The following is a 190,524-nucleotide window of genomic DNA, read 5'->3' on the forward strand; positions in this document are numbered from 1 at the left end:
CATTCTCGTCCACCGACGCCGCGGGGCGTGGGACCAGGGTGCCGCCGTCGGACCGCCCGGGCGCGCGTCCGCCCGGTTAGGGTGCCTGCGTGTCCAGCCACCGCGGGCCGAGCACGGACGGTCGCCGGCGGGTGCGCGCCGGCCGCGCGTTCGCCCTGGTGTGCGTCCTGGTCGGCGTCGCGTCGGCGTGCACGGCCGGCGACACGTCCAGGCCGGCCGCTGCCAGGCCGACGGCGAGCACGGCTGCGCCCGCGCCCACCGACCCCTCGGCGGCGGACGTCCGCACGAGGGGCCTGGCCGTGACCGCCAACGGAGTCAGCGCCGCCGCGGTCCCGGACGCCTCCGTCACCGCCGACGCGAGCGCCGACCCGGACGGCTCCGCCCACCTGCACCTCGTCGTCAGGGGCGGCGGTGAGAGCGGAGCACCGACCTCCACGCCCGCCAGCCCCGCGGCCTCCGCACCGCCCGCCGTGCCGCTGGCGTGGCTCACCGGTCCGGCCGGCTCCACCGCCGCCGTCCTCGAGGACGGCTCGGCGGTGGTCTCCGCCTCCGACGGGTCCTTCCTGCTCGGGCTCAGCGCACCGACGCCGAGCGCGCGGTTCACCGTGGTCGGCACGCCGGCGGCGGTGCTGCGGATCGACCGCGTCACCGGCAGCGGGCTCGGGGTCACGGCCCCCGACGGGCCCGTGACCACCTGGCTGTCCGGCACCGCGGTGCTGGCGGCGAGCTGGGGCGAGGCGGAGGGCGGCCGCTCGCTCGAGATCACCCCGAGCGAGTGGGCCCGCAGCGGCACGCTCGCCGCTCAGCAGGCGCTGTGGAGCCAGCTCGTCGCGCAGCACCCCGACGCGAACAGCCCGACGATGCACGAGCAGCTGCTGTGCCACGTGCTCGGTGCGGCCGGCAAGTCCACGTGGCACATCGAGCCGTGGCGGCCTCAGGTCGACGCGCTGACGATGCTGCGCACGCGGTGCAACCCGACGGCTGCCGACGTCGTGACCCCGCCTGCCCCCACCGCTGCCGGCTGACGGCGCGCGGCCGCTGCGGACGACCCGCAGGTCAGCACCGCGCAGGTTCAAGCGCGCGCAGGCTCAGCCCCGCGCAGGCTCAGCCCCGCACGTGCCGCTCCGGCACCGCCGCCTCGCCGGACGCCCGCTGCGCCCGGTTCCACGCCCGCGCCTCGTCCTGCCGCACCTGCTCGGCACCCGAGGCGATCGCGGCGCGCAGGTGCTCCGGTCCGTAGCCGAACGCGTCCACCAGGTCCTGCGCGTGCGGACGCAGCCGCACCAGCAGCCGGTCGATGTACGACGACACCGTGCGGGCCCGGCCCGCGGACAACCGCCCGTGGATCAGGTACCAGGCGAGGTGCCGCTCGACGAGCGTGAGCCCGAACAGGTCCCGCAGCCGGGTGAGCACCCGGCGGGTGCCGGGGTCGTCGACCGTGGCGAGGGCCCGCGTGAACGCCTCCCACTGCACGCGCTCGGCATGAGCGCGAGCCGCCTCGATCAGCTCGTGCTGATGAGCCTCGAACAGCGCTGCTGCCGCAGCGGGCGGCAGGCTGCGCGCCGGCGCGAGGGCGGCGGCAGCCTCGGCGACCATCGTCTCCACCCGGTCGGTCAGCAGCTGGCGCTGGGTGGACTCGTCGCGCAGCTGGCCCACCGAGCGGCGCGCGTCGCCGACGTCGGCGATCGTCTGGGCCGCGCGCACCAGCGGCGTGCGGTGCAGGGCGGCGTCCGCGGCCCGCTCGGCGACCAGTCGTGCCATGTCACCGGCGGAGTGCAGCTTCAGGCCCTTGGCGTAGTCGCCGAGCAGCCGCTTGGCCACCAGCTGGTACAGCACCGTGTTGTCGCCCTCGAACGTCACGTACACGTCCAGGTCCTGGTGCAGGCCGACCAGGCGGTTCTCGGCGAGGAAGCCGGCGCCGCCGCAGGCCTCGCGGCACGTCTGGATGGTGCGCATGGCCGCCCACGTCGACGTCGGCTTCAGCGTGGCGGCCAGCGTCTCGAGGTCGGCACGGGTGGCCGGGGTGTCCGCCCGGCCGGAGAACACGTCGTCGAACGCCGCGAGCAGCTCCTCGTGGGCGTAGGTCGCGGCGTAGGCCTCCGCGACCAGCGGGAGCAGCCGGCGCTGGTGCTCGCCGTGGTCCAGCAGCACCACCTCGTCGTCGTCCGCACCCGCGAACTGGCGGCGCTGGTTGGCGTAGGTGACCGCGATGGCGAGCGCGAGCTTGGCGGCGTTGGTGGCCGCGCCGTCCAGGGAGACGCGGCCCTGCACGAGCGTGCCGAGCATGGTGAAGAAGCGGCGTCCCGGGTTCTCGATCGGCGAGCTGTAGGTGCCGTCGGCGGCGACGTCGCCGTACCGGTTGAGCAGGTCACGACGAGGCACGCGGACGTGGTCGAACCACAGGCGGCCGTTGTCGATGCCGTTGAGCCCGCCCTTGAACCCGTCGTCCTCACCGCCGACGCCAGGCAGGAACTCGCCGGTGACCGCGTCGCGGATCGGCACGTAGAACGCGTGCACGCCGTGGTTGACCCGCTCGCCGCCGGGCGCCGCCGTGATCAGCTGGGCGAACACCACCGCGGCGGTGCCGTGCGTGGCGGCGTTGCCGAGGTAGTCCTTCCAGGCGCCGCGGAACGGCGTGTGGATGACGAACTCCTGCGTGGCGGCGTCGTACTCGGCGGTGGTGCCGATCGAGGCGACGTCCGAGCCATGGCCGGTCTCCGTCATCGCGAAGGCGCCCGGCACCTGCAGGAACATCGCGTCCCGCAGCAGCCGCTCGTGGTGGTCGGCCGTGCCGAGGTGCAGGATCGCCGAGGCGAACAGCCCCCACTGCACGCCGGCCTTGATCTGCAGGCTCGGGTCGCCGGCCACCAGCTCCTCGAACCGGGCCAGGCTGCCGCCGTGGTCGTCGGCACCGCCGAGCGCCGTGGGGAAGGCGCGCAGCACGTCGTGCTCCGCCACCAGGCGGCGCAGCTGGGACAGCACGCGCTCGCGGTGCTCGGCGTACGGCTGGCCCTCGATCTTCTGGAAGGCCGGGTCGGCGGCGACGGCACGGGCGCTGCGGCGCAGGTCCGCGTAGCGGCCCAGCAGGTGCTGCTCCAGCGTCGGGACGTCGACGGTCGCGTCCGCGGTGCGGGCGGTGGCCGGACGTTCGGCGGTGGTGGTCATGAGGTCTCCTTCATCGTCGAAGTGCCTGCTGTGGGATGGGCGGTGGTGCCGGGGCGCACGACGAGGCCGACGGGGCCGGCCCACAACCAGGTGGAGACGCGGCCGGCGAGCTCGCCCCGGCTCGGTGCGGCGGGTTCGTGGCGGTGCAGCAACCACCACTCCCCGGCGCCACGGACGAAGCCGACGGCGCCGGCAGCCCAGGCGGCGGCCAGTGCGGCCGCGCTGCCCGGTGAGTCGACGGACCGCGCGGCAACCTCGCGGGCGAAGGGGCCCGCCACCAGGGCGGTCACCTGGTCCAGGAAGTGCTCCACGGACCCGTCGCGGGTGACGAACGCGTACACCGAGGGCGACGACTCGATCATCTCCAGGTACACGTCCACCATCGCGCGGAGCCCCTCGCGGGGCGTGCCGTGCGCCGCGAGCGCGTCCGCGAGCGCGTCGCGGATGTCCCGCACGACGAGCTCGGCGACCGCCACCTGCAGCGCCGTCTTGTCGGCGAAGTACCGGTAGACGATCGACTTGGAGGTGCCGGCCGCCGCGGCGATCTCGTCCATGGAGATGTCCGGGCCGTCGTGGTGCACCGTGCGCCGGGCCGTCTGCACCAGCACCGCCCGCCGGGCCTCACGGTGGTCCGCCCACCGGGTGGCGCGACCGTCCGCCGGTGGGGCGTCCTCGCCCACCGCCCGAAGGCCCGTCGTCGTCGACTGGGTCGGTTCACGACCACTCACGAAACCGACGGTATCAGGTACCATCGGTTCCGGACAGATCCAAGGGACGAAGGTCCTCCTCCCGTCCCACCACAGCAGGCCCATCAGTGACGATGCGAGAGGACTTCTCCCATGGCCCGCACCCCCGCCCGGTCGTCCAGCCCCGCCCCGTCGACCGGCCCGCGCCCCGCCTACGTGCTCGGCGGCAACCGCGTCCCGTTCGCCCGCGCCGGCGGCCCCTACGCCCACGCGAGCAACCAGGACCTGCTGACCGCCGCGCTCGACGGGCTCGTCGCCCGGTACGGGCTGCAGGACGAGGTGATCGGTCAGGTCGCCGCCGGTGCGGTGCTCAAGCACTCCCGCGACTTCAACCTCACCCGCGAGGTGGTGCTCGGCTCCGCGCTCTCCTCCCGCACTCCCGCGGTCGACCTGCAGGAGGCGTGCGCCACGGGCGTGGAGGCCGTGCTGCTGCTGGCCAACAAGATTCGCCTCGGCCAGCTCGAGTCCGGCATCGCCGGCGGCGTCGACTCCGCGTCGGACGCGCCGATCGCCGTCAGCGAGGGCCTGCGCCGCGTCCTGCTCGACCTCTCCCGGGCGCGCACCGTCGGGCAGCGGGCCGCCGTGCTCGCCCGCCTGCGGCCCAAGGACCTGACGCCCAACCCGCCGCGGGTGGACGAGCCACGCACCGGCCTGTCGATGGGCGAGCACCAGGCGCTGACGACCGTCGAGTGGGGCATCACGCGCGAGGCGCAGGACGAGCTGGCGCTGGCCAGCCACCGCAACCTCGCCGCCGCCTGGGACGGCGGGTTCTTCGACGACCTGGTCACGGGCTACCGCGGGCTCACGCGGGACGCGAACCTGCGCACGGACACCTCGCTGGAGAAGCTCGCCGGCCTGCGGACCACGTTCGGCAACCACCTGACCGCCCCCGCGACGATGACGGCCGGCAACTCGACCCCGCTGACCGACGGCGCATCGACGGTGCTGCTGGGGTCGGCGCAGTGGGCGGCCGACCACGGCCTGACGCCGCTCGCCGCGGTGGTGGACGCCGAGGTCGCCGCCGTCGACTTCGTGCACGGCGAGGACGGGCTGCTGATGGCCCCGGCCTACGCCGCGCCTCGGCTGCTGGCCCGGCACGGCCTGACGCTCGACGACCTCGACTACGTGGAGATCCACGAGGCGTTCGCCGCCACGGTGCTGACCATCCTGGCGGCGTGGGAGTCGGAGCAGTTCGGCCGCGAGCGGCTGGGGCTGCCGGGCGCCTTCGGGTCGGTGAAGCGGGAGCGGCTGAACGTGCACGGCTCGTCGCTGGCGGCCGGGCACCCGTTCGCCGCGACCGGGGGACGGATCGTGGCGAGCACCGCCAAGGAGCTGCACGCCCGGCACGTGGCGCAGGTCGCCGCGGGCGACGACTCCCCGGTGCGGGCGCTCGTGACGGTGTGCGCCGCCGGGGGCCTCGGTGTCGCCGTGCTGCTCGAGGCGGCGTGACATGCCGGACACCTACCTGCAGCTGGTGAACAGCGGGCCGACGGCCACGCTGGCCAAGCGGTTGGGGCTGCCGCGGCCCGCCGTCCTGCGGCGGTACACGCCCGGCGCCCCGCTGGTCGAGGGGCCGGTGCTGGTGCTGGGGCGCGGCGACGACGCCGATGCGCTGGCACGGCTGCTGTCCGGGCCGGCGGGCGGCGCGGCACCAGGGGCCGGCGTCGAGATGCGCCCGACCGCCGGCGAGGTGCCGACCCTGCTCGACGGCTGGGACCTGGAGGTGCACCGGCACGCGGCGCCGGACGCCCGGTACGGCGCCGTCGTGCTGGTGCTCACGACCGTCGAGCGCCCGGACCAGCTGACCGAGCCGGTGCTCGCGGCCGCGGGCCCGATCAAGGGGCTGCGCAGCGGCGGCCGGGTGGTCACGGTGTCCCGGGCGGCCACCGCGGACGACGCCCCGGCGGTCGCCGCCGCCCGGCAGGGGGTGGACGGCCTGCTGCGGTCGCTGGCCAAGGAGCTGCGCGGCGGGTCCACCGGCAACGGCGTGGTGCTGACGGGCGAGGTACCGGTGACGGCACCGTCGGCGGTCGCCTCGCTCCGGTTCTTCCTGTCCCGGCGGTCGGCCTTCGTGGACGGTCAGCTGCTCGCCGTGGACTCGACCGCCGGCACGCTGCCGGCCGATTGGGAGCGGCCGCTGGACGGCCGGGTGGCCGTGGTGACCGGGGCGGCGCGCGGCATCGGCGCGGCGATCGCCCGGACGTTGGCGCGCGACGGCGCACACGTCGTCGCGGTGGACGTACCGGCCGCCGGTGAGCAGCTGACGGCGGTGGCCAACGAGGTACGCGGCACCGCGCTGCAGCTCGACGTGACGGCCGCCGACGCCGGGGAGCGGATCCTCGAGCACGTGCGTGCCCGGCACGGCCGGCTCGACGTGATGGTGCACAACGCCGGCATCACGCGCGACAAGCTGCTGGTGAACATGACACCCGACCGCTGGTCGTCGGTGCTCGCCGTCAACCTCGAGTCCCAGCTGCGGATCAACGAGGCGCTGCTGACCAGCGGAGACTTCACCGACGAGCCGCGCATCGTCGCCACCGCCTCGACGTCGGGCATCGCCGGCAACCGCGGCCAGACCAACTACGCCACCTCCAAGGCCGGCGTGATCGGCATGGTGCGCGCCACCGCTCCCCTGCTGGTGCCGTTCGGCGGGACGGCCAACGCCGTGGCCCCCGGGTTCATCGAGACGGAGATGACGGCGCGGATCCCCGCGCTGACCAGGCAGGTCGCGCGACGGCTCAACTCGTTGCAGCAGGGCGGCCTGCCGCAGGACGTGGCGGAGGCCGTCGCGTTCCTCGCCTCGCCGGCCGCCGGCGGCATCGTCGGACGGACGCTGCGCGTGTGCGGGCAGAACCTGGTGGGCCGGTGACCGGGGCGCTGCGGACCGTCGAGCTGCCGACGGTGCCACCGCTCGGCGACTCGTACCGGCACGCGCTGACCGCGGCCGCGGCCGGCGCGGTGGCGCGTCGCGCCGGGCGAGCCGGCCGGGGTGGCGCGACGACGGGGCTGCCCCACGTCTCGCTCAGCGCCCACGGCGTGCGGGCCGACGCCGACCGGCTCACCGCGTACCAGCACCTGGTGGGCGAGCCCGGCACAGACGTGCTGCCCGCCGGGTTCGTGCACGTGCTGGTGTTCCCGGTCGCGACCGCCCTGATGGTCCGCGACGACTTCCCGCTGCCGCTGCTCGGGCTGGTGCACCTCGCCAACCGCGTCGAGCAGCGACGGCCGCTGCGGCTCGGGCAGGAGCTGGACGTGCGGTCGTGGGCCACCGGGCTGCGCGCGCACCGGTCCGGGACGCAGGTGGACCTGGTCAGCGAGGTGGCGGCGGACGGCGTCACCGCGTGGCGTGGGGTGTCGACCTACCTGGCCAAGGGGGTGCGCCTGGCCGGGTCGGCCGGTCCCGCGCCGGAGCCGGGTTCAGCCCCGGCCCCCGCCGACGGCACCGGCTCGGGCTCCGGCACGGACGAGGCCACCGACCGCCGGCCGTTCGAGCCGCCCGTCCCCACCGCCTCCTGGCGGCTGCCCGCCGACACCGGCCGCCGCTACGCGGCCGTCTCCGGCGACGTGAACCCGATCCACCTGTGGGCACCGGCCGCCCGGGCGTTCGGCTTCCGCGGCGCCATCGCGCACGGCATGTTCACCGCCGCCCGGGCGCTGGCCGCCGTCGGTGCCGTCCGCGGCGAGTCGTTCACCTGGTCGGTCGACTTCGCCGCACCCGTGGTGCTGCCGACCACCGTCGCGGTGCGTGTCGCCCGCAGCGACCCGGCCACCGGCACGTCCGTCGCCGCCTCCACCGGCACATCCACCGGGACCGGTTACGACCTCATCGTGTGGGACCCGCGCCGACGCCGTCCCCACCTGACCGGCTCGGTCTCCCCGCTGCCGACCGCCTGACCCGCACCGCGACCGCCCGCACCGCGGACCCGACCGCCAGCAGCCCGACGCCGGCCGCCACCGCCCAGCCGGGCAGCGCCGTCGCGAGCGCCAGGCACCCGACCAGACCCATCACCGGCACCCATCGCGGTGCGATCCGGTCCGCCGCCGGCTGCGTCCAGGCCGCCGCGTGGCCGATGCCGTAGTAGAGCAGCACGCCGAACGACGAGACCACCAGCACGCCCGTCAGGTCGACCGTCAGCGTGAGCACCACCACCGTCACGCCGACCAGCAGCTCGGCCAGCCACGGCGCCCGCGAGCGCCCGCCGACGGCGGCCCACCGGCGCGGCAGGTCACCCTCGCGCGCCATGGCGAACGCCGTGCGGCTCACCCCGGCGAGCAGGGCGAGCAGCGCACCACCCGCTGCCGCGACGGCGGCCACCCGCACGGCCGGCACCAGCCAGCCGGCGGTCGCCGTGGCCGTGTCGAGCACCGGCGCGCGCGACCCCGCCGCACCGTCGACGCCGAGGACGTGCAGCACCGCGACCGCCACGGCGAGGTACCCGACCGCGACCAGGGCGAGCGCGATGCGGATGGCCCGCGGGATCGTCGTGCGAGGCTCACCCACCTCCTCGCCGAGCGTGGCGACGCGCGCGTACCCGGCGAAGGCGAAGAACAGCAGGGCCGCGCCCTGCAGCGTGCCGCGCACCCCGCCGGGCAGACCGTGGGGAAGCACGTCGCCCGGCAGCGCGTCGGCGTGCCGGCGCAGGGCGACGACGACGACCGTGACCAGCACCACCACCGCGACGGCGAGCAGCAGCCGCGCCGCCGCCGCCGTCCGCGAGACGCCCGCGAGGTTGACGGCGACGAGCACCACGACGATCAGCGCGGCCACCGGCCGGTGCCACGCCGCCGGAACCAGGTAGGCCGCGACCGTCCCCGCCATCACCGCGCACGACGCCGTCTTGCCCAGCACGAACGCCAGCCCCGCGAGGAACCCGGGCCACGGGCCGAGCCGCTCCCGTCCGTACGCGTAGACCCCTCCGGCGCGCGGCAGCACCGCCGCCAGCTGGGCGGTCGACGTCGCGTTGGCCCACGCGACCAGGGCCGCCACCACCAGGGAGACCAGCACCCCGCCGCGCGCGGCGGCCGTCGCGGGCCCCAGCACCACGAACACCCCGGCGCCGAGCATCGACGACAGCCCGATCACCACCGCGTCGGTGGTGCCGAGCCGTCGGTCGAGCGTCGGCACCTACGTCAGCCCCACGCGCTGCTCCAGGCCGGCCCGCACCGCCGGCCACTCGTCCGCCAGCACCGAGAAGTACGCGGTGTCCCCGCGGCTGCCGTCGGGCCGCACGCGGTGGCTGCGCAGCACGCCCTCGGCCGTCGCGCCGAGCCGCAGGATCGCCCCGATCGACCGGGAGTTGGCCGTGTCGGCGCGCAGGGCGACGCGCGCGAGGCCCCAGTCGTCGAACCCTTGGCTGAACAGGGCGAGCTTGCTGGCGGGGTTCACCGTGGTGCCCCACACCCGGCGCGCGTAGTAGGTGAACCCGATCTCGGCGCGGCCGGCGGCGAGCGTCACGTCGTACAACGAGGTGCTGCCGACCACCGCGCCGCTGGACTCCTCGACCACGGCGAACGCGTACCGGCCCGGATCGGCGTCCGCGGCGGCGATCAGGTCCAGCACGTCGTCCGGCGTGCGCGGGACGGGGCTGCTCATCCCGCGCCACATCGGCTCGTCCACCAGGGCGGCGAGCGCCGGGGCGTGCACGTCGGCGAGCGGGACCAGCAGGACACCGGGCGCGGTGAGGACCAGGGAGTGGCGCACATCGCGATGCTGCCATCCGGCACCCACAGCCCGCACCGGGGTTCCGACCCCCTGGCCCCTCGACGTCGGCGGGTCCCGGGCGGTCACGTCCCGCGGGCGTGGCACGGTGGTCGCGTGAGGCCCCAGCCGCTCTCCCCCGGTGCCGACCTGGACGGCGTGGACCTGGCGGACGTCGACCTGTCCGGCGCCGACGGGCACGACGCCCGCGTCCTGGAGTGCACGTTCACCGCCTGCCGGCTGGACGGCGTCCGCCTCGACGGCGCCCGGCTGGTCGACACGTCCTGGTCACGCGTGCGGGCCGACGAGCTGAGCCTCGCCCGCACCACCTGGTGGGACGGGACGCTGACCGACTGCCGGCTCGGCGCGGTGCAGGCCTACGGCTCCTCGTGGACGCGGGTGACCGTCCACGGCGGGAAGGTGGACTACCTGAACCTGCGCGAGTCCGAGCTGGTGGACGTGGTGCTCGACGGGTGCGTCGTCGACGAGCTCGCCCTGGGCGGCGCGACCGTCCGTCGGCTCGAGCTGCGCGGCTGCACGGTGCGCCGGCTCGACGTGACGGCGGCCCGGCTGGTCGACGTCGACCTGCGCGGCCTGCGCGGGCTGGAGCACATCGAGGGGGTCGCCGGGCTGGCGGGGTCGACGATCACCGGCGACCTGCTGCTGGAGCTCGCCCCGGCGCTCGCCGAGCAGCTGGGCATCCGGGTCGACTGAGCGCTCCGGGGTCCCGCGGCTCCGGACGAGCGGGTCCCGACGAGCGGGTCCCGACGAGCCCGCGTCAGACGGCCGGACCGCAGGCCGCCGCCGCGGTGGCCGCCAGGTGGTCCAGCCCCGGCACGTCGAGCAGCGGCCGCGGGTCGTCCGCCACCGTCCAGCAGCCGTCCACGACCGTGTACTCCGCGGCCGGCCCGTCCACCAGCAGCCGGTCCAGGGCCGTGACCAGGCGATCCACCGCCTCGCTCGTCGTCCCGACGCCGACCGACGCCCGCACCGCGCCGTCTGACGCGGACAGGTGCGCCAGCAGCGGGTGCGCGCAGAACCGCCCGTCCCGCACGCCGATCCCGTGCTCGGCGGACAGCACCGCCGCGACCAGCCCCGGGTCCAGGTCCGCGACCGTGAAGCTGACCACGCCGACCGGGTCCACCGAGTCCGGCCACACCCACAGCACCCGCACCCCGGGCAGCGCCTCGAGCCCGGCCACCAGCCGGGACCGCAGCTGCTCCTCGTGCGCCGTCAGTGCCCCGGCCGGCAGGGCGACCAGCGTCTGGCACGCCTCCGCCAGCGCCACCGCGCCCAGCACGTTCGGCGAACCGGCCTCGTGCCGCGCCGGTGCCGGCTGCCACAACGTCCGGTCCGGACGCACGTCGCGCACCGCACCGCCACCGGCCAGGTACGGCGTGCCCGCGTCGAGCCAGTCCCGCCGGCCGACCAGCGCGCCCGCGCCGAACGGTGCATACGTCTTGTGCCCCGAGAAGGCGACGTAGTCCGCGCCGCTGGCCGCCAGCGAGAAGCCGCGGTGCGGCACCAGCTGGGCTCCGTCGACGGCCACCCGCGCACCGGCCTCGTGCGCGGCCGCCACGACGGCGTCCAGCGGCAGCGACTCCCCGGTCACGTTCGACGCCCCCGTGACCGTGACCAGGGCGTACTCGTTGGCGGCGAGCTCGGCACGCAGCGCGGCCAGGGTCCCCGCGACGGTGGCCGCCACCGGCAGGATCGTGGTCCGGTGGCGGGCGCGGGCGGCATGCACCCACGGCAGCAGGTTGGCGTGGTGCTCCACGTCGAGCACCAGCACCGCGCCGGGCACCACGCCGGCCAGCAGGTTCAGGGAGTCCGTGGTGTTGCGCGTGATGATCGCGACGTCGTCGGCCCGCGCCCCGACGAACGCTGCGACCGTCGACCGCGCGGACTCGTACAGGGCGGTGGACACCTGGGAGAGGTACCCCGCCCCGCGGTGCACCGAGGCGTACAGGGGCAGTACCTCGGCGATCCGGTCCGCCACCGACTGCAGCGCGGGGGCGCTCGCGGCGCAGTCGAGGTTGGCGTAGACGACGCTGCTGCCGTCCACCAGCGGCACCAGGGTGTCGGCCCCGACGACGGGCAGCAGGGCGGGGATGTCGGTGCAGACGGGCGACGTCTCGAGCACGCTGGTCATGGCAGTCCTCCGGCGGGAGGGACCTCGGCGAGGTCCGCGCTTGCCCTCCGCCGGACGGCGGACGGCCCGGTCGTCACCCGGGGCACCCCGCCGCGGAGGGAGGGTTGCCGGCCAGCGAGCCGGGGCTTGCACGCCGCCTGCGGACCCGTGCGGGACCCCAGCCGGCGCTCGCTGGCGCTCATGACCGAGACGAGGTTCGGCGGCGCCCGGGCCCGCTGTCAACCGCCCACGCCCTTGTATCTCGTCATGCAAGACACTTCGTCCGCGCACTGGGACGGCGCTCCGCCCCGGGCATAGCATCTCGCCACCATCCAGAGCGGCCGAGAGACCCGGATCGACGACGCCGCAGCAACCCGCGGACCACGCCCCACGGCGCGGACCGGACACGGGTGCTACCGCCGGGACCGATGGAGGAGCACATGAGCGACATCGACGACCTGACCCCGCGCGAGGCCTGGGACCTGCTCGCGTCCGACGAGCATGCCGTGCTGGTCGACGTCCGCACGGCCGGCGAGTGGCAGCAGATCGGCGTGCCGGACACCGCGGACCTGGGCCGCGAGCCCGTCTTCGTCGAGTGGCTGTCCGGGACCACCCACGCGGTGAACCCGCAGTTCCTCGACCAGCTGGCGCTGGCCGGTGTGCAGCCCGGCGACGGCCGGGACCTCGTGTTCCTGTGCCGGTCGGGCGTGCGGTCCGTCGCCGCCGGTCTCGCGGCGCAAGCGGCTGGTTTCGGTCCGGTGCACAACGTGCTCCAGGGCTTCGAGGGGGACGTCGGCCCGGACGGGCAGCGCGGCCACACCGGCTGGCGCGCCGACGGCCTGCCGTGGCGGCAGGCGTGAGCCGCCGGGTCCCGGGACCCGCCGACTGGGACGACCGCCGGGTGGACCGCGCCGGGCTGCGGCCCGACACGCTCGCCGTGCGCGGCGGCCTGGTCCGCTCGGGCTTCGACGAGACGTCCGAGGCGCTGTTCCTCACCCAGGGCTACGTGTACGAGCGGTCCGCGGACGCCGAGGCGGCCTTCGCCGGTGAGGCCGACCGGTTCCAGTACTCCCGCTACGGCAACCCGACCGTGTCCACGTTCGAGGAGCGCCTGCGCCTGCTCGAGGGCGCCGAGGCGGCCGTGGCCACGGCCAGCGGGATGTCCGCCGTGTTCACGACGCTCGCCGCGCTCGTCTCGTCGGGCTCCCGGATCGTCGCCGCCCGCGCGCTGTTCGGCTCGTCGATCGTGATCTTCGACGAGATCCTCACCCGCTGGGGCGTGCGCACCGACTACGTCGACGGCCACGTCCCGGAGCAGTGGCAGGCCGCGCTGGCCACCCCGGCCGACGTCGTCTTCTTCGAGACGCCGTCCAACCCGATGCAGGACCTGGTCGACATCGCCGCGGTGTCCGCCCTGGCCCACGCCGCCGGCGCCGTCGTGGTGGTCGACAACGTCTTCGCCACGCCCGTCTTCTCCCGCCCGCTCGAGCACGGCGCCGACGTGGTGGTCTACTCCGCCACCAAGCACATCGACGGGCAGGGCCGGGTGCTCGGCGGGGCGATCCTCGGGTCGACGGAGCTGCTGCACGGGCCCGTCCGCACGCTGATCCGCAACACCGGTCCGTCGCTGTCGCCGTTCAACGCCTGGGTGCTGCTCAAGGGGCTCGAGACGATGTCCCTGCGGGTGCGCCACCAGGCCGCCTCGGCGCTGCACCTCGCGGGCTGGCTCGAGCAGCACCCGGCCGTCGCCGGCGTCCGCTACCCGTTCCTGCCGTCGCACCCCCAGCACCAGCTCGCGCTGGCGCAGCAGACGGGCGGCGGCACCGTGGTGACGTTCGAGCTGGCCGTGCCGGAGGGCGCCGGTGCGGACGAGGCCAAGCGCCGCACGTTCGCGGTGCTCGACGCCCTGCGGGTGATCGACGTGTCCAACAACCTGGGCGACGCCAAGTCGATGGTCACGCACCCGGCGACGACGACCCACCGCAAGCTCGGTGCCGCCGGCCGCGCGGCGGTCGGCATCGCCGAGTCGACGGTCCGGTTGTCCGTCGGCCTGGAGGACGTGGACGACCTGGTCGACGACCTGTCCCAGGCGCTGGACGCCGCCGGGTCCGCCGGCTGACCGGCCGGGCGGCTGACAGACCACCCGGCCGGGGGCCCGGGCGGCCCGCCGAGCGGGTCAGGCGACCGTCGTCCCGAAGATCTTGCCGACGGCGTAGGTGATCGCCATGGTCAGGATGCCCATGCCGACGTTGCGCAGGATCGCCCGGCCCTCCGGCGCCTTGCCCAGGCGAGCGCTGAGGAACCCGGTGAGCACCAGGCCCACGACGACGGCCACCACGGTGGCCCACACCCGCGCGCCGTCGATCGGCAGCAGGATCACCACCAGCGGGATGAGCGCGCCGACCGCGAACGAGATGAACGACGAGCCTGCGGCGTGCCACGGGTTGGTCAGCTCGTCCGGGTCCAGCCCGAGCTCGGTCTCGGCGTGCGCGCGCAGGGCGTCGTTCTTCGTGAGGTCCCGAGCCACCTCCTCCGCGACCCGCCGGGAGATGCCCTTCGCCTGGTAGAGCCGGGTGAGCTCCTCGAGCTCCTCGTCCGGCATGTTCTCCAGCTCCCAGCGCTCCTTGGTCAGCAGCGCCTTCTCGGTGTCCCGCTGGGTGCTGACGGACACGTACTCACCGCCGGCCATGGACAGCGAGCCGGCCACCATGCCCGCGATGCCCGCGGTGGCGATGGCCGTGACCGAGGTGGTGGCACCGGCGACGCCGATGACGATGCCGGCGGTGGAGACGATGCCGTCGTTGGCGCCGAGCACGCCCGCACGCAGCCAGTTCAGCCTCGATCCGACCTTCGCGTCGTGCGGCTCCTCGTGCAGCTCGGCCGGGTCCTGGCCGCCCGGTGCTGGCTGGGTCGGCTGCGGGGCGGACGTCGACTCGGGCGCATCGGTCATGGCGACTCCCGGAAAACGAAGGGGTGGTGGCCACCGGCGTGGCGGCCCTGGTCACGACTCTAGGCCGGTCGCCGCGCACGTACCCGGCCGGTGGCGGGCACTGCCGGCTCGCAGGCGGTTGACTCCTCCCATGGCCGATCACCACTCCACCGACCCCGCCGAGAGCCATCGCCTGCGACGGCTCAGCGGGTGGCTCGACGTACGCCCCGGCATCCGCATCGCGGTGTCCGCCGCCGCGGGCGTCGCCGTGGGACTGGTGCTGACGTGGGACTCCGCGGTGGCGGCCGCGATGGGCGCCTGGGCCACCGCGGGTCTGCTGTCGACCCTGTGGACGTGGCTGGTGATCGTGCCGATGAACGCCACCGAGACCGCCGTGCACGCCACCCGTGAGGAGCCGGAGCGGTTCGCGGCGCACCTCATCGTCATCACCGCGGCGCTGGCGAGCCTGTCCGGCGTAGTCCTCGTCTGGACCGGGGCCGAGAAGAAGGCGGGCGCTCTGGGCATGGCCACAGTGCTCGCGGCGATCTTCGCGTCGTGGGCGGCGATCCACACGATGTTCGCGCTGCGCTACGCGCGCATGTACTACACCGGGCCCGACGGCGGCGTGGACTTCCACCAGCAGGAGCCGCCGCAGTACACCGACTTCACCTACATGGCCGTGACGGTCGGGATGAGCTTCGCCATCTCCGACACCGACCTCAAGGCGTCGTCGTTCCGGCGGACCGCACAGGTGCACGCCCTGCTGTCCTACCTGTTCGGCACCGTGATCCTGGCGCTGCTGGTGAACCTGGTCGCGGGGCTGTCGAAGTAGCGCGTCGGCCGGCCCGCATGCGCGCGCCGCGCGGGGTCAGCCGACGAGCGTGTGCAGCACCGAGGTGAAGAAGCGCATCCCGTCGGTGCCGGTCCGCGGCCCACGCGGACCGTCCGGCCCGAACCCCGGTTCGACCGCGTGCTCGGGGTGCGGCATCAGCCCGACGACGTTGCCCGCCGCGTTGCAGATGCCGGCGATGTCCCGGCGGGAGCCGTTGGGGTTCCAGCCGCGGTAGCGGAACACCACGCGACCCTCCCCCTCCAGCTCGTCGAGCGTGTGCTCGTCGGCGACGTACTGCCCGTCCTGGTTCTTCAGCGGCACGGTGATCACCTCGCCGCGCGTGTACTCGCGGGTCCACGGCGTGTCGACGTTCTCCACCTCCAGCTGCTGCTCGCGGCAGACGAAGTGCAGGTGGTCGTTCTTCACCATCGACCCCGGCAGCAGGTGCGCCTCGGTGAGCACCTGGAACCCGTTGCAGATGCCGAGCACCGGCATCCCCTTGCCGGCGGCCTCGACGATCGACGTCATCACCGGCGCGAACCGGCTGATCGCGCCCGCGCGCAGGTAGTCGCCGTAGGAGAAGCCGCCCGGCAGCACCACGGCGTCGACGCCGTGCAGGTCCTCGTCGGCGTGCCACAGGGACACCGCCTCGGCGCCGGACAGGCGGACCGCCCGTGCCGCGTCCCGGTCGTCGAGCGTGCCGGGGAACGTCACCACGCCGATGCGGGTCATCAGGCGTCGGCCCCAGCGGCTGCACCCTCGGCGTCGGCCACGTTCACCACGTCCTCGATCACCGGGTTGCTCAGCACCTGCCGCGCGGCCTCGGCCGCCGCCGCCAGCACCTCGGGCGTGACCGGCCCGTCCACCTCGAGCTCGAACCGCTTGCCCTGCCGCACCGATACGAACTGGGCGAACCCGAGCCGCGGCAGCGCGCCGGCGACGGCCTTGCCCTGCGGGTCGAGGATCTCGGGCTTCGGCATGACGTCGACGACGACGAGTCCCACAGCAGCTCCAGACGGCGTGGCGAACGGGGGTCGGCGCCCATCCTAGAGCGGGCCCCTCCACGGCCGGATCGACCGTCCGCCCGCCGAACCACTCGCCCCGCCGGCACCGACAACCGTTCGGGCCACCGGCACCGTGACCGCTCAGACCTCGGGCACGGCCAGCGGCGACCCGGTGATCCGCTCGTACGCCTCGAGGTACCGGTCCCGCGTCCGCTGCACGACGTCTGCCGGCAGCTGCGGCGGCTCGGCGTCGCCGGCACGGTCCCACCCGGAGGCGTCCGAGGTCAGCCAGTCCCGCACGTACTGCTTGTCGAAGCTCGGCTGCGCGTGCCCCGGCTCCCACTCGTCCGCCGGCCAGAACCGCGAGGAGTCGGGGGTGAGCACCTCGTCGCCGAGGGTGATCTGCCCGGTCACCGGGTCGGTGCCGAACTCCAGCTTGGTGTCCGCGAGGATGACGCCGCGCTCGCGCGCGATCTGCTCCGCGCGGGCGTAGACCGCCAGCGTCAGGTCGCGCAGCGTTGCGGCGGCGTCCCGACCGACCAGGTCCGCGACGGCGGCGAACGGCACGTTCTCGTCGTGCTCGCCGTACTCCGCCTTGGTGGCCGGCGTGAAGATCGGCTCCGGCAGCCGCGAGCCGTCCACCAGGCCGGGAGGGAGCGGGATGCCGGTCACCTGGCCGTTCACGCGGTACTCGGCCAGCCCCGACCCGGTGAGGTACCCGCGGACGACGCACTCCACCGGGAACATGGTCAGCCGCCGGCAGAGCATCGCCCGGCCCGCCACCGCCGCCGGCACGTCGGTGGAGACGACGTGGTTCGGCACGATCTCCGCGAGCTGCTCGAACCACCACAGGCTCAGCTGGGTCAGCACCACGCCCTTGCCGGGGATTCCGGGGCTCAGCACGTGGTCGTACGCCGAGATGCGGTCGCTGGCCACCACCAGCACCACGTCGCCGTAGCGCTCGAAGATCGCGGCACCGGACGGGTCCTCCGCCGGCACGTAGAGGTCGCGCACCTTGCCCGAGTACGCGTGCGTCCAGCCGGTCAGGTCCACCGCATCCGCCATGGCGGCATCCTCCCCCAGCGGCTGCGGGCGTCGCACGACCGTCCGCCGACGTGCCTGTTCAGGGCAGCATCAGGTCCCGCACGTCGCGCAGCCCCGGTAGCGGCGCCACGCCCAGCGGCCGCTTCCAGTAGACCCACGGGAACCACATCGTCCCGATGCGCTGCCAGCCGTCGCCGGGCCGCAGCGGGCCGGCGCCGACGTAGGAGCGGTGGTGCTCCCACTGCTGGTCGGACTCCTCGACCTCGAAGAACAGGGGGCCGTAGGCCACCGCGTGCCAGCCGTACCGGCCCGCGCGCTCCAGCACCCGCATCTCGTTGAAGGCCGTCAGAGGCGTCAGCAGCTGCCGCCGGTGCGGCACCGACTCCCCCGCAGGCTCCGGCTCCGGCAGCTCGTCGCGGCGGCCGTACCGCTGCTGCGCCGCCTGCCGCGTCATGCCGAGCACGTCGCCGATCTGCTCCCAGGTGCAGCCCGCCGACCGCGCCGAGCCGACGGCGGCGACCAGCAGCTGACCGGTCTCGTCGTACGCCGCCCGGGCCAGGCGGACCAGGTCCAGGTGCGAGCCGGGCTCGTGCTCGAGGCGGGCGGCGAGGTCCGGCTCGGCCGCGTCGAGGGCGGCGGCGAGGTGCTCGCGGAGGGTGGGACGGGTCGGGTCGGACGTCGTCATGCGTCAATCATTGCTTGACGTCATCGCCCCCGTCAACCATTCCTTGACGCCCGAGCGTCCGGCTCAGGCGCCCTGGGCCGCCGCCAGCGCGATGTCCGACCGGTGGTGCGACCCCGGCAGGTCGATCGCCTCAACCCCCGCGTAGGCGGCCTCGCGCGCTGCGGTCAACGTCGCCCCCGTGCCGACCACCGACAGCACCCGGCCGCCCGCCGACACCAGGTGCCCGTCGGCGTCCAGCGCCGTCCCGGCGTGCAGGACGTGCACGTGCGGCAGCTGCTCGGCATCCGCGATGCCCGTGATCGGGTCGCCGCTGCGGGCCTGCACCGGGTACCCGTGCGAGGCGACCACCACGGTGACGGCCGCACCGTCGTCCCAGGTCAGCGGCTCGGTCTCGCCGAGGGAGCCGGTCGCGGACGCCAGCAGCACCCCCGCCAGCGGTGTGCGCAGCCGGGCCAGCACCACCTGCGTCTCCGGGTCGCCGAACCGGGCGTTGAACTCCACGACGCGCACCCCGCGGGACGTCAGCGCGAGGCCGCAGTACAGGACCCCCGCGAACGGTGTCCCCCGCCGCGTCATCTCGGCGATGGTCGGCTTCGCCACCGTCTCGACGACCTCGTCCACCAGCCCGGCGGGCGCCCACGGCAGCGGTGAGTACGCGCCCATCCCGCCCGTGTTGGGTCCGGCGTCCCCGTCACCGACCCGCTTGAAGTCCTGCGCCGGCACCAGCGGCACCACGTCCACGCCGTCGCTCAGCACGAACAGCGACACCTCGGGTCCGTCCAGGTACTCCTCCACCACCACCCGGCCGCCCGGCTTGGCCAGGCACTCGGCGGCGTGCGCCAGTGCGGCGTCGCGGTCGGACGTGACCACCACGCCCTTGCCGGCGGCCAACCCGTCGTCCTTCACGACGTGCGGGGCGCCGAACTCGTCGAGCGCCGCCGCCACCTCGTCGACCGTCGTCGCGACGCGCGCCGCCGCCGTCGGGACGCCTGCCGCCGCCATCACGTCCTTGGCGAACGCCTTCGACCCCTCGAGCATCGCCGCCGCGCCGGACGGCCCGAACACCGGGATGCCCGCCGCGCGCACGGCGTCCGCCACGCCGGCGACCAGGGGCGCCTCCGGGCCGACGACGACGAGGTCCGCACCGAGCTCGGTCGCCAGCGCCGCCACCGCCGCGCCGTCGAGCGCGTCCACCGGGTGCAGCTGCGCCAGTGCGCCGATGCCGGGGTTGCCGGGCGCCGCGTGCAGGGCGGTCACCGCCGGGTCGAGCGACAGCGCACGCACGATCGCGTGCTCTCGGGCACCGGTGCCGACGACGAGGATCTCCACGACGGCCGAGCGTAACGGCCGGGTCGAGCGCCGCTGGGAGCCGTCCAGCGTCGGGCCGACCCGCTCCGGCCGGAAGCGTCAGTCCAGCAGCTCGTGCCGCACGACGGTCGCCTCGCGGCCCGGGCCGACGCCGATGGACGACACCCGCACGCCGCTGATCTCCTCCAGGTGCAGCACGTACCGCTGCGCCGCCGGCGGCAGGTCATCGAACGTCCGCGCGCCGGTGATGTCCTCGCTCCACCCGTCCAGGTACTCGTACACGGGCTTGGCGTGGTGGAAGTCCGACTGGTCCGCCGGCATCTCGTCCACCCGGCGGCCGTCCACGTCGTACGCCACCGCGACCGGGATCTTCTCCTTGCCGGTCAGCACGTCGAGCTTGGTCAGCACCAGGTCGGTCAGCCCGTTGACGCGGGCGGCGTACCGGACCACCACCGCGTCGTACCACCCCGTGCGCCGCGGCCGGCCCGTGGTGGTGCCGTACTCGCCGCCGGTGGTGCGCAGCCACTCACCGTCCGCGTCGAGCAGCTCGGTGGGGAACGGCCCCTCGCCGACGCGCGTCGTGTAGGCCTTCGCGACGGCCACCACGCGGTCGATGCGCGTCGGCCCGACGCCCGACCCGGTGCAGGCCCCACCGGCCGTCGCGGACGACGACGTGACGAACGGGTAGGTGCCGTGGTCGACGTCGAGCATCGTCGCCTGGCCCGCCTCGAACACCAGCGTCTTGCCCTCGTCGAGCGCCCGGTTGAGCACCAGGGGCGTGTCCGCGACGTGCGGGCGCAGCCGCTCGGCGTACTGCAGCAGGTCCTCGACGGTCTCCTCGACCGTCACCGCGCGGCGGTTGTAGACCTTCACCAGCAGCTGGTTCTTGCCGTCGAGGGCGCCCTCGACCTTCTGCGTGAGGATGTGCTCGTCGAACAGGTCCTGCACACGGATGCCGATGCGGTTGATCTTGTCCGAGTACGTCGGGCCGATGCCGCGGCCGGTGGTGCCGATCCGCCGCTTGCCCAGGAACCGCTCGGTGACCTTGTCCAGCGTGCGGTTGTACGGCGGGATCACGTGCGCGGCGGTGGAGACGAGCAGCGCCGACGTGTCGACGCCGCGCTGCTCGAGCGCGTCGATCTCCTGGAACAGCACCTCGAGGTCGACCACGACGCCGTTGCCGATCACCGGCACGACGCCGGGCGTGAGGATGCCGGACGGCAGCAGGTGCAGCGCGTACTTCTCGCCCCCGACCACCACCGTGTGACCGGCGTTGTTGCCGCCGTTGAACTTCACGACGTAGTCGGTGCGCGCGGCGAGCTGGTCGGTCGCCTTGCCCTTGCCCTCGTCGCCCCACTGGGCCCCGAGCACCACGACGGCAGGCATGCTTGTCCCCGTTCCGCGCTGCCTCGCAGGTAGGTGGACCGCAGGGTCACGGGCGGCAGCGGGCCCGTCTCCCGCACGAGGCTATCGCCCGGCGCCCTGGGACCCCGACCCGGGCGCCCCCGCTCGCGTCCGACGGGGGCTCGACCTACAGTCGCACCGAGCACCGCCCGTCGCACCGGGCCGCCGCCCGAACCGGAGGAAACCCGTCGTGATCGAGATCTCCACGTCCGCGGCGACGACGACGCTCACGATCGCCGGCGACCTGGACCTCGCGGAGCGCGACCAGTTCCCGGAGATCACCGCGCGCGTGGTGGGTCTGCGCCGGCAGCTGCTGGTGATCGACATGTGCCGCGTCACCTTCATGGACTCCACCGGAGCGGCGTTCCTCATCTCGCTGGCGGACTCCGGCCGCAAGCGTGGTGGTGCGACGGTGCTGCGTGGTCCCGACCCCCGGGACCTGTTCGTCCTCGAGGTGTGCGGCGCCCTGGACATGTTCCGCATCGACACCGAGCACGACTGCGGCGACTCGGTGCCGACGTCGGCGTTCCAGCACCCGAACGCCTGACCGTCCGAGACCGCCCGGTCAGCCGGCTCCTCAGTCGGCCCTCAGTCGGCGGCGTGGCTCGTCGTCGAGCTCGCCGCCTCCGGCAGGGACCCCGGCCGCAGCTTCGCCCACACCACCTTGCCGCCCCGCGCCGGGCGCCAGCCCCAGTCGGCCAGCCGCTCGACGATCTGCATGCCGAACCCGCCGACGCGTCCCGGGTGCCCGTCGGTCGCCACCGGCGGAGTCGGGTTGGCGTCCTCGACCTCGATCCGCAGACCGTCGCCCGTGTCGTACAGCTGCAGGGCCACCCGGCCCCAGCCGTGCAGCACCGCGTTGGCCACCAGCTCGGACACCACCAGCTCGGCGTTCGCCGCGTCGTCGATGTCCCAGGCCTGACAGGTGCGCACCACCGCGTGCCGGGCCCGGCCGATGGACGCGGCCTCGTTGGGGAGCGCCCACCGCCGACGACGAGGGCTGGGGCGCGAGTCCGTCACCTCGGCCTCGTCGGGCACGCGGACCACCACGACCGCGACGTCGTCCTCCGGCTGGTCGGCCAGCCGCAGCAGCAGGTCCTCTCCGATGCCGGCGGCGTCCGTGGCCGTGACGGCCGCCGCGGCGTCGACCAGTGCCGCCAGTCCCTCGCGCAGGCCGCGGTCCCGTCGCTCGATCAACCCGTCGGTGAAGTACACCAGGGCGTCGCCGGGCTCCAGCTCCACGGTCGCGGTGGGCCGCTCGCCACCGCCGAAGCCGACCAGCGGCCCGGCCGCGTCGGAGAGCGGACGGGCGTGACCCTGCCGCACCAGCAGCATCGGCAGGTGGCCGGCGCGGCAGTAGGCCAGCCGCCACCGGTCGTCCGCCCTGGTCAACGTGGAGAACACCAACGCCGCCGACCGCGGCGTCCGCAGGCCGGCGACCAGCTGGTCGACCCGCTCGAGCACCGGCCCCGGCACCGTCACGTCGAACCCGTACGAGCGCACCACCGACCGCAGCTGGCCCATGGTGGCCGCGGCCTCCACGTCGTGGCCCACCACGTCGCCGATCACCACGCCCACCACGTCCGGCGCGATCTGCAGCACGTCGTACCAGTCGCCACCCACCTGCACGTTGGCCGAGTTGGGCGCGTAGTACGTCCAGACGTCGAGGCCCTCGACCTCGGCCTGCTCCGGCAGCATGGCCCGCTGCAGCGCCTCGGCCACCCGGTGCTCGCGCTCGTAGAGCCGCACGTTGTCCACCGACAGGCCCACGCGGCGCGCCGTCAGCTCCAGCACCGTTCGCGTGGAGCCGTCCAGGCCCGCGAGCCCGGAGCCGCAGCGGCCGCGGACCGCCAGCAGCCCCATCACCCGGCGGCGGCCCGCCACGGGGTAGACGACGACGTACGGCTCGCCGTCGGACGGCCGCCCGTGCCGCGCGAGCCAGTCGCTGGCGCTCCCCGGCACGTGCCCGGCACCCTCCGACACGTCGAGCTCGACCGGCCGCTCGCTGTGGCCGTCCAGCAGCTGCTGCACCGGGTCGGCGGCCAGCTCGGCGGCGGGTGCCGCGCGATCTGCCGGCACGTCGGGGGCCAGGTGCCGCCGGCCGACGCCCGTCGGCGGGCGGTCCGGCTCGATGCCGTCGGCAGCACGAAGGCCGCCGTCGTTCAGGTAGAACGCCGCCCAGTCGACGGTCGTGGACCGCAGCAGCGCCACGATCTCGCCCAGTGCGTGGGGGTCGTCGACGTCGACCAGCAGGTCGGACACCTGGGCGACGACGGACAGCGCCTGCCGCTCCCGCCGCTCCTCGGCCACCTCCTCGGCACGCCGTGCCTCGCGCGAGAGCTCGCCACCGATGTCTCGCAGCACCGCTACCCACACGTCGGCGCGAGGTCCGCCACGCACGGGGGCGAGCCGGGCGGAGCACAGCAGCACGCTCCCGTCAGGACGGCGCACCTCCACGGACAGCTCCACGGGCCGTCGGCCGCGCAGCGCCTCGTCGAGGTGGCCCTCGGCGCCGTCGAGCAGCCGGACCCGCGGGCTCCCCAGCACGCCGTGCGGCGCCGACCGCATGGCGTCGAGCGCGTACCCGGTCCGCATCGACGCGGCCGGGTTCGCCCACAGGACGGCCAGACCGTCGACCGAGGCGTCCAGCACCAGCATCGACATGTCGCTCGCCGCGACCGCCTGCGCCACCAGCTCCTGGGTGCTCTCACCCGAGCCGGGGACCGCCGGGTGCGAGGTGGCCGGTAGATTGACCACCATCACCTCCGATCGTCTAGCGTTCGCGACAGGAGCACGTGCCGCGGGACCCAGCGACAGCCGCCCCAGCACGGCCGGCCGGAAGGAGCATCGTGCGAGACGGTAACAGCCCCACGCCGGACGAGCAGGCCCAGGCCCAGGAGGTCGTCGGGGAGCCCGGCGCCGTCCAGGTGATCGTCGGCGCGGACCGTACGCGCATCGTGCTCTCGGGCGAGGTCGACGCCGATCTCGGTGCCGAGCTGGCCGAGGCGACGTCCGAGGCCGAGCAGCGCGGGCTGCCGATCGAGGTGGACGCGCACCACGTGACGTTCATGGACTCGTCGGGCGTGGCGTTCCTCGCGCGGCTGTCGATCCGTAGCCAGCACCGCGTGCGCCTGCTGCGCGTGCCGCCCACGGTGCGCTTCCTGCTCGAGGTGACGCGGATCGGCGAGCTGCTGGACATCGTCGACGACGACCAGGGCGCGCCGTTCGAGCCGCTGGGCGACGGCACGCCCACGTCCTGACCCCGTCTCGCGGCGGCGCGCAGACCGGCTCGCGAGACACCACCGACGCACGAAGGCCCGGGACCATCAGGTCCCGGGCCTTCGTCGTCGTCAGACCGACCTCAGAGCTTGTGCCCCGCGGAGCCGAGCTGCTGGGCGGCCTCGACCAGGCGCGCGGCCATGCCGCCCTCGGCGAGCTTGCCCCAGGCGCGCGGGTCGTACGCCTTCTTGTTGCCGACCTCGCCGTCCACCTTCAGCACGCCGTCGTAGTTGCTGAACATGTGGCCGACCACCGGGCGGGTGAACGCGTACTGGGTGTCGGTGTCGATGTTCATCTTCACGACGCCGAAGCTGACGGCCGCCGCGATCTCCTCGGCCGTGGAGCCGGAGCCGCCGTGGAACACCAGGTCGAACGGCTTGTCCTTGCCGACCTTGGCGCCGACGACCTTCTGGATCTCCTCCAGGATGGCCGGGCGCAGCTTGACGGCACCGGGCTTGTAGACGCCGTGCACGTTGCCGAAGGTCAGGGCCGTCAGGTAGCGGCCCTTCTCGCCGAAGCCGAGCGCCTCGACGGTCTTCAGGCCGTCCTCGGGGGTCGTGTACAGCTTGTCGTTGATCTCGGCCGCGTGGCCGTCCTCCTCGCCACCGACCACGCCGACCTCGATCTCGAGGATGGTGCGGGCCTTCTGCGACAGCTCGAGCAGCTCGGCCGCGATGACCAGGTTCTCGTCCAGCGGGATGTTGGAGCCGTCGAACATGTGCGACTGGAAGGTCGGCTCCTGGCCGTTCTTCACCTGCTCCGCCTCGAGGGCCAGCAGCGGGCGGACCCAGGACTCGAGGTTCTGCTTGGTGCAGTGGTCGGTGTGCAGGGCGACCGTGATCGGGTAGTTCTTGGCGACCTCACGGGCGTACGCGGCGAGCGCCAGCGAACCGGCGACGCGGTCCTTGATGGTCGAGCCGGAGGCGTACTCGGCGCCACCGACCGAGACCTGGATGATGCCGTCGCTCTCGGCCTCCGCGAAGCCCTGCAGGGCCGCGGTGACGGTCTGGGACGACGTGACGTTCACGGCGGGGTACGCGAAACCGCCGGCCTTGGCGCGGTTGATCAGCTCGGCGTAGACCTCGGTGGTCGCGATGGGCATCGCTGTTTCTCCTGCTTCGTCGGGTCCTGAAGTCGTTCCCCCGAAGTCTTCCACGCCACGGAAGGGCCGGAACCAGGACCCGAGGCCCGGCGGCCGCACAGGACCGCCACACGGGCGCCACGGCTCGCCACCACCCCGGGCCGTACCCTGGGGGCCATGCGCCCCACGACCTCTCGTCCCAGCCGCGGCACGTCGTGCTGACCGCGTCCGCCCTGGCAACCGGAGCGGTGCACACGCTCGGCCCCAGCTTCCTGGACCCCGAGCACATCATCAGCTCGTTGGGCACGGCCGCACTGATCGGCGTGATGGCGATCGTCTTCATCGAGGTCGGGCTGCTGTTCCCGATCCTGCCGGGCGACTCCCTGCTGTTCACCGCAGGCGCCCTGGTGGCGCACGGCGGGTCGCACCTGCCGTCCATCTGGTGGCTGTCGCTGATCATGGTGCTGACGGCGTACGCCGGCACCCAGTGCGGCTACTGGATCGGCCGGACGCTGGGCCCGCGGGTGTTCAGCCGCCCGGACTCGAAGATCTTCAAGCAAGAGCACATCGACCAGACGTACGCGTACTTCGAGAAGTACGGCGGCCGCACGCTGGTTATCGCGCAGTTCATCCCCTTCGTGCGCACGTACGCGTCGGTCGCGGCCGGCGTGGGCCGGATGCGGTACTCGCACTTCGCCCTCTACAACGGGATCGGCGTGGTGCTCTGGGCCGGCGGCGTGACGTGGCTCGGCTACGGGCTGGGCAACATCACCTTCATCAAGAAGAACATCGAGGTGCTGCTGGTCCTCATCGTGCTGATCTCGGTGGCCCCGGTGCTCGTCGAGGCGTGGCGGGCTCGGCGCCGGTCGCGCCTGGCCCGGCCGGCGGCCGCCGAGGTGGCGGTCGACGGGGCACCGGCGCTGGACGGCGACGAGGCCTGACGTGCAGGCACCGCGCGAGATCGCCTCGTGGCTGTGCGACATGGACGGCGTGCTGGTCCACGAGGACCGCGCGCTGGCCGGTGCCGCGGAGTTCGTCGGCGCCCTGCAGCAGAAGGGCCGGCCGTTCCTCATCCTGACGAACAACTCCATCTTCACCACCCGTGACCTGCGCGCCCGGCTCGCGGCGAGCGGGATCGAGGTGCCGGAGGAGGCGATCTGGACGTCGGCGCTGGCGACCGCGCAGTTCCTGGTGGACCAGGCGCCCGACGGCGGCAGCGCGTACGTGATCGGCGAGGCCGGCCTCACCACGGCGCTGTACCAGGCGGGCTTCACGCTGACGGCCAGCCGGCCGGACTTCGTCGTGCTCGGTGAGACCCGGACGTACTCGTTCGAGGCGATCACGCAGGCGATCCGGCTGATCCAGGGCGGTGCCCGGTTCATCGCCACCAACCCCGACGTGACGGGCCCGTCCGCGGACGGCGACCTGCCGGCCACCGGCGCGGTGGCGGCGATGATCTCGGCGGCGACCGGCCGCAAGCCGTACTTCGTCGGCAAGCCCAACCCGATGATGATCCGGTCGGCCCTCAACCGGATCGACGCGCACTCCGAGACCACCGTGATGGTGGGCGACCGGATGGACACCGACATGGTGGCCGGCATCGAGGCGGGACTGCGCACCTTCCTGGTGCTCACCGGGTCGACGCGTGCCGAGGACGTGCAGCGGTACCCGTACCGGCCCACCGAGGTCGTGGACTCCGTCGCCGACCTCGTCGGCCGCGTCTGACGCTCCCGGCCGGGACCCCGGTTCGGCCCTGCACGCCCTGGTCGGCGGCCCGAACGGGCCCTTCGTCCTCGCCGATCGCTACTCCCGGGTAGCACCCTCAGGAGGATGCGACACAGCGAGCTGGCACAGGTGCTCCGCGCCGCCAACCCGTGGTGGTCCCGCCGCACGCGGGTCTCCTGGGCCGTCGACGACGTGCACCTCGCCCAGCGCGCACGGCACGAGTGGCTGACCGGCACGCTCGCCGGCCGGGCCGCGCTGTCCGACGTCGCGCACGCCCCCGCCGGGACGGTCACCGTGCTGGTGGGTCCCCGCGGTGTGGGGAAGACGACGGCGGCGAAGGATGCGGTGGTCCAGGCGCTCGCCGAGCCGGACCTGGACGCCCGTGCGGTGCTGTGGGTTCCGGTCGAGGCGACGCCCGATGACCCGTTCCCCGACCGCCCCCCGCTGGACGCCCAGGACCTGGACAACGCGCTGCGGCGGCCGACGCGGGTGGGTGCACCGGCGTGCGACCAGCCCCGGCTGGTGGTCCTGGACGAGGCGTCGGCGTGCGGTGACTGGGCCGACGTGCTGGCGACGCCGGTGCCGGGCGTCCGGGTGCTGGTGACGGCGTCCCTCGCGGGTGCCGCGGTGGAGCGGGTGCAGGCCGGCTGGGAGGGTGCCGCCACCGTGCGGTCGCTGCGCCCGTCGACCCTGGCGGAGCTGCTCGGCGCCCAGCCGGGCGCTGACGCCCGCGTGGTGCGCGAGGAGTACCTGCGGTACGGCGGCTTCGCGCGGGCCGTGGCCGAGCGGCGCGACCTCGGGGACGTCAGCACGGCGTTCGTCGACCTGCTGGCCGAGGGCCTGCGGCGGGACGTGTGCACCGGTGACCGGTCCGCACCGTGCCCGGTCGAGCGGTTGTTCGTCGCGGTGTGCAGCACCACCGGCCGGTTCGTCGAGCCGGCGGAGATCGCCGTCGAGCTGGGCATCCCCGCCGAGCAGGTCGGCCACCTGCTCGACCGGTTGGCGGACGCCGGCGTGCTGGACCCGCGGCGGGGGTTCGTCGACCCGCTCCTGCACCTGCTGCCGTCGCTGCGCGACCCGTCGCTGCCGCACCCGTCGCAGGAGCACGTCGCGACGTACTCCTTCTAGGGCACGACTCGACGACCGACGGCAGCGGCCGCGCGTCAGAAGCTGACGGTCGGCGCCTGGCGGACCTGCGGGTCGTCCACCTCGAAGTACTCCGCCCGCGTGAACCCGAACATGCCGGCGATCACGTTCGACGGGAACGTCTCGACCTTGGTGTTCAGCGCCCGCACGTTGGCGTTGTAGAACCGGCGGCCGGCCGCGATCCGGTCCTCCGTGTTGGACAGCTCGGCCTGCAGCTGCTGGAAGTTCTCGCTGGCGCGCAGCACCGGGTAGGCCTCGGCCACCGCGAACAGCCGTCCGAGCGCGGCGGTCAGGGCGTTCTCCTGCTCGGCCTGCTGGGCCGGGCCGGCGGCCGGGCCGGAGGCGGCGGCGCGGGCGCGCGCCACCTCGTCGAACACCGCGCGCTCGTGCGCGGCGTAGCCCTTCACGGTCTCGACGAGGTTGGGGATCAGGTCGTGCCGGCGGTGCAGCTCGACGTCGATCTGCCGCCAGGCCTCCTGCACCAGGTTCCGCAGCCGGACCAGGCCGTTGTACTGCGCCACCGCCCACAGCAGGAGCAGGACGACGATCGCCGCGATCACGATCAGGACGACGGACACGGGGTTCACAGGACGGCCTCTCCAGGGGTGCTGTCGGTGAGCGGATCGTAGCCGTGGTCCTGCCACACGTGGCGGGGAACGGCGCGGACGACGGCGGCCAGCACGCCGAGGCGGGCCGCGAGCGAGTCGAGGTCCCAGCCACCGGCCTGCCAGGACAGGATCCAGACGCCGTCGATCCGCCACGACACCCCGCGCGCGTCGCCGCGCAGCAGCCGCTCCATCAGCCGGGGGTTGATCACGTCGGTGGCGGTGCGCAGGTCTCCGGTGGTGACGCGGTAGGCGCGGTTGAAGTCCTCGGACTCGAACTGCATGTCCTGCGCGCCGACCAGGTGCGCCAGCACCGTGCCCAGCCCCTCGGGGGTCACCTGGACGGTGGGCAGGTACGCCGGCAGCCGCAGTGCGACGACGTGCGCGTGGTGCACCTGCCGGTTCTTGCCGTTGCCGGTGGTCCAGCGGTAGTCGAAGGCGACCGAGGGGTGCGCCTCGAAGGACCCCTGGACGACGTCGCACGCCCGGCGGTCGCGCCCCTGGCCGAAGGGGTGGGACGAGGAGATCGTCGTCCACTCGTCGTACCGCTCCGCGTACTGCCAGCCGGTGGCCTGCGCCCACACCTTCAGGCGCCGCCGGTTCTGCACGCGCAGCCACGCCTGCCCGGCCGCCGCGGCGAGGCTCAGCAGCACCACCAGCCAGAAGACCCAGTTGCCGGTCACGGTCGCCACCCTTCCGGACCCAGGCGGTACATCTGCCGCGGCTGACGGCGCGTCGCGCCGCCGGGCAGCGGCGGGTTGTCGTCCAGCACGTAGCCCGGGACCAGCTCCGCGAGGTCCACGACGAGCTCGGCCATGGGCGAGACCCGGCTCAGCGCGGTGAGTCCCGGCCTGTGCACGACCACGTCGCCCGCTTCGAACAGCACCTGCAGCGTCGGGTCGTCGACCGCCATCAGTCGCTCCATCACGCGCGGATGGACCATCGCCAGGGCGTGCCTCGGGTCGGCGGAGAGGACTGACCAGCGGGAGTTGAACTCGGCCCACTCGGTGGAGATCTCCTGGGCGCCGACCGCCTCGGCCGCCGCGCGCACCAGCGTCCGCGGGACCAGCCGCACGGGCGGCCCGTGGAAAGGCCGCGTCGTCGTCACGACGTGCCGGGGCACGTCGTCGATCACGTAGGTCATCGAGTACACGGTGCCGCGCTCATCGGTGCGGCTGATCAGGTTCAGCACCTGCGACCGGGTGGTGGCGAACGGCGGTGACTCCCAGCGGTCCTCGAACAGCTGCGGGACGGCTCCGGTGGACCAGCCGCGCGACTCGGCCCAGCTGCGCATGGTTCGGCGGCCGACAGCGACGCCCTCGAGGTTCGTCCGGAACGCCAGCCAGGCGAGCGGCAGGAACAGGACCACCGCCAGGACCCAGGCGAGGCCGCCCACGGTGCGGCCGCTGGCGTCACCGCCCAGCGCCCCGGCGAGAGCGCCCAGGATCACGTCGCTGACCACCCACAGCACGGGCAGCCCCATCGACAGCAGCCCGAAGAGCGCCAGCACCCGCACGGCGCTGACCTGCCAACGTCGGGGACCGCCACCGTCACGTCTCACGACCGGGGCATCGACACGCGAGGCACCGGACGTGAGGCGGCCGGGTCAGGCGAGGCCGAGGTCGGACAGGCCGTACAGGTAGTGGTAGGGCACGCCGAGGGCCTCGATCTTCTCGCGCGCGCCGGTGTCCCGGTCGACCAGGACGGCAACACCGCGCACCTCGGCACCGGCCTCGCGCACCGCCTCGACGGCCGTGGCCACCGAGCCGCCGGTGGTGGACGTGTCCTCGACCACCACCACGCGGCGGCCGGCGATGTCCGGGCCCTCGATACGGCGCTGCATGCCGTGCGCCTTGGCCTCCTTGCGGACGACGAAGGCGTCGAGGTCCAGGCCGCGGCTCGCGGCGGCGTGCAGGAGGGACGTCGCCACAGGGTCGGCGCCGAGCGTCAGGCCGCCGGTGGCGTCGATCTCGCCGGGGCCCAGACCGACCTCCTCGAGGCGGTCCAGCAGCACGTGGCCGATCAGCGGGGCGGCACGGTGGTGCAGCGTCACGCGGCGCAGGTCGACGTAGTAGTCGGCCTCACGGCCGGACGCGAGCGTGACGCGGCCGTGCACGACGGCGAGGTCGCGGATCAGGTCGCGCAGCTGGTCGCGGGTGGAGGCGGGGCCGGTCGGGGCGTCGGGGCTCACGGGTCGCCAGGGTAACGAGTCGGGCCGACAGCGGTCAGGACCGCTCCGGTGGTGGTCAGGACCGCTCGGGCGCCACGTCGGGTGCGGGCTCCTGGTCCTGCAGCTGCTTGCGGTAGCGGCCGAAGGCGCGGATCGCCGACCGCGGCGCGATGCGGGCGACGGCGGCCGCGGCGCGGTAGCGCAGGCTCGGCGTGGAGAGGACCACACCGCGACGGACGTCGGCCAGGGCGGCCGCGACGACGTCCTCCGGGTTGAGGAAGGTGACGTCCGGGAACATCGAGACGTCGATCCCGCCGCGCTGGTGGAACTCGGTGTGCACGAAGCCCGGCTGGACGACGGTGGCGGTCACGCCCGTCCCCTGCAGCTCCACCGCGAGGCCCTCGGTGAACGAGCGGACCCACGCCTTGTGCGCCGAGTACGTGCCGGAGGCGAGCAGCCCCGCCACCGACCCGACGTTGAGGATCGCCCCGCGGCCACGCCGGACCATCGCCTCGGCCGCCGCGTGGGACAGCACCATGACGGCACGCACCATCACGTCGAGCGCGTACTCCTCGCGGGCGACGTCGCCGCCGACGAACTCCTGCGCCAGGCCGAAGCCGGCGTTGTTCACCAGCAGTCCGACGGGACGCTCGTCGTCCCGCAGCCGGTCAGCGACACGGTCGAGGTCGGCCCGGACGGACAGGTCCGCCACGAGCACCTCCGCGCGCACGCCGGCGGCCGCCTCGAGCTGGGCGGCGAGGCGGCGCAGCCGCTCCTCGTCACGGGCCACGAGCACCACGTCGTGCCGCGCGGTGGCCAGCTGCCAGGCGAACTCGAGACCGAGGCCGGCGCTCGCGCCGGTGACCAGTGCAGTACCCATGCGGGCCACCCTACGGACCGTCGGGCGTGCTCGGGGAGGCGTCGGGCCGCACGACGGCCGACGGGTCCGCCCGCCCGGCGGCCAGGCCTGTGGGTGGCCGGGCGTCTTGGTGTCGGGGGTCGCTCGTAGGGTGGGCGGGTGCAGCTGACGTCGCAGACCCCGCTCGACGTGCTGCGCACCGTCTGGGGGTATGACGAGTTCCGCGGCGCCCAGGCCGAGGTGATCGACCACGTGGTGGCTGGCGGCGACGCGATCGTGCTGATGCCGACCGGCGGCGGCAAGTCGCTCTGCTACCAGGTCCCGTCCCTGGTCAGGGAGGGCACCGGCGTGGTCGTCTCCCCGCTGATCGCCCTGATGCAGGACCAGGTGGACGCCCTCTCGGCACTGGGCGTGCGGGCCGGGTTCCTCAACTCGACGCAGGACCCCACGGCTCGTCGAGACACGGAACGGGCGTTCCTCGCCGGTGAGCTCGACCTGCTCTACCTCGCACCGGAGCGGCTGACCGCACCGGACACCCTCGACCTGCTGGACCGGGGACGGGTGGCCCTGTTCGCGATCGACGAGGCGCACTGCGTGTCGCAGTGGGGCCACGACTTCCGGCCGGACTACCTGCAGCTGTCGTTGCTGCACGAGCGGTGGCCGGACGTGCCGCGGATCGCCCTGACGGCCACGGCGACGGCCGCGACGCACGCCGAGATCCGGCAGCGGCTGTCCCTGGGCGACGCGCGGGACTTCGTCGCGAGCTTCGACCGGCCCAACATCCGGTACCGGATCGTGCCGAAGGACAACCCGCGGGCCCAGCTGCTGCAGCTGCTGCGCACCGAGCACGCCGGGGACGCGGGCATCGTCTACTGCCTGACCAGGGCGTCCGTGGAGCAGACGGCGGAGTTCCTCGTCGGGCAGGGCATCGCCGCGCTGCCGTACCACGCGGGGCTGGACCGGGCCGTGCGGGCACGCAACCAGGCGCGGTTCCTGCGCGAGGACGGCGTGGTGATGGTGGCGACCATCGCGTTCGGCATGGGGATCGACAAGCCGGACGTGCGGTTCGTGGCGCACCTGGACCTGCCGAAGTCCGTCGAGGGGTACTACCAGGAGACCGGGCGGGCCGGACGCGACGGGCTGCCGTCCACCGCGTGGCTGGCGTACGGGCTGGCCGACGTGGTGCAGCAGCGGCGGTTGATCGACGGGTCCGAGGGGGATGCCGCGCACCGGCGACGGCTGACCCAGCACCTCGACGCGATGCTGGCGCTGTGCGAGACGGCCGACTGCCGCCGCGTGCAGCTGCTCTCGTACTTCGGGCAGGCGTCGGAGCCGTGCGGCAACTGCGACACGTGCCTGGCCCCGCCCGAGACCTGGGACGGGACGGTTCCGGCGCAGAAGCTGCTGTCCACCGTGGTCCGGCTGGAGCAGCGGGGGCAGCGGTACGGGGTCGGGCACGTGGTGGACATCCTGCGCGGCAAGGAGACCGAGCGGGTGCGCAGCCTGGGCCACGGCGAGCTGTCGACGTTCGGCATCGGCACGGACCTGTCGGACGTCGAGTGGCGCGGGGTGGTGCGGCAGCTGCTGGCCGCGGAGCTGCTGTCCGTGGACACCGACGGGTACGGGACGCTGCGACTCACCGAGGGCAGCGCGGACGTGCTGCGTGGTGAGCGGGAGGTACGGCTGCGGCGGGAGGCGCCGCGGACGGGTCGGTCGCGGACGCGGGGCGGTGCCGCGGGCGGCCGGGCCGGCGGTGCCGGCGCGCCGGACCTGGACGACGAGGCGCAGGCCGTGTTCGAGCGGCTGCGCGCGTGGCGCGCCGGGGTGGCCAAGGAGCAGGGTGTGCCGGCGTACGTCGTGTTCCACGACGCGACGCTGCGGGACGTGGTGACGCGGCGGCCGGCGGACCTGGACGAGCTGGCCGGGATCGGCGGGGTCGGGGCGGCGAAGCTCGAGCGGTACGGCGCGGGGCTGCTCGCGGCGCTGGAGGGCTGAGTGGACCGCGAGGTGGCGAGCGGCGCCGTGCCGTCGGCGGGCGGCGGCGACACAGTCGCGGCGGGGCGGTTGCCCGGGCCGGCGTGGGCGCGGCACGCCATCTGGTGGCACGTGTACCCGCTCGGCTTCACGGGGGCGGCGACGGACGGGTCGTCGGCCGAGCCGGGAAGGGGCCTGCGGCACCTGGTCGGGTGGCTGGACCACCTGGTGGGCTTCGGGGCGAACGGGCTGCTGCTGGGGCCGGTGTTCCACTCCGCGACGCACGGGTACGACACCCTCGACCACCTGCGGGTGGACGCGCGGCTGGGCGGTGACGAGCAGCTGGACGAGCTGATCGCGGCGGCACATGCGCGCGGCGTGCGGGTGCTGCTGGACGGGGTGTTCAACCACGTGTCGGCGGAGCACCCGTGGGTGCGGGACGCCGTGGCCGGCGGGCCGACGAGCGAGGCCGGACGGCTGGTCCGGTGGGACGGCGACCGCCCGGCGACGTTCGAGGGGCACGGCGCGCTGGTGGCGCTCAACCACGACGACGAACGCGTGCGCGCGTACGTCGCTGAGGTGATGACGCACTGGCTGGACCGGGGGGTGGACGGCTGGCGGATCGATGCCGCGTACGCGGTGCCGGCGTCGTTCTGGGCGGCGGTGCTGCCGGGCGTCCGCGCGCGACACCCGGAGGCGTGGTTCCTCGGCGAGATGATCCACGGCGACTACGCCGGATACGTCGCGGAGTCCGGGCTCGACTCGGTCACGCAGTACGAGCTGTGGAAGGCGATCTGGAGCTCGCTGGTCGACCGGAACCTGTGGGAGCTGGCCTGGTCGCTGGGCCGGCACGACGAGCTGGTCGCACGGTTCCTGCCCCAGACGTTCGTCGGCAACCACGACGTCACTCGGATCGCCTCCACGGTGCCACCCGAGCTGCTGACCCACACCGTCGCGCTGCTGGCCCTGCTGCCCGGCATCCCGTCGGTGTACTCCGGCGACGAGCACGGCTTCCGCGGGGTCAAGGAGGAGCGGGTCGGCGGGGACGACGAGATCCGGCCGGCCTTCCCGCCGTCACCGGACGAGCTGTCGCCGATCGGGCTGCCGGTCTACCGCGTGCACCAGGAGCTGTTCGGGCTGCGGCGGCGGCACCCGTGGCTGGTGGACGGGACGGTCGGCGTGTCCGAGCTGTCGAACACGGCGGCGCGGATCACCGTCACGTCTCGCGGCGGCGGCGAGGCGCTGACGCTGGCGCTCAACCTCGGCACCGAGCCGGTGGCGGCGCCCGGCGGGGCACGGCTGGCGGTCAGCGACCCGGTGTGGGGGGACGGGGCGTCCGTACCGCCGAACGGCTGGGCCGTCCACACCGGCTGAGCCCCAGCTGCGGCCCGGCAGCGGAGTGGGTCAGCTGGGCGGTCGACGGCACCGGAGCGGCTCAGCTGCGGCCGGTGGCGGCGTGGGTCAGCTGCGGCCGGTGCCGTCGACCGCCCACTGGTCGAGCGTGGCGATCTCCTGGTCCGTCAGCGGCGGGGCGCTCAGCGCGGCGACGTTCGAGCGCAGCTGCTCGGCCGAGCTGGCGCCGACCAGGGCGGACGTGATCCGCTGGTCGCGCAGCACCCACGACACGGCGAGCTGCGCGAGCGTCTGGTCGCGGCCCTGCGCGAACTCGTTGAGGACCCGCGCGCGCTGCAGGTAGGTGTCGGTGATGTTCGACGCCGAGAGGAACCGGCCGGTGGCGGCGCGGGAGTCGGCGGGCACCTCGCCCGACAGGTACCGGTCGGTGAGCAGGCCCTGCGCGAGCGGCGAGAACACGATGGTGCCGATGCCGAGGTCGCCCACCACGTCCAGCAGCGACTCCGTCTCCCCCGGTGCCACGTTCTCGACGTGCCGGTTGAACATCGAGTAGCTGGGCTGGTGGATCAGCAGCCGCACGCCCATGTCCGCGAGCAGGGCGTGCGCGGCACGGGTCTGCGACGGCGAGTAGTTGGAGACACCGACGTAGAGCGCCTTTCCGCTGTTCACAGCGCTGGCCAGGGCACCCATCGTCTCCTCCAGCGGCGTGCTGGGGTCCGGACGGTGGTGGTAGAAGACGTCGACGTAGTCGAGCCCGAGCCGCCGCAGCGAGGCGTCCAGCGACGACAGCAGGTACTTGCGGGAGCCGCCGTCCTGGTACGGCCCCGTCCACATCGGGTAGCCGGCCTTCGTCGAGATCACGAGCTCGTCGCGGTACGCCGCCAGGTCGGCCGCGAGCGCGCGGCCGAGGTTCGTCTCCGCCGAGCCGGGGCCGGGGCCGTAGTTGTTCGCCGCGTCCAGGTGCGTGATGCCGAGGTCGAACGCGGTGTGCAGCACCTCCAGCTGCCGCCCGTACGGGCTGGCGTCGCCGAAGTTGTGCCACAGGCCCAGCGAGATGGCCGGCAGGTCGAGCCCGCTGCGGCCGGTGCGCCGGTAGGTCATCGAGTCGTACCGGTTCTCGGCGGCGGCGTACGGCGTGGGCATCGACGGCGATCCTCTCGGGTGGCGCACCGACGGCCGTCGGCGGCCGCCGCGGCAGGGGTGCGCGACCAGGCTAGCCACCGGAACCGACACCGGCCCGTGGCAGCATCGGCCCGTGCTGCACGTCGTCTTCCACGAGCCCCGCATCGCCGGGAACACCGGCAACGCGATCCGCATGGTGTCCGGCACCGGTGCCGTGCTGCACCTCGTGGAACCGCTGGGTTTCGAGCTGGACGAGCCGCGGTTGCGACGCGCCGGGCTGGACTACCACGACCTCGCCCAGGTGGTGGTGCACCCCGACCTGGACCATGCCCTGGCCGGCCTGACCAGGGTTTTCGCCTTCACCACCGGTGCCAGCCGCTGGTACACGGACGTGGACTGGCAGGACGGCGACGCGCTGCTGTTCGGCGCCGAGCCGACCGGCCTGCCGCCGGAGGTGCAGGCCGATCCGCGCGTCACCGACCGGGTGCGCATCCCGATGCTGCCCGGGCGGCGGTCGATGAACCTGTCCAACGCGGCGGCGGTGGCGACCTACGAGGCGTGGCGGCAGATCGGCTTCCCGGGCGGCGCCTGAGGAGCCTGCGCCTGGACCGGCGGGCCGCGTCGCTGTCGTCCCGCTGCCTGCCGAGGCCTGACGCCGGCCCGGCCGGGCGCACCACCCGAGCCCTCCCCCCCGACCCGTCCGTCGCCGTCCGGACGTGTCGTCGCAACCTGCCCGTCACCCCCCTGCCGTAACCTCCGCCGATCAGGCACGATGCGGCCAACGAGAGGGGTGAGCACGTGTTCGAGCACGTCGACCCGTTCATCGGCACGGAGGCCACCCAGCTCCCGCAGCCGCAGGGCCTGGCCGCCACGTGGTGGTGGCCCAAGCCGCAGGTGGGCAACACGCACCCCGGCGCCACGTACCCGCTCGGCATGGTGTCGGCGTGCGCGTACTCCGGGGCCTACCCCACCGGATACGGCCGGTACGACCTGGGCACCGAGGGACTGCCGGTACCGCTGTACGACCGGCAGGTGGCCAGCGGCTTCACGCACTTCCAGCAGTCCGGGACCGGCGCGATCCGCAAGTACTACAACTACTTCCGCGTCACGCCCATGCTGCAGCCGCTGGACGACCTGGGGTCGCTGTGGGACGTGGTCGACGAGCAGGCGGAGCCCGGCTACTACTCCGCGACGCTCGGGTCCGGCATCCACTGCGAGCTGACCGTCGGGCCCAAGAGCGCGGTGCACCGGTACACGTTCCCGGCGCACCGCGACGCGCGCGTGGTGATCGACTTCTCGATGGGCGGCCTGATCATCCCCTACGGCCGCACGGTGCCGCTGCGGGCTCGGCTGGCGTCCCTGGCGCCCGGGGTGGCGCAGGGCGAGATCGTCGTCGAGGGCGCGCCGCTGGCCGTGCACGTCGAGTGCGATGCACCCGGGGCCTGGCGGCAGATGCTCTGGTACGACCGCCGGCTGATGCCCGGGGGCACGCGGCTCGACTTCGACCGGATCCGGCCGACGACGCTGCGGCCGTTCGGGCTGATGTGGGCCGGGCGGGCGGAGCCCGGCCAGGTGGTGGAGGTGCGGTTCGGCTTCTCCTTGCGCGGGGTGGAGCAGGCGAAGGAGAACCTCGAGCACGACTGCGGTCCGGGGCCGCGCAGCTTCACCGTGCGACGTGCCGCGACGGCCGCCGACTGGCGCGAGCACCTGGACGGAGTCCAGGTGGACACCCCGTCGCGCGTGCGGCAGACGGTGCTGTCCACCGCCGTCTACCACTCGCTGATCAAGCCGTGCCTGGCGATGGACGAGTCCCCGTTCTGGCCGATGGACGGCCCGTTCGTGTTCGACATCGCGACGATGTGGGACATCTACCGCACGCAGCTGCCGCTGATCACGGCGCTGCGGCCGCACAAGGCGGTCGAGCTGGCCAACGCGCTGATCCAGATCGCCGAGGAGGAGGGCAACCTGCCGATCGGGTACCGGATGGCGCGCGGTGCCGACCAGTTCTCCCGGCAGGGCTCGGCGCTCGCGCACACCTTCCTGGCCGACGTGTGCCAGCTGGGCCTGCCCGGCGTCGACTGGGACTGGGCGCTGGTGCACATGCACAACGACCTGCGGCGCACGTACGGCGAGGAGTTCCTGCTGCGCGGCCTGGCGCAGCCGGTCAGCCACACGCTGGACCTGGCGTTCGGGTACTGGTGCACGGCCTACGTCGCGGCCCACGTCGGCGACCGCGCGCTCGTCGAGCAGTTCGCCCCGCTGGCCGACCGGTGGGCCAACGCCTTCGACCCGGCGACCGGCCTGCTGCACGACTCGACGTACTACGAGGGCGGCAAGTGGAACTACTCGTTCCGGCTGCTGCACGACATGGCGGGGCGGATCGCGCTGGCCGGCGGTGACGACGCCTTCGTCGGGCTGCTCGACCGGTTCTTCGGGTTCGGCGCACCGCCCGTGGTGCAGCCCGGGCTGCAGCCCGAGCTGGCGGAGATGGCGGCCGGCTATCGGCTGGACCGGTTCGAGGGGCTGAACAACGAGCCGGACATGGAGGCGCCGTACGCGTACCACTGGGCCGGTCGGCCCGACCGCACGGCGCAGGTGGTGCACGACGTGGTGACCAACCAGTTCGGCACCGGCCGCGGCGGGCTGCCCGGCAACGACGACTCCGGCGGCCTCTCGTCCTGGTACGTGTGGGCCAGCCTGGGGCTGTTCCCGGTGGCCGGGCAGAACCGGTTCCTGGTGAACGCACCGTCGTGGCGGGCGGCGGCCCTGGAGGTCGGGGGGCGCTCCCTGACCATCGAGACGGAGGGGTTCCGGGAGCCGGAGCCCGGCGGTCCCGCCCAGTACGTGCAGGGCATCACGTTCAACGGACGGCCGCTGGACCGGTCGTGGCTCAGCGGGCACGAGGTGCACCGCGGCGGGCACCTGCAGGTGCGGCTCGGCGTCGAGCCCAACAGCTGGGGCACGGACCTGGCGAGCCGACCGCCGTCGTCCCGCTCGCCCGTGCCGCTGACGACCAGCTCCGGACCGCCGACGCTGTCGACGCCGGTGGTGCGACCAGGGGGAGCAGCATGAGCACGGTTCCGGACGGTGCGGGCCCCGGTCGCGCGCCGACGCGACGGCTGGTGCTGGTCGTGCGGGCGGACCCGGTGATCTGCGGCCACTCCGGCGAGGCGCGCAACCTCGCCGAGGCGGCCCTGCGGCGCGGGTTCGACGACGTGCGGATCGTCACCTGGCCGCTGGACGTGCTGCAGCGTGCCGGCCTGCCGCTCAAGCCCCTCGACGGGGTGCTGCCGTACAGCGACGGCATCACCGTGGAGCGGCCCGGTCCGGTGGGCGACTACAAGGTGCCCGACGGACGGTGGCTCGCGGGGCTGACCGGCCGGCTGGTGGAGCTGTTCACCGACGGCGTGCCGACCGTGGCGATGTCCCTGTACCTGTCGCCGCACGCCACCGCGGTGGCCGATGCCGTGCGGATCGCCCGGTCAACCGGCCTGCCGGTCGACGTGGTGACCGTCGCGGAGGCGGTCGGCTCGGACGTGACCAACGTCGTGCGCGCGTGCGTCGAGGAGGACCGGTTCGGGGCCGCCGCGCAGGTGCTGGCCAGCTACCTGGACCACGACGTGTGCCTGGCGGTGTCCCGGTACACCCGCGACATGATCGTCGGCGAGGCGCGCGCCATCGACGCCAAGCACGGCACCCGGTTCGCCGCGCAGTGCGAGGAGCGGGTGCAGGTCAGCTACCCCGCGATCGACGTCGGTGCGTACCTGGCGCGGGACGACGACCTCACCGACGCGGTGCTCGCCGCGCGGGGGCTGACCCGCGGCGGCTACGTCCTCTACCTGTCCCGGCTGGCGCACGCCAAGGGGGTGGACGACCTGATCGAGGCGTACGCCGCCAGCCGCGCGGCCGGGTCGGTGGAGCTGGTGGTGGCCGGCAACGGACCGCAGGCCGAGGCGCTGCACGCGCTCGCGGCGACGACCGCGGTGGCGGGGCGGATCCGGTTCCTGCACGACGTGGACGACGAGGAGAAGGCGCACCTGATGGCCGGCGCGCGGGCGTTCGCCCTGCCGAGCAAGTCGATGCCGGAGTTCACCGAGACGTTCGGCATCGCACTGGTCGAGTCGATGCTGTCCGGCGGCGGGCCGGTGATCACCACGGACGTCGGCGGGATCGGCGAGGCGGTCGGTGACACGGCGCTGATCGTGCCGCCGGCGGACCCGCCGGCGCTGGCGGCGGCCCTGGACCGGGCGGTGCTGGGCATGTCCGACGTGGAGCGGGAGTCGATGGCCGAGCAGGCGCTGGCGCACGCGCGGCAGTTCGACCGCATGCCGGTGCTGGACGCGATCCTCGAGCGGGTGGCGGAGGTGCACGCGGCGCGGGCGTCGCTGGTCTGAGTCGGCCGGGTGCGGCGGTTCGTCGCGCGGAGCGGTGCCGACCGGGCCACGATCGAGTGGATGGACGACGAGCTGCTCGACCTGGTCCCCGACGTCGAGGCGCTGGTGCGCCGCTGGCTCGACGAGGCTGCCGACGTGCCGCCCGACCGGGGCGCGTCCCTGCTGGCGGGGCTGCTGCGAGATCCCGCCGGGCTGCGGTTCGCGGTCGGGTTCATCGACCGGGTGGTGCGTCCCGAGGACCCGGCGGCGGCCGCCCGGGCGCTGGCGACGCTGTCCCGCGACGTGCCGGGCTTCCTGCCGGCGCCGCTGCGCTGGGCCGTGCGGACCGGCGGCCTCGCGGGACCCGTCGCACCGGGCGTCGTCGTCCCCATGGCCCGCCGGGTGCTGCGCGAGCTGGTCGGCCACCTCGTCGTCGACGCGTCCGACGCCCACCTCGGTGCCGCCCTCGCCCATCTGCGCCGCGATGGCGTCGCCCTCAACCTCAACCTCCTGGGCGAGGCCGTGCTCGGGCGCCGCGAGGCGGACCGCCGGCTGGAGGGCACCGCCAGGCTGCTCGAGCGCACCGACGTCGACCACGTGTCCATCAAGGTGTCGTCGGTCAGCGGTCCGCACGCGCCCTGGGCGTTCGACGCGACCGTCGACGAGGTGGTGGCCCACCTGCTCCCCCTGTACCGACGCGCCGCGGCGACGGGCACCGTCGTCACCCTCGACATGGAGGAGTACCGCGACCTCGACCTGACCCTCGAGGTGTTCATGCGGCTGCTCGACCGGCCGGAGCTGCGCGACCTGCACGCGGGCGTGGTGCTGCAGGCGTACCTGCCGGACGCGCTGGGCGCGATGCAGCGGCTGCAGGACTGGGCGGCCACGCGGCGAACCGGCGGCGGTGCGCCGGTCAAGGTGCGCCTGGTCAAGGGCGCGAACCTGTCGATGGAGCACGTCGACGCGCAGCTGCACGACTGGCCGCCGGCCACCTGGGACACCAAGCAGGAGACGGACACCGCGTACAAGCGGGTGCTGGACTGGGCGCTGACGCCGGAGCGGACGGCGAAGGTGCACCTCGGCGTGGCCGGCCACAACCTGTTCGACCTGGCCTTCGCCTGGCTGCTGGCCGGCCGGCGTGGGGTCCAGGACGCGGTGGAGACGGAGATGCTGCTCGGCATGGCCACCGGGCAGGCCGAGGCGGTCCGCCGGTCGACGGGGCGGCTGCTGCTGTACACGCCCGTGGTGCACCCTGAGCACTTCGACGTGGCGATCGCCTACCTGGTGCGGCGGCTCGAGGAGGCCGCCAGCCCGGAGAACGTGATGTCGTCGCTGTTCACGATGGCCGACGACGAGGTCGCGTTCACCCGCGAGCGAGACCGGTTCCTCGCCTCGCTCCAGGCGCTGGTGGACACGCGCGACGAGGTGCCGGCACCGCGGCGCACGCGGGACCGGCGCCGTGCCGCCGCGGCCTCGTCCGACGCCCGGCCCTTCGCCTCGGCCCCCGACACCGACCCGTCGCTCGCCGCGAACCAGGAGTGGGCACGCGAGCTGCTCGCCCGCGTCCCGTCGTCACGGCTGGGCGCGCAGACGCGCGACGAGCACACGGTGACCGACCCGGCGGAGCTCGACCGCGTCCTCGCCGCCACCGCCGCGGCCGGCGCCGAGTGGGGCGCCCTGTCCGCCCGCGAGCGCGCCACGGTGCTGCGCCGGGCGGCCGACGAGCTGGAGCGGCGCCGTGGCGACCTGTGCGAGGTGATGGCGGCCGAGACCGGCAAGACCCTCGACCAGGCCGACCCCGAGGTCAGCGAGGCGGTCGACTTCGCCCGCTGGTACGCGGGGCTCGCGGAGGAGCTCGAAGGGATCGACGGCGCCGTCGCGCACCCGGTCCGGCTCAGCCTGGCGACGCCGCCGTGGAACTTCCCGGTCTCGATCGCCGCCGGTTCGGTGCTGGCCCCGCTCGCGGCCGGCTCGGCGGTGGTGCTCAAGCCGGCGCCGCAGGCGGCCCGGTGCGGTTCGGTGCTGGCCGAGGCGCTGTGGGCGGCCGGTGTGCCGCGCGAGGTCCTGGCGCTGGTGCACGTCGCCGAGGACGGTCTCGGCAAGGCCCTCGTCTCCGACGCGCGCGTCGACCGGCTGCTGCTCACCGGCTCGTTCGAGACGGCGCGGCTGTTCGCCGGCTTCCGGCCCGGGCTGCACCTGCTGGCGGAGACGAGCGGGAAGAACGCGATCGTCGTGACCCCGAGCGCCGACCTCGACCTGGCTGTGCGCGACGTCGTCGCCTCCGCCTTCGGGCACGCGGGCCAGAAGTGCTCGGCTGCGTCGCTGGTGATCCTGGTGGGGTCGGTCGGCACGTCCCGGCGGTTCCACGACCAGCTGCTCGACGCGGTGACCAGCCTGCGCGTCGGCTTCCCGGCCGACCCGGCGACGCAGATGGGGCCGGTGATCGAGCCCGCGGAGGGCAAGCTGCTCGACGGCCTGACCCGCCTGGCGCCGGGCGAGAGCTGGGCCGTGCGGCCGCGCCGCCTGGACGACTCCGGCCGCCTGTGGACGCCGGGCGTGCGCGCCGGGGTACGGGCGGGATCGGCGTTCCACCGCACCGAGTACTTCGGGCCGGTGCTCGGCGTGATGACGGCCGAGACGCTCGACGAGGCGATCGACCTGCAGAACGGTGTCGACTACGGGCTGACCGCGGGCCTGCACAGCCAGGACGTGGACGAGGTGGCGCACTGGCTGGCCCGTGTCGAGGCGGGCAACCTCTACGTCAACCGCGGCATCACCGGGGCGATCGTGCGGCGGCAGCCGTTCGGCGGCTGGAAGCGGTCCGCGGTGGGCCCCGGCGCCAAGGCCGGCGGTCCGAACACCCTGGTGCCGCTGGTCGACTGGGCCTCCGCGCCCGCCCGGCACGGCGCACCGTTGGGTCCGGCGGCCACCCGGCTGCTCGAGGCGGCCCGCGCCGCAGGTGTGGCCGATGCACCGTTCGCGCACGACGAGGCGGACTTCCGGCCGGTCGGTCCGGCACAGACCTCGTCGTCCTCCTCCGACAGCCCGTCGGTCGCGCCGACCGGTGCCGCGACGCCCGCCGCCGGTCCGCTCGAGCGGGCCCTCGCATCGGACGCCCTCGCCTGGCGCGACGTCTTCTCGATGTCCGACGACGTCACCGGCCTGGCCGCGGAGCGCAACGTCCTGCGCTACCGGCCGGTGCCGGTGCTGGTGCGGCTCGGCCGGCGCGGGTCGGTCGCCGCCCTGCTGCGCGTGGTCGGCGCCGGGCTGGTGGCCGGTGCCGAGGTCACCGTCTCCACGTCGCACCTGCTGCCAGCCCCGCTCGGCGCCGTGCTGCACGACCTCGGCGTGACCGTCCGCGCCGAGGACGACACCACGTGGCTCGCCGCTGTCCGCAGCCTGCCGTCCGGCCGCATCCGGCTGGTGGACGGCGACCCCGACGCGCTCGCGCACGCCACCGGACCGCGACCCGAGCTGGCGGTCTACGGTCAGCCCGTCACCGAGTCCGGCCGGGTGGAGCTGCTCACGTTCCTGCGTGAGCAGTCCGTCACCGTCACCGCCCACCGGTTCGGCACCCCGGACACGCTCGCCGACCGGGCGCTGGAGCGTTCGGCGCAGGCCGCGGTCGACTGAGCCGCCTCCCAGCGTTCAGGGCGTCGGCGCGACTCCAGGGGTCGACGGCGTCGGGCCGCCTCCGTGGATGCCGGCGACCCCGTCATCACGCCCCGGCGTACCGCCCGTGGTGTCCTGCGCCGGGTGCGTCCGACCCAACGGACCCTTGGCCGCCTCGGTCAGCAACCTCTGGGTCACCTGCCGCACCACCTGGTACGTCGCCGCGTCGCCCCACCCGGCTTCGCACGCCGTGTCGTCGAGTGCGCACACCCACTTGCTGGTGCCCGCGTCGAACACGCCCGCGCCGCTGGTCGTCGTGTAGTAGGTGACGTCCGCGGCGTCCTGGACGGTCCGGCCCATGAGCTTGCACGTGACGGGCGAGTGGAACAGGACCTGGAGGGGATGGGGCGTGGGCACCGAGAGGTCGACCCGGTCGTACTCCGGCCCGACGAGCGTCCCGAGCGTCTGCCCGGGCTGCAGGCCCTCGGTGAGCCACGACAGCCGGTGCGCCACGACGAGCGGCGCCTTGACCGGGTTGCACTGGTAGAAGCCGCCGACCAGGTCGCTCTCCGGACGTGGCACGGGAGCGGAGCGCCACTGCGTCGTCGACTCGGAGGGGTCGGTCGCGGTGATCGGGTCCGCGGTGCTCTTGTAGTCGATCTCCAGCCGGTCCGGTCCCACGGGCGTGGACCCGAACCGGATGTGCCGGTAGACGGCGTTGGCGCCGAGGAACGCCACGTTGGTCCCGGCGTCGCGGGCCCGGGTCACCGCCTGCCGCATCGAGGTCGACCAGTACTCGTCGTGCCCCGGGGACACCACGGCGCGGGCGCCGTCGAGCAGGTGCGGGTCCTCCTGCAGGTCGACGTCCGTCGCGTAGGCGAGGGGAAGCCCGAGGTGCTCGGCGAACGTCACGAGAGGCAGCTCGTTGCCGAGGAAGTCGCCGCTGCCGGAGGCCTCGGCGTAGGGCCGGTCGAACGTCACGGCGAACGACCGGCTCGCCGGCATCCCGTCCTTGCCGTGGTAGAGGCTCAGGCCGCCGTAGTCGTTGTAGGCCTGCCAGGTGGTGACCGCCTGGACCAGCACCACCTTCCCGGCCGTGCTGTCCGAGCGCACGGTCAGCGGGACGTAGCCCTCAGCACCGTCGTCCCCCTCGAGGCGCAGCAGGTACGCGCCCGGCGGCCACCCCGTCGCGGTGAGGGTGGCGGTCGGGGTCCAGGACGTGGTGACCGTCCGGGTCTCGGGCACGACGGTCGACGGCGGCTGCGCCACCACACGGAACGGCCCGGCCTGCGCCAGTCGGGCCGCGACCGACGAGCCGTACGACCCCATCCGGAGCACCGTCACGCCGAACGACCTGCCCGTGGCCGACACGCGCAGCTGCACCTGGCCGTCGGTGCGGACGCTGGTGCGGTCCGCATAGCCCTCGATGTGGGTCCCGGGCGGCGAGGCGACGTGCCAGTCGTCCGTCGGGGTCAGCGGCGCGACCGACGAGGTCGGGCCGGCGGTCGGGCCGGCGGTGCCGGCATCCGGGACGCGCCCCGGGGACGACGACCCGGCCGCCTGGACCGGTCGACCGCGCGCCGCGAGCACCACGGCCCCTGCGCCGAGGAGGAGGACGAGGACGGCCACGCCCGCCAGCACCGCCGCCCGGCGGCCGGACCGCCGCGAGCGTCGGGCTCCCGATCCGTCCTCGGCCGACATCACGTCAGTGTCACCGGGAGCCGCTCACCCCGCCTCCCGGCCCGCGCCGACGGCCGCCGGGCCGGTGCGCACCTCCTGTGACGAGCCCCTCACGCCGCAGTGGGATCCTTCCTGGGGCGTCGGTCGTTGGACGCCACCGGGACCGCGGCGGTCCGGACGGCGACGAAGGACGGTCATGGGCAACGGGACGGGCCTGCTGCAGGCGAGGGACGTGTGGGCCGGCTACGGCGGTGCCGCGGTGCTGGCCGGGGTGGACGTCGACGTCTCCCCTGGTGACGCCCTCGGGCTGCTCGGCCTGTCCGGCGTCGGCAAGTCCACGCTGGTGCAGGTCCTCGCGGGCGCGCTGGTGCCGAGCCGAGGTTCGGTGACCTTCGACGGCCGCCGCGTGGCGAAGCCGGCGCGGCGCGACCGCAAGGCGCTGCGCGCCCGGCTGCGGACGGTGCACCAGAACGGCTTGGCCAACGCCGACCCCGAGCACACCGCCGAGCGCGTGCTCCGCCTCGCGCTCGACGAGGCGCGCGCCGCCGGCCGGTCCACGGGTGGCGACGCCGAGGGTGCCCTGGCCGTCGTGGAGCTGCCCGCGCACGTGCTCCGCCGCAAGGTGGGCACCCTGTCCGGCGGTGAGCGTCAGCGGCTGGCGATCGCGAGCGCCCTCGCCGCCCGGCCGGACGTGCTGCTGCTCGACGAGCCGCTCACGGCGCTCGACCCCGCCATGCGCCACCACATCGCGGAGCGGATCTCCGCCCTGGTCGGTCCTGCCGGCATCGGGCTGCTGCTCGCCTCGCACGACGTGCGGCTGCTCGAGCAGCTGACCACCCGGGTGCACGTGCTGGCCGAGGGGCAGCTGGTGCAGACCGGCAGCCTGCGCGACGTGCTGGCCGACCCGGTGCACCCGGACACCCGCGAGTTCGTCGAGGCGTTGCCCGAGGCGACCCTGCGCTGGTCCTGAGCCCAGCCGTCGGTCGCCGTCCGCCAGCCACCACCCGACACCCGTCAGGCGGCCCCCGCCGACCGCGCCAGGCCGTCACCACCGCGCTTGGCCAGCCGCATCGCCCGCTGCGCGTCCTGCATCAGCAGGTCCAGGTCCGCCCAGCCGGGGGTCGACGCCGCCGCGACCACGCGCAGCGGCGGCAGCTGCCCCTCCGTCCCATCCTCCGGCGAACCGGCGAGCCCCGCGGCCACCTGCACCCGCAGCTCCTCGCGCTGCGCCGGCGCCCGCTGCTCGACAGCCGCGGGCAGCAGCCCCAGCACCATGAACTCGTCACCGCCCGTGCGGCCCACCAGGAATCCGCTCGGCACCACCTGCGTCAGCCGCTCGGCGATCGCGCGGAGCACCAGGTCGCCGACGGCCTCGCCGTGCGCCGCGTTGATCGCGCCGAACTCGACGACGTCCACCAGCAGCACCACCATGCGGCGCTGCGTGCCGCGCAGCAGCTTCGCCCAGTCCCGCATCGTGTGCCGGACCAGCTCACGGGACGGCAGGCCGGTCAGCGGGTCGTGCAGCGACCGCCCGGTCAGCGCCGCGACCAGGGCGCCGATCAGGTCGCCGGTGCCGACCATCTGCCACGCGTCCGCCCGCACCAGCACCTCGTCGAACCGCGACTCGACGGGCCGCTCGATCGCCCGGACCGCCGTCTCCACCACCGCGGTCTGCTCGTCCACCACCAGCGGGTTCCAGTCGGCGACCTGCGCCACCGGCTGCCGGGTCAGCACCGCCCGCCCGAACCCGAGCCGCCCGGTCATCGCCTCGGCGAACCGCGTGCGGGTCAGCAGACCCAGCCGCGAGGGGTCCTCCGGGTCCTGCACGCCGATGCACGGCAGGTGCGGCGAGCGGAACAGCACCTCGAGCTCGTTCATCGGGGTGGTCCCGTCGGTCACGGTCAGGGGTCGGACCAGGTCTCGCATCACGGCCGGCCGGGTCGCGCCCGTCGCGCGCGCGGCCCGGACCAGGAGGTTCACGTCGTTCGGCACGCGGAGCATGGTCCATCCCGCACGGCGATCGGCATACGGCCGGACGGGTGGGTGCGCGCAGTGTTCGTCCAACGTTCACCGCCCGGACGACCCTCGGACGACGGGGGCTGCGGCGGGACCACGACGGGCAGACGACGCCGGGCCGACGACGGCCTGCCCGCCCCCGGCCGTCAGAGCAGCGAGTCCTCCTCGCGCGCCTGCACCACCTCGCCACGACCCAGCCGGCTGTGCCGGTAGGAGTACGTCGCGTACACCACGGCGCCCACCGCCAGCCACACCGCGAACCGCAGCCAGGTCAGCGTCGTCAGGTTGAGCATCAGCCACAGGCAGGCGACGCCGGAGATCCACGGCAGCACCGGCGACCACGGCACCCGGAAGCCGCGCGGCAGGTCGGGGCGGGCCTTGCGCAGCACCGGCACCCCGAAGCTGACCAGCACGAACGCGGACAGCGTGCCGATGTTGATCATCTCCTCCAGCAGGTGCACCTGCGAGAGGCCGGCGATCAGCGCGACCACCACACCGGCACCGACCTGAAGCCGCGCCGGCGTGCCGAACCGCGGCGACGTGCGGGACAGGCCGCGCGGCAGCAGCCCGTCGCGGCTCATCGCGAACACGATGCGGGTCAGGCCCAGCAGCAGCACCATCACCACCGACGTCAGGCCCAGCACGATGCCGACGGAGATCACCTTCCCCGCCCACGTCGCACCGACCAGCACGAACGCCGTGGTCAGCGACGGGCTCGCCGACTTGGCCAGCTCCGTGTACGGCACCATGCCGGTCACCACGACGCTGACCAGGATGTACAGTACCGTCACCACCGCGAGGCCGCCGAGCATGCCGCGCGGCATGGTGCGCTGCGGGTCCTTGGTCTCCTCGGCGGTGGTCGCGACGACGTCGAACCCGATGAACGCGAAGAACACCAGCGCGGCGCCGGAGAGGATGCCTGCGGCGCCGTAGGTGGCCGGGGCCCAGCCGAGCAGCCAGCCGAACAGCGACTGGTGCAGCGCCGAGGTGCCGGCGGTGGAGGGCTGCGACGGCGGCACGAACGGGTGGTAGTTCGCGGCCTTGACGTAGGCGAAGCCGGCGACGACGACGAACAGCGTGATGCCCACCTTCAGCGCCGTGAACACCGCGTTCACGCGGGTGGACAGGCGGGTGCCGATCGCCAGCAGCGTGGTGAAGATGCCGACCACCAGCACCGGCCCCCACTCGACGCTCACGCCGCCGACGTGGAACTGCATCGGCACGTGCAGCCCGAACAGCGCCAGCGCGTCCCCCACGTACACGCCCCAGAACTTGGCGATCACCGCGCCGGCCAGCAGCATCTCGAGGATCAGGTCCCACCCGATCACCCAGGCGACGCCCTCCCCCATCGTCGCGTAGGAGAACGTGTACGCCGATCCCGCGATCGGCAGCGAGGACGCGAACTCGGCGTAGCACATGATCGCCAGCCCGCAGACGATGGCAGCGACGACGAACGACACGATGACGGCCGGTCCCGCGTAGTTCGCCGCGGCCGTCGCGCCGACCGAGAAGATGCCCGCGCCGACCGCCACCGCGACGCCCATCACGGCCAGGTCCCAGGGGGTCAGGGTGCGCCGCAGCTGCCGGTGCGGGTCGTGCGTCGCGGCGAGCGCGTCCTCCGGAGAGGTGCGCCGGAAGATGCTCCTGGGGGCGGACTGACCGCGACTGTGCTCCACGAGCGGGCGATCCTGGCACGTCACAGGCCTCCGGCACGACCTCCGGTCACCATCCGGTCGGCCGATCGCCCCACCTGCGCCGATGTCCCGAGGCCCTCCGGGACCATCGTCCTACGCCGCATGCAAGAGGGCCCCGCCCCCGGCGAACCGGGAACGAGGCCCTCTCGGAACCGCTGTGGTGCGTCAGGCCGGCATCAGGCCCGTGCCCGCGTCACCGAGCGACGACGCCGGCGGGGCCGGCGGCACGTCGATGCCGGAGTTGGGCGTCCCGACCGAGGCACCCACGGCCACCGGCTGCTTGCCCCGGTCGCCGATCGGCACGCCGCGGAAGGTGAACTCCCCGAGCAGTCCCTCGCCCTCGGCGTCCACGATCACCAGCTGACCGGACTTCAGCTCGCCGAACAGGATCTTCTCGGACAGCGCGTCCTCGACGTCCCGCTGGATGGCGCGGCGCAGCGGCCGGGCCCCGAGCACCGGGTCGTAGCCCTTCTCCGACAGCAGCTTCTTGGCCGCCGGGGTGAGCTCGATACCCATGTCCTTGTCGCGCAGGCGGGCGTCCAGCTTGGCCGCCATCAGGTCGACGATCGCGAAGATCTCCGGCTGCGACAGCTGCGGGAACACCACCACGTCGTCGACGCGGTTGAGGAACTCCGGACGGAAGTGCGTCTTGAGCTCGTCGTTGACCTTGGTCTTCATCCGCTCGTAGGACGTCGACAGGTCGCCGCCGGCCTGGAAGCCGGTCAGCATGCCCTTGGCGATGTCCCGCGTGCCGAGGTTGGTAGTCATGATGATCACGGTGTTCTTGAAGTCGACCACCCGGCCCTGCGAGTCGGTCAGGCGACCGTCCTCGAGGATCTGCAGCAGCGAGTTGAAGATGTCCGCGTGGGCCTTCTCCACCTCGTCGAACAGGACGACGGAGAACGGACGACGCCGCACCTTCTCGGTGAGCTGACCGCCCTCGTCGTACCCGACGTAGCCGGGGGGCGAGCCGAACAGCCGCGAGACCGTGTGCTTCTCGGAGAACTCGCTCATGTCGAGCTGGATCAGCGCGTCCTCGTCCCCGAACAGGAACTCGGCGAGCGCCTTGGCCAGCTCCGTCTTCCCGACGCCCGTGGGGCCGGCGAAGATGAACGACCCACCGGGCCGCTTCGGGTCCTTCAGGCCGGCGCGGGTGCGGCGGATCGCCTGCGACAGCGCGTGGATCGCCTGGTCCTGCCCGACGACGCGCTTGTGCAGCTCCTCCTCCATGCGCAGGAGCCGGCTGGACTCCTCCTCGGTGAGCTTGAACACCGGGATGCCCGTGGCGTTGGCCAGCACCTCGGCGATCAGCTCCTCGTCCACCTCGGCGACGGCGTCCAGGTCGCCGTTCTTCCAGGCCTTCTCCTTCTCGGAGCGGCGCAGGCCGAGCTGCTTCTCGGTGTCGCGCAGGCGCGCGGCCTTCTCGAAGTCCTGCTCGTCGATCGCCGACTCCTTGTCGCGGCGCGTCTTGGCGATCTCCTCGTCCAGCTCGCGCAGCTCCGGCGGGGCCGTCATGCGGCGGATGCGCAGGCGCGCGCCCGCCTCGTCGACCAGGTCGATCGCCTTGTCCGGGAGGAACCGGTCGTTGACGTACCGGTCCGCCAGCGTGGCGGCGGCGACCAGCGCGGAGTCGGTGATGGAGACGCGGTGGTGCGCCTCGTACCGGTCCCGCAGGCCCTTGAGGATCTCGATCGTGTGCGCCAGCGTCGGCTCGGCCACCTGGATCGGCTGGAAGCGCCGCTCCAGGGCCGGGTCCTTCTCGACGTACTTGCGGTACTCGTCGAGCGTCGTGGCACCGATGGTCTGCAGCTCGCCGCGGGCCAGCATCGGCTTGAGGATGCTGGCGGCGTCGATGGCGCCCTCGGCGGCGCCCGCCCCGACGAGGGTGTGGATCTCGTCGATGAACAGGATGATGTCGCCGCGCGTGCGGATCTCCTTGAGCACCTTCTTCAGGCGCTCCTCGAAGTCGCCGCGGTACCGGGAGCCGGCCACCAGCGCGCCGAGGTCCAGCGTGTACAGCTGCTTGTCCTTCAGCGTCTCCGGCACGTCCCCGCGCACGATGTCCTGCGCGAGGCCCTCGACGACGGCCGTCTTGCCGACGCCGGGCTCCCCGATCAGCACCGGGTTGTTCTTGGTGCGGCGGGACAGCACCTGCATGACCCGCTCGATCTCCTTCTCGCGCCCGATGACCGGGTCGAGCTTGCCGTCGCGGGCGGCCTGCGTCAGGTTGCGGCCGAACTGGTCCAGCACGGCGCTGCCGGAGGGCTGACCCTCGGCCGGGCCGCCGGACGCCACGGGCTCCTTGCCCTGGTAGCCGGAGACCAGCTGGATCACCTGCTGGCGGACCCGGTTCAGGTCGGCGCCGAGCTTGCCCAGCACCTGGGCGGCGACGCCCTCACCCTCGCGGATGAGGCCGAGCAGGATGTGCTCGGTGCCGATGTAGTTGTGGCCGAGCTGCAGCGCCTCGCGCAGCGACAGCTCCAGCACCTTCTTGGCGCGCGGCGTGAACGGGATGTGACCGGAGGGGGCCTGCTGGCCCTCGCCGATGATCTCGATGACCTGGGCGCGGACCGCCTCGAGCGAGATGCCGAGGGACTCCAGCGCCTTGGCCGCGACACCCTCACCCTCGTGGATCAGGCCCAGGAGGATGTGCTCGGTGCCGATGTAGTTGTGGTTGAGCATCCGCGCCTCTTCCTGGGCGAGGACGACCACGCGACGGGCTCGGTCGGTGAATCTCTCGAACATGTGCACTCCTCACGAGCAGCGAGCTTCGGGACCCGCGCGCGTGGGCTGCACGGAGCCGACGAAGCGGCGTTGTTCGATGCTAACGGCGGGGTTGTGCCCGGTCGTCCCGTGTTCGCCGCAGGCGTGACGACGGCTGTCGGGCGTCCTCGTCGGGCTTCCACGGCCGAGGTCGGTCGACCGTCAGTCGAGCGGCGCCGACCAGCGCAGCAGCGCGCCGCGCCCCGACGGCGGGCGCAGCAGGGAGAACGAGCCGCCGGCCTCCTGGGCGCGCAGCGCCAGGTTCTTGGTGCCCGACGAGCGCTCGGGGGCGGCCGGCACGCCGACCCCGTCGTCCTCGACCTCGACGACAACCGAGCCGCCCGGTCCGGAGGTGACCCGCAGCCGCACGTCGACCCGTCGCGACCGCGCGTGCCGCGCGACGTTGGCCAGCCCCTCCCGGACCACCGCCACCACGTTGTTGGCCCGGCCGGGTGCGACGAGGGCGTCGACCGGTCCGGCCGGCTCCCCCTCGTCCTCGACGTCGAGCTCGGCGCCGTCCACCTGCACGGACAGCGTCGGGGTGAACCCGAGGGCCCCGCGGGCGATCTCCACCTCGGCGCGGATGCGCGCCACCAGCGGCACGCTGGCGTCCGGGTCGTCCAGCGCCCGCACGATGACGCGGATCTGCCGGATGCCGGCGTCGATGTGCTCGGTGACCTCGTCCAGGGCGCGGGCGACACCGGCGCCCACGGGTTCCGACGGGTTGCTGGAGACCGCCTCGACCTGCATGCCGGCGGCGAACAGCTGCTGGATCGCCAGGTCGTGCAGGTCCCGCGCGATCCGTGCACGTTCGCCGCGCAGCGCCGCCTGACCGCGCAGGTGCTGCGCCTCGGCCAGCACGAACGCGAGCGCGGCCTGCTGCGCAAAGGACGTGGCGAGCTCGACGTCGTCCGGCTCGAACGGCAGCGCACCCGGGCGTCGCAGCACCGCCAGCACGCCGACGCCCTGCCCCTCGGTGCGCAACGGCGCCAGCAGAATCGGTCCGTACCGGCCCAGCGGGGAGCCCGGCGTCACGGCGGACGCCGAGCCGACGTGCCCGTCCTGGCCGCCGAACACCTGGCGGACCAGCGGCTCGTCGGACACGTCCAGGCCGAGCAGGTCGTCCGCGTCGCCGGACACGATCTCGGTGATCAGCGCCTCGTCCGGGGTGGGGAGGATCAGCACCGTCCCGTCGGCGCCGTCCACCTGGCGCGCGGCGTCCGCGACGGCCTGCAGCACGTCCTCCGCGTCGGCGCCCTCGAGCAGCATCGTCGAGATCTGCGCAGCGGCCTGCGCCCACCGCTGCCGGCGCACCTGCAGCTGGTACAGCGCCGCGTTCTGCACCGCGACGGCAGCCGCCGCGGCGAGGGTGAGCACCACGCCCTCGTCCTGCTGGCCGAACCCGCCCGGCTTGTCGGCCAGGTAGAGCGTCCCGTACCGCTGGCCCCGCACCCGGACCGCGGCGCCGAGGAACGGGCCCATCGGCGGGTGCGCGGCGGGCAGCCCGTGGAAGTTCGGGTGGTCGGTCAGGTCGTCGAGCCGCAGCACGCCCTGGTCGGGGATCGAGCCGAGCACGCCCCACGCGTGCGGCGGGTGGCCGAGGGCGGCGACCGTCGCCGGGTCCACGCCCGTCTGGACGAAGGTGATCGACGTGCCCGTGTCGTCGACGATGTTGATCGCGCCGTACCGGGCGCCGGTCAGCTCGGCGCTCGCCGCGACGAAGCGCTCGAGCAGGCTCGCCACGTCCAGGTCCCCGGCCATGCCGAGGATCGCCGACAGCAGCACGCCGCCCTCACCGTCTCCGAGGTCGCCGGAACCACCCGTCCGACCGGGGCGATCCGTCTCGCGCCCGTCCGTCTCGCGCTCCCCCTCGTGCTCCCCCACCGCACCGTCCTGCACTGCCACGCGCACACCGTAGAACGACCTAGGACCTAGGTCCTAGTGCCTGCCGGTACGACGCACCGCACCCGCCCCGCACCGGCGTACGGTCGACGGCGCGATGAACGACCACCACGACCACCACCACGGCCCGCAGCCGACCGTCACCGTCCTCACCGGTGCGGGCATCTCCACCGGATCCGGCATCCCCGACTTCCGTGGACCGCAGGGCGTCTGGACGCAGGACCCCGCCGCCGCCGAGCTCCTGGAGATCGGCCGGTACATGGCCGCCGCCGAGCTCCGGGCGCGTGGCTGGGCGATGTGGCGGGACCACCCGGCGTGGGCGGCGCAGCCGACGGCCGCGCACCGGGCGCTGGTGGAGCTCGAGCGTGCGGGCCTGCTGATCGCGGCGCTGACGCAGAACTTCGACGGCCTGCACCAGCGCGCCGGGTCCGACCCGCGGCTCGTCGTCGAGCTGCACGGCACGCTGACCACGACGTCGTGCATGCGCTGCGGCGCGCGCTGGCCCACCGAGCAGGTGCTGGCGCGCCTGACCGACGAGCCCGACCCGGGGTGCACCGAGTGCGGTGCAGGCGTGCTCAAGCCGGACATCGTCTACTTCGGTGAGCGGCTTCCCGACGAGGCGCTGGAGCGGGCCGTGAACGCGGCGACGGACGCCGAGGTGTTCGTCGCGATCGGCACCACGCTGACCGTGCAGCCCGTGGCGAGCCTGGCCGGGCTGGCGGTGGACCGGGGCGCCCGGCTCGTCGTGGTCAACGCGCAGCCGACGCCGTACGACCACCTCGCGGCCGAGGTGATCCGCGAACCGATCGACCAGGCGGTCCCGGCCCTCGTCGCGCGCCTGCTGGACGAGGTCGGCTCCGCGGCCGGCTGAACCGCCTCAGCCCTGCCGGCCCGGTCCCGTCGGGCACGCCTCGCCGGCGCCGCGGACCCGCTGCATCAGCCCGGCACCGCCGATGGCGAGCGCCAGCATCGCCTGCCCCAGGTCGCCGGGCGCCGAGGCGACCACCACCAGTGCGACCAGCGAGGCGGCACCGGCCGCACCGGCACAGGGCGTGCAGCCGAGGCGCGACGACCAGGGTCGGCCGGGGTCGGGGACGTAGGTCGCGGCGGTGGCCCCGACGAGCACGGCGACCACCAGCGCGCCGGCGGTCCAGCCGGGCCCTGCGGGGCCGCCCGAGACGACCAGCAGCACCGCGGCGACCAGGGGCGCCACGACGACGGCGACCAGCCGACGGCGCTGCACCCCGGCGCGCTCAGGCGCCGGCGTGCCGAGCACGGGCGGGGGCGTCGGAGCGGACGACGGCGCGAACGGGTGCTGGGGCACGGGACCTCCGGTCGGGTTCAGGTCTCGACGATATACCCCCATGGGTATCCGGTTCGGAATCGGAAGCCGATCCGGCTCACCAGCCGTGCAGCAGCGGCTCCGGCCCCGTGTACGTCTCGAAGGCCGCACGCTCCTGGTCGGTGAACGGCCGAGGCAGGTGCGTCGCCGCGTCCAGCTGCACCATCCGGGTGCGTGCCCGCAGGCACACGGCGCCGTCCTCCGGTGCGTCCCGGATCTCGTAGGCGATGTCCACCGACGACCGGCCGGTCCGCGGCACCCACACCTCGACGACGAACGGCACGGGACGGAAGGTCAGCGGCGCCAGGTAGTCGATCTCGTGCTTGGCCACCACCAGCAGCGAGGCCGTCAGCGCCCCCGACTCGTCGACGCCCATCTGCGGGAACAGGGTGAACCTCGCATCGTCCAGGTACCGCAGGAACGCCGCGTTGTTCACGTGCCCGAACAGGTCGACGTCGGACCAGCGGACCGGCATCACCACGCGCCCGCGAGCACCGACCTGCGCACCGACCTGCGCACCGACCTGCGCACCGTTCGACTCACCGTTCGGCTGACCGTTCACACGTCGGACCGTAGCCCCGAGGCCTACGCTCGGCCCGTGCCAGCCGCTCCCGCCCCGTCCTCGGCACGCTCGCGCCGACCGTGGTGGTGGGTGCTGGCCGGCGCCCTCGTCGTCGGGCTCGGTCCGGTGCTGGTGGTCCAGGCGGTCGGCCAGACGGCGGTGCAGCCGGACGTCGCCTCGGTCGCCCCGAAGCCCGTGGCGCTGGTGCTCGGCGCCGGCCTGGAGCCGGACGGCACCCCGTCGGTGTACCTCGCCCGTCGTCTGGAGGCCGCGCGGCAGCTGTTCGCGGCGGGCACGGTGCAGGTGATCCTGGTCAGCGGCGACAACTCGACGCCGTACCACGACGAGCCGGGGGCGATGCGGACCTGGCTGCTGCAGCACGGCGTCCCCGACGCGAGGATCGTCCGCGACGCCGCCGGGTTCGACACCCACGACAGCTGCGTGCGCGCCCGGCAGATCTTCGGCGTGACCTCGGCCGTGGTGGTGACGCAGGACTACCACCTGCGTCGGGCGCTGTTCTCCTGCCGTGCGGCGGGCATCGACTCCACGGGCGTCGGCGTGTCGGCCGCCTCGGTGACGCCGCGGCAGGCGGTGCTGTGGCGGCTGCGCGAGGTGCCGGCGTCGTGGAAGGGCGCGTGGGACGCGCTCACGCACCGCCGGCCGGTGTTCCTCGGACAGCCGGAGGACAGCGTGCGCACGGCCCTGACCACGCCCTCCGCCCCCGCGTCGTGACCCCCGCCGGCCTGCTGCTCGCACCGGGGGCGGGCGCCACCCGCGACCACCGCACGCTCGTCACCCTCGAGCGCGCTCTCGCCCCGTTCCCGGTGCGCCGCGTGGACCTGCCGCGGTCGGCCGTCGCCGCCGTCACGGCCGTCGGACGCCTGGCCGCCACGTTCGCCGCGGACCTCGGGGTCGGCACCGCGCAGCTCCTGGTCGGCGGCCGCTCGTTCGGTGGCCGGATGTGCTCGATGGCCGTCGCCCACGGGCTGGCTGTCGCCGGGCTCGTGCTGCTGTCCTACCCGCTGCACCCGCCGGGCCGCCCGGAGAAGCTGCGCGTGGAGCACCTGCCGCGGATCACCGTCCCCGTGCTCGCCGTCAGCGGCGACCGGGACCCGTTCGGCACGCCCGACGAGCTGCGCACGCACCTGGCCACGGTCGCCGGCCCGCTGACGCTCACGCTCGTCCCGGGTGCGCACGCCCCTGCCGACGGGCCGGTGGCCGCCGCTGTCCAGGCCTGGCTCCGGTCCGTCCCGGGGGCCTCGTCGGCGACAATCGACGGGTGACCCCAGCCGACCAGCCCGTCCTCGACCCGCCCGCGCTCGGCACCGTCCCGGACGTCCGGCTGATCGCGGTGGACATGGACGGCTCGCTGCTGGACGACGAGAAGCGGATCGACCCGAGCTTCTGGCCGCTGCTCGACGCCCTGCACGAGCGGGGCGTGGTGCTGTGCCCCGCATCCGGCCGCCAGTACGCGACGCTGCGCCGGCAGTTCGGCCGCGACGACCTCGTGTACATCGCGGAGAACGGCGCCTACGTGGTGCGCGACGAGCAGGAGCTCAGCTCGGACGGCGTGAGCCGGGACGCCGCCCTGCCGGTGGTCGACGCGGTGCGGCAGCTGGCCGCCTCCGGCGCGGACGTCGGCACCGTGCTGTGCGGCAAGCGGTCGGCGTACGTCGAGCGGACCGACCGGGCGTTCCTCGAGCAGGCCGAGCCGTACTACGCGCGGCTGGAGCTGGTCGACGACCTGCGGGCGGTGGACGACGAGGTGCTCAAGCTGGCGGTCTACGACTTCGACTCCGCCGAGCGGGGTGCCGCGCCCGTCCTCGCGACGTTCGACGGCCCCGTCCGCGTGGTCGTCTCCGGCGAGCACTGGGTGGACGTGATGAGCCCGAGCGCCGACAAGGGGCACGCCCTGCAGGCCGCGCAGCGGGCGCTCGGCGTGACGCGCGAGCAGACGATGGCGTTCGGCGACTACCTCAACGACCTCGGGCTGCTGAGGGCGTCCGCGTGGTCGTTCGCCATGGACAACGCGCACCCGCAGGTGCGGGCCGAGGCCCGCTACGTCGCACCGGGCAACAACGCCAACGGGGTGGTGCGCACCATCGCCTCGGCCCTGCAGCTGGACGGCGTGCTCAGCCGCTGACTGCTGCGGCCGGGGCGGCGGCCGCGAGCGCGTCGAGGGTCGCGGCGACCGCCGGGACACGGATCAGGTCCGGCGTGGTCACGGCGTAGACCCGGCGGGCGGACGTGCCGGCGGCCGGCCGCAGCACGACGCCCGGGTGCCGCTGCCCCGTCTGGCGCACCAGCCGCGGCAGCAGCGCGACGCCGAGCCCGGCGGCGACCAGGGACAGCACGGCGACGTAGTCGTCCGTCGCGTACGCGATCTCGGGAGCGAACCCGCACGCGGCGGCGGAGTGCAGCAGGTGTCCCCGGCACTGGGGGCAGCCGGCGATCCAGGTCTCGTCCGCCAGGTCGGACAGCTGCAGGTGCGGGTCGTCGGCGCGCGGGTGGTCCGCGGGGAGCACGGCGAGCGTCGGGTCGTCGAGCAGGTGCCGCGCGACGAGCCCGGACAGCTCCGCGTCCCGGGCGGCGTCCGCCCCGGCGTGCCCCACGAGACCCGGGGTGGCCGTCGAGCCGCTCTCCGCGTACGCGAACGTGACCGCGACGTCGCACGTGCCGGCACGCAGCCGGGCGAGCGCCTCGGGCGGTTCGGCCTCGTCCAGCGTCACCGTCAGCCCGGGATGCTCGCGGCGCAGCCGGGCGAGCGCGAGCGGCACCAGCGTGGCCGACGACGACGGGAACGCGACCACCCGCACCACCCCGGCACGCAACCCGGTCAGCGCCGTGACCTGCGCGGCCGCCGCGCGGACCGCCGCGTTCACGGTCCGACCGTGCGCCGCCAGCACCGCTCCGGCCTCGGTGAGCCGCACGCGCCTGCCGGACCGGTCGAGCAGCGCCGTGCCGAGGCGGCGCTCCAGGCGCCGGACGTGCTGGGACACCGCCGGCTGGCTGGTCCCCAGCACCGCCGCCGCCGCGGTCAGGGTGCCGTGCTCGGCGATCGCCTGCAGCAGCCGCAGACCGCCGACGTCGAGCCCGGCGAGGGCGCCGACCGTCTCCCCCTCGTCGCCGGCCACCGCGGCGGCACCACGCCCTTCCAGTCTCCCCATGGCGCGGAAGCATAACGAGAATGGATGGCCTCGGGGCCGAATTCGCCGTTGTGTGATGCCACGGTGCCCGGGACGCTCGTCGTCATGACGCTCGACACCCTCCGCACGCGCTTCGCGCCGACCCGCGGGTACCTGAACGCCGCCACGTGCGGGCTGCCCGTCGCCGGCACGGTCTCCGCGCTGGTCGACGGTGTCGAGCGCTGGAGCCGTGCCGAGCACGACCTCGCCGACTACGACGCCGCGGTCGCCGCCAGCCGCGCGGCGTTCGCCCGGATCGTCGGGGTCCCCACGGCCGATGTCGCGGTGGCGGCGCAGACCGCCGCCCTGGTCGGCATGGTCGCCACCAGCCTGCCCGCGGGGGCGGAGGTGCTGACGGTCGAGGGCGACTTCACGTCCGTCACCTACCCGTTCCTCGTCCGCACGGACCTGCGGGTGCGCGCCGTGCCGCTCGCCGAGCTGGCCGACCGGATCGGCACCGGGACCGACGTCGTGGCGTTCTCCCTGGTCCAATCGCACGACGGCGCGGTCGCCGACACCGACGCCGTGATGGAGGCCGCCCACCGGGTCGGCGCGCTGACCGTCGTCGACCTGACCCAGGCGGCCGGCTGGCTGCCGGTGGACGCCGGTCGCTTCGACGTCACGGTGACCAGCGCCTACAAGTGGCTCTGCGCGCCGCGCGGCGTGACGTTCCTCACCGCCGGCCCGCGGGCCCGCGACCGGCTGCAGCCCGTGCACGCCAACTGGTACGCCGGTGCCGACGTCTGGTCCTCCGTCTACGGCCACGACCTGCGCCTGGCGGACGACTCCCGGCGCTTCGACCTGTCCCCGGCGTGGCTGTGCTGGCTCGGTGCGACCCCCGCCCTCGAGGCGTTCGCCGACGAGCTGGCCGGACCGGCGCCCGACGCCGTCCGCCGCCACGACGTCGCGCTCGCGGACGGGCTGCGCGCCGGCCTGGACCTCGACCCGGCCGGCAGCGCCATCGTCTCCCTGCCGGACCCGGACGGGTCCGCGGGCGCCCGGCTGGTACGGGCGGGACTACGAGCGGCGGCGCGAGGGGGTTGCGCCCGCCTGTCCTTCCACGTCTGGAACGACGACGACGACGTCGCGGCCGCCGTGGAGGCGCTCCGGGGCTGACCGCGGGACGGCGACGGCTGCCGAGCTCAGCCCTCCAGCGCGGCGGCGAACGCGCGGAACGCCGCGTCGTTCCACAGCACGAACCGCACCGTCTCCGGACCGCCCTGGTGCGTCCGGCCCCACTCCCGCACGGTCGCCACCGCCACCCGGGCCACCTGCGTCACGTCCCAGCCGTACACCCCGGCGCTCACCGCCGGGAACGCGACGCTGCGCGCCCCGACCTCCGCCGCGACGTCGAGCGAGCGGCGGAAGCACGACGCCAGCAGCTCCGGGTCGTCCTGACCGGCGTGCCGGTTGGGACCGACGGTGTGCACCACCCACCGCGCCGGCAGGTCGAAGCCTGGTGTGGCGACGGCGTCACCCACCGGCAGGCCCTTCGGCAGGGTGGTGGCCCGCAGCTCGCGGCACGCGGCGAGCAGCCGCGGACCCGCCGCGGCGTGGATCGCACCGTCGACACCGCCGCCGCCCAGCAGCGACGAGTTCGCCGCGTTCACGATCGCGTCGACGTGCTCGGTGGTGATGTCGCCGCGGACCGCTTCGAGCTGCACCCGCCCATCGTCGCCCGTCCGGCGCCGTCGGTCATCCGCACCGCCCGCCGCCGGCACCGGCCGACCCGCTCCGGGGGTCCGCCCCCTGAGACGGGGGGCGGAGGATCCGGGGTGCGATCGGGGGACACCCCGATTCCGCCGTCGTCGGCTGCAGGTGAGGGTGGACGACGTGCCCCGCACCGCCGCCCCGCTCGGACCCGACGTCGCCCCGTCGGCCGTCCGGCGCACCGGGGCCCTGCTCGTCATGGGGGCCGCCGCCCTCTCCGCGTGGGCGTGCTGGTTGGGCAGCTCGCTCCCGCCGTCCGCTCTGCGGCAGTCCTGGTCGGCGGCGTGGACCGGGCTGGGCAGCTGGCAGCTGACCTGGGTGATGGTCGACTCGCTGGAGGTGCTGGGGCTGCTGGTGACCGGTGTCGCGCTGCGCCGTGGCCACTGGGTGTCGGCGTTCAGCGCCGCGGTGAGCGTCCCGCTCTTCGTGCTCGACGCGTGGTTCGACGTGATGACGTCCACCACGCGGGTGGAGCTGTGGCAGGCGGTCGCGATGGCCGTGCTGGTCGAGCTGCCCACGGCGGCCGTGCTGGCACGCGTGGCGTGGTGGGGAGCAAGGACGATGCGGGCGGCGACGGTGCCCGGACATGGCGAGGCCCCTCGGACGCTTACTCCGAGGGGCCTGTACCGGGACCAAGGCTAGGGACGGCCTGCCGCCGACCGGGTGAACGACACGCGAACTGTCCACAAATTCCGTCCACAGGCCTGTGCCTGACCAGCGTTGTCGCAGGTCGTCCTGTGCACAGAGCTGTGAGGTCAACTGTGCACAAAGTTGCTCTCCAGAACCCCTTGTGGGCCCGTCAAGGCGCGACTAGAAATCACTCATCGGCCTCGGCACCGAGAACCGACGGAGAGAGACTCCCCCCGGGGAGATCCCACCGACGGGGACAGGTCGTCGAGGATCGGACCGACCGGAGAACGGACGGCCAGATCGGCGGGGAAACCCGACGACTCGCGGCGACGACGCGAGGGCCATCACGGACCGGGCGGTCGATCGCAGTCGTCCCGTTCGCGGTGGACCGGTTCGCCGGATCCCGTCGCAGCGGGACGGAGCCGCAGCGTCGCAGCGGCGTCCCCATCGGGTGACCGATGAGCCAAGGGACCTGCGATCAGAGGGAGGCCCCCCGGACGCTTACTCCGAGGGGCCTTTCCTCATGTCCGGACTCATGACGGCCTCGTCGGCTCGGACTCCAGCAGGATCGTCACGGGCCCGTCGTTCACCAGCTCCACGGCCATGTCCGCACCGAACACCCCGGTGCCCACCCGCAGCCCGCGCTCTCGCAGCGCCGCGACCAGCGAGTCCACCACCGGCTCGGCCACCGGCCCCGGCGCCGCGGCGTTCCACGTCGGCCGTCGGCCCTTGCGGGTGTCGGCGTACAGCGTGAACTGGCTGACCACCAGCACCGGCGCCCCCACCTCGGCTGCCGACCGCTCGTCGCGCAGGATGCGCAGGTCCGCCACCTTCCGGGCGATCAGGTCCACCTGCGCGGGGCCGTCACCGGGCGTGACGCCGGCCAGCACCACCAGCCCCGGCTCGTCGATCGCGGCGACCACCTCGCCGCCCACCGTCACGCGGGCGCGCGTCACCCGCTGCACCACCGCGCGCACGCGTCACCAGCCCCCGCGGGACGGGCCGCCGCGCGGCCCGCGACCGGAGTACGGCCGCACCGCGGGCCGGACGTCCACCAGGTACACGACGGCCGCCACGGCGGCGAGCAGCGCGAGGAACTGGAAGAAGCTGCTCGGTGCGAACCCGAGGGGCACCGCGAGGAAGGCCACCACGACGGCGGCCGTCAGGATGCCTGCCCAGAACGGCCGGGTCCGCTTGTCCGCGGCGGGGAAGGCCCGGGCCGGACGGGTCAGGCAGTCGACCAGCGCCCAGACGGTCAGCGCGAGGATCGCCACGAAGAAGACGAGGAAGAGGCCGGCCTGCACGGTGCCGATGGCTGTCACGGGCCGAGCCTACGGTGCCGGTCGACACCACCCCGTGCCGCCCTACAGCTCCGGCAGGACGGCCCGCGCCTCGGCCGGGTCGGTCCCGGCGGCCTCCAGCAGGTCGACGACGAGCGACCGGGCCAGCAGCACCAGGCTCTGCGCCTGCCAGTCGTCCGAGCCCATGGCGTACGGGTCCAGCCGCTCGGCCACCGCGCGGAGCGCCGCACGGGCGCGGGCCGGGTCACGGCCGGCGCCGAACGCCTCGGCCAGCGCGTCGGCCGCACGCGCCACCTCCTCGAGCAGCTCGGCGGCGAGCTCGGTGCGCTGCCCGTCCTCGACGGCGGTGACCGCCCGGCGGATCAGCACCCGCGCGTTGCGCACCGCCCGGTCCAGCAGCACCGCGGCGGACACGGACCGGGTCAGCTCGTCCCGGTGCCGCCAGGCGGCCGGGGACACGCGGGCCAGGTCACGGGCGGTCCCGGCGGACTCGCGCCACTCGTCGAGCGCCGGCTGCGACGTGCGACCGCGCAGCAGCGCGTCCTCCACGTCGGCCACCGTGCCGGTGCGCAGGCCTCTGGCCAGGGTGTGCAGCATCCCGGCGAGCTCCTCGGTGGCCGCACGGGCCTGCCGGTGCAGGTGCCGGCGGGGGTCCGTCGGGGTGAGCACCACGACGACCAGGCCGATCACGCCGCCGACCACCGCGTCCACCCACCGGCCGAAAGGTCCGCCCGTCAGCGCCGGCAGGGTCATGATGACGATCGCCTGCACCCCGGCCTGCGTGGTGATCAGCGGCGCCCGGTCGACGAACCGTCCCACCAGGGCGGACACCGCCAGCACCACGCCCATCTGCCAGATGCCGGAGCCGATCAGCCGCACCATCAGCTCGCCGAACCCGACCCCGAGCGCCACGCCGACCGCCAGCTCGGCCACCCGCCGCGTCGACCGGTCCCGCGAGAAGCCCAGGGCCACCCACGTACTGACGGGGGCGAAGAAGGGGTGCGTGTGGCCGAAGGCGTAGAAGGCCACGGCGTACGCGATGGTGCCGGCGACGGCGGCCTGCAGGATCCAGAACCAGGACGCGTGCACCCGGGCCCAGCCCTGGCGGGCGCGCACCTCGGCCGTCACCCGCAGGTCCCGCAGTCCCGCCCGCCGCCCGGTCCGGGCCGGCCGCGCCGGTCCCGCGGCCGCCTCGGTCACAGCGAGACGTGCGGGCCGAGACCTCGGGCCACCGGCCCGCGCGGGGCCGGACGGTCCACCGAGACACCGTCGCCGGGCACCACCTGCTCCTGCGCGGCGGCCACGGGCTCGGCCGGGCCGTCCACCCGCAGCTCGTCGTCCGCGGGCACGGACCGCTTCACCACCGCGAGCGCCACGGGCCCCAGCTCCTGGTGCCGGGCCACGGTGGTGATGGTCCCCACCTCACGGCCGTCCACGGTGCGGACCACGGCACCGGCCTCCGGCAGCAGGTGGCCGGACCCGTCGAGGTGCAGCATCACCAGCCGCCGCGGCGGACGGCCGAGGTTGTGCACCCGGGCCACGGTCTCCTGGCCCCGGTAGCAGCCCTTGTGCAGGTGCACCGCCGTGCGCAGCCAGTCGAGCTCGTGCGGGATGGTGCGGTGGTCCACCTCGTGCGAGAACCGCGGCCGCCAGGCCGCCACCCGCACCGCCTCGGTGGCCCACGTACCGGCCAGCACCGCGCCGGCGGCCTCGCGGACCGCCACCTCGTCGGCCAGCCGCTCCCGCGGCACGAGCACCAGCCGCCAGGGCCGCTCGGCACCGGGGTGCTCGTCGTCGGGCGGTCCGTACCGGGTGCCGCCCGCCGCGACGTGCGGCCACGGGTCCCGCCACGTCAGCGGCTCGTCCGCGTGGCCCTCCGCGTCGACCGGTTCACCGATCACCACCCACTCGTCGGTCACGTCGGCGACCTCGACGCGGAGCATGAAGCGCATCCGGTCCAGCCACGCGGCCAGCTCGACGGGCGTCTCGGTGATCAGCCAGGTGGCCTCGCCGTCGTCCACCACGCCGGCGGCGTGCTCCACGTGCCCCTGGGGGTCCAGCACCAGCAGCTCGGTCGAGGTGCGCGGTGCGAGGTGCTCCACGTCCTGCGAGGTGATGGAGTGCAACCAGCTCAGCCGGTCCGGCCCCGCGACCCGCAGCACGCCCACGTGCGACATGTCCACCACGGCACCGCCGCGCTCGAGCGCACGCTGCTCGGCGACCGGGTCGCCGTAGTGCCACGCGACCCCGGCGTCCGCACCGGCCGCCGGGACGGCACCGTGGCGGTCGAGCAGCGGGCTGCGGTGCCGGGGCGCCGCGGCCGTCGTCCGGTCGGGGGCACCGCCCGGGGTCTGCACCGCGGGCAGCTGGTCCGTCATCGCTCAGTCCTCCACGCGGGTCAGCCGGCCGGAGGAGTACGACTGCAGCGGCTGGCCGAACGCCGCAAGGTCGTGCGCCCACATCAGCTCGCCGTGCACCAGGCCGTACAGCCGCCGTCCGGCGGACACCTCGGCACCGGTCGCCGTACGCGCCACCAGGTCGCTGACCAGGTCGATCCGCCCGTTGCCGACAGCACCCACGTACACGGCCACGTGCCCGGACGGGTCGGCCACCAGCTGCTCCACCGGGTGCTGCCCCTCGGCCAGCTCGACCGACGGCTCCGGCGGCACGCGCCAGTACCCGACCTCCGACGACCACACCGGCCCGGTGTGCTCCGCCGGCGTGCTGGGCGGCGCGTCCGGGGCTGCGGTCGGCTCGTCCCCTGCGGGCTCCGGCGTCGTCTCCAGCGCCGTCAGGTCGTCAGGTGCCACCACCAGCCGGATGCTCGACCGGTAGGCCAGGTACGGCCCGCCGTCGCTGGTGACCTCGAGCTCCTGCGTGAACGCCGCCTCCTCGACACCGGGGTAGGCGAGCACGCCCTCACCGCGCCAGCGGCCCACCAGCCACGCGAGCGGGTAGACCTCGGGTGCCAGACCCTCAGGCAGCACGAAGGGCATGGTGCCTCCCTGACGGACGGCGGTCGGTGCGGACGTGGGACGCGGGCGTCCCGGTCAGGGCCTGGTCAGCGCTGGCCCTGGTACAGCTTGTAGACGGACAGCGCCGCGAACCACCCGATCGCCAGCGTGGTGACGGCGAGCAGGCTGACGAAGAAGATCTCGAGCCCGGACATGGGCCCATCGTAACGACGGCCGGTCCCTTCCCCCGTCCCCGCCACCGCACCGCGCTCAGTCCTCGGCGACGTCGATCAGCACCTTGCCGACGATGCCGCCCTCGACCGCGTCGTGCGCCGCGGCCGTCTGCTCCAGCGGGTAGTGGTGCAGCGGCAGGCCGTGCTCCTCACCGACGCCGAAGGCACCGTCCGCCACGGCGGCAGTGACGTCCGCGGCGGCCGCCGCGAGCGCCGCGGCCCCGACGGTGTAGAGCAGCACCCCCTGCAGCCGCACGTTGGTGGAGAACATGCCCCGCACCGGGAAGCTCAGCTGGTCGCCGCCGTTGTTCGCGTAGATCGAGACGGTGCCGCGCGGCCGGATCACCGCCAGGTCGGTCTCGAGGTTCTGCGCCGGCGCCACCTCGACGACGACGTCGACGCCGTCCGGCGCGATCGCGCGCACCGCCCGCACCACGTCCTCGTGCCGGTAGTCCACGGTGTGCTGCGCTCCGGCGGCCGTCGCGAGCGCCGCCTTCTGAGGGCTGCTCACCGTGGTGACCACCGTCGCACCCGCCCACCGCGCGAGCTGGATCGCCGCGTTGCCGACGGCTCCGGCACCCCCGGCGACCAGGACCGTCCGACCCGTCAGCGCTCCCGGCGACAGCCGGCTGGGGCCGTCCTCCAGGGTGGTCAGCGCGCGGTGCGCCGTCACCGCCGGCACGCCGAGGTCCGCGCCGAGGTCGAAGCTCGCCCCCTCGGGCAGCCGGTGCACGCGGTCGACCGGCAGCACGGTCAGCTCCTGCGCCGTCCCGGTGGGGCGCCGGTGCTGGGCGAGCATCAGCCAGACGCGGTCGCCGACCGCCAGGCCGTCGACTCCCTCGCCGACCGCGTCGACCACGCCGGCGCCGTCCTGGTTGGGCACCACCTCGTCGAACGCCAGGCGCGAGCCGGTCGACCCGCTGCGCGACTTCCAGTCCGTCGGGTTCACTGCCGACCGCACCACCCGCACCCGCACCTCGCCGGCACCGGGCGCGGCCACCTCCCGGTCGACGAGCTGCAGCACGTCGCTGGCGCCGGGACGGGTGAAGACGATCGCTCGCACGGTTCGGACCTTTCGTCGGGGACGGCGCCGTGAGGTGGCTCCGTCGGGGGCCAACGGACGGCGGGGTACGGATATGCCCGCGACCGCGGCGCGACCCGGCACGGCCGAGCCCGCGGTCGCCTGGCTAGCCTGTGCCGGTGACGCGCTCCCTGGTGATCAAGTCCACCTCCGGCACCGACCGCCCCGAGGCCGCGAACCAGGCGTTCACGGTCGCGGCCGCAGCCGTCGCGGCGGGTGCCGACGTCAGCCTGTGGCTCACCGGCGAGGCGGCCTGGTTCGCCGTCCCGGGCCGGGCCGCGGAGCTGGAGCTGGCGCACGCCACACCGCTGCCGGAGCTGCTCGAGCTGCTGCTGGCCGACGGCCGCGTCACGGTGTGCACGCAGTGCGCCGTCCGGCGCGGCATCACCGCGGACGACGTGCTGCCGGGCGTCCGGATCGCCGGGGCGCCCGTGTTCGTGGAGGAGGTCCTCGCCGAGGGTGCCCAGGCGCTGGTCTACTGACCGTCCGGGCTAGGCCGAGCGCACCGACCGCAGCCGCTGGCCCAGCAGGTACAGCTCGCACCCGAGGCACAGCCCGAACGCCGCGTTGAGGAACGCCGCGACCAGGGCGAGCGCCGCGCCGACCGTCACGCCGAGCGGCGCACCGAGCAGGGCGACGACGAGCCCGAGGCCGGTGACCACAAGACCCACCAGCTGGGCGAACCGCGGGGGTCGGGGGTCCTCCCGCTCGGTGGGCGGTGCGAGCCGCGGCGCGACCAGCCGGCGGTAGACGGCGCCCTGCCACGTGCCGCCGACGCCGCGAGTCACGCCGAGGGCGAACCCGGCGGCGACGACGGCGAGGACGACGGTGGCCGCCGTGCCGGTGCCGAGCAGCAGGACGACGACGAGCAGCGCGGCGGTGAGCGCCGCGCCGAACCTGGGGCCGCGGGGGTCGATCCCGGCGGGTGCCTGCACGGGGATGGTGGACGTGCTCATGGGGTTCTCCGGGGGCTGGTGCGGGGCGCGGGTGCGCCAGGGCGCGGGGCCGGGACCATCCGATGCCGGGGTGGTGGACGTGCAGCGCACGTGCACCGGGACCGCGGCGGGGCCGGACGCCTCCGCCGCAGCGGGGCTCAGCCGGCGGTGGTCCCGCGCGGACAGCCGTCGGCCGGAGGCGGGCACGCCTCGAGGGCAGCGAGCGCCTGACGCCGGTCGGTCGCCCCGGACATCCGCCCGACGACGACCCCGGCGCCGTCGATCAGCAGGACGGTCGGGGTACGCATCACGTCGAAGCGTCGCACGAGGTCCAGGTGCTGCGCGACGTCCAGGTCCACATGCCGGACACCGTCTTCTTGAGCAGCGAGATCCGCGAGCACGGCGTGGGTGCGCCGGCAGGGCGTGCACACCTCGCTGGACAGCTGGACGAAGGTCGCCCGCGTCCCGGGCTCCACGCCGATCTCCGCGCTCGTCAGGCGCTCCACGCCGGGCGCGTGGACGTGCGGCCCGTCCGTCAGGTCGGCGGCCGCCAGCACCGCCGTCGGCACCGCGGTGAACCGGCCGTTGCGCCGCTGCCAGGCCAGGCCCACCAGGACCGCCGCCGCCAGCACCGCCACGACCAGCACCACGCGGGTCACGGTCACCGGACCAGCACCCGTCCGACCACGTACAGCACCATGCCGGTCACGCACACGGGCAGGGCGATCGCGGCCAGCGCCGGCATCCGCCGCCGCAGCTCCGGCATCCCGTCGAACAGCGCGTCCATCGCGGCGACCAGCACGCCCACGGCTCCGCCCAGCAGCGCGCCGACGGCGGGGCTGAACGAGGCGAGCGGGATGCTGACCAGCGCACCGACCCCGGCGGCGGACAGGACGGTGGTCACCGCGCTCACCCACCGCGCGACGGCCAGGGCGGACACCGCGGAGCCGACCGCGAGCGCCACCGCGCCGGTGACCACCAGCGTCGGTCCGCCGGACAGCGCGTCGGCCGCCGCCCACCCGGAGGCGGTCAGCGCGATCACGGCACCGGCCGCCGTGCCGGACACCGACTCGACCATCCGCACGCGCCCGTCCCGGCGCAGCAGCTCGTTGACGAACGCCAGCAGCAGCGCCGCGGCCATCGCGATGGACAGCGCGGACAGGTCCGACGACGCCGTGACGAACGCGACGGCGTACAGCGCACCGGCGCCGGCGAGGCCGATCACCGCCGACGAGCCGGGCGGGAAGGGCAGCCGAGCGAGCCACGGCCAGCCGAGCGCCAGCAGCACGACGAGCACGAAACCAGCCCCCACCAGGGCCGTCGGGTGCAGGTAGCCGGCCAGCGCGACCGCTGCGGCGAGGGCGGCCGTGGCCACCGACCGGGTGGCGACGGTCATCGGGCCACCACCTGCCCAGGGCCGCCGAGCGCAGGCAGCGGCACGGGGGCGGGGGTCAGCACGCTGGGATTCTCGCAGATGCCGTGCCGCGGACGGCTCGGCGTGCGGCCGCGCAGTGCGCGGTACCGTGTGCTCACTCGCGCGCCTGGAGGTCCTGGTGGCAGACCTGCTGCTCCTCACTCCGGCGTCCGGGGGGTCCGCGCAGGTGCTGCCCGCACTCGGCCTGCTGTCGCACCGGGTCCGGGTCCTACCGGTGGAGCCGTCCGCTCTCGTGGACGCCCCGGACGCAGACATCGTCGTGCTCGACGCGCGCCGTGACCTGGTGACGGCGCGCACCACGTGCCGGCTCCTGCGCGCCACCGGCCTGACGGTCCCGCTGATCCTGGTGCTGACCGAGGGCGGCCTCACCGTGGTGACCGCCGAGTGGGGCGCCGACGACATCGTGCTGGAGAACGCGACCCCGGCCGAGGTGGAGACCCGCTTCCGCCTGGTGATGGAGCGTGCTGCGACCGCCGCCTACGAGGACGCACCGCTGGAGATCAGCGCCGGCGAGCTGACCATCGACGCCGGCGGGTACACCGCCCGGCTTCGCGGGCAGCCGCTCGACCTGACGTACAAGGAGTTCGAGCTGCTCAAGTACCTGGTGCAGCACCCCGGCCGGGTGTTCACCCGGGCGCAGCTGCTGCAGGAGGTCTGGGGCTACGACTACTACGGCGGCACCCGCACGGTGGACGTCCACGTGCGGCGCCTGCGCGCCAAGCTCGGTCCCGAGCACGAGCAGCTGATCGGCACGGTGCGCAACGTCGGGTACCGGTTCGACCCGCCGAAGGAGACGCGGCGCGGGGCGGACGACCGCTCCGGCCTGACCGAGACCGCGGGCCTGTGACCACCCTCGACCGGTAGCCTGGCTGGCGGTGTGCCGGGAAGCCTGGTCGGCGTCCTGCTGCCGACCCCGGAGGTCCCCGTGCCGCCCCGCCGCGACAACCACCGTCCGACACCGCAGGGCGTACCCACCGGACCTGTCGCCGCCGGGCGCCCGCCGCGCGAGCACCGCCGCCTCTTCGCCGCCCTCACCCCCGGTGGCGAGCGGAACCTGCTCGACACGCTGCGCGACGAGCGGACCGGCGCCGTGCTGCTGCTCGTCGCGACGGCCCTCGCCCTCGGGTGGGCGCAGCTGTGGCCGGCCGCGTACCGCTCGGCGTGGGCGACCGCCGTCGGCCCCGCGGCGGTGCACCTGCACCTGACGCTCGGTCAGTGGGCGACCGACGGGCTGCTGGCGGTGTTCTTCTTCGTCGTCGGGCTGGAGCTCAAGCGCGAGCTGGTGACCGGCGAGCTGCGCCGACCCGCGACCGCGGTGGTGCCCGCCGTGGCCGCCGTCGGCGGCATGGCCGTGCCCGCGCTCGTCTACCTGGCCGTCAACCTGACGTCCGCGGACGGCCGCCCGGTCGGCTGGGCGGTGCCGACGGCCACGGACATCGCCTTCGCCGTCGGGGTGCTCTCCCTGGTGGGACGGTCGCTGCCCGCCTCCCTGCGCGCCTTCCTGCTGACGCTGGCGGTGGTGGACGACCTGCTGGCGATCGTCGTCATCGCGGTGTTCTACGCCCGCTCGCTGTCCGTGCTCCCGCTGCTGGGCGCCCTCGGTACGGTCGCCCTGTTCGCGGTGCTGGCGCGCCGCACGCGCCCCCCGGTGTGGCTGCTGCTGCCGCTCGCCCTGACGGCGTGGGCCCTGCTGCACGCGTCCGGCGTGCACGCCACCATCGCGGGCGTGCTGCTCGGCCTCAGCGCACCGACCAGCACTCCCGTGGGCGCGGCACCCGGCACGGCCTCGACCGCGGAGCGGTGGGAGCACCGCTGGCGTCCCCTGTCGGCCGGCGTCGCGGTGCCGGTGTTCGCGCTCGCGGCGGCGGGGGTGACCGTCTCGGGCGACGTGCTGCGCGCCGCGTCGCACGATCCGGTCGCGCTCGGCGTGGCGGCGGGCCTGGTGCTCGGCAAGCCGCTAGGCATCCTCGCCGCCACCTGGGCCGTTGCCCGGTTCACGCGCGCCAGCCTCGCACCGGCGCTCGGCTGGGCCGACGTGCTGGGGGTCGGGCTGGTGGGCGGGATCGGCTTCACCGTCTCGCTCCTGGTGGGTGGCCTGGCGTTCGGCTCCGGGAGCCCGCAGGACGAGCACGTGGTGGTCGCGGTGCTCGCGGCCTCGGCCGTGGCGGCCCTGCTGGGCGGCAGCACCCTGGCGTGGCGGGACCGGGTGCACCGAGGGCGCCGCCGGTCGGTCAGCGGGTAGGTTTCGTGCCGATGAGCACCGTCGACTCCGCCGAGCTCGCCGTCGACGGCCCGTGGGAGCACCGCTTCGTGCCGGCCAACGGCGCGCGGTTCCACGTGGCGCTGGCGGGCCCGGACGAGCGGGACGCCCCGCTGGTGGTGCTGCTGCACGACGTGCTCACCTACTGGTGGGCCTGGCGGCACCAGCTGCCGGCGCTGGCCGAGGCCGGCTACCGGGTCGCCGCGATGGACGTGCGCGGCACCGGCGGGTCGGACAAGCCGCCGCACGGGTACGACGCACCGACTCTGGCCACCGACGTCGCAGGGGTGATCCGGTCGCTCGGTGCCGGTCAGGCCGTGCTGGTCGGGGCCGGCACGGGAGGTCAGCTCGCGTGGGCGACGGCGGCCCTGCACGGCGACGCGGTTCGCGCCGTCGCGGCGTTGTCGTGCCCGCACCCCCTGGACGTCGGTCCGGCAACCGTGCGCCCCGCAGCCGCGCGCCGCCTCGCCTACGTGCAGCTGCCGTCCCTCCCGGAGCGGGCGCTCACGGAGGGCGATCTGGCCGAGCGCCTGATCACCGGCCTCAGCGGCGGCCGCGGACGGCCCGACGCGGAGGCGGTCGAGGCGTACAGCCGCGCGCTGCGGGTGCCGTTCGCCGCCCACAGCCAGCTGGAGCAGGTCCGGTGGCTGCTGCGGTCCCGCCCCCGGCTCGACGGCCGCCGGTACCTCGCCGCGTTCGAACGCGCACGACCGCTGCCGACGCTGCAGGTGCACGGCGACCGCGACGGGGTGTGCACCCCGGCGGCTGCCGCGCTGCACAGGTCGACGGCCGCGGCGCTCGCCCGCCCCTACCGCTACGAGCTGCTGCGGGGCGTCGGCCACTACGTGTCCGACGAGGCACCCGAGCGCCTGACCGCCCTGCTCCTGGACTGGCTGGCCGAGACCCTCGTCTGACCCCACGCCGAGACCTTCGTCCGAGGCGCACCGAGGCCCTCGTCCGACCCCACGGCATTCCCGTCGAGCCGCCCCCGGCCTCGCGCCCCGGCGTCGCGTCCCCGGGGCTCAGCCCTTCACCATCGCGGCCGCCTTCACCGGGTCGTTCTCCCCCATCCCCGCCGACGGGCACAGCGCGAACACCGGGCACGCCCCGCACGCGGGCTTGCGCGCGAAGCAGATCCGACGGCCGTGGAAGATCAGGTGGTGCGAGGCCATCGTCCAGTCCTTGCGCGGCAGCAGGGCGCACAGGTCCTGCTCCACCTGCACGGGGTCGTCGCTCCCGGTGAGGCCGAGCCGGCCGGACAGCCGGAGCACGTGCGTGTCCACCGGCAGACCGGGCACGCCGAACGCGTTGCCGAGCACGACGTTCGCCGTCTTGCGCCCCACCCCCGGCAGCGTCACCAGGTCCTTCATCCGGCCGGGCACCTCGCCGCCGAACCGCTCGACCAGCGCCTGGCCGATGCCCATCACGGCGCGCGTCTTGGCCCGGAAGAACCCGGTGGGTCGCAGGATCTCCTCGAGCTCCGTCGGGTCCGCCGACGCCATCGCGGCAGCGTCCGGGAACCGGGCGAACAGCGCCGGGGTGGTGAGGTTGACGCGCACGTCCGTGGTCTGCGCCGACAGGACGGTGGCGACCAGCAGCTCGAACGGCGTACGGAAGTCCAGCTCGATGTGCGCGTCGGGGAAGCGGACCGCCAGCGCGCGGTCGATGCGACGTGCTCGTCGGGTGCGGGCGAGCGCGGACTCGTCGGGAACCAGGGTCACCGTCGCAGGTTACGCGGCGGCTCCGACACGGCCGCCGGGCCGCCGCGCCCCCGTTCGGCTCGCACGTTCGGCCGTCCGGGCGAACCGGCCCTGCACAGGGAGTCGGCGGTACGTCCGCGCGAGTGAATCTGGACGCGCGTCCGGGTGGTGGCGCTCAAGTCGGGGGCCCGACGTCCCGAATCAGACACCAGGAGACCGGCGGACGGAGGTGCGGTGACCACGCAGCACGTGCTCGACGTCCACGCCCTCCGGCTGGACCACCGCGCGTTGCGCGCCGAGCGGTCCCGGGTCGGCTGGTGGCGGCGGCTGGTCCGCGCGCGCCTCGACCTCCTCGTCGCCCGTGCCGTCGGTCCGCAGCCGCTGGGTGAGGAGCTCGCCTTCCAGCTGCCCCTCGACGTGGGGCTGGACGTGCCTCGACCGGACGAGCTCGAGGCGGTGCTGGGCGGCCCCCGCTCCGGCACCCACCTCGACCAGCTCACCGCCCTCCGGGCGCTGGACAGCCGGCTGGTGCGGTACCAGGACGGTGTCGACGCCGCCCTGGCGGCCGCCACGGAGCGGCTGATCGGGCACCTGGCCGGGCAGCCGGACGCCGTGCTGGGACCCGTCCCGGAGCACGAGTCGCGCAACTGACCTGCGCGACCGCCATGGGGCAGACTGAGCGCTGACGCCGTCCCTTCGGCGCCTGCGGGAAGGTGGACTGATCGTGGCTGACGACGTGGTGCTGACCGCCCCGCTCTTCGCGGGCCTCGAGCCGGACTCCGCGCGCACGCTGATCGCGTCGATGAAGAGCATCGACGTCGGCCGCGGGGACGTGCTGTTCCACGAGGGCGAGCCGGGCGACCGGCTCTACGTGATCCGCGAGGGCAAGATCAAGCTGGGCACCCGCTCCAGCGACGGCCGCGAGAACCTGCTCGCCGTGCTGGGCCCGGGCGAGATGATCGGCGAGCTCTCGCTGTTCGACCCCGGCACGCGCACGGCGACCGCCACCGCGATCTCCGACGCCGTGGTGCTGGAGATGGGCCACCACGACCTGCAGACCTGGTTGGCGTCCACCCCGGCGGTCGCCGAGCACCTGCTGCAGGCGCTCGCCCGCCGCTTGCGCCGCACCAACGAGGCGCTGGCGGACCTGGTGTTCTCCGACGTGCCGGGCCGCGTGGCCAAGGCGCTGCTGGACCTGTCGAGCCGGTTCGGCCGACCGGTGGAGGACGGCATCCGCGTGGCGCACGACCTGACGCAGGAGGAGTTGGCCCAGCTGGTCGGCGCGTCCCGCGAGACGGTGAACAAGGCGCTGGCCGACTTCGCCGCGCGCGGCTGGGTCCGCCGCGAGGGCCGTGCCGTGGTGCTGCTCGACGTCGACCGCCTGGAGCGGCGCGCCCGCTGAGCGGCGCCGCTCAGGCCGCCTCGACTCAGGCGACCTCGACGACCAGCTCCACCTCGACCGGCGCCCCGAGCGGCAGCGCCGCGACGCCGACCGCCGAGCGCGCGTGCACGCCTGCGTCGCCGAGCAGCGCGTGCAGCAGCTCGCTCGCCCCGTTCAGCACGGCCGGCTGACCGGTGAACGTCGGGTCGCTCGCGACGAACCCGACCACCTTGACCACCCGCACCACCCGGTCCAGGGCCGCGACGGCGTCCCCGCCGGGACCGGCCAGCAGGCTCCCGACCGCGGCGAGCGCGTTCAGCGCCGCGATGCGCGCCTGCTCGGTGGCGGCCGGCGGCGTGACCTGACCGGGCGTCAACCCGACGATCCCCGTGACGGTCAGCCCGCCCGCGACGAACGGCAGCTGGCCGGACGTCCACACGTACGAGCCGGTGCGCACCGCGGGCACGTAGGCGCCGACGGGCGCGGCGGAGGACGGCAGCTGCAGGCCCAGCTCGACCAGACGGTCGGCGACGGACATCAGGCCTCCCGCGGGCGCTTGAGGTAGGCGACGAGGTTGCCGTCCTGGCCCTGCAGGACCGTGACCAGCTCCCAGCCGTCCACCCCCCACTGGTCGAGGATCGCCTTGGTGGCGTGGACGATCAGCGGGACGGTCGCGTACTCCCAGGCAGTGGCCATGCACCCACCCTAGGCGACGGCCCGACGCCGGTCCGGTGCGCGCCCGCCGCTGTCCGCCTGCGGTGCGGCACCGGACCTCGGCTGCGCCGTCAGCGCACGTCGCCGGCGGTGGCGAGCTCGCTGCGCCACGACCGGACCTCGGGGCGACGACGCAGCAGCGCGCGCCGCTCCCGCTCGGTCATGCCGCCCCACACCCCGAAGTCCATCCGGCTGTCGAGCGCGTCGGCCAGGCACTCCAGCCGTACCGGGCACGTGCCGCACACCGACCGGGCGTCCCGTTGCGCCGATCCCTCGACGAACAGGGCGTCCGGCGCCAGCTTCCCCTTGCCGCAGGCTGCCGACGCGGTCCAGTGGCCCTCCCGCGATGTCCAGGCCATCGCGCACCTCCTTGTCACGCGGGCACCCCCCCGAGTGCCCCCTGGTGGGGGACCGTACCGGGGAGTAGTACCGCTTGACGAGCCGCCGTTCGGGTCATCCTGCCTGGTGAGAAGCGTGGAAGCGCTACCAGGCAAGCGTCCAGCTGTGTCCGTGATGCCACGAACGTCCGGATCTTGCTGTCCAGCACAGGCAACCAGGACGAACGTCCCCGCCGTGGACGGGCCGGTCAGCGGTGTGCACATACCGTGCAGACCCGGCTCGCACGAGGAGGTCCACGGGAACGGGTCAGGTGTCGCCGTTACCCTGACGGGCATGGCGTCCCCTGCCCGCTCGCCCCGTACGCACGGCCGGTTCATCCGGCCCGGCCAGGCGTTGGCCCTCTTCCTCGCGCTCGTGCTGGTCGCCGGTGTCGGGGGCGTGCTCGCCGCGGGGCTCGCGCTGCCCGCCGTCGCGGTCGCGGACGGCACCACCAGCATGACGGTCAAGGCCTTCGACGGGCTGCCCACCGAGCTGGAGCAGAAGCCCCTGCCGCAGAAGTCGACCATCCTCGCCGCGGACGGGAAGGTGCTGGCCACCTTCTATGACCAGAACCGGGTGGTGGTCCCCCTCGACCAGATCGCCCCGATCATGCAGAAGGCCGTGATCTCGGTGGAGGACAAGCGGTTCTACGAGCACGCCGGGGTCGACATGCAGGGGATGGCTCGAGCGGCGATCAACACGCTCGTCGGCCAGAAGGAGGGCGCCTCGACGCTGACGCAGCAGTACGTCAAGAACGTGCTGATCGAGGCGGCGCTGGCCATCCCGGACCCCGCGCAGCGGGCGCAGGCGCTCGCCGACGCACGCGACAACTCGGGCTCCTCCGGCATGGCGCGCAAGCTGCGCGAGGCGAAGCTGGCGATCACGCTCGAGAAGACGATGACCAAGGACCAGATCCTGGAGAAGTACCTGAACATCGCCCAGTTCGGCGCCTCCTCGATCTACGGGGTGGAGTCGGCGGCGGAGTACTTCTTCGGCAAGCATGCCAAGGACCTGACGTACCTCGAGGCGGCCACCATCGCCGGCATCACGCAGAGCCCGACGAAGTGGGACCCGGTGCTCAACCCGGCCGACTCGCAGAACCGTCGCGACACCGTGCTGGACCTGATGTACCAGCAGGGCTACATCACCCAGGCGGAGCACGACAAGGGCGTCGCAACCCCCCTGAAGGACACGCTGCACGTCACGCCGATCAAGCAGGGCTGCATGACGGCGAACGACACGGTGGCCGGTTCCGGCTTCTTCTGCGACTACGTCACCAAGGTGATCCTCAACGACCCCGCCTTCGGCAAGACGCAGTCCGACCGGCAGGCCCTGCTGTACCGCGGCGGCCTGACGATCACCACCACGCTGATCCCGGGTGAGCAGACGGCGGCCGACGAGGAGGTCAAGGCCGGCGTGCCGGTGAACGACCCGTCGGGCATCGGCAGCGCGCTGGTCTCCGTCGAGCCCGGCACCGGCAAGATCACGTCGATGGCGGAGAACCGCGTCTACAACCCGATGCAGAACGCCGGCCCGGGTGAGACGGCGCTGAACTTCAACACGAGCTTCGAGTACGGCGGGTCGAGCGGGTTCTCGCCCGGTTCGAGCTACAAGGCGTTCACGCTGCTGGAGTGGCTGCGGCAGGGCCACTCGCTCAACGAGAAGGTCAACGCGACGCCGCTGCAGTACAACATGTCGCAGTTCACCTCCTGCAAGGGCCGGCTTTCCGGTACCTACAAGTTCAGCAACTCCGAGAGCAACCAGAACTACCCGCAGACCGTGCTGAGCGCGACGGCGAACTCGGTGAACTCCGCGTTCATCGCGATGGGCCTCCAGCTCAACCTGTGCAACATCGTCGACGGTGCCGCCGACCTGGGGGTCCTCCGCGCCGGTGACCCGAACCTGAAGGACAACTCCGGGCAGCCGTGGGGCGGCGTGCCGTTCGGCCCCTACCCCGGCAACATCCTCGGTTCGGAGCAGACCTCACCGCTGATGATGGCCGGCGCCTACGCAGCGTTCGCCTCCGGCGGCGTGTTCTGCAAGCCGATCGCCATCACGAGCGTGACCGATGCGACGGGCGCCAAGCTCAACGTGCCGAGCGCCGACTGCCAGCAGAAGGTCGAGCCGCAGTACGCCGCCGCGATGGACTACGCGATGAGCAACGTGTGGAACGGCACGGCCAAGGCCGTCGGCGCACCGCCGTTCCCCGCCGCCGGCAAGACCGGTACGACGACGTTCAACGAGGAGCTGTGGTTCGTCGGCTTCACGCCGCTGCGGGCCACCGCGGTGTGGTCCGGCCAGATCACGGAGCAGCAGAAGACGCTGCACGGCGAGACGATCAACGGCAAGACGTATTACCAGGGACCGTTCGGCTCGGACATCTCGGCACCGACCTGGAAGCGGTTCATGATGCGGATCATGGCCGGCCAGAACGTGCCGAACTTCCCGGCGATCGGCAGCGACCAGCTGTACGGCAAGCAGGTGAGCGTGCCGTACGTCGTCGGCCAGCCGCAGGACCAGGCGACGTCCACGCTGCAGAACGCCGGGTTCACCGTCCAGGTGTCACCGAACCAGGTGTCGTCCTCCGTGGCGGCCGGGTCGGTGGCGAGCCAGTCGCCCACGGGCACCGCGACACCGGGGTCGACCGTCACGCTGGTGATCTCGAGCGGGCAGCCGGCAGCCCCGCCGCCGCAGCCGACCCAACCCGCACAGCCTGGGCCCGGTGGTGGCAACCCCGGTAACGGTGGCGGGAACCCGCACGGCTGATGGGCACCCTGAGCCGGACGACCGGCGCCCTGGCACTGGCCGGCGCCGGCGCGCTCGCGTGGGGCGCCCTCGTCGAGGTCCACTGGTACGCGCTGCGTGAGGCGACCGTCCCGGTGCTGGCCCCCGGGCAGGCGCCGCTGCGGGTCCTGCACGTGTCCGACCTGCACCTGACGCCCGGTCAGCGGCGCAAGGTCGACTGGGTCCGCGACCTGGCGACCACGCGGCCGCACGTCGTCGTGAACACCGGCGACAACTGGGCGCACCTGGACGCGATGCCTGCCCTGCTCGAGGCGCTCGAGCCGCTGCTGGAGGTGCCGGGCGCCTTCGCCCTCGGCTCCAACGACTACGTCGCGCCGCAGCCCAAGAACCCGGCGCGCTACCTGCAGCGCGACGCCCGCACCGCGCAGGTGCAGCCGGTGGCGCTGCCGTGGCGTGAGCTGGTGCGCCGGTTCACGTCGGCGGGATGGGTGGACCTCGACAACCACCGGGGGGTGCTGGACGTCGACGGTCGGCGCATCTCGCTGGTCGGCACGGACGACGCGCACCTCGACCGCGACCGCTTCCCCGCCGCGGGCGGACCGGACGACGTCCGCAGCACTGACGTGCCGGTGGACCTGCACATGGGCGTCACCCACGCGCCGTACCGGCGGGTGCTCGACGCGATGCTCGACGACGGCGTCGACCTGGCCATCGCCGGGCACACCCACGGCGGACAGCTGGGCCTGCCGTTCTGGGGCGCGCTGGTGACCAACTCCGACCTGGACACGCGGCGGGCCAAGGGTCTGCACGGCTGGCCCGGTCCACGTCCGGACCGCCCGGGTGGCGGCGACTCGATGTGGTTGCACGTGTCGGCCGGGCTCGGGACCTCGCCGTACGCGCCCGTGCGCTTCGCGGTGCGGCCCGAGGCGACCCTGCTGACACTCGTCCCCCGCTGAGTCCCGGGCGGCCCCTGCGTCGTGCCGTAAGGGCGCTGCCTCCGCCACCTCCGAGGCGATTTCCTCGCCCGTGTCGGCGTCGGCTATCCTTGCCAGGTTCCTCCGGGGTGTGGCGCAGCTTGGTAGCGCGCTTCGTTCGGGACGAAGAGGTCGTGGGTTCGAATCCCGCCACCCCGACCCGGAGACGACGACGGCCCTTGACCGGCAGAAGTGCTGGTCAAGGGCCGTCGTCATGTGCGCTGAACGGTCCCGGACCGTGCGGGTGGTGGACCGCTCGCCCACCGGTGGGACGTCGAGGCTCGGCGCGCCGCCGCCCGGCAGACTGGTCCCGTGAGCCCCGTGATCGAGCCCGCTGACGACGTGCTGGCGGGGCTGGCGGCCCTCCCCGGCGTCCCCGCCGCCGTGACCAGGGCCCGGGACGCCTGCACCGAGCTGCGCCGGCATCCCGCGATGCGGCGACGCTGGTCGGAGGTCCGGGTGCGCGCCGGCCTCGAGGCAGCGTGGGCGAGCGCGGCGCTGGACGGCGTGCGGGTGCCGGTCGAGAACGTGCGGGCGCTGGCCGCCGGCGCACCCGCGCAGGGGCCGACGGACGACGTCGTCCGCGGTGCGGTGCGGGCGCACGCAGCCGTCGAGCGCCTGATGCCGGACCTCGGCGCGCCGGGTCGGGTCGGCGACGGCAGGGGCACCCTCGGCCCGCTCCCGCTGGGCCAGCTGCTCGCGCGGCTGCACACCCTCGCGGCGACCGGCAGGGTTCCCGACGAGGAGCTGGGCCGCCCCCGCGGCGACCGCCCGACCGCCGACCTCGCCGGCCTGGGAGCCGCGCCGGCCGGTGCGGACGTCGGCCATCGGCTGGCCGCGCTGACCGAGGCGGTCCACCGCACCGCCGCTCCCGCCGCGGTGGTCGCCGCCGTGCTGCACGGCGAGCTGCTGGCGCTGCGGCCGTTCACCGCCGCCAACGGCGTGGTCGCCCGTGCCGTCGCCCGGCTCGCCGTCACCGCTGGCGGCCTCGACCCGACGGGGTGCGCCGTCGCGGAGCCCGTCTGGGCGGATGCGCCGCTGGTGTACCAGGCCACCGCCGCGGGCTTCGCCACCGGTGAACCGGACCGGGTGGCCGCCTGGCTGGTGCTCTGCGCCGATGCCGTCACGGAGGGCGCCGCCCGGGCGGCGCGGCTGGCGGACGAGGTGCTCTCGCACTGACGGGTGACGGCGCTCAAGGCCGCGCCGGCACCTGACGATGCGTGCCTCATGAGTGCGCCGCTTCCACCCGCGGGCTGGTACCCGGACGGGTCCACCCCGAACGTCGTCCGCTGGTTCGACGGCAGCCGGTGGACCGAGCACGTCACGCCGCTCGCACCGGCCGCCGCGCCTGCCGGTGGGTACGCCTCGCCCTCCGGCGGGTACGGATCGCAGGCCGGCGGGTACGGCCCACCGGTCGGCGGGTACGCGTCACCCGCTGGTGGGTACGTCCCCGGGGCGTACGCCACGGCGGCCTACGGACCTGTGGCGGCCCCCAGCACGGACCTGGGGCCCGGCAACGGTCTGCACTGGGTGCTGCCGGTGGGCCGCTCGTGGCAGTCGATCGTCGCGGGCTACGTCGGGCTGTTCGCGCTCTTCGCGTGGTTCATGGCCATGGTCGGGACCGGCGGGGCCGTGTTCGGTGCGGTCGTGGGGCTGCTGTCGGTGGCGCTCGGCATCGTCGCGATCCGTCGCGCGTCGTCCGGCGGCCACGGCCGCGGCAGGGCCTGGTTCGCCGTCGTCGCCGGCGCGTTGTGCCTGGTGATGACCGTCGTGGTGGCCTCCGGCGCCTGAGGTCCTCGGCCATCGGCCACCGGCCCCACGACGCAGACCGGCCCCGGCACCGTCGGGTGCCGGGGCCGGTCCTCGAGCGCGGTCAGGCCGTGGCGAAGCGGCGGGCGACCAGCAGCTCGGCGATCTGGATCGCGTTGAGCGCGGCGCCCTTGCGCAGGTTGTCGTTGGACACGAACAGCGCGAGACCGCGCCCTTCGGGCGCGCCCTCGTCGGTGCGGATGCGGCCGACGTACGACGGGTCCTTGCCGGCCGCCAGCAGCGGCGTCGGGATGTCCTCGACCTGCACACCAGGGGCGTCGGCCAGCAGCTCGTAGGCCCGCTCGACGGACAGCGGCCGCTCGAACTCGGCGTTGACCGACAGCGAGTGGCCGGTGAACACCGGCACCCGCACGCACGTGCCCGAGACGAGCAGGTCGGGGATCTCGAGGATCTTGCGGGACTCGTTCCGGAGCTTCTGCTCCTCGTCGGTCTCGCGCAGGCCGTCGTCCACCAGGTTGCCGGCGAACGGCACCACGTCGAAGGCGATCGTCCGCGGGAACTTGGTCGGCGCAGGGAAGTGCACGGCAGAGCCGTCGTGCACCAGGCCGAGCGTGTCCTCCTCGACGGCGGCGCGCACCTGCGTGTCGAGCTCCTGCGCACCGGCGAGGCCGGCCCCGGACACGGCCTGGTAGGTCGAGACGATCAGGCGGCGCAGCCCGGCCTCGTCGTGCAGCGGCTTGAGCACCGGCATCGCGGCCATCGTGGTGCAGTTCGGGTTGGCGACGATGCCCAGCGGGATCTCGTCGAGCGCGTGCGGGTTGACCTCGCTGACCACCAGCGGGACCCGCGGGTCCTTGCGCCAGGCAGAGGAGTTGTCCACCACCAGGGCACCGGCGGCGGCGAAGCGCGGCGCCTGCTCCTTGGACGTCGCGCCACCGGCGGAGAACAGGGCGATGTCGATGCCGGACAGGTCCGCCGTCGCGACGTCCTCGACCGTGATCTCGTCGTCACCCCAGGGCAGCGTCCGCCCCGCGGACCGCGCCGACGCGAAGTACCGGATCGACGCGACCGGGAACTCGCGCTCGGCCAGCAGCCGGCGCATCACGCCACCGACCTGCCCGGTGGCCCCGACCACTGCGACGTTCACGCCGCTCATCCCGCTCACCGCCCCGTCCCGCCGTACACGACGGCCTCGTCCGACTCCGTGTCCAGCCCGAACGCCGTGTGCACCGCGCGGACCGCCTCGTCGAGCGAGTCGGCCCGGGTCACCACGGAGATGCGGATCTCGGAGGTGGAGATCATCTCGATGTTCACACCGGCCTCGGACAGCGCCTCGAACAGCTTGGCGCTGACGCCCGGGTGCGAGCGCATGCCCGCACCGATCAGCGAGAGCTTGCCGATGGTGTCGTCGTACTGCAGCGACGCGTACCCGATCTCCGGCTGGTGCTCCGCGAGCGCGGCCATCGCCACCGTGCCGTCCGTCGCGGGGAGCGTGAACGAGATGTCCGTCAGGCCCGTCCGGGCCGCGGAGACGTTCTGCACGATCATGTCGATGTTCACGCCGGCGCCGGCGACCACCGTGAAGATCTTGGCGGCCTTGCCCGGCACGTCGGGGACGCCGACCACCGTGATCTTCGCCTCGGAGCGGTCGTGCGCGACGCCCGAGATGATCGGCTGCTCCACGGGAACCTCCTGGGTGGTGTCGGGCTCGTCCGTGACCAGCGTGCCCGGGTGGGTGGAGAACGAGGACCGGACGTGCACCGGCACCTGGTAGCGGCGGGCGTACTCGACGCAGCGCAGCATGAGCACCTTCGCGCCGCTGGCGGCCATCTCGAGCATCTCGTCGTAGCTGATCCGGTCGAGCTTGCGGGCGCTCGGCACGATGCGCGGGTCGGCGGTGAACACGCCGTCGACGTCCGTGTAGATCTCGCAGACGTCGGCCTGGAGCGCGGCCGCCAGCGCGACGGCGGTGGTGTCGCTGCCGCCGCGGCCGAGGGTGGTCACGTCGTTGGTGGCCAGGTTGACGCCCTGGAAGCCGGCGACGATCGCGACCTGGCCCTTGGCCAACGTCTTGGTGATGCGGCTCGGCGTGACGTCGATGATGCGCGCCTTGCCGTACGTCTCGTCGGTGATGACGCCGGCCTGCTGGCCGGTGAAGCTCTTCGCCTCGACGCCGAGCTGGTCGATCGCCATCGCGAGCAGGGACATGGAGATCCGCTCGCCGGCGGTCAGCAGGATGTCCATCTCGCGCTCGGGCGGCAGCGGGGTCACCTGGTGGGCGAGGTCGATCAGCTCGTCCGTCGTGTCGCCCATCGCCGAGACGACCACCACCACGTCGTTGCCGGCGCGCTTCGCCTCGGCGACCCGCTTCGCGACGCGCTTGATGCTGCTGGCGTCGGAGACGGACGAGCCGCCGTACTTCTGCACGATGAGGGCCACGAGGGTGCGCTCCGGAGGGGTTGCGCGATCAGACCGCGATCGGACGAGGGGCGCCTGCGAGTCTAGGTCGGCCCACGATGCGGACCGACGGGTTTCCGCATGACGGACGCGGCCGCCCGCGGCCGGTGTGCTCCGCGGCGTTCGCGCTGGTCAGCCCAGCACGTCGACCGCGAGCCGGGCGATCAGGGCGGCCACGACGACGACGAAGACGATGCGGACGAAGGCGCTGCCCCGGGCCACCGCCGTCCGGGCCCCGAGGTACGCACCGGCGATGTTGGCTCCGCCGACCAGCAGCCCGAGCCGCCACAGCGGCGCCCCCTCGAGCGTGAACACCAGCAGGGCGCCGAGGTTGGTGGCGACGTTGACGATCTTCGCCTGCGCCGACGCCTCGAGGAACCCGTAGCCGACGATGCCGACCAGGGCGATCACCAGGAACGAGCCGGTGCCCGGGCCCAGGAGACCGTCGTACGCACCCAGCACCAGGCCGAGCGCCAGCGCCACCGCCTGGTGTCGCCGACCCGTCCAGCGCAGGTCGGTGGCCCGGCCCACGCGTGGACGCGCCACCGTGTACGCGCCCACCAGCACCAGTGCCACGAGGATGACCGGCTTGAACACGGAGGTGGGCAGCAGCCCGGCGAGGGCCGCTCCCCCGGCTGCGCCGACGAGTGCGGTCATCGCCATCGGCCCCGCAGTGGACAGGCCGGGCTGCACCCGCCGGTAGTAGGTCAGCGCGCTGACCGACGTGCCCATGATCCCGGCCACCTTGTTGGTGGCCAGCGCCTGCACGGGAGTGATGCCCGGCACCAGCAGCAGCGCCGGCAGCTGCACCAGCCCGCCGCCGCCGACCACCGCGTCGACCCAGCCGGCGGTGAACCCGGCGAGCATCAGCAGGCCGACCGTCGCGAGCGTCAGGTGCAGGCCGGACACGGTCACGGTGGCGGACCCTACCTCCCGGCCGGTCTCGGTCGGAGGACGGCGGGCCCGCCGGGTCGGAGGACGCCGGGACGGCCTGCCGTCGGACCGCCAGCAACCGGCGCAGTCCCGGCACAGGATCCCCTCAGAAACGGGCCACGCCGCCCTTTGCCCGACCCCTACCGTCAAGCCATGACCAGCGACGTCGCTGCCTCGGCCGTCCCTCCGCACCCTGGCTCGCCCGGGCCAGGCGGCCCGGACGGGATCCGCACCGCCGGCGTGGTCCGCAGCTTCGGCGCCGTGCGGGCGCTGGACGGCGTCGACCTGCACGCCCGCGCCGGCCGGGTCACCGCCCTGGTAGGGCCCAACGGGTCCGGGAAGACGACGCTGCTGCTGGTGCTGGCCGGGCTGCTGGCGCCTGATGCGGGCACGGTGAGCATCGACGGGTACGACCCGGTGACGGACGGCCCCGCCGCACGGGCCCGGACCGGCTGGATGCCGGACACGTTCGGCACGTGGGACTCGCTCACGGCTCGCGAGGTGCTCCGGACGTTCGCGGCGGCCTACCGCCTGCCTCCGGCGTCCGTCGGGGCCCGCGTCGACGAGCTGCTCGCCCTGGTGCACCTGTCCGAGTACGCCGACCGGCCCGCCGCAGTGCTCTCGCGGGGCCAGAAGCAGCGGCTCGGACTGGCCCGCGCGCTGGTGCACGACCCGGCGGTGCTGCTGCTCGACGAGCCGGCCTCCGGCCTGGACCCCCGGTCCCGCGTCGACCTGCGCGAGCTGCTGCGCCGGCTGGCGGACGAGGGGCGCACCGTGCTGGTGTCCAGCCACGTGCTGTCCGAGCTGGAGGAGATGGCCGACGACGCAGTGTTCCTGTCGCACGGTCGCACGGTGCTGACGGGCGACACGGAGGCGACCCTCGGCACCGCGGGCGCCCGCCGGCCCTGGCGGGTGCGCGCGCTGGACGCGGAGGCGCTCCAGCGCTGGCTCACCGCGGTGCACGCCGCGTGGCGGCCGGACGACGACGGTGTGTTGATCGACGTCGACGGCGACGAGGGCGCCGCGACGCTGGTGCGGGACGCGGTGGCGGCCAGCGTGCCGCTCGTCTCGATCGCCCCCGCCGGCGGGGTGCTGGAGCAGGCCTACCTGGCACTGGACGAGGAGCGGCGATGAGCGGCACGTGGCGGGTGTCCTGGCACGGGGTGCGCACGGTGGCGGCCCTGGAGCTGCGGCAGCGGGTGCGGTCCACCCGCTGGATCGTCGCGCTGGTGGTCTGGTTCCTCGTGGTCGGCGCCGTCACCGCGCTCACCACCGGAGCCCTCGGCGCGCTGACGGGTCACGACACCTCTCCCCTGCACCGCGGTCCGCTGCTGTTCTTCGTGGTGACCTTCCTGGTGCTGGGGCTGGGGCTGCTGGTCACCCCGACCCTGTCGTCGACCGCCGTGAACGGCGACCGCGCCGCCGGCACGCTCGCCACGGTCCAGGTGACCCTGCTGACCCCGGCCGAGATCGCCACCGGCAAGCTGCTCGGGGCGTTCGCCGCCGCCACCGCCTTCCTGGTGGCGAGCCTGCCGTTCTACGGGCTCGCGATGGCGATGGGCGGGACGAGGGTGATCACGCTGGTCAGCGTCGTAATCGTGACCGCCGTGGTCCTCGCGTCGGTGTGCGGCATGGGCATCGGGTTCTCGGCCCTGACCGCCCGGACGGCTGGGTCGACCGTGCTGACCTTCCTCGGGGTCTCGGCCCTCGCGGTGTTCACCCTCGTCTTCTTCGGCCTGACGCTGCCCGCGAACACCTCCCAGGAGGAGGTGCGCGTGTGGGGCGTCTCGCCGTCGTCGGCGCAGTGCGAGTCCAATGCCCTGGGCGACACGACGTGCAGCGGCAGCGTCACCCTCGGCGGTAGCACGGCCGCGGGCGACTCCTCGGCGGTACCCGCGTGCGAGTGGCGCACCGAGACGCGGCCCGTCGTCCACACCGAGCGGACCTGGTGGCTGCTGGCGGCCAACCCGTTCGTCATCGTCTCCGACGCCTCGACGGTGCCGCAGCAGGACCTCCAGTCGGTGACGTCACCGTTCGGCGCCATCCGCGAGGAGGTCCGTACCGCGCGTGCCGGCGCCAGCGGGATCTCGAACGAGTGCTGGGGCCCGATGGGACAGGTGTCCCTGCCCACCGAGGGTCCACGGCCGTCGGCGGTGCCGGTGTGGCCGTGGGGCCTGGCGTTCACGGTCCTGCTCGGCGTGGCCGGCTACGTCACCGCCGTGCGCCGGCTGCGCATCCCGCAGCACGCTCTGCCGCGCGGGGTGCGGGTGGCCTGAGGCGCGGCTCCGGTTCGGGGGCGTACGGCGTCGTCGCGACGTCCGCCCTGGTCAGGGCTGCAGCGCGTCGTACTCCGCCTCGGCAGCCACGTCGTCGTCCACGTCGAGCCGCAGGTGCGCCAGGATCGTCTGCACCGTGCGCAAGGCCGACGACGCGCGCTCGCCCCAGTCGGACAGGTAGGAGAACTGCCACCACCACAGCGCCTCGACCGGGCGGCCCGCCTCGTAGTGGCGCAGCCCCTGGGCCAGCGCCCCGGCGATCGCGACGAGGTCGCCGGACAGCGTCGCCTGGGCCACCTCCGGGCCGACGACGGGGTCGACCACCTCGACGTACTCGTCGACTCCCTCGAACACGTTCGCGAGGTTGGCGCGCAGCGGCTCGACGTCCGGGTCGGGACCGACGTCCGGCTCGAACCGCAGGGCCGGCACCACGTCGTTGATCGCACCGAGCCGGGCACCGGCCGCGATCACGTCCGACAAGGCGAGGAGCAGCAGCGGCAGCGTGGCCTCCGGCGCCGAGCCGGCGGCCACCTCCGTGACCGTGGTCAGGTAGCTGCGCGCCTCGTCGTGCACCGACCGGGCGAGGTTCGCGAGGTCGTCGGTGTCGCTGTCGGTCATCGTCCGCTCCCTACGCGCTGATCCGTCGGCGGCCCTCGAAGGCCCGGCCCAGGGTGACCTCGTCGGCGTACTCCAGGTCCCCGCCCACCGGCAGGCCGGAGGCGAGCCGGCTGACCGCCAGGCCCATCGGGACCAGCAGCCGGGCCAGGTAGGTGGCGGTCGCCTCGCCCTCGACGTTGGGGTCGGTGGCCAGGATCACCTCGGTGACGGTGCCGTCCGCCAGGCGGCTGAGCAGCGAGGCGATCCGCAGGTCGTCCGGACCGACGCCGCCGATCGGGTTGATGGCCCCGCCGAGCACGTGGTACCGGCCGCGGAACTCGCGCGTCCGCTCGATCGCAACGACGTCCTTGGCCTCCTCCACCACGCAGATCACGTTCGGGGAGCGTCGCGGGTCGCGGCAGATGCGGCACTGCGCCTCCTGGGCGACGTTGCCGCAGATCTCGCAGAACCGGACGCGGGCCTTGACCTCGGTGAGCGCGTCGGCCAGCCGACGGACGTCCGCCGGGTCGGCCGAGAGGATGTGGAACGCGATGCGCTGGGCGCTCTTGGGGCCGACCCCGGGCAGCCGCCCGAGCTCGTCGACCAGGTCCTGGATCGCCCCCTCGTACACGCGGTCAGCCTAGTTGGTCACCCATCCAGTTGACCTCGCGAGCCCGTCGCAGGGCGGCTGTGGCGGCGTCGACCCGACGGACCGACCGCACGGCGTCGACGTCGTGGAACCGCGACTCGAGGCGGGCGGCTCAGGCGTTCGGGTCGTCGATCTGCTCGTCGATCACGGTGCCGCCGAGCAGCCGCGCGACCAGCGGCGCGCCGACCAGGCCCGATCCGTCGATCAGCGGGTCGTCCGGCGACGGTTCGTCGGGCTCGTCGGACCAGCCCGAGCCCGCCGGACGGGGGCCGGAGCCGGCCACCGGGTCCCGCGGGACGTCGCGCGGGTCCTCGAACGGCACCTCGTCGTCCGGCGGGATCCAGTCGCCGGGCGGCAGGTCGTCCACCGGCTCGTCGGGCGGGTCGAGGTCCGGTGGCTCGTCCGCAGGACCGCTGCGGCGTGCAGCGGCAGCGGTGCCGGCGGCGCGGCCCCGGGGTGCCGAGCCGCGGTCCGGACGGGCGCCCGACGGCGCAGCAGCGGTGCCGGGCCGGCCCTGGGATGCGCGCGCTCCCGATCCCGACGAGGCCGCACCGGGAGATCCTGTGCTCGAGCCTGCCGAGCGGGACGAGCCGGCGGCGGGTGCGGCCGAACCGTCCGGCGCCGACCCGGCGTCCGGGGAACCGGGTTCCGGTCCCGAACCCCCGGCCGGAGCCGAGCTGGACGGCACCGGACGACCCCATGACGCGGCGGCCTCGTCCACGCTCGGGATGCCCGGCGTACGCCGTGCCGCACGAGCAGTCGAGCCGGTCGATGACGCGCCGGCGGGCGTGTGAGCTCCTGACGCCGGTGCAGCGCCGGCGGCCGACCGGTCGGACGCCGCACCGCTGCCGGCTGGTGTCGCCGCGTCGCCCAGCACGCCCTCGACCCTGGCCTCGACGCCCAGCGTCTCCCGGAGAGCCTGGGCGACCGCCTCGGCGTGGCTGCCGCGCTGGAACTGCTGGATCAGACCCGGCTGCGCGAACCCGAGCCGCAACGTCGTCGCGTCGAGCTCGAGCACCTGGGCGTGCTGGCTGACCAGGGCGTGCGTCAGCAGCCGCAACCCGCGAAGGGTGCCGAGCACCTCGGGCCAGCGGCGACGGAGCATCTCGGTGTCCGGGCCGCCGGCGCCGCGCGGCGCTGCCGGTGGTGTGGTTGCCGCCGGGGCGGACGGTGCGGGTGGTGCGGTTGCCGCCGGGGCCGGTGGTGCGGGTGGTGCGGCTGCTGCCGGTGCGGGCGCCGCCGCGGCGGCTGGAGCCGGCGAGGGACCAGCGGTGGCCGTCTTCCGTCCGGACGACGACCGGGCGGGCACGTCGTCGACCGGCCACGGCGGTGTGTCCAGGTCGGCAGCGGCGTCCGTAGCGGCCTCGGCGTCCGCTGCCTCAGCGGGTGCCTCGACGGCGGGCTCGGCGGCCACCGGCGGGGTGCCGAGCGGCGGGGTGGCCGGTTCCACCGGTGCCGATGCACGGCTGGCCACCACAGGCGCACCACCGGCACCGACCACCGCCGGGGCGGCCGCGAACCCGCCGCGCTCCAGCCGGTCGAGCCGGGCGCCGAGCCCGAGCGTGCCGTCGTCCGCCGCCGGCAGCAGCAGCCGCGCCATCAGCAGCTCGAGGTGCAGCCGTGGGGACGTGGCACCGGCCATCTCGGTCAGCGCGGCGTTGGCCAGGTCGGCGGACCGGGACAGCTCGGCGGCGCCGAGGTGCCCCGCCTGAGCACGCATCCGGTCCAGCTGGTCGGCCGGGATCATGCCGAGCGCCGCGCCGGCGGCGTCCCCCGCTGCGGCGAGGACGATCAGGTCCCGCAGCCGTTCGAGCAGGTCCTCGACGAAGCGCCGCGGCTCGTGGCCGGTGGACACCACGCGCTCCACCACGGAGAACGCGGTGGCGCCGTCGCGGGCGGCGATCGCCTCGACCAGGTCGTCCAGCAGGGACGCCGGCGTGTACCCGAGCAGCGCCACCGCGCTCTCGTACTCCAGCCCGCTCTCCCCCGCGCCGGCGATCAGCTGGTCCAGCACCGACAGGCTGTCCCGCACCGACCCGGCACCCGCCCGCACCACCAGCGGCAGCACGCCTGAACCGACAGGCACGCCCTCCTGCTCGCACAGCTGCGCCAGGTACGGCACCAGCACGTCAGGCGGCACCAGCCGGAACGGGTAGTGGTGCGTGCGGGAGCGGATGGTGCCGATCACCTTGTCCGGCTCCGTCGTCGCGAACACGAACTTCACGTGCGGCGGCGGCTCCTCGACGATCTTCAGCAGGGCGTTGAAGCCCTGGTTCGAGACCATGTGGGCCTCGTCGAGGATGAACACCTTGTACCGGTCCCGGGCGGGGGCGAAGGTGGCCCGCTCGCGCAGCTCACGGGCGTCGTCCACACCGCCGTGGCTGGCGGCGTCGATCTCGACGACGTCGAGGCTGCCCGGACCGCCCGTCGCCAGCTCGATGCACGACTCGCACTCCCCGCAGGGCGTGTCCGTCGGGTGCTCGGCGGTGTTCTGCGCGCAGTTGAGCACCCGCGCGAGGATCCGTGCGGAGCTCGTCTTGCCGCAGCCGCGAGGGCCGGAGAACAGGTAGGCGTGGTTGACCTGGCCGGAGCGCAGCGCCTGGCGCAGCGGAGCCGTCACGTGGTCCTGCCCGATGACCTCCGCGAAGGTCTCGGGCCGGTACCGGCGGTACAGCGCTGTCGTCACGTGCGAACCCTATGCGGCAGATCCGACACCCGTCTCCGGCCCTCCCGGGCTCAGGCGAGGGCGCCCATCGGGTCCCAGGCCGGCAGGACGAGGGGCTCGGCGGTCAGCGCGGGACGCAGCTCCTCCGGCAGGGCGTCGGTGCGGACGACGACCTCGAAGACGTACTCGTCGAACCACGAGTCGTCCATGGTGAAGAAGCCCTTGTCGGCCTTGTCGTCGCCCCAGCTGTTCTCCACCCGCCACCGCCGCGGGGTGCCGTCCACCACGTCCACACCGGTCAGCAGCATCGCGTGGGTCATCGCCGACTCGCCGGAGACCACCCGCTCCTCCTTGGTGGTGGACAGGTCGACGCCGTACACGCCGGAGTAGTCGAACAGGTCGGCGGCCCAGATGCCGTCCTCGCGGTGCATCTGCGGCTTCACGTCGCAGCCGAACCAGACGGGCTCGCCGGCGACGATCGACGCTGCGGCCAGCTCCTTGATGGTGGCCATCGGCGCGTTGACGTACCGCACCTGCCGACCGCCGACCACGTTGCCGAGGTTGGCCACCGTCAGCGCCGCGCCCTTGGGGTGCTCACGGCGCGGGTCGTCCACCAGGCACACGTACTGGGTCAGGTCGAGGGTGACGTACCGCTCGAAGAACTGCTGCGGCGTCAGCACGCCGTCACGGTGGAACTGCTTCGCGTCGTCCGTCCACTGCCAGTCGAACGACGTCGGCGGCGTACCCAGGTGGATGGTCAGGATGGCGTGCACGTCCGTGAGGATCGCCGCCTTCACCGCCGCCACGTCACCGCCGTCGGCCACCGCCGCGCGCAGCGCCAGGGCGCCCTTGCGCAGCCGCGCGCGCAGCTGGGTGTTCATCGCATCGGTGTCCGAGGACGACTGCGTCTCCGGCATCGCCTCCTTGGGCACCACGCCGTGCTTGAGGAACACGCTGACCGCCATGTCCCACTGGCCGCCGTCGCCCAGCAGGGTCTGGAGCAGGAAGCCGACCAGGCGCGAGTCGATCGGCTCGCCGGCGGTCGCGATCACGTCCTCGCAGAAGAAGTTCGCCCGCTCGAGCTTGTCCCAGTACATGGCGTAGTTCTGGCTGAACTCGAACTCCTTGACGCCGAGCTTCTGCTTGGCACCGACGCGCAGCAGGTTCAGCGCCGCGAACAGCCAGCAGCGGCCGCTCTTCTTCTGGTTGGCGACGGACCAGTCGTCGAGCTGGTTCGACACGCTGGTGCGGATCGAGGTGGCGCGCGCGTGGTTCATCGCGACCTCGCCGACCGGGGTGCGGGTGACGGCGTTCTGCGCGCGCAGCCGGGCCGGGTCCGCGGCGAAGCCGGCGGCCAGGGTGGCGACGAAGTCGGGGTGGAGCGGCGTCGCCGCGACGGTTCCGGTGTGATCGGTGCTCTGCGTCGGGATGAGTGCCGGCGTCTGGGTCGGGTTCGGGGTCTGGGTCTGGTTCGAGGTCGTGGCAGTCACGCCCGCCATTGTGGTCCTCCCCTGTTGTCCGGCTCCTGGGACTGCGGTTCGCTGAGGCCATGACCCCAGCGGTCCGTGGTTCTGCTGGCGACCCCGAGCTGGCTGCGGTGTACCGGGCCACGGCGACGCCCGTCCGGGTGGACGTGCCACCGCTGCAGTGCCTGATGGTGGACGGCGTCGGAGATCCCGAGACGACTCCGGCCTACGCCGACGCCGTCGGCACCCTCTACGCCGTCTCCTACGGCCTGCGCTTCATGGCCAAGGCGATCGGTGAGCAACCGTGGAAGGTCGGGCCGCTGGAGGGGCTGTGGTGGGCCGACGACCCCGACGTGTTCCTCACCGGCACACGCGCGGAGTGGCGCTGGACGATGCTGATCGTCCAGCCGACCCGCGTCACGGCGGACCTCGTCGGACGCGCGCTGGACGCGGCCGTCGCCAAGGACCGTGCGCCCGCGGCGGAGCACCTGCACCTCGACGTGCTCGACGAGGGCACCGCCTTCCAGGTGCTGCACGTCGGCCCGTACGACGCCGAGGGGCCGACCATCGCCGGCCTGCACCGCGCCATCGCCGACCAGGGGTACGCGCTGCGGGGCGCCCACCACGAGATCTACCTCGGCGACCCGCGCCGCTCGGCGCCCGAGCGGCTGCGGACGATCATCCGCCAGCCGGTCCAGCCCCCGGAGGACGCGCCGCAGGGGTAGGACGCGCCAGCCCGGCGCGACGCGTGGCTGGGTGGAGCCGATGGCGGGTCGGGACCCGGCACGAGCGGGACGGGGCCGACGAGACGGGCCCGGACACCTCCGCCCCCGGGCACCCATTTCGGACTGTGCGCCCGGTGTACGTACATCGGGCGTACAGGCCGTTCGGTACCTTGCCGAGCCGCGCGGACTCGCCCGTGAGCCCGGGCAGCCCACCGCCGGGCGCGATGAGCTGGGGAAATCGGGCATATCGGGACACGGCTTCTGCCAGGCTGCACGCGCCCCCAACGCCGCGCCCGCCGAGGTCACCCCATGTCGACACGCGCCCGCACCCACCACCGGAGCGGTCGGCTCGCGCTCCTCGTCCCCCTGGCCGTCGCCGCTCTCGTCGCAGGCTGCGCACCGGACCCGACGCCCGCGCCGACCCCGGGCGCGCCCAGCCCCTCCGCCAGCCCGACGTCGCCGCTCCCCGCTCCAGCCCCGTCACCGACACAACCGGCGGAGATGTCTCGCGACGACGAGACCGGCGCGGTAGCCGCCGTCGCCTACGTGCTGAGCCTCTACGCGTACACGGAGTCAACCCAGGACACCGCACCGTGGTCAGCGATCAGCCACCCATCATGCAAGTTCTGCCAAGGCGTTCTCGACGATGTCGCCGCCCGCCGCGCCGCGGGTCAAACGGCGCGATTCCAGCCGCTGATCGTGACATCGAGGAGGACCCTGAGCGCCAGCCCCCTCCAATACTCGATCGCCGTCAGTGTCGCCGCGGGTCCTGACTCCTCCTGGACCAAGGACGGTCGCCTCATCGACCCGGGCCGAGTGACGACGGGCGAGCTGACGTTCCTGATGGTCTTTCAGATCGATCGGTGGCTCGTTCGCGAAGCCCAGGTCAAGGCGACCTCGTGATGTCAGCTGCGCCGGTACTCGCCGCGGCGCTGGCACTCGTATCGGCGGGACTGGCATGTGATCCGTCAGCTGATCCGTCAGCCGGGCCCCCCTCGACGCCTGTCTCGATCACAGCGCGAGCGGGTGGCTCCGACGTCGACGTCGCCGGTGCGACGAGCCAGCCCGGCGCAGTTCGGGACCTCACACCGTCGACAACGGGCGAACCTCTCGTCGAGAGGTTGCGGGCGCCCATCTGCCGTCGGAACCTCAGCGACTCTCCGAATCTCTTCCCGTGCCTCGGTGACGACATCACTCCGTTGCCGGAGTGCGAGGCGGCGGGGGTGGCGACGTTGGCGCCGGTTTGGCAGCGGACCCGGGCGGATGCGGCGAGCCCGTGGAGCGAGTGGACGGTGACGGCGCCGGCGTCGTGCGCCGCGGCAGCGACCGTGACACCCGAGATGGTGCTGGCCGAGTTCCGACGGATGACGCTGACGCCCAGCGCACTGACGGTCCAGCCGGATCGCGGGTGGGTGCTGGTGAACAAGCCGACGGTCGTCTACGCCGCCGGCGCGGCCGACCAGACGCTGACCACCACGATCCTAGGCACCCCGGTGACCATCACCGCCCACCCGCACAGCTACCGGTGGGACTTCGGCGACGGCGCCGTGATCAGCACAACGATCCCGGGTCGGCCCTGGCCCCAGGCGGACATCTCCCACCCCTACGTCCACACCGGCACCTACGCGATCACGCTGACCACCACCTGGTCGGCGACCTTCACCCTCGCCGAGGATCCGACGCCCCGAGACGTCCCCGGCACGGCCACCACGGTCAGCACCAGCAGGCCCTTCACCGCCGAGGAGCTGCGCTCCCACCTCGTCGCCACCACGTGCAACGAGGAGCCGCACGCCCCCGGCTGCGACTGACCGACCACCGACCACGCCGCCAGCCGTCCACCGGGCGGCGCGCGGGCATGGACACGCTGGAGGCCGCGGCGAGCAGGTGCGACAGTGTGTCCACCGGCGCGGCCGTCCACCGGTGTGCGGCTCGCCTCTGGTCATCCGTTGGAGGACCCCTGTTGGGTACCGAGATCGTCACGCGCACCCTGGCCCCCTGCACCATGGCCGCCGTCCGGGACACCCTTCCCTCTGCCGCCGACGAGGGTGTGCTGTGGGGACGCCTGTGGTCAGGGCTGGCCACAGCCGGTGCGACGCCCGTCGCCATGCCCCTGGCGCTGACCGTCTACCACGACGACTTCCTGCTGAGCCGGAATGCCGATCTCGAGGTGCTGCTCGAGGTGGCGCGCCCGTTCGAGGACACCGAGGCGGTGCACTGCCGCCAGGTCCCCGCCACGCTGGTCGCCTGCAGCCGGCAGGACGACGGTGAGCCGGAGCTGCACACCGTCTTCGACGCGCTGGGCCGGTGGATCGCCCGGAACGGCTACCGGTTCGCCGGACCGATGTTCAGCGTGCACCGGCCCGAGCCGGGGATCGTTCCGCAGGCCGGGCGGGGCATCGTCGAGGTCTGCGCGCCGGTGTCGCTGCTGCAGCTCTGAAGGCGCTCGGGTTCGTCCGACGACGCCCGTTGGCCGCTGACCCCGCCGGATGGCGCCGGATGGCCGCTTCCCCGGCAGCCGCTGCCCGGGCATGAGAGGACCCCCCGCACACCCGCCAGAGCTCACCTGCCCTTGCTGCCTTCCGGCCCTGGGGGAGTTCAGCGAGATGACGCCGCACGAGGGGTCTGCCCCCAGTCTAGGGCAGGGCCAGGGTGGCGCCGGTCGCCCCCTGCTCGACCGGCGCCGGCTCAGCGCAGCACGTCGGCCAACGGACGACGAGGGCTCGCGACCGCCCGACCGCTCGGTCGGCCCATCCGGAGCGCCGCGATCACCTGTCCACCGGCGAGCTGCGTCAGCGGTCCGTCGAACCGGTCCGCCGTCCCCAGCGCGGCGTCCCGCTCGGCCATCTCCACCGCCTGGTTCATATGCTGCATCGCCCATCCCTCCGCGACCAGGGCCAGGTGCAGCCGCTGCAGCACACGGCCGGCGTGCACCCGGGTGGCCGGGTCGCTGCGGTCGCCGACGACGAGCCCGTAGGCACGCGCCGTCGCGGTGTGCACGTCCCGCGTGGACCGGACCCAGGAGTTGTCGCCCTGCGTGCGCGACGTGGCCGGCAGCAGCTGGGCGGCCACCTCGAGGAACGGTGACAGGGCCTGCGCGTCGATGGTGAGACCGTCGCCGTACCGCTCCACCTGCTGGTGGTCGTACCGGATCAGCTCCGCGTTGTCGACGCTCATCTGGTGGTCGGCGGTCAGGGCGGTGGCGGCGTCGACGAGCAGCGTGCCGAGGCGTTGCCGCTGGTCAGGGGTGGTGATCCAGACGAGGTCCACACCGGTGCTCCCGTCCAGCGCGGTGGCGCGCAGGCGGCCCAGCAGATCGGCCGACGGCTCCTCCGGCGGGTACGCACCGCGGTCCGAGTGCCGGTGCCAGATCGCCTGGGCCAGCGGGTCCGGATCGGCGGGCGTGCGCGGGGTGAGGACGAGGCGGGCCAGCAGCGTCTCGTCGTCGGCCGCGGGCCGCACGGTCAGCCGGGTGTCGAAGCCGAGCGCCGGGGCCGCGACCTCGGCGTTGGCCACGGCGGCGCCGATGCCCAGGTGCGCCTCGCGGCGGTGCGCGTCGACCACGCCGAGGGACCGCGAGGTGTCGTCGTGCACGTCGAGCGTGACCGAGCCGTCGGCGGCCGCCGTCGGACGGAACCACCAGTTCTGCAGGTTGTGCGGGCTGGCGGCGAGCACCGCCGCGGCGACTACAGCCTCGGCACCGGTGCGGTGCGTCGGCTGCCACGCGGTGTACGCGGGGCCGGTGCGGGGGTCCAGCAGTCCCTGGCGCTGGGCGCGCACCAGCGTCCCGCCGACGACGACGAGGGCGCCTGCGCCCACCCACCCCAGCACGGCTCGTCTGCTCACACCGTCAGTGTCGTCGTCGTCCGCACCGGGCCGGCGACGCGACCGCCGGCTCATCGTCCGGCGTCCGCCGCGAGCGGGACGGAGGGGAGCCCGGCCCCCTCCAGGCCGGTGGCGAGGTACGGCTCGATGAGGGCCCTGATCAACCGCTCGCCCTCGACCGGTTCGGGCCGCTCGTCATCCAGCTGCGCGAACGCCCACCACGACTCGGCGAGCACCAGCAGCGCCTCGACGACGTGGTCCAGCCGGTCGTCGTCCACAGGGACCAGCACACCCCGCGCCCGCCAGCCGCGCGCGACCCGCCCGAACAGCTCACGGCGCTGGACCCGCACCGCCCGGTATGCCTCGGCGAGCTCCTCGTCGTCGCGGACCAGCGTGATCAGGTCCCGTGCGAAGTACGGGTGGTCCGCCGTGATCCGCGCGCCGGCCGCGACCAGCCGGTCGAGGCGCTCCGGGGTGACGTTGTCCGGGTCGATCCCGTCCCACACCGCCGAGTGCGCCTTGGCGTACCGGGCGAACAGCGCGCGGACGATCGCCTGGCGGTCGGCGTACCAGTAGTAGAGGTTGCCGGGGCTGATCCGGGCGGTGGACGCGATGCGGTTGGTGGAGACCGCGCGGACGCCTTCCGCCGCGAACAGGTCACCCGCCACGTCGAGGATCCGCTCGGCGGTGCCGGGGCGGCGCTTGCCGGTGACCCGGAGGCTGCGGCGGACGGGGGCGACGGTGGGGATCTGCACGGTGGACTCGGCCATGCCTAGAGTTTTCGCTCTAGAGCGAGCGCTCTAGTGGGACGGGGGTCCCGGGTGAAGACCTGTCAGGCGCACCGCCGGGGCTCCGCTAGACTTGCCGCCGCGGTCGGCCCGTCAGCCCAGGGTCGCCGTGCACGTGGCAGTACCAGGAGGATTCGCCTAGTGGCCTATGGCGCACGCTTGGAAAGCGTGTTGGTGTAACAGCCTCGGGGGTTCGAATCCCCCATCCTCCGCCCGTGAATGTCCGAAGGGCCCGTGACCTGCAGCGATGTGGGCTACGGGCCCTTCGTCGTTTCGGCGGTGACCATGCGTGGAGTGCCGTGGCTGCAAGCAGGTCGGCGGCGTGACGTGCGGAGCGGGACCCACTCCCAGCGGAGCGCGCGGGCGCTCCCTCTGGACGACGCCCGCCGTGGCACCGGCGGCTAGCGTGGCCGCATGCCGCACCCGGGCCAGCACGACGAGCGCGCGTGGGGGCCGCCCGGGACGCGTGGCGGCGGGCCGTGGGGCCCGCCCTGGATGCGCGGTGAGCTGGATCCCGAGCGCCGCCGCCCGGGCGCCGCGAGGCTCATCGTCCCGGCCCTCGTGCTCGCGGCCATCGCGCTCGGGGGCTCGGCTGCCGCCGATCACTTCTCGAGTGCGCCGCGGGCGCTCGACGGGCTCGGCCACCTGCTGCTCCTCGTCGCCCCCGCCTGCCTGCCCATCACCGCGCTCGGCCGGCGCGTGGGCGCGGTGGCGGGATTCGTCGCGGCGGCTGCGGTGGGCACGTACCTGTGGCTCGGCTACGCGTTCGGACCGGTCCCGCTGCCGCTCGTCGTCATCGTGGTGGTCCTCGGCGCCCGTGGGCGGCGCGGGGAGTCGTGGACGGTCGCCGGGCTCGGCATCGCCGCGATCGTGGCGCGCGGCCTGACGGACGCATCGGCACGGCCGACCGCAGCTGCCCTGTGGACTGCGGCGCTGCTGGTCGGCGGCCTGCTGGGTGAGGGCGCGCGCGGTCGCGGCGAGCGCATGCGGGCGGTCCAGGCGGCCAGGGTGTCGCGTGAGGAGGCGGCCGCCACGGCCGAGCGGCTCCGCATCGCGCGGGAGCTGCACGACGTCCTCGCGCACTCGCTGTCGACGATCAGCGTGCAGGCGGGTGTCGGGTTGCACCTCATGGACCGCGAGCCGGAGCGGGCGCGCGACGCGTTGCGCAACATCCGGACGACGAGCGTCGACGCGCTCGACGAGGTGCGGCAGGTGCTCGGGATCCTGCGCGCGGAGGGGGAGGCCGCCCCGCGCGAGCCGGCCGCGACCGCTCCGGCGGACGCCGTTCCGGCGCTGCTCGACTCGGCGCGCGCGGCGGGGATCAGCGTGGACGACCAGCTCGACCCGGCGGTTCTCGCCGGCCTCGACCCCGACCGGGCGACCGTGCTGGTGCGCGCGCTGCAGGAGGCGCTGACGAACGTGCGCCGGCACGCGGGAGCGGGCGCCCGGGTCACCGCGAGCGTTCGGGTGGAGTCAGGGGTCGTGCGGCTCGAGGTGGTCGACGACGGCAGGGCCGACCGCGGCGGCGCACGCTCCCCTGGCATCTCGTCGCCGGGTGACTCAACGGGCCACGTCGGCCACGGCTTCGGCCTGCGCGGCATGCAGGAACGCGTGGGGGCGATGGGCGGCACGGTCGACGCCGGGCCGCGCGGCACCGGATGGGCCGTCGTCGTCGAGCTGCCGCGGGGCGCGGCATGATCCGCGTGCTGCTGGCCGACGACCAGCAGCTGATCCGCGCCGGCCTGCGTGCCCTCGTCGACGCCGAGCCCGACCTCGTCGTCGTCGGCGAGGCGGCGACCGGCGCGGAGGCGGTCGAGCGCACGCTCGACCTGCTGCCCGACGTGGTCCTCATGGACATCCGCATGCCGGGGCTCGACGGGCTCGAGGCGACCCGCCGCATCGTCGCGGATGCCCGGGCGGGCGGTGTGCACGTCGTCGTCGTGACGACGTTCGAGCTCGACGAGTACGTCGGCGAGGCGATACGGAACGGCGCGAGCGGGTTCCTCGTCAAGGACACCGAGCCCGCGGAGCTGCTGCGGGCCATCAGGGTGGCGGCTGCCGGCGAGGCGCTGCTGTCGCCCACCGTCACACGCCGCCTGCTCGAGCGCGTGGCGCGCGCGACGCGCGACGCGCCGCCGTTGCCGGGCATCGCCGAGCTGACCGCACGGGAACGCGAGGTCGTCGTCCTGGTCGGCGAGGGCCTCTCGAACTAGGAGATCGGCGAGCGGCTGTTCCTCTCGCCGCTCACGGTGAAGACGCACGTGCTGCGCGCGAGCGGCAAGCTCGGTGCCCGCGACCGGGCGCAGCTCGTCGTCGCCGCCTACGAGTCCGGCCTGGTCCGGCCGGGGTGGGCGACCTGAGTCTCGTGCTCCGTCCGGAGCGTGCGGAAGGCTCCGCCGGGACGACGACGGGGACCGTCCTGCCGAGGGAGCGTGGAGCTGCGGCCGAGGTCCGGTCGCACGCCACACCGGGAGGTTCGTCATGCTCACCACGTTCGCCAGCGCGCTGGCCCACCCCGTCGCGTACGGCGGCTGGTGGCCAGGCCCGTGGTTCCTGCTGGTCCCGCTGTTCTGGTTCCTCGTCGTCGTCGGCTTCGTCGTCTTCTTCGCGACGCGCCGGCGCCGGTGGGCAGCCGCTGGTCGAGGCCCGTGCGGCCCTTGGCCGGGGATGGTAGGCCGGAGCTCGGCGACGTCCGTGCTCGCCGAGCGGTTCGCCCGCGGCGAGATCGACGAGGCGGAGTACCGCGCCCGGCTGGAGACGCTGCTCGCGACGGAGCAGCCAGCGCAGCCCTGACCGACGCGCCGCCGGACCGTGGCCCGCGGTTCGGCGGCGTCGCCCCGGGGCTACGGCGCGGTGAGCTCGACCAGCTTCAGCACGGTGTTCCAGTTGCGGCTGGTCGCGACGACGCCCTTGGGCGGTCCGGACCGGGCCAGGGCCTCGGCGAGCGGGGAGCGGCCCAGACCGTCCGGGGCGTACAGGTAGAGCGCGCGGTCGCCGAGACGGACCTCCTCCGGCAGGAACGCCGCCAGGTCGAGGGACGCGAACCGGGACTCCTCGACCGGCTCGGAGAAGTACGTGACGTGCAGCTGCTTGCCCTGCAGCACCCCCGCCGGGAACGGGCAGGCGTCGGCGACGGCCTTCAGGTAGTCGTGGTCGCGCACCAGCACCTCGACGTCGAACCCGAAGCGTGCCCCGATGGCCGCCCGGAGCCGGGTCGCGAGCGCCTCCTCGTCGTCGTGGTCGCTGGTGAAGACGGCGTTGCCGCTCTGCAGGTAGGTGCGCACGTCGCCGTGACCCAGGTCGGTCAGCAGCGACCGCAGCTCGGCCATCGGCAGCTTCTTGTTGCCCCCGACGTTGATGCCCCGCAGGAGCGCGGCATAGGCCTTCGTCACGGCGTGACCGCGGCGCGGGTGGACTGGCGGACCACCAGGTGCGTCGGCAGCGGCGTGTCCACCGTGACGCTGTCCGGCTCCTCGACGGCGACCAGCACCTTCTGCATCATCAGCTCGCCCAGCGCGGCGAAGTCCTGCCGCACGGTGGTCAGCGCCGGGTAGAGGTAGCCGGACTCGGGCACGTCGTCGAACCCCACCACGCTGACGTCGTCCGGCACGCGCAGGCCCCGCTCGCGCAGGGCCGAGAGCACACCGATCGCCATGTGGTCGTTGGCCACGAACACCGCCGACCCGGGGGCGACGTCGAGCTCGGCACCGAGCCGGTAGCCGCTGGCCGCGGACCAGTCGCCGTGCAGCGGGGTGACGATCTCGAGCCGGCGCTCCGCGAGCTCGTCGCGCCAGCCGCGCACGCGCTCGATCGCGTCGGCGGCCCGCTGCGGGCCGGCCAGGTGCAGGATCCGCTGGTGGCCCAGCTCGGCCAGGTGGCGGACGGCGGAGCGCGCACCCCGGTACTGGTCGATCGAGACGAACAGCGGGCTGCGGCGCGCGGTGGACGCCGCGGCGACCACGGGGACGCTCAGGTCCAGGCCGCGGACCAGCTCGAGCACGTCGGCGTCGGCGACGACGAACACGATGGCGTCCACCCGCTGGCGCAGCAGGCTCTCGACGATCGCCCGCACGTCGGTCGGGTCGGTGTCGAGCAGACTGACCGTCTCGACGTTGTAGCGGGCGGCCCGGGCCGCGACGTTGAAGTGCATCGCCACCGACGTCGGCCCGAAGTCGGCGGCCATCGGGGTGACCAGGCCGATCGTGCGGGTGCGACGGGTCACCAGCGCACGGGCCTGCGGTGACGGGCTGTACCGCAGTTGCGCGATCGCCTGCTCGACGCGCGCGCGAGTGGCCGGCCGCACGTTCGGCAGGTCGTTCAGCACGCGCGAGACCGTTTGGTGGGACACCCCCGCGAGCCGCGCGACGTCGAGGATGTTCGCGGCGCGCGAGCCGCCGTCGCCGCTCATGCCTCGTCCCCCTCCGACCGGGCCACCATCGCCAGCAGCGAGTCCGTGGTCAGGCCCTCGGACGGCACGACGTCGACGACGCGGCCGTCCTGCAGGATCGCCACGCGCGTGCCGACCCGCAGCACCTCCTCCAGCTCCGCCGAGATGAACACCACGGACAGCCCGTTGTCGGCCAGCTCGCCCACCAGGTTCTGGATCTCCACCTTGGCGCCCACGTCGATGCCGCGCGTCGGCTCGTCGAGCACGATCACCCGCGGGGACAGCGCCAGCAGCCGGGCGAGCAGCACCTTCTGCTGGTTGCCGCCGGACAGGCTGGCGACCGGCCGGTCGAGGTCCGGCGGGCGGATGTCCAGCGCCTCGACCCAGCTCGCCGCGAGCTCCCGCTGGCGCGCCGACCGGATCCGGCGCAGCACCCCGCGCTGCGCCTGCAGGGCCAGCGTGATGTTCTCCAGCACGCTCAGCTCGCCGATCAGCCCCTCGGTGCGGCGGTTCTCCGAGGAGTAGACGACGCCGAGGGACAGCGCTCGGCGCGGGCTGGACAGGCGCCGCTCCTGCCCGTCGATGCGGATGATGCCGGCCTCCAGCCGGTCGACACCGGTCAGGGCGCGGGCGAGCTTGGTCCGGCCGGAGCCGAGCAGCCCAGCCACGCCCAGCACCTCGCCCTCGACCAGGTCGACGTCCGCGTCGGCGATGCCCGGCAGGACGGTGACGCCGCGGGCGCTCAGCGTCACGGACGGGTCGTCGTCGGGCGCGTCGAACGCCTGCCGCTCGGCGAGCGCGGCGGCGGACCGGCCCAGCATCTTCTGCACCAGGTCGATCCGCAGCAGCTCGGTGGTCAGGTACTCCCCGACCAGCCGGCCGTTGCGCAGCACCGTGATGCGGTCGCAGATCTCGTACACCTGGTCGAGGAAGTGCGAGACGAACAGGATCGCGACGCCACGGGCCTTCAGCTCGCGGATGACGCGGAACAGCTCGGCGACCTCGTCGAAGTCCAGGCTCGACGTGGGCTCGTCGAGCACCAGCACCTTGACGTCCGTCGAGATGGCGCGGGCTATCGCGACGAGCTGCTGCACGGCCAGCGGGTGGGTGCCCAGCACCGACGCGGGGTCGATCTCCAGGCCGAGGGCCGCGAGCGCCTCGTGCGCCAGCCGACGGGTCGCGGCCCAGTCGATGGCCCCGACGCGGTTGCGCGGCTCGCGGCCGAGCGCGATGTTCTCCGCGACCGTCAGGTTCGGCAGGAGGTCGATCTCCTGGTACACGGTGCTGATGCCGGCCAGGTGCGCGTCGTGCGGCGTGGCGAACCGCACCACCTCACCGCCGAGGCGGACCTCGCCGGCGTCCAGCGCCAGCGCGCCCGTGAGCGCCTTGATCAGCGTCGACTTGCCGGCGCCGTTCTCGCCCATGAGCGAGTGGACCTCGCCGGCGAACATGCGGAAGTCGACGCCGTCGAGCGCGGTGTCCGACCGGAAGCGCACCGTCGCGCCGGTGACCTGCACCAGCGGCTGCGCGTCCTCCATGGTGCTCATCATGCCGTGGCCCGCACGGCGCCCCGACGGGCCACGGCGAGCCTATCTGCGCCGTGCGGACCGGGCGACGATCAGCCGCTGGACCACGACGAACAGCAGCAGCAGGGCGCCGATGGTGATGCGGGTCCACGACTGGTCGACACCGAGGAAGTTGATGATCGTCTTGATCATCCCGTAGACGAACACGCCGATCATCGAGCCGACGACGAACCCGCTGCCGCCGGTCAGCAGCGTCCCGCCGATCACCACCGCGGCGATCGTGTCGAGCTCGGTGCCGATCCCGTTCAGCGGGTAGGCCGCGCCGGTGTAGGCGGTGAAGATGACGCCCGCGAGCCCCGCGCACGTACCGCTGACGACGTAGGCGAGCAGCTTGGTGCGGGCGACCGGCAGGCCCATCAGCCGCGCCGACTGCTCGCTGCCACCCACCGCGTAGACGGTGCGGCCGAACCGCGTGTACGCCAGCAGCCCGGCCCCGACCAGGACCACCAGCAGCGCGATGATGCCGGTCGGCGTGATGTACCAGCCCGCCCCCGCCTGCAGGCGCGTGCCCTGGAGCCAGAGGATCGCCGGGTCGGTGACCTTGATCGAGTTCAGGCTCACCACGAACCCGAGCCCGCGCGCCAGGAACATCCCTGCCAGGGACGCGATGAACGGCTGCACGTCGAAGTACTGGACCAGGACGCCGACACCGAGCCCGATGAGGGCGCCGGTCGCCAGCATCGTCGGGGCGACGACGGACGACGGCAGCCCGTCCCGCAGCAGGCTCGCACCCATCATCCCGGTGAACGACATCACCGCCCCGACGGACAGGTCGATGCCGCCCGTGAGGATCACGAACGTCATGCCGACGGCCAGGATCAGCAGGTAGGAGTTGTCGAGCAGGATCGACGACACCAGCCGCGGCGTGAGGAACTTGCCGAAGTAGAGCTGGGCGCCGACCACCATCACGACGAGGATCGCGACCGCCGCGAACACGGGGATCCACGAGGCGTGCCGAGCCATGAACCGGTGCGGGCGCGTCACCGCGCGCAGCTCGCCCGTCAGAACCGTCTGCGTGCTCGTCATGACGCGACCTCCGTTCGCTCGACGGGCTGGGCGGACCGCACGCTCAGCCGACCGCCGAGCCGACCGACCCAGCGCCGGAACCGGCTGGACTGGATGAGGACGACGACCACGACGACGGCCGCCATGAACACCGGCGTGACGGCCGGCGGGACGCCGAGGAACGTGATGGTCGACTTCAGCGTCTGGATGGTGAACACGCCGACGACCGTGCCGGCCAGGCTGAACGTGCCCCCGGCCAGGGAGGTCCCGCCGAGCACCACCGCGAGGATCGCGTCGAGCTCGATGTACAGACCGGCCGCGTTGGCGTCCGCCGCCATGATGTTGGAGCTGTAGAGCAGGCCGGCGAAGCCGGCGAGCAGCCCGCTGGCGGCGTAGGCGCCCCAGATGATGCCCCTGGCCCGCACACCGGCCAGCCGGCTCGCCTCCGGGTTGATGCCGACGGCCTCGGTCAGCACGCCGAGCGCCGTGCGCCGCTCGATCACGGCGACGACGGCGATCGCCGCCAGCGAGACGTAGAACGCGAACGGCAGCCCGAGCACGTACCCCTGCGCCATGAACTTGTAGGGGTCGCTGTTGATCGTGGTGATGAAGCCGCGCGTGATCAGCAGCGCGATGCCGCGACCGGCGAGCATCAGCACGAGGGTCGCGATGATCGGCTGGATGCCGAGCACCGAGATGAGGAAGCCGTTCCAGACGCCGCACGCCAGGCCGGCCAGCACGGCGGTGCCGATGGCCACGGCGAGCACGGACGGGTTCGACGGGGCACCCGAGTCCTGGATGATCTGCAGGGCCACGGCCCCCGACACCGCCATCACCGCACCGACGGACAGGTCGATGCCGCGGGTCGCGATCACCAGGGTCATCCCCAGGGCCACGAGCATCAGCGGTGCGCTGTTGCGCAGGATGTCGATGAGCGACCCGTACAGCCGCCCGTCCTGCACGGTGATGCTGACGAAGCTCGGCCGCGACAGCGTGTTCGCCAGGATCAGCGCGAGCAGCACCACGACCGGCCAGAACAGCCGATGCTTCATGACGGCGTTCACGCCGCTCCCTCCCGGCCCTGGTGGGCGATGAAGTCGATCAGTCCGTCGACGTCGGTCTCGCTCGAGGCCAGCTCGCCGATCTTGCGGTGCTCGCGCATCACGACGATCCGTTGCGACAGGCGCAGCACCTCCTCGAGCTCCGAGGAGATGAACACGACGGACAGCCCCTGCTCGGACAGCTCGGCGACCTTGCTCTGGATGTCCGCCTTGGCGCCGACGTCGATGCCGCGCGTCGGCTCGTCGAGGATCAGCAGCGCCGGTGCGGTGGCGAGCCACCGGGCCAGCAGCACCTTCTGCTGGTTGCCGCCCGAGAGGTTGCGGATGAGCATGTGCGGGTTCGCGGGCCGGATGCCGAGAGCAGCGATGTACTCGGACACCAGCGCATCCTGCTCGGACCTGCGCACCTTGCGCCATCCCCTGCGCGCCTGGATGCCCAGCACGATGTTCTCCGCGACGGTCAGGTCGCCCAGGATGCCCTCGGCGCGACGGTCCTCGGGCGAGTAGGCGATGCCGTGGTCGATCCCGCGCCGCGGCGTGTTCAGCCTGACGGCCTTGCCGGCGACCTCGATCTGGCCCTGGTCGGCGTGGTCCGCACCTGCCAGCACCCGCGCGAGCTCCGTGCGGCCGGACCCGAGCAGGCCGGCGATGCCCACGACCTCCCCGGGGTAGACGTCGACGTCCACGGGCTCGATGAGGCCCTTGCGGCCGGCCCCCTTCATGCGGACCACCGGGGTGCCGGACCTGTCGACCGGCCGGTCGGACGCGCCCGAGAGGGCGGCGAGGTCCTCGAGCTCGCGGCCCAGCATCAGGGAGACGAGACGGCCGGGCGACAGCTGGTCGATCGGGTAGTCGCCGACGAGCCGGCCGTTGCGCAGCACCGTGCACCGGTCCGAGATCTCGAACACCTGGTCGAGGAAGTGCGTGACGAACAGGACGGCGACACCGCGCGACCGCAGGTCGCGCATCACGGCGAACAGCTGCTGGACCTCCCCGCGGTCGAGGCTGGACGTCGGCTCGTCGAGCACCAGCACCTTCGCCTCGGTCACCATGGCGCGGCTGATCGCGACGAGCTGCTGGACGGCGATCGAGTGGCTCCCCAGCGCGGTGCGCGTGTCGAGCCTCAGGCCGAGGTTCTGCAGGTGGCCGGCCGCTTCCCGGTGGGTCGCGCGCCAGTCGATCCGTCCGGCGCGGCGCACCTCGTGGCCGAGCATGACGTTCTCGCCGACCGACAGGTTCGCGCAGAGGTTGACCTCCTGGTACACCGTCGACACGCCGGCCGCCTGCGCATCGGCGGTGCCGTGGAACACGCGCTGCTCACCGGCGACGGCGATGCTGCCGGCGTCGACCGCGTACTCCCCGGTGAGGGCCTTGATCAGCGTCGACTTGCCGGCGCCGTTCTCGCCCATCAGCGCGTGGATCTCCCCGCCGCGCAGCGTGAGGTCGACGTCGTCCAGGGCCTTGACCCCGGGGAACTGGATGGTGATGCCGCGCATCGCGACGAGCGCGTCGCTCGTCGTCTCCTCGTCGGTGAGGGACATCGGGGCTTCCTTCACGGTGGGCCGGGGCGGGGGCCGGTACGAGACCGACCCCCGCCCGTCGACGGTGCCTGGCGGGTCAGTACTTGCGGCTGGGCAGCGCCGTCTTGGCCTGGTCCTGCGTGAAGGACTGGTCCGTGGCGACCTGCGACTTGGGCACCGACTGACCGGCGACCACCTTCTTGACCAGGTCGGACACCTGCGGGCCGAGCAGCGGGTTGCACTCGACGACGTAGTTGAACTTCCCGTCGGCGAGCGCCTGCAGGCCGTCGTGCGTGGCGTCGATCGTCACGATCTTGATGTCCTTGCCGGGGGTCAGACCGGCTGCGGTGATCGCGTCGAGCGCGCCCAGACCCATGTCGTCGTTCTGGGCGAACAGCATCTGGATCTTGTTGCCGTACTTCTGCAGGAAGCCCTCCATCACGGTCTTGCCGTCGGCCCGCGTGAAGTTGCCGGTCTGCGAGGCGAGGGTGGTGATGGGAGCACCGGCCGAGCCGGCCGTGAAGCCGGTCGCACGGTCGAGCGCCGGGGCCGAGCCGGTGGTGCCCTCGAGCACCACCATGTTGGTCGGGCTGGTTGCCGTCTTCTTGGCCCACTCGCCGGCCGTCTGGCCCTCCTTCTTGAAGTCGTCGCCGACCCAGGCGGCGTACAGGCTCGGGTCCGACACGTTGATCGTCCGGTCCTCGAGGATCACCGGGATCTTGGCGGCCTTGGCCTCCTTGAGCACGTCGTCCCAGCCGTCCACCGTGATGGGTGCGATGACGATCGCGTCGACGCCCTGGTTGATGAAGCTGCGGACGGCCGCGATCTGGGCCTCCTGCTTGTTGTCCGCGGCGTTGAAGATCAGCTTGAAGCCGTTCGCCTCGGAGAACGCATCCTTCATCGACTGCGTGTTGGCGGCGCGCCACCCGGACTCCGAGCCCGTCTGCGCGAACCCGACCGTGATCACCTTGTGGGCGGCGCCCCCTCCACCGGCCGTGCTCGAGCCCGTCGAGCCCGAGGCAGAGCCCGAACATCCCGTCGTCGCCAGCGCGATGGCCCCTGCCAGCGCGAGCCCAGCGAGCAGCCTCTTCCTCATCCTCAAAACCTCCTTGTTTTGAGCCCGGACACGTCCGGACTGAGCCGGAAACCTGCTGAGCCAGGTCCGTGGGCGCGACGTTAACCTTCACATCGGACATCGGGGAAGATTGTGAGCGGTAACAATTGGGTAACGTGCCTGCTCACCAGCGGCGATGGCCTGGCTGCGGACCTCCCCAGTGGCGCCTGGTGTGATCCTTCACATTCCGGTTCCAGGGCGTGAGCAGCGGCTTCGTCGCCGCGACGGGGCGAAGGCCCGGACTCGTGGTCCAGGCAGGGCGTCAGGCGTCGAGCAGCGCGAGCACCGGGCGGAGCGCCTCGATCGAGCCGGCGGTGATCGGGTCGAGCACCAGCTGCACCTCGGTGATGCCGGCGTCGGCGTAGGCGCGCAGCCCCGCGGCCAGCTCCTCGGGCGAGCCCGTGAGCGGGCGCACCTGCTGGGAGTCCGAGGTGTCCCCCATCGTCCGGCCGACGCCGCCCGGCAGCTGGACGAGCACGGCGACGGTCCGCGCGACCTCGTCGGACTCCCGTCCGGCCGCCCGCAGCGCCGCTGCCAGGGGCCGCGCCGCGGCGGCGGCCCCGTCCGGCGTGTTACCCGTGTCGGCGTACCAGGCGTTCCACGAGTCGACGTGCGGCGCCGTGGCAGCCAGCATCCGCGGCCCGATCGAGCCGATCATCAGCGCGGGGCCGCCCGGCGTCGGGCCGCGGGGCACCAGCTCGCAGTCGCGTGCCGACCAGTACTGCCCGACGAAGTCCACGGAGCCGTCGCGCAGCAGGGACCGGATGATGGTGAACGCCTCCTCGAACCGCGCGATGCGGTGGTCGAAGGGCAGCCCGAACGCCGCGAACTCGACGGGGTTCCACCCCGCGCCCAGGCCGAGGACGAAGCGGCCGCCGCTGATCTCGTCGAGCGTCGCCGCCTGCTTGGCCAGCACCGCCGGGTTGCGGAAGGCCGTGCACGCCACCAGCGGGCCGAGGGTCACCCGCGACGTCGAGGCCGCGAGCGCGGCCAGCAACGAGCCGGCCTCCCACGGGCCGCGGGTGGAGCCGTCGGCGAAGCGGTAGAGCAGGTGGTCGCCGACCCACACCGAGTCGAGGCCGACGTCCTCCACGCGGCGGGCCAGGTCCAGCAGCTCCGGCCAGCGGACGTCCCGCTCGACCTCCGGCAGCTGGACGCCGACCCGGAGCGGGCGACGGGAGGACGCGCTGGAACGGCGGGGATGGCGCGGCTCGTCGGGCATGTGCCGACGGTAGCTGCGCGCCCCGACCTGGGCCGGACGGGCGGAGGACGGGACGCATCCCGGCGCCGGGTCGGGCCGGGCCGCGGTCGGCCTGTGAGGAGTTCCACATCGCCCCGGGGACCACCGGCCCGGAGGTGCCGGGGCAGCCCCCGGTTACCGTCGACGCCGGACCGTCACGGGCGACGCGCCCGACCGCCGCGACCCTCCGACCGACCAAGGACCACCCCGTGCGCACGCTCCAGCGCGTCCCCGTCAGCTTCTTCGGCATGGTGCTCGGCGTGTTCGGCCTGGGTAGCGCGTGGCGGTACGGCGCGAGCATCGGGCTGGTCCCGCACTGGGTCGGTGAGGTCGGCGTGCTCGCCGGCTGCGCCGTGTGGCTGGTGCTCACCCTGATCTACGCGTACCGCTGCGTGCGCGCGCGGGACGGCGTCGTCGCCGAGTGGCGCGACCCGGCGACGTTCTCGTTCATCAGCCTGCTGCCGGCGGGAGGCATCCTCGTCTCCGCCGGCCTGCACCCGTACGTGCCGGCGGTCGCGGCCGTGCTGCTGTGGCTGGGCATCGCCGGGCAGGTGGCGTTCGCCGCGATCCGGGTCGCGCCCCTGTGGACGGGCACGCAACCGCTCGAGGCGACGACGCCCGGGTTCTACCTGCCGTTGGTCGCGGCGAACTTCATCAGCGCGATCGGGCTCGGTGTCGCCGGTCACGATCAGCTCGGGTACCTGTTCCTCGGCGCCGGGCTGGTGTCCTGGTTGACGCTCGAGCCGATCATCACGCACCGGCTGCGCACCGGGACCGAGGTGGCCCCCCGGGCCCGCGGGGTTGTCGGGGTGCAGCTCGCACCGGCGTTCGTCGCCTGCTACGCGTACCTCTCGGTGAACGGCGGCCGGTTCGACACCGTCGCGCTGCTGCTGTTCGGGTACGGGCTGCTTCAGCTCGCGCTGATGCTGCGGCTGTGGCGCTGGGTGCTCGGCGCCGGCTTCGCACCGGGGCTGTGGGCGTTCTCGTTCGGGCTGGCCGCCATGGCCAACTCGGGGCTGCGCCTGGTGCACTCGCACCCGGAGCCGGCCGTGCTCGTCGTTGCCGTCGCGTCGGTCGGGCTCGCCACGACGCTGCTGCTCGCGCTGGTCGTCGGCACCACGGTCCTCGCCGTGCGGGGACGCCTGGTGCCCGGACCGGTGCGTGAGGCCGACCCCGGCCGGACCAGCCCGGCACCGGCGACGGACGCCCTGGTCTCCGGCTCGATCCGCTGACCGGCCGAGCCTGACCGCGGGTCAGGCGGACCCGTGCGACCGCGGCCCCGAGGTGCGACGAGCCTCCCGGCGACGCAGCCGGCACTCGGGACGTCCAGCCGCGCGACGTACCCTGGCTGGCCGTGGCCACCTTCTCCTCCGTCCTGCGACAGCACGTGATCCAGACCCTCGCGGAGTACGACCAGCGCGGCGGTGCGGAGTTCCTCCGCCTCTACGGGTTCACGGCCCAGCCGGAGTACACGGTGGTCCACGAGGGGCTCAGCTACGACGCGCGCGCGGTGCTGGGCGTCGCGCACCGGCTGGCGACGGGTCGCCTGGCGCCTGCCGACGAGTTCCACGGCATGGACGCCGCCGTCGCCCTGCTCCGCAAGCGCGGGTTCGAGGTGCACGAGCCGTTCTCGGCCTCGGCAGCGAGGGCGGCCGCCGCCCGGCCCGCCGCCCGCGCGCCGCGGGCCGTGAGGACGCCGTCGGTCCGCAGCGCACCGTCGCGGTCGGCCGTGGCCGACGAGGCGCCGGCGATCTGCCCGACGTGCTTCATGGCGCTGCCCGCCACCGGCATCTGCGACAACTGCGGCTGAGCCGCCCGACGAGGAGCGACCCCCGATGTCCCTGGACCGCGCCCGCGACCACCTCGCCCGGTACGGGCGCGCCGACGACGTGATCGTCACCGAGCACTCCAGCGCCACCGTCGAGCTCGCGGCGCAGGCGCTCGGGGTTGCCCCGCAGCGGATCGCCAAGACGCTCAGCTTCCGCGGGGCCGACCCCGACACGGCGATCCTCGTCGTGCTGGCCGGCGACGCACGCCTGGACAACGCCGGCTTCAAGCAGGCGTTCGGGCTGAAGGCGCGGATGCTGGGTGGGGACGAGGTCGAGCGGCTGACGGGCCACGAGCCCGGCGGCGTGTGCCCGTTCGGCAACCCGGAGTCCGCCACCGTGTGGCTGGACACGTCCCTGCAGCGGTTCGACTCGGTGTTCCCCGCGTGCGGCGACGCCGCCTCGGCCATCGAGCTGACGTGCGACGAGCTGGAGACGGTCGCCCGGCCGGCGGGGTGGGTGACCGTCTCCCGACTGCCCGACTGACCCCCCGCCAGTCTGCGGCGGGCCGGCTCCGGCTTGGGGCGGGCGGCGCTCCTGCTCAGTGCGTCGGCACCACCGCGGGCGCCTGCTCGATCGCGGCGTGCACGCAGGCGTCCCAGTCGAGCAGGTCCCGCGGCAGCAGCGCGCGGATCGGCACTGGGTCGCCCACGAGGTCGTCGGCCAGGTGGTCCAGGGCGGCCCGCAGACCCCCGCGCGGGTGTCCGCCGACGCGCTCGAGCAACGGTGCCACCAGGTGCAGCACGCCCAGCGGCAGCCCGATGACGTGCGGCGCCGGCCGGCCCAGCGCAGCCGCCGTCGCGGTGACCAGCTCGCGGTAGGTCGGGGCGTCGACGGTGCCGACGTCGAGCACCCGGCCGTACGTCGCCGGCTCGTCGAGCGCGTCCACCAGGTAGCCGACCAGGTCGTCGAGCGCGATCCACGACCAGCGCTGCCGTCCCGCACCGCGGATCGCGGCGACAGGGCGGCGGGCGGCCGTCAGCAGGTCGTCGAACCCGGCCCCGCCCTTGCCGGCGACGAGCCCGGGCCGCAGCACCGTCACGTCGAGCCCGCTGCCGAGCAGCTGCCGCTCGACGGCCACCCGCGAGCGCACCCAGGGGTTGGTCGCCTGCGCCCGGGCGTCGATCAGCCCGACGGTGAGCAGCCGGCGGGTGCCGGCGCGGCGGGCGGCCGCGACCAGCAGCTCGGTGGCTCGTCGTTCCGCGTCGGCGAAGTCCCCGGCGCCGTCGGGCTGCCGGGCGGTGACGGTCTGCACCAGCACGTAGACGGCGCGGGCCCCGGCGAGCAGGGCGTCGAGCGCGGCTTCGTCGTGCATGTCGCCGACGACGACGTCCAACCGCTCGCCCCCGGCACCGCCGAGCCGGGCGCGGGCCCGCGCCTCGTCGCGGACCAGCACGCGGACCGGCTCGGGACGACCGCCCTCCGCAGGGCCGGCTGCGCGCAGCTGACGGGTCAGGGCCGTACCGACGAACCCGGTTGATCCGATGACGGCGATCATGGTTCCTCCTCCACATCGATGACGTGTCACCGAGTCTGCCTCGCCGTCCTGACCGGTGCAAGACATGTCACGCATGTTGTGTCACCGGTATGGTGACCCCGTGGATCGCATCGAGGAGCTGCGCTACCTGGTGCTGGCCGCGCAGCGCGAGGGCAACCGGCGGCTCACCGAGGCCTTGCGTCCCCTGGGCGTCACCCCGGCACAGTCCGAGGTGCTCACCGTGCTGGCCGGCAGCCACGAACCGTTGTCCGTCAAGGAGCTGGGCGCCCTGCTGGTGTGCGAGACGGGCAGCCCGAGCCGGCTCACCCGCACGGTGGTCGCCGCAGGCTGGGCGGAGCAGGTCCCCGACGAGGCCGACGGCCGCCTGACCCGGCTGCGCCTCACCCCGTCCGGCGCCGAGCTCGCGCGGCAGATCGCGCAGGTGGAGGCGGCTTTCCACGCACGGCTGCGGGCCGCGCTCCCGGACGACGAGACCGCCCACAGCACGATCACCGTGCTGCGCGCGCTCGTCGCCGACGGCCCCGCGGGCGCTGCGATCGAGCGCCGTCGCGCGCGCGTCTGATCCGGCGGACCGTCCGCGTGCGCCGGTCCCGACGGCGGGCCCGGAGCACGGCGCTAGCCTGCACCCCGGAGTGGTCAGGGTGGACGACGGGAGCGGGTTCGGTGGCAGAGGGGCACTCGACGGGGACCGGCAGCAACGGGTCGCGGGCCAAGACCACCACCGGTGAGCGCAAGCGCGAGCAGATCCTCGACGCCTCGGTCCGGGTGTTCGGCACCGGCGGCGCCTCCGCGGTGACGCACCGCGCGGTCGCCAAGGTGGCGCAGGTTCCCCTCGGGTCGACGACGTACTACTTCACCGACCGGGACGACCTGCTGCTCCAGACGATGGCGCACGCCCGTGAGGCGGAGGCGGTGCGGCTGGCGTCCATCGTCGACGCGCTGCACGAGGTGCCGGACGTCGACCGGGCCCTGGACGTGCTGACCGAGATGTTCTTCGACAAGACGGTGGCCGACCCGCTGTACGACCTGGCCCTGTTCGAGATGTTCATGGAGGCGACGCGCAACGGCGTGGTCCGCCACGAGGCGCGCGCCTGGTCGCGGATGATCGGCGAGCTGGTGGACCGGGTGCTGCCGCCTACCGACCCGGCGGTGCCGCGCGACCAGGCGGTGCAGATCGTGGCGTGCCTGGTGGACGGCCTGATGCTCGAGGCCGTCTCGAACGCCGAGCTCAGCGTGCCGGACCTGACCACCCGGCTGCGCGTGGTGGTCGAACGGCTCTGCGTGCAGCCGTAGTCAGCTCGACCGCACCGCAGGACGAAGGTCCCTAGGCCTCAATCTCGTCACATGTACGTTTGTACAACACGAGAAGTTGTACGTTTGTACATGTTCGGACCAGACCTCGCGACCGCGAGCGGCTCCCCCGGTGCGACGTGCGCGACTCGGCACAGCGGCACGCCACGCAAAGGAGCTGCAATGACCGCGCAGACGGACCGTCCCCCGACGGCCGACACAGGGACCCGCAAGACGTTCCGGATGTTCGACATGGTGCTGTTCTCGGTGGCGGCGATGCTGCTGCTGTCGCAGCTGACCGTGACGGCCGCCGTCGGTCCGACCGCCATCTTCTGGACGGTCGCGATCATCGTCGTCTTCTTCGTCCCCTACGGCCTGGTCACCAGCGAGCTCGGCTCCGCCTACCCCGACGCGGGCGGCATCTACGCCTGGGTGGTCCGGGCGTTCGGCAACCGCTGGGGCACCCGGGTGTCGTGGTGGTACTGGCTGAACGTCGGCCTGTGGGTGCCCAGCGTGTACCTGATGTTCTCCGGGGCCATCTCGTCGATGTTCTTCGACGGGCACCTGAACTTCTGGGTGCAGGTGGCGGTGACCGTCACGCTGATCTGGATCAACTACTGGGTGAACGCCCGCAGCCTGAAGACCGGCACGTGGGTGTCCAACCTCGGCGCCGGCATCACCATCGCGGTGATCGTCGCCCTGGCCGTCGCCGGCGGCATCTACACCGCCCACCACGGCTCGGCCACCACGTGGTCGGTCGGCTCGGTGATCCCCACCCACACGCTGCCGGCGTTCATCGCGGCGCTGCCGATCGTCATCTACAACTTCCTCGGGTTCGAGCTGATGTCGTCCGCCTCCACCCAGATGGAGAACCCGCGCCGGGACGTCCCGCGGACCATCGCGATCGCCGGTGCGCTGATCGGTGCGTTCTACCTGGTGGCGACGGTCGGCATGCAGCTCATCGTGCCGGCCGACGAGATCTCGAAGACGACCGGACTCGTCGACGCGCTGCGCCGCGGCTTCGGCGACTCCGGCGTCGCGAGCACCGTGGTGACCATCCTCGGCATCGGCGCCCTGTTCTGCTTCTTCGCCAGCCTGGTGCCGTGGACCATCGGCGCGAACATCGCCGCGGCCGAGTCCGCCCAGCAGGGCGACCTGCCCAAGGTGTTCGCCCGGACGCACCCCGACCGCGGCACCCCCGTCGGCGCCGCGATGCTCTGCTCCCTGGTGGGGACGGTGTTCACGCTGGCGTACGCCGTGCTGTTCTCGGTGACCGGCGGGTCGATCGACGAGGTGTTCTGGAACCTGTTCGCGTTCTCGTCGGTGATCTTCCTGCTGCCCTACATCGTGATGATGCTGGCGTTCGGCAAGCTGCGTCGCATCGACCCGGACCGGGTGCGGCCCTACCAGGTACCCGGTGGTCGGACCATGACGTGGCTGGTCACGTGGGTGCCGACGGCCCTGCTGACGGCTGCGGCGGTGTTCTTCGTCTGGAACCCGTACGACTTCTCCTGGGCCGTGACCGGCTCGATCCTCATCGGGCTCGCCATCACCGTCGGCATCCAGGAGTACTTCTGCGCCCGCGCACCGCGCTGGACCCGGGACCGCGCGCTGGAGCGCGGCGAGGACCCGGACGCGGAGCCGGAGCTCGCGGTCGTCGACTGACCGCACCCACCTGATCCCCCGACCCCGGGTGGTCCCGGGCGATCCCCGACCGGGACCACCCGGCACGACCACCGACGCCCCAGGAAGGTCGCCTCCCATGGCACGCACGCACAGCTCCACCCCCGCCGCCGACGGCTACCGCATGCCGGCCGAGTGGGCCCACCACAGCGGCTGCTGGCTCGTCTGGCCCGAGCGCCCCGACAACTGGCGCCTCGGCGGCAAGCCCGCACAGGCCGCGTTCACCGCGGTGGCGACGGCCATCGCCGAGACGGAGGCCGTCACCGTCGCGGTGTCCGCGCGGCAGTACGACAACGCCCGCAGCCAGCTGCCCGAGCAGGTCCGGGTGGTGGAGATGTCCAACGACGACTCCTGGATGCGCGACACCGGCCCGACCTTCGTGGTGAACGACGAGGGTGACGTCCGCGGCGTCGACTGGGTGTTCAACGCCTGGGGCGGTCTGGTCGACGGGCTGTACTTCCCCTGGGCGGCCGACGACGCCGTGGCCCGCAAGGTGCTCGAGATCGAGGGCGTGGACCGGTACCGCGCACCGCTGGTGCTCGAGGGCGGCTCGATCGACGTCGACGGTGAGGGCACGGTGCTGGTCACCGAGGAGTGCCTGCTGTCGGCGGGCCGGAACCCCGACCTGACCAGGGAGGACATCGAGCAGCACCTGCGCGACCACCTCGGGGTCGAGGTCGTCGTCTGGCTGCCGTACGGCGTCTTTCTCGACGAGACCAACGGGCACGTCGACAACTTCTGCCGGTTCGTCCGGCCGGGCGTGGTGATGCTGACCTGGACGGACGACGAGACCGACCCGCAGCACGAGCGGTCGGCGGCGGCGCTGAAGGTGCTTCAGTCCACGACGGACGCGCGCGGCCGGTCCTTCGAGGTGGTGAAGATCCACCAGCCCGGTCCGATCGTCATCACCGAGGAGGAGTCCCGCGGCGTCGACTCGATCGAGGGCACGCTGCCGCGCGAGGCCGGTGACCGGCTGGCCGGCAGCTACGTGAACTCGTACATCGGGAACGAGCTGGTGGTGCTGCCGGTGTTCGACGACCCGCACGACGACGCCGCGGTGGCCGCGTACACGCAGCTGTTCGCCCCCCGCCGCATCGTCACGGTCCCCGGCCGGGAGATCCTGCTGGGCGGCGGCAACGTGCACTGCATCACCCAGCAGGTGCCCTCCGGGCGCTGACCACGCCTCTCCACCACCCCACGCCCTGACCAGGGCGTTCGCCCGACCCCGACGGGGCCGACGCGACCGGCGTCACGACGACGCCACCATCCCTCCCCCGGCATCCGACCGGTCCTGCTCCCGCACCCGCGGCGACCCGACCGCGCTCGGCCGACCCCGCACACCCAGAACCAGCCCACGAACCAGCCCACGAACCCGCAGGAGAGAGCCATGTCCCCCCGCCACTTCATCGACACCCAGGACCTCACGAAGGACGAGGTGCTCGACCTCGTCCGCCTCGGCCTGACCCTCAAGCGCTGCGTCCGTGCCGGGTACTTCCCGCCGCTGCTGGCCGGCCGGACGCTCGGCATGATCTTCGAGCAGTCGTCCACCCGTACCCGCGTGTCGTTCGAGACGGCGATGTCCCAGCTCGGCGGGCACGCGCAGTACCTGGCTCCCGGCCAGATCCAGCTCGGCGGCCACGAGTCCATGGAGGACACCGCCCGCGTGCTGTCCCGCCTGGTCGACGTGGTGATGGCCCGCGTCGCGCGGCACCACACCGTGGCGGACCTGGCCCGGTACGCCACCATCCCGGTGCTCAACGGGATGTCGGACTACAACCACCCGACGCAGGAGATCGGCGACCTGATCACCATGGTCGAGCACCTGCCGGCCGGGAAGCGGCTGGAGGACTGCAAGGTGGTGTTCGTCGGCGACGCCACCCAGGTGTGCGCCTCGCTGATGATGATCACCACCAAGATGGGCATGGAGTTCGTCCAGTTCGGGCCCGAGAGGTTCCAGCTGAAGCCGGAGCTGCAGGCGATCGGCCGGGCGAACTGCGAGACGTCGCACGGCAGCGTGCTGGTGACGGACGATGCCGCCAAGGCGCTGGCCGGCGCGGACTTCGTCTACACCGACGTCTGGTACGGCGACTACGAGGCCGAGCTCGGCGAGGCCGAGCGGCTCGCCGCCTTCATGCCCACCTACCAGGTGAACCGCGACCTGATGGCCCTGGCCGGGCCCGACGCCAAGTTCATGCACTGCCTGCCCGCCACCCGCGGCGAGGAGGTCACCGACGACGTGCTGGACGCCGACTTCTCCATCGCCTTCGACCAGGCCGGCAACCGGCTCACCGCCCAGCGCGCGCTGCTGGTGTACTTCCTGCGGCCGGAGGTGCCGAACCCGGTCAAGGTCGCGGCGGCGAAGGCCGAGCTCGAGTCCGTGCTCGCCGGCATCCTCTGAGGCGCCCGCATGTCACGCATCGTCATCGCCCTGGGCGGCAACGCCCTCGGCACGTGCCCGGCCGAGCAGCAGGAGCGGATCGACGCCGCCGCCCCGGCCCTGGTCGGTCTGATCGCCCAGGGGCACGAGATCATCGTGTCCCACGGCAACGGACCCCAGGTCGGCGCCATCGAGCTGGCGTTCGAGATCGCCTCGCAGCACACCGACCGGGTCGCCGCGCTGGACCTGCCGGAGTGCACGGCCATGAGCCAGGGGTACATCGGCTACCACCTGCAGCAGGGCATCGCCCGTGAGCTGCGGCGGGTCGGCATGCCGTGGCACGTCGCCTCCGTGGTCACGCGCGTGGAGGTCGACCCCGACGACCCCGCGTTCGCGCGGCCGACCAAGCCGATCGGCGGCTTCTACGACGAGGCCACCGCACGTCGGATGATGGCGGCCACCCCGGGGCTGTCCATGTCCGAGGACTCCGGACGCGGCTGGCGCACCCTGGTGGCGTCGCCGCGACCGGTGGACATCGTGGAGCGGGACTCGATCCTCAACCTGCTGGACCACGAGTTCATCGTGGTGGCGTGCGGCGGCGGCGGGATCCCCGTGGTGCGGGACGCCGACGGTGACCACCACGGCGTGCGGGCGGTGGTCGACAAGGACTTCGCCTCGGCGAAGCTGGCCGAGGTGGTCGGTGCCGACTACCTGTTCGTCCTCACGGCGGTCGAGAAGGTGGCGATCGGGTTCGGCACGCCGCAGCAGCAGGACCTGGACCACCTCGACCTCGCAACCGCGCAGCGGTACGTGGACGAGGGGCAGTTCGGTGCCGGTTCCATGCTGCCGAAGGTGCAGGCGGCGACGGGATTCGTCGCGAGCGGGCCCGGACGGCGTGCGGTGATCTGCGCGCTGGAGAAGGCGCCGCTCGCGATGAGCGGTGCGACGGGCACGGTGATCCACTCCTGACGGCTGCGTCCACGGGGCAGCGGATCGCCCTCTCGCGCTGTACGCCTCGTGTACGTACACCAGGCGTACAGAGCGAGAGCCGTCCCCGTCCCGGTGCGGCCGGCTAGACCTGCACCGCCAGCGGGACGTCGACCGATCCGACCCGGAGGGTCGCAGCGCCAGCTGCGACCCTGTCGGGCACCACCACGTCGAACGCGACCGGGTAGCGCTCCGCACGCGGTCCGGCGGCCGTCGAGCCCAGCGGCCAGGCGCTCGCACCCTGCTGCAGGGTCAGCGCCACGTCCGCCATCGGCCGCTCGCGATCCGACGGAGGCGGCCCGCTGCACCCCGGGCCGGTGCTGCCGGTGTCCTCGCACCCCGTGTGGAACAGCTCACCGCGCACCACCAGCCGGTCGCCGCGCCGGACGACCAGCGCGGGGGCGGACTCCGTCACCAGGGTCGGCGTCGCACCACCGACAGCCACCCACACCTGCGGCGCCGCACAGCTGGCCGCCGCGCGGTCGGGCACCCACAGGCCGACGAGGCCGGCGGTGCCGAGCAGCATCGCCACGACGAGCGCACGAGAGCGCACGGTGGTCCGGTCGTCGCGCCAGGGAGCGCGGGGGTGCGCGGCGGACCTCATTGCGGCACAGCCGCGGCACGGGCGCGCAGCACCACGCGCTCGAGGTAGCGCGGCACCACGGCGTTCCAGCCGAGCTCGTCGTCGAGCCGCTCGGCGAACGTCTCGGCGGAGTCCGGCTCGCCGTGCACCACGTAGGCGGTGCGCGGCGGGCTCACGGTGGAGAACCAGGCGATCAGCTCGTCCGCGTCGGCGTGCGCCGAGAAGCCGTCGATCACCACCACCTCCGCACGCACCGGCACGTACTCGCCGTGGATCTTCACCTGCCGGGCGCCCTCCGCGAGCGCGGCACCGCGCGTGCCGGCCACCTGGTAACCGGTGAGGATCACGGCGTTGTCGCGCACCGGCAGCTGGGAGACGAGGTGGTGCAGCACGCGCCCGCCGGTGGCCATGCCGGAGGCGGAGATGATCACGCACGGGTGGTCGGGGTGGTTCAGCCGCTCGGACTGCTCACGGGTGCTGGCCAGGTGCACGCCGGGGGCCGCGAGCACCGCGTGGGCGGCCAGCACCTCCGGACGCAGCGTCGGGTCGTGCGCCGCGAAGGCCTGCCGGTACACCTCGAGCGCCCGCAGGGCCATCGGGCTGTCGACGTAGATCGGCACGTCCGGGATCGCCCCCTGCTCGCGCAGCTCCGACAGCGTGACCAGGAGCACCGCCGTGCGGTCGATGGCGAACGCCGGCAGCAGGCACACGCCGCCGCGGCCGACCGTCCGCGTCACGGCGGCTGCGAGCGCCTCCCGTCCGCCGTGCTCGTGCACGCGGCCGCCGTACGTCGACTCGGTGACCACCACGTCGGCGTCCACGGCTGGCGCCGGCGGCTGCAGCAGCACGTGCCCGGGCCGACCCATGTCCCCCGTGAACAGCACGCGGACACCGTCGACGTCGAGCACCGCGAAGGTCGAGCCGAGGATGTGCGCCGAGGGGTGCAGGGACACCTGCATGCCGCCGGGCAGGGCCGCCGGCTCGGGGCCGTCGTGCGGCCGGAACAGGGAGATCGCCTGCTCGGCGTCCGAGCTGTCGAACAGCGGCAGCGCCGGCGAGTGCTTGCTGAACCCGGCGTCGCGGGCGTACTCGGCCTGCTCCTCCTCGAGGTGGGCGGCGTCCCGCAGCACGATGCTCGCCAGCCGGGCCGTGTCGCGGCTGCACACCACGGGTCCCGAGAAGCCGTTCCGGGTCAGCAGCGGCAGGTACCCGCAGTGGTCGAGGTGCGCGTGCGTCAGCACGACCGCGTCGACAGAGGACGGCTCAACCGGCAGCCGGTCCCAGTTGCGTCGCCGCCACTCCTGCGGGCCCTGGAACAGCCCGCAGTCGACGAGGACGCGCGCGTCCGGCGTCTCCACCAGGAACTTGCTGCCGGTCACCGTCCCCGCCGCGCCGAGGAAGGTGAGGGTGGGCCGACGCTGCGGCCGACGGGGGGTGGACCAGCCGGCGGACGACGAGGCGGGCGAGGAGACGGACGACGAGGCGGACATGGTGCTCACATCCTTCGGACGACGATGTCCTCGCTGCCAGTCTCCACCCCGCCGCGGCCCCGCGGCAGGCCCTTGCAGGACGCTGACCAGGCGAGATCCTCAGGCGCCCACGAGGTCCCGCCGCCACAGCGCCGCCGCACCGGCCGCCGCCAGCGCCACGGCGATGCCCGTCATCACCCAGGCCGCCGGCCACGCGACGTCGGAGGTCGGCACCGTCGCCAGGTGGTGGAACGGCGAGACGTTCAGCACCCAGTCGGGCCACTTCAGCAGCGGTCCCAGGGTCTGCAGCAGGTACGCCGCGATCGCCGCGGTGGCGCCGACCGGGACCACCAGGCGAGGGGCGACGCCGAGCAGCAGCACGTCCAGACCGGCGAACAGCAGCACCACGGGCAGCGGGTTCAGCGCCGACACCACCGCGTCCGGCACCGTCACGTCGGCACCGGCCGACGTGGCACCCACCCAGAACGCCGCACCCGCCACGGCGACCAGCCCCACCGCACCGACCACCAGCACCACCACGTGCCCGGCCAGCCAGCGCCACCTCGGAAGCGGGCCGGCCAGCAGCAGGTCGAGCCGCCCCGCGGCCTCCTCCGCCCGGGCGGCACCCACCCGGAACGCGACCTGCACCGCGACGGCCACACCCGCGATGGTGCCGACCATGCCGACGAACCCCCGCACGTAGTCGCCGGGCGACATGCCCATGGCGGACAGCAGCTGCTGGTACGACGGGTCCTGGTCCAGGAACCCCGTGACGGTCGGCACCAGGGTCCCGAACATCGCGAGCCACACCACCAGGGCACCCGCCCAGGCGAGCAGCGACCCCAGCCCCGTCCGCGTCGCCAGCGCCACCGGGCTGCTCAGCCCCCAGTGCCGCGACCGGTCGGCACGGCGCCGCACCAGCAGCCCGGCGCCGGTGTCCCGGCGCAGCCGCAGCCGCACGGCCAGGACGCCGAGCACGACGACGACGCCGAGCGGCACCGCCAGGACCGCCACCCGGTTGGCGCCGAACGGCGCGAGGTGGTCGGTCCACCCGAACGGTGTCAGCCAGCCGAGCCACGCCCGCGACTCCGCGCTGTTCGAGGCCACCCGCAACGGCAGCGCCACGCCGATCACCACGGCCGCCACCCCGGCGGCGCCGCCGCGGGAGCCGAACAGCTGGCTGGTCACCGCGGTCAGCATCACCGCGGTGCCGGCGAACCCCGCCAGCAGGCCGCCCATCAGCACCGCACCGGTCAGCTGCCCACCCACCGCCACGAAGGCGGCCGCCGCGGCGAACCCGATCACCAGGCAGGCTCCGAGCAGCACGGCCAGCTGGGACGCCAGCAGCTGCACCGGACGCAGCGGCTGCGCCAGCACCGGGTCGTGCCGGCCGGTCCGCTCGTCCGCCCGCAGCACGCGCGCGGTCGTCGTGATCGCCCACGCCGCGGCCACCAGCTCGATCATCCAGCCGGCGTCCCAGACGGTGAACCCGCCGACGGTGTCGACGCCGGCACCAGGCCCGGAGATCAGCCGGATCGACTGGTTCCGCGACCACTCCACGAGCGTCGCCCGGTCCGAGGCCTCGGGGTACGCGACCCGGAACGTGATCCCCTCGATCGCCACGTACACCGCCGCGGCCAGCGCGATCGCCGCCGTCCCCCGCCGCAGCAGCCGCACGGTCAGCGCCGCGGCCGTCCCCGCACCACCGGGTCGCCGCACCGTCCGGGCCGCAGCGCCGGTCCCAGGAGCGGCCCGGTGCACGTGGTGCCGACGAACGGTCGGCGCCGTCGGACGCGTCCCCGCACCGGCCGTCGCGGTCAGCTCGGCGGTCGGCTGAGCGGTCGTCGAGCGCTGCGCCGCCGCACCGCGCCCCGTCGTCGGACGCTCGTCAGTAGTACGCAAGGAACGCCTCCTCCAGCGAGCGTTCCGGTGTGCGCAGCCGCACCACCTGCACGTCGGCCAGCGCGCGCAGCAGGGCGGACGGCGGCCCGTCGAGGGTCACGCGCAGCCCACCCAGCACGCCGGGCATGGGTTCCACGCTGCCGACGCCGGGCACGCCGGCCAGCGCCGGCACCGGCCCGTCCACCACCAGCTCCACCACCGTGGCGCCCATCCGGCGGAGCTCGTCGAGGGTCGCCACCTCCACCAGCCGTCCCTCTCGCAGCATCGCGACGCGGTCGCACAGGTCCTGCACCTCGTCGAGGATGTGCGAGCTGAGGAAGACGGTCTGCCCGCGGCCGGCCGCCTCGCGGACCAGCGCCTGGAACACCTCCTCCATCAGCGGGTCCAGCCCGGCGGTCGGCTCGTCGAGCAGCAGCACGTCCGCCCTGGTCATCAGCGCGACCACCAGCGCCAGCTTCTGCCGCGTGCCGCGCGAGTAGGTGCCCACACGGCGCGACGGGTCCAGCTGGAGGCGTTCGAGCAGCTCGGCGCGGTACGCCGGGTCGACGCCGCCGGCGAGGTTGGCGAACAGCTCGAGGGTCTCGGTGCCGGTCAGCTGCGGCCACAGCGCCACGTCGCCCGGCATGTACCCGATGTGCCGGTGCGCCCGCCGCACGTCGGTCACGGGGATGCCGTGCACGCGGGCGCTGCCGGCGGTCGGCCGGATCAGGTCCAGCAGCAGGCGGATGGTGGTGGACTTCCCGGCACCGTTGGGGCCCAGGAAGCCGAACGTCTCCCCCGGCGTCACCGTCAGGTCCAACCGGTCCAGGGCCAGCACCGAGCCGAACCGCTTGGTCAGGCCCACCGTCTCGATCGCCCACCCGTTGGCGGTCATCGTCGACCTCCTCGCAGGAGCCCTACGTCCAGCATGGCCCGCCCTGCGGGGTTGCGGGAGACCGAATCCTCACCTCAGGGCGCCCTGTCCGCAGGGGCCGCTACGGTGCCGGCCATGGCAGCAGTGGTGCAGGAGGTCGTGGTCGACTGCGCGGAGCCCGCGGCGCTGGCGCGGTTCTGGGCCCAGGTGCTCGAGGCCCGCTGGGCGTCGGTCGACCCGGGCTGGGCGGTCGTCGACGCGACCCCGTTGATCGTGGCGTTCCAGCAGGTCCCCGAGCCGAAGTCGTCGCCGAAGAACCGGCTGCACCTGGACGTCCGTGTCCCGGACGCCGCTGCCGCGGTCGCTCGTGCGGAGGCGCTCGGTGCGCACCGCACCGGCCACCAGGAGCTGCGCGACGACGGCGACGGCTACGTGGTGCTGCAGGACCCCGAGGGGAACGAGTTCTGCTTCGTGGTCGACGAGTCGAGCCGCTGGGCCGGCGTCCTGCGGTCCGCGCTGGAGCACGCCGACCAGACGACGGGCCTGCCCGCAACCGTCTGATCCGCGGGACGTTCGCCTCTGGCGCCGGGCGCGACGCCGGTGGTCTGCTCGACGCATGACGACGCGGACGCCCCTGCTGCCCCCGCCGCCACCGCGGCCGCCGGCCCGTGTGCTCGCCATCGCGGCGGCCATGGCGGTCGGTGCCGCGCTCCCCGTGATCCGCACCTGGATGCTGCAGTTCGGCGCCACCGAGGCGGAGCTCGACGCCCACCTGCCTGGTGACGACCTGATCGCCTCCCCCGACCTGGTGGCCACGCGCGTCGTCGGCATCGCGGCCGCACCGGACCAGGTGTGGCCCTGGGTGGCCCAGCTCGGCCAGGGTCGCGGCGGCTTCTACTCCTACGACTGCCTCGAGAACTTGGTCGGCTGCGACGTGCGTTCCGCCGACCGCGTGGAGGCCCGGTGGCAGGACGTGCGGGTGGGTGACCCGTTCCGGCTGCACCCCGACGTGGCCCTCGAGGTGGTCGCGGTGGAGCCCGGGCGGGCGCTGGTGGTCCGCGGAGCCGTCGGCGTCACCGGGTCCACGGCGTCGTCCGCCGGCGCCCCTCCGTACGACTTCACCTGGGCGTTCGTGCTGCGCCGCGGCCGTGACGGCGGCACCCGGCTGGTGGTCCGGGAGCGGTACGGCTACACGCGCCGTGGTGCCGCCCTGCTGGTCGAGCCGGTCAGCGTCGTCAGCTTCGTCATGACCCAGAAGATGCTGCGCGGCCTGCGGGACCGCGCCGAGCGGGCTGCCGCCTGATCAGCCCGCAGCGGAACACCGTTGCCGCGTCGGACACCCTCCGGTTAGGGTGGCCGACGTAGTCGCAGTGCAGAGATCTTCCCCCCGGTTCTCCGGAGCGGACGACGACCACCGTGATTCACCGGTCCCGGTCGTCGGGGTCGAACACCAACCGCAAGGAGAACGCACATGCCTACTGGCATCGTGAAGTGGTTCAACGCCGAGAAGGGCTTCGGCTTCATCGCCCCCGAGGACGGCGGCCCGGACGTCTTCGTCCACTACTCGGCCATCGCGACGAGCGGCTACCGCTCGCTCGAGGAGAACCAGCGCGTCTCGTTCGACGTGCAGCAGGGCCCCAAGGGCCCGCAGGCCTCGAACGTCACGCCTGCCTGACCAGGCCTCGCCGGCGCACGCCGGCTGACGAAGGGCGCTCCACCTCCGTGGTGGGGCGCCCTTCGCGCACCTGGGGGACGTCGGCGCCGTCCGGGTGCCACGACCGATCGCTCCGTGCCATGCTGCGCCCAGGTGCCGACGACGAGGCCCAGCCACCGGGAGGCTCCGTGGACGACCAGCAGATCCTGGACCGCATCCACCAGCTGATGCTCCAGGAGCACGCGCTGCGAGAGGCGGTCGAGCAGGGCCGGGCCGGCGACGGGCACGTCCGGACGGCCGAGCGGATCGCGCAGCTCGAGGTGGAGCTCGACCAGGCGTGGGACCTGCTGCGTCAGCGCCGGGCGCTGCGGGAGGCCGGCGCCGATCCCGACGGGGCGCACGAGCGGCCTGCCGCGGAGGTCGAGGGGTACCTCGACTGAGGGTCGTCGAGCGCCGGAGCGTGCGCCCGTCGGTCGCGGTGCCCGGCCCGGACGAGGCGGGCGCCGAAGGGTGCGGTGTCGGTGAGGGGACCGTGTGCCTCACGCGTCGACCCGTCGTGCCTGGTCGCGGCCCCCTAGACTCGCGTCCGTGATCTTCAAGGCGGTGGGGGACGGCCGTCCGTACCCGGACCACGGGCTGACGACGGCCAAGCAGTGGGCTGCCGTGGCCCCGCGCCAGGTTCGCCTGGACGAGCTGGTCACCACCAAGCGGACGCTCGATCTCGATGCGCTCCTGGCGGAGGACTCCACCTTCTACGGCGACCTGTTCGCCCACGTGGTGCAGTACAAGGGCGTGCTGTACCTCGAGGACGGGCTGCACCGGGCCGTCCGTGCCGCGCTCCAGCAGCGCCCGGTGCTGCACGCGCGGGTGCTGGTGATCGAATGACCGATCCGGACCGCGCCCGTGCGCTGCGCCGCCGCCACGTGCACGAGCGGCAGGCGGTGATCTTCGGCATCCTGCTCGCCATCCTGGCGGTGGCCGGCGTCTCGGCAGCGGCGATCTACACCGGCAACCTCAACGTGCCGTTCTTCGCCCGCGGCTTCTCCAGCAAGCCGACGCCGAGCGTCACGAGGCAGCCCGCGCCGTGCCCGCCGCAGGGCGCGCTGCCCGTGGCGGCCAACACCATCAAGGTGAACGTCTACAACGGCGCCAACCGGGCGGGGCTGGCGGCGTCCGCGGCCGTGGCGCTCGGTCAGCGTGGGTTCACCATCGGTACCACCGCCAACGCGACCACGCAGTTCGTCGGCTCGGAGCAGATCTCGTTCGGCGTGGCCGGTGTCGCGCAGGCGTACACGGTCGCCGCGCACTTCAAGGACCCCGTGCTGCTGCTGATCGCCCGAGCCGACCCCAAGGACGCGACGGTCGACGTCACCCTGGGCAGCGACTTCGACACGCTGGTCCCCACCGACCAGGTCGGGCTGGACCCGAACACGCCGCTCGTCGGGCAGCCCGGCTGCGTGCCGGTCGAGCAGCTGGCGGCGCAGGCGAGCGCCAAGCCGGCGGCGACGTCGACACCGACCAAGTCCTGACCGGCGCGGTGCCCGCCCGGCGGGCACGCCCTCCTGCGGGCCACGTGCCGCCGCGCAGCACGTCCTGACACGAAGGAGCGCCCCGCGTCGTGACGACCGCGGGGCGCTCCTTCGTCGTGACGCGACGGGCCGTCAGACCCGGTCGCTGGTGACCGACGGCGCCTCGGCCAGCTCCGCGCCACCGGGCACGGAGGCCGGCGTGGCGGGCTCCTGGGAGGTGCCGCGCCACTTCGCCAGCACCCGCATCAGGTGGTAGAGGCCGATCGCGGCGGCGGTGCCGAGCGCGATGCCCTGGAACTGCAGCTTGCCGGCGGTCCAGCTGAAGTTGGCGATGCCGATCACCAGGGCGATCGCCGCCGGGAACAGGTTCACCGGGTTGGAGAAGTCGACGCGGTTCTGCACCCAGATCCGGGCGCCGAGCAGGCCGATCATCCCGTACAGCACGGTCGCGGCACCGCCGAGCACGCCGGCCGGCACCGTGGCGATCGCGGCGCCGAACGTGGGCGACATCGACAGGATCAGGGCGGTGGCGGCGGCGACCCAGTAGGCGGCGGTGGAGTACACGCGGGAGGCGGCCATCACGCCGATGTTCTCGGCGTAGGTGGTGGTGCCGGAGCCGCCGCCGAGACCGGCGAGCGTGGTCGCCACACCGTCGGCGATCAGCGCGCGGCCCATGATCGGGTCGAGGTTCTGGCCCGTCATCGCGGCGACCGACTTCACGTGGCCCACGTTCTCGGCGATGAGCACCAGCACCACGGGGACGAACAGACCCAGCACCGAGACGTCGAGCTTCGGGGCGACGAAGTGCGGCAGGCCGAACAGCGACGCCTGGCGGACGGCGGTGAAGTTCACCTCACCGCGGAGGGTGGCGACCAGGTAGCCGACGACGACGCCGACGAGGATCGCGAGGCGGCCGAGCACCCCGCGGAACAGCACCGTCACCAGGATCACCGTGCCGAGGGTGGCGATGGCGGTCACCGGCGACGCCCGGAAGCCGGAGCAGCCGGACGCCGAGCAGGAGCCCCACGCCGCCGGCGCCAGGTTGAGGCCGATCAGCGCGACGATCGTGCCGGTGACTGCCGGGGGCATCACGGCGTCGATCCAGCGGGAGCCGCCGACGTGCACCAGCAGGCCGACGACCGCCAGCAGCAGACCCGTGACCAGGATCCCGCCGACCGCCACCGACTGGCCGCCGCTGGCGGTCGCCGCCCCGATCGGCGCGATGAACGCGAAGCTGGAGCCGAGGTAGCTGGGTAGGCGGTTGCCGGTGATCAGCAGGAACCCGATGGTGCCGAGGGCGGAGAAGAACAGGGTGGTCTGCGGCGAGAAGCCGGTGAGCAGCGGCACCAGGAAGGTGGCCCCGAACATCGCCACCACGTGCTGCAGACCGATCCCGGTGGTGCGCGGCCAGCTGAGCCGCTCACCGGGGGACACCACGGCGCCGGGGGCGATGGTCCGCCCGTCGCCGTGCAGCCGCCAGCTCCAGCGCTGGGACCCGTTCGAGGACAAGGACGCCATCGGTTCCTCCATCGTCTGCGCGCCCAGCCCGGGCGTCGGGACGAAGAGTAGTGATCCGGGTGCAGCCCGCGTGGGCGGCTCGGCGGGCGTGGACAGGACGGTCGTGCGACGCTCGGACGGACGACAAGGCGGTGCCGGGCCGCACGGGAGCGGTCCGCCCGCCGCGAACCCCACGGAGGTGCGCGATGACCGTCCCGCCGACCCCTGACGAGCAGCAGCCCGGCCTCGACGAGGTGCCCGACCCGGTGAAGGCGACGGAGCCCACCGCGGAACCGGCACCCGACGAGCGCGACGACGAGGACGCGACCGGACCGGTGATCGCCGGGCCCGGCATCGGGGGCGCCACGACGACGCCGATGCCGCCCGTTCCGCCGAGACCGAACCTCGGCAGCGGCCACTGAGCCGAGGCGCCGAGCCGCAGCGCTCGTCGCGTGGCGACGTGGTCGTCGTCACAACCGCCCGGACCGGCGTCCGGAGAAGGTCTCGGTGCGGCTGCGATCAGGTCACGGGCAGGCCACGATCTGCCCCTAACCTGGGGAGGTCCTGTGTGACCGATGGTCGTCCGACGTCTCGCACAGCACCTCCACCTACCCTGGCAGGACATCCCGCCCGGCCCCGGAGGTCATCCTGAAGCGCACGCTGCTGCACAGCCGCCCCGCGGTGTGGACCGCCTTCCTGCTGGTCCACGCGTGGCTGGCGGTGCTCGGCGTGTGGCTGATCCCGCAGAAGGCCTTCTGGGACCTGGACCTGTACCGCTACTGGATGTGGCTGGGCGTGCACGGGTTCGGGTGGCCGGGGATCGACACCAGCTGGGTGTACCCGATCGGTGCGACGGTGCCGATGCTCGCCGCCGGGTTCGGCGGGCTGGCTATCGGCCACGGGTACGCGCTGGCCTGGTCGATCATGGTGACGGTCCTCGACGTGCTCGCCATGGCGATGCTGCTGCGCCGCGACCGCGGCCAGGTGGGTGGCTGGTGGTGGACCGGTTTCCTGCTGCTGCTCGGCCCCATCGCGATGGGCCGGCTCGACGCCATCGTCGTCCCCCTGGTGATCGCCGCCCTGCTGTGGAGCATGGACCGACCGGCCGTCGCGTCCGCGCTGCTGACCATCGGCGCGTGGATCAAGGTGGCGCCCGGCGCGCTGCTGGTCCCCCTGTTCTGGGGCGCGCACAAGCCGTGGCGCGACGTGGTCGCACCGGCGGCGGGCGTCTCGGCGATCGTCATGGGCACCGCCATCGGCTTCGGCGGTCAGGGGCACGTGCTGTCGTTCCTGCTGGAGCAGGGGCAGCGCGGCCTGCAGATCGAGGCGCCCGGTGCGACCCCCTGGGTGCTGGCCGCCCTGTTCACCACCTCGATCAAGCGGGTGCTGAACGCGCAGATCGTCACGTGGGAGCTGCTCGGGCCCGGGACGCAGAAGATGGCGGACCTGCTCGGCCTGCTGCTGCCGATCGCCGCCGCCGCCGCGATCGCGCTGCTGTGGTGGAAGCGGGAGCGCGTCGGCCTGGCGCTGTGGGCGGACCGCAAGAAGCGCGGTGAGCTGGTGGTGCGCGGCGCGATGCTGATGACCCTGGTGCTGCTGGTGTTCAACAAGGTCGGGTCGCCGCAGTACATGACGTGGCTCGCCGCACCTGTCGCCGTGGCGCTGGTGCTGGGCCTGCCTGGCTGGGGCACCACCGCCAAGTGGGTGCTGGGCGTCGGCGCCGCCACCCAGCTGGTGTTTCCGTGGGAGTACACGGAGATCACCGGCGGCGGCCTGGGTGTGACCCTGGTGCTCGCCGCCCGCAACCTCGCGCTGATCGGCCTGCTGGTGCACACCGCCCGAGAGCTGTTCCGCGTGGAGACGGACGAGCCGGCGGCGCCGAGCGCGCCTGCGGACCGACGGTCTGCACCGGCCCCCGCGCCGGAGCCCGCCACGAGCCCCGTGCTCGCGGACGCCCTGCTGGTCGACGAGGCGCCGGCGGTGGAGACCGCGGCGCCGAGCCCCGCGCGCGAGCCGGTCGACCCGTCGCCGCGCCGTGGCGTGCTGCCGGACGGTGGTCTCGCGTCACCCGCCACACCCTGACGCGACTGCCACCGCAGCGAGCGGTGCGGCGGAGCCGGCGCGCCGCGCCGAGCGCAGCCCCCTGCCCGCGCTGAGCGGGCGCGCCGGCTACCGCCAGCTCAGTAGGCGGCCGTGAAGCGCGCGCGCCGGTGGGTGGGGTTCTCCACCTCGTCGAGGATCGCGACCGCCAGGTCGGCCCCGGACAGGTCCGAGCGGCCCTCGTCGTCGGTCAGCAGCACGTCGTCGCCCACGCGGAACGTTCCGGTCCGCTCCCCCGGTGCGTAGGCGCCGAACCCCGCGGCGGGGCTGATGTAGAACCAGTCGAACTGCTCGGGGCTGCCGCGCAGCTCGTCGAGCACCGCGGCGAGCTCGAGGGACTCCGCGAGGTACTCGGCGGGGAACTCCGGCGTGTCGAAGAGCCGCGGGCCACCGGGGGCGACGTGCAGCGACCCGGCGCCGCCGATCACGCCGAGCCGCACGCCGGCGGCCTGCGCCGCGACGGCGAGCTCGTGGATCACCTCGCCGAGGCGGCCCGTCAGGGCGCCGCGCGGGGACAGCGCCTCGACCACCACGTCGGCGTCCGCCACCGCGGCCGCCGCGTAGGCGGGGTCGAGCGCGTCCGCCTGGCGGTAGGCGACACCCTCGACCGGCTGGTCCGGCAACGAGCGGCTGACCGAGGTCACCTGGTGGCCGCGGGCGGCGGCCTCCTGGACGATGTGCCCGCCGGCGTAGCCCGTGCCGCCCAGAACCGTGATCCGTGCCATCTGTGCTCTCCTCGAGGTCGTCGTCCGCGGCCGGCCGCTCACCCGCCTGCCGCCGTCGACCTGACGAACACCGCCGAGGTCAGAACCCTTCCGGCGCCTGCGGCACGTACGGCTGCTCGAGCTGGGACAGCTCCTCCGGGTCGAGCCGCAGCTGCAGGGAGGCGACCGCGTCGTCGAGGTGGTGCGGCTTGGTGGCACCGACGATCGGGGCCGTCACGGCCTCCTGCTGACGGACCCATGCGAGCGCCACCTGCGCCCGGGACACCCCGCGGTCGGCGGCGATGCGGCCGACGGCGTCGACGATCGCGCGGTCGGCGTCCTCGCTCTGCTGGTAGAGGGTCTGGCCGAAGCGGTCGGTCTGCGAGCGCGTCGTCGTCGTGCCCCACTCCCGCGTCAGCAGGCCGCGAGCCAGCGGGGACCACGGCAGCACGCCGATCCCCTGGTCCAGGCAGAAGGGGTGCATCTCCCGCTCCTCCTCGCGGGACAGGAGGTTGTACTGGTCCTGCATGGAGACGAACCGGGTCCAGCCGCCCAGGTCGGCGGTGTACTGCGCCTTGGCGAGCTGCCAGGCGTACATCGACGAGGCGCCGATGTACCGGGCCTTGCCCGCGCGCACCACGTCGTGCAGCGCCTCCATCGTCTCCTCGACGGGCACCTGCGGGTCCCAGCGGTGGATCTGGTACAGGTCCACGTAGTCGGTGCCGAGGCGGGTCAGGCTGGCGTCGATCGCCGAGAGGACGTGCTTGCGGGACAGGCCGCCGCCGTGCGGGCCGTCGTGCATGCGGCCGTGCACCTTGGTCGCCAGCACGACCTCGTCGCGGGACGCGAAGTCACGCAGCGCGCGCCCGACGATCTCCTCGCTGGAGCCGTCGGAGTAGACGTCGGCGGTGTCGAAGGTGTCGATGCCGAGCTCCAGGGCTCGACGGAGGAACTCGCGGCTCGGCTCCTCCGGGAGGCTCCACCCGTGGTTGCCGCGGGCGGGGTCGCCGTAGCTCATGCAGCCCAGCACGATCGAGCTGACCTGCAGGCCGCTGCTGCCGAGACGGTGGTGGTCCATGGGTGTCCTCCCGAGGGGACCGACGGGGACGGACCCGGACGGCCGAGCGGCGCGGGTCCTCGTCGAGGCTAGCCCGCGACCCCGGCAGGCGCCGGGCGGGATCGGGTGCGACCGTGGAAGACCCGCCACGAGGAGGACCACCGTGATCACCGAGCTGGCCACCAGCGTGTCCGTGTCACCCGCGTCCCTGCTGCACGCCCTCGGACCATGGGCGCTGGCGGGGATCGCCGTGATGATCTTCATCGAGTCCGGGGTGCTGTTCCCGTTCCTGCCCGGCGACTCCCTGATCCTGACGGCGGTGCTGCTGCGCGGTCAGCTGGGGCTGTCCCCGGTGTGGATCGCGGTGGTGGCGTTCCTCGCGGCGGTCGCCGGTGACCAGACCGGGTTCTGGCTGGGCCACCGGTTCGGGCGGCGGTTCTTCCACGACGACGCCCGCGTGCTGACCACCGCGCGACTGGCGGAGGCCGAGCGCTTCTTCGACCGGTACGGGCCCGTGTCGCTGGTGCTGGCGCGGTTCGTGCCGATCGTGCGGACGTTCGTGCCGCTGGTGGCCGGGACGGCGCGGCTGCGGTACCGGCGGTTCGTGGTGTGGAACGTCACCGGGGCGCTGCTGTGGGTGGTGGGGCTGACGGTCGTCGCGCTGGCGCTGGGTCGGCTGCCGTTCGTGGCGCACAACATCGACCTGCTGGCGGTGGTGGTCGTGGTGGTGTCCGTCATCCCGATCGTCGTCACCGCCCTGCGGCGGCGCGCCGCGACCGGCGCCCCCGAGCGGGACCGGGCTACCGTCCACGGGTGAGCGACTGGGTGCTGGACGTGCCGCTGCGCACGGAACGGCTGGAGCTGCGCGAGCACCGGGCCGGTGACCTGGAGGACCTGCTGGTGTTCCACGGCGACCCGCAGGTCACCCGGTACACGTCGTGGCCGGTGCGGGACCGGGAGCAGACGAGCGTCGCGCTCGAGCGGCGGCTGACGCAGACGCGGGCCGCCGAGCCGGGCGACCTGCTGAGCCTGGCCGTGGTGGAGCGGGCGAGCGGCACGGTGATCGGCGAGGTGCTGCTCGTGCGCAGGTCGGACAGCACCGCCGAGCTGGGCTACGCGATCCGCGCGGACCGGTGGGGGCAGGGACTGGCGTCCGAGGCGGTGCGGGCCCTGCTGGACGGCGCAGTGACGCTGGGGGTGACGCAGGTGGGGGCCGTGGTGGTGGACGGGAACGACGCCTCCGTGCGGCTGCTGGGCCGCCTCGGGTTCACCGACCTGGACACGGCCGGTCCCCCGGCGAAGGACGGCAGCCCGACGCGGACGTTCGCGCTGACGCTGGGCTGACGGCCGGCTACGGCCGGCGGGGCTGGGGGCCGGGGGTGCGGTGGGCCCGGTCGATGTCGTCGTCGGCCGGGAAGTCCGTCGCGGGCGCCTCTCTCGCGCGGGACGATGGGGGCGTGACCCTCCTCGACCGCCTGGACACCGACCTGCACACCGCGATGAAGGCGCGCGACGCCTTCGCCACCTCGACGCTGCGGCAGGTGATCGCCGCCGTCCGCGGGGCCGCGAAGGCCGGCCCGGTGGCCCGGGACCTCGATGACGACGAGATCCTCGCGGTGCTGACCGCCGAGGTGAAGAAGCGCCGGGAGAGCGCCGAGATCTACGCCGGCGCCGGTGCCGCCGACCGGGCGGCGAACGAGACCGCCGAGGCCGACTTCATCGAGGCGTACCTGCCGGCGGCACTGACCGATGCCGACCTGGACGCCCTGGTCGCCGAGGCGGTCGCCGCGACCGGCGCCACGTCGATGAAGGACATGGGTGCCGTGATGAAGGCGGCGCAGGCCGCGGCGGCGGGCCGGGGACGCGTGGACGGCAAGGTGCTGTCCGGCAAGGTGCGTGCGGCACTGAGCTGACGTGGGCTGACGTGGGCTGACGTGGACGCAGGACGCCGCGGACTCAGCTCCGCACAGGCGGCCGCCCGGTTGCGGTCGGACGGACCGAACACGCTGCCCGCACCACGTCGGCGGTCGCCCCTGGCGACGTTCGCCGCGCAGCTGGTGCACGCGTTCGCGCTGCTGCTGTGGGTGGCCGCCGGGCTGGCGGCGCTGGCCGGGCTGCCGCAGCTGACCGTCGCGATCGCCGTGGTGGTGCTGGTCAACGCCGCGTTCTCGTTCCTGCAGGAGGCGCGTGCCGACCGGGCCGCCGAGCGGCTCCGGTCGCTGCTGCCCGGCACGGTCAGCGTGCGGCGGGACGGGCAGCCGCGGCAGGTGGAGGCCGCGGACGTCGTCGCAGGCGACGTGCTGCTGCTCGAGGCGGGCGACCGCGTGCCGGCGGACGGCGACGTGCTGCTGGCCGACGCGGCGCTGCTGGACACGTCGACGCTGACCGGTGAGAGCGAGCCGAGCACGCTGGACGTCGCCGAGCGGGTGTACGCCGGGACGTTCCTGGTGGAGGGTTTGGCCGAGGCCGTCGTCGTCGCGACCGGGCCGCGCACCCGGTTGGCCGGCATCGCCAGCGCCACCTCGGCGGCCGGCCTGCACCCGACCCCGCTGACCCGCGAGCTGACCCGGGTGGTGCGCGGCATCGGGGCGATCGCCGTCGTCGCCGGCCTGGCGTTCCTGCTGCTCACCCTGATGATCGGCCGCTCGCTGCCCGACGCCTTCGTGCTGGCGATCGGCGTCACCGTCGCGCTGGTGCCGGAGGCGCTGCTGCCCACCGTCACCCTGGCGCTCGCCTGGGGAGCCGAGCGGATGGCGAAGCGGCAGGTGCTGGTCCGCTCGCTCGAGGCGGTGGAGACGCTGGGGTCCACGACGTTCGTCTGCACCGACAAGACCGGCACGCTGACCCTCAACCAGATGACGGTGGTGGCCGCGTGGACGCCCGCCGGGTCGGCCGTGGTGGGCACCGCCGGGTACGCGCCGACGGCGGCTGTGGACGTGGACCCCGGTGCGCACGAGGCGATGGTGGAGCTGGGCCGGGCGGCCGCCCGCTGCTCGCGCGGGTACGTGGAGCAGGCCGGCGAGCGGTGGGTGGCGCACGGCGACCCGATGGAGGCGGCGCTGGACGCCTTCGCGCGGCGGCTGGGGGTGGACACCCCGACGGTGCGCGTCGAGTCCTGGGCCGACGTCGCGTTCGCCTTCGACCCGCACCGCCGGCGGATGAGCGTGGTGGCCGGCGACCAGGTGCTGACCAAGGGCGCGCCGGACGCGCTGCTGCCGCTGTGCCCGGCCGGTGAGGCGGCGGCGGCCGCGGCCGCCCTGGCGCGGCTGTCCGGGCAGGGGCTGCGCGTGCTGGCCGTGGCGAGCCGGCCGACCGGTGCGACGGCGCCGACCACGACGGCCGCCGCCGAGACGGGGCTGCACCTGCTCGGCCTGGTCGGGCTCGAGGACCCGCCACGACCGGAGTCGGCCGCCGCGATCGCCGCCTGCCGCAGCGCGGGCGTGCAGGTCGCGATGATCACCGGCGACCACCCGGTGACGGCGGCCGCGATCGCGCTGGAGGTGGGGTTGCGGACCGCGGACGGTCCGGTGCACCTCGGTGCCGACCTGCCGGCGGACGACGCGGCGCTCGGCGCGCTGCTGGACCACGACGGGGTGGTGGTGGCCCGCGTCGCACCGGAGGACAAGCTGCGGATCGCGCGGGCGCTGCGCGCCCGCGGGCACGTGGTGGCGATGACGGGCGACGGGGTGAACGACGGGCCGGCGCTGCGCGAGGCGGACATCGGTGTGGCGATGGGCGCCTCCGGCACCGACGTGGCCCGCGAGGCGGCCGACCTGGTGCTGCTGGACGACCGGTTCTCCTCCGTCGTCGCGGGCATCGAGCTGGGCCGGGCGACGTACGCCAACGTCCGGCGGTTCCTCACCTACCACCTGACCGACAACGTGGCCGAGCTGGCGCCCTTCGTGCTGTGGGGCGTCACCGGTGGGGCGTTCCCCCTGGCGCTGGGGGTGCTGCAGGTGCTGGCCCTGGACATCGGCACGGACACGCTGTCGGCGACGGCGCTCGGTGCCGAGCCGCCCGCCCGCGGCGTGCTGGCCGAGCCCCCGGCGGCCGGGCGGCTGCTGGACCGGACGGTGCTGCGGCGGGCGTTCGGGCTGCTCGGGCCGGTCGAGGCGGTGGTGTCGCTGACCGCGTTCACGGTGTCCCTGCTCGCGGCGGGGTGGCGGTTCGGCGATCCGGCACCGGCAGGTGCGGTGCTGGCGACGGCGTCCGGTGCGACGTTCCTCGCGGTGGTGCTGGGACAGGCCGCGAACGCGTTCGCCTGCCGCAGCGAGGGACGGGCGGCGCCCGGCCGGGCGAAGAACCTGCTGCTGGCGCCCGCCGTGGCGATCGGCATCGCGTTCTGCCTGGTCACCATCTACGTGCCGGCCCTCGCGCGGCAGCTGGGACAGGCGCCGCCGAGCCCGACGGGGTGGGCGCTGGCGCTCGGGGCACCGGTGGCCGTGCTGGTGGCGGACGCGCTGGACAAGGCGGTGCACGCGCGTCGCGCGGCCCGCGGTCGCGGTGCAAGTTCCGCAATGACTACGGAGGTCACGACGGCGGCCCGCGGCTAGCGTCGGGGCGGCGCACGACCGTGTGCGGCACACCGTCCGGAGGGCACATGAGGGCAGCACCACGCATCGGCGGCACCGGTACGGCGCGTCGGGCGCTCGTCGTGCTGACGGCCGGCGCCGTGGTGCTCGGCACGCTGAGCGGCTGCTCCCTGTTCGGCCAGGACAAGAAGGGCCACGCCGTGTCGGCGCTGGCGGCCAAGCCGGGCGACTGCGTCATCGCGCCGACCGCGATCACCGCCGAGATCAAGGACGTCACCGTGGTCCCCTGCTCGCAGCCGCACCAGCAGGAGGTGTACGCGCTGGCCGCCTACCCGCTGCCCGCCGGCACCGAGAAGACGGCGGCCTACCCCGGCGCCGCGGTGCTCAAGGCCTTCGCCGACGGCGCCTGCCTGTCCGCGTTCTCCGGGTACGTCGGCACCGACTACCACGACTCGTCGCTGTACTTCACCTACCTGCTGCCGTCCGCCCGGGGCTGGCAGGCGGGTGACGACCGGGACGTCACCTGCGTCATCACCACCACGGGGGCCAAGCGCACCTCGTCGGTCAAGGGATCGAAGCTCTAGCAGCAGCGGCGCGAGCCTGCGCCGACGGGAGGACGACCATGGGCAAGCCCGCCGCCACCGCGACCGCGATGCTGCAGTGCAGCTTCGGCCTGGCCCCCAGCACGCTGAACGTGCTGCCGATCGCCCGCGTGATGATCGAGGGCAAGCCCGCCGCCGCGATCACCGACGCGATCCCGATGGTGAACATCCCGCCCTTCGGCATGTGCACCTCGCTGGCGAACCCGCAGGTGCTGGCCGCGACGACGGCCGCGCTCGGCGTGCTGACGCCGATGCCGTGCGTCCCGGTCACCGGCGCGTGGGTGGGCGGTGCGGTGCAGACGACGATCGGCGAGAAGCCCGCGCTGACGCTGGGCGCCACGTGCACGTGCGGGTTCGGCGGCGTGATCCAGATCGTCAACCCCGGTGCGGTGCGGACGCTCGAGGCCTGAGCGCAGCCGTCACTCCCGGCCGGCGAAGGACTGCGCGAGGCCGTCGATCCGGGCCCGCGCCCGGGCGTCGTCACCGGGAGCGGTCGCCCACAGCAGCAGGTCGCCGTTCACCGTCGTCTCGACCACCAGGTCCGTCTGCCCGGCGAGGCCGCGCAGCTGCTCCTGGGCCGCCTCGGCCTCGTCGTAGTCCTCGAACTCGAGCACCGTGACGTGGGCCTGCTCGCCGGGCCAGTCGAAGGCGATCGCGTCGAGCGCGTCGACGTCCTCGGCGGTCGGCACCGGGTCCGTCTCCTGCAGGTCCGCGTCGTCGGTCAGACCCAGCAGCGCCAGGACGCGGCCACGCTGGTCGGTGAGGCTGTTCATCAGGTTCTCCTCGTCGGGATCGGGGATGCAGGCGGCTCGTCGGACCGGTCAGGCCGACGGCATCGCCTTCTTGGCGTCGGACCACTTCCCGTCGCTGATCGCGTCCTTGAACTTGGTCCACTTCGAGTCGAGCGTCCCCGTGCTCATCTTCGGCTTCTTGGCCTTCCACGCGGCCCGGAAGCTCGCCTCGAGCTTCTCCGTCTTGCCCTCGAAGTAGATCTCGCCCAGGACGGTCTCCTGGTCCACCTTGCTGGCGCCGAGGATGCGGACCATCTCACGCACGAACGTCACGTTGTCCTGGTAGTTGTTCCGCTCCGGACCGCCGTCCTTGGTGGGGGTGGCGTTCTTGGTGGTGAGCATGCGGGTGAAGTACTCCGTGATGCCCTCGTTCAGGTCGAAGCCGAACGTGTCCAGCACGTCGTTGGGCGCGTAGCGGTGCATCGACTCGTGGATCGCCGTGCTGGGCGTCCCGCGGTCGGCGTGCAGGATGGCCGGCTCGTCGGCGTTCTTGGTGGAGGCGTAGGCGTTGGTGCTCTGCTCCTCCGCCACCGAGTCGGTGGGGAACTCCACGCCGTAGACGATGGCCCAGTCCTCCGGCGAGATGCTCGCCACGTAGCCCTCGCCCTTCTTGCCGGCGGCGACGGCCGTGGCGATGAACGGCTTGATGTGCGGGTAGTCCTCGATGTTGGTCCTGATGAACTCGTCGGCCTCGGCGCCGGTCAGGTGGTGCTTCACCTTGGTGCCGTCCTTCTTGGTCTTCTGCTTCGCCATGTTCACGGCGGCGAGCAGCGACATGTAGTACAGGTCGCCGAGGTGCGCGCGGCCCTTGGCCATCGCGGCGGGGTCGTCGGCGATCGACTTCTTCTCCGCGGTGCTGAAGGTGTTGATCAGCTGGCGGAGCGCGTCCATGCGCACCTTGGCCTGCGCCTTGCCGGCCGGGGCGGTCTGCGGGTCGCAGGCCTCCTCGAAACGCTCCTTCGCCGACTTCGGCGTGGGCGGGGTGACGGCCTCGGGGGTGGGCGTCTGCGTGGTCGGGGTCTGGGTGGTGGGCGTCTGGCTCGGGGTCTGGTCCTGGGTCGGCGTCTGGGGCGCGGTCTCGGTCGGCGTCTGGGGCGCGGTCTGGGGTGCTGTCTGCGGCGTGACGGACTCCGGCGTGACGGACTCCGGCGTGACGGACTCCGGCGTGGGCACGGGCAGCTCCCCGCCCTGCGGCACGGGCAGCGGGACCGGCTGCTCGGGCGTCGGCACCGGTGGTGTCAACGCCTCCGGGAGCGGGGTCTGCGGCAGCGTCGGCGCCTTCTTCTTCTTGCCGCCGAACAGCTTCTTGAACGGGTTCCACCGGCGCACCGTCGTCGCCTCGACGCGGGCCTGCTGCCGGCGCAGCGCGCCGGCACCGGCGGTGGTCGTGGTCCCCGCCTGCTCGGCATCCGCCGTGCTCGTCGTCGCGACGCGCGCCGCCTGCCGCTGCAGCCGCTGCACCGTCCGCTCGGCCACCGCGTCGGCGGCGGCCTCCGCCGGGTCGTCGGCCCGCCCGATCACTGGGCCGTCCCCCGCCGGTGCCACCCGGCCGCTGTGCTGCTGCACGACGTGGGCCAGCTCGTGGCCCAGCAGCCGGTCGCCGCCCGGGGTGCCCGGCGCGTAGGTGCCGCGGCTGAAGTACACGTCGGACCCGGCCGTGAACGCCACGGACTGCACCGACCGGGCGATGGTGTCCGCCTCCGCGTCGTCGTGGATGCGCACCCCGCGCAGGTCCGCGTCCATCGCGGCACCCATCCGCTGCGCGACCTCCGGCTCCAGCGGCCGGCCCTGGCCCTGCCGCCGGCGCAGCACGTCGGCGACCTCGGGTGCCGCGGCCGTGCCACCGAGGGGGTCCTGGGTGGCGGCGCGGCGGCGGACGTCCACGGCCAGGCCAGGGACGGCGACCGGGTCCACGGCGTCGTCCTGCGCCACCTCCGTCGCCGCCGCCGTCGCAGGGCCGACGGCGGGCGGCGCCGCGGTCAGCCGTCGCTTCTCGAGCGTCGTGCGCTCGTTCTCAGCCGGCATGGTCGCCCTCGCTCTCGATCGGAAGTGTCGTCCGGACCCACCCACCTGGCCGACCGCTCGCCAGGACCCTGCCCCTCGCAGCCACCGGCGGTCAGCCCGGCGCGAACCCGTCGGCCGGCACCCGCCGGCCGAGCTTGTGGTACTCCGCGACGGTCGCCGCGAGCACGTGCCGCATGCCCACCGGCTGACCGGCGGCGATCGCGTCGTAGGCCGCGGCCAGCACGATGTTGCGGATGTCGCCGCCGGCCAGCTCGATCTGCTTGGCGAGGTGCGTCACGTCCACCGGGTCGGCCGGGTCGGTGGTGACCCGGTCCAGGTGGGAGCGCCACAGCAGCCGCCGCGTGGGCTCGTCGGGGTCCGGGAAGTGCACGATGAAGCTCATGCGGCGGCTGAACGCCGGGTCGAGGTTGCCGTGCAGGTTGGTCGCCAGGACGGTGATGCCGTCGAAGCTCTCCATCCGCTGCAGCAGGTAGGCGACCTCCTGGTTGGCGTACCGGTCGTGGGCGTCCTTGACGTCCGACCGCTTGCCGAACAGGGCGTCCGCCTCGTCGAAGAACAGCAGCACGTCCAGGCTCTCCGCCTCGTGGAACACGCGCTCGAGGTTCTTCTCCGTCTCCCCGATGTACTTGTCGACGATCGACGTGATGTCCACCCGGAACAGGTCCAGGCCCAGCTCGGCGGCGATCACGTGGGCCGCGAGCGTCTTGCCGGTGCCGGGGCTGCCGCTGAACAGGGCCGCGAGGCCGGTCCCCTTGCCGCCGACGTCGACCAGCCGGCCGTCGGCGAGCACCTCGTCGCGGTGCTGCGCCCAGGACACCAGCCGGCGCAGCGTCGCGGCGGCGTGGTCCGGCAGCACCAGGTCGTCGAACGACGGCGCCCGGCGCGGTGCCGCGGCGGGTCCGGTGGTCATCGAGCCGGCCACGCGGCGGGCGGCGGCCCGCGCCGAGCCGGCGGACAGCTCCGCCCCGGTCAGCGCCGCGAGGTCCGTCGCGTAGCGGGCGGCGTCGGCGATCGACTCGGGTGCGAGCCGCAGCGCCGTCAGCGCCGGGTCGGCGACACCGGTGCCCAGGTGCTGGTCCCAGACCACGGTGCGGTGCTGCGTGGTCACCGGGGGCGCCTCGACCACCAGCGGGTGCCGGGCGAGCCACAGCGGCTGCCACGGCCGGTCGCTGACCGCGAGCACCGGCACCACGGCCTGCGCCAGCGCCAGGAACGCCGCGGCGGGGTCGGTGCCGGCCCGTTCGGGGCCGGCCAGCTGGTCGGCGTGGGCCAGCACCAGGCCGGCCCCGCGCAGCGCCGCCTCCCGCACCAACGCCCTGACCAGGGCGGACAGGTCGGCAGACGGCGGGACCCGGGCGAGGTCGACCGCCAGGCAGCCGACGCCGGCGGCCGCGAGCGCCCCGGCGGCCAGCGACAGCCCGCCCGAGCCGAGCGGTGAGCGCACCCACACCAGCGGCGCACCGGCCTCGACGGCCGCCGTCAGCACGCCGTCGGCGTCCAGGTCCGGCAGCGGCACCGGGTCGACCAGCAGCGCGGCGAGCGGGCCGTCGAGCTGGTCGACGCCCGTCAGGTGGGCCAGCACCCGGTCCGGCAGCCACACGTCGCGCAGCAGCCACGGCCGGTCCGACGACTGCTCGAGCAGCCCGTGCCGCCGCAGCGGAGAGCCGGCGCCGAGCCGGGCGTGCGCCTCGCTCGACAGGGACGGCTGACCGGTCAGCTCCAGCACCAGGCCGGTCGACGCGCGGGCCGGTGCCCGCTGCCCCCGCAGCAGCCCGAACACCAGCGCGAGGTTCACGTCGAGGTCCGGTGCGGCGGCGACGGTGAGCACGTCGACGTCCTCCGGGTCCAGCCCGAACACGTCCGCGACGCCCGCCAGGCGGTCCTCCTGCTGCGGCAGCGGCCCGGCGTACTCGTCGCGCAGCACCTCGAGCGCCGCCTCGAGCCGCGCCGCCAGGGCCGGGTCCGCGACGTGCCGCCGGTCCGCGGCGAGCTCGACCGGCTTGAGCAGGCGCGCCAGGCGTTCGCGCACGACGAGCCTCCTTCACGACGACGGACGGCACGCGGCACCGGGCCGCCCTCGACCCGGCGTGCCGACCCACGGCGCCGGGGCAGCCGGACGGGCTGCCCGCACCGCCGGTCCGGGTCGACCGGCCGGTCCGCTCCGAGTCTGACCGCGGCGCGTGCGCACGGTCGAGGGCTGGGCGGCAACTTCGGTAGCGATTACCGATGTTGGCCGTTCCGCCCGGTTCCTAGCATCGGCAACGCCTCTCCGGCGTGCGGTGGCTGCTGGCAGCGACGGCCTCTGGCATGCGACGGCTGCTGGGCCGGTGACCGGGCCCACGGGCGGCACGTCGAGCAGAAGGGAGCCCGCCATCCTCATCCCCGCAGTCGAGGACGGGCTCGAGAGCTACCTGCGCTCCGCCCTCCCGCTCAGCACCGAGACGGGCGACATCTCCTTCGAGGCGCCGTCGTCCACCTGGGCCGCGCAGGTCAACCGAATCACGGTGAGCCTGTTCCTCTACAACGTCGGACGCAGCCCGGTGCCGCCGCGGCCGGCCGCCTCGCGCCCGGGACCCGACGGGCGCGCCGAGCACCGGGCGCCGCTGCCGATGGTGCAGCTGTCGTACCTGGTCAGCGCGTGGGCCGGGAGCACCCGCGACGAGCACCAGCTGCTCGGCGACGTGCTGACGCGGCTGGTGACGCAGCAGGTGCTGCCGGTGGAGCACCTGACCGTCCCCCTGGAGTCCAGCGTGCAGCTGAGCCTGGCGGTGGACGAGCTGAACCGGCCGCGCGAGCTCTGGTCCGGCCTGGGCGGCACGCTCAAGGCGTCGTTCACGCTGCTGGCGACGGTGGCCGCGGACGCCTACCCGTGGCAGCTCGCCGCCCCGGCCGTCACGGCGGTCGACGCGACCGCCACCCCGCTGCGCCCGGCCGCCCTCGACCGCAGGGCGTGACCTGACCGTGCGCGTGCTCAGCGGTGTCGACGTCCTCGAGGTCCCCCCGGGCGGGTCCGGCGAGATCCCGATCGACGTGGTGAACACCGGCACGGTGATCGACGGCGTCAGCGCCCAGGTGCTGGGGCTGCCCGCCGAGCACACGTCGTCGCGACCGTCCGTGCTGGCCCTGTTCCCGGACGCGACCGGGCAGCTGGTGGTGCGGCTCGACCTGCCGAGCAGCTTCCCGGCCGGCACGCACCCGATCACGGTGCAGGTGACGGGCGAGGCGGGCACGGCGGGCGCCGCGCACCACGACGTCGACGTGGTGGTGGCCACGCGGCCCGAGCTGGCGCTGAGCGCGGCGCCGACGACCATCCGGGCACGCCGCCGGGCGACGTTCGAGGTGCAGGTGGCCAACCGCGGCAACGTGCCGCTCGACGTCGCGCTGCGCGCGACGGACAGCGACCGGAGCCTGGCCGCGACGCTGACGCCGTCCACCCTGAGCCTGGCGCCGGGGGCGACCGCCACGTGCGCGGTGCGGGTGCAGGGCCCGCGGCAGCTGCTCGGCCCCGACCGGGAGCGGGCGCTGCAGGTGGAGGGCACCGCGCTGGACCAGCACCAGGTGCTGCCGCTGGTGCTGCGGCAGCGGTCCCGGTTCAGCGCCGGGGTGCTGACGCTGCTGGTGCTGGCGGCGATCCTGGCGGCCTGGGCGACGATGTTCCTGCTCGGCGTGGGTGCCGTGCTCGGCGCGGACCCGTTCACCAAGGTGGCCCCGGCGTCGTTCTTCGCGGCGACGGGGGTGACGGGGGCGGGCGGTGCCGCCGGCGCGGCGGCCGGCGCGGCGGGCGACGGTGGCGCACCCGCCGGTGCGGTGCCGCGTGACGGGGTGCTGCCGGCGGGCGTCGGTGGCACGGTGGCCGGCACGGTGACCGCCACCAGCGACCAGCAGGGCGTCGGGCGGCTGACCGTCGAGGCGTGGCGGTCCACCGCCAACGGCCCGGTGCTGGTCGGCTCGGCGGCCACCCAGCAGGACGGCAGCTACGCGATCGCGGGGCTGTTCCCCGGGGCGTACCTGATCAGCGTGCGGGCGGAGGGCTACACCACCGTCTGGTACCCGGCGGCGGCCGACGCGTCCGGCGCCACGTCGGTGAGCGCCGTCGCGCAGACGGTCACCAGCGGCGTGAACCTCACCATCACCGGCGCCGCGGCGCAGATCAGCGGCAAGGTGGACGTCGGCGTGGTCACCACCCCCGTCGTCACCACCGTCGTCGCGCGGGCGACCTGGGCGCGCGACGACGCGACCCTCACCCGCACGGTGACCGCCGCCGCCGACGGCACGTACTCCCTGCCGAACGTGGTGGCGCCCGGCACCTACGAGCTGAGCTTCACGGCGCCCGGCTACCAGCCGACCACCATCACCGAGACGGTCACCGGCGGGCAGCAGCGGTTCGCGCCGAACGTCACGCTGCGCGCCGGTACCGGCCAGATCTCCGGGACGGTGACGGACGGGAAGGCCCCGCTCGGCGGTGTCACGGTCACCACGGCGGACGGAAGCAACCCGATCGTCGTCGGCACCCCGACGGTCGGCGCCGTCGGCACGTTCGTCATCCCCAACCTGCCGACGCCGGGCACCTACGTGGTGACGTTCACCGCACCGGGCTACACGCCGTCGACCGTCGTCGTCGACCTCACCGCCGGCCAGTCGAAGACGGGCCTCGCCGTCGCGCTGACGGGAGGCGCCGGCACCGTCACCGGCCGGGTGCTGGCGCCGGACGGCAGCGGTCTAGGCCGGGCGACCGTCACGGCGACCGGCGGCCCCACCGCGGTCAGCGCCACCTCGCTGACCACCGGCACCGTCGGCTCCTTCACGCTGGCCGGGCTCAAGCCGGGCCTGTACACGCTCACCGTCACGCTCGCCGGGTACACGTCGCAGAGCGTGGCGGTCGACCTGTCCACCGGGGTGGCGCCGCCGGTCAGCGTCACGCTGCGCCCGTCCTGGGGCACGGTGCAGGGCGTCGTCCGCACCGGCACCGTCGGCACGGCCGGCGTCAGCGTGGTGGCGACCGACGGGCAGCACAGCTGGACGACGACGTCGACGGCGGCCGCCGGCACGCCGGCCGGGTACTACTCCTTCGTCCAGCTGCCGCCCGGCTCCTACTCGGTCAGCGTGTCCCAGGGCGGCGTGGTGGTCAGCACCGCCGTGGTGACGGTGACCGCGGGCGGGACCGTCAGCCAGGACCTGAGCCTGCCCGGGGCGGGCTGACGTGCGCGTCGACCTCGCCCCGCGCCGGCTCAGCGCCGTCGCCGGCGCCCCGAGCACCGTGACGGTCACCATCACCAACACGGACGACGTGATCAGCGGGTACTCCCTGCGCTGCCTCGGCGTCGACCCCGCCTGGGTCCGCACGGACACCGCCGAGCCCACGCTGTTCCCCGGCGAGAGCACCACGCTGACGCTGACGCTCGACCTGCCGGCCGAGCTGCCGGCCGGTGAGCGGCGGATGGCCGTGCAGGTGCGCGAGCTGACCGGCCCGGGGCGCACCGGCGTCGAGGAGCTGGTGATCGACGTCGCCGGTGCGCCGCGGGTGGACGTCACCCTGGAGCCGACGGTGGCCACCGGCGGACGGTCGGCGGCGTTCGCGGTCGCCGTGGAGAACAACGGCAACACCGCCGTGGACGGTGCGGTCGTCGGCAGCGACCCCGAGAAGGCGGTCCGGTTCACCTTCGACCCGTCCGAGTTCCACCTCAGCCCCGGCGAGCGGCTGGTGACGCAGCTGCGGACGACCGCGAAGCGGCCGCTGGTGGGCTCCCCCGAGCCGCGCTCGTTCGAGCTGCGGCTCGCCGAGCGCCCGCCGCTGCCCGCGCAGCTGGGCACGTGGGACGTGGCGGCGGCCGTCGAGCGGGCCGCCCGGGACGGTGCCGACCCGCTGGGCCGCCGGCCCGCGTCCCCGCCCGCAGCGGTGGGCGTCTTCGTGCAGAAGCCGCTGCTGGGCCGCGGGCTGCTGGCCATGGTCGGCCTGGTGGTGGCGATCTCCCTGTTCGCGGCCGTGATCACCACGGCGCTGGGCGGGGTGGTGCAGCGGTCCGCGGCCGACCGGGACGTCGCGCTGCAGGTGGCGCAGGCGCGCGACCAGAAGACGACCACCGGCACTTCGGCCCTCGGCGGTCAGGTGCGGCTGCTGTCCACCGGTGACGGGGTCGCGGCGGTGTCCGTGGACGCTTTCGACCAGGCCGACGCCACCACGCCGGTGGCCAGCACGGCGACCGACTCGGCCGGGGCCTTCCACATCGGCTCGTTGCCCGCCGGCTCGTACCTGCTGCGGTTCCGCGCCGCCGGGTTCGGCGAGGTCTGGTACCCGGCGGCCTCGGCGCAGGCCAAGGCGCAGCTGGTGCCGCTGGCGGCCGGGCAGGACGTGACCGACCTGGTCGCGGTGGTGGGCGGCGTGCCGGCGACGGTGTCCGGCACGGTGACCGGCACCGACCTGGCCGGTGCCGTCGTGCGGCTGGAGCTGCCGCTGGACACCGCGCCGCTGGCCGGCAAGGTGACGCCGCCGCCCGGTGAGGCGCCGGCGGGTGCGACGTCCGGTGCGGTGGTGCGCAGCGTGCCGGTGGGGGCGGACGGCAGCTTCGTGCTGGACCAGGTGCCGTCCCCCGCGGTGTACGACCTGGTGACGACGAAGACGGGCTACAGCACCCAGGTGCAGCGCCTCGACGTCGCCGCCGGGGAGAACCGGACCGGCATCCAGGTGCAGCTGCTGGACGGCGACGGTGCGATCAGCGGCGTGGTGTCCGGCGCCGGCGGGCCGGTGCCCGGGGCCACCGTCGTCGCCACGTTCGGGCAGGTGACCGTCCGCACCGTGACGCTGACGCAGGACACCCCCGGGGGGTTCACGCTGCGCGGCCTGCCGACCCCGGGCACGTTCACCGTGGTGGTCAGCGCACCCGGTTTCGCACCGGCCACCCTCAACCTCAACCTCGGCGCCGCCCAGACGCTCACCGGTGTGGCCGTCACCCTGGGCGCCGCCGCGGGCACCCTGTCCGGCACCGCCACGACGCCCGACGGCACCGGCGGGGTCACCGTGACGGTCACCGACGGCGGCGACACCCGCCAGACCGTCACGCAGAGCGGTGCACCGGTCGGCTCGTGGGCGATCTCGGGGCTGCACATCCCCAGCACCTACACGGTGACGTTCTCCCGCTCCGACCTGGAGTCGCAGGTGCTGTCGGTCAGCGTGGACGGGTTCGGCACGGTGACGGCCGGAGCGGCGAGCGCGACGGCGGTCGACGTGAAGATGCGGCCGGCCACCGCGCAGATCGTCGGCACCGTCTCGCAGAGCCCCGCCGGCGGCGGTACGGCGACGCCCGCCGGCAACGTGCAGATCAGCGCGAGCTCCGGGCAGGCGCAGTTCACCGTCACCTCGGCGTCCACCCCGGCCGGCAGCGTCGGCACCTACGCCATCCAAGGCCTGCCGCCGGGGACGTACACCGTGACGTTCAGCCGCAAGGGCACGCAGCCCACCTCGACGATCGTCACCCTCGCCGCCGGGCAGGTGCAGCGGCTCGACCCCGTGCTGGTCTCCCCCGCCGCGATCAGCGGCGTGGTCAGCCAGCGCGGCACGCCCACCGTCGGCGCCGTCGTGTCGCTGTACCTGGCCTCCCAGTACGGCACCGCGGCGCCGCCCGTGGCGACGGCCACCACCGACGGCAACGGCCACTACTCGTTCACCGACGTCGACGCGCCGCAGTTCTACCTGCTCGAGGTGCAGCTGTCGCCCAACGCGGCCGCTGCCGCCACGTCCCCCCCGACCACGTTGAACCCCAGCCAGCAGCTGGTGCTCGACATCCCGATCCCCTGAGGGACAAGCCGCCGATGAGCGCACAGCACCCGAGCAGGCCGACCGTCAGCGTGGCGGTCGAGCCCGGCGCGCACGCGCCCGCGGGCCGCGAGGCCACCGTCCGCGTGCACGTGCGCAACCTGGCCGACGGGCCCCGCGACATCATCGTGTCCGCCATCGGGCTGGACGGCGCCTGGCGTCCCCGCGCCGCACGCCTGGTCGGTGTCCCGGCCGACGCCACCGCGTCGACGGACGTCGCCGTCGGCATCGCCCGCGGTGCCCTGCCGGGCACGTACCCGTACGCGCTCGCGGTGCAGTCGCAGGTGCCGGGCGGCGCCGGTGACGGCGTCACGATGGTGGACACCGCGCTGGTGGTGGACTCGCCGAGCGCCGTGGTGCTCGCCGTGGAGCCGGCCGAGGCGACCGCCGTACGGGCGCGCCGCGTCGCGGTGGTGCTGAGCAACACCGGTGACCGGCCGGCGGACGTGCTGGTGGACGCCGTCGCGGCGGACCAGCTGCGCGTGCAGCTGCAGAGCCAGGTGGTCAGCGTCCCGGCGCACGCGACGGTCCGCCTGCCGGCCCGCGTCGCGGTGCACCGGCCGCGGCTGGTCGGGCCCCGCACGCGCACCACGTACTCGGTCAGCGCGCACGGCGACCAGGCGCCCGCGCACGCCCAGGCGGTGCTGACCGCCCGGCCGCTGCTGTCCTCCGGGGTGCTGCGGGGCGTGGCGATGGTCGCCGTGCTCGGGCTGTGGGTGGCCGGCGTGGCCGTCGGGCTGCCGTGGCTGTCGCACCGGGCCAGCCAGTCGGCGACGACGGCCGGGCAGGCCGCGGTGGCACCGGCGCCGGCCGGGACCGGTGGGACGGGCGGCACGGCAGCACCCGGGAAGGCCGGTGGGTCGACGGGCGGGAGCGGCGGCGCGGCCGGTGGGTCGGGCGGCGGTGCGGGCGGCGCGGCGACCGGTGTGCGCATCGGGGGGATCGTCACGGCCGCGGACCCGTCGGGCTTCCGCGTCGAGGTGGTGCCGGCGAGCCTGCTGATCGGCGACAGCGGCCCGGCACCAGCGGGCGGCGCGACGGCACCGGCCGGCGGGGCGTCGTCGGGCACCGCGTCCGGCACGGCCGCCGACGGCTCGTCGTCGGCCACGGCCTCGGGCGACGCGCAGACCGCCGGCGACGCCGTCTTCCGCACCGTCTCGAACGTCGTCGCCGCACCGGCCGTCCCGGTGTCCGCGCCCGTCGACCGCTCCGACCTCGGCAAGGTCGCGGCCGGCGCGCTGGCGCTGCAGGCCGTCGGACCGGCGGACGGCGCCCGCACCACGTCGTCCCTCAACGACGGCACGTGGGCCTTCGCCGGCATGTCGGCCCAGTCGAACTACCTGGTCACCATCTCCAAGCCCGGCTTCCAGACGCAGCGCTTCGAGCTCACCGGCGCGCAGGCGGCCGCCAACCCGCTCAAGGTGACGATGGTCGCCGGTGCCGGTCAGCTGTCCGGGCACATCACCGGCCCCGACGGCCCTCTCGGCGGCGTCGCCGTCACCATCACCGACGGCACCAACGTGGTGACCACCAGCAGCGCGACGCAGGGGAACGTCGGCTCCTGGTCGGTCACCGGCCTGTCGACGCCCAGCACCTACCTGGTCACCGCGGCGGCCACCCGGTACGGCGCCCAGTCGAGCCTGGTCTCGCTCGGCCCGGGCGGCAGCTCGGTGGTCGACCTGACGCTGTCGCACGGCGTCGCCTCGCTGGCCGGGACCGTCACCGGTCCGGACGCGCTCGGCGCGATCGGCGGCGTGGGCGGCCTCACGGTCACCGCGACCGACGGCACCACCACCCGCACGGCGTCGACGGTCACCTCCGGCCAGGTCGGCACCTTCGTGCTGGCCGACCTGCCGGTGCCGTCCACGTACACGGTGACGGTGAGCGGTCCGGGCTACGCCTCGCAGACCACCCAGCTGACTCTCGGCACCGGCTCGTCGGCGGCCCGGCTCGACATGCGGCTCGACCTGTCCACCGGCGTGGTGCAGGGCACGGTGCGCGAGCCGAGCGGGACGGGGCTCGGTGGCGCCGGCCTGAAGCTGACCGACGGCGTGAACACCTACAAGACGATGAGCACGTCGGACGCCGACGGCACGTTCCGGTTCAACGGCATCGCACCCGGCACCTACGTCCTCTCGGCGGACCTGTTCGGCCACCTGGCGGCGTTCGCCCCGGTGACCGTCGTCGCCGGCTCGGCCGCCACGGCGGACCTGGAGATGACGCCGATCCCCGGCTCCGGGCTGCTGTCCACGTCCGTGATCAAGGGGCGGGTGTCCGACGCCCGCACCAACGGCCAGATCACGTGCACCAACCTGGGCCTCGACCCCAGCGGCAAGCCCGAGGTCTGCCAGATCACCGTCACCATGACGGCGCCGGCGGCCGACGGGTCCACCCGCACCATCACCGTCACCTCGGCACCGGACCTCGAGTACGTGATCCCCGCGCCGGGCGACACCGGCCTGCTGCCCGGCCTGTACACGCTGACGGTCTCGGTTCCCGGCTACGAGCCCGGCACCGTCAAGGTCAAGGTGCCGATGGGCCAGACCGTCGAGGCGGCCCAGGTGGCGCTGTACCCGTCGCCGTCCGTCGTCGGCACCATCCTCACGCGGGTCGGCGCCGTGCCCGCCGGCACGTGCGTGATCGCCCGGCCCACCGGATCGACCACGCCCCTGGGCCCGTGCGCCGTCTCCACCGCGCCCGACGGCTCCGTCACCTGCACCATCACCGGCGGTGCGAAGTGCGCCGGCACCAAGCCGGACGGCTCGTACGCGCTCGAGCGCCTGGGCAGCGGCCAGTTCGACGTGTCGGTGCAGCCGGGCGACGACGAGTACCTGCCGGTCGCGCCCGTGTCGATCGTGCTGAGCCCCGGCGACGTGCGCCGGTACGACGCGACGATGGACCGGCTCGCCCGCGTCGCGGTCAGCGTCCTGTCCGACAGCGGCACGTCGTCGCTGGTGCCCGCGCCCGGCGCCGTCGTCACCGCCGTGCGCGTCTCGTCGGGCACCTACACGCCGCCCACCACGCCGTGGACCACGGGCACGGACGGCCAGGTGACCGTGACGCACCTGCCCGCCGGCTCCTACCGGTTCGACGTCACGTGGACCACCGTCCCGCCGGGTGCGACGTCCGCCGTACAGCTCAAGGCCTCGTCGCCGGTGCTGACGGTGGGCAACAACCAGGAGATCGCCACCCAGGTGGTGCTGACGCGCCCGCGCAACGCCTTCAGCGGCACCGTGGTCACCCAGCTGTCCTCGTCGGCGTTCACCCCGGTCGGCGGCGCCACCGTGCAGCTGACCGGTGTGACCGGATACTCCGGCCTGGTGCCGGTCACCACGTCGGTGCAGGTGACCACCGCGGCGGACGGCACGTTCCAGGTGGTGGCCAGCCCCGCCGACGTGACGTCGTCGTCGCAGGTGTACTTCCCGGTGGTGACCGACCAGCTCGACGTGACGGTGTCGTACACCGGCTCACCGGCGCCGTACCGCACGCTGATCAGGTCGAGCATCACCATCGCCGACCTGTCGTCCCCGCTGGTGCTCGAACCCACGGGCCGGCACTTCGACGGGACCATCACGTTCACCGGTGCACCCGCGCCGACGGACGCCGAGCTGGCCAGCACCACGTTCACCGTGGTCCAGGCACCACCCGGGGCCAGCAACGCCGGGCTGCAGGCGGTCGTCTCCGGAACCCCCGGCCAGGGCACGCTGGTGTGGTCCGACCCGTCGCAGCCCACCGACCCCGCCGGCGGCACGCTGGTGCGGCCCGGCACCTACCGGGTGACGGCATCGCTGCCCGGCTTCGACTCGCGGACGCTGACGTTCACCGTCCCCGTGCTGCCCACGGCGTACCCGACCGTCGCCTTCGACCTGCCGCGGTACGGCAACCTCACGGTGGCCGTGGTGACGGGCCCCGCGCCCGGCACCCCGGTGCAGGACCCGGTGGTCACGCTGATCCGCCCCGGCTCGGCCAACGTGACGCTGACGGCGATCCCCGGCACCAGCTCGGTGTCGTTCGGGCAGCTGCCGAGCGGGACCTACCAGGTGCTGGTGCAGGCCGCCGGGTTCGAGTTCGACACGTTCTCGGTGACGGTCGCCGCCGGGCAGGTGGACCCGATCCCGGTCACCGTGACCAAGCTCGGCTCGATCGGCGGGACGGTGTCCGTGCAGCGGTCCAGCGGCGTCACCGCGACGCTGGCCGGCGTGCTGGTGCGCGCCGCGCAGGCCGGCGGGCAGACGTTCACGGCCACCAGCGACGCCGCGGGTGCGTACCGGATCACCGGCACCACCACCACGCAGGGCCTGTCCGCCGGCACGTGGAACGTGACCATCCTCGCCGCCGGGTACAGCTTCGCCGACGGGTCCACGTCGGTGACCGTGACGGTGGGCGCCGGTGCGGACGTCACCCAGGACCTGCTGCTCAAGGCCAACCCGGTGGACCTGCGGCTGACCGTCTACGACCCCTCCGACCCGACGTCCACTGCGGTGAACGCCCTGGACGTCGCCCTGATCGGCGTGGACGGCACCAAGACGCAGGACTGCACCACGTCCACGTCCACCACGTGCCCGGTGCCGGCGCCGACCGGCGGCCTGTACGTGTTCACCGGCAACGACCCCGGCACGTACACCGTGGCCATCAACGGCGGCGGGTTCGCACCTCTGACCGTGAACATCACGCTGGCCGCCGGTGAGCCGACCATCCTCAGCCTGCCGATCGCGGTGCGCAGCAACACGGTGACCGGGACGGTGTCCGGCCAGGCCGGTGCCGCGGCGCCGGTGGCGCTGGACGGCGCGACGGTGCAGCTGAAGGACTCCGGCGGGACGGTGCTGAAGCAGACCACCACGGCGGCCGGTGCCTTCACGCTGACCGGCATCGCCGACGGCTCGTACTCGCTGGCGTTCGCGGCGACCGGGTACGGGTCCACCACCAGGGCGGTCACGCTGAGCGGCGGGCAGCTCTACTCGGCGGACATCGTGCTGTACACGGTGTCCCGGCAGGTGACGGTGACCGTGACGTCCCCGGAGGGCTTCGACCTGACCGGCGCGCTGGTGTCCCTGGTGCCGAACCCGCCGTCGGGCGGCCTCGCGCTCGCGGCGCAGCCGGCGGTGCGCACGGGGACCAGCACGTTCGCGACGACGTTCAACCAGGTGCCACCCGGCGCCTGGACCGCGACGGTGTCGGGCCCCGCCGGCCACGTCGGCACGTACACGGCGGCGGTGGCCGCCACGGACACCGCCGTCACGGTGACGGTCGACGAGCTGCGGATCCGGGTGACGGCCACGTCCGCCACGTCGGGCGCGCCGTCCATGCCGTTCACCATCACGCGCAGCAACGGCACCGCCTCCGGGACCACCGTGTACTCCGGCACCGCCGGCATCGACACGGGTGCCGAGGTGATCTACGTCGACCGGACGTCCAACTACACCGTGACGCCCAACGTGACGGGCTGGCAGGTGTCGCCGACGTCCGCCGCGGTCAGCACCACCGACCCCAGCGTGTCCGAGGTGACCACAGCCTTCGCGCTGTCCAAGTCGGCGAGCACCACCACGCTCGCCGTGTCGCCCACCACCATCTCCCCCGGCGACACCCTGACGCTGACGGCGACGGTCAGCCCGGCTTCGGGCAGCGCCTCCGGGCTCACCGGCGGCACGGTGACGTTCTTCCGGGACGGCGTCTCGCTCGGTGACGTCACCGTGTCGAGCAGCGGCGGCACCCGGACGGCCGTCCTGACACCCAGCACCACCGGCTGGGCCGGCGGCAGCACCACGTTCACCGCCCAGTTCAACGGGACGGCGACCTTCGCGTCCTCGACGTCCGCCGGCGTCGCAGTGACCGTGCGCTACGCGAGCACGACCGCGCTGACCTCCGACACCAGCACGTTCAAGGCCGGCACCGCCCAGCCGATCGTGCTGACCGCCACGGTGACGGGCGGCACCGGGACGGTGGGCGCGGGAACGGTGACGTTCAGCCGGGACGGCACCAGCCTGGGCACCGCGACGGTGAGCAACGGGACCGCGACGCTGACGGTGCCGGGCACGACGACGTCGACCTGGACCGCCGGCACCTCGACGCTGACGGCGGCCTACGCGCAGACGGCGACGCTGACCGCCTCGACCAGCGCGGGCGTGACGCTGACGATCACGCCGTGACCGCGGTGCTCGGCGCCCCGGCCTCTGGTGCGCATGCCGCCTCCCAGACTGCGCGACCGTCCTTGTAGACGCGTTCGTTGCCGCTGCTCATGCGGAGGCTTCCCGAGCAGAGGACTCCACCGGTTTGCCTGCATTCAGCACGGCGAGCGCGATCTGCGGGGTGAGGGCGGTCTTCATGCTGCTCGACTGGTTCAGCAGCGTGACGAGGGAAGCCATGTCCGGCGTGGGCATCGCGTCGGCCAGGCGAGTGATTGCGGCCAGTCCGCCGGCATGGAGAAGCTGCTGCCCGACCGGGCTGTTGACCAGCTGCCGTTGCAGCGCCTGGGAAGACAGGCCCTGCAGATCCAGCAGGCGCTCGCTGAGCTCGACCCCGTCGCGGTCGCCGTATCGGTGCGCCAGAGGCTGCAGGTAGGCCGACAGGCGGTCGCGGTCGACCAGTCCACGACGCACCCCGTCCGCGACGACGGTGGCGACGTGGTCCAGGTCGGTGCCGTCGCGCAGCAGGTCCGCGACGGCGCGCTCGACCGTCGTCGTCGGCAGGCCGTCCACCAGCGTGACGTCCGCGGGGGTCAGGTCGGCTCGGTGCAGACGCACACCGCGCCGTGTCTGGCGGCGGGTCGTCAGCGTCAGCTCGGGGATGTCGTGCAGCAGGTCCCCCAGGCCGTAGAGGTTGGCTGCCGAGGTGTGCGAGACGACCCCGCTGCCGATCGGGTCCCCGAGTCGCTCCTCGGCGGTGCGGGTGGGGTCGAGCGCGAGCCACGCGGCACGAAGCCGGCGGTGCTCGTCCGCCTGCGACGCGCTCACCGCGTAGACGCCGTGCTCGAGTCGCTCGAGCAGACCCTGGTCGGCGAGGCGAGCCAGCCGGTAGCGGGGCACGCCTTCACGCTCGGCCTGGCCGGCGGTCAGCAGGCCCCATTGGCCGGAGCTCAGCTGCGCCACGCGCGCAAGCACCACAGCGACTCGCTCCACGCTGCAATAGTAGCGAAAAGCGGCAACTATTGCAGTGATGGATCGTTTCGCCGAAGAGATCGATGCTGCATCCGTAGCGTCCCGCGCAACTATCGCAGCACTCCGTTTGACGCACCGCTGCGCAGCCGACAGCTGACCGCCTCGTCTCCACGCGGGCCCCTGGCCTTGTAGGTCCCGTGGGTCAGTAGTGCGTGCTGACCCACCACGCGATGCCGCCGATCGCCGCCATCGCCAGGTACCACCACCACGGGAAGCGCACCTTGGGCTGCTCGCGCGGCACCACCACGGGCACCACCACCACGGGCTCGGGCACCGGCAGCGGCACCGGGACGGGTGGCGGCGGCGGCACCATGTCGGCCCCGCAGCGCACGCAGACCACGGCCGACGGCAGGTTCAGCTCCTCGCACTCCGGGCACGGCACGGTGGCCAGCAGCATCGCGCCGGACGCGCCGGGCGAGCGCCGTCGGGCGTCGTCGGGACCGTCCTGCGGCGGGACGGTGCGGTCCTGCGGGCGGGCCCAGAACAGCGGGTAGTCGCACGTCGGGCAGAAGTCGTCGGCGTCGCGCCGGGCCAGCGCGACGGTGGAGGCCGTCCCGCACTCCGGGCAGACGATGGTCACCTCGGCCGGCGCGGGAGCCGCCACCGGCGCCGGGGCAGCCCCACCGAGCGCGGGCGTGCGGACCACGGCCGTCGGGGCCGTCTCCGGCCGCAGCGGCCCCGTCGGCGCCTGGAACGCCGGCACGCGGACGGGCTCAGCCACGTCGGCCTCCCTCGGCACGCGCGGCCGACCAGATGTCCCGGTCCCCCACCCACAGCTGCGCGCGCACGTGCGCGGGCACGTGGTCGGCGATCAGCGCGACGAAGTCGGCGTCGTCCAGCCCTCCGGTGGACTGGACGTGCATCACCACCCAGGCGTGATCGGCCGGCGCATCGCCCTCCCGCCACACGCCGCCGCCGTCCTCCACCAGGGCCGGGCCGCCGCTGAACAGCTCGAGGAAGCTCTGCAGGGCGCCGGGCGTGCCACGCCGCCGCATGGTGCGCGCCGCCGTGGTGACCAGGCGTCGCTGGGTCAGCTCCGGCAGGCCGGGGTCGATGCCGTCCAGGCCGATCCAGTCGGCCATCCAGCGCACCATCGCCGGCGGCGCCACCGTCGGGTCGGCCAGGTGGGGCAGGTTGTCGCCGTGCGCCAGCAGCGTGCCGGCCTCGGCCTGGAAGATCGAGACGAACCGCGCGAAGAACTCGTCGCTGACCATGCCGACCGGCAGCTGGTCCAGCAGCCACGTGTCGCGGGTCATCGGACCACCACCCGGTGCTCGGCGGACAGGAACAGCGTGTGGGGCTCGGGGTGCAGCACGTCGCGACCGCTGCCCAGGCGCCGGCCGGTGCGCAGGTCGTACTCGAACAGCTGCACCTCCTCGACCCGCTCCACCCCCTCGACCGCCTCGAGCAGCTGGGCGATCTCGGCCGCGGTGATGTCCTGGTCGAACGGCCACCCGGTGCCGGTCGGCCCGCCGGTCAGCGGGTTGACGTACCGGTCCACCACGGCGAGCACCCGCTGGCGCACCAGCGCAACCGGCCGCCCGGGCAGCGCCCTGACCAGGGCCGCCACGCTGACGCCCTGGTAGAAGGGCGTGCCGATCTCGACGGCCACACCGACGCAGCGGCGCTCCTCGAGCACGTCGGCGATCGCGTGAAGCAGCGGCTCGGACAGCGCGAAGTCGTCGATCTTGTGGGTGCGCGGGTCGGTGCGCACCTGCGGCACCACCAGCACGCGCACGGCACCGTTCTCGGTCGCGGTGCCCGGCAGGCATCGGGCGCGCGCCACCTCGACGGAGGTCTCGCGCGTCAGCCGCTCGTAGTCCCCGGCGGTGACGGCCCGCTGCCCGGTGCGCAGCGACAGGGGCCCGCGCACCTTCGCCTCGTCCACCGTCTCCGCGTCGACGCCGCCGGCGGCGGGCACCAGGTTCACCACGCTGGCGACGAGCGGCAGCGTGGACCGCAGCTCGGTCAGCGTGCGGGCGCCGACGTTCCCCGCCGCACCGCCGCCGTGCCGGTAGCCCGTCACCTGCACCAGGGCACCGTCCGGCGGGATCGCGCCGTGCTGGCGCACCGACCCGTCGGGGTACCGCACCCGCGGCCCGAACCGCACCACGCCGGTGGACGACTCCCACACCACGTGCCGGTCCGCCGGCCCGGACTCGGAGAAGTCGGCCACCTCGGTCCAGTCTTCGGCGCCGACCGTCGTCACCACCCGCACGTGCTCGCCGTCGCGCCGCGCGGCCACTGGCACCGACGCGACGCGGAACTGCTGCGCCGGCACGCCGACCGACCGGCCCAGGTTCTCCGGCCCCACCGTCATCGCGTGCTCGGCCGGCACCGTCAGGCCCACCACCTCGGCCCGCACCGACTGCAGCCGCGGCGACGCCTGGTACGTCGGCTGCCCGGGTGCCGGGCGCACCAGGCGCACCCGCAGCCAGTACGCCGTCGTGCCCGCGAGCATCAGCGCGGCGTGCGCCTGCGGCACCAGCAGCACGATCTGCCCGTCGCGGTTCAGCCCGCCCGTGGTGTCCTGCTGCACGCGCACCGGCGTCCACGCCTCACCCGTCCACACGTCCCACGCCAGCGGCGGGTTGGTGGGGTCGACGCCGATGCCCTGCGCGGACGCCTGGACCGTCAGCCGCAGCGCCGCGCCGGCCAGGGACTCGGCGAAGCCGAACAGGGTCGCGTCACCGGGCTCGAGCGGGTCGGAGACGAAGCAGGTCACGGCGCTGCCGGGGTAGGTCAGGTCCTCCCAGGCGTCCACCGTCTGCTCGCCGCGGGCCCGTGCCGAGTGCGCGGCGACCATCCGCGGCGGGCTGACCACCGCCTCGTGCTCGGTGGAGAACACCACGGCGTCCACCGCACTCGTGGACGTGGTCACCTCGGTGCCGGCCGGGATGGTCAGCGGCCGCTCGGACGGCGCCGAGAGCCAGAACGTCACGTCGGTCCGGGCCACCGACGGCGGGAACGGTTCGATGCCGGCGAGGTTGAGGAAGTGCACGTACAGCCGCTCGGGCACCTGGTTCACCCGGAACAGCACCATCTCGCTCATCCACGCGAACAGCTCGATCAGCGCGACGCCCGGGTCGGACACGTTGTGGTTGGTCCACTCGGGGGTGAACCGCGGGATCAGCCGCTTGGTCTCGTCGACGATGTCCTGGAAGGACCGGTCGTCGAGGTTCGGAGGGGGGATCGGCGGCATCAGGAGTCCTCACGCGGGATCACGTAGAAGGGGTAGACGAGGTTGCGGCGGTCGTTCGTCGCACGGACCCGGTAGCGGATGGCGATGCGGACCAGGCCGCCGTCGTCCTCGTCCTGCACCGGCTCGACGTCCTCCACCTCGACGCGCGGCTCCCACTGGGCGAGGGCGTCCCGCACCGCCTCGGCGATCAGGCCGAGCAGGTTCGCGTTGACCGGCTCGAACAGCAGGTCCCAGATGCGGCAGCCGAACTGGGGTCGCATCACGCGCTCGCCGGGGGCGGTCAGCAGCACCACGCGGATGGACCGGTCGAGGTCCTCCGGGCCCTGGGTGAGCCGGATCGCGCCGCGGTGGTCCACCTCGAGGGGCCAGCTGAACCCGCGCCCGATGAACGACGCGTCGGGGACGGCCTGCGTGGGGTCAGGGATCGAGAGGCTCATCAGTTGATCTGCACCATCGATCCCTTGACGGCGGTGATGCCGGAGGACTGCAGCGTGGCGGTCCCGTCGGCCTTCAGGTCCACCTCGGGGGCGGAGGCGGCCACCTTCGCGGTGCCCTTGGCGGTCACCTGGACGCCCTCGAGCGTGAGGTCCTGGGTCGCCTTGATGGAGATGGTCGTGCCGGACAGCGTGATGGCGCCGTTGCCGTCGAGCTTGATGGACGACGAGCCCGAGGCGATGGTCAGCGGCACGCCGTCGGGCAGCGTCAGGTCGGCCTTGTCCTTGCCGATCCGGAGCCGCGCCTCACCGCCCGCGAGCGCGAGCCGGATGTGCTGGGTGTCGGGGCCCGTCCCGTCGGCCAGCTCGACGACGTGACCCAGCCGGGACGTCAGCGTGCGGTGCGCCACCGCGCCGTCGGCCACCAGGCTGGTCGGGATCTTGTCCTTGGTGCCGAACAGCCCGCCGAGCACCACGGGCCGGCGCACGTCGCCGCCCTCGAAGCCGACCAGCACCTCGTCGCCGACCTCGGGCAGGAACACCATGCCCCGGTCGGCACCGCCGCCGAGCACCGCCAGCCGGGCCCACTGCGACTCGATGGTGCTGTCCAGGCCGGGCAGCGACACCTTGACCCGGCCTGCTGCCTGCGGGTCCTGGTCGATGGCGGAGACCAGTCCCACTACCAGCCCGTCGTGCGTGAAGCTCGACCCGTTCCCCGTCGCGATCGTCGGTGCGACGAGCGTGCCCGGCTCCCGGTCCCCCGCGACGAAGCTGGTGTGGAACCCGGCCGGCCGGTAGGTGTGCTCCACCTCGCGCACGTAGTACGTGCCGGAGGACGGACCGCCGTCGCGGACCTGCACCAGCACCCCGGGTCGCAGCGTCGGCGTGATCTCGCAGCGTCCCCGGGCCAGCACCGCGCCGTTCAGCCGGCCGACGGCCTTGGCCAGCGCCTCGGCGTCCGACTGGTCCACCGGCCCGGCCTGCGCGTCCAGCACGGTCGCCGCCGCCAGCCCGGAGGTCGGCGCCAGGGACCCCAGCCCGTCCGGCACGGCCGACCGGCTGGTCTGCGCGTCGCCCACCACCTCGGTCTTCTTCAGGTGGTCCCAGCCGCGCACCCGCACCGAGCTGGGCGCATCGGCGTACACCCGGGCGGAGAACTCCCGCAGGCTGTCGCCCACGGTGAGCCGCACGGCTGCCGACCCGGTCCCGTCCGGCAGGGCCCACGCCCGGAACGTCGAACCGTCCATCTCCCAGTCCAGCCCGTTGCGCCGGCACAGCTCGTCGACGAAGGCGAGGTCGGTGTCGGTCTGCAGCGTGTACTCCAGCACCGCGGAGGTGGCCGTCACGGACGGGCTCGCGCCGGCGGCGCGCACCACCTTCTCGACGATCTGCGAGGCGGTGACCTTGAGGTACGTCGCCGCCCGGGCCGACCGGCTCAGCTCGAAGGCCAGGTCCTCCGCGACGACGTGCAGCTCCGGCTGGCCCCCGTCGCGGTGCTCCACCCCGGTGGACGTCACCTTGCCCTGGAACACCACGGTCGCGGTGGCACCCTGCTCGACGCCCTTGGCGGTGACCCGCACCGGCGTGCCGACCTTGAGCTTGCTCGCCTGCGCGAGCGTGTAGCCGGGGTCGACGAACCGCATGGTGCAGCGCCCGATGGTGCGGACGGCGCGCCGCACGCGCAGCTCGACCAGCGCGTTGCTCCAGGCGGCGGGCAGCTCGGTGCCGTTGGCGGCGACCACCGGGGCCAGCGCCATGCCGTCGGAGGCGAGGGGGGCGACGGACACGCTCACACCTCCAGCCGCGGGATGGACAGCCGGGAACCGGGACGCAGCGACAGCGGGTCCTCGATGCCGTTGGCCACGGCGAGCGTCCGCCAGCGGGTCGCGTCGCCGTAGTACCGGGCGGCGATGCGGTCCAGCGTCTCGCCGGGCTGCACCTGGTGGACCCGGTGCGGGCGCGGCGTGCCGGAGGTGGGGTTCTGGGGGCCGAACGCGTGCGACTCCTCGTACTGGCGCAGCACCAGCGCGAGGGTGGCGCGCAGCGGGACACCGGTGGACGAGAAGTAGGTGAACGTCAGGTCCAGGTGAGCGATGACGGCCTTGAACGAGTGCAGGTCGCCCCAGTGGAACGTCACGTACGGCGGCCGGGCGTTGTGGGTGGCGTCGTTGGCGCCCGGCAACGACGGGTCCACCTCCATCAGCCCGAGGATCTTGCCGGTGTACCGGGTGACGGCCGTGCCGTCGTTGGTCGTGTCGAAGAACAGCTCGACGGCCATCGTCGCCGGCCGGGCACCGGCGTAGCGCAGCCGCGGCACGCCCCGGCCCGGCATCGACTCCCCCGCCCAGCTGTTGCTACGCGTGATCGCCAGCTGCGCCGGGTTGAACAGGCACGGCAGGCGCTCGCCGCTCTCGATCTCCAGGAACGCCTTCTCGGTCGCGGCCATCAGAACACCCCCGGCATCCGGCGGCGCCCGCGCCGCTCGAGCTCCTCGACCACGCGGTCCTCCAACCGCTCCACCACCCGGTCGACCAGCTCGTCCATCACCTCGGGCGGGAACGCGGCCTGCGACGGGTCCTCGGGCGGGGACCAGGACCGGCTGACGCGGTCCGCGGCGCTCGGGGTCATGACGGCTCCCTCGGTGGTGCGCAGGACGGTGGCGGCGCTGGGGACGCCCGGGGTTCCGACGGGGCCGGCAGGGCCGCCGACGGGGCCGCCCGAGCCGGTGCCGAACGCCGTGCCCGCCCAGCCGGTGCGGCCGGCGGAGGTGCTCTCGAACGCACCGGCCGCCTCGGCTGCGACCAGGGCGGCGAGCCGCGCCGGGACGGACCCCGCTGGCGATCCTGCGCTGGACGGTGCGGGGGCGGCCGCGGAGCGACGCACTGCGTCGGCGGGGCCGGACGGCGCAGGGCGGTCCGACGGCCGTCGGCCGGCGCGGGCCGACGACGGCTCGGGCGGCCCTCCCGGTCGAGCACCGAGGCCCGTGGTGCGCGGCGGCAGCACGACGAAACCGGAGGCGACCCCGGACAGCTCCACCGGCGCACCGGCGCTGCGGTGCAGGGTCAGTGCCGCGGCGGGGGTGCGGTGCAGGGTGGGTGCCGCGCCGGCGCTGCGGCGAGACGTGGCGGCCGCGGACGCGCGGCGGACGGCTGTCGACGGGGCGGCCTCGACGGGCCCGGCGGTGCCCGACACGGCTGCGCCGAGCAGCGCGCTCGCACTGCGTCGGACGTCTCCAGGCGCAGGTGCGGAGACGGGCGTCGATCGTCCCCCGGTGGCCACGAGCGGACGGACGGTCGCTGCCGCGGGAGCTGCTCGTCGGCGCATCGGCGCACGAGGTCCGTCCGGGCCGCCCGGTCGGTTCGGCGACGCGGGCGTGCCGGGTCCGTCCGGACCGACGATGCCGAGCGACCAGGAGCGACGTCCGGGTGCGGCCTCGACCCGCCGCACCGGTGCCGTGCGACCCGCGTCCGTCCGCACGCCGCCCCGCGTCCCCGCCGCAGCAGGCAGCACGCCGCGCGGCGCCACGCGCTGCAGCGACGTCCCCCCGGAGACGAGTGCTGCGCCGCGACCCCGATCGGCGGCCGCGCCCCCCTCGGCCACCACGGTCAGCGCTCCGCCATGGCGGGCGGACACGACGGCCGATGCTGCTCCGTGGCGCACCGCGCGTCCGGCACTGGCCGCGCTGCCGACCAGCCCGTCGTCGACGCCGTGCCCGACGGCCAACCGGTCGATCGCCACCGGCAACCCGGTGTACCGGCGCACGTTCGCGGCGCGGCGCGGGCGCCGCGACGTCCCGGCGCCGTGCACGACGGCATCCGGAACCTCGAGTCCCTGTGCCGGGACGGACGTCGGTCGGGCATGGGCGTCGGCGGCCGCGGTGGGCTGCGCGGCGATCGGCGGGGCAGCAGCCGTTGGGGCCGGTTGAGCAGCCGCCGGCTGCGCGGAGGCGTGAGCTGGAGCAGCGTCCGGCTGCGCAGCGCTCGGCTGCGCCGGCGCGGCGACGGCTGCGGTCAGCTGGGCAGGGGTCGGCTGGGCAGGGGTCGGCTGGGCAGGCGTCGGCACGCCCGCGGTGCGCTGCACGGTGGTCGGCGCCGTCGGGGCGGGCTGCGCCGCGGTCGGCTGTGCGATCTCCGACGGCACGGCGGCGGACTCGGCGAGCGGGGCCGGAGCCGCAGTGCCGCGGGTCACCGGCGACGACGTCAGAGGCGCTGCCGATGCCGCCGCGGAGGTTGCAGGGGCCGGTGTCCGCATCGCGCCGGAGCCATCGCCCCTGGTCGGACGCGTCTTCGAGGACGAACCTGCGGAGCGGGCACCAGCGTCGGACCGCACTCGTCCGCCGCCGACCGGAGCGCCGACCGCCCCCGCGCCCGCGGGCCGCAGGCGCACGGGCGCGCCCAGCGCGCGCCGCAACGGTCGGCCCGCCGCGCCGTCCACCGCTGCCGTGGACCCGTCCGGGACGAGGCCGAGCGACGCGAGCGACAGCGGTACCCGCCGGGCCGTCAGCCTCGACGCATCGCCGGACCCCGAGGGCTGGCCGCTCGCCGCGGGACGGCTCGCTGGCGCGTCCGACGCACCGACGGGCTCGGCCGTATCGCGTCGTGCCGCTCCCGCGCGCGGCGCAGGAACCGTCCCCGCCACGGATGTGGACGTGGACGTGAACGAGGACGTCGGTGCGGGTCTGGACCTGGACGTCGGTGTGGAGGTGGACGTCGGTGCGGGCACAGGCGTGGGCGTGGCCGCGCCGGCGCGGACGGCCTGATCCAACCGGGTACCACCCGTCACTCGCGAACCACCGGTCGCTCGCGAACCAGCCGCCGCTCGCGCGTCCCCCGCCGCACGTGCCGCGTCGCCCGCCGCCAGCCGACGTCGGACGAAGCGGCTCACCGGCGTCGCGCGCCCCGGCGTCCCTGGTGTCGCCGCCGTCGCCGCCGCTGCACCACGCGCCGCACCGGCACCGCCACCGGTCACCGCCGTCGCGCTGTCCGTCGGCCTCCGCCGCACCGGTCGCCGCTGCTCGGTATCCCGCCGCACGGCCGCCTGCGGGGAACCGGCCGACGTGCCGCGACGCGACAGGTCGGGCGTGCTGCCGGCCCCCGAGGCCTTCCCCGGCGAACCGACCTGAGCCCCGCCGGCGTCCCGTGGCCTCGGTGGGGGTGGCGCCGTCCGCCGCCGCCGGTCGAGGGAGGTGATCATCGCGCCGGCGGCGGTCACCTCGGCGGGCAGCCGCATCGGCAGCGTGCGCGGCGCCGCGGTGACGGACAGGCTGCCGGGGCTGTGCGACTCCTCGGTCGGCACGCTCCGCACCACCCGGCGCAGCCCGCGCGCCGGCAGCTCGGCAGTGGTGCTCGCCGCGGCAGCCGCCCCGGTCGTCGGGGCCGCCGGGCTCGTCGTCGTCCCCACGCCGCCGTCGACACCCGTCGCCTCGACCGCGCGCGCGGACCGCCGCCACCACCGGGGTGCCCGCACGGTCGCCAGCCCCGCGCCGTTCGCCTGCACGCTGGCCGGCACGCCGATCGCCCGCCGCACCGCCAGCGACCGCCCGGTCGCCGACCCGAACCGCAGCGAGCGCGCCGCCACCTGGCCGATCGCACCGTGCCGCAGCTGCCGGCCCGGCGACCCCGGCGGCCCGTAGCGGGCCCAGGGTGACGGCGGCGTGCTCACCTCATCGGCCGCACCGACCGCACCCGCGCCGGCAGCGGCCGCACCGCTCAGGACGTCGGCACCGCTCACGACGTCTTCGCCCGGAACCCGTTGTGCGCCACCTCGAGCTGCTCCACCAGCTGCCCGGTGCTGTCCACGTTGAACTCCGGCCCGGTCCACCGCACGGCGAACACGTCGGCGAACTCCCAGGCCCGCAACCGCTCGCCGGTGTAGCTGATCGCCGTCACGGCGCCCGTGCTGCGCTTCACCTTGTTGCCGTTGGCGGCGAAGTTCTCGCCCGACGAGTTGGCGACCCACGTGAACAGGGCGTCGCTCTCCACCATCCCGCGGCTGAACACCAGGTTGGGCCAGTGGAGCGTGCCGGGAAGCTTGTGCACGTACTGGTTCTGGCCACCCTCGACGTAGGTCTCCACGTCGACCGTGAGCTCCAGCCCGCGCACCTCGCGGAACGTGCCGATCTCGACGCCGTCCACCTCGAAGATGAAGTACCCGGTGGTCGACGGGTCACCGCCGAGCGGTGTCCGGTCAGATCCCGCCACCGTCGCGCACCGCCTCCCACGCTCGTTCGTTCAGGGCAGAGACCGCCCGGACCATCCGGACGCGGTCCAGGTGCTCGAGGTCGAGCAGGTCCTCCATCGACCAGTGCAAGTGGTAGGCGAGGTAGGCGATCTCCTGCCAGAGCGCCTCAGCCGGGTAGCGCAGCATGGGTCACCGGCCGTCGGACGGGATCTCCTCGATCGCCGACCGCCGCCCGTAGGTGACCGTCGCCGACGTCCCGACGCCGACGGGCACGCCACCGCCGGCGCCACCGTCGCTCCCTGCAGGGGCGCCGGCAGCGCCGGCAGCCACGCCTCCGGACGCGCCCACGCCGTCCCCGGCCACCTCTGCCCGAGCCCCCTGCTCGGGCAGCACCACCGGCGTGGTCACCGGCGCCTCGGCGTCGCGCTGCGCCGCCAGCAGCTCCTCGTACTCCTCCTGGCTGCCGAAGTTGATCACCCCGTAGAAGTCCTGGAGGAACGCGAGGTCGGCGGCGAACAGCCCCTCGATCTCGTGCCGGGTGACCAGCTCGAGCGTGCCGAGCCGCTCGACCACCCGCGCCAGCACCACGATCGTCAGGCGCGGGTCGTCGGGACCGTCGATCGTCGGGTCCCGCAGCGGCTCCAGCTCGTCGCGCGCCGTCGCCAGCCGCATGGTGCCGGTGCGGTGCACCTCGCCCTTGTCGTCGACGTAGCCGCGCGGCAGCGTGAAGTCGTAGCGGGTCTGCATGGTCACTTGACCCGTGCGAGCCGCTCGATCGTGAGGGTGATCGTCTCCTTCACGGCGTCCGAGCTGTCCACGCTGAGCTGGTCCGTGGAGATCTTGCTGGGCCAGCCGTTGAAGAAGTTGAACCGCGCCAGCTCCTCGTGCGTGTGGTCGTACATCACCACGGAGCCGTTCTTGCGGTTGTTGCTCCGGTCGCTGTTGAGGATGCCCTTCTCGCGGATGTTGTTGAACCACTCCCAGAGCTTGTCGCCGTCCATCTTGGCCGGGGCGACCCGCGTCAGGGTGAGGTCCGGGGCAGACGTGGTCGCCCCCAGCGTCTTGATCATCTGCTGCTTGCCGTCCTTGCCGGCCTGCTGGATGGTCGCGACGGAGACCTCGACGTCGAGGCCGCCGACGGTCATCAGCGCCGTGACCACCTCGCCGTCGATCTCGAGGAAGAAGTTCTGGGAGATGATCGGGTCGGTCTTGAACAGCCCGTCAGGCATGGTGGCTCCTCGGCTCTGGATACGGCTCAGGGTGCGGGGCCCGGGCGGCGACGCAGGCCGCTCGCCCGGACCGGATCAGGTCAGTTGGCGGACTGCTTGTTCTGGCTGATGCGGAAGATGACGAACTCCGCGGGCTTCACCGGGGCCAGGCCCACCTCGACCACGAGCTTGCCGGCGTCGATCGACTCGGGCGGGTTGGTGGTCGCGTCGCACTTGACGAAGTACGCCTGGTCGGCCGAGGCGCCGAACAGCGCGCCGGACTGCCACAGCCCGTGCAGGTAGCCGGTGAGCGTGCGGGTGACGCCCTCCCACAGGGTGACGTCGTTCGGCTCGAAGACGGCCCACTGGGTGCCGGACATGATGGTCGACTCGACCATGTTGAACAGGCGCCGGACGTTGATGTACTGCCAGTCCGTGTCCGACGTCAGCGTGCGGGCGCCCCAGATGCGGATGCCGCGCGTGCCGAACGGCCGGATGCAGTTGATGCCGATCGGGTTCAGCAGCGACTGCTCGTTCTGGGTGATGGACCGCTCGACGTCCAGGACACCGCGGATGGTGTCGTTGGCCGGCGCCTTCCACACCCCGCGGGTGTCGTCGGTGCGGGCCCAGACGCCGGCGACGTGGCCGGACGGCGGGATCAGCACCTCGGCGTCGCCGTTGCTGCCGATCGGGTTGTCCACCTTGATCCAGGGGTAGTACAGCGAGGCGAACGCCGAGTCGTACATGGCGACGTCGCTGCGCCACTCCTTGATCTGCTGCGGTCCCATCCCGGGAGGGGCGTCGAGGATCGCCATGCGGTTGGGGTGCAGCTCGCAGTGCGCGATCAGCGCCGTCTGCACGGCCTTCCACAGGTTGAGGTCGAGGGTGCCGTCGGCCTTGGTCGCGGCCGTGACCAGGTCGGGGACGATCACCATGGTGACGTCCTCGGCGATCGCCAGGCCGTTGATGCCGCTGCGGGCGGCCTCCGAGCCGGCGAACTTGCGGCCGTTGACCGGGGCCGGCACGGGCGCGGCCTTCTCCAGCTGGTAGACGCCGGGCTTCAGCAGCTCCAGCTGGCTGGCCACGTCCGCGTCGGTGTCGAGCTTGAGCTCCACCTTGATCTGCGTGGACGTCTTGTTGATCACCGTCGCGGCGTCGCGCGGGCCGCCGAACGTCAGGTCGGGGTACTGCTCCACGGCCTCGCCGCCGATCACCACTGTCAGCGTGAACGGCGCGGGACCCTCGGCGTCGGGGTCGGTGTCCTGCGTCTCGACCACCACGGAGACGTTCGCGTCCGGCTCCACGCTGGTGATCTCCAGCGGGCGGCCCAGCGAGCGGTCGGCGGCGGGCAGCGCCAGCTGCGCGGGCTCACCGGCGGGCGTCGAGTGCGGGATGCGGACGATGTAGGCCAGCGAGCCGCCGTTCTGGAAGTACCCGAACACGGACAGCGGCAGCACGGCACCCGCGACGAACCCGCCGAACAGCTGCTCGAACTGGTTCCAGCTGGTGACCAGACGGGGGGCCAGACCCTCCGGGTCGTTCGGGTCGTCGAGCGGGGCCCGCTCGGTGAACCCGACGAAGGCCGCGACGGCCGTCGGCGCGGACGCCAGGACCTTCTGCGACGACGGGACTTCCTCGACGTAGACGCCGGGCGCGGTGTACGTGGGCACTGTGTCTCCCTGTTCTGCGCCGCATCCTCGGACGGGAGGGCGGTGCCGGTGGCGCTGACAACCGCGAACGTAGGGAGGGGCCCTACTGGGCAACATCCGTAATCGCTACCGATCTTGGGACCAAGGGCCCACGGCGCCCCCGCTTTTCACCTCCTGAGCCGCCCTATATCGGCACTAAGCCGGGACTAAAGTCCTCGGCGGATCAGGCCGAGAACCCGGTTGAAACCACACGGTCCGGGAAGCGGACCCCCAGCGGCTGGCGATGTCTGCCCTGCGCCGAGACGAGGAACGCCGATGAGCGAGCTCGCGGAGAGAGCGACCTCCGGCATCCGCCTCGCACCGGCGTCCGTACCCGCGTTCGGCCCCGCGGCGGTACGCCCGTGGCCCTCGGTCGACCGCCCCGGACCCCGCCGTGCCGTGCTGGCGGCGCTCGCGGAGTCCCGCAGCGTGCTGCTCGTCGGCGACGCCGGCGTGGGCAAGACGCACCTGCTCGACTCCGTGCTGGGCGAGTGGGGCGCGGACCGGCGTGCCGCAGCGGAGCAGGCCGCCGCCGTGGCGCTGGTCCCGGCGCAGGTACAGCACGTCGAACCCGTCGTCCTCACCGTCGGCGGGCACGACGACAGCGGCGTCCTGGCGACGCTGCGGAACCGGTCGGCCGCCGGTCCTGCGGAGCGTCCAGCCGCACCGGTCGGCCACGTCGTGCGGGTGCACCACGACGTCACCGAGCCCGTGCTGCTGCGCGTCGAGGACGCCCACCTGCTCGACCGGGCGGCGGCCGAGGCGCTCGCGTCGCTGGTGCGCGACGGTGAGGTGCGCGTGCTCGCCACGCTGCGCGGCACGCCCTCCTCGCCCTGGTCACAGCTGTGGAAGGACGGCATCGCCGAGCGGGTCGACCTCGGCGCCCTCGACCCCGCACAGACGCAGGCGCTGGTGGAGACGGCGCTCGGCGGGCCGGTCACCGGCGAGACCGGCCGGCGGATCTGGCTGCACACCCTGGGCAACCCGTTCCACGTGCGCGAGCTGGTGCGGCACGAGGTGGCCTGCGGCGCCCTGGTGGAGCGGCACGGCGTGTGGGTGGGGCTGATCGGCGCCGAGCCGGGTCAGCGGGTGCTCGACACCGTCGCCCGGGACCTCGAGCGATTGGACGGCCCGACGCGGGACGCGCTGGAGCTGGTGGCGCTGGCCGAGCCGGTGCCGGTGACGGCCCTCGACGGGCTGGTCGACGGCGCGGTGCTCGACGACCTGGCCCACCGCGGTCTCGTCGTGCGCGGCACCGCTCCGGCTCATCCGGGTCCCAGCGCCCTGGACCAGCCGCTCTCACCGACGGTGCGGCTGACCCCGCCCGCCTTCGCCGACGCGGTGCGCGCGCTCGTCCCCCACGACCGTCGTCGTCAGCTGTTCGCCCTGGTCCGCACCGCGCGGTCCGGCTTCCGGTCCGACCACGAGTCCCCCGCGGCCCTCCTGCGGTCCGTGCTGTGGGCGCTCGAGTGCGACGTGCACCAGAGCGGCGAGCGGCTGCTGCGCGCGATGCGCGCGGCGATCCTGCTGAGCCGTCCCGAGGCGGCCGTCCAGGTGGGCAGCGCCGCGCTGCGCCAGACGGTGGGCGGCCCGGGACCGCGGGTCGACGTGCTGCTGCTGCGCGCGGAGGCCTGGCGGCTGGTCGGCGCACCCGAGCGGTCCGCCGCGGACCTGCTCGAGGCCTCCGAGCGGCTGGCGAAGGACGACACCGGCACCGACCACCGCCTGCGGCAGATCCGCCTCGCGGAGCAGACGGCCGACCTGCACCAGTTCCACGACGACGACTCCGACGAGTCGCTGGACCTGATCGACCAGTTCCTCGACGAGCTCGGCGAGGACGACGACGCCGCGCTGCGCTCCGCCCTCGCCGTGCGGCGGCTGGTGCGCCTGGGCACCGGCGGACGCTTCGCGGAGAGCATCGAGCCGTCGCTGGCGGCCCTCAAGGCCGCCGGCTACCGGTCGCCGAGCGTGCTGGCCCTGGCGGCGCCGGCCGTCTTCGGCCTCGCGCAGACCGGCCGGATCAGCGAGGCGATCGCGCTCGGCTCGCGCAGCCTGCGCGCGGCGGAGGTGCACGAGCGGGAGCACCCCTGGCTCGGCTCGAACATCCTGGCCGCGCTGTTCCTGGTGCACCTGTGGGCGGGTGACGTGGCCGCCGCCGAGCGGATCGCCGCCGTCCCGCCGGGCGGTGACTGGGGGTACGCCACCAAGTACTCGACGGACAGCACCGGCCGGGGCCTCATCGCCGCCGCGCGCGGGCTGTGGAGCGACGCGATGGCCGAGCACCGCGCGGCGGCCGCCACGCTCGGCGTCCTCGACCCGTACGGGCTCACCGAGTTCGCGGCCGCGGCCGGCGCCGTCTCCGCGGCCGCCCTCGGCGACCGGTCCACCGCGCTGCAGCTGATGGAGGTGGCCCGTCGTGCGCCGCACCGCGCGTCGGCCATGGTCGAGTCGGACCTGCGGCTGATGCTCGTCGACGCCGGCCTGTGGCTGCAGCAGCCGACCGTCCGGGCGGAGGCTCTGGCACTCGCCCGCTGGTGCGCCGAGCGCGGGCTGCGCCGCACGGAGCTGGAGGCCCTGCACCGGGTGCTCCTCGCCAACCATCTCCAGGGCACCACGGACCCCACGGACGCGGCGGTGCTGGTGCGGCTGCAGCAGGTGGGCGACCTCGTCTCCGGCTCACGCGCCGCGGCGCTCGTGGCCCACGCCGTCGCCGTCGTCGCCGGGGACGGCGAGCTGGTGGCCGTCGCCTCGCGCGACCTCAACTCTCGGGGGCTCTGGCTGCCGTCGGTCCGCCCGTCGGCCCGGCTGACCGCCCGCGAGCGCGAGATCGCCGGGCTGGCCGCGGCCGGTCTGAGCAGCCGGGCGATCGCCGACCGGCTCACCCTCTCGGTCCGCACGGTCGACAGCCACCTGTCGCGGGTGTTCGCCAAGCTGGGCGTCACCAGCCGCGCGCAGCTGCGCGACCTGCGCGACTGACCGAGGCGCCGAACCACCCGCGGCGACACGTGCGCGCCGGTCCGGGCAGGAGCACGCTGGCGCCGTGAGGCGACGCGAGGCCGCGTGGGAGTACGTCAACGCCGCCCTGTGGGTGCTGCCGTTCGTCGCCGGCAACCTCGCCCTGCTCGTCGGGTTCGGCCTGTCCCGCGTGGTCCCGGCGCCGGGCTCGTTCCTCGCCACCGTCGCGTTCCGCGGCTCGTCGGCCGACGCCCGGACGCTGCTGATCACCATCACCGGCACGGTGGTCACGGTGATCGCCCTGGTGCTGGGCCTGTCGATCGTCGCGCTGCAGCTCTCGTCCACCCAGTTCAGCCCCCGGCTGCTGCGCAACTTCCTGCGGGACCGGCCCAACCAGGTGGTCCTGTCGGTGTTCATGGCGACCTTCGCCTACAGCGCCGCCGGGCTGCTCACCGTGGGCGTCGGCACGGATCCTGAGACGTTCCCGCGCCTGGCGGTCACCGGCGCGCTGGCGCTGCTGTTCGCCAGCATCGCCTCGGTCGCGTACTTCGCCGACCACCTCTCGCACTCGATCCAGGTGGACGCGATCATGCGCCGCGTCGAGCGGGACGCCCTGGACCTCGTCTCCCGGCTGCCGACCGACATCGAGCTGGTGCCGCCGGCCGCGCCGCCGTGGGCCGTCCCGGTGGCCGCCCGGACCAGCGGCTACGTGGTGACGGCCCATCCGGAGCAGCTGCTGCCCCTGGCCCGCGAGCACGGCGTGAGCATCGCTCTGGTGCGTCGCGTGGGCGAGCACGTGGTGCCGGGCACCCCGCTCGCACTGGTCTGGGGGCCGACGGCCGACGACGCCGTCCCGGACCCGCACCCCTTCGAGCACGCGCTCGACGACGCCGTCGGCATCGGCTTCGAGCGCACCCGCCAGCAGGACGCCGCGATCGGCATCCGCCAGCTGGTGGACGTCGCGTGCAAGGCCCTGTCCCCCGCGGTGAACGACCCGTACACCGCCATCCAGGCGGTGGACCACATGGCCGTGATCTTCGCCGCGATGGCCGCCCGCCCCCTCGGCCCGCGGGTGGCCCGCGCCGGCGACTGCGTGGTGGTGGTCCCCAGCCGCCGCTTCGGCGAGTACCTCGCGACGATGTGCGGGCTGGTGCGCCGGTACGGCGCTGCCGAGCCCACGGTGTCGCTGGCCCTGCTGCGCCTGCTCGACACGTGCGCGACGGTGGCCCGCACCGACTGGGCCCGGCTGCACGACATCGCGGACCAGGCGCGACTGATCGCCGACGACGCCGAGCGGGCGGTGCACCAGCCGGCCGACGCCGAGCCGGTCCGCCTCGCGGAGCAGGCGCTGCTGCGCCGCATCGAGACCTACCGCGCCACCGCGGAGTAGCCCGACCCCTCAGGAGCCAGAGCCGTCGGGCGCCTCGCACGGTGACGACCCGGAGTTCGGCTACGGGTTCCTGGCCGACGAGCCACCGACATCACCGAGCGCCCCACCGGCGAGGGCAAGCACTGCTGCTGCGTCGGCTGGTGACAACGCCGCGATGGAGTCCTGGAAGGCGCTGCTGCAGAAGCACATCCTGGACCGTCGCCGCTGGGCTACCCGCCACAAGCTGCACCCTGCGATCGTCTTCTGGATCGAACGCACCGACAAACGGCATGCTTTCACCGGGGGATGCGTCAGGACCTCCGGAGCGGTCAGCGTGCGTCAGGGGGCGGCATGAGCGTGAACTGGCCGGGAAGCCGGACACCGCATCGTGGTGCACTGCACCTGATCTGGGCGGTTCCACTCAGCGTCGTAAGCGCTCTGCTCGCGGTGGGCTTGGCGTCATTCGAGTGGTGCGGCATCACCCAGTGCAGGTGGGGGGACCGGGGTTCGCCGATCGCCGTCGGGCTACTCGCCCTGCTGGCCGGGCTCCTCGTCGCCCTCCCGTTCTGGCTGGTCCGCTGGACGTACCGCACTTCTGTGCGCCTCGGGGTCGGAACGATCTTGACGGTCGTCGTCGCGGTCATCGGGTTCTGGGTGGTCACGCACCCGTGACTTTGCAGCCGGAGGGGTGGCAACTCTCGTCGACGGCAACCCGCGCCGCAGCAGCCAGGTGCCTCCCCGCTCGTTGCCATCGCCCCTTCCGGGTCATGACGCGGGGCAGTGCAACGCCTCGACCGGCGCCGGCCCGGAAACAGTTCGGTTCTTGACTGTTTGGTTTCTCACCATCTACTGTTCCGGTCATGAGCAGCAGCCGTCCCGAGCCGTCCGTCGCCGAGCTGATCGGCCGGATCTCCAGCCGGATGCGCCAGGCGATGGGCGACGCCTTCGACTCCGCCGACCTCGGCGGTCTCACCCCGCTGCAGGCCCGCACCGTGGGCTTCATCGAGGCGAGCGAGGGCCGAGGGCTCATCCAGAAGGACATCGCCGACGTCACCGGCACCCGGCCGGCGACGGTGTCCGCCCTGCTCGGCACGCTGGAGCGGGACGGCTGGATCGAGCGCCGCACCGACCCGGCGGACGCCCGCCGCAAGACCCTGCACGTCACCCCGAAGGCCCGTGACCTGGTCAAACGCTTCGAGGCCAACGTCTGGGCCAGCGGCGAGCGCCAGCTCGACGTGCTCGATCCCGACGAGAGACGCACGCTCGTCGCCCTGCTGACCAAGCTCGACCGGCACCTGGCGGGCTGACCGCCACCTGATCGCAGCCGCCTGACTGCAGCCACCTGACCGACCGGCACCCGCCGGCCGTCCGGTCCCGCACGCCCTGAACCGGGCTGCGCGACCGCGCCCCGCCACCCCACCACCGCCCCGCGGCGCTCCCGCACGCCCTCGTGCGCCCCGCCGCTCCGACCCGTCCCCACCCGCACCCCAGGAGGACCCATGACCACGCACGACGACACCTACTACCTGCGCCGCGCGCCCATGAGCCGGGCGCTCGCCCACCTCGCGCTGCCGATGATGGCCGCCACCACCGTCGGCGTCGTCTACGGCGCGATCAACGCGGGCTTCATCGGCTCCCTGCACTCCACCGCCCTGCTCGCCGCCGTCACGTTCGGCCTCCCGCTGACCGCGGTGGTGATGGCCGTCGGCGGCGTGTTCGGCACCGGAGGCAGCACCGCGGTCGCCCGGCTCCTGGGCGAGCTGCAGGCGCTGGACGACGGCACCGGCGCCACCGCGGCAGACCTGCGCACCCGCATCCGGCGTCTCTCCGCCTTCACCGTCTGGGGCGCGGCTCTGGCCGGCCTCGTCGTCGGGATCGCCGGCCTGCTGGCGCTGCACCCGCTGACCCACCTGCTCGGCGCCACCGGCGACGCGTTCGCGCCGACCGCCGACTACGTCGCCGTCCTGCTGGCCGGCACCCCGGTGCTGGCCGTCGCGTTCGCCATCGAGCAGCTGGTGCGCGCCGAGGGTGCGACGCGGGTGTCGATGGTCGGCATCGTCGTCTCCACCCTGGTCAACCTCGGCCTCGACGTGCTGCTGATCCTGGTGCTGCGGTGGGACGTGACGGGTGCAGCGCTGGCGATCGTCGGCTCCAACGTCGTCACCGTCGCCTGGTTCGCCGTCCACCTGCACCGCCGCTCCCCGGAGCTGCGCATCGGCCTGCGCTGGTTCCGGCCGGACGGTCCGACGGCCCGCGAGGTGTTCGGCGTCGGCGTCTCCGAGCTGCTGATGAGCGGGTTCCTCACCGTCAGCGCCGTGGTGTTCAACAACGTGGCGGCCCGGTACGGCGACGGTGTGCTGGCGGCGTTCGGCGTCGCGCAGCGGATCGTGCAGCTGCCGGAGATGCTGGCGATGGGTGTCGCCCTCGGCGCGATGCCGCTGCTGGCCACTGCGTTCGGCGCCCGGGACACCGCCCGGCTGCGGTCCGCCCTGCTGCACTCCGCCGCCTGGGTCGCCGGGTGCGTGCTGGTGTTCACCCTGCCGGTGTTCGTGCTGCGCGAGCGGGTGCTCACCCTGTTCAGCGCCGACCCGACCGTGCTGACCACCGGCCTCTCGGTGCTGACGGCCATGCTGGTCGCCGCCCTGTTCAACGGCTTCACCGGCCTGGCCACCACGCTGTTCCAGTCCACCGGTCAGGCGGTGCCGGCCACCGTGATGTCGGTGACGCAGGGCGTGCTGTTCGTCCCGGTGCTCCTCGCCGCCCGTGCCGTTCTCGGCCTGACGGGCGTCGTCTGGGCGATGCCCATCACGGAGGTCCTGTGCTTCGTCGTCGCGGCCGCCCTGGTCACCGCCCACCGCACCAGCACCCGGACCCCGGCCGATGCCCCGCCGCAGGACGCGCTGACCGTCGCGGCACCGGCCGGCATCGAGGCCTGACGTGCCGGGCGGGTGGCCGATGGTGTCGGATGGACCCATGCGCGGAGCGATCATCCATGGAGCCGGCGACGTGCGCTTCGAGGAGCGCCCCGATCCCGTCGTCGTCGAGCCGACCGATGCGGTGGTCCGCACGGTCGCGGCCTGCGTGTGCGGGTCGGACCTGTGGCGGTTCCGCGGGCTGGCGCCCGTGCCGCAGCCCAAGCCCATCGGCCACGAGTACGTCGGCGTGGTCGAGGAGGTCGGCTCCGCGGTCACGACGGTCAAGCCGGGCGACTTCGTCGTCGGCGGCTTCCTGCACAGCGACAACACGTGCGCCGTCTGCCGCAAGGACATGCAGGCCAACTGCCTGCACGGCGGCGGGTACGACGGCTGCCAGGCCGAGCGCATCCGCATCCCCAACGCCGACGGCACCCTGCTGGCCACCCCCGGTCAGCCGGAGGCCGACCTCATCCCCAGCCTGCTGGCGCTCTCCGACGTGATGGGCACCGGCTGGCACGCCGCCGTCTGCGCGGACGTGCAGCCGGGGTCGAGCGTGGCCGTGGTCGGCGATGGTGCGGTGGGTCTGTGCGGCGTGCTCGCGGCGGCGCAGCTCGGCGCGACGACGATCATCGCGATGAGCCGCCACGCCGACCGCCAGCAGCTCGCGAAGGAGTTCGGCGCCACGCACGTCGTCGCCGAGCGTGGTGACGAGGGCGCTGCCCGGGTCCGGGAGCTGACCGACGGCATCGGCGCCGACGCGGTGCTCGAGTGCGTCGGCACCGCGGACGCCCGTCTCCAGGCGGTGGCCGTCGCCCGCCCCGGCGCGATGATCGGCGTGGTCGGCCTGCCCCACGGCGACGTCCCCACCGACCAGCTGTTCTGGCAGAACAAGGGCTTCCGCGGCGGCCCGGCCCCGGTCCGCGCCTACCTGCCCCACCTGCTCGACCTGGTGCTGACCCGCGTCATCGACCCGGGCAAGGTGTTCGACCTGACCCTGCCGCTCGCCGAGGTGTCCGAGGCTTACAAGGCGATGGACGAGCGCCGCGCCATCAAGGTCCTCCTCCGGCCCTGACCCGGTCGGCTCGGGCCGCGACGTCCACCCAGTCGGCGCCAGTAGGGTCGCCGGCGTGTCAGGGGCGCAGGCACGTCGGCAGATCACCGGGACGGCACGCTGGATCGCGGCGTCACGCGCGCGGGAGTCGGCTCGTGCGGACCGGCTGTTCGACGACCCGTGGGCGGCGACCCTGGCCGGTGACGACGGCTTCGCCATGCTGGCGGCGCGCGAGCAGGGCGGGCAGCCCAACGAGTTCCTTCCGGTGCGCACCCGGTTCTTCGACGACCTGATCGGCTCAGCGGTGCAGGACTGGCCGGCGGGCCCACACCAGGTGGTGCTGCTGGGCGCCGGGTTGGACACCCGGGCGTTCCGGCTGGACCTGCCGCCGGCCTGGACTGTGTACGAGCTGGACCACCCGGAGGTCCTGGCCGCGAAGGCGGAGGTCCTGGACGGGGTGACCGCGCGCTGCGGACGGCGGACGGTGCCGGCGGACCTGGGCGACGACTGGCCCGATCGGTTGCTCGACGCCGGCTTCGACCCGGCGGCGGCCACCGTGTGGATCGTCGAGGGCGTGCTGTTCTACCTGCCGTCACCGCAGGTCCAGTCGCTGCTCGTCGGCGCTGCGCACCTGTCCACGGGTCGGGCGGTGCTCGGGGCGGACGCGTTCGGGACCGGCCTGCTGCGGCTGCCGGCGATGCGTCCGCTCGTGGAGCACCGCACGGCGACGGGCGTCCCGCTGCCGTTCTGCACCGACGATCCGGACGGCCTGCTCACGGCGACCGGCTGGCAGCCACGCTCGGTGCTGGACGTCGGGCAGCCCGGCGCCAACTTCGGCCGGCTGGCCCCCGTGCCGGCCGGTTGGGACGGCGGCGCCGACCCGACGACCAGGTCCTACCTGCTGGTCGGGAGCCGCGAGTGAGGTGCCGCCTCGGCCCCGCCCCGGTCCATGCACGATGCCTCGCGGCGACGCGGTGGACCGCTGTACACGCGCCTTCTAATCAGTCAGAATAGCGCTGTTAGCGCGGTTAAACGTTCAGTTCTGACCTTTTGGGTAGGTGTGCCATGGCGACGTCGCCGATCGCCGTCATGCGCGCGATGAACGAGATTGGTCAGTCGATCGGGACCTGGCGTCGCCTGCGAGAGCTGACCGTCGCTGAGGCTGCCGACCGCGCGGGCGTGAGCGTCAGCACGCTGCAGCGCCTCGAGCACGGTCAGGGCGGGACCGTGGAGAACCTGCTGCGGGTCGCCCGTGCGCTCGGCATCCTCGATCAGGTCATCGCCTCCGTGGATCCCATGTCGACCGACGTCGGTCGGCTCCGTGCGGGGCAGGCCCTGCCCGCACGGGTACGACGCAAGGAGCAGCGGTGAGCGACCTCGTCGTCCAGGTGCACGTCGCCATGCCCGACGGCGACGTCGAGGCCGGCACGCTGTACAGCCACCGACGCCGGCGGTTCGAGTCCGCGACGTTCGCCTACGCCCAGGAGTACCTGACCAGGAGCGGGGCGTACCAGCTCGACCCCGCGCTGCCGCTGAGCGCTGCCCCGTCGCAGACACCCGTCGGGCACGCGATGTTCGGCGCGTTCGCGGACTGCGCCCCCGACAGATGGGGACGCATGCTGATCACGAGAGCGCAGGCGCGGACCGCGCGCGAGGCCGGGACCGCCGCACGAGCGCTCGGTGAGATCGACTACCTCCTCGGCGTCCGCGACGACCTGCGCCAGGGAGCGCTCCGGTTCCGCACCGGCGACGGCCCGTTCCTCGCGACGGACGAGGCCGGCGTCCCCGCCCTGACCGATCTGCCCGAGCTGCTGCGGCTGGCGGACGCGGTCGAGAGCGACGACGTGTCGCTGCCGGACCTCAGGCGGCTGCTGCGGGTGGGCAGCTCGCTCGGCGGAGCCCGACCGAAGGCCCACGTGCGCGCGGCGGACGGGCGGGTGGCGATCGCGAAGTTCCCCTCGGCGGCGAACGACACCTGGAACGTCATGGCATGGGAGAAGGTCGCCCTGGACCTGGCCCGAGCAGCAGGCATCACGGTGCCGGACTCCCAGCTGCTCGAGCTCGCCGGGCGGCACGTGCTGGTCGTGGACCGTTTCGACCGCACGCCGTCGGGGAGACGGGTGGGGTACATCTCGGCGATGACGGCCCTCGAGGCTGTCGACGGGGACCAGCGCAGCTACCTGGAGATCGCCGAGGTCGTCGAGCAGACGTCCTCCCGGGCGACCGCCGACCTCGCGCAGCTCTGGCGGCGCATCGTCTTCAACGTCCTCGTCTCCAACACCGACGACCACCTCCGCAACCACGGCTTCCTGCACGCCGGCGGCACCGCGTGGAACCTGGCACCCGCGTTCGACCTCAACCCCGACCCGGCCCCAGGCCCCAAGGACCTGTCCACCGCCATCGACACCTCGGACACCTCCGCGAGCCTCGAGCTGGCGATGTCGGTCGCACCGCTGTTCCGCCTGTCCCCTGCGGCCGCCGCCGGGGTTGTCCGAGAGGTGGCCGACGCGGTCAGCACCTGGCGCTCGTGCGCCGCGGCGTGGCTCGCACCTGCGCAGATCGAGGAGATGTCCCCGGCGTTCGCCGCCTTGGACCAGGTTCACAACCTCTGACGGGCCACCTTCAGGCGGCCGGCGCCTTGGGTGGCTTGGGCCGGACGACGCCGTCCGTCGGCGCCGGGACCGTGGACCCGTCGAGCGTCACCAGCGCCGGCATCGGCACGCCCAGCGGTCCCGGCCACGGCGCCGTCGCCGGCACCGACGGATGGGCGGGCGGCGTCGGCTGCTGGATCGTCGTCCCCGGCGCCGGCGGCACCGGCCGAGGCGCAGCACCCAGGTCCACCAGCCCCGCCATGCTCGGCGCCGAGTCGACGCGCGGCACGCCCATCGGCGGCAGACCGAGCAGGTCGATGATCGTCTTCGGGATGCTGGCGTGGGAGTGCCAGGCGGTGTCGACCGCCTGCGTCACCCGCCCGCCGAACATCACCAGCGGGATCCGCGACCCGCCGATCGCCTGGAACCCGTCCGGGTGCAGCGCGTCCGGCACCGTCTCGATCGACGGCGTCTTCACGTGGTCCGCGTACCCGCCCCAGTCGTCCCAAGTGAGGATGAACGTGGTGTCGTCCCACCCGCCGCCGTCGATCACGGCCTGCACGCGCGACCACACCAGGTTCTGCCCGCGGGTGACGTAGTCCGGCTGCGGGGTCGCCGGCGGGTGCTCGTCGTACCCCGCCGGGCTCCAGACGTAGCAGACCTGCGGCAGCTCACCGCCCGTCGCCATCGGCACGAACTCGTTGGGGTGGTGCACGTGGGTCTGCCCGGGTGCGCTGGTCAGCGACGTGTAGAACTTCGCCGGGTACCCGTGCTCGTCGGGGAACGCTCCCCACGACACCCCGGCCTTGTCCGCCACGGTGAAGATCGACGGCAGGTCCCACACCGGCGACGGGCCGACGAACGGCGGGTTCTTCAGCGTCGGCATCTGCCCGCCGATCGCCAGCATGTGCCCGGGCGTCGAGTTCGACCCCGAGCCGAAGTGGTGGTCGGCGAACACGAACGTCTTGGCCAGCCACGCGTAGTACGGGATCACCGCATCGGTGTCCACCTGCGCGGCGACCGCCGGGTAGTCGCCCATCGCGTAGTGCACCCACGCGTTGCGGTCGTGCGGCTGGTCGTGGTCGGGCGGAGCCGCGAGCAGCGGGCCGGTCGCGACGGCGGCGCCCCAGGCCGCCATCGAGGCGAAGTAGAAGTCCGTCGTCTTGTTCTCCTGCAGGAAGACGACGACACGGTGACCGGATGCAGCCTGCGTCGAGTCGGGCACGTCGGCAGTGTCGCCCCCACCGCCACGGTCCGCACCCGGGGTCGGCGCCGCAGCCCTTGGCGGTTTCTTGGCGGCGGCCTACGAGGCTGACGGGGAACCTGCAGGAAGGCGCACCCCGTGACGAGCAGCATCAGCAGCACCCGCACCACCGGCCCGGACGCCGGACGACTCGCAGCGGCCGGCGCGGGGCTCGTCGTCGTGCTGCTGGTGGGGCTGCTGGTCGCACCGCTGCAGGGGTGGACCGCGAGCGAGCTGAGCGTCGTCCAGTGGCTCTCCGAGCACCACGCACCGGCACTCGACGCGGTCACGGCGGCGATCGGCACGTTGGCCTCGCCGCCCGTCGGGCTAGGGCTGCTCGTCGTGCTGTGCGCGGTGGGTGCCCGCCGGGTGGGGGTGCGCCGGGCCGTGGTCCTGCTCGGCGTCGCCGGCCTGACCCTCGCGGGCGGGATCGTGCTCAAGATCCTGGTGCACCGGCCGCGCCCGGACGTCGCCCTGCTCGCCTCGCCGCCCCCGGTGGACACGAGCTTCGGCTACCCGAGCGGGCACACGACGGTGGCGGCGGTGCTGGTGCTGACGGCCCTCGCGCTGCTCGGCCCCCGTCGCAGCCGCCTCTGGGTGCCGGTCGGCGTGCTGCTGGCGGTCGTCGTCGCCGCGTCCCGGGTCTACCTGGGCGCGCACTACCCGCTCGACGTCGTCGCGGCCGTCGTCTACGCGGCGTCCGCGTTCACGCTCGTGTCCGTCCTGGTCACGACGAAGCCGGCCCAGCGCCTGCTGTCCGTGGTGCGCCTCGACACCCCCGCCGCCCGTGAAGGAGACCGCGCGTGATCTCGTCCCTGGTCGCAGGCCTGTCCGGAGGTGTGTCGACCGGACTCACCACAGGCCTCTCGATCTCCCCCGAGCCGCTGCTGCACGCCCTCGGCCCGTGGGCGCTGGTCGGCATCGCGGTGATGATCTTCGTCGAGTCCGGGGTGCTGTTCCCCTTCCTGCCGGGCGACTCCCTGATCCTCACTGCGGTGCTGCTGCGCGCCCAGCTCGGGCTGTCACCGTGGGCGATCGCCGGCGTCGCGCTGGCCGCCGCGGTGGCGGGTGACCAGACCGGCTACTGGCTGGGCCACCGGTTCGGGCGCCGGTTCTTCCGCGACGACGCCCGCGTGCTGACCACCGCCCGGCTGGCGGAGGCCGAGCGGTTCTTCGACCGATACGGACCCGTGTCCCTGGTGCTGGCGCGGTTCGTGCCGATCGTGCGGACCTACGTGCCGCTGGTCGCGGGCACCGCGCGGCTGCGGTACCGGCGGTTCGTCGTCTGGAACGTCACCGGCGCGCTCCTCTGGGTGGTCGGCCTGACTCTCGTCGCCCTGCTGCTGGGCGGCATCCCGTTCGTCGCCAAGAACATCGACCTGCTCGCGATCGTCGTGGTGGTCGTCTCCGTCCTGCCCCTGGTGGTCACGGGTCTGCGCCGACGCGGCCAGAATCAGGACCGTGAGCTGGTGGACGCCGACCGGGACGCCTGAGCCATGACGGCGCCCACCCGCCGCCTGTCCCTGCTGCTCCTCGAGGACGATCCGCGCCTCGCACCCGTGGTCGCCGAGCTGCTGTCGGAGGTCTACGACGTGACGCTCGTCGCCGACGGCGCCGTCGCCCTGGAACGCGCGTTGACCGGTGAGTTCGACCTGCTGGTGCTCGACCGCCGGGTGCCCACCCTCGACGGCCTGGAGGTGGTGCGCCGGCTCCGCGCCCAGCACGTCGCCACTCCGGTGCTGCTGCTGACGGCGCTGGGGACGACGGCGGACACGGTTGCCGGCCTCGACGCGGGTGCCGACGACTACGTCGTCAAGCCGTTCGAGCTCGACGAGCTGCTCGCCCGCCTCCGCGCGCTCACCCGCGACCACACCGGCCCGCAGCAGCAGCTCGGCGGGTGGACCTACCGGCCCGGCTCCGGCGAGATCCACTCCCCGTACGAGGGCCGGATCCTGCTGACCGTCCGCGAGGACGCCCTCCTCGCGATGCTCGCGGCCGAGCCGGACCGGGTCTTCAGCCGCACCCAGATCCTCACGGCGGTGTTCCCGCACGGCGAGGCCGAGGGCACGGTCGACGCGTACGTGCACTACCTGCGGCGCAAGACGGACCGCGACCTCATCGACACCGTGCGCGGTCGGGGCTACCGACTGGGGCGCCCGTGAGCGACCGCCCTCGGCTGTCCGTGGACGCCCGCCGGGCGATGCGCACCTCGGTGGTGTCCATCGGCGTGGCGGTCGCCGTCACCGCAGCGGTCCTGGTTGCGGGCGTGCTCACCGTCACCGCGCTCTACCTGTGGCTGCAGTCGACCCCCGCCGAACGCCGGGAGCCGCCCAAGCCGGGCGACCTGACGCTGTCCATCGACGCCGGCCACGTGCTGCTCGGTCTCGCGCTGGTCGGCGGCGCCGCCGTGGTGATCGCCGGCGTGGCCACGCTGTTCATCGCCCGCCGTGCCGTCCGGCCGCTGGAGGACGCCTTCGACCGGCAGCGCCGGTTCGTCGCCGACGCCAGCCACGAGCTCCGCACCCCGCTGACGGTGCTGCACGCCCGCATCCAGCTGCTGTCCCGCCGGGTGGGTCCGGACTCGGAGGCTGCACCCCTGGTCCGCGAGCTGACCGACGACGCGCAGGACCTGATCCGCATCGTCAACGACCTGCTGGCCGCGTCCGACGGCCCGACCGCACCACCCGAGGTCCCGACCGCCTCGGCGATCGGCCCCGCGCCCGACGGGCGCACCGACGTCCACGCCGTGCTCGAGGACGCGGTCCTCGCCGCCCGGTCCTCGACGAGCGTCGCACCGCTCGGCGTCGTGGTCGACTCCGTCGCGGAGCCTCTCGCGGTCCGCATCCCCACCGCCGCGCTGCGCCAGTGCCTGCTCGCCCTCCTCGAGAACGCCCTCCGGCACTCTCCCGCGGGTGGCACGGTCAGGGTCACAGTCGCGCGGACCGGTCGCTTCGCCGCCGTCGACGTGCACGACGACGGCCCGGCGCTGAGTGCTGCCGAGGCGGCCCGGCTGTTCGACCGCTTCGCCCACCGCCCCCCGTCGTCCGGGGCGACCAGGCCGGGGTCCGCTCTCCGGCCGGCACCGGCGCTGGGCCTGTTCCCCGTGCGGGAGACGGTCGCCCACCACGGCGGCTCGGTCGCGGTGGTGCCGACCACCGGTCCCGAGGCCGGCACCACCATCCGACTCCTGCTGCCCGTCGCCTGACCTTGCGTCCACGTCCCGTCGGGCGCGATCGGCCCCGGGCAGCGCCCGACGTCAGTCCTCGACGACCTTGAGGGTGACCTCGACGTTGCCGCGGGTGGCGTTGGAGTAGGGGCACACCTGGTGCGCGGCCTCGACGAGCGCCCGCGCCTGGCCACGGTCGAGGTCGGGGATGACCACCTCGAGCTCGACGGCCAGCCCGAACCCGCCCTGCCCGTTGCGGCCGATGCCGACGCGCGCGCCGACGCTGGTGTCGTGCAGCGCGACCTTCTGGGTACGCGCCACCGACAGCAGGGCGCTGTGGAAGCAGGCGGCGTAGCCGGACGCGAACAGCAGCTCGGGGTTGAGCGCGCCGCCCTCGCCACCCATGTCCTTGGGCACGCGCACGTCGGCGTCGAGCAGCCCGTCCATCGTGGCGACGTGGCCGTTGCGACCGTCGCCGGTGGCCAGGGCCTCGGCCGTGTAGAGGATCTCCATGACGTTCACCTTCCGTTGATGTTCTGAGGGGTCAGGACGCGACAGTGGCCGCATCCGCGTTGGAGGCCTGCACGCTGCCGGTCAGCCGGTGCAGGGAGTCGAGCAGCTCGCGGGCGGACTCGACGGTCAGGCTCATGCACTGCGCGACCTGCGCCGGCACGTCCGCCATCTCCGTCCGCAGCTCGTGCCCGCGGGCGGTGAGGTCGACGGTGACGACGCGCCCGTCGGCCTGATCCCGCGAGCGGGTGACGATGCCGGCCGTCTCCATCCGACGCAGCAGGGGCGAGAGGGTGCCGGAGTCCAGGGCCAGGTCGTCGCCGAGCTGCCGCACGGACCGCGGCCCCTGCGTCCACAGCTCGACCAGCACCAGGTACTGCGGGTAGGTGAGCCCCCACGGCTCCAGCAGGCGCCGGTAGGCCTGCGTCGTGGCGCGGCTCGCCGAGTACAGCGAGAAGCACACCATCCGGTCCAGCGCGGTCATGGCAGAACAGTTGCACACAATCGAGTTGTGCACAACCGACGACCCCGGCGCCGTGCCGCACCGCGCGCTGAGGATCGGGAGCTTCCCCACATTCGGGCCCAACAGCCCAGGGCCGCAGCACCCGTGATGTGCACGAGCACCGACGTTCGCGACCCTCCGCCTGTGGACAACTCCCTGACCGCGACCGAGGACGAACTGGCTGGATAGACCAGGGCCTCCGACCACAGGCTTCGCTGCACCAGGAGGATCCATGTCCACGTCCGACGTCGCCGACCCGGCACCGCCCACCACCGACGTGAAGGAATCGCCCACCGCCGAGGCGAAGGAACCGTCCCCTGCGGGCGTCGCTGCCGCGAGGAGGAAGCTCGTTCGGCGGGTCGCCTTCGCCCTCGGTTCCCTCGCAGCTGTCGGAGCCGTCGTCCTGATCGCACGGTCCGTGCTGTCGGCGACCGTCTTCACCCCGGACGCGCCGGTCCGGGAGTACGTCGCCGCCATGGAACGCGGTGACGCTGCCGGCGCGGCGCGGCTTCTGCCTGGTCTCGACGACTCCGACCGGCTGAGCAACTCCGAATGGGCCAAGGCCGGCGACCACCCGAGCGGCGGTCACGTGGTCGAGGTCACCGGGACCACGACCTCGAAGAGGGTGCGGGTCTCCTGGCAGCAGGCGGGTGGCACGTACGACCAGACGTTCCTGGTCGAGGCATCGGGCCATCGCTACGGCCTGCTCCCTCATTGGACCTTGGTCTACACGAAGCCCAACGACGTCGAGATCTCGGGGGTCGTGCCGCTCGGCGTCGATTCCTTCGTCGTCAACGGAGACACGTACTCCAGCAGCAAGGATCTCTTCCTGGGGTTCTTGCCGGGGACCTACACCATCACGCTGCCGGTGACCGACGAGCAGAAGAGTCTGATCACGTCGACGACCCAGACGGTGACCGTCCACCCCGACGGAACGACCACCTGGAAGGACAGCAGCGCCGACCCTGCCGGGCTGGCGTACTCGCTGACCGACGAGGGCAGGAAGTCCGCGGACGGGCAGGTGCTGGCGTACCTCAACGACAGGTGCTGGTCCGCGACGACCCTGGACGTACCGGTCTGCGCCGTCACCGCGTGGCAGCCGGCACTGGTGAGCAACGTCCACTGGCAGATGAGCGACGCCCCCCAGGTCCAGTACACGTTCGCCACCGCGAACCCGGTTGCGCTGCGCGCCGTCGTGGCCGGCCACGCCACCGCCACCTACACGGCCACGCCGTACTGGTCCGGCGACCCGCCCAGGGACGAGGCGGTGACCGCGACCTACGCCGTGGTGCTGGAGCTCCAGCCCCGGAACGGCACATGGGCGATCAGCTCTGGAGCGGCCTGATCGCCTGCCAGACCTGGACGTAGGAACGGCCCTGACCTGCGGCAGCGCCGCTGTCAGGGCCGTTCGCGCGATGGCGGTAGCGGTGGGATTCGAACCCACGGTGGACTTTCACCCACACACGCTTTCGAGGCGTGCTCCTTTGGCCGCTCGGACACGCTACCTCGCGGGAGCAGGGTACCCGAGGCGCCGCCCGCCGCCGAATCCGCCCGGCGCCGACCTACCGTGGACGCCATGGGCACCCTCACCGAGCTGATCGACGTGCTGGCCGGCCACCGCCTGGTCGTCCTCACCGGCGCGGGCGTGTCCACGGACTCGGGCATCCCCGACTACCGCGGTCCGGACTCCCCGCCACGCAACCCGATGACGTACCAGCAGTTCGTCGGCGACCCACGGTTCCGGCGGCACTACTGGGCGCGGAACCAGGTCGGCTGGCGGCACGTGCACCGCACCGAGCCGAACGCCGGCCACCACGCGCTGGTCGACCTCGAGCGGCGCGGGATCGTCAACGGCGTCATCACCCAGAACGTCGACCTGCTGCACCGGCAGGCCGGCTCGCAGACGGTGATCGACCTGCACGGCAGCTACGACCGCGTCGTCTGCCTGCGCTGCGGCACCCGTTACACGCGCCAGCAGGTGGCGGACCGGCTCGACGAGCTGAACCCGGGCTTCGTCGAGAGCGTCACCGAGGTGGCCGACGTCGAGATCGCGCCCGACGCCGACGCCGTCGTCCAGCAGACCGAGCACTTCGTCGTCGCGGACTGCTGGGCGCCGGACCCGGAGGGCGGGCCCGGCCCGTGCGGCGGCATCCTCAAGCCGGACATCGTCTACTTCGGCGAGACAGTGCCGCGCGAGCGGGTGGAGCGGGCGTTCGCCCTGGTCGACGAGGCGGACGCGATGCTCGTCGCCGGCTCGTCGCTGGCCGTGCAGTCCGGGCTGCGGTTCGTGCGGCACGCGGCCGCGGCGGACAAGCCGATCGCCGTCGTCAACCGCGGCGAGACCCGCGGCGACCGCTACGCCGCCGTCACGCTGCACGCGGGCACGTCGGAGACGTTGGCCGAGCTCGCCCGCCGGCTTCCGGTCCCGGCGGCGCGCCCGGCGAGCAGGACGGGTGAGACGACCGCACCGAGCCCCTCGGCCTGAGGCGCCGGAGCCACCGGATCCGGCGACCCGACGCCCCTCACTCCGGCGAGCGCTGCACCTCGAAGAACCGCTGCAGCAGCACCGCTGACTCCTCGGCCCGCACGCCGCCCACCACCTCCACGTGGTGCATCGCGCGCCGGTCCCGCAGCACGTCCCACTGCGACCCGACCGCCCCCGCCTTGGGGTCCCACGCGCCGAACACCACCCGCGGAACCCGCGCCAGGATCGCCGCCCCCGCGCACATCAGGCACGGCTCCAGAGTGACGACGAGGGTGCAGTCGTCCAGCCGCCACCGCCCCAGGTTCGCCGCCGCGTCCCGCAGGGCCACCACCTCGGCGTGCGCCGTCGGGTCCTGCTCGTCCTCCCGCAGGTTGTGGCCCCAGCCGACCACGTGCGCCCCCGGTGCGACCACCACGGCGCCCACCGGCACGTCCCCGGTCAGCACCGCGCGCCGCGCCTCGTCGAGCGCGATCCCCATCGCCCACGCATCCACCGGCTGCACCGGCCGCCCGGCCTCGGGGGACGTCATGCCCGTCATCCTGCCTCAGCGACGCCCCTAGGCTTGGGCTATGCGCCTGCACGTCGCCGACCACCCGCTCGTCGCCCACAAGCTGTCGATCCTGCGGGACCAGGCGACCCCGTCGCCCACGTTCCGCCTGCTGGTGGACGAGCTGGTGACCCTGCTGGCGTACGAGGCGACGCGGGACGTGCACACCGAGCAGGTGGAGATCACCACCCCGGTCGCGCGCACCACGGCCACCAAGCTGGCCGACCCCCGCCCGATCGTCATCCCGATCCTGCGCGCCGGCCTCGGCATGCTCGAGGGCATGACCCGGCTGCTGCCCACCGCCGAGGTCGGGTTCCTCGGCCTGCGCCGCGACGAGCAGACGCTCGAGGCGATCACCTACGCCAACCGGCTGCCGGAGGACCTGTCCGGCCGGCAGGTGTTCCTGCTCGACCCGATGCTGGCGACCGGCGGCACCCTGGTCGCCTCGATGCAGTACGTGTTCGACCGCGGTGCGCTCGACGTGACGGCCGTCTGCCTGATCGCCGCCCCCGAGGGGCTCGCCACCGTGGAGAAGTACGTCGGCGACCGCGCCGACGTGCAGGTGGTGGTGGCCGCCGTCGACGAGCGGCTCAACGAGAAGGCGTACATCGTGCCGGGCCTCGGCGACGCCGGCGACCGGCTCTACGGCATCGTCTGACACCCGACGGACGGCCGGTCCGCAGCCGTCCCCGCCCGCTCACGCGCCGACCGGCGCCAACGGACGTGACCACCGTCACGCCCGCTGCCTGAGACGCCCGCGCATATCCCTTGGTCGGCGCCGCGCGCCCGTGTGAGCATCGAGCCATGACTCCGGTGGCTCGTTATCGACGTACCGCTCCGGTACGTCGATCGACGTGCTGGCAGACGTGTTCGCGCTGACCGCGCACCCGTCCACCCTCACCCCACCCCGGAGACCCCTCATGTCCGCGCACCCCCGTCCGTCCGCACCCGAGCAGCCCACCTCCCGGGTGCTCCGCGCCCTGCGCGCCGTGCCGGACCCCGCCACCGAGCCGCCGGCCCCAGAGGCGCGCCGCGGCCTGGTGCTGCACGTGCTGCTGTCCGAGGAGTCGGCTGCCGTCAGCGGGACGGAGCTGGCCGAGGTGGCGGAGCTGCTGCGGGAGATGGCCGAGGAGCTGCTGCCGGCGGCCGCGACCTACACGACCCTGTCGCTCGGCACCCGGTAGGTCCGAGCGCCAGGGCGGTCCGGCGTCCGCGGAGCGAGCCCGTGAGGTCGGCGCGGGCTAGGCGTTCGACGGGGTCACGACGACGCAGCGGAAGCCCAGCACGCCGACCGGGTGTCCCGCGGCAGGGCCGAGCTGCATCGAGACGGTGCCGACGCCCGGCTGGTTGCCCTGGAGGGCGAGCACCAGCGTGGTGCCGGCTCGCGCCCCGAGACTCGGGTCGGTGCAGTGCACGGCGGTGGTGCCGCCGCCGGCCGGGGTCCGGGTGCACGTCCACGGGGCGGCCACCGAGCTGTAGGCGACGCCCGGCGGCAGCACGACGTCCACCACCGCGGGCGCGGCCGCCGTGGTCGCCGTCCCGCCGGCGTTCCGCAGCGGCACGGCCACCTCGGCGGTGCGGCCCGTGACCAGCCACAGATCCGGGACGGGGCCGGCGGCCACCAGGTGCGCGGGCGACGGAGCGACGTGCAGCGGCATGCTCCGGGACACCGTCGCCAGCCCGGCGCCGCTGACCGACCACGCGAGCGAGCCGTCGCCGGCGCCGTACCCCTCGTCGACCTGGACGGTGAGCGTCAGCCGCAGCTGCGTCTGCCCGGGCAGCTGCTGGAGGTTGCACTCGACCGTCCCGTCGGCGGTGCCGCACAGCCAGCCGACAGCGGCCAGGGGTGCGAACCGGCCGGTGACGGGCGACAGGGCGCCGGTGTCCACACCCGCCAGCGACACACCGGCCGGCAGCGTCACGGTCGCCACGAGGCCGGTCGCCGGCGAGCCGCCGGTGTTCACCACGTCGACCGCCAGCGTCCCCGTGGTGCCGGCCGTCAGCGTGAAGCCGGCCGGACCCTGCACGCTGAGCAGCGCCGGCGTCGGGGCCGGCGTCGGGTCGGTTGTCGGTACCGGGTCGGTGGTCGGTTCCGGGCCTGTGGTCGGCGTCGGACCCGTCCCGGGGTCCGACGTGCCGGACGTGCCCGAGACGTCGGACGTCGTCGTGCTCGAGGTGGTCGAGCCGCTGGAGCTGGTCGAGCCGCCCGACGCGCCCGCGACCAGGTCCGCGATGCCGGTGCCCGTGCCGGCCGCGGCGGTCGAGGTCGGGTCGGAGGACGCCGCCGGAGTGCTCCCGGTCGCCGCCGAGCCGTCCGACACCCCGTCCGACGCGGTGTCGCCCGTGGTCCCGGTCGACGGCGACGCCGTCGTCGTCGAGACGGCCGTGCCCTTGCCGGACGCGTCGGACGAGAGCAGCTGGACGGCGCCGACCACACCGGCAGCCACCACCGCGACCGCGGCGATCCCCGCGACCAGCGCCGTCGGGATGCCGGCCAGCAGACCGCCCACGCCGGCGAGCGCACCGCCGACCCCCGCAGCACCCGTGGTCAACGCACCGGCTGTCGCCGCACCGGCCGCGCCGCTCGCACCCGCCGTCGCACCGCCACCCGCCAGCTCGCCCGCGGCGGCTCCGCCGGTCGCGCCGGCCCCACCGGCACCGCCCGCCGCGGCAC

Annotated in this window: 176 protein-coding genes, 3 tRNA genes, 1 other RNA gene, 3 pseudogenes and 1 riboswitch; of the genes and pseudogenes, 93 read left to right on the forward strand and 90 right to left on the reverse strand. The window is 74.0% G+C overall.

All coding sequences use genetic code 11. The features are described 5' to 3' along the window. The first annotated feature begins 89 nt into the window (after nucleotides 1–89). The gene (locus N0B34_RS15165) at nucleotides 90–1,025 is read left to right on the forward strand and encodes a DUF2599 domain-containing protein (RefSeq protein WP_263731459.1); all 936 of its coding nucleotides are present in this window, start codon (nucleotides 90–92) and stop codon (nucleotides 1,023–1,025) included. A gap of 79 nt (nucleotides 1,026–1,104) precedes the next feature. Here N0B34_RS15165 and N0B34_RS15170 read toward each other — a convergent pair whose 3' ends face one another. Next, complete coding sequence (locus tag N0B34_RS15170) at nucleotides 1,105–3,165, reverse strand: acyl-CoA dehydrogenase (RefSeq protein ID WP_263731458.1); 2,061 nt, start codon at nucleotides 3,163–3,165, stop codon at nucleotides 1,105–1,107. Continuing rightward, nucleotides 3,162–3,893 (reverse strand): TetR/AcrR family transcriptional regulator, encoded by a 732-nt coding sequence (locus N0B34_RS15175; protein ID WP_412175732.1) that lies wholly within the window; start codon nucleotides 3,891–3,893, stop codon nucleotides 3,162–3,164. Before N0B34_RS15175 ends, N0B34_RS15170 begins: the two co-directional genes overlap by 4 nt. A 111-nt stretch (nucleotides 3,894–4,004) precedes the next feature. Here N0B34_RS15175 and N0B34_RS15180 point away from each other — a divergent pair, with 111 nt between their 5' ends. From N0B34_RS15180 to N0B34_RS15190, 3 genes are read left to right on the forward strand one after another with little or no spacing between them, the layout of a single operon-like run. Further along, nucleotides 4,005–5,360: an acetyl-CoA C-acetyltransferase gene (locus N0B34_RS15180; RefSeq protein ID WP_263731457.1), complete on the forward strand. Its 1,356-nt coding sequence runs from the start codon at nucleotides 4,005–4,007 to the stop codon at nucleotides 5,358–5,360. A gap of 1 nt (nucleotide 5,361) precedes the next feature. Then, nucleotides 5,362–6,780, forward strand: coding sequence for a 3-oxoacyl-ACP reductase (locus N0B34_RS15185; protein WP_263731456.1), 1,419 nt, complete (start codon nucleotides 5,362–5,364; stop codon nucleotides 6,778–6,780). Beyond that, on the forward strand, nucleotides 6,777–7,805 hold the full coding sequence (locus N0B34_RS15190) for a MaoC family dehydratase (RefSeq protein ID WP_263731455.1): 1,029 nt from the start codon (nucleotides 6,777–6,779) through the stop codon (nucleotides 7,803–7,805). The genes N0B34_RS15185 and N0B34_RS15190 overlap by 4 nt, the downstream gene beginning before the upstream one ends. Here the strand turns inward: N0B34_RS15190 and N0B34_RS15195 are convergent. Both N0B34_RS15195 and N0B34_RS15200 read right to left on the reverse strand, forming a co-directional pair. Beyond that, nucleotides 7,735–9,036, reverse strand: coding sequence for an APC family permease (locus N0B34_RS15195; RefSeq protein WP_263731454.1), 1,302 nt, complete (start codon nucleotides 9,034–9,036; stop codon nucleotides 7,735–7,737). The genes N0B34_RS15190 and N0B34_RS15195 overlap by 71 nt on opposite strands. Beyond that, nucleotides 9,037–9,612 (reverse strand): GNAT family N-acetyltransferase, encoded by a 576-nt coding sequence (locus tag N0B34_RS15200; protein ID WP_263731453.1) that lies wholly within the window; start codon nucleotides 9,610–9,612, stop codon nucleotides 9,037–9,039. A 114-nt stretch (nucleotides 9,613–9,726) separates the two neighbouring features. Here N0B34_RS15200 and N0B34_RS15205 point away from each other — a divergent pair, with 114 nt between their 5' ends. Further along, complete coding sequence (locus N0B34_RS15205; protein WP_263731452.1) at nucleotides 9,727–10,323, forward strand: pentapeptide repeat-containing protein; 597 nt, start codon at nucleotides 9,727–9,729, stop codon at nucleotides 10,321–10,323. A gap of 64 nt (nucleotides 10,324–10,387) precedes the next feature. Here N0B34_RS15205 and N0B34_RS15210 read toward each other — a convergent pair whose 3' ends face one another. Next, a complete protein-coding gene (locus tag N0B34_RS15210) occupies nucleotides 10,388–11,761 on the reverse strand; it encodes an aminotransferase class V-fold PLP-dependent enzyme (protein WP_263731451.1) in 1,374 nt (457 codons plus the stop codon). A 31-nt stretch (nucleotides 11,762–11,792) separates the two neighbouring features. Next, nucleotides 11,793–11,907: riboswitch (SAM riboswitch) on the reverse strand. 273 nt (nucleotides 11,908–12,180) lie between these two features. On the opposite strand from N0B34_RS15210, the gene N0B34_RS15215 reads away from it, so the two are divergent. Continuing rightward, entirely contained in the window at nucleotides 12,181–12,600 is a 420-nt protein-coding gene (locus tag N0B34_RS15215; protein WP_263731450.1) for a rhodanese-like domain-containing protein, read from the forward strand. After that, nucleotides 12,597–13,859 (forward strand): O-succinylhomoserine sulfhydrylase, encoded by a 1,263-nt coding sequence (locus N0B34_RS15220; RefSeq protein ID WP_263731449.1) that lies wholly within the window; start codon nucleotides 12,597–12,599, stop codon nucleotides 13,857–13,859. Before N0B34_RS15215 ends, N0B34_RS15220 begins: the two co-directional genes overlap by 4 nt. Nucleotides 13,860–13,916: 57 nt before the next feature. Here the strand turns inward: N0B34_RS15220 and N0B34_RS15225 are convergent, their stop codons facing one another. Further along, on the reverse strand, nucleotides 13,917–14,690 hold the full coding sequence (locus N0B34_RS15225) for a VIT family protein (protein WP_263731448.1): 774 nt from the start codon (nucleotides 14,688–14,690) through the stop codon (nucleotides 13,917–13,919). A 130-nt stretch (nucleotides 14,691–14,820) separates the two neighbouring features. On the opposite strand from N0B34_RS15225, the gene N0B34_RS15230 reads away from it, so the two are divergent. Further along, nucleotides 14,821–15,501, forward strand: coding sequence for a DUF1345 domain-containing protein (locus N0B34_RS15230; RefSeq protein ID WP_263731447.1), 681 nt, complete (start codon nucleotides 14,821–14,823; stop codon nucleotides 15,499–15,501). A 36-nt stretch (nucleotides 15,502–15,537) separates the two neighbouring features. Here N0B34_RS15230 and purQ read toward each other — a convergent pair whose 3' ends face one another. The 6 genes from purQ to N0B34_RS15260 form a co-directional block, all read right to left on the reverse strand. Next, a complete protein-coding gene (gene purQ, locus N0B34_RS15235; protein WP_263731446.1) occupies nucleotides 15,538–16,233 on the reverse strand; it encodes a phosphoribosylformylglycinamidine synthase subunit PurQ in 696 nt (231 codons plus the stop codon). Continuing rightward, nucleotides 16,233–16,505 (reverse strand): phosphoribosylformylglycinamidine synthase subunit PurS, encoded by a 273-nt coding sequence (gene purS, locus N0B34_RS15240; protein ID WP_263731445.1) that lies wholly within the window; start codon nucleotides 16,503–16,505, stop codon nucleotides 16,233–16,235. The genes purQ and purS overlap by 1 nt, the downstream gene beginning before the upstream one ends. A gap of 141 nt (nucleotides 16,506–16,646) precedes the next feature. After that, nucleotides 16,647–17,570, reverse strand: a complete 924-nt coding sequence (locus N0B34_RS15245; protein ID WP_263731444.1) for a phosphoribosylaminoimidazolesuccinocarboxamide synthase — start codon at nucleotides 17,568–17,570, stop codon at nucleotides 16,647–16,649. Nucleotides 17,571–17,628: 58 nt separating this feature from the next. Next, nucleotides 17,629–18,234, reverse strand: coding sequence for a hypothetical protein (locus N0B34_RS15250; protein WP_263731442.1), 606 nt, complete (start codon nucleotides 18,232–18,234; stop codon nucleotides 17,629–17,631). A gap of 63 nt (nucleotides 18,235–18,297) precedes the next feature. Next, on the reverse strand, nucleotides 18,298–19,563 hold the full coding sequence (purD, locus tag N0B34_RS15255) for a phosphoribosylamine--glycine ligase (RefSeq protein ID WP_263731441.1): 1,266 nt from the start codon (nucleotides 19,561–19,563) through the stop codon (nucleotides 18,298–18,300). Between the two features lie 78 nt (nucleotides 19,564–19,641). Then, on the reverse strand, nucleotides 19,642–20,928 hold the full coding sequence (locus N0B34_RS15260) for an adenylosuccinate synthase (RefSeq protein ID WP_263731440.1): 1,287 nt from the start codon (nucleotides 20,926–20,928) through the stop codon (nucleotides 19,642–19,644). Nucleotides 20,929–21,136: 208 nt separating this feature from the next. Between N0B34_RS15260 and N0B34_RS15265 the strand changes: the two genes are divergently transcribed. After that, nucleotides 21,137–21,493 (forward strand): STAS domain-containing protein, encoded by a 357-nt coding sequence (locus N0B34_RS15265; protein WP_263731439.1) that lies wholly within the window; start codon nucleotides 21,137–21,139, stop codon nucleotides 21,491–21,493. Between the two features lie 41 nt (nucleotides 21,494–21,534). On the opposite strand, the gene N0B34_RS15270 is transcribed toward N0B34_RS15265, so the two are convergent. Further along, nucleotides 21,535–23,706, reverse strand: coding sequence for a SpoIIE family protein phosphatase (locus N0B34_RS15270; protein ID WP_263731438.1), 2,172 nt, complete (start codon nucleotides 23,704–23,706; stop codon nucleotides 21,535–21,537). A gap of 89 nt (nucleotides 23,707–23,795) precedes the next feature. On the opposite strand from N0B34_RS15270, the gene N0B34_RS15275 reads away from it, so the two are divergent. Then, nucleotides 23,796–24,206: an STAS domain-containing protein gene (locus N0B34_RS15275; protein ID WP_263731437.1), complete on the forward strand. Its 411-nt coding sequence runs from the start codon at nucleotides 23,796–23,798 to the stop codon at nucleotides 24,204–24,206. A 101-nt stretch (nucleotides 24,207–24,307) separates the two neighbouring features. On the opposite strand, the gene fbaA is transcribed toward N0B34_RS15275, so the two are convergent. Next, complete coding sequence (gene fbaA, locus N0B34_RS15280) at nucleotides 24,308–25,327, reverse strand: class II fructose-bisphosphate aldolase (RefSeq protein WP_263731436.1); 1,020 nt, start codon at nucleotides 25,325–25,327, stop codon at nucleotides 24,308–24,310. Nucleotides 25,328–25,521: 194 nt separating this feature from the next. Here fbaA and N0B34_RS15285 point away from each other — a divergent pair, with 194 nt between their 5' ends. The 3 genes from N0B34_RS15285 to N0B34_RS15295 all read left to right on the forward strand — a co-directional run bounded on the left by N0B34_RS15285 (nucleotide 25,522) and on the right by N0B34_RS15295 (nucleotide 28,159). Then, nucleotides 25,522–26,247, forward strand: a complete 726-nt coding sequence (locus N0B34_RS15285) for a VTT domain-containing protein (protein WP_263731435.1) — start codon at nucleotides 25,522–25,524, stop codon at nucleotides 26,245–26,247. Between the two features lie 40 nt (nucleotides 26,248–26,287). Beyond that, the gene (locus N0B34_RS15290) at nucleotides 26,288–27,031 is read left to right on the forward strand and encodes an HAD-IIA family hydrolase (protein WP_263731605.1); all 744 of its coding nucleotides are present in this window, start codon (nucleotides 26,288–26,290) and stop codon (nucleotides 27,029–27,031) included. A 105-nt stretch (nucleotides 27,032–27,136) separates the two neighbouring features. Continuing rightward, nucleotides 27,137–28,159, forward strand: coding sequence for an AAA family ATPase (locus N0B34_RS15295; RefSeq protein ID WP_263731434.1), 1,023 nt, complete (start codon nucleotides 27,137–27,139; stop codon nucleotides 28,157–28,159). Between the two features lie 35 nt (nucleotides 28,160–28,194). Here N0B34_RS15295 and N0B34_RS15300 read toward each other — a convergent pair whose 3' ends face one another. From N0B34_RS15300 to N0B34_RS15320, 5 genes are read right to left on the reverse strand one after another with little or no spacing between them, the layout of a single operon-like run. After that, entirely contained in the window at nucleotides 28,195–28,755 is a 561-nt protein-coding gene (locus tag N0B34_RS15300; protein WP_263731433.1) for a LemA family protein, read from the reverse strand. Between the two features lie 5 nt (nucleotides 28,756–28,760). Further along, nucleotides 28,761–29,465 carry a hypothetical protein gene (locus tag N0B34_RS15305; protein ID WP_263731432.1) on the reverse strand — a complete coding sequence of 235 codons (705 nt, stop codon included), beginning with the start codon at nucleotides 29,463–29,465 and terminating at the stop codon, nucleotides 28,761–28,763. After that, a complete protein-coding gene (locus N0B34_RS15310; protein WP_263731431.1) occupies nucleotides 29,462–30,343 on the reverse strand; it encodes a hypothetical protein in 882 nt (293 codons plus the stop codon). Before N0B34_RS15310 ends, N0B34_RS15305 begins: the two co-directional genes overlap by 4 nt. A 45-nt stretch (nucleotides 30,344–30,388) precedes the next feature. Further along, entirely contained in the window at nucleotides 30,389–30,973 is a 585-nt protein-coding gene (gene pyrE / locus N0B34_RS15315; protein ID WP_263731430.1) for an orotate phosphoribosyltransferase, read from the reverse strand. 55 nt (nucleotides 30,974–31,028) lie between these two features. Continuing rightward, a complete protein-coding gene (locus tag N0B34_RS15320; RefSeq protein ID WP_263731429.1) occupies nucleotides 31,029–31,832 on the reverse strand; it encodes an SDR family NAD(P)-dependent oxidoreductase in 804 nt (267 codons plus the stop codon). Between the two features lie 138 nt (nucleotides 31,833–31,970). Here N0B34_RS15320 and recQ point away from each other — a divergent pair, with 138 nt between their 5' ends. Further along, on the forward strand, nucleotides 31,971–33,806 hold the full coding sequence (gene recQ / locus N0B34_RS15325; RefSeq protein ID WP_263731428.1) for a DNA helicase RecQ: 1,836 nt from the start codon (nucleotides 31,971–31,973) through the stop codon (nucleotides 33,804–33,806). Nucleotides 33,807–33,875: 69 nt separating this feature from the next. Beyond that, nucleotides 33,876–35,159: an alpha-amylase family glycosyl hydrolase gene (locus tag N0B34_RS15330; protein WP_263731604.1), complete on the forward strand. Its 1,284-nt coding sequence runs from the start codon at nucleotides 33,876–33,878 to the stop codon at nucleotides 35,157–35,159. An 87-nt stretch (nucleotides 35,160–35,246) separates the two neighbouring features. On the opposite strand, the gene N0B34_RS15335 is transcribed toward N0B34_RS15330, so the two are convergent. Beyond that, nucleotides 35,247–36,281, reverse strand: coding sequence for an aldo/keto reductase (locus N0B34_RS15335; RefSeq protein ID WP_263732259.1), 1,035 nt, complete (start codon nucleotides 36,279–36,281; stop codon nucleotides 35,247–35,249). Between the two features lie 112 nt (nucleotides 36,282–36,393). Here N0B34_RS15335 and N0B34_RS15340 point away from each other — a divergent pair, with 112 nt between their 5' ends. From N0B34_RS15340 to N0B34_RS15355, 4 genes are all read left to right on the forward strand, one after another. Next, nucleotides 36,394–36,852, forward strand: a complete 459-nt coding sequence (locus tag N0B34_RS15340) for a tRNA (cytidine(34)-2'-O)-methyltransferase (protein ID WP_263731426.1) — start codon at nucleotides 36,394–36,396, stop codon at nucleotides 36,850–36,852. 206 nt (nucleotides 36,853–37,058) lie between these two features. Beyond that, the gene (locus N0B34_RS15345) at nucleotides 37,059–39,332 is read left to right on the forward strand and encodes a glycoside hydrolase domain-containing protein (RefSeq protein WP_263731425.1); all 2,274 of its coding nucleotides are present in this window, start codon (nucleotides 37,059–37,061) and stop codon (nucleotides 39,330–39,332) included. Beyond that, nucleotides 39,329–40,654, forward strand: coding sequence for a glycosyltransferase (locus N0B34_RS15350; protein ID WP_263731424.1), 1,326 nt, complete (start codon nucleotides 39,329–39,331; stop codon nucleotides 40,652–40,654). Before N0B34_RS15345 ends, N0B34_RS15350 begins: the two co-directional genes overlap by 4 nt. 60 nt (nucleotides 40,655–40,714) lie before the next feature. Further along, nucleotides 40,715–44,266, forward strand: a complete 3,552-nt coding sequence (locus N0B34_RS15355) for a proline dehydrogenase family protein (protein WP_263731423.1) — start codon at nucleotides 40,715–40,717, stop codon at nucleotides 44,264–44,266. A 15-nt stretch (nucleotides 44,267–44,281) separates the two neighbouring features. On the opposite strand, the gene N0B34_RS15360 is transcribed toward N0B34_RS15355, so the two are convergent. Continuing rightward, nucleotides 44,282–45,946 carry a N,N-dimethylformamidase beta subunit family domain-containing protein gene (locus N0B34_RS15360; RefSeq protein WP_263731422.1) on the reverse strand — a complete coding sequence of 555 codons (1,665 nt, stop codon included), beginning with the start codon at nucleotides 45,944–45,946 and terminating at the stop codon, nucleotides 44,282–44,284. A gap of 175 nt (nucleotides 45,947–46,121) precedes the next feature. Between N0B34_RS15360 and N0B34_RS15365 the strand changes: the two genes are divergently transcribed. Further along, nucleotides 46,122–46,895: an energy-coupling factor ABC transporter ATP-binding protein gene (locus N0B34_RS15365; protein ID WP_263731421.1), complete on the forward strand. Its 774-nt coding sequence runs from the start codon at nucleotides 46,122–46,124 to the stop codon at nucleotides 46,893–46,895. Between the two features lie 44 nt (nucleotides 46,896–46,939). On the opposite strand, the gene N0B34_RS15370 is transcribed toward N0B34_RS15365, so the two are convergent. From N0B34_RS15370 to N0B34_RS15385, 4 genes are all read right to left on the reverse strand, one after another. After that, nucleotides 46,940–47,917, reverse strand: coding sequence for a GGDEF domain-containing protein (locus tag N0B34_RS15370; RefSeq protein ID WP_263731420.1), 978 nt, complete (start codon nucleotides 47,915–47,917; stop codon nucleotides 46,940–46,942). 170 nt (nucleotides 47,918–48,087) lie between these two features. Further along, nucleotides 48,088–49,617: an APC family permease gene (locus N0B34_RS15375; protein ID WP_263731419.1), complete on the reverse strand. Its 1,530-nt coding sequence runs from the start codon at nucleotides 49,615–49,617 to the stop codon at nucleotides 48,088–48,090. A gap of 183 nt (nucleotides 49,618–49,800) precedes the next feature. After that, nucleotides 49,801–52,380 (reverse strand): ATP-dependent Clp protease ATP-binding subunit, encoded by a 2,580-nt coding sequence (locus tag N0B34_RS15380; protein ID WP_263731418.1) that lies wholly within the window; start codon nucleotides 52,378–52,380, stop codon nucleotides 49,801–49,803. A gap of 180 nt (nucleotides 52,381–52,560) precedes the next feature. Continuing rightward, nucleotides 52,561–54,303, reverse strand: a complete 1,743-nt coding sequence (locus tag N0B34_RS15385) for a GAF domain-containing protein (protein WP_263731417.1) — start codon at nucleotides 54,301–54,303, stop codon at nucleotides 52,561–52,563. 94 nt (nucleotides 54,304–54,397) lie between these two features. Here N0B34_RS15385 and N0B34_RS15390 point away from each other — a divergent pair, with 94 nt between their 5' ends. Continuing rightward, nucleotides 54,398–55,171 carry an SIR2 family NAD-dependent protein deacylase gene (locus N0B34_RS15390; RefSeq protein ID WP_263731416.1) on the forward strand — a complete coding sequence of 258 codons (774 nt, stop codon included), beginning with the start codon at nucleotides 54,398–54,400 and terminating at the stop codon, nucleotides 55,169–55,171. Between the two features lie 6 nt (nucleotides 55,172–55,177). Here the strand turns inward: N0B34_RS15390 and N0B34_RS15395 are convergent, their stop codons facing one another. Continuing rightward, nucleotides 55,178–55,624 (reverse strand): hypothetical protein, encoded by a 447-nt coding sequence (locus tag N0B34_RS15395; protein ID WP_263731415.1) that lies wholly within the window; start codon nucleotides 55,622–55,624, stop codon nucleotides 55,178–55,180. A 76-nt stretch (nucleotides 55,625–55,700) separates the two neighbouring features. Continuing rightward, entirely contained in the window at nucleotides 55,701–56,204 is a 504-nt protein-coding gene (locus N0B34_RS15400; RefSeq protein WP_263731414.1) for an acyl-CoA thioesterase, read from the reverse strand. A gap of 36 nt (nucleotides 56,205–56,240) precedes the next feature. Here N0B34_RS15400 and N0B34_RS15405 point away from each other — a divergent pair, with 36 nt between their 5' ends. From N0B34_RS15405 to N0B34_RS15415, 3 genes are read left to right on the forward strand one after another with little or no spacing between them, the layout of a single operon-like run. Further along, nucleotides 56,241–56,936 carry a vancomycin high temperature exclusion protein gene (locus N0B34_RS15405; RefSeq protein WP_263731413.1) on the forward strand — a complete coding sequence of 232 codons (696 nt, stop codon included), beginning with the start codon at nucleotides 56,241–56,243 and terminating at the stop codon, nucleotides 56,934–56,936. Next, the gene (locus N0B34_RS15410) at nucleotides 56,933–57,487 is read left to right on the forward strand and encodes an alpha/beta family hydrolase (protein WP_263731412.1); all 555 of its coding nucleotides are present in this window, start codon (nucleotides 56,933–56,935) and stop codon (nucleotides 57,485–57,487) included. The genes N0B34_RS15405 and N0B34_RS15410 overlap by 4 nt, the downstream gene beginning before the upstream one ends. Next, nucleotides 57,484–58,347 (forward strand): Cof-type HAD-IIB family hydrolase, encoded by an 864-nt coding sequence (locus N0B34_RS15415; RefSeq protein ID WP_263731411.1) that lies wholly within the window; start codon nucleotides 57,484–57,486, stop codon nucleotides 58,345–58,347. The genes N0B34_RS15410 and N0B34_RS15415 overlap by 4 nt, the downstream gene beginning before the upstream one ends. Here N0B34_RS15415 and N0B34_RS15420 read toward each other — a convergent pair. Continuing rightward, the gene (locus tag N0B34_RS15420) at nucleotides 58,337–59,371 is read right to left on the reverse strand and encodes a LysR family transcriptional regulator (RefSeq protein ID WP_263731410.1); all 1,035 of its coding nucleotides are present in this window, start codon (nucleotides 59,369–59,371) and stop codon (nucleotides 58,337–58,339) included. The two genes, N0B34_RS15415 and N0B34_RS15420, sit on opposite strands and share 11 nt — an antisense overlap. An 84-nt stretch (nucleotides 59,372–59,455) precedes the next feature. Between N0B34_RS15420 and N0B34_RS15425 the strand changes: the two genes are divergently transcribed. Then, nucleotides 59,456–60,505 (forward strand): aminotransferase class V-fold PLP-dependent enzyme, encoded by a 1,050-nt coding sequence (locus N0B34_RS15425; protein ID WP_263731409.1) that lies wholly within the window; start codon nucleotides 59,456–59,458, stop codon nucleotides 60,503–60,505. A 26-nt stretch (nucleotides 60,506–60,531) separates the two neighbouring features. Here the strand turns inward: N0B34_RS15425 and N0B34_RS15430 are convergent, their stop codons facing one another. Continuing rightward, nucleotides 60,532–61,053 carry an O-acetyl-ADP-ribose deacetylase gene (locus tag N0B34_RS15430; RefSeq protein ID WP_263731408.1) on the reverse strand — a complete coding sequence of 174 codons (522 nt, stop codon included), beginning with the start codon at nucleotides 61,051–61,053 and terminating at the stop codon, nucleotides 60,532–60,534. 169 nt (nucleotides 61,054–61,222) lie between these two features. Between N0B34_RS15430 and N0B34_RS15435 the strand changes: the two genes are divergently transcribed. After that, on the forward strand, nucleotides 61,223–61,741 hold the full coding sequence (locus tag N0B34_RS15435) for a hypothetical protein (protein WP_263731407.1): 519 nt from the start codon (nucleotides 61,223–61,225) through the stop codon (nucleotides 61,739–61,741). Between the two features lie 521 nt (nucleotides 61,742–62,262). Here the strand turns inward: N0B34_RS15435 and dtd are convergent. The 6 genes from dtd to N0B34_RS15465 form a co-directional block, all read right to left on the reverse strand. After that, nucleotides 62,263–62,706, reverse strand: a complete 444-nt coding sequence (dtd, locus tag N0B34_RS15440) for a D-aminoacyl-tRNA deacylase (protein ID WP_263731406.1) — start codon at nucleotides 62,704–62,706, stop codon at nucleotides 62,263–62,265. Between the two features lie 3 nt (nucleotides 62,707–62,709). Continuing rightward, on the reverse strand, nucleotides 62,710–63,051 hold the full coding sequence (locus tag N0B34_RS15445) for a DUF2516 family protein (protein WP_263731405.1): 342 nt from the start codon (nucleotides 63,049–63,051) through the stop codon (nucleotides 62,710–62,712). A gap of 42 nt (nucleotides 63,052–63,093) precedes the next feature. Then, nucleotides 63,094–64,230 carry an FUSC family protein gene (locus N0B34_RS15450; protein ID WP_263731404.1) on the reverse strand — a complete coding sequence of 379 codons (1,137 nt, stop codon included), beginning with the start codon at nucleotides 64,228–64,230 and terminating at the stop codon, nucleotides 63,094–63,096. Next, entirely contained in the window at nucleotides 64,227–65,408 is a 1,182-nt protein-coding gene (locus tag N0B34_RS15455; protein ID WP_263731403.1) for a YgfZ/GcvT domain-containing protein, read from the reverse strand. Before N0B34_RS15455 ends, N0B34_RS15450 begins: the two co-directional genes overlap by 4 nt. A 3-nt stretch (nucleotides 65,409–65,411) precedes the next feature. Next, nucleotides 65,412–66,026, reverse strand: a complete 615-nt coding sequence (locus N0B34_RS15460; RefSeq protein WP_263731402.1) for an FABP family protein — start codon at nucleotides 66,024–66,026, stop codon at nucleotides 65,412–65,414. Nucleotides 66,027–66,254: 228 nt separating this feature from the next. Continuing rightward, nucleotides 66,255–67,280, reverse strand: coding sequence for an NADPH:quinone reductase (locus N0B34_RS15465; protein WP_263731401.1), 1,026 nt, complete (start codon nucleotides 67,278–67,280; stop codon nucleotides 66,255–66,257). A 137-nt stretch (nucleotides 67,281–67,417) separates the two neighbouring features. On the opposite strand from N0B34_RS15465, the gene N0B34_RS15470 reads away from it, so the two are divergent. Next, nucleotides 67,418–67,780 carry a DsrE family protein gene (locus N0B34_RS15470; protein WP_263731400.1) on the forward strand — a complete coding sequence of 121 codons (363 nt, stop codon included), beginning with the start codon at nucleotides 67,418–67,420 and terminating at the stop codon, nucleotides 67,778–67,780. 9 nt (nucleotides 67,781–67,789) lie between these two features. On the opposite strand, the gene N0B34_RS15475 is transcribed toward N0B34_RS15470, so the two are convergent. The 3 genes from N0B34_RS15475 to N0B34_RS15485 form a co-directional block, all read right to left on the reverse strand. After that, nucleotides 67,790–68,254: a DUF4395 domain-containing protein gene (locus N0B34_RS15475; protein WP_263731399.1), complete on the reverse strand. Its 465-nt coding sequence runs from the start codon at nucleotides 68,252–68,254 to the stop codon at nucleotides 67,790–67,792. A 137-nt stretch (nucleotides 68,255–68,391) separates the two neighbouring features. Beyond that, nucleotides 68,392–68,898 carry a thioredoxin family protein gene (locus tag N0B34_RS15480; RefSeq protein WP_263731398.1) on the reverse strand — a complete coding sequence of 169 codons (507 nt, stop codon included), beginning with the start codon at nucleotides 68,896–68,898 and terminating at the stop codon, nucleotides 68,392–68,394. Further along, a complete protein-coding gene (locus N0B34_RS15485) occupies nucleotides 68,895–69,629 on the reverse strand; it encodes a hypothetical protein (RefSeq protein WP_263731397.1) in 735 nt (244 codons plus the stop codon). Before N0B34_RS15485 ends, N0B34_RS15480 begins: the two co-directional genes overlap by 4 nt. Nucleotides 69,630–69,786: 157 nt before the next feature. Here N0B34_RS15485 and N0B34_RS15490 point away from each other — a divergent pair, with 157 nt between their 5' ends. Genes N0B34_RS15490 through N0B34_RS15500 form a run of 3 tightly spaced genes read left to right on the forward strand, consistent with a single transcriptional unit; the run spans nucleotide 69,787 to nucleotide 72,842 of the window. Then, entirely contained in the window at nucleotides 69,787–70,515 is a 729-nt protein-coding gene (locus tag N0B34_RS15490) for a winged-helix domain-containing protein (protein WP_263731396.1), read from the forward strand. A gap of 30 nt (nucleotides 70,516–70,545) precedes the next feature. Continuing rightward, nucleotides 70,546–71,910, forward strand: coding sequence for a Na+/H+ antiporter NhaA (nhaA, locus tag N0B34_RS15495; RefSeq protein ID WP_263731395.1), 1,365 nt, complete (start codon nucleotides 70,546–70,548; stop codon nucleotides 71,908–71,910). A gap of 11 nt (nucleotides 71,911–71,921) precedes the next feature. After that, entirely contained in the window at nucleotides 71,922–72,842 is a 921-nt protein-coding gene (locus tag N0B34_RS15500) for an alpha/beta fold hydrolase (RefSeq protein WP_263731394.1), read from the forward strand. Nucleotides 72,843–72,950: 108 nt separating this feature from the next. On the opposite strand, the gene nth is transcribed toward N0B34_RS15500, so the two are convergent. After that, a complete protein-coding gene (gene nth, locus N0B34_RS15505; protein WP_412175731.1) occupies nucleotides 72,951–73,649 on the reverse strand; it encodes an endonuclease III in 699 nt (232 codons plus the stop codon). 213 nt (nucleotides 73,650–73,862) lie between these two features. Here nth and N0B34_RS15510 point away from each other — a divergent pair, with 213 nt between their 5' ends. Further along, nucleotides 73,863–74,279: a hypothetical protein gene (locus N0B34_RS15510; RefSeq protein ID WP_263731393.1), complete on the forward strand. Its 417-nt coding sequence runs from the start codon at nucleotides 73,863–73,865 to the stop codon at nucleotides 74,277–74,279. Between the two features lie 73 nt (nucleotides 74,280–74,352). Continuing rightward, nucleotides 74,353–75,030, forward strand: a complete 678-nt coding sequence (locus tag N0B34_RS15515) for a Crp/Fnr family transcriptional regulator (RefSeq protein ID WP_263731392.1) — start codon at nucleotides 74,353–74,355, stop codon at nucleotides 75,028–75,030. A 25-nt stretch (nucleotides 75,031–75,055) separates the two neighbouring features. Here N0B34_RS15515 and N0B34_RS15520 read toward each other — a convergent pair whose 3' ends face one another. The 3 genes from N0B34_RS15520 to N0B34_RS15530 all read right to left on the reverse strand — a co-directional run bounded on the left by N0B34_RS15520 (nucleotide 75,056) and on the right by N0B34_RS15530 (nucleotide 76,082). Continuing rightward, on the reverse strand, nucleotides 75,056–75,547 hold the full coding sequence (locus N0B34_RS15520; RefSeq protein WP_263731391.1) for a RidA family protein: 492 nt from the start codon (nucleotides 75,545–75,547) through the stop codon (nucleotides 75,056–75,058). Next, nucleotides 75,547–75,705, reverse strand: a complete 159-nt coding sequence (locus tag N0B34_RS15525) for a hypothetical protein (RefSeq protein WP_263731390.1) — start codon at nucleotides 75,703–75,705, stop codon at nucleotides 75,547–75,549. Before N0B34_RS15525 ends, N0B34_RS15520 begins: the two co-directional genes overlap by 1 nt. Nucleotides 75,706–75,794: 89 nt before the next feature. Next, the gene (locus N0B34_RS15530; RefSeq protein ID WP_263731389.1) at nucleotides 75,795–76,082 is read right to left on the reverse strand and encodes a WhiB family transcriptional regulator; all 288 of its coding nucleotides are present in this window, start codon (nucleotides 76,080–76,082) and stop codon (nucleotides 75,795–75,797) included. A 313-nt stretch (nucleotides 76,083–76,395) separates the two neighbouring features. Between N0B34_RS15530 and N0B34_RS15535 the strand changes: the two genes are divergently transcribed. From N0B34_RS15535 to N0B34_RS15555, 5 genes are all read left to right on the forward strand, one after another. Then, nucleotides 76,396–78,867 (forward strand): transglycosylase domain-containing protein, encoded by a 2,472-nt coding sequence (locus N0B34_RS15535; protein WP_263731388.1) that lies wholly within the window; start codon nucleotides 76,396–76,398, stop codon nucleotides 78,865–78,867. After that, entirely contained in the window at nucleotides 78,867–79,802 is a 936-nt protein-coding gene (locus tag N0B34_RS15540; RefSeq protein WP_263731387.1) for a metallophosphoesterase, read from the forward strand. The genes N0B34_RS15535 and N0B34_RS15540 overlap by 1 nt, the downstream gene beginning before the upstream one ends. 103 nt (nucleotides 79,803–79,905) lie before the next feature. Beyond that, nucleotides 79,906–79,979: transfer RNA gene (locus N0B34_RS15545), tRNA-Pro, on the forward strand. A gap of 153 nt (nucleotides 79,980–80,132) precedes the next feature. After that, complete coding sequence (locus tag N0B34_RS15550; RefSeq protein WP_263731386.1) at nucleotides 80,133–80,999, forward strand: Fic family protein; 867 nt, start codon at nucleotides 80,133–80,135, stop codon at nucleotides 80,997–80,999. Between the two features lie 48 nt (nucleotides 81,000–81,047). After that, entirely contained in the window at nucleotides 81,048–81,611 is a 564-nt protein-coding gene (locus N0B34_RS15555) for a DUF2510 domain-containing protein (RefSeq protein WP_263731385.1), read from the forward strand. 82 nt (nucleotides 81,612–81,693) lie between these two features. Here N0B34_RS15555 and N0B34_RS15560 read toward each other — a convergent pair whose 3' ends face one another. From N0B34_RS15560 to N0B34_RS15570, 3 genes are all read right to left on the reverse strand, one after another. Continuing rightward, nucleotides 81,694–82,746, reverse strand: coding sequence for an aspartate-semialdehyde dehydrogenase (locus tag N0B34_RS15560; RefSeq protein ID WP_263731384.1), 1,053 nt, complete (start codon nucleotides 82,744–82,746; stop codon nucleotides 81,694–81,696). A gap of 5 nt (nucleotides 82,747–82,751) precedes the next feature. Continuing rightward, on the reverse strand, nucleotides 82,752–84,029 hold the full coding sequence (locus N0B34_RS15565; RefSeq protein ID WP_263731383.1) for an aspartate kinase: 1,278 nt from the start codon (nucleotides 84,027–84,029) through the stop codon (nucleotides 82,752–82,754). Nucleotides 84,030–84,179: 150 nt separating this feature from the next. After that, the gene (locus N0B34_RS15570; RefSeq protein ID WP_263731602.1) at nucleotides 84,180–84,914 is read right to left on the reverse strand and encodes a sulfite exporter TauE/SafE family protein; all 735 of its coding nucleotides are present in this window, start codon (nucleotides 84,912–84,914) and stop codon (nucleotides 84,180–84,182) included. Nucleotides 84,915–85,133: 219 nt separating this feature from the next. Between N0B34_RS15570 and N0B34_RS15575 the strand changes: the two genes are divergently transcribed. Together N0B34_RS15575 and N0B34_RS15580 are read left to right on the forward strand one after the other, a co-directional pair. Then, entirely contained in the window at nucleotides 85,134–86,114 is a 981-nt protein-coding gene (locus tag N0B34_RS15575; protein WP_263731381.1) for an ABC transporter ATP-binding protein, read from the forward strand. Next, nucleotides 86,111–87,256, forward strand: a complete 1,146-nt coding sequence (locus N0B34_RS15580) for an ABC transporter permease (RefSeq protein ID WP_263731380.1) — start codon at nucleotides 86,111–86,113, stop codon at nucleotides 87,254–87,256. The genes N0B34_RS15575 and N0B34_RS15580 overlap by 4 nt, the downstream gene beginning before the upstream one ends. Before the next feature lie 51 nt (nucleotides 87,257–87,307). Here the strand turns inward: N0B34_RS15580 and N0B34_RS15585 are convergent, their stop codons facing one another. From N0B34_RS15585 to N0B34_RS15600, 4 genes are all read right to left on the reverse strand, one after another. Further along, entirely contained in the window at nucleotides 87,308–87,874 is a 567-nt protein-coding gene (locus tag N0B34_RS15585) for a DUF5063 domain-containing protein (protein ID WP_263731379.1), read from the reverse strand. Nucleotides 87,875–87,884: 10 nt separating this feature from the next. Next, entirely contained in the window at nucleotides 87,885–88,484 is a 600-nt protein-coding gene (gene recR, locus N0B34_RS15590; RefSeq protein WP_263731378.1) for a recombination mediator RecR, read from the reverse strand. A 130-nt stretch (nucleotides 88,485–88,614) separates the two neighbouring features. After that, on the reverse strand, nucleotides 88,615–91,188 hold the full coding sequence (locus N0B34_RS15595; protein ID WP_263731377.1) for a DNA polymerase III subunit gamma and tau: 2,574 nt from the start codon (nucleotides 91,186–91,188) through the stop codon (nucleotides 88,615–88,617). A 50-nt stretch (nucleotides 91,189–91,238) separates the two neighbouring features. Beyond that, nucleotides 91,239–92,657: an aminopeptidase C gene (locus N0B34_RS15600; protein ID WP_263731376.1), complete on the reverse strand. Its 1,419-nt coding sequence runs from the start codon at nucleotides 92,655–92,657 to the stop codon at nucleotides 91,239–91,241. A gap of 59 nt (nucleotides 92,658–92,716) precedes the next feature. Between N0B34_RS15600 and N0B34_RS15605 the strand changes: the two genes are divergently transcribed. From N0B34_RS15605 to N0B34_RS15620, 4 genes are all read left to right on the forward strand, one after another. Beyond that, a complete protein-coding gene (locus tag N0B34_RS15605; RefSeq protein ID WP_263731375.1) occupies nucleotides 92,717–93,358 on the forward strand; it encodes a GyrI-like domain-containing protein in 642 nt (213 codons plus the stop codon). 309 nt (nucleotides 93,359–93,667) lie between these two features. Beyond that, nucleotides 93,668–94,261, forward strand: coding sequence for a DUF6318 family protein (locus tag N0B34_RS15610; protein WP_263731374.1), 594 nt, complete (start codon nucleotides 93,668–93,670; stop codon nucleotides 94,259–94,261). A gap of 425 nt (nucleotides 94,262–94,686) precedes the next feature. Beyond that, entirely contained in the window at nucleotides 94,687–95,166 is a 480-nt protein-coding gene (locus N0B34_RS15615; protein WP_263731373.1) for a PKD domain-containing protein, read from the forward strand. 152 nt (nucleotides 95,167–95,318) lie between these two features. After that, nucleotides 95,319–95,795 carry a hypothetical protein gene (locus tag N0B34_RS15620; protein ID WP_263731372.1) on the forward strand — a complete coding sequence of 159 codons (477 nt, stop codon included), beginning with the start codon at nucleotides 95,319–95,321 and terminating at the stop codon, nucleotides 95,793–95,795. A 92-nt stretch (nucleotides 95,796–95,887) separates the two neighbouring features. On the opposite strand, the gene ffs is transcribed toward N0B34_RS15620, so the two are convergent. The 3 genes from ffs to N0B34_RS15635 all read right to left on the reverse strand — a co-directional run bounded on the left by ffs (nucleotide 95,888) and on the right by N0B34_RS15635 (nucleotide 97,950). Continuing rightward, an RNA gene (gene ffs, locus N0B34_RS15625) (signal recognition particle sRNA small type) lies at nucleotides 95,888–95,984 on the reverse strand. Between the two features lie 59 nt (nucleotides 95,985–96,043). Further along, a complete protein-coding gene (locus N0B34_RS15630; RefSeq protein ID WP_263731371.1) occupies nucleotides 96,044–97,201 on the reverse strand; it encodes a hypothetical protein in 1,158 nt (385 codons plus the stop codon). A gap of 50 nt (nucleotides 97,202–97,251) precedes the next feature. Further along, a complete protein-coding gene (locus N0B34_RS15635) occupies nucleotides 97,252–97,950 on the reverse strand; it encodes a TetR/AcrR family transcriptional regulator (RefSeq protein WP_263731370.1) in 699 nt (232 codons plus the stop codon). 145 nt (nucleotides 97,951–98,095) lie between these two features. Between N0B34_RS15635 and N0B34_RS15640 the strand changes: the two genes are divergently transcribed. The 4 genes and pseudogenes from N0B34_RS15640 (at nucleotide 98,096) to N0B34_RS15655 (ending at nucleotide 100,761) form a co-directional block, all read left to right on the forward strand. Then, a tRNA-Ser gene (locus N0B34_RS15640) sits at nucleotides 98,096–98,180 on the forward strand. 202 nt (nucleotides 98,181–98,382) lie between these two features. After that, nucleotides 98,383–99,666 carry a sensor histidine kinase gene (locus tag N0B34_RS15645; RefSeq protein WP_263731369.1) on the forward strand — a complete coding sequence of 428 codons (1,284 nt, stop codon included), beginning with the start codon at nucleotides 98,383–98,385 and terminating at the stop codon, nucleotides 99,664–99,666. Next, nucleotides 99,663–100,328: pseudogene (locus N0B34_RS15650) on the forward strand (response regulator). Before N0B34_RS15645 ends, N0B34_RS15650 begins: the two are co-directional and overlap by 4 nt. 121 nt (nucleotides 100,329–100,449) lie before the next feature. Further along, entirely contained in the window at nucleotides 100,450–100,761 is a 312-nt protein-coding gene (locus tag N0B34_RS15655; protein WP_263731368.1) for an SHOCT domain-containing protein, read from the forward strand. Nucleotides 100,762–100,811: 50 nt separating this feature from the next. On the opposite strand, the gene N0B34_RS15660 is transcribed toward N0B34_RS15655, so the two are convergent. From N0B34_RS15660 to N0B34_RS15695, 8 genes are all read right to left on the reverse strand, one after another. Beyond that, the gene (locus tag N0B34_RS15660; protein WP_263731367.1) at nucleotides 100,812–101,360 is read right to left on the reverse strand and encodes a DUF1697 domain-containing protein; all 549 of its coding nucleotides are present in this window, start codon (nucleotides 101,358–101,360) and stop codon (nucleotides 100,812–100,814) included. Beyond that, nucleotides 101,357–102,376: a LacI family DNA-binding transcriptional regulator gene (locus N0B34_RS15665; RefSeq protein ID WP_263731366.1), complete on the reverse strand. Its 1,020-nt coding sequence runs from the start codon at nucleotides 102,374–102,376 to the stop codon at nucleotides 101,357–101,359. Before N0B34_RS15665 ends, N0B34_RS15660 begins: the two co-directional genes overlap by 4 nt. Further along, nucleotides 102,373–103,902, reverse strand: coding sequence for a sugar ABC transporter ATP-binding protein (locus N0B34_RS15670; protein ID WP_412175735.1), 1,530 nt, complete (start codon nucleotides 103,900–103,902; stop codon nucleotides 102,373–102,375). The genes N0B34_RS15665 and N0B34_RS15670 overlap by 4 nt, the downstream gene beginning before the upstream one ends. A 42-nt stretch (nucleotides 103,903–103,944) precedes the next feature. Continuing rightward, nucleotides 103,945–104,967 carry an ABC transporter permease subunit gene (locus N0B34_RS15675; RefSeq protein WP_263731364.1) on the reverse strand — a complete coding sequence of 341 codons (1,023 nt, stop codon included), beginning with the start codon at nucleotides 104,965–104,967 and terminating at the stop codon, nucleotides 103,945–103,947. Then, nucleotides 104,964–106,010 (reverse strand): ABC transporter permease, encoded by a 1,047-nt coding sequence (locus N0B34_RS15680; RefSeq protein ID WP_412175730.1) that lies wholly within the window; start codon nucleotides 106,008–106,010, stop codon nucleotides 104,964–104,966. Before N0B34_RS15680 ends, N0B34_RS15675 begins: the two co-directional genes overlap by 4 nt. Beyond that, nucleotides 106,007–107,548 carry a sugar ABC transporter ATP-binding protein gene (locus N0B34_RS15685; RefSeq protein ID WP_263731363.1) on the reverse strand — a complete coding sequence of 514 codons (1,542 nt, stop codon included), beginning with the start codon at nucleotides 107,546–107,548 and terminating at the stop codon, nucleotides 106,007–106,009. Before N0B34_RS15685 ends, N0B34_RS15680 begins: the two co-directional genes overlap by 4 nt. A 76-nt stretch (nucleotides 107,549–107,624) precedes the next feature. Further along, nucleotides 107,625–108,623, reverse strand: a complete 999-nt coding sequence (locus N0B34_RS15690) for an ABC transporter substrate-binding protein (RefSeq protein WP_263731362.1) — start codon at nucleotides 108,621–108,623, stop codon at nucleotides 107,625–107,627. Nucleotides 108,624–108,903: 280 nt separating this feature from the next. Beyond that, nucleotides 108,904–109,863 (reverse strand): LLM class flavin-dependent oxidoreductase, encoded by a 960-nt coding sequence (locus N0B34_RS15695; RefSeq protein WP_263731361.1) that lies wholly within the window; start codon nucleotides 109,861–109,863, stop codon nucleotides 108,904–108,906. 227 nt (nucleotides 109,864–110,090) lie between these two features. Between N0B34_RS15695 and tehA the strand changes: the two genes are divergently transcribed. The 3 genes from tehA to N0B34_RS15710 all read left to right on the forward strand — a co-directional run bounded on the left by tehA (nucleotide 110,091) and on the right by N0B34_RS15710 (nucleotide 112,193). Next, the gene (gene tehA / locus N0B34_RS15700) at nucleotides 110,091–111,113 is read left to right on the forward strand and encodes a dicarboxylate transporter/tellurite-resistance protein TehA (protein ID WP_263731360.1); all 1,023 of its coding nucleotides are present in this window, start codon (nucleotides 110,091–110,093) and stop codon (nucleotides 111,111–111,113) included. A gap of 122 nt (nucleotides 111,114–111,235) precedes the next feature. Continuing rightward, nucleotides 111,236–111,691 carry a hypothetical protein gene (locus tag N0B34_RS15705; RefSeq protein ID WP_263731359.1) on the forward strand — a complete coding sequence of 152 codons (456 nt, stop codon included), beginning with the start codon at nucleotides 111,236–111,238 and terminating at the stop codon, nucleotides 111,689–111,691. Between the two features lie 25 nt (nucleotides 111,692–111,716). Next, nucleotides 111,717–112,193: a YbaK/EbsC family protein gene (locus N0B34_RS15710; RefSeq protein WP_263731358.1), complete on the forward strand. Its 477-nt coding sequence runs from the start codon at nucleotides 111,717–111,719 to the stop codon at nucleotides 112,191–112,193. A 55-nt stretch (nucleotides 112,194–112,248) separates the two neighbouring features. Here N0B34_RS15710 and N0B34_RS15715 read toward each other — a convergent pair whose 3' ends face one another. After that, entirely contained in the window at nucleotides 112,249–113,205 is a 957-nt protein-coding gene (locus N0B34_RS15715) for an SDR family oxidoreductase (RefSeq protein ID WP_263731357.1), read from the reverse strand. Nucleotides 113,206–113,305: 100 nt separating this feature from the next. Here N0B34_RS15715 and N0B34_RS15720 point away from each other — a divergent pair, with 100 nt between their 5' ends. From N0B34_RS15720 to arcC, 6 genes are all read left to right on the forward strand, one after another. Next, complete coding sequence (locus tag N0B34_RS15720; protein WP_263731356.1) at nucleotides 113,306–113,767, forward strand: MarR family winged helix-turn-helix transcriptional regulator; 462 nt, start codon at nucleotides 113,306–113,308, stop codon at nucleotides 113,765–113,767. 101 nt (nucleotides 113,768–113,868) lie between these two features. After that, the gene (locus tag N0B34_RS15725; protein ID WP_263731355.1) at nucleotides 113,869–114,498 is read left to right on the forward strand and encodes a TetR/AcrR family transcriptional regulator; all 630 of its coding nucleotides are present in this window, start codon (nucleotides 113,869–113,871) and stop codon (nucleotides 114,496–114,498) included. A gap of 180 nt (nucleotides 114,499–114,678) precedes the next feature. Next, complete coding sequence (locus N0B34_RS15730) at nucleotides 114,679–116,160, forward strand: APC family permease (protein ID WP_263731354.1); 1,482 nt, start codon at nucleotides 114,679–114,681, stop codon at nucleotides 116,158–116,160. Between the two features lie 97 nt (nucleotides 116,161–116,257). Continuing rightward, nucleotides 116,258–117,355, forward strand: coding sequence for an agmatine deiminase (gene aguA, locus N0B34_RS15735; protein WP_263731353.1), 1,098 nt, complete (start codon nucleotides 116,258–116,260; stop codon nucleotides 117,353–117,355). 210 nt (nucleotides 117,356–117,565) lie between these two features. After that, the gene (gene ptcA / locus N0B34_RS15740) at nucleotides 117,566–118,576 is read left to right on the forward strand and encodes a putrescine carbamoyltransferase (protein WP_263731352.1); all 1,011 of its coding nucleotides are present in this window, start codon (nucleotides 117,566–117,568) and stop codon (nucleotides 118,574–118,576) included. 9 nt (nucleotides 118,577–118,585) lie between these two features. Further along, nucleotides 118,586–119,524 (forward strand): carbamate kinase, encoded by a 939-nt coding sequence (gene arcC, locus N0B34_RS15745; protein WP_263731351.1) that lies wholly within the window; start codon nucleotides 118,586–118,588, stop codon nucleotides 119,522–119,524. A gap of 103 nt (nucleotides 119,525–119,627) precedes the next feature. Here the strand turns inward: arcC and N0B34_RS15750 are convergent, their stop codons facing one another. From N0B34_RS15750 to N0B34_RS15765, 4 genes are all read right to left on the reverse strand, one after another. Then, nucleotides 119,628–120,095, reverse strand: coding sequence for a hypothetical protein (locus tag N0B34_RS15750; protein WP_263731350.1), 468 nt, complete (start codon nucleotides 120,093–120,095; stop codon nucleotides 119,628–119,630). 47 nt (nucleotides 120,096–120,142) lie between these two features. After that, nucleotides 120,143–121,615 (reverse strand): MBL fold metallo-hydrolase RNA specificity domain-containing protein, encoded by a 1,473-nt coding sequence (locus tag N0B34_RS15755; RefSeq protein WP_263731349.1) that lies wholly within the window; start codon nucleotides 121,613–121,615, stop codon nucleotides 120,143–120,145. Between the two features lie 99 nt (nucleotides 121,616–121,714). Then, a complete protein-coding gene (locus N0B34_RS15760) occupies nucleotides 121,715–123,496 on the reverse strand; it encodes a hypothetical protein (protein ID WP_263731348.1) in 1,782 nt (593 codons plus the stop codon). After that, the gene (locus N0B34_RS15765; protein WP_263731347.1) at nucleotides 123,483–124,370 is read right to left on the reverse strand and encodes an ABC transporter ATP-binding protein; all 888 of its coding nucleotides are present in this window, start codon (nucleotides 124,368–124,370) and stop codon (nucleotides 123,483–123,485) included. Before N0B34_RS15765 ends, N0B34_RS15760 begins: the two co-directional genes overlap by 14 nt. A 114-nt stretch (nucleotides 124,371–124,484) precedes the next feature. On the opposite strand from N0B34_RS15765, the gene N0B34_RS15770 reads away from it, so the two are divergent. The 6 genes from N0B34_RS15770 to N0B34_RS15795 all read left to right on the forward strand — a co-directional run bounded on the left by N0B34_RS15770 (nucleotide 124,485) and on the right by N0B34_RS15795 (nucleotide 127,532). Beyond that, the gene (locus N0B34_RS15770) at nucleotides 124,485–124,910 is read left to right on the forward strand and encodes a VOC family protein (protein ID WP_263731346.1); all 426 of its coding nucleotides are present in this window, start codon (nucleotides 124,485–124,487) and stop codon (nucleotides 124,908–124,910) included. 55 nt (nucleotides 124,911–124,965) lie between these two features. Further along, entirely contained in the window at nucleotides 124,966–125,652 is a 687-nt protein-coding gene (locus N0B34_RS15775) for an SRPBCC family protein (protein ID WP_263731345.1), read from the forward strand. A 168-nt stretch (nucleotides 125,653–125,820) separates the two neighbouring features. Continuing rightward, a complete protein-coding gene (locus N0B34_RS15780) occupies nucleotides 125,821–126,024 on the forward strand; it encodes a cold-shock protein (RefSeq protein ID WP_263731344.1) in 204 nt (67 codons plus the stop codon). A gap of 167 nt (nucleotides 126,025–126,191) precedes the next feature. Continuing rightward, nucleotides 126,192–126,443, forward strand: coding sequence for a DUF2630 family protein (locus tag N0B34_RS15785; RefSeq protein WP_263731343.1), 252 nt, complete (start codon nucleotides 126,192–126,194; stop codon nucleotides 126,441–126,443). Nucleotides 126,444–126,591: 148 nt separating this feature from the next. Continuing rightward, nucleotides 126,592–126,888 (forward strand): type II toxin-antitoxin system VapB family antitoxin, encoded by a 297-nt coding sequence (locus N0B34_RS15790; protein ID WP_263731342.1) that lies wholly within the window; start codon nucleotides 126,592–126,594, stop codon nucleotides 126,886–126,888. Then, entirely contained in the window at nucleotides 126,885–127,532 is a 648-nt protein-coding gene (locus tag N0B34_RS15795; protein WP_263731341.1) for a LytR C-terminal domain-containing protein, read from the forward strand. The genes N0B34_RS15790 and N0B34_RS15795 overlap by 4 nt, the downstream gene beginning before the upstream one ends. A gap of 132 nt (nucleotides 127,533–127,664) precedes the next feature. Here the strand turns inward: N0B34_RS15795 and N0B34_RS15800 are convergent, their stop codons facing one another. Further along, the gene (locus tag N0B34_RS15800; protein WP_263731340.1) at nucleotides 127,665–129,050 is read right to left on the reverse strand and encodes a uracil-xanthine permease family protein; all 1,386 of its coding nucleotides are present in this window, start codon (nucleotides 129,048–129,050) and stop codon (nucleotides 127,665–127,667) included. A gap of 185 nt (nucleotides 129,051–129,235) precedes the next feature. Here N0B34_RS15800 and N0B34_RS15805 point away from each other — a divergent pair, with 185 nt between their 5' ends. Both N0B34_RS15805 and N0B34_RS15810 read left to right on the forward strand, forming a co-directional pair. Beyond that, on the forward strand, nucleotides 129,236–129,451 hold the full coding sequence (locus N0B34_RS15805; protein WP_263731339.1) for a hypothetical protein: 216 nt from the start codon (nucleotides 129,236–129,238) through the stop codon (nucleotides 129,449–129,451). Between the two features lie 259 nt (nucleotides 129,452–129,710). Continuing rightward, nucleotides 129,711–131,111 carry a hypothetical protein gene (locus tag N0B34_RS15810; protein WP_263731338.1) on the forward strand — a complete coding sequence of 467 codons (1,401 nt, stop codon included), beginning with the start codon at nucleotides 129,711–129,713 and terminating at the stop codon, nucleotides 131,109–131,111. A gap of 98 nt (nucleotides 131,112–131,209) precedes the next feature. Here the strand turns inward: N0B34_RS15810 and N0B34_RS15815 are convergent, their stop codons facing one another. Together N0B34_RS15815 and N0B34_RS15820 are read right to left on the reverse strand one after the other, a co-directional pair. Beyond that, nucleotides 131,210–131,854: an NAD(P)-dependent oxidoreductase gene (locus N0B34_RS15815; protein ID WP_263731337.1), complete on the reverse strand. Its 645-nt coding sequence runs from the start codon at nucleotides 131,852–131,854 to the stop codon at nucleotides 131,210–131,212. 79 nt (nucleotides 131,855–131,933) lie between these two features. Continuing rightward, entirely contained in the window at nucleotides 131,934–132,911 is a 978-nt protein-coding gene (locus N0B34_RS15820; RefSeq protein ID WP_263731336.1) for an aldo/keto reductase, read from the reverse strand. Nucleotides 132,912–133,053: 142 nt separating this feature from the next. On the opposite strand from N0B34_RS15820, the gene N0B34_RS15825 reads away from it, so the two are divergent. The 6 genes from N0B34_RS15825 (at nucleotide 133,054) to N0B34_RS15850 (ending at nucleotide 138,434) form a co-directional block, all read left to right on the forward strand. Further along, the gene (locus tag N0B34_RS15825; protein ID WP_263731335.1) at nucleotides 133,054–133,707 is read left to right on the forward strand and encodes a DedA family protein; all 654 of its coding nucleotides are present in this window, start codon (nucleotides 133,054–133,056) and stop codon (nucleotides 133,705–133,707) included. Next, nucleotides 133,704–134,234: a GNAT family N-acetyltransferase gene (locus N0B34_RS15830; protein ID WP_263731334.1), complete on the forward strand. Its 531-nt coding sequence runs from the start codon at nucleotides 133,704–133,706 to the stop codon at nucleotides 134,232–134,234. Before N0B34_RS15825 ends, N0B34_RS15830 begins: the two co-directional genes overlap by 4 nt. A 113-nt stretch (nucleotides 134,235–134,347) precedes the next feature. Next, on the forward strand, nucleotides 134,348–134,803 hold the full coding sequence (locus N0B34_RS15835; RefSeq protein ID WP_263731333.1) for a GatB/YqeY domain-containing protein: 456 nt from the start codon (nucleotides 134,348–134,350) through the stop codon (nucleotides 134,801–134,803). Nucleotides 134,804–134,824: 21 nt separating this feature from the next. Continuing rightward, a complete protein-coding gene (locus N0B34_RS15840) occupies nucleotides 134,825–137,443 on the forward strand; it encodes a cation-translocating P-type ATPase (RefSeq protein WP_263731332.1) in 2,619 nt (872 codons plus the stop codon). A gap of 47 nt (nucleotides 137,444–137,490) precedes the next feature. Further along, on the forward strand, nucleotides 137,491–138,006 hold the full coding sequence (locus N0B34_RS15845) for a septum formation family protein (RefSeq protein WP_263731331.1): 516 nt from the start codon (nucleotides 137,491–137,493) through the stop codon (nucleotides 138,004–138,006). Nucleotides 138,007–138,044: 38 nt separating this feature from the next. Beyond that, nucleotides 138,045–138,434 (forward strand): DUF4280 domain-containing protein, encoded by a 390-nt coding sequence (locus N0B34_RS15850; protein WP_263731330.1) that lies wholly within the window; start codon nucleotides 138,045–138,047, stop codon nucleotides 138,432–138,434. A 9-nt stretch (nucleotides 138,435–138,443) separates the two neighbouring features. Here the strand turns inward: N0B34_RS15850 and N0B34_RS15855 are convergent, their stop codons facing one another. The 3 genes from N0B34_RS15855 to N0B34_RS15865 all read right to left on the reverse strand — a co-directional run bounded on the left by N0B34_RS15855 (nucleotide 138,444) and on the right by N0B34_RS15865 (nucleotide 142,869). Continuing rightward, nucleotides 138,444–138,797 carry a hypothetical protein gene (locus tag N0B34_RS15855; RefSeq protein WP_263731329.1) on the reverse strand — a complete coding sequence of 118 codons (354 nt, stop codon included), beginning with the start codon at nucleotides 138,795–138,797 and terminating at the stop codon, nucleotides 138,444–138,446. Nucleotides 138,798–138,845: 48 nt separating this feature from the next. Beyond that, the gene (locus N0B34_RS15860) at nucleotides 138,846–140,840 is read right to left on the reverse strand and encodes a DUF4157 domain-containing protein (protein WP_263731328.1); all 1,995 of its coding nucleotides are present in this window, start codon (nucleotides 140,838–140,840) and stop codon (nucleotides 138,846–138,848) included. A 91-nt stretch (nucleotides 140,841–140,931) separates the two neighbouring features. Continuing rightward, on the reverse strand, nucleotides 140,932–142,869 hold the full coding sequence (locus tag N0B34_RS15865; RefSeq protein WP_263731327.1) for an ATP-binding protein: 1,938 nt from the start codon (nucleotides 142,867–142,869) through the stop codon (nucleotides 140,932–140,934). Between the two features lie 298 nt (nucleotides 142,870–143,167). Between N0B34_RS15865 and N0B34_RS15870 the strand changes: the two genes are divergently transcribed. From N0B34_RS15870 to N0B34_RS15885, 4 genes are read left to right on the forward strand one after another with little or no spacing between them, the layout of a single operon-like run. Beyond that, nucleotides 143,168–143,794 (forward strand): DUF4255 domain-containing protein, encoded by a 627-nt coding sequence (locus N0B34_RS15870; protein WP_263731326.1) that lies wholly within the window; start codon nucleotides 143,168–143,170, stop codon nucleotides 143,792–143,794. Nucleotides 143,795–143,801: 7 nt separating this feature from the next. Then, on the forward strand, nucleotides 143,802–146,039 hold the full coding sequence (locus N0B34_RS15875) for a carboxypeptidase regulatory-like domain-containing protein (RefSeq protein WP_263731325.1): 2,238 nt from the start codon (nucleotides 143,802–143,804) through the stop codon (nucleotides 146,037–146,039). A gap of 1 nt (nucleotide 146,040) precedes the next feature. Next, nucleotides 146,041–148,632 (forward strand): carboxypeptidase-like regulatory domain-containing protein, encoded by a 2,592-nt coding sequence (locus N0B34_RS15880; protein WP_263731324.1) that lies wholly within the window; start codon nucleotides 146,041–146,043, stop codon nucleotides 148,630–148,632. A gap of 14 nt (nucleotides 148,633–148,646) precedes the next feature. Beyond that, the gene (locus N0B34_RS15885; RefSeq protein ID WP_263731323.1) at nucleotides 148,647–154,796 is read left to right on the forward strand and encodes a beta strand repeat-containing protein; all 6,150 of its coding nucleotides are present in this window, start codon (nucleotides 148,647–148,649) and stop codon (nucleotides 154,794–154,796) included. A gap of 87 nt (nucleotides 154,797–154,883) precedes the next feature. Here N0B34_RS15885 and N0B34_RS15890 read toward each other — a convergent pair whose 3' ends face one another. From N0B34_RS15890 to N0B34_RS15925, 8 genes are all read right to left on the reverse strand, one after another. Beyond that, nucleotides 154,884–155,765 carry a type IV toxin-antitoxin system AbiEi family antitoxin domain-containing protein gene (locus N0B34_RS15890; protein ID WP_263731322.1) on the reverse strand — a complete coding sequence of 294 codons (882 nt, stop codon included), beginning with the start codon at nucleotides 155,763–155,765 and terminating at the stop codon, nucleotides 154,884–154,886. A gap of 181 nt (nucleotides 155,766–155,946) precedes the next feature. After that, on the reverse strand, nucleotides 155,947–156,525 hold the full coding sequence (locus N0B34_RS15895) for a hypothetical protein (RefSeq protein WP_263731321.1): 579 nt from the start codon (nucleotides 156,523–156,525) through the stop codon (nucleotides 155,947–155,949). Then, on the reverse strand, nucleotides 156,518–157,060 hold the full coding sequence (locus N0B34_RS15900; RefSeq protein WP_263731320.1) for a phage tail protein: 543 nt from the start codon (nucleotides 157,058–157,060) through the stop codon (nucleotides 156,518–156,520). Before N0B34_RS15900 ends, N0B34_RS15895 begins: the two co-directional genes overlap by 8 nt. Next, complete coding sequence (locus tag N0B34_RS15905) at nucleotides 157,057–159,006, reverse strand: putative baseplate assembly protein (RefSeq protein ID WP_263731319.1); 1,950 nt, start codon at nucleotides 159,004–159,006, stop codon at nucleotides 157,057–157,059. Before N0B34_RS15905 ends, N0B34_RS15900 begins: the two co-directional genes overlap by 4 nt. Further along, the gene (locus N0B34_RS15910; protein WP_263731318.1) at nucleotides 159,006–159,443 is read right to left on the reverse strand and encodes a GPW/gp25 family protein; all 438 of its coding nucleotides are present in this window, start codon (nucleotides 159,441–159,443) and stop codon (nucleotides 159,006–159,008) included. Before N0B34_RS15910 ends, N0B34_RS15905 begins: the two co-directional genes overlap by 1 nt. After that, the gene (locus N0B34_RS15915) at nucleotides 159,443–161,227 is read right to left on the reverse strand and encodes a phage baseplate assembly protein V (protein WP_263731317.1); all 1,785 of its coding nucleotides are present in this window, start codon (nucleotides 161,225–161,227) and stop codon (nucleotides 159,443–159,445) included. Before N0B34_RS15915 ends, N0B34_RS15910 begins: the two co-directional genes overlap by 1 nt. A 2-nt stretch (nucleotides 161,228–161,229) precedes the next feature. Then, the gene (locus N0B34_RS15920) at nucleotides 161,230–161,886 is read right to left on the reverse strand and encodes a LysM peptidoglycan-binding domain-containing protein (protein WP_263731316.1); all 657 of its coding nucleotides are present in this window, start codon (nucleotides 161,884–161,886) and stop codon (nucleotides 161,230–161,232) included. Then, on the reverse strand, nucleotides 161,886–163,628 hold the full coding sequence (locus tag N0B34_RS15925; protein WP_263731315.1) for a hypothetical protein: 1,743 nt from the start codon (nucleotides 163,626–163,628) through the stop codon (nucleotides 161,886–161,888). Before N0B34_RS15925 ends, N0B34_RS15920 begins: the two co-directional genes overlap by 1 nt. 997 nt (nucleotides 163,629–164,625) lie before the next feature. On the opposite strand from N0B34_RS15925, the gene N0B34_RS15930 reads away from it, so the two are divergent. Beyond that, the gene (locus tag N0B34_RS15930) at nucleotides 164,626–165,072 is read left to right on the forward strand and encodes a hypothetical protein (RefSeq protein WP_263732260.1); all 447 of its coding nucleotides are present in this window, start codon (nucleotides 164,626–164,628) and stop codon (nucleotides 165,070–165,072) included. Between the two features lie 94 nt (nucleotides 165,073–165,166). On the opposite strand, the gene N0B34_RS15935 is transcribed toward N0B34_RS15930, so the two are convergent. The 5 genes from N0B34_RS15935 to N0B34_RS15955 form a co-directional block, all read right to left on the reverse strand. After that, nucleotides 165,167–165,640 (reverse strand): phage tail protein, encoded by a 474-nt coding sequence (locus N0B34_RS15935; RefSeq protein ID WP_263732261.1) that lies wholly within the window; start codon nucleotides 165,638–165,640, stop codon nucleotides 165,167–165,169. Continuing rightward, nucleotides 165,627–165,806: a DUF6760 family protein gene (locus N0B34_RS15940; protein WP_263732262.1), complete on the reverse strand. Its 180-nt coding sequence runs from the start codon at nucleotides 165,804–165,806 to the stop codon at nucleotides 165,627–165,629. The genes N0B34_RS15935 and N0B34_RS15940 overlap by 14 nt, the downstream gene beginning before the upstream one ends. 3 nt (nucleotides 165,807–165,809) lie before the next feature. Then, a complete protein-coding gene (locus N0B34_RS15945; RefSeq protein WP_263732286.1) occupies nucleotides 165,810–166,367 on the reverse strand; it encodes a hypothetical protein in 558 nt (185 codons plus the stop codon). Between the two features lie 2 nt (nucleotides 166,368–166,369). After that, nucleotides 166,370–166,849: a phage tail protein gene (locus N0B34_RS15950; RefSeq protein ID WP_263732263.1), complete on the reverse strand. Its 480-nt coding sequence runs from the start codon at nucleotides 166,847–166,849 to the stop codon at nucleotides 166,370–166,372. A gap of 80 nt (nucleotides 166,850–166,929) precedes the next feature. Then, nucleotides 166,930–168,498, reverse strand: a complete 1,569-nt coding sequence (locus N0B34_RS15955; RefSeq protein WP_263732264.1) for a phage tail sheath family protein — start codon at nucleotides 168,496–168,498, stop codon at nucleotides 166,930–166,932. 294 nt (nucleotides 168,499–168,792) lie between these two features. Between N0B34_RS15955 and N0B34_RS15960 the strand changes: the two genes are divergently transcribed. From N0B34_RS15960 to N0B34_RS16005, 10 genes and pseudogenes are all read left to right on the forward strand, one after another. Then, entirely contained in the window at nucleotides 168,793–171,492 is a 2,700-nt protein-coding gene (locus N0B34_RS15960) for a helix-turn-helix transcriptional regulator (RefSeq protein WP_263732265.1), read from the forward strand. 64 nt (nucleotides 171,493–171,556) lie between these two features. After that, complete coding sequence (locus tag N0B34_RS15965) at nucleotides 171,557–172,861, forward strand: DUF2254 domain-containing protein (protein ID WP_263732266.1); 1,305 nt, start codon at nucleotides 171,557–171,559, stop codon at nucleotides 172,859–172,861. A 133-nt stretch (nucleotides 172,862–172,994) separates the two neighbouring features. After that, nucleotides 172,995–173,129, forward strand: a pseudogene (locus N0B34_RS15970) (IS3 family transposase); the annotation flags it as partial. A gap of 62 nt (nucleotides 173,130–173,191) precedes the next feature. Next, nucleotides 173,192–173,512, forward strand: coding sequence for a hypothetical protein (locus tag N0B34_RS15975; RefSeq protein ID WP_263732267.1), 321 nt, complete (start codon nucleotides 173,192–173,194; stop codon nucleotides 173,510–173,512). Between the two features lie 188 nt (nucleotides 173,513–173,700). Then, on the forward strand, nucleotides 173,701–174,147 hold the full coding sequence (locus N0B34_RS15980; RefSeq protein WP_263732268.1) for a MarR family winged helix-turn-helix transcriptional regulator: 447 nt from the start codon (nucleotides 173,701–173,703) through the stop codon (nucleotides 174,145–174,147). Between the two features lie 192 nt (nucleotides 174,148–174,339). Then, entirely contained in the window at nucleotides 174,340–175,776 is a 1,437-nt protein-coding gene (locus N0B34_RS15985) for an MATE family efflux transporter (RefSeq protein WP_263732269.1), read from the forward strand. A 37-nt stretch (nucleotides 175,777–175,813) separates the two neighbouring features. Then, nucleotides 175,814–176,827 (forward strand): zinc-dependent alcohol dehydrogenase family protein, encoded by a 1,014-nt coding sequence (locus tag N0B34_RS15990; RefSeq protein ID WP_263732270.1) that lies wholly within the window; start codon nucleotides 175,814–175,816, stop codon nucleotides 176,825–176,827. A 55-nt stretch (nucleotides 176,828–176,882) separates the two neighbouring features. Beyond that, on the forward strand, nucleotides 176,883–177,728 hold the full coding sequence (locus N0B34_RS15995; protein WP_263732271.1) for a class I SAM-dependent methyltransferase: 846 nt from the start codon (nucleotides 176,883–176,885) through the stop codon (nucleotides 177,726–177,728). 143 nt (nucleotides 177,729–177,871) lie between these two features. Beyond that, entirely contained in the window at nucleotides 177,872–178,177 is a 306-nt protein-coding gene (locus tag N0B34_RS16000; protein WP_263732272.1) for a helix-turn-helix domain-containing protein, read from the forward strand. Next, the gene (locus N0B34_RS16005; protein ID WP_263732273.1) at nucleotides 178,174–179,418 is read left to right on the forward strand and encodes a type II toxin-antitoxin system HipA family toxin; all 1,245 of its coding nucleotides are present in this window, start codon (nucleotides 178,174–178,176) and stop codon (nucleotides 179,416–179,418) included. The genes N0B34_RS16000 and N0B34_RS16005 overlap by 4 nt, the downstream gene beginning before the upstream one ends. Nucleotides 179,419–179,428: 10 nt before the next feature. Here N0B34_RS16005 and N0B34_RS16010 read toward each other — a convergent pair whose 3' ends face one another. Continuing rightward, on the reverse strand, nucleotides 179,429–180,622 hold the full coding sequence (locus N0B34_RS16010; protein WP_263732274.1) for an alkaline phosphatase family protein: 1,194 nt from the start codon (nucleotides 180,620–180,622) through the stop codon (nucleotides 179,429–179,431). Between the two features lie 117 nt (nucleotides 180,623–180,739). Between N0B34_RS16010 and N0B34_RS16015 the strand changes: the two genes are divergently transcribed. Genes N0B34_RS16015 through N0B34_RS16030 form a run of 4 tightly spaced genes read left to right on the forward strand, consistent with a single transcriptional unit; the run spans nucleotide 180,740 to nucleotide 183,845 of the window. Further along, complete coding sequence (locus tag N0B34_RS16015) at nucleotides 180,740–181,447, forward strand: phosphatase PAP2 family protein (protein ID WP_263732275.1); 708 nt, start codon at nucleotides 180,740–180,742, stop codon at nucleotides 181,445–181,447. Continuing rightward, a complete protein-coding gene (locus tag N0B34_RS16020) occupies nucleotides 181,444–182,133 on the forward strand; it encodes a DedA family protein (RefSeq protein ID WP_263732276.1) in 690 nt (229 codons plus the stop codon). Before N0B34_RS16015 ends, N0B34_RS16020 begins: the two co-directional genes overlap by 4 nt. Nucleotides 182,134–182,136: 3 nt before the next feature. Further along, nucleotides 182,137–182,802 (forward strand): response regulator transcription factor, encoded by a 666-nt coding sequence (locus N0B34_RS16025; protein WP_263732277.1) that lies wholly within the window; start codon nucleotides 182,137–182,139, stop codon nucleotides 182,800–182,802. Beyond that, entirely contained in the window at nucleotides 182,799–183,845 is a 1,047-nt protein-coding gene (locus tag N0B34_RS16030; RefSeq protein ID WP_263732278.1) for a sensor histidine kinase, read from the forward strand. The genes N0B34_RS16025 and N0B34_RS16030 overlap by 4 nt, the downstream gene beginning before the upstream one ends. A 51-nt stretch (nucleotides 183,846–183,896) precedes the next feature. Here N0B34_RS16030 and N0B34_RS16035 read toward each other — a convergent pair whose 3' ends face one another. Both N0B34_RS16035 and N0B34_RS16040 read right to left on the reverse strand, forming a co-directional pair. Next, nucleotides 183,897–184,319: an organic hydroperoxide resistance protein gene (locus N0B34_RS16035; protein ID WP_318529997.1), complete on the reverse strand. Its 423-nt coding sequence runs from the start codon at nucleotides 184,317–184,319 to the stop codon at nucleotides 183,897–183,899. A gap of 31 nt (nucleotides 184,320–184,350) precedes the next feature. Then, nucleotides 184,351–184,800 (reverse strand): MarR family winged helix-turn-helix transcriptional regulator, encoded by a 450-nt coding sequence (locus N0B34_RS16040; RefSeq protein WP_263732280.1) that lies wholly within the window; start codon nucleotides 184,798–184,800, stop codon nucleotides 184,351–184,353. A gap of 250 nt (nucleotides 184,801–185,050) precedes the next feature. Between N0B34_RS16040 and N0B34_RS16045 the strand changes: the two genes are divergently transcribed. After that, the gene (locus tag N0B34_RS16045) at nucleotides 185,051–186,163 is read left to right on the forward strand and encodes a hypothetical protein (RefSeq protein WP_263732281.1); all 1,113 of its coding nucleotides are present in this window, start codon (nucleotides 185,051–185,053) and stop codon (nucleotides 186,161–186,163) included. A 71-nt stretch (nucleotides 186,164–186,234) separates the two neighbouring features. On the opposite strand, the gene N0B34_RS16050 is transcribed toward N0B34_RS16045, so the two are convergent. Further along, nucleotides 186,235–186,324, reverse strand: a tRNA-Ser gene (locus N0B34_RS16050). Nucleotides 186,325–186,394: 70 nt separating this feature from the next. Between N0B34_RS16050 and N0B34_RS16055 the strand changes: the two genes are divergently transcribed. Further along, complete coding sequence (locus tag N0B34_RS16055) at nucleotides 186,395–187,303, forward strand: Sir2 family NAD-dependent protein deacetylase (protein ID WP_263732282.1); 909 nt, start codon at nucleotides 186,395–186,397, stop codon at nucleotides 187,301–187,303. A gap of 37 nt (nucleotides 187,304–187,340) precedes the next feature. On the opposite strand, the gene N0B34_RS16060 is transcribed toward N0B34_RS16055, so the two are convergent. After that, nucleotides 187,341–187,841 (reverse strand): nucleoside deaminase, encoded by a 501-nt coding sequence (locus N0B34_RS16060; RefSeq protein WP_263732283.1) that lies wholly within the window; start codon nucleotides 187,839–187,841, stop codon nucleotides 187,341–187,343. Between the two features lie 31 nt (nucleotides 187,842–187,872). Here N0B34_RS16060 and upp point away from each other — a divergent pair, with 31 nt between their 5' ends. Together upp and N0B34_RS16070 are read left to right on the forward strand one after the other, a co-directional pair. Further along, nucleotides 187,873–188,508 (forward strand): uracil phosphoribosyltransferase, encoded by a 636-nt coding sequence (gene upp, locus N0B34_RS16065; RefSeq protein WP_263732284.1) that lies wholly within the window; start codon nucleotides 187,873–187,875, stop codon nucleotides 188,506–188,508. A 262-nt stretch (nucleotides 188,509–188,770) separates the two neighbouring features. Beyond that, nucleotides 188,771–189,034 (forward strand): hypothetical protein, encoded by a 264-nt coding sequence (locus tag N0B34_RS16070; RefSeq protein WP_263732285.1) that lies wholly within the window; start codon nucleotides 188,771–188,773, stop codon nucleotides 189,032–189,034. Between the two features lie 57 nt (nucleotides 189,035–189,091). Here N0B34_RS16070 and N0B34_RS16075 read toward each other — a convergent pair. Continuing rightward, a pseudogene (locus N0B34_RS16075) lies at nucleotides 189,092–190,524 on the reverse strand (hypothetical protein); the annotation flags it as partial.

Origin of the sequence: Cellulomonas sp. SG140, assembly GCF_025770785.1 — a bacterium.
Classification (GTDB): Bacteria; Actinomycetota; Actinomycetes; order Actinomycetales; family Cellulomonadaceae; genus Cellulomonas.

Excerpts from the sequence above, each read along its gene's own strand:
- N0B34_RS15170 (WP_263731458.1), bottom strand. The coding sequence starts at position 3,165 with ATGACCACCACCGCCGAACGTCCGGCCACCGCCCGCACCGCGGACGCG.
- N0B34_RS15180 (WP_263731457.1), top strand. The coding sequence starts at position 4,005 with ATGGCCCGCACCCCCGCCCGGTCGTCCAGCCCCGCCCCGTCGACCGGC.
- N0B34_RS15185 (WP_263731456.1), top strand. The coding sequence starts at position 5,362 with ATGCCGGACACCTACCTGCAGCTGGTGAACAGCGGGCCGACGGCCACG.
- N0B34_RS15210 (WP_263731451.1), bottom strand. The coding sequence starts at position 11,761 with ATGACCAGCGTGCTCGAGACGTCGCCCGTCTGCACCGACATCCCCGCC.
- N0B34_RS15215 (WP_263731450.1), top strand. The coding sequence starts at position 12,181 with ATGAGCGACATCGACGACCTGACCCCGCGCGAGGCCTGGGACCTGCTC.
- N0B34_RS15225 (WP_263731448.1), bottom strand. The coding sequence starts at position 14,690 with ATGACCGATGCGCCCGAGTCGACGTCCGCCCCGCAGCCGACCCAGCCA.
- N0B34_RS15230 (WP_263731447.1), top strand. The coding sequence starts at position 14,821 with ATGGCCGATCACCACTCCACCGACCCCGCCGAGAGCCATCGCCTGCGA.
- purQ (WP_263731446.1), bottom strand. The coding sequence starts at position 16,233 with ATGACCCGCATCGGCGTGGTGACGTTCCCCGGCACGCTCGACGACCGG.
- N0B34_RS15245 (WP_263731444.1), bottom strand. The coding sequence starts at position 17,570 with ATGGCGGATGCGGTGGACCTGACCGGCTGGACGCACGCGTACTCGGGC.
- N0B34_RS15250 (WP_263731442.1), bottom strand. The coding sequence starts at position 18,234 with ATGACGACGTCCGACCCGACCCGTCCCACCCTCCGCGAGCACCTCGCC.
- N0B34_RS15260 (WP_263731440.1), bottom strand. The coding sequence starts at position 20,928 with ATGCCTGCCGTCGTGGTGCTCGGGGCCCAGTGGGGCGACGAGGGCAAG.
- N0B34_RS15270 (WP_263731438.1), bottom strand. The coding sequence starts at position 23,706 with ATGGTGGTCAATCTACCGGCCACCTCGCACCCGGCGGTCCCCGGCTCG.
- fbaA (WP_263731436.1), bottom strand. The coding sequence starts at position 25,327 with ATGCCCATCGCGACCACCGAGGTCTACGCCGAGCTGATCAACCGCGCC.
- N0B34_RS15290 (WP_263731605.1), top strand. The coding sequence starts at position 26,288 with ATGGACGGCGTGCTGGTCCACGAGGACCGCGCGCTGGCCGGTGCCGCG.
- N0B34_RS15295 (WP_263731434.1), top strand. The coding sequence starts at position 27,137 with ATGCGACACAGCGAGCTGGCACAGGTGCTCCGCGCCGCCAACCCGTGG.
- N0B34_RS15320 (WP_263731429.1), bottom strand. The coding sequence starts at position 31,832 with ATGGGTACTGCACTGGTCACCGGCGCGAGCGCCGGCCTCGGTCTCGAG.
- N0B34_RS15335 (WP_263732259.1), bottom strand. The coding sequence starts at position 36,281 with ATGCCCACGCCGTACGCCGCCGCCGAGAACCGGTACGACTCGATGACC.
- N0B34_RS15350 (WP_263731424.1), top strand. The coding sequence starts at position 39,329 with ATGAGCACGGTTCCGGACGGTGCGGGCCCCGGTCGCGCGCCGACGCGA.
- N0B34_RS15355 (WP_263731423.1), top strand. The coding sequence starts at position 40,715 with ATGGACGACGAGCTGCTCGACCTGGTCCCCGACGTCGAGGCGCTGGTG.
- N0B34_RS15360 (WP_263731422.1), bottom strand. The coding sequence starts at position 45,946 with ATGTCGGCCGAGGACGGATCGGGAGCCCGACGCTCGCGGCGGTCCGGC.
- N0B34_RS15365 (WP_263731421.1), top strand. The coding sequence starts at position 46,122 with ATGGGCAACGGGACGGGCCTGCTGCAGGCGAGGGACGTGTGGGCCGGC.
- N0B34_RS15380 (WP_263731418.1), bottom strand. The coding sequence starts at position 52,380 with ATGTTCGAGAGATTCACCGACCGAGCCCGTCGCGTGGTCGTCCTCGCC.
- N0B34_RS15390 (WP_263731416.1), top strand. The coding sequence starts at position 54,398 with ATGAACGACCACCACGACCACCACCACGGCCCGCAGCCGACCGTCACC.
- N0B34_RS15420 (WP_263731410.1), bottom strand. The coding sequence starts at position 59,371 with ATGGGGAGACTGGAAGGGCGTGGTGCCGCCGCGGTGGCCGGCGACGAG.
- N0B34_RS15425 (WP_263731409.1), top strand. The coding sequence starts at position 59,456 with ATGACGCTCGACACCCTCCGCACGCGCTTCGCGCCGACCCGCGGGTAC.
- N0B34_RS15455 (WP_263731403.1), bottom strand. The coding sequence starts at position 65,408 with ATGACGGACCAGCTGCCCGCGGTGCAGACCCCGGGCGGTGCCCCCGAC.
- N0B34_RS15460 (WP_263731402.1), bottom strand. The coding sequence starts at position 66,026 with ATGCCCTTCGTGCTGCCTGAGGGTCTGGCACCCGAGGTCTACCCGCTC.
- N0B34_RS15475 (WP_263731399.1), bottom strand. The coding sequence starts at position 68,254 with ATGAGCACGTCCACCATCCCCGTGCAGGCACCCGCCGGGATCGACCCC.
- N0B34_RS15485 (WP_263731397.1), bottom strand. The coding sequence starts at position 69,629 with ATGACCGTCGCCACCCGGTCGGTGGCCACGGCCGCCCTCGCCGCAGCG.
- N0B34_RS15500 (WP_263731394.1), top strand. The coding sequence starts at position 71,922 with ATGAGCACCGTCGACTCCGCCGAGCTCGCCGTCGACGGCCCGTGGGAG.
- N0B34_RS15520 (WP_263731391.1), bottom strand. The coding sequence starts at position 75,547 with ATGTCCGTCGCCGACCGTCTGGTCGAGCTGGGCCTGCAGCTGCCGTCC.
- N0B34_RS15525 (WP_263731390.1), bottom strand. The coding sequence starts at position 75,705 with ATGGCCACTGCCTGGGAGTACGCGACCGTCCCGCTGATCGTCCACGCC.
- N0B34_RS15530 (WP_263731389.1), bottom strand. The coding sequence starts at position 76,082 with ATGGCCTGGACATCGCGGGAGGGCCACTGGACCGCGTCGGCAGCCTGC.
- N0B34_RS15535 (WP_263731388.1), top strand. The coding sequence starts at position 76,396 with ATGGCGTCCCCTGCCCGCTCGCCCCGTACGCACGGCCGGTTCATCCGG.
- N0B34_RS15540 (WP_263731387.1), top strand. The coding sequence starts at position 78,867 with ATGGGCACCCTGAGCCGGACGACCGGCGCCCTGGCACTGGCCGGCGCC.
- N0B34_RS15555 (WP_263731385.1), top strand. The coding sequence starts at position 81,048 with ATGAGTGCGCCGCTTCCACCCGCGGGCTGGTACCCGGACGGGTCCACC.
- N0B34_RS15560 (WP_263731384.1), bottom strand. The coding sequence starts at position 82,746 with ATGAGCGGCGTGAACGTCGCAGTGGTCGGGGCCACCGGGCAGGTCGGT.
- N0B34_RS15570 (WP_263731602.1), bottom strand. The coding sequence starts at position 84,914 with ATGCTCGCCGGGTTCACCGCCGGCTGGGTCGACGCGGTGGTCGGCGGC.
- N0B34_RS15575 (WP_263731381.1), top strand. The coding sequence starts at position 85,134 with ATGACCAGCGACGTCGCTGCCTCGGCCGTCCCTCCGCACCCTGGCTCG.
- N0B34_RS15580 (WP_263731380.1), top strand. The coding sequence starts at position 86,111 with ATGAGCGGCACGTGGCGGGTGTCCTGGCACGGGGTGCGCACGGTGGCG.
- N0B34_RS15585 (WP_263731379.1), bottom strand. The coding sequence starts at position 87,874 with ATGACCGACAGCGACACCGACGACCTCGCGAACCTCGCCCGGTCGGTG.
- N0B34_RS15605 (WP_263731375.1), top strand. The coding sequence starts at position 92,717 with ATGACCCCAGCGGTCCGTGGTTCTGCTGGCGACCCCGAGCTGGCTGCG.
- N0B34_RS15610 (WP_263731374.1), top strand. The coding sequence starts at position 93,668 with ATGTCGACACGCGCCCGCACCCACCACCGGAGCGGTCGGCTCGCGCTC.
- N0B34_RS15635 (WP_263731370.1), bottom strand. The coding sequence starts at position 97,950 with ATGGCCGAGTCCACCGTGCAGATCCCCACCGTCGCCCCCGTCCGCCGC.
- N0B34_RS15645 (WP_263731369.1), top strand. The coding sequence starts at position 98,383 with ATGCCGCACCCGGGCCAGCACGACGAGCGCGCGTGGGGGCCGCCCGGG.
- N0B34_RS15655 (WP_263731368.1), top strand. The coding sequence starts at position 100,450 with ATGCTCACCACGTTCGCCAGCGCGCTGGCCCACCCCGTCGCGTACGGC.
- N0B34_RS15665 (WP_263731366.1), bottom strand. The coding sequence starts at position 102,376 with ATGAGCGGCGACGGCGGCTCGCGCGCCGCGAACATCCTCGACGTCGCG.
- N0B34_RS15670 (WP_412175735.1), bottom strand. The coding sequence starts at position 103,902 with ATGAGCACCATGGAGGACGCGCAGCCGCTGGTGCAGGTCACCGGCGCG.
- N0B34_RS15675 (WP_263731364.1), bottom strand. The coding sequence starts at position 104,967 with ATGACGAGCACGCAGACGGTTCTGACGGGCGAGCTGCGCGCGGTGACG.
- N0B34_RS15685 (WP_263731363.1), bottom strand. The coding sequence starts at position 107,548 with ATGTCCCTCACCGACGAGGAGACGACGAGCGACGCGCTCGTCGCGATG.
- N0B34_RS15690 (WP_263731362.1), bottom strand. The coding sequence starts at position 108,623 with ATGAGGAAGAGGCTGCTCGCTGGGCTCGCGCTGGCAGGGGCCATCGCG.
- N0B34_RS15695 (WP_263731361.1), bottom strand. The coding sequence starts at position 109,863 with ATGCCCGACGAGCCGCGCCATCCCCGCCGTTCCAGCGCGTCCTCCCGT.
- N0B34_RS15710 (WP_263731358.1), top strand. The coding sequence starts at position 111,717 with ATGTCCCTGGACCGCGCCCGCGACCACCTCGCCCGGTACGGGCGCGCC.
- N0B34_RS15715 (WP_263731357.1), bottom strand. The coding sequence starts at position 113,205 with ATGATCGCCGTCATCGGATCAACCGGGTTCGTCGGTACGGCCCTGACC.
- N0B34_RS15730 (WP_263731354.1), top strand. The coding sequence starts at position 114,679 with ATGACCGCGCAGACGGACCGTCCCCCGACGGCCGACACAGGGACCCGC.
- aguA (WP_263731353.1), top strand. The coding sequence starts at position 116,258 with ATGGCACGCACGCACAGCTCCACCCCCGCCGCCGACGGCTACCGCATG.
- ptcA (WP_263731352.1), top strand. The coding sequence starts at position 117,566 with ATGTCCCCCCGCCACTTCATCGACACCCAGGACCTCACGAAGGACGAG.
- arcC (WP_263731351.1), top strand. The coding sequence starts at position 118,586 with ATGTCACGCATCGTCATCGCCCTGGGCGGCAACGCCCTCGGCACGTGC.
- N0B34_RS15755 (WP_263731349.1), bottom strand. The coding sequence starts at position 121,615 with ATGTCCGCCTCGTCGTCCGTCTCCTCGCCCGCCTCGTCGTCCGCCGGC.
- N0B34_RS15765 (WP_263731347.1), bottom strand. The coding sequence starts at position 124,370 with ATGACCGCCAACGGGTGGGCGATCGAGACGGTGGGCCTGACCAAGCGG.
- N0B34_RS15770 (WP_263731346.1), top strand. The coding sequence starts at position 124,485 with ATGGCAGCAGTGGTGCAGGAGGTCGTGGTCGACTGCGCGGAGCCCGCG.
- N0B34_RS15775 (WP_263731345.1), top strand. The coding sequence starts at position 124,966 with ATGACGACGCGGACGCCCCTGCTGCCCCCGCCGCCACCGCGGCCGCCG.
- N0B34_RS15780 (WP_263731344.1), top strand. The coding sequence starts at position 125,821 with ATGCCTACTGGCATCGTGAAGTGGTTCAACGCCGAGAAGGGCTTCGGC.
- N0B34_RS15795 (WP_263731341.1), top strand. The coding sequence starts at position 126,885 with ATGACCGATCCGGACCGCGCCCGTGCGCTGCGCCGCCGCCACGTGCAC.
- N0B34_RS15800 (WP_263731340.1), bottom strand. The coding sequence starts at position 129,050 with ATGGCGTCCTTGTCCTCGAACGGGTCCCAGCGCTGGAGCTGGCGGCTG.
- N0B34_RS15805 (WP_263731339.1), top strand. The coding sequence starts at position 129,236 with ATGACCGTCCCGCCGACCCCTGACGAGCAGCAGCCCGGCCTCGACGAG.
- N0B34_RS15815 (WP_263731337.1), bottom strand. The coding sequence starts at position 131,854 with ATGGCACGGATCACGGTTCTGGGCGGCACGGGCTACGCCGGCGGGCAC.
- N0B34_RS15820 (WP_263731336.1), bottom strand. The coding sequence starts at position 132,911 with ATGGACCACCACCGTCTCGGCAGCAGCGGCCTGCAGGTCAGCTCGATC.
- N0B34_RS15845 (WP_263731331.1), top strand. The coding sequence starts at position 137,491 with ATGAGGGCAGCACCACGCATCGGCGGCACCGGTACGGCGCGTCGGGCG.
- N0B34_RS15850 (WP_263731330.1), top strand. The coding sequence starts at position 138,045 with ATGGGCAAGCCCGCCGCCACCGCGACCGCGATGCTGCAGTGCAGCTTC.
- N0B34_RS15855 (WP_263731329.1), bottom strand. The coding sequence starts at position 138,797 with ATGAACAGCCTCACCGACCAGCGTGGCCGCGTCCTGGCGCTGCTGGGT.
- N0B34_RS15860 (WP_263731328.1), bottom strand. The coding sequence starts at position 140,840 with ATGCCGGCTGAGAACGAGCGCACGACGCTCGAGAAGCGACGGCTGACC.
- N0B34_RS15885 (WP_263731323.1), top strand. The coding sequence starts at position 148,647 with ATGAGCGCACAGCACCCGAGCAGGCCGACCGTCAGCGTGGCGGTCGAG.
- N0B34_RS15900 (WP_263731320.1), bottom strand. The coding sequence starts at position 157,060 with ATGACCCGCGACACGTGGCTGCTGGACCAGCTGCCGGTCGGCATGGTC.
- N0B34_RS15905 (WP_263731319.1), bottom strand. The coding sequence starts at position 159,006 with ATGCCGCCGATCCCCCCTCCGAACCTCGACGACCGGTCCTTCCAGGAC.
- N0B34_RS15910 (WP_263731318.1), bottom strand. The coding sequence starts at position 159,443 with ATGAGCCTCTCGATCCCTGACCCCACGCAGGCCGTCCCCGACGCGTCG.
- N0B34_RS15920 (WP_263731316.1), bottom strand. The coding sequence starts at position 161,886 with ATGGCCGCGACCGAGAAGGCGTTCCTGGAGATCGAGAGCGGCGAGCGC.
- N0B34_RS15940 (WP_263732262.1), bottom strand. The coding sequence starts at position 165,806 with ATGCTGCGCTACCCGGCTGAGGCGCTCTGGCAGGAGATCGCCTACCTC.
- N0B34_RS15945 (WP_263732286.1), bottom strand. The coding sequence starts at position 166,367 with ATGCAGACCCGCTACGACTTCACGCTGCCGCGCGGCTACGTCGACGAC.
- N0B34_RS15950 (WP_263732263.1), bottom strand. The coding sequence starts at position 166,849 with ATGCCTGACGGGCTGTTCAAGACCGACCCGATCATCTCCCAGAACTTC.
- N0B34_RS15960 (WP_263732265.1), top strand. The coding sequence starts at position 168,793 with ATGAGCGAGCTCGCGGAGAGAGCGACCTCCGGCATCCGCCTCGCACCG.
- N0B34_RS15975 (WP_263732267.1), top strand. The coding sequence starts at position 173,192 with ATGAGCGTGAACTGGCCGGGAAGCCGGACACCGCATCGTGGTGCACTG.
- N0B34_RS15980 (WP_263732268.1), top strand. The coding sequence starts at position 173,701 with ATGAGCAGCAGCCGTCCCGAGCCGTCCGTCGCCGAGCTGATCGGCCGG.
- N0B34_RS15985 (WP_263732269.1), top strand. The coding sequence starts at position 174,340 with ATGACCACGCACGACGACACCTACTACCTGCGCCGCGCGCCCATGAGC.
- N0B34_RS15990 (WP_263732270.1), top strand. The coding sequence starts at position 175,814 with ATGCGCGGAGCGATCATCCATGGAGCCGGCGACGTGCGCTTCGAGGAG.
- N0B34_RS16000 (WP_263732272.1), top strand. The coding sequence starts at position 177,872 with ATGGCGACGTCGCCGATCGCCGTCATGCGCGCGATGAACGAGATTGGT.
- N0B34_RS16025 (WP_263732277.1), top strand. The coding sequence starts at position 182,137 with ATGACGGCGCCCACCCGCCGCCTGTCCCTGCTGCTCCTCGAGGACGAT.
- N0B34_RS16035 (WP_318529997.1), bottom strand. The coding sequence starts at position 184,319 with ATGGAGATCCTCTACACGGCCGAGGCCCTGGCCACCGGCGACGGTCGC.
- N0B34_RS16040 (WP_263732280.1), bottom strand. The coding sequence starts at position 184,800 with ATGACCGCGCTGGACCGGATGGTGTGCTTCTCGCTGTACTCGGCGAGC.
- N0B34_RS16045 (WP_263732281.1), top strand. The coding sequence starts at position 185,051 with ATGTCCACGTCCGACGTCGCCGACCCGGCACCGCCCACCACCGACGTG.
- N0B34_RS16055 (WP_263732282.1), top strand. The coding sequence starts at position 186,395 with ATGGGCACCCTCACCGAGCTGATCGACGTGCTGGCCGGCCACCGCCTG.
- N0B34_RS16060 (WP_263732283.1), bottom strand. The coding sequence starts at position 187,841 with ATGACGGGCATGACGTCCCCCGAGGCCGGGCGGCCGGTGCAGCCGGTG.
- upp (WP_263732284.1), top strand. The coding sequence starts at position 187,873 with ATGCGCCTGCACGTCGCCGACCACCCGCTCGTCGCCCACAAGCTGTCG.
- N0B34_RS16070 (WP_263732285.1), top strand. The coding sequence starts at position 188,771 with ATGTCCGCGCACCCCCGTCCGTCCGCACCCGAGCAGCCCACCTCCCGG.